At 71.2% G+C, this 226,218-nt stretch carries 201 protein-coding genes, 2 tRNA genes and 1 riboswitch (1 of these 204 only partly in view); of the genes, 92 read left to right on the plus strand and 111 right to left on the minus strand.

Going from position 1 to position 226,218, the window contains the following annotated elements; all coding sequences use genetic code 11:
• The first annotated feature begins 579 nt into the window (after positions 1-579).
• Positions 580-912, plus strand: a complete 333-nt coding sequence (locus OG570_RS21805) for a helix-turn-helix domain-containing protein (RefSeq protein ID WP_326943766.1) — start codon at positions 580-582, stop codon at positions 910-912.
• A gap of 156 nt (positions 913-1,068) precedes the next feature.
• Here OG570_RS21805 and OG570_RS21810 read toward each other — a convergent pair whose 3' ends face one another.
• The 3 genes from OG570_RS21810 to OG570_RS21820 all read right to left on the minus strand — a co-directional run bounded on the left by OG570_RS21810 (position 1,069) and on the right by OG570_RS21820 (position 3,467).
• A complete protein-coding gene (locus tag OG570_RS21810; protein ID WP_326958834.1) occupies positions 1,069-1,236 on the minus strand; it encodes a hypothetical protein in 168 nt (55 codons plus the stop codon).
• A gap of 61 nt (positions 1,237-1,297) precedes the next feature.
• Positions 1,298-2,668 (minus strand): endo-1,4-beta-xylanase, encoded by a 1,371-nt coding sequence (locus OG570_RS21815; RefSeq protein WP_326958836.1) that lies wholly within the window; start codon positions 2,666-2,668, stop codon positions 1,298-1,300.
• A gap of 46 nt (positions 2,669-2,714) precedes the next feature.
• Entirely contained in the window at positions 2,715-3,467 is a 753-nt protein-coding gene (locus OG570_RS21820) for a GH12 family glycosyl hydrolase domain-containing protein (protein WP_326958839.1), read from the minus strand.
• Between the two features lie 233 nt (positions 3,468-3,700).
• Here OG570_RS21820 and OG570_RS21825 point away from each other — a divergent pair, with 233 nt between their 5' ends.
• On the plus strand, positions 3,701-6,577 hold the full coding sequence (locus tag OG570_RS21825) for a glycoside hydrolase family 9 protein (RefSeq protein WP_326958841.1): 2,877 nt from the start codon (positions 3,701-3,703) through the stop codon (positions 6,575-6,577).
• Positions 6,578-6,629: 52 nt separating this feature from the next.
• Here OG570_RS21825 and OG570_RS21830 read toward each other — a convergent pair whose 3' ends face one another.
• From OG570_RS21830 to OG570_RS48310, 3 genes are all read right to left on the minus strand, one after another.
• Positions 6,630-6,785: a hypothetical protein gene (locus tag OG570_RS21830; RefSeq protein ID WP_247056273.1), complete on the minus strand. Its 156-nt coding sequence runs from the start codon at positions 6,783-6,785 to the stop codon at positions 6,630-6,632.
• A 128-nt stretch (positions 6,786-6,913) separates the two neighbouring features.
• The gene (locus OG570_RS21835; RefSeq protein ID WP_326958843.1) at positions 6,914-7,996 is read right to left on the minus strand and encodes an RICIN domain-containing protein; all 1,083 of its coding nucleotides are present in this window, start codon (positions 7,994-7,996) and stop codon (positions 6,914-6,916) included.
• 16 nt (positions 7,997-8,012) lie between these two features.
• Positions 8,013-10,382, minus strand: coding sequence for an RICIN domain-containing protein (locus tag OG570_RS48310; protein ID WP_442788290.1), 2,370 nt, complete (start codon positions 10,380-10,382; stop codon positions 8,013-8,015).
• A gap of 258 nt (positions 10,383-10,640) precedes the next feature.
• Here OG570_RS48310 and OG570_RS21845 point away from each other — a divergent pair, with 258 nt between their 5' ends.
• From OG570_RS21845 to OG570_RS21860, 4 genes are all read left to right on the plus strand, one after another.
• Entirely contained in the window at positions 10,641-11,384 is a 744-nt protein-coding gene (locus tag OG570_RS21845; protein WP_326958845.1) for a FadR/GntR family transcriptional regulator, read from the plus strand.
• 256 nt (positions 11,385-11,640) lie between these two features.
• Complete coding sequence (locus OG570_RS21850) at positions 11,641-13,005, plus strand: RICIN domain-containing protein (protein ID WP_326958847.1); 1,365 nt, start codon at positions 11,641-11,643, stop codon at positions 13,003-13,005.
• 68 nt (positions 13,006-13,073) lie between these two features.
• Positions 13,074-14,093, plus strand: a complete 1,020-nt coding sequence (locus tag OG570_RS21855) for a LacI family DNA-binding transcriptional regulator (protein ID WP_326943759.1) — start codon at positions 13,074-13,076, stop codon at positions 14,091-14,093.
• Positions 14,094-14,202: 109 nt separating this feature from the next.
• Positions 14,203-15,612, plus strand: a complete 1,410-nt coding sequence (locus tag OG570_RS21860) for an arabinofuranosidase catalytic domain-containing protein (protein ID WP_442788325.1) — start codon at positions 14,203-14,205, stop codon at positions 15,610-15,612.
• 79 nt (positions 15,613-15,691) lie between these two features.
• On the opposite strand, the gene OG570_RS21865 is transcribed toward OG570_RS21860, so the two are convergent.
• Positions 15,692-17,338 carry a glycoside hydrolase family 27 protein gene (locus tag OG570_RS21865; RefSeq protein ID WP_326958849.1) on the minus strand — a complete coding sequence of 549 codons (1,647 nt, stop codon included), beginning with the start codon at positions 17,336-17,338 and terminating at the stop codon, positions 15,692-15,694.
• A 91-nt stretch (positions 17,339-17,429) separates the two neighbouring features.
• Positions 17,430-18,818 (minus strand): glycoside hydrolase family 43 protein, encoded by a 1,389-nt coding sequence (locus OG570_RS21870; RefSeq protein ID WP_326958850.1) that lies wholly within the window; start codon positions 18,816-18,818, stop codon positions 17,430-17,432.
• A 295-nt stretch (positions 18,819-19,113) separates the two neighbouring features.
• Between OG570_RS21870 and OG570_RS21875 the strand changes: the two genes are divergently transcribed.
• The 5 genes from OG570_RS21875 to OG570_RS21895 all read left to right on the plus strand — a co-directional run bounded on the left by OG570_RS21875 (position 19,114) and on the right by OG570_RS21895 (position 27,198).
• Positions 19,114-21,081, plus strand: a complete 1,968-nt coding sequence (locus tag OG570_RS21875; RefSeq protein ID WP_326958852.1) for an alpha-L-fucosidase — start codon at positions 19,114-19,116, stop codon at positions 21,079-21,081.
• Positions 21,082-21,146: 65 nt separating this feature from the next.
• Positions 21,147-23,495 (plus strand): ricin-type beta-trefoil lectin domain protein, encoded by a 2,349-nt coding sequence (locus tag OG570_RS21880; protein ID WP_326958853.1) that lies wholly within the window; start codon positions 21,147-21,149, stop codon positions 23,493-23,495.
• A gap of 134 nt (positions 23,496-23,629) precedes the next feature.
• Positions 23,630-25,063, plus strand: a complete 1,434-nt coding sequence (locus tag OG570_RS21885) for an arabinofuranosidase catalytic domain-containing protein (protein ID WP_326958855.1) — start codon at positions 23,630-23,632, stop codon at positions 25,061-25,063.
• 27 nt (positions 25,064-25,090) lie between these two features.
• Entirely contained in the window at positions 25,091-26,512 is a 1,422-nt protein-coding gene (locus tag OG570_RS21890) for an endo-1,4-beta-xylanase (protein ID WP_326958857.1), read from the plus strand.
• Positions 26,513-26,706: 194 nt separating this feature from the next.
• The gene (locus OG570_RS21895) at positions 26,707-27,198 is read left to right on the plus strand and encodes a VOC family protein (protein ID WP_326958877.1); all 492 of its coding nucleotides are present in this window, start codon (positions 26,707-26,709) and stop codon (positions 27,196-27,198) included.
• 70 nt (positions 27,199-27,268) lie between these two features.
• Here OG570_RS21895 and OG570_RS21900 read toward each other — a convergent pair whose 3' ends face one another.
• From OG570_RS21900 to OG570_RS21915, 4 genes are all read right to left on the minus strand, one after another.
• On the minus strand, positions 27,269-28,390 hold the full coding sequence (locus OG570_RS21900; protein ID WP_326958879.1) for a helix-turn-helix transcriptional regulator: 1,122 nt from the start codon (positions 28,388-28,390) through the stop codon (positions 27,269-27,271).
• Between the two features lie 194 nt (positions 28,391-28,584).
• Positions 28,585-28,851, minus strand: a complete 267-nt coding sequence (locus OG570_RS21905; RefSeq protein WP_326958881.1) for a TetR/AcrR family transcriptional regulator — start codon at positions 28,849-28,851, stop codon at positions 28,585-28,587.
• Between the two features lie 354 nt (positions 28,852-29,205).
• Positions 29,206-30,186 carry an LLM class F420-dependent oxidoreductase gene (locus tag OG570_RS21910; RefSeq protein ID WP_326943750.1) on the minus strand — a complete coding sequence of 327 codons (981 nt, stop codon included), beginning with the start codon at positions 30,184-30,186 and terminating at the stop codon, positions 29,206-29,208.
• A gap of 249 nt (positions 30,187-30,435) precedes the next feature.
• The gene (locus OG570_RS21915) at positions 30,436-30,783 is read right to left on the minus strand and encodes a putative quinol monooxygenase (protein ID WP_326958883.1); all 348 of its coding nucleotides are present in this window, start codon (positions 30,781-30,783) and stop codon (positions 30,436-30,438) included.
• A 127-nt stretch (positions 30,784-30,910) separates the two neighbouring features.
• On the opposite strand from OG570_RS21915, the gene OG570_RS21920 reads away from it, so the two are divergent.
• Entirely contained in the window at positions 30,911-31,831 is a 921-nt protein-coding gene (locus tag OG570_RS21920) for an AraC family transcriptional regulator (protein WP_326958885.1), read from the plus strand.
• Between the two features lie 235 nt (positions 31,832-32,066).
• Positions 32,067-32,312, plus strand: a complete 246-nt coding sequence (locus OG570_RS21925) for a tyrosine-type recombinase/integrase (protein ID WP_326958887.1) — start codon at positions 32,067-32,069, stop codon at positions 32,310-32,312.
• Positions 32,313-32,460: 148 nt separating this feature from the next.
• On the opposite strand, the gene OG570_RS21930 is transcribed toward OG570_RS21925, so the two are convergent.
• Positions 32,461-32,533 (minus strand) — tRNA-Lys (locus OG570_RS21930).
• A 165-nt stretch (positions 32,534-32,698) separates the two neighbouring features.
• Here OG570_RS21930 and OG570_RS21935 point away from each other — a divergent pair.
• On the plus strand, positions 32,699-33,892 hold the full coding sequence (locus OG570_RS21935) for a L,D-transpeptidase (RefSeq protein WP_326958889.1): 1,194 nt from the start codon (positions 32,699-32,701) through the stop codon (positions 33,890-33,892).
• Here OG570_RS21935 and OG570_RS21940 read toward each other — a convergent pair.
• A complete protein-coding gene (locus OG570_RS21940; RefSeq protein WP_247055967.1) occupies positions 33,889-34,227 on the minus strand; it encodes a winged helix-turn-helix transcriptional regulator in 339 nt (112 codons plus the stop codon). The genes OG570_RS21935 and OG570_RS21940 overlap by 4 nt on opposite strands.
• Before the next feature lie 118 nt (positions 34,228-34,345).
• On the opposite strand from OG570_RS21940, the gene OG570_RS21945 reads away from it, so the two are divergent.
• Complete coding sequence (locus OG570_RS21945) at positions 34,346-35,044, plus strand: alpha/beta fold hydrolase (RefSeq protein WP_326958891.1); 699 nt, start codon at positions 34,346-34,348, stop codon at positions 35,042-35,044.
• On the opposite strand, the gene proP is transcribed toward OG570_RS21945, so the two are convergent.
• A complete protein-coding gene (gene proP / locus OG570_RS21950; protein ID WP_326958893.1) occupies positions 35,041-36,486 on the minus strand; it encodes a glycine betaine/L-proline transporter ProP in 1,446 nt (481 codons plus the stop codon). The two genes, OG570_RS21945 and proP, sit on opposite strands and share 4 nt — an antisense overlap.
• A gap of 145 nt (positions 36,487-36,631) precedes the next feature.
• On the opposite strand from proP, the gene OG570_RS21955 reads away from it, so the two are divergent.
• Complete coding sequence (locus tag OG570_RS21955) at positions 36,632-37,909, plus strand: glycosyltransferase 87 family protein (protein ID WP_326958895.1); 1,278 nt, start codon at positions 36,632-36,634, stop codon at positions 37,907-37,909.
• A gap of 137 nt (positions 37,910-38,046) precedes the next feature.
• Here OG570_RS21955 and OG570_RS21960 read toward each other — a convergent pair.
• Both OG570_RS21960 and orn read right to left on the minus strand, forming a co-directional pair.
• Positions 38,047-38,119: transfer RNA gene (locus OG570_RS21960), tRNA-His, on the minus strand.
• A gap of 74 nt (positions 38,120-38,193) precedes the next feature.
• Positions 38,194-38,802 (minus strand): oligoribonuclease, encoded by a 609-nt coding sequence (gene orn / locus OG570_RS21965; RefSeq protein ID WP_247055958.1) that lies wholly within the window; start codon positions 38,800-38,802, stop codon positions 38,194-38,196.
• A gap of 114 nt (positions 38,803-38,916) precedes the next feature.
• Between orn and OG570_RS21970 the strand changes: the two genes are divergently transcribed.
• Both OG570_RS21970 and OG570_RS21975 read left to right on the plus strand, forming a co-directional pair.
• Positions 38,917-40,452 (plus strand): helicase HerA-like domain-containing protein, encoded by a 1,536-nt coding sequence (locus OG570_RS21970; protein WP_326958897.1) that lies wholly within the window; start codon positions 38,917-38,919, stop codon positions 40,450-40,452.
• A 73-nt stretch (positions 40,453-40,525) separates the two neighbouring features.
• Positions 40,526-40,903, plus strand: a complete 378-nt coding sequence (locus tag OG570_RS21975; protein WP_326958899.1) for a DUF3224 domain-containing protein — start codon at positions 40,526-40,528, stop codon at positions 40,901-40,903.
• 117 nt (positions 40,904-41,020) lie between these two features.
• On the opposite strand, the gene OG570_RS21980 is transcribed toward OG570_RS21975, so the two are convergent.
• The 3 genes from OG570_RS21980 to OG570_RS21990 all read right to left on the minus strand — a co-directional run bounded on the left by OG570_RS21980 (position 41,021) and on the right by OG570_RS21990 (position 44,249).
• Positions 41,021-42,028, minus strand: a complete 1,008-nt coding sequence (locus OG570_RS21980) for a S1C family serine protease (protein WP_326958901.1) — start codon at positions 42,026-42,028, stop codon at positions 41,021-41,023.
• Between the two features lie 109 nt (positions 42,029-42,137).
• Positions 42,138-43,460 (minus strand): M20 family metallopeptidase, encoded by a 1,323-nt coding sequence (locus tag OG570_RS21985; protein WP_326958903.1) that lies wholly within the window; start codon positions 43,458-43,460, stop codon positions 42,138-42,140.
• Positions 43,461-43,499: 39 nt separating this feature from the next.
• Positions 43,500-44,249, minus strand: coding sequence for a class I SAM-dependent methyltransferase (locus OG570_RS21990; RefSeq protein WP_326958905.1), 750 nt, complete (start codon positions 44,247-44,249; stop codon positions 43,500-43,502).
• A gap of 165 nt (positions 44,250-44,414) precedes the next feature.
• Between OG570_RS21990 and OG570_RS21995 the strand changes: the two genes are divergently transcribed.
• The 3 genes from OG570_RS21995 (at position 44,415) to OG570_RS22005 (ending at position 47,837) form a co-directional block, all read left to right on the plus strand.
• Positions 44,415-45,332: a DNA-3-methyladenine glycosylase family protein gene (locus tag OG570_RS21995; protein ID WP_247055946.1), complete on the plus strand. Its 918-nt coding sequence runs from the start codon at positions 44,415-44,417 to the stop codon at positions 45,330-45,332.
• Positions 45,333-45,494: 162 nt separating this feature from the next.
• Entirely contained in the window at positions 45,495-46,268 is a 774-nt protein-coding gene (locus OG570_RS22000) for a M50 family metallopeptidase (RefSeq protein WP_326943660.1), read from the plus strand.
• A gap of 336 nt (positions 46,269-46,604) precedes the next feature.
• Positions 46,605-47,837 carry an aldehyde dehydrogenase family protein gene (locus OG570_RS22005; RefSeq protein ID WP_326958908.1) on the plus strand — a complete coding sequence of 411 codons (1,233 nt, stop codon included), beginning with the start codon at positions 46,605-46,607 and terminating at the stop codon, positions 47,835-47,837.
• Positions 47,838-48,377: 540 nt separating this feature from the next.
• On the opposite strand, the gene OG570_RS22010 is transcribed toward OG570_RS22005, so the two are convergent.
• Entirely contained in the window at positions 48,378-48,647 is a 270-nt protein-coding gene (locus OG570_RS22010) for a hypothetical protein (RefSeq protein WP_247055940.1), read from the minus strand.
• An 83-nt stretch (positions 48,648-48,730) separates the two neighbouring features.
• On the opposite strand from OG570_RS22010, the gene OG570_RS22015 reads away from it, so the two are divergent.
• Entirely contained in the window at positions 48,731-49,822 is a 1,092-nt protein-coding gene (locus OG570_RS22015) for a dihydrofolate reductase family protein (protein WP_326958910.1), read from the plus strand.
• 51 nt (positions 49,823-49,873) lie between these two features.
• Here the strand turns inward: OG570_RS22015 and OG570_RS22020 are convergent, their stop codons facing one another.
• Positions 49,874-51,085 carry a chitinase gene (locus OG570_RS22020; protein ID WP_326958912.1) on the minus strand — a complete coding sequence of 404 codons (1,212 nt, stop codon included), beginning with the start codon at positions 51,083-51,085 and terminating at the stop codon, positions 49,874-49,876.
• A 309-nt stretch (positions 51,086-51,394) separates the two neighbouring features.
• The gene (cobN, locus tag OG570_RS22025) at positions 51,395-54,985 is read right to left on the minus strand and encodes a cobaltochelatase subunit CobN (RefSeq protein WP_326958914.1); all 3,591 of its coding nucleotides are present in this window, start codon (positions 54,983-54,985) and stop codon (positions 51,395-51,397) included.
• Between the two features lie 49 nt (positions 54,986-55,034).
• Positions 55,035-55,109, minus strand: a riboswitch (cobalamin riboswitch).
• Positions 55,110-55,233: 124 nt separating this feature from the next.
• Here cobN and OG570_RS22030 point away from each other — a divergent pair.
• Positions 55,234-55,962 carry a hypothetical protein gene (locus OG570_RS22030; RefSeq protein ID WP_326958916.1) on the plus strand — a complete coding sequence of 243 codons (729 nt, stop codon included), beginning with the start codon at positions 55,234-55,236 and terminating at the stop codon, positions 55,960-55,962.
• Here the strand turns inward: OG570_RS22030 and OG570_RS22035 are convergent.
• From OG570_RS22035 to OG570_RS22045, 3 genes are read right to left on the minus strand one after another with little or no spacing between them, the layout of a single operon-like run.
• Positions 55,959-56,192, minus strand: a complete 234-nt coding sequence (locus OG570_RS22035) for a helix-turn-helix transcriptional regulator (RefSeq protein WP_326943654.1) — start codon at positions 56,190-56,192, stop codon at positions 55,959-55,961. The genes OG570_RS22030 and OG570_RS22035 overlap by 4 nt on opposite strands.
• A gap of 3 nt (positions 56,193-56,195) precedes the next feature.
• Positions 56,196-57,041 (minus strand): ABC transporter permease, encoded by an 846-nt coding sequence (locus OG570_RS22040; protein ID WP_326958917.1) that lies wholly within the window; start codon positions 57,039-57,041, stop codon positions 56,196-56,198.
• Positions 57,038-57,964, minus strand: a complete 927-nt coding sequence (locus OG570_RS22045; RefSeq protein ID WP_326958919.1) for an ABC transporter ATP-binding protein — start codon at positions 57,962-57,964, stop codon at positions 57,038-57,040. Before OG570_RS22045 ends, OG570_RS22040 begins: the two co-directional genes overlap by 4 nt.
• Before the next feature lie 108 nt (positions 57,965-58,072).
• On the opposite strand from OG570_RS22045, the gene OG570_RS22050 reads away from it, so the two are divergent.
• The 4 genes from OG570_RS22050 to OG570_RS22065 are packed head-to-tail and all read left to right on the plus strand — an operon-like array spanning position 58,073 to position 61,560.
• Positions 58,073-58,387: a DUF6191 domain-containing protein gene (locus OG570_RS22050; RefSeq protein WP_326958921.1), complete on the plus strand. Its 315-nt coding sequence runs from the start codon at positions 58,073-58,075 to the stop codon at positions 58,385-58,387.
• Positions 58,388-58,391: 4 nt separating this feature from the next.
• On the plus strand, positions 58,392-59,456 hold the full coding sequence (locus OG570_RS22055; RefSeq protein ID WP_326958923.1) for a precorrin-3B synthase: 1,065 nt from the start codon (positions 58,392-58,394) through the stop codon (positions 59,454-59,456).
• Complete coding sequence (locus OG570_RS22060) at positions 59,453-60,076, plus strand: precorrin-8X methylmutase (protein ID WP_326958925.1); 624 nt, start codon at positions 59,453-59,455, stop codon at positions 60,074-60,076. The genes OG570_RS22055 and OG570_RS22060 overlap by 4 nt, the downstream gene beginning before the upstream one ends.
• Positions 60,073-61,560 (plus strand): precorrin-2 C(20)-methyltransferase, encoded by a 1,488-nt coding sequence (locus OG570_RS22065; RefSeq protein WP_326958927.1) that lies wholly within the window; start codon positions 60,073-60,075, stop codon positions 61,558-61,560. The genes OG570_RS22060 and OG570_RS22065 overlap by 4 nt, the downstream gene beginning before the upstream one ends.
• A gap of 60 nt (positions 61,561-61,620) precedes the next feature.
• Here the strand turns inward: OG570_RS22065 and OG570_RS22070 are convergent, their stop codons facing one another.
• The 6 genes from OG570_RS22070 to cbiE all read right to left on the minus strand — a co-directional run bounded on the left by OG570_RS22070 (position 61,621) and on the right by cbiE (position 69,418).
• Positions 61,621-64,716, minus strand: a complete 3,096-nt coding sequence (locus tag OG570_RS22070; protein WP_326958929.1) for an arabinosyltransferase domain-containing protein — start codon at positions 64,714-64,716, stop codon at positions 61,621-61,623.
• A 33-nt stretch (positions 64,717-64,749) separates the two neighbouring features.
• The gene (gene bluB / locus OG570_RS22075; RefSeq protein ID WP_326943646.1) at positions 64,750-65,394 is read right to left on the minus strand and encodes a 5,6-dimethylbenzimidazole synthase; all 645 of its coding nucleotides are present in this window, start codon (positions 65,392-65,394) and stop codon (positions 64,750-64,752) included.
• Entirely contained in the window at positions 65,391-66,110 is a 720-nt protein-coding gene (locus tag OG570_RS22080; protein ID WP_326958931.1) for a cobalt-precorrin-6A reductase, read from the minus strand. Before OG570_RS22080 ends, bluB begins: the two co-directional genes overlap by 4 nt.
• Complete coding sequence (locus OG570_RS22085) at positions 66,107-67,132, minus strand: Gfo/Idh/MocA family protein (RefSeq protein ID WP_326958933.1); 1,026 nt, start codon at positions 67,130-67,132, stop codon at positions 66,107-66,109. The genes OG570_RS22080 and OG570_RS22085 overlap by 4 nt, the downstream gene beginning before the upstream one ends.
• Positions 67,129-67,890, minus strand: a complete 762-nt coding sequence (gene cobM / locus OG570_RS22090) for a precorrin-4 C(11)-methyltransferase (RefSeq protein WP_326958934.1) — start codon at positions 67,888-67,890, stop codon at positions 67,129-67,131. The genes OG570_RS22085 and cobM overlap by 4 nt, the downstream gene beginning before the upstream one ends.
• A 319-nt stretch (positions 67,891-68,209) precedes the next feature.
• The gene (cbiE, locus tag OG570_RS22095; protein WP_442788291.1) at positions 68,210-69,418 is read right to left on the minus strand and encodes a precorrin-6y C5,15-methyltransferase (decarboxylating) subunit CbiE; all 1,209 of its coding nucleotides are present in this window, start codon (positions 69,416-69,418) and stop codon (positions 68,210-68,212) included.
• Between the two features lie 76 nt (positions 69,419-69,494).
• On the opposite strand from cbiE, the gene OG570_RS22100 reads away from it, so the two are divergent.
• The 4 genes from OG570_RS22100 to cobC are packed head-to-tail and all read left to right on the plus strand — an operon-like array spanning position 69,495 to position 74,413.
• Complete coding sequence (locus tag OG570_RS22100; protein ID WP_326958936.1) at positions 69,495-71,459, plus strand: putative cobaltochelatase; 1,965 nt, start codon at positions 69,495-69,497, stop codon at positions 71,457-71,459.
• Positions 71,459-72,073, plus strand: a complete 615-nt coding sequence (gene cobO, locus OG570_RS22105; RefSeq protein ID WP_326958938.1) for a cob(I)yrinic acid a,c-diamide adenosyltransferase — start codon at positions 71,459-71,461, stop codon at positions 72,071-72,073. Before OG570_RS22100 ends, cobO begins: the two co-directional genes overlap by 1 nt.
• On the plus strand, positions 72,067-73,404 hold the full coding sequence (locus OG570_RS22110; RefSeq protein ID WP_442788292.1) for a cobyrinate a,c-diamide synthase: 1,338 nt from the start codon (positions 72,067-72,069) through the stop codon (positions 73,402-73,404). The genes cobO and OG570_RS22110 overlap by 7 nt, the downstream gene beginning before the upstream one ends.
• Positions 73,397-74,413 (plus strand): Rv2231c family pyridoxal phosphate-dependent protein CobC, encoded by a 1,017-nt coding sequence (gene cobC / locus OG570_RS22115; RefSeq protein ID WP_326958942.1) that lies wholly within the window; start codon positions 73,397-73,399, stop codon positions 74,411-74,413. Before OG570_RS22110 ends, cobC begins: the two co-directional genes overlap by 8 nt.
• Here cobC and OG570_RS22120 read toward each other — a convergent pair.
• The 5 genes from OG570_RS22120 to OG570_RS22140 all read right to left on the minus strand — a co-directional run bounded on the left by OG570_RS22120 (position 74,394) and on the right by OG570_RS22140 (position 77,978).
• Positions 74,394-74,867, minus strand: a complete 474-nt coding sequence (locus OG570_RS22120) for a hypothetical protein (protein ID WP_326958944.1) — start codon at positions 74,865-74,867, stop codon at positions 74,394-74,396. The two genes, cobC and OG570_RS22120, sit on opposite strands and share 20 nt — an antisense overlap.
• Positions 74,864-75,388: an RNA polymerase sigma factor gene (locus OG570_RS22125; protein ID WP_326958946.1), complete on the minus strand. Its 525-nt coding sequence runs from the start codon at positions 75,386-75,388 to the stop codon at positions 74,864-74,866. The genes OG570_RS22120 and OG570_RS22125 overlap by 4 nt, the downstream gene beginning before the upstream one ends.
• Before the next feature lie 14 nt (positions 75,389-75,402).
• Positions 75,403-76,125, minus strand: coding sequence for an adenosylcobinamide-GDP ribazoletransferase (locus tag OG570_RS22130; RefSeq protein WP_326960123.1), 723 nt, complete (start codon positions 76,123-76,125; stop codon positions 75,403-75,405).
• Positions 76,126-76,339: 214 nt separating this feature from the next.
• Complete coding sequence (gene cobT / locus OG570_RS22135) at positions 76,340-77,353, minus strand: nicotinate-nucleotide--dimethylbenzimidazole phosphoribosyltransferase (RefSeq protein WP_326958948.1); 1,014 nt, start codon at positions 77,351-77,353, stop codon at positions 76,340-76,342.
• Positions 77,354-77,375: 22 nt separating this feature from the next.
• On the minus strand, positions 77,376-77,978 hold the full coding sequence (locus OG570_RS22140; RefSeq protein WP_247055896.1) for a bifunctional adenosylcobinamide kinase/adenosylcobinamide-phosphate guanylyltransferase: 603 nt from the start codon (positions 77,976-77,978) through the stop codon (positions 77,376-77,378).
• Between the two features lie 36 nt (positions 77,979-78,014).
• Between OG570_RS22140 and OG570_RS22145 the strand changes: the two genes are divergently transcribed.
• Positions 78,015-78,974, plus strand: coding sequence for a cobalamin biosynthesis protein (locus OG570_RS22145; RefSeq protein ID WP_326958950.1), 960 nt, complete (start codon positions 78,015-78,017; stop codon positions 78,972-78,974).
• Positions 78,975-79,391: 417 nt separating this feature from the next.
• Positions 79,392-80,873, plus strand: a complete 1,482-nt coding sequence (locus tag OG570_RS22150) for a cobyric acid synthase (protein ID WP_326958952.1) — start codon at positions 79,392-79,394, stop codon at positions 80,871-80,873.
• Positions 80,874-80,876: 3 nt separating this feature from the next.
• On the opposite strand, the gene OG570_RS22155 is transcribed toward OG570_RS22150, so the two are convergent.
• The 3 genes from OG570_RS22155 to OG570_RS22165 all read right to left on the minus strand — a co-directional run bounded on the left by OG570_RS22155 (position 80,877) and on the right by OG570_RS22165 (position 82,575).
• The gene (locus OG570_RS22155; RefSeq protein WP_326958954.1) at positions 80,877-81,512 is read right to left on the minus strand and encodes a DUF4190 domain-containing protein; all 636 of its coding nucleotides are present in this window, start codon (positions 81,510-81,512) and stop codon (positions 80,877-80,879) included.
• Between the two features lie 64 nt (positions 81,513-81,576).
• The gene (locus OG570_RS22160) at positions 81,577-82,347 is read right to left on the minus strand and encodes a CbtA family protein (RefSeq protein ID WP_326958956.1); all 771 of its coding nucleotides are present in this window, start codon (positions 82,345-82,347) and stop codon (positions 81,577-81,579) included.
• An 18-nt stretch (positions 82,348-82,365) separates the two neighbouring features.
• Positions 82,366-82,575 (minus strand): CbtB domain-containing protein, encoded by a 210-nt coding sequence (locus tag OG570_RS22165; RefSeq protein WP_247055886.1) that lies wholly within the window; start codon positions 82,573-82,575, stop codon positions 82,366-82,368.
• 193 nt (positions 82,576-82,768) lie between these two features.
• On the opposite strand from OG570_RS22165, the gene OG570_RS22170 reads away from it, so the two are divergent.
• Positions 82,769-83,668 carry an ROK family protein gene (locus OG570_RS22170; protein WP_247063553.1) on the plus strand — a complete coding sequence of 300 codons (900 nt, stop codon included), beginning with the start codon at positions 82,769-82,771 and terminating at the stop codon, positions 83,666-83,668.
• A 337-nt stretch (positions 83,669-84,005) separates the two neighbouring features.
• Here OG570_RS22170 and OG570_RS22175 read toward each other — a convergent pair whose 3' ends face one another.
• The 3 genes from OG570_RS22175 to OG570_RS22185 all read right to left on the minus strand — a co-directional run bounded on the left by OG570_RS22175 (position 84,006) and on the right by OG570_RS22185 (position 87,100).
• Positions 84,006-84,791, minus strand: coding sequence for a DeoR/GlpR family DNA-binding transcription regulator (locus OG570_RS22175; RefSeq protein WP_326958958.1), 786 nt, complete (start codon positions 84,789-84,791; stop codon positions 84,006-84,008).
• Between the two features lie 48 nt (positions 84,792-84,839).
• Positions 84,840-86,237 (minus strand): Dyp-type peroxidase, encoded by a 1,398-nt coding sequence (locus OG570_RS22180; RefSeq protein ID WP_326958960.1) that lies wholly within the window; start codon positions 86,235-86,237, stop codon positions 84,840-84,842.
• Between the two features lie 227 nt (positions 86,238-86,464).
• Positions 86,465-87,100 (minus strand): RICIN domain-containing protein, encoded by a 636-nt coding sequence (locus OG570_RS22185; protein ID WP_326943629.1) that lies wholly within the window; start codon positions 87,098-87,100, stop codon positions 86,465-86,467.
• Between the two features lie 274 nt (positions 87,101-87,374).
• On the opposite strand from OG570_RS22185, the gene OG570_RS22190 reads away from it, so the two are divergent.
• A complete protein-coding gene (locus OG570_RS22190) occupies positions 87,375-88,361 on the plus strand; it encodes an ArsR/SmtB family transcription factor (protein ID WP_326958962.1) in 987 nt (328 codons plus the stop codon).
• A gap of 201 nt (positions 88,362-88,562) precedes the next feature.
• On the opposite strand, the gene OG570_RS22195 is transcribed toward OG570_RS22190, so the two are convergent.
• Together OG570_RS22195 and gltB are read right to left on the minus strand one after the other, a co-directional pair.
• On the minus strand, positions 88,563-90,014 hold the full coding sequence (locus OG570_RS22195; protein ID WP_326958964.1) for a glutamate synthase subunit beta: 1,452 nt from the start codon (positions 90,012-90,014) through the stop codon (positions 88,563-88,565).
• Positions 90,007-94,578 (minus strand): glutamate synthase large subunit, encoded by a 4,572-nt coding sequence (gene gltB, locus OG570_RS22200; RefSeq protein WP_326958966.1) that lies wholly within the window; start codon positions 94,576-94,578, stop codon positions 90,007-90,009. The genes OG570_RS22195 and gltB overlap by 8 nt, the downstream gene beginning before the upstream one ends.
• 547 nt (positions 94,579-95,125) lie before the next feature.
• Between gltB and OG570_RS22205 the strand changes: the two genes are divergently transcribed.
• A complete protein-coding gene (locus OG570_RS22205; protein ID WP_326958968.1) occupies positions 95,126-95,758 on the plus strand; it encodes a YigZ family protein in 633 nt (210 codons plus the stop codon).
• A gap of 283 nt (positions 95,759-96,041) precedes the next feature.
• The gene (locus OG570_RS22210; RefSeq protein ID WP_326943622.1) at positions 96,042-98,762 is read left to right on the plus strand and encodes a GH92 family glycosyl hydrolase; all 2,721 of its coding nucleotides are present in this window, start codon (positions 96,042-96,044) and stop codon (positions 98,760-98,762) included.
• 56 nt (positions 98,763-98,818) lie between these two features.
• Here the strand turns inward: OG570_RS22210 and OG570_RS22215 are convergent, their stop codons facing one another.
• The 3 genes from OG570_RS22215 to OG570_RS22225 form a co-directional block, all read right to left on the minus strand.
• Positions 98,819-99,385 carry a GNAT family N-acetyltransferase gene (locus OG570_RS22215; RefSeq protein WP_326958970.1) on the minus strand — a complete coding sequence of 189 codons (567 nt, stop codon included), beginning with the start codon at positions 99,383-99,385 and terminating at the stop codon, positions 98,819-98,821.
• A gap of 41 nt (positions 99,386-99,426) precedes the next feature.
• A complete protein-coding gene (locus OG570_RS22220; RefSeq protein ID WP_247055854.1) occupies positions 99,427-99,684 on the minus strand; it encodes a hypothetical protein in 258 nt (85 codons plus the stop codon).
• A 126-nt stretch (positions 99,685-99,810) separates the two neighbouring features.
• Positions 99,811-100,266, minus strand: coding sequence for an Lrp/AsnC family transcriptional regulator (locus OG570_RS22225; RefSeq protein WP_326960126.1), 456 nt, complete (start codon positions 100,264-100,266; stop codon positions 99,811-99,813).
• 80 nt (positions 100,267-100,346) lie between these two features.
• On the opposite strand from OG570_RS22225, the gene OG570_RS22230 reads away from it, so the two are divergent.
• On the plus strand, positions 100,347-101,366 hold the full coding sequence (locus OG570_RS22230; RefSeq protein ID WP_326958972.1) for a Glu/Leu/Phe/Val dehydrogenase dimerization domain-containing protein: 1,020 nt from the start codon (positions 100,347-100,349) through the stop codon (positions 101,364-101,366).
• Between the two features lie 54 nt (positions 101,367-101,420).
• Here the strand turns inward: OG570_RS22230 and OG570_RS22235 are convergent, their stop codons facing one another.
• Positions 101,421-102,242, minus strand: a complete 822-nt coding sequence (locus tag OG570_RS22235) for a PHP domain-containing protein (protein ID WP_326958974.1) — start codon at positions 102,240-102,242, stop codon at positions 101,421-101,423.
• 37 nt (positions 102,243-102,279) lie between these two features.
• On the opposite strand from OG570_RS22235, the gene OG570_RS22240 reads away from it, so the two are divergent.
• Positions 102,280-105,027 carry an FAD-binding and (Fe-S)-binding domain-containing protein gene (locus OG570_RS22240; RefSeq protein ID WP_326958977.1) on the plus strand — a complete coding sequence of 916 codons (2,748 nt, stop codon included), beginning with the start codon at positions 102,280-102,282 and terminating at the stop codon, positions 105,025-105,027.
• Positions 105,028-105,069: 42 nt separating this feature from the next.
• Here OG570_RS22240 and OG570_RS22245 read toward each other — a convergent pair whose 3' ends face one another.
• Genes OG570_RS22245 through OG570_RS22260 form a run of 4 tightly spaced genes read right to left on the minus strand, consistent with a single transcriptional unit; the run spans position 105,070 to position 107,597 of the window.
• A complete protein-coding gene (locus OG570_RS22245; protein WP_326943617.1) occupies positions 105,070-105,633 on the minus strand; it encodes a TetR/AcrR family transcriptional regulator in 564 nt (187 codons plus the stop codon).
• 42 nt (positions 105,634-105,675) lie between these two features.
• Entirely contained in the window at positions 105,676-105,873 is a 198-nt protein-coding gene (locus OG570_RS22250) for a ferredoxin (protein WP_326943616.1), read from the minus strand.
• Between the two features lie 10 nt (positions 105,874-105,883).
• The gene (locus tag OG570_RS22255; RefSeq protein ID WP_326958979.1) at positions 105,884-107,098 is read right to left on the minus strand and encodes a cytochrome P450; all 1,215 of its coding nucleotides are present in this window, start codon (positions 107,096-107,098) and stop codon (positions 105,884-105,886) included.
• Entirely contained in the window at positions 107,085-107,597 is a 513-nt protein-coding gene (locus OG570_RS22260) for a PadR family transcriptional regulator (RefSeq protein WP_326958981.1), read from the minus strand. Before OG570_RS22260 ends, OG570_RS22255 begins: the two co-directional genes overlap by 14 nt.
• A gap of 109 nt (positions 107,598-107,706) precedes the next feature.
• Here OG570_RS22260 and OG570_RS22265 point away from each other — a divergent pair, with 109 nt between their 5' ends.
• The 3 genes from OG570_RS22265 (at position 107,707) to OG570_RS22275 (ending at position 109,596) form a co-directional block, all read left to right on the plus strand.
• Complete coding sequence (locus OG570_RS22265) at positions 107,707-108,063, plus strand: VOC family protein (RefSeq protein ID WP_326958984.1); 357 nt, start codon at positions 107,707-107,709, stop codon at positions 108,061-108,063.
• Positions 108,064-108,175: 112 nt separating this feature from the next.
• Positions 108,176-109,366 (plus strand): cytochrome P450, encoded by a 1,191-nt coding sequence (locus tag OG570_RS22270; RefSeq protein ID WP_326958986.1) that lies wholly within the window; start codon positions 108,176-108,178, stop codon positions 109,364-109,366.
• A 14-nt stretch (positions 109,367-109,380) separates the two neighbouring features.
• Complete coding sequence (locus OG570_RS22275) at positions 109,381-109,596, plus strand: ferredoxin (protein ID WP_326943611.1); 216 nt, start codon at positions 109,381-109,383, stop codon at positions 109,594-109,596.
• Here the strand turns inward: OG570_RS22275 and mtnA are convergent.
• A complete protein-coding gene (mtnA, locus tag OG570_RS22280; RefSeq protein ID WP_326958988.1) occupies positions 109,593-110,558 on the minus strand; it encodes an S-methyl-5-thioribose-1-phosphate isomerase in 966 nt (321 codons plus the stop codon). The genes OG570_RS22275 and mtnA overlap by 4 nt on opposite strands.
• Before the next feature lie 36 nt (positions 110,559-110,594).
• On the opposite strand from mtnA, the gene OG570_RS22285 reads away from it, so the two are divergent.
• Positions 110,595-111,002 (plus strand): RidA family protein, encoded by a 408-nt coding sequence (locus OG570_RS22285; RefSeq protein WP_326958990.1) that lies wholly within the window; start codon positions 110,595-110,597, stop codon positions 111,000-111,002.
• A gap of 90 nt (positions 111,003-111,092) precedes the next feature.
• Here OG570_RS22285 and OG570_RS22290 read toward each other — a convergent pair whose 3' ends face one another.
• Positions 111,093-111,887 (minus strand): PIG-L family deacetylase, encoded by a 795-nt coding sequence (locus OG570_RS22290; RefSeq protein ID WP_326958992.1) that lies wholly within the window; start codon positions 111,885-111,887, stop codon positions 111,093-111,095.
• A 60-nt stretch (positions 111,888-111,947) separates the two neighbouring features.
• Here OG570_RS22290 and OG570_RS22295 point away from each other — a divergent pair, with 60 nt between their 5' ends.
• Positions 111,948-112,430: a DinB family protein gene (locus OG570_RS22295; protein WP_326958994.1), complete on the plus strand. Its 483-nt coding sequence runs from the start codon at positions 111,948-111,950 to the stop codon at positions 112,428-112,430.
• 162 nt (positions 112,431-112,592) lie between these two features.
• On the opposite strand, the gene OG570_RS22300 is transcribed toward OG570_RS22295, so the two are convergent.
• Together OG570_RS22300 and OG570_RS22305 are read right to left on the minus strand one after the other, a co-directional pair.
• On the minus strand, positions 112,593-113,393 hold the full coding sequence (locus OG570_RS22300; protein ID WP_326958995.1) for an Fpg/Nei family DNA glycosylase: 801 nt from the start codon (positions 113,391-113,393) through the stop codon (positions 112,593-112,595).
• 20 nt (positions 113,394-113,413) lie between these two features.
• The gene (locus OG570_RS22305) at positions 113,414-114,055 is read right to left on the minus strand and encodes a TetR/AcrR family transcriptional regulator (protein WP_326958997.1); all 642 of its coding nucleotides are present in this window, start codon (positions 114,053-114,055) and stop codon (positions 113,414-113,416) included.
• A gap of 74 nt (positions 114,056-114,129) precedes the next feature.
• On the opposite strand from OG570_RS22305, the gene OG570_RS22310 reads away from it, so the two are divergent.
• The 5 genes from OG570_RS22310 to infA all read left to right on the plus strand — a co-directional run bounded on the left by OG570_RS22310 (position 114,130) and on the right by infA (position 117,753).
• On the plus strand, positions 114,130-114,987 hold the full coding sequence (locus OG570_RS22310; protein WP_326959000.1) for an NmrA family NAD(P)-binding protein: 858 nt from the start codon (positions 114,130-114,132) through the stop codon (positions 114,985-114,987).
• 30 nt (positions 114,988-115,017) lie between these two features.
• Entirely contained in the window at positions 115,018-115,941 is a 924-nt protein-coding gene (locus OG570_RS22315) for a hypothetical protein (protein ID WP_326959002.1), read from the plus strand.
• Positions 115,942-116,054: 113 nt separating this feature from the next.
• Entirely contained in the window at positions 116,055-116,789 is a 735-nt protein-coding gene (locus tag OG570_RS22320) for an alpha/beta hydrolase (RefSeq protein ID WP_326959004.1), read from the plus strand.
• Positions 116,786-117,532 carry a GNAT family N-acetyltransferase gene (locus OG570_RS22325; protein ID WP_326959006.1) on the plus strand — a complete coding sequence of 249 codons (747 nt, stop codon included), beginning with the start codon at positions 116,786-116,788 and terminating at the stop codon, positions 117,530-117,532. The genes OG570_RS22320 and OG570_RS22325 overlap by 4 nt, the downstream gene beginning before the upstream one ends.
• On the plus strand, positions 117,532-117,753 hold the full coding sequence (gene infA / locus OG570_RS22330; protein ID WP_305879353.1) for a translation initiation factor IF-1: 222 nt from the start codon (positions 117,532-117,534) through the stop codon (positions 117,751-117,753). Before OG570_RS22325 ends, infA begins: the two co-directional genes overlap by 1 nt.
• Here infA and OG570_RS22335 read toward each other — a convergent pair.
• Complete coding sequence (locus tag OG570_RS22335) at positions 117,701-118,675, minus strand: GlxA family transcriptional regulator (protein ID WP_326959008.1); 975 nt, start codon at positions 118,673-118,675, stop codon at positions 117,701-117,703. The two genes, infA and OG570_RS22335, sit on opposite strands and share 53 nt — an antisense overlap.
• A 72-nt stretch (positions 118,676-118,747) precedes the next feature.
• Between OG570_RS22335 and OG570_RS22340 the strand changes: the two genes are divergently transcribed.
• A complete protein-coding gene (locus OG570_RS22340) occupies positions 118,748-119,083 on the plus strand; it encodes a cupin domain-containing protein (protein ID WP_247055812.1) in 336 nt (111 codons plus the stop codon).
• Here OG570_RS22340 and OG570_RS22345 read toward each other — a convergent pair.
• Both OG570_RS22345 and OG570_RS22350 read right to left on the minus strand, forming a co-directional pair.
• Complete coding sequence (locus tag OG570_RS22345) at positions 119,068-119,193, minus strand: hypothetical protein (RefSeq protein ID WP_326959010.1); 126 nt, start codon at positions 119,191-119,193, stop codon at positions 119,068-119,070. The genes OG570_RS22340 and OG570_RS22345 overlap by 16 nt on opposite strands.
• Complete coding sequence (locus OG570_RS22350; protein ID WP_326959012.1) at positions 119,193-119,813, minus strand: glyoxalase; 621 nt, start codon at positions 119,811-119,813, stop codon at positions 119,193-119,195. Before OG570_RS22350 ends, OG570_RS22345 begins: the two co-directional genes overlap by 1 nt.
• A gap of 114 nt (positions 119,814-119,927) precedes the next feature.
• Between OG570_RS22350 and OG570_RS22355 the strand changes: the two genes are divergently transcribed.
• Complete coding sequence (locus OG570_RS22355) at positions 119,928-120,698, plus strand: oxidoreductase (RefSeq protein ID WP_326959014.1); 771 nt, start codon at positions 119,928-119,930, stop codon at positions 120,696-120,698.
• A gap of 63 nt (positions 120,699-120,761) precedes the next feature.
• Here the strand turns inward: OG570_RS22355 and OG570_RS22360 are convergent, their stop codons facing one another.
• Together OG570_RS22360 and OG570_RS22365 are read right to left on the minus strand one after the other, a co-directional pair.
• The gene (locus OG570_RS22360; RefSeq protein ID WP_326959016.1) at positions 120,762-121,133 is read right to left on the minus strand and encodes a hypothetical protein; all 372 of its coding nucleotides are present in this window, start codon (positions 121,131-121,133) and stop codon (positions 120,762-120,764) included.
• Between the two features lie 7 nt (positions 121,134-121,140).
• On the minus strand, positions 121,141-121,602 hold the full coding sequence (locus OG570_RS22365) for a phage tail protein (protein WP_326959018.1): 462 nt from the start codon (positions 121,600-121,602) through the stop codon (positions 121,141-121,143).
• 148 nt (positions 121,603-121,750) lie between these two features.
• Here OG570_RS22365 and OG570_RS22370 point away from each other — a divergent pair, with 148 nt between their 5' ends.
• Positions 121,751-123,103, plus strand: a complete 1,353-nt coding sequence (locus OG570_RS22370) for a TrpB-like pyridoxal phosphate-dependent enzyme (protein ID WP_326943596.1) — start codon at positions 121,751-121,753, stop codon at positions 123,101-123,103.
• Between the two features lie 42 nt (positions 123,104-123,145).
• Here OG570_RS22370 and OG570_RS22375 read toward each other — a convergent pair whose 3' ends face one another.
• Complete coding sequence (locus OG570_RS22375) at positions 123,146-124,072, minus strand: NADP-dependent oxidoreductase (RefSeq protein ID WP_326959020.1); 927 nt, start codon at positions 124,070-124,072, stop codon at positions 123,146-123,148.
• 48 nt (positions 124,073-124,120) lie between these two features.
• On the opposite strand from OG570_RS22375, the gene OG570_RS22380 reads away from it, so the two are divergent.
• A complete protein-coding gene (locus OG570_RS22380) occupies positions 124,121-124,501 on the plus strand; it encodes a winged helix-turn-helix transcriptional regulator (RefSeq protein ID WP_326959022.1) in 381 nt (126 codons plus the stop codon).
• Positions 124,502-124,544: 43 nt separating this feature from the next.
• On the opposite strand, the gene OG570_RS22385 is transcribed toward OG570_RS22380, so the two are convergent.
• On the minus strand, positions 124,545-125,093 hold the full coding sequence (locus OG570_RS22385; protein ID WP_326959023.1) for a DUF1062 domain-containing protein: 549 nt from the start codon (positions 125,091-125,093) through the stop codon (positions 124,545-124,547).
• A 187-nt stretch (positions 125,094-125,280) separates the two neighbouring features.
• Positions 125,281-126,558, minus strand: a complete 1,278-nt coding sequence (locus OG570_RS22390) for a sensor domain-containing diguanylate cyclase (protein ID WP_326959024.1) — start codon at positions 126,556-126,558, stop codon at positions 125,281-125,283.
• Between the two features lie 218 nt (positions 126,559-126,776).
• On the opposite strand from OG570_RS22390, the gene OG570_RS22395 reads away from it, so the two are divergent.
• Positions 126,777-127,076: a hypothetical protein gene (locus tag OG570_RS22395; protein WP_247055794.1), complete on the plus strand. Its 300-nt coding sequence runs from the start codon at positions 126,777-126,779 to the stop codon at positions 127,074-127,076.
• Positions 127,077-127,189: 113 nt separating this feature from the next.
• Here the strand turns inward: OG570_RS22395 and OG570_RS22400 are convergent, their stop codons facing one another.
• From OG570_RS22400 to araD, 3 genes are all read right to left on the minus strand, one after another.
• Positions 127,190-128,395, minus strand: a complete 1,206-nt coding sequence (locus tag OG570_RS22400; RefSeq protein WP_326959025.1) for an MFS transporter — start codon at positions 128,393-128,395, stop codon at positions 127,190-127,192.
• Positions 128,396-128,459: 64 nt separating this feature from the next.
• A complete protein-coding gene (locus tag OG570_RS22405; RefSeq protein WP_326959027.1) occupies positions 128,460-130,250 on the minus strand; it encodes a VanW family protein in 1,791 nt (596 codons plus the stop codon).
• A gap of 164 nt (positions 130,251-130,414) precedes the next feature.
• A complete protein-coding gene (gene araD, locus OG570_RS22410) occupies positions 130,415-132,142 on the minus strand; it encodes an L-arabinonate dehydratase (RefSeq protein ID WP_326959029.1) in 1,728 nt (575 codons plus the stop codon).
• 78 nt (positions 132,143-132,220) lie between these two features.
• On the opposite strand from araD, the gene OG570_RS22415 reads away from it, so the two are divergent.
• From OG570_RS22415 to OG570_RS22425, 3 genes are read left to right on the plus strand one after another with little or no spacing between them, the layout of a single operon-like run.
• Entirely contained in the window at positions 132,221-132,874 is a 654-nt protein-coding gene (locus tag OG570_RS22415) for a GntR family transcriptional regulator (protein WP_326943588.1), read from the plus strand.
• Entirely contained in the window at positions 132,871-133,374 is a 504-nt protein-coding gene (locus OG570_RS22420) for a metallophosphoesterase family protein (RefSeq protein ID WP_326959031.1), read from the plus strand. The genes OG570_RS22415 and OG570_RS22420 overlap by 4 nt, the downstream gene beginning before the upstream one ends.
• A 9-nt stretch (positions 133,375-133,383) precedes the next feature.
• Positions 133,384-134,370, plus strand: coding sequence for a PHP domain-containing protein (locus OG570_RS22425; RefSeq protein ID WP_326959033.1), 987 nt, complete (start codon positions 133,384-133,386; stop codon positions 134,368-134,370).
• On the opposite strand, the gene OG570_RS22430 is transcribed toward OG570_RS22425, so the two are convergent.
• The 3 genes from OG570_RS22430 to OG570_RS22440 form a co-directional block, all read right to left on the minus strand.
• A complete protein-coding gene (locus tag OG570_RS22430) occupies positions 134,360-135,040 on the minus strand; it encodes a L,D-transpeptidase family protein (RefSeq protein WP_326943585.1) in 681 nt (226 codons plus the stop codon). The two genes, OG570_RS22425 and OG570_RS22430, sit on opposite strands and share 11 nt — an antisense overlap.
• 41 nt (positions 135,041-135,081) lie before the next feature.
• A complete protein-coding gene (locus tag OG570_RS22435; RefSeq protein ID WP_326959036.1) occupies positions 135,082-135,927 on the minus strand; it encodes a chitosanase in 846 nt (281 codons plus the stop codon).
• Between the two features lie 222 nt (positions 135,928-136,149).
• On the minus strand, positions 136,150-136,740 hold the full coding sequence (locus tag OG570_RS22440; protein WP_326959038.1) for a TetR/AcrR family transcriptional regulator: 591 nt from the start codon (positions 136,738-136,740) through the stop codon (positions 136,150-136,152).
• 66 nt (positions 136,741-136,806) lie between these two features.
• Here OG570_RS22440 and OG570_RS22445 point away from each other — a divergent pair, with 66 nt between their 5' ends.
• Positions 136,807-138,300, plus strand: coding sequence for a flavin-containing monooxygenase (locus OG570_RS22445; protein WP_326959040.1), 1,494 nt, complete (start codon positions 136,807-136,809; stop codon positions 138,298-138,300).
• A gap of 22 nt (positions 138,301-138,322) precedes the next feature.
• Here OG570_RS22445 and OG570_RS22450 read toward each other — a convergent pair whose 3' ends face one another.
• The 4 genes from OG570_RS22450 to OG570_RS22465 all read right to left on the minus strand — a co-directional run bounded on the left by OG570_RS22450 (position 138,323) and on the right by OG570_RS22465 (position 143,582).
• On the minus strand, positions 138,323-139,282 hold the full coding sequence (locus OG570_RS22450; protein ID WP_326959042.1) for a hypothetical protein: 960 nt from the start codon (positions 139,280-139,282) through the stop codon (positions 138,323-138,325).
• Positions 139,283-139,382: 100 nt separating this feature from the next.
• A complete protein-coding gene (locus tag OG570_RS22455) occupies positions 139,383-141,494 on the minus strand; it encodes a M4 family metallopeptidase (RefSeq protein WP_326959044.1) in 2,112 nt (703 codons plus the stop codon).
• A 236-nt stretch (positions 141,495-141,730) separates the two neighbouring features.
• A complete protein-coding gene (locus OG570_RS22460; RefSeq protein WP_326959046.1) occupies positions 141,731-142,891 on the minus strand; it encodes a saccharopine dehydrogenase family protein in 1,161 nt (386 codons plus the stop codon).
• Positions 142,892-142,940: 49 nt separating this feature from the next.
• Positions 142,941-143,582: a GOLPH3/VPS74 family protein gene (locus tag OG570_RS22465; RefSeq protein WP_326943578.1), complete on the minus strand. Its 642-nt coding sequence runs from the start codon at positions 143,580-143,582 to the stop codon at positions 142,941-142,943.
• A gap of 230 nt (positions 143,583-143,812) precedes the next feature.
• Between OG570_RS22465 and OG570_RS22470 the strand changes: the two genes are divergently transcribed.
• The 5 genes from OG570_RS22470 (at position 143,813) to hrpA (ending at position 151,556) form a co-directional block, all read left to right on the plus strand.
• Positions 143,813-145,279, plus strand: a complete 1,467-nt coding sequence (locus OG570_RS22470; RefSeq protein ID WP_326959048.1) for an APC family permease — start codon at positions 143,813-143,815, stop codon at positions 145,277-145,279.
• On the plus strand, positions 145,276-145,842 hold the full coding sequence (locus OG570_RS22475; protein WP_326959050.1) for a GNAT family N-acetyltransferase: 567 nt from the start codon (positions 145,276-145,278) through the stop codon (positions 145,840-145,842). Before OG570_RS22470 ends, OG570_RS22475 begins: the two co-directional genes overlap by 4 nt.
• A 46-nt stretch (positions 145,843-145,888) precedes the next feature.
• Entirely contained in the window at positions 145,889-147,052 is a 1,164-nt protein-coding gene (locus OG570_RS22480) for a lactate 2-monooxygenase (RefSeq protein WP_326943575.1), read from the plus strand.
• Between the two features lie 116 nt (positions 147,053-147,168).
• Complete coding sequence (locus OG570_RS22485; RefSeq protein ID WP_326959052.1) at positions 147,169-147,522, plus strand: hypothetical protein; 354 nt, start codon at positions 147,169-147,171, stop codon at positions 147,520-147,522.
• A 140-nt stretch (positions 147,523-147,662) separates the two neighbouring features.
• Positions 147,663-151,556 (plus strand): ATP-dependent RNA helicase HrpA, encoded by a 3,894-nt coding sequence (hrpA, locus tag OG570_RS22490; RefSeq protein ID WP_326959054.1) that lies wholly within the window; start codon positions 147,663-147,665, stop codon positions 151,554-151,556.
• A 151-nt stretch (positions 151,557-151,707) separates the two neighbouring features.
• Here hrpA and OG570_RS22495 read toward each other — a convergent pair whose 3' ends face one another.
• Complete coding sequence (locus OG570_RS22495) at positions 151,708-153,399, minus strand: bifunctional 3'-5' exonuclease/DNA polymerase (RefSeq protein ID WP_326959056.1); 1,692 nt, start codon at positions 153,397-153,399, stop codon at positions 151,708-151,710.
• Between the two features lie 151 nt (positions 153,400-153,550).
• On the opposite strand from OG570_RS22495, the gene OG570_RS22500 reads away from it, so the two are divergent.
• Positions 153,551-155,185 (plus strand): acyl-CoA synthetase, encoded by a 1,635-nt coding sequence (locus OG570_RS22500; protein WP_326959058.1) that lies wholly within the window; start codon positions 153,551-153,553, stop codon positions 155,183-155,185.
• A gap of 4 nt (positions 155,186-155,189) precedes the next feature.
• On the opposite strand, the gene OG570_RS22505 is transcribed toward OG570_RS22500, so the two are convergent.
• Entirely contained in the window at positions 155,190-156,131 is a 942-nt protein-coding gene (locus OG570_RS22505) for a hypothetical protein (RefSeq protein WP_247055749.1), read from the minus strand.
• 390 nt (positions 156,132-156,521) lie between these two features.
• On the opposite strand from OG570_RS22505, the gene OG570_RS22510 reads away from it, so the two are divergent.
• From OG570_RS22510 to OG570_RS22525, 4 genes are read left to right on the plus strand one after another with little or no spacing between them, the layout of a single operon-like run.
• A complete protein-coding gene (locus tag OG570_RS22510; protein ID WP_326959060.1) occupies positions 156,522-157,274 on the plus strand; it encodes an SDR family oxidoreductase in 753 nt (250 codons plus the stop codon).
• Positions 157,271-158,344 carry a phosphotransferase family protein gene (locus OG570_RS22515; protein ID WP_326959061.1) on the plus strand — a complete coding sequence of 358 codons (1,074 nt, stop codon included), beginning with the start codon at positions 157,271-157,273 and terminating at the stop codon, positions 158,342-158,344. The genes OG570_RS22510 and OG570_RS22515 overlap by 4 nt, the downstream gene beginning before the upstream one ends.
• Complete coding sequence (locus OG570_RS22520) at positions 158,345-159,001, plus strand: histidine phosphatase family protein (RefSeq protein WP_326959063.1); 657 nt, start codon at positions 158,345-158,347, stop codon at positions 158,999-159,001.
• A gap of 10 nt (positions 159,002-159,011) precedes the next feature.
• A complete protein-coding gene (locus OG570_RS22525) occupies positions 159,012-159,923 on the plus strand; it encodes an SMP-30/gluconolactonase/LRE family protein (protein ID WP_326943566.1) in 912 nt (303 codons plus the stop codon).
• Here the strand turns inward: OG570_RS22525 and OG570_RS22530 are convergent.
• From OG570_RS22530 to OG570_RS22545, 4 genes are read right to left on the minus strand one after another with little or no spacing between them, the layout of a single operon-like run.
• Positions 159,920-160,747 carry an enoyl-CoA hydratase family protein gene (locus OG570_RS22530; RefSeq protein ID WP_326959065.1) on the minus strand — a complete coding sequence of 276 codons (828 nt, stop codon included), beginning with the start codon at positions 160,745-160,747 and terminating at the stop codon, positions 159,920-159,922. The two genes, OG570_RS22525 and OG570_RS22530, sit on opposite strands and share 4 nt — an antisense overlap.
• Positions 160,744-161,436 (minus strand): SDR family NAD(P)-dependent oxidoreductase, encoded by a 693-nt coding sequence (locus OG570_RS22535; RefSeq protein ID WP_326959067.1) that lies wholly within the window; start codon positions 161,434-161,436, stop codon positions 160,744-160,746. Before OG570_RS22535 ends, OG570_RS22530 begins: the two co-directional genes overlap by 4 nt.
• Positions 161,433-162,941 carry a benzoate-CoA ligase family protein gene (locus tag OG570_RS22540; RefSeq protein ID WP_326959069.1) on the minus strand — a complete coding sequence of 503 codons (1,509 nt, stop codon included), beginning with the start codon at positions 162,939-162,941 and terminating at the stop codon, positions 161,433-161,435. Before OG570_RS22540 ends, OG570_RS22535 begins: the two co-directional genes overlap by 4 nt.
• Positions 162,934-163,686: a creatininase family protein gene (locus OG570_RS22545; RefSeq protein WP_326959071.1), complete on the minus strand. Its 753-nt coding sequence runs from the start codon at positions 163,684-163,686 to the stop codon at positions 162,934-162,936. The genes OG570_RS22540 and OG570_RS22545 overlap by 8 nt, the downstream gene beginning before the upstream one ends.
• Positions 163,687-163,734: 48 nt before the next feature.
• Between OG570_RS22545 and OG570_RS22550 the strand changes: the two genes are divergently transcribed.
• The 5 genes from OG570_RS22550 (at position 163,735) to OG570_RS22570 (ending at position 168,567) form a co-directional block, all read left to right on the plus strand.
• Positions 163,735-164,550, plus strand: a complete 816-nt coding sequence (locus tag OG570_RS22550) for a PaaX family transcriptional regulator (protein ID WP_326959073.1) — start codon at positions 163,735-163,737, stop codon at positions 164,548-164,550.
• Entirely contained in the window at positions 164,547-165,341 is a 795-nt protein-coding gene (locus OG570_RS22555) for a tryptophan 2,3-dioxygenase (RefSeq protein WP_326959076.1), read from the plus strand. The genes OG570_RS22550 and OG570_RS22555 overlap by 4 nt, the downstream gene beginning before the upstream one ends.
• A complete protein-coding gene (locus OG570_RS22560) occupies positions 165,338-166,531 on the plus strand; it encodes a kynureninase (protein ID WP_326943559.1) in 1,194 nt (397 codons plus the stop codon). Before OG570_RS22555 ends, OG570_RS22560 begins: the two co-directional genes overlap by 4 nt.
• Positions 166,532-166,693: 162 nt before the next feature.
• Entirely contained in the window at positions 166,694-167,767 is a 1,074-nt protein-coding gene (locus OG570_RS22565) for a Glu/Leu/Phe/Val dehydrogenase dimerization domain-containing protein (protein ID WP_326959078.1), read from the plus strand.
• Positions 167,764-168,567 carry a serine hydrolase gene (locus tag OG570_RS22570; protein ID WP_326959080.1) on the plus strand — a complete coding sequence of 268 codons (804 nt, stop codon included), beginning with the start codon at positions 167,764-167,766 and terminating at the stop codon, positions 168,565-168,567. The genes OG570_RS22565 and OG570_RS22570 overlap by 4 nt, the downstream gene beginning before the upstream one ends.
• A gap of 167 nt (positions 168,568-168,734) precedes the next feature.
• Here the strand turns inward: OG570_RS22570 and OG570_RS22575 are convergent, their stop codons facing one another.
• Positions 168,735-169,724, minus strand: a complete 990-nt coding sequence (locus tag OG570_RS22575) for a LysR substrate-binding domain-containing protein (protein WP_326959081.1) — start codon at positions 169,722-169,724, stop codon at positions 168,735-168,737.
• 84 nt (positions 169,725-169,808) lie between these two features.
• On the opposite strand from OG570_RS22575, the gene OG570_RS22580 reads away from it, so the two are divergent.
• A complete protein-coding gene (locus tag OG570_RS22580; RefSeq protein WP_326959083.1) occupies positions 169,809-170,756 on the plus strand; it encodes an MBL fold metallo-hydrolase in 948 nt (315 codons plus the stop codon).
• On the opposite strand, the gene OG570_RS22585 is transcribed toward OG570_RS22580, so the two are convergent.
• The 3 genes from OG570_RS22585 to OG570_RS22595 form a co-directional block, all read right to left on the minus strand.
• Entirely contained in the window at positions 170,746-171,984 is a 1,239-nt protein-coding gene (locus tag OG570_RS22585) for an FAD-binding protein (protein ID WP_326959085.1), read from the minus strand. The genes OG570_RS22580 and OG570_RS22585 overlap by 11 nt on opposite strands.
• A gap of 118 nt (positions 171,985-172,102) precedes the next feature.
• Complete coding sequence (locus OG570_RS22590; RefSeq protein WP_247055714.1) at positions 172,103-172,291, minus strand: DUF5302 domain-containing protein; 189 nt, start codon at positions 172,289-172,291, stop codon at positions 172,103-172,105.
• An 82-nt stretch (positions 172,292-172,373) separates the two neighbouring features.
• Positions 172,374-173,330 (minus strand): winged helix-turn-helix transcriptional regulator, encoded by a 957-nt coding sequence (locus OG570_RS22595; RefSeq protein ID WP_326943553.1) that lies wholly within the window; start codon positions 173,328-173,330, stop codon positions 172,374-172,376.
• A gap of 136 nt (positions 173,331-173,466) precedes the next feature.
• On the opposite strand from OG570_RS22595, the gene OG570_RS22600 reads away from it, so the two are divergent.
• The 6 genes from OG570_RS22600 to OG570_RS22625 all read left to right on the plus strand — a co-directional run bounded on the left by OG570_RS22600 (position 173,467) and on the right by OG570_RS22625 (position 180,423).
• Complete coding sequence (locus OG570_RS22600) at positions 173,467-174,939, plus strand: carotenoid oxygenase family protein (protein WP_326959087.1); 1,473 nt, start codon at positions 173,467-173,469, stop codon at positions 174,937-174,939.
• A 74-nt stretch (positions 174,940-175,013) separates the two neighbouring features.
• Positions 175,014-176,630: a class I adenylate-forming enzyme family protein gene (locus tag OG570_RS22605; RefSeq protein ID WP_442788293.1), complete on the plus strand. Its 1,617-nt coding sequence runs from the start codon at positions 175,014-175,016 to the stop codon at positions 176,628-176,630.
• A 4-nt stretch (positions 176,631-176,634) separates the two neighbouring features.
• Positions 176,635-177,822, plus strand: a complete 1,188-nt coding sequence (locus tag OG570_RS22610) for an acetyl-CoA acetyltransferase (RefSeq protein ID WP_326959091.1) — start codon at positions 176,635-176,637, stop codon at positions 177,820-177,822.
• Positions 177,819-178,925, plus strand: coding sequence for a thiolase family protein (locus tag OG570_RS22615; RefSeq protein WP_326959093.1), 1,107 nt, complete (start codon positions 177,819-177,821; stop codon positions 178,923-178,925). The genes OG570_RS22610 and OG570_RS22615 overlap by 4 nt, the downstream gene beginning before the upstream one ends.
• Positions 178,922-179,908 (plus strand): LLM class F420-dependent oxidoreductase, encoded by a 987-nt coding sequence (locus OG570_RS22620; RefSeq protein ID WP_326959095.1) that lies wholly within the window; start codon positions 178,922-178,924, stop codon positions 179,906-179,908. Before OG570_RS22615 ends, OG570_RS22620 begins: the two co-directional genes overlap by 4 nt.
• Entirely contained in the window at positions 179,905-180,423 is a 519-nt protein-coding gene (locus OG570_RS22625; RefSeq protein ID WP_326959097.1) for a pyridoxamine 5'-phosphate oxidase family protein, read from the plus strand. Before OG570_RS22620 ends, OG570_RS22625 begins: the two co-directional genes overlap by 4 nt.
• Positions 180,424-180,702: 279 nt before the next feature.
• Here the strand turns inward: OG570_RS22625 and OG570_RS22630 are convergent, their stop codons facing one another.
• On the minus strand, positions 180,703-181,146 hold the full coding sequence (locus tag OG570_RS22630) for a hypothetical protein (protein WP_326959099.1): 444 nt from the start codon (positions 181,144-181,146) through the stop codon (positions 180,703-180,705).
• Between the two features lie 81 nt (positions 181,147-181,227).
• Complete coding sequence (locus OG570_RS22635; RefSeq protein WP_326959100.1) at positions 181,228-182,094, minus strand: alpha/beta fold hydrolase; 867 nt, start codon at positions 182,092-182,094, stop codon at positions 181,228-181,230.
• A 67-nt stretch (positions 182,095-182,161) separates the two neighbouring features.
• On the opposite strand from OG570_RS22635, the gene OG570_RS22640 reads away from it, so the two are divergent.
• Complete coding sequence (locus OG570_RS22640; RefSeq protein WP_326943544.1) at positions 182,162-182,905, plus strand: TetR/AcrR family transcriptional regulator; 744 nt, start codon at positions 182,162-182,164, stop codon at positions 182,903-182,905.
• A 109-nt stretch (positions 182,906-183,014) separates the two neighbouring features.
• Here the strand turns inward: OG570_RS22640 and OG570_RS22645 are convergent, their stop codons facing one another.
• The 10 genes from OG570_RS22645 to OG570_RS22690 form a co-directional block, all read right to left on the minus strand.
• Positions 183,015-183,665, minus strand: coding sequence for a TetR/AcrR family transcriptional regulator (locus OG570_RS22645; protein ID WP_247055695.1), 651 nt, complete (start codon positions 183,663-183,665; stop codon positions 183,015-183,017).
• 83 nt (positions 183,666-183,748) lie between these two features.
• Positions 183,749-185,440, minus strand: a complete 1,692-nt coding sequence (locus OG570_RS22650) for a flavin monoamine oxidase family protein (protein ID WP_326959101.1) — start codon at positions 185,438-185,440, stop codon at positions 183,749-183,751.
• Complete coding sequence (locus OG570_RS22655; protein ID WP_326959103.1) at positions 185,437-186,192, minus strand: carbon-nitrogen hydrolase family protein; 756 nt, start codon at positions 186,190-186,192, stop codon at positions 185,437-185,439. Before OG570_RS22655 ends, OG570_RS22650 begins: the two co-directional genes overlap by 4 nt.
• Entirely contained in the window at positions 186,189-187,580 is a 1,392-nt protein-coding gene (locus tag OG570_RS22660; protein WP_326943541.1) for an amino acid permease, read from the minus strand. The genes OG570_RS22655 and OG570_RS22660 overlap by 4 nt, the downstream gene beginning before the upstream one ends.
• A gap of 127 nt (positions 187,581-187,707) precedes the next feature.
• On the minus strand, positions 187,708-188,991 hold the full coding sequence (locus OG570_RS22665; protein WP_326959105.1) for a sensor histidine kinase: 1,284 nt from the start codon (positions 188,989-188,991) through the stop codon (positions 187,708-187,710).
• Positions 188,992-188,993: 2 nt separating this feature from the next.
• Complete coding sequence (locus OG570_RS22670; protein WP_326959107.1) at positions 188,994-189,704, minus strand: response regulator transcription factor; 711 nt, start codon at positions 189,702-189,704, stop codon at positions 188,994-188,996.
• A 34-nt stretch (positions 189,705-189,738) separates the two neighbouring features.
• Complete coding sequence (locus OG570_RS22675) at positions 189,739-190,419, minus strand: IclR family transcriptional regulator (RefSeq protein ID WP_247055683.1); 681 nt, start codon at positions 190,417-190,419, stop codon at positions 189,739-189,741.
• Between the two features lie 53 nt (positions 190,420-190,472).
• Positions 190,473-191,285 carry a sugar phosphate isomerase/epimerase family protein gene (locus OG570_RS22680; RefSeq protein WP_326959110.1) on the minus strand — a complete coding sequence of 271 codons (813 nt, stop codon included), beginning with the start codon at positions 191,283-191,285 and terminating at the stop codon, positions 190,473-190,475.
• A complete protein-coding gene (locus OG570_RS22685) occupies positions 191,285-192,418 on the minus strand; it encodes a DUF993 family protein (protein ID WP_326959112.1) in 1,134 nt (377 codons plus the stop codon). The genes OG570_RS22680 and OG570_RS22685 overlap by 1 nt, the downstream gene beginning before the upstream one ends.
• Before the next feature lie 797 nt (positions 192,419-193,215).
• Positions 193,216-194,256: a LacI family DNA-binding transcriptional regulator gene (locus tag OG570_RS22690; protein WP_326959114.1), complete on the minus strand. Its 1,041-nt coding sequence runs from the start codon at positions 194,254-194,256 to the stop codon at positions 193,216-193,218.
• Positions 194,257-194,573: 317 nt separating this feature from the next.
• Between OG570_RS22690 and OG570_RS22695 the strand changes: the two genes are divergently transcribed.
• The 6 genes from OG570_RS22695 (at position 194,574) to OG570_RS22720 (ending at position 201,282) form a co-directional block, all read left to right on the plus strand.
• A complete protein-coding gene (locus OG570_RS22695; RefSeq protein WP_247055676.1) occupies positions 194,574-194,978 on the plus strand; it encodes a nitroreductase family deazaflavin-dependent oxidoreductase in 405 nt (134 codons plus the stop codon).
• A 63-nt stretch (positions 194,979-195,041) separates the two neighbouring features.
• The gene (locus OG570_RS22700; RefSeq protein WP_247055674.1) at positions 195,042-195,806 is read left to right on the plus strand and encodes a lysophospholipid acyltransferase family protein; all 765 of its coding nucleotides are present in this window, start codon (positions 195,042-195,044) and stop codon (positions 195,804-195,806) included.
• Between the two features lie 49 nt (positions 195,807-195,855).
• A complete protein-coding gene (lpdA, locus tag OG570_RS22705; RefSeq protein WP_326959116.1) occupies positions 195,856-197,247 on the plus strand; it encodes a dihydrolipoyl dehydrogenase in 1,392 nt (463 codons plus the stop codon).
• Positions 197,248-197,548: 301 nt separating this feature from the next.
• Complete coding sequence (locus OG570_RS22710) at positions 197,549-198,451, plus strand: NADP-dependent oxidoreductase (protein ID WP_326959118.1); 903 nt, start codon at positions 197,549-197,551, stop codon at positions 198,449-198,451.
• A gap of 136 nt (positions 198,452-198,587) precedes the next feature.
• Positions 198,588-200,489, plus strand: a complete 1,902-nt coding sequence (locus OG570_RS22715) for a S8 family serine peptidase (protein ID WP_326959120.1) — start codon at positions 198,588-198,590, stop codon at positions 200,487-200,489.
• 58 nt (positions 200,490-200,547) lie between these two features.
• Complete coding sequence (locus OG570_RS22720) at positions 200,548-201,282, plus strand: SDR family oxidoreductase (RefSeq protein ID WP_326959122.1); 735 nt, start codon at positions 200,548-200,550, stop codon at positions 201,280-201,282.
• On the opposite strand, the gene OG570_RS22725 is transcribed toward OG570_RS22720, so the two are convergent.
• Positions 201,279-202,292 carry an SDR family oxidoreductase gene (locus OG570_RS22725; protein WP_326959124.1) on the minus strand — a complete coding sequence of 338 codons (1,014 nt, stop codon included), beginning with the start codon at positions 202,290-202,292 and terminating at the stop codon, positions 201,279-201,281. The two genes, OG570_RS22720 and OG570_RS22725, sit on opposite strands and share 4 nt — an antisense overlap.
• 70 nt (positions 202,293-202,362) lie before the next feature.
• Between OG570_RS22725 and OG570_RS22730 the strand changes: the two genes are divergently transcribed.
• Positions 202,363-203,241: a LysR family transcriptional regulator gene (locus OG570_RS22730; RefSeq protein WP_326959125.1), complete on the plus strand. Its 879-nt coding sequence runs from the start codon at positions 202,363-202,365 to the stop codon at positions 203,239-203,241.
• Between the two features lie 215 nt (positions 203,242-203,456).
• Here the strand turns inward: OG570_RS22730 and OG570_RS22735 are convergent, their stop codons facing one another.
• Positions 203,457-204,887 (minus strand): ABC transporter substrate-binding protein, encoded by a 1,431-nt coding sequence (locus OG570_RS22735; RefSeq protein WP_326959127.1) that lies wholly within the window; start codon positions 204,885-204,887, stop codon positions 203,457-203,459.
• Between the two features lie 95 nt (positions 204,888-204,982).
• On the opposite strand from OG570_RS22735, the gene OG570_RS22740 reads away from it, so the two are divergent.
• On the plus strand, positions 204,983-206,317 hold the full coding sequence (locus OG570_RS22740; protein ID WP_326943529.1) for an LVIVD repeat-containing protein: 1,335 nt from the start codon (positions 204,983-204,985) through the stop codon (positions 206,315-206,317).
• A 79-nt stretch (positions 206,318-206,396) separates the two neighbouring features.
• Here the strand turns inward: OG570_RS22740 and OG570_RS22745 are convergent, their stop codons facing one another.
• The 7 genes from OG570_RS22745 to OG570_RS22775 form a co-directional block, all read right to left on the minus strand.
• Positions 206,397-207,986 (minus strand): glycoside hydrolase family 13 protein, encoded by a 1,590-nt coding sequence (locus OG570_RS22745; protein ID WP_326959129.1) that lies wholly within the window; start codon positions 207,984-207,986, stop codon positions 206,397-206,399.
• Positions 207,987-208,028: 42 nt separating this feature from the next.
• Entirely contained in the window at positions 208,029-208,898 is an 870-nt protein-coding gene (locus tag OG570_RS22750) for a carbohydrate ABC transporter permease (protein WP_247055650.1), read from the minus strand.
• Positions 208,895-209,869 carry a carbohydrate ABC transporter permease gene (locus OG570_RS22755; RefSeq protein ID WP_247055648.1) on the minus strand — a complete coding sequence of 325 codons (975 nt, stop codon included), beginning with the start codon at positions 209,867-209,869 and terminating at the stop codon, positions 208,895-208,897. The genes OG570_RS22750 and OG570_RS22755 overlap by 4 nt, the downstream gene beginning before the upstream one ends.
• On the minus strand, positions 209,847-211,223 hold the full coding sequence (locus OG570_RS22760) for an ABC transporter substrate-binding protein (RefSeq protein WP_326959131.1): 1,377 nt from the start codon (positions 211,221-211,223) through the stop codon (positions 209,847-209,849). The genes OG570_RS22755 and OG570_RS22760 overlap by 23 nt, the downstream gene beginning before the upstream one ends.
• 231 nt (positions 211,224-211,454) lie before the next feature.
• The gene (locus OG570_RS22765; protein WP_247055644.1) at positions 211,455-212,462 is read right to left on the minus strand and encodes a LacI family DNA-binding transcriptional regulator; all 1,008 of its coding nucleotides are present in this window, start codon (positions 212,460-212,462) and stop codon (positions 211,455-211,457) included.
• Between the two features lie 88 nt (positions 212,463-212,550).
• Complete coding sequence (locus tag OG570_RS22770) at positions 212,551-214,743, minus strand: discoidin domain-containing protein (protein ID WP_326959133.1); 2,193 nt, start codon at positions 214,741-214,743, stop codon at positions 212,551-212,553.
• Between the two features lie 23 nt (positions 214,744-214,766).
• On the minus strand, positions 214,767-217,088 hold the full coding sequence (locus tag OG570_RS22775) for a discoidin domain-containing protein (protein ID WP_326959135.1): 2,322 nt from the start codon (positions 217,086-217,088) through the stop codon (positions 214,767-214,769).
• 208 nt (positions 217,089-217,296) lie between these two features.
• Here OG570_RS22775 and OG570_RS22780 point away from each other — a divergent pair, with 208 nt between their 5' ends.
• Positions 217,297-218,082, plus strand: coding sequence for a class I SAM-dependent methyltransferase (locus OG570_RS22780; RefSeq protein ID WP_326959138.1), 786 nt, complete (start codon positions 217,297-217,299; stop codon positions 218,080-218,082).
• A gap of 1 nt (position 218,083) precedes the next feature.
• Positions 218,084-219,022, plus strand: a complete 939-nt coding sequence (locus OG570_RS22785; protein ID WP_326959140.1) for an alpha/beta hydrolase — start codon at positions 218,084-218,086, stop codon at positions 219,020-219,022.
• On the opposite strand, the gene OG570_RS22790 is transcribed toward OG570_RS22785, so the two are convergent.
• The 5 genes from OG570_RS22790 to OG570_RS22810 form a co-directional block, all read right to left on the minus strand.
• Positions 218,988-220,742: a choline/carnitine O-acyltransferase gene (locus OG570_RS22790; RefSeq protein WP_326959142.1), complete on the minus strand. Its 1,755-nt coding sequence runs from the start codon at positions 220,740-220,742 to the stop codon at positions 218,988-218,990. The genes OG570_RS22785 and OG570_RS22790 overlap by 35 nt on opposite strands.
• A gap of 4 nt (positions 220,743-220,746) precedes the next feature.
• Positions 220,747-221,625: a class I SAM-dependent methyltransferase gene (locus tag OG570_RS22795; RefSeq protein WP_326959144.1), complete on the minus strand. Its 879-nt coding sequence runs from the start codon at positions 221,623-221,625 to the stop codon at positions 220,747-220,749.
• 17 nt (positions 221,626-221,642) lie between these two features.
• On the minus strand, positions 221,643-222,500 hold the full coding sequence (locus tag OG570_RS22800) for a HalD/BesD family halogenase (RefSeq protein WP_326943520.1): 858 nt from the start codon (positions 222,498-222,500) through the stop codon (positions 221,643-221,645).
• Positions 222,501-222,611: 111 nt separating this feature from the next.
• Complete coding sequence (locus OG570_RS22805) at positions 222,612-223,061, minus strand: DUF4232 domain-containing protein (RefSeq protein ID WP_326959146.1); 450 nt, start codon at positions 223,059-223,061, stop codon at positions 222,612-222,614.
• 134 nt (positions 223,062-223,195) lie between these two features.
• Positions 223,196-225,793, minus strand: coding sequence for a bifunctional FO biosynthesis protein CofGH (locus OG570_RS22810; RefSeq protein WP_326959148.1), 2,598 nt, complete (start codon positions 225,791-225,793; stop codon positions 223,196-223,198).
• A 153-nt stretch (positions 225,794-225,946) separates the two neighbouring features.
• On the opposite strand from OG570_RS22810, the gene OG570_RS22815 reads away from it, so the two are divergent.
• On the plus strand, positions 225,947-226,218 hold the beginning of the coding sequence (locus tag OG570_RS22815) for an IS1634 family transposase (RefSeq protein ID WP_326943517.1). The gene runs 1,273 nt beyond the window's last position; 272 of the gene's 1,545 nt are visible here — the first part of the coding sequence; it begins with the start codon at positions 225,947-225,949; its stop codon lies off the right edge, out of view.

Here is a 226,218-nt window from a genome sequence, read left to right on the forward strand (position 1 = left end):
CGGGAGAAGACGTAACTACCCGCGAGGTGAGACAAGGCGGTCAGGCAGCACGGAGCCGATCTGGAGAACAAGGTTTCGGCTGGTGACCAGGAGTGTTGCTCCGGAGACCGGGTCGTGAAGAAGGTTTGACCGAGTAGTACCGGTCCGGAGTGGAAGTGCAGGACAAGGGCAGTGGCAGGACCGGTCAGGTGGCCGGGGCCGATCGGTGAAGGGGCTCCGGGCAGTGGCCAGCGGCGTCAGCGTGCTGGGACCGATCAGTGGAAGGGTTCCGGCAGTGACGTACGCAGCAAGTGATGTAGCGGTAACCGGTAAGTGGAAATCGCCGGAGAGAAGGGAACGGGAACATCATTGGATCGCCCGCGGCGGCCAGGCAGTACTGCCGCGCGGGTGCCGTGGTCCCATCGAGTCCGGAGGTGGTGCTCGGTCACGAGTAAGCGATCCCCGCACGATCCGGCTTCACGCCGGACGCGGGTGCAGGAAGCCGGCGGTCGCGCCGGTTGACAATGGTGAAGATCCCTACCCTCGAGGACCCCGGGTGCCGTGCGCGGCGCCCGGGGTCCTTTGTGACGTGGAGGTGGAATGATCCCAGACCAGCAAGGCCCGGCCACGCCCAGCAAGGCCGACAAGTTCGACGACGACCTGTACCCCGCCTACACGATGGGCCGGGCCGCCGACATGCTCGGCACCACGCAGGGGTTCCTGCGCAGCCTCGATGAGGTTGGCCTGATCACTCCGCAGCGGTCCGCGGGCGGGCACCGTCGCTACTCGCGCCACCAGTTGCGCCTGGCGACGCGGGTGCGGGAACTGGTCGATCAGGGCACCGCCATCGAGGCCGCCTGCCGCATCATCACCCTCGAAGACCAGCTGCACGAGGCCCAGCGCCGCACCATCGAACTCCCCACCGGCGACTGAATCCCGGCTCGGCACGCGGCCTCGGTGCCGCGTGCCGATGTGCGGCCAGGCCCGGCTTTCCGTGCCATGGCAGGGACGCCGACCACGGGCGCCTGCTGGGTGAACGAGTCTTGCTCGACGGCAGAATGACGCCTCGTCCGGCGTCCGGCGGCCAGTTCAGAGCGGAGTTTGCGGACTCGTCGACAGCTGGATTCGTCCTTGGTTGATCACCACGTCACGGGCCGAGAGCCGTTCCGCGAAGAGCACGTCGTCGCCGTCGAGCTGGGCCGTAGTGGCCGACGACCGCGGCAGGTCTTCCAGGCAGGGCATCGCCGCGTCGCGCAACGACGACCGTCGTCGGGGCCCGGCACCGGCTCGCGGTGCCGGGCCCCGACGGTGGAGTGGATCAGTTCGCGGCGCAGGCCGACGTGATGCCGTCGGCGCTTCCGGTGCCCTGGAAGCCGAATTCGGTGGACTGCCCGGCCGCGACGCTGCCGTTGTAGCCGACGTTGGTCCAGTTCACCGTGCCGCTGGTGCCGCTGTTGCCGGCGCTCCAGCCGTTGGTGACGGTCGCGCCGGAGGGCAGGTTCGTCGTCACCGTCCAGCCGTTGAGGGCGGTCGCTCCCGCGGTGACCTTCACCGTCGCCACGAACCCGCCGTTCCACGAGTTGAGGGAGACCGAGGCGCTGCAACCGCCGGGCTGGGACGTGGTCGTCGTCGTGGGCGTGGTGGGAGTCGTCGGGGTGGTCGGTGTCGTCGGCGTGGTGGTCGCGCCGCCGGCGTTCAGGGCGTCGAGGACACTCGTGTACGCGGCCTTCTTGTTCCCGTTGTTGTCGAACAGGAGCGGGTTTTCACCCGTGCGCCAGGAGTCGCTGTCGCGGATGCCCCAGACGGTGATGCCGGCGCAGCGGGCGACGGCCATGCAGGCGCGCGTGACGGTGCCGTAGACGGCGGCCTGGTTGGAGCCGGAGATGTCCAGCTCGGTGATCTGGACTTCGACGCCGAGGTCGGCGAACCGCTGCAGGTTGGCCTGGTAGTCGCCCGGGGCGGAGTTGGAGAGGTGGGACTGGAAGCCGACGCAGTCGATCGGGACGCCGCGGGACTTGAAGTCCTGCACCATGTTGTAGATTCCGGTGCTCTTGGCGTTGATCCCGTCGGTGTTGTAGTCGTTGTAGCAGAGCTTCGCGCCGGGATCGGCGGCCCGCGCGGCGCGGAAGGCGGCTTCGATCCAGTCGTTGCCGGTGCGCTGCAGGTTGGAGTCACGCCGGCCACCGCCGCCGCCGTCGGCGAAGGCCTCGTTGACGACGTCCCACGAGTAGACCTTGCCCTTGTAGTGGGTGGCGACCTGGGTGACGTGGTTGATCGCGGCCTGGCGCAGGGCGGAGCCGCTGAGGCCCTGGGCCCAGCCGGGTTGCTGCTGGTGCCACAGCAACGCGTGCCCGCGGACGCGCTGGCCGTTGCTGACCGCCTGGTTCAGGATGCGGTCGCCGCCGCTGTAGCCGAACTGGTTCTGGTTCGGTTCGGTGGCGTCCCACTTCATCTCGTTTTCCGCGGTGACCATGGTGAATTCGCGGTTCAGGATGCCGGTGTAGGTCGCGTCACCGAGCTTCCCGGCCGAGACGGCGGCGCCGAAGTACCGGCCGGTCTGAGCGGCCGACGCACCCAGCGTCGTAGCGGCGCCGGCCGAGGTGGCGAGCACCAGCGAAACCCCGAGCGACGTCGCCAGGAGCGTCGAAGCGACTGCCGCGCGGGACAATGACCGCGATGTCATCTTCATGTTCACACCTTCCGGAGTGCACCTGGGGGCCAGGCGGGGCGAGCTTTCAGTTGACGTTGGCCGAGAACGAGTTGACCGCCAGGCCGGCTCCGCCGCTCCACGGCTCGAACCCGGCCTGGACGCTGGTCAGGTACCAGGAGCGATCGACGCGCGTCCGGGCGTCGACGTCGTTGACGAAGTCCATGACGTTGAACGACCAGCCCGAGATCGGGGACTGGGCGACGTAGGAGACCACGTCGTTGCCGCCGTTGTTGCCCTGCCACACGTCCCAGCCCCGGCCGCCGAGACTGGTGGTGCCCACCCGGCCGCCGACCGGTTGCACCGATCCCGTGCGGTTGAACCAGATCATCAGCTCCATCTGGTTGACCCCCGTGGTCTTCGCGGCCGGGTCCATCCAGATGTCGTAGGAGGCGTCGAAGACGGACCCTCCGACGTAGGTGTAGGAGATCGAAGACGGTGCGCTGCCGATCCGGTTCAGCTGCCGCGGCAGGTTCGTACCGGGGGAGCAGTTCCCGTAGTGGCAACCGACGTAGACCGCCGGGTACGACAAGGGGGCGCCACCGCTGGTGGATCCCTGCTGGGTCTGGATCCGGAACCCGCTGCCGGTGACGTTGATGCACTGCTGGGCGCTGCTGCCCCACCGGTTGTTCATGACGACGTACCGGCCGCCGATCGTGGTCGTCCCGTACTGGTCGCAGATCAGGGTGTCCGCGTGCGCGGCCGGTGCCGCCGTGACGGCCGGCGCCACGAGCCCGGCTGTGACCAGTGCTACCGCGGACAGAGCGTGCTTCAGCTTCACGTGCCGCCTCCACCTCATTGTGGGAGTGTGCCTGGGAGCGCTCTCAGGCCGACCGCTTCCGATGAAACCACAGGGGAACCGGTGAGCAAAGAGTTCACCCGTGATCAATTTTCCTTTCTCCCGACGAAAGTTTCGCCGGTGATTGCCAGGGGGTGTGCGTGGCGGCTACCGTGCTGGGAGCGCTCCCAGCCTGGATCACCATCAGCACGCCGACGAAGACGAGGAGATGGCGTATGCGGGCAACGAAGTCGCGGGCCGGTCTGGTCCTGCTGGCCGCGGTGGCGCTCGGGGTGACGGCGGCCGCCGTGCCCGCGGCGGCCGCGGACTACGAGCGCGTGCTCAACGGGACCTTCTCCGGCGGCACCCTCGACCCGTGGTGGGCCGGGGCGGGGACGACCGGCCGCGTCGCCGGCGGGGAGTTCTGCACCGACGTACCCGGCGGCACGGCCAACGGCTACGACGCGCTGGCGGGTCAGAACGGGGTGCCGTTCGAGGCGGGACAGCCGTACACGCTGACCTTCGACGCGCACGCGACGAGCACCCAGCAGATCTCCGCCGTCGCGGGCGAGGCCGTGTCGCCCTACCGGCAGATCTCGCGGACCGACCTGACGGTGACGCCGTCGACGCAGCACTTCACGGTCACCTTCTCGTCCACTTTGGACTTCCCGGCCGCCGGTAACGGCCAGCTGGCGTTCTGGTTCGGCGGTCAGGCCGCCGCCAACACCGTGTGCCTGGACAACATCTCCCTCGTCGGCGGCGTCGTGCCGCCCGGTGGCCTGCCGCCGACGAGCGGCATCCGGGTGAACCAGGAGAGCTACGTGCCCGGCCTGCCCAAGCGGGCGACGCTGATCAGCGACTCGACCTCGCCGCTGACGTGGACGTTGAAGAACGCCGCCGGGAGCGCGGTGGCCACCGGCCGGACCACGCCGCGGGGCGCGGACGCGGCCTCCGGTGAGAACGTGCACGAAATCGACTTCTCCGCCTACGACACCGCGGGCACCGGCTACACGCTGAGCGTCGGGTCCGAGACCAGCTTCCCGTTCGCCATCTCCGCCGACGCGCTGCAGAAGCTGCGCCAAGACTCGCTGGCCTTCTTCTACCACCAGCGCAGCGGGATCGCGATCGACGCCGTGTACGTCGGGGCCGCGTACGCGCGTCCGGCGGGGCACGTGAACGTCGCGCCGAACCAGGGTGACGACAACGTCCCCTGCCGGTCGGACCTGAACTGCGGCTACACCCTCGACGTGCGGGGCGGCTGGTACGACGCGGGCGACCACGGCAAGTACGTGGTCAACGGCGGAATCGCGGCCTGGGAACTGCTCGACGAGTACGAGCGGGCGCTGCGGCTGGGGGACGCGAGCGCGCTGGGCGACGGCAAGCTGGCGATCCCGGAACGGGCCAACGGCGTGCCCGACATCCTCGACGAAGCCCGCTGGGAGGTCGACTTCCTGCTGGAGATGCAGGTGCCGGACGGCAAGCCCCAGGCGGGCATGGTGCACCACAAGATCCACGACGCGCAGTGGACGTCCCTGCCCACCCGGCCCGACCAGGACAGCCAGCCGCGCCGGCTGTCGCCGCCGAGCACCGCGGCGACCCTGAACATGGCAGCTGTCGCGGCGCAGGCGTCCCGGCTGTGGCGGACCATCGATCCGGCGTACTCGGCGAAGCTGCTCGCCGCGGCCGAGAAGGCGTACACGGCGGCGAAGGCGAACCCGAACGTCCTGGCCGACCCGAATGACGGCACCGGCGGCGGGACGTACAGCGACAACACCGTGAGCGACGAGTTCTACTGGGCCGCCGCCGAGCTGTTCACGACCACCGGGAAGAGCGGCTACCGCGCCGACGTCACCGGATCTGCGCTCTACCGCGGGAAGAGCTTCACGACGCACGGCTTCGACTGGGCCTCGACGGGCGCGCTCGGGGACATCACGCTCGCCGTGGTGCCCACCGACCTGCCGGCGACGGACGTCGCGGCGATCAGGACGGCGGTCACCACGACCGCCGACAGCCACCTGGCGCAGATGGCGTCGATGGGCTACCCGGCGCCCTACCGCACGGCCGACGGTTCGTACGAGTGGGGTTCCAACGGCCTGGTGGCCAACAACGGCGTGGTCCTCGCCCTGGCGTACGACTTCACGAAGCAGGACAAGTACCGGGGCGGCGCGTTCGCGGCGATGGACTACCTGCTGGGCCGCAACCCGGCGAACTACTCCTACGTCTCCGGCCACGGTGACCAGCCGGTGACGAACGTGCACCACCGGTTCTGGGCGCACCAGCTGGACGCTTCGCTGCCGACCGCCCCGCCCGGCGCGTTGTCGGGCGGTCCCAACAGCGGCCTGCAGGACCCGACCGCGGCGCGGTTGCTGGCCGGCTGCGCGCCCCAGCGGTGCTTCGTCGACGACATCCAGGCGTACTCGGTCAACGAAGTCGCGATCAACTGGAACTCGGCGCTGGCCTGGCTGGCCGGCTGGACCGCCGAGAAGTCGTCGTCCACTGTGGACACGACCGCGCCCACTGCGCCCGGCACCCCCGTCGTGTCCGCGGTGTCGAGCGGCGGTGCCACGCTGACCTGGACGGCGGCCGCGGACCCGGAGAGCGGCGTCAAGAGCTACGACGTGGTCCGCGTGACCGGCTCGGCCCGGACGGTCCTCGCCACGGTCACCGGGCCGACGGCGAGCCTGACGGGTCTATCGCCGTCGACCGCTTACACGGTTGTTGTGGTAGCGCGCAACGGCGCGGGCCTGGCGAGCCCGGACTCACCTGCCGCGCAGTTCACCACACAGCCGGCCACCCCGGCGGGCGGCTGCCAGGTGACGTACGCGGCGAACACGTGGAACGGCGGCTTCACGGCCACCGCCACGCTGAAGAACACCGGCACGACGGCGTGGACGAACTGGAAGCTCGGCTTCACCTTCCCGGGCAACCAGAAGGTGACGCAGGGGTGGTCGGCGACGTGGGCGCAGTCCGGCGCCGACGTGACCGCCGCGGCCATGCCGTGGAACGGCTCGGTGGCGCCGGGGCAGTCGGTCGCGATCGGGTTCAACGGCAGTTACACGGGGACCAATCCGAATCCGTCGGCTTTCACGGTCGACGGGAGGGCGTGCGCCTGACGACCGGCCCGCTCGCCGGGTCCCGAGAACCCGGCGAGCGGGTGTTCCCCGCTCAGAACCAGTGCCCGCGGCCGCCGACCTTGCGCCCGGTCCCACCCAGGACGGCGAGGATGACACCGGCGACGGCCAGCACGATGCCGATCGTGTACAGCACGGGAATGCCGATGAGAAAGCCGAGGACGATCAGGATGACGCCGAGGATGATCACGGTCGGGAAGCTCCTTCTGCTCGCGGAGGGCCGGGCACCGGGATGTGGTGGCCGCTCGCCCGGGCCCGGAGTGCCCAGGGATCTCCGCGGTCAAACAGACGTCTTCATCCCATCGGTCCACGAGCCTTTCAGCGCAGCGTCCACCGCTGGTTCGCCTGCCCGCTGCAGGCCCAGAGGATCAGCTGGGTGCCGTTGGCCGTGCCCTGCCCGTACGCGTCGAGGCAGAGGCCCGACTGGACCCCGGTGATCGTGCCGTCGGTGGTGACGGTCCACTGCTGGTTGGCCTGGCCGTGGCAGTCCCAGACGATCACGGGGGTGCCGTTGGCCGTGCCGTGGCCGGACGCGTCGAGGCACTTGGTCCCGCCGACGGTCAGCTCCTGGCCGGCCCGGGTCCACGCCTGACCGGTCTGCCCGCCGCAGTCCTGCAGCCGCACCTGGGTGCCGTTGGCGGCACTCGCGGCGTCGAGGCACCGGCCCGACTGCGTGCCGACGATCTGCCGGGCCGCGGACGTCCCCGGGGTGCCGATGCTCCCGGACACGGACTGCAGCGCGCCGAACCAGGTGGCGGCCATCTTGTCGTACCCGGTGGCCGTGGGGTGGATGCCGTCGGTCAGGTCGCCGGTGGTCACGGCGGAGTGCATGTCGACCAGGTGCACGTGCTTGCCGGCGTTCTGGTCGCTCTGCACGATCCCGGGGATCGCGGAGTTGAACGTGCGGACGGCGGACTCCTGCCCGGAGTCGGCGAGGGGGGTGATCATCGCGACGAAGACCTCGGCGTCCGGTGCGGTCGCGGTGATGTGGTCGATCAGCCCGGACAGCCGGGCGGGCGCGCGGCCGACGTCGTAGTTCTGCAGGACGTCGTTGGTGCCGAGGTGCAGCAGGACCGTGTGCGAGCCGGTGTTCCGCAGCCAGGTCACGATGTTCGCGTCGATCTGGTCGATGCGCCAGCCTGGGTGACCCTCGTGGTCGTGGTCACCGAGGGCGGCCGGGCCGTTGTACTGCGAGCCGGTGAAGTCGACCTGGTAGCCGCCCGCGCTCAGGCGCTGCCACAGCCCGATCCGGTACCCGCCGGGTACCTGCGTGCCTTCGGTGATGGAGTCGCCCAGCGGCATGACCCGGACGCCGCCGTTCGACTCGGCGGCCGCCGGGGTGCCCGGGAGCAACGCGCTCAGGAACAGGGCTGTCGTGGCCATGACGAGTCGGATGCGCATGGTTCTCCTCGATCGGTCAGCCGAAGGTCCACTTCTGGTTGGCTTGCCCGGTGCAGGTCCAGAGCCGGACGGCCGTGCCGTTGGCCGTGCCGCCGCCGGTCACGTCGAGGCACAGTCCGGATTGGACACCGGTGACGGTGCCGGCCGAGGTGACCTGCCAGCGCTGGTTGGCCCCGCCGTTGCAGGTCCAGATGACGACCTTGGTGCCGGGGGTGGTGCCCTGCCCGGAGGCGTCCAGGCACCGGGTGCTGTCGCCGCTGTAGACGGTCAGCTCGCCCGCGGTCGTGCGGGTCCACGACTGGTTGCCGCCGCCGTTGCAGTCCCAGATCTGCACCTGGGCGCCGGGGGTGGTGCCGGCACCGTTGACGTCCAGGCACCGGCCCGCGCCGGCCGCGCGCACCGGGCCCGCGGCCGGCCCGGTACCACCGGGGCCCGCGGCGGCGATGACCTGCTGCGCGCCCGAGGGCCAGCTGGTGCCGCTCACCTGGACGTTCCCGCTCAGGACGTTGTTGTGCGGCGAACCGGTGGCCACGTTCGTCGCGCCGCCGTTGTACCAGTTCCCGCTGAACGTGCTGTCGTCGGTGTTGTTGCTGCCGCTCGCGTTGGTGAAGGCCCACACCCCGGAGTCCTGGATCACGTTGGCCGACAGGGAAACGTAGCGGGAGCCTTCGTCCAGGTACAGGCCGACCGTGCGGTTGTTGTCGTAGACGTGGTTGTGGTCGATCGAGCTGCCCGGGTTGGCGGAGAGGTTGTAGATGCTCCCGCCGTCGTGCATGAGCTTCTTCGTGCCGTGCACCCGGTTGTAGCTGACGACGGTGTCCCGCAACGTCGTCGCGGTGGAGTACACGGGCTGGTAGGCGTACAGGCCGCGGTTGCGGTAGTCCTGGCTGCCACCGGGGTCGTTCGCGCCCCAGCCCCAGCCGACGTCGATGCCGTCGTAGGTGAGGTCGGCGACGTCGTTGTGCGTGATCACGGCGTGCGTGACGTAGGTCGACAGGATGCCGGCCATTTCCCGGTAGTCCAGGGCGACCCGGCTCACCGTGTTGTTCGACAGCGTGATGTCGCGGTCGGTCATCGCCGCGTTCGACGGGTGGTGGGCGTCCGGCCGTACGCCGCCGACCACGATGCCCGCGCCCGAGTCCTCGGTGAAGGTGTTGTGGTCCACGGTGATCGACGACGCCCCGAGGCCGACCCCGGACGCGTGGGCGTTCGCGTCGTTGCCGATGCCCAGCGCCACCTGCCCGAGGTGGGTGAAGGTGTTGCCGCTGAACGTGATCCCGGTGGCGGCCGAGACCTGGACGGCGGCCGGCGCCTGCGCCCAGCCGTTGCGGGCGCCCTCGAACAGCGGGCAGCCCGACTGGCAGGAGCTCAGGAAGTCGCCCGGCATCGATGCCGCGGCCGGGAGGAAAGTGCCGCTCTGCTGGTCGGCGTAGCCGGCCGACGTGCCGGGCGTGAGCCAGGTGGTGTGCTCGAAGTGCAGGCCGCTGAAGGTGAGGCCGCGCACCGGGTTGTCGTAGCCGCCGCTGATCTGCAGGAGGGACGTCAACCGCGGCAGCTCCACGTCGTGGCTGCCGGGAGCCCAGCCGCTCGGCGCCTTGTAGTAGAGCTTCCCGGCCTGCGGGTCGAGGTACCACTGGCCGGTGTTCTTGAGAAAGGAGTAGGAGTTCTCCAGGAACAGCCGGCCGCCGCCGAAGGGCTTGGCGAGGGTGTCGTAACCCCAGTTGTTGTTGTTCCACGCGGGTTGCTGCATGACGACCGAGGTGCCGCTGACGTGGTCGACGGGGGAGTACCGGTCGGTGAAGGAGTTCTGGCTCTCCACTTCGATCCGGTTCTGCTGGGGCAACGTCGCCAGGTAGTCCAGCGCGGAGTTGACGATGGTCATGCCGGCGGTGGTGATCTGCACGTCGCTGCGGGAGATCGGGATCGAGGCGCGTGGCGCCGTCGCGCCGTCGACGAACAGCTGCCGCGAGTCGGCCCCCCGCGGCACCGAAGCCACCCAGACGTTCTGGCCCGCGTCCTGCACCGTCCAGCCGGTGACCTGCGTACCGCCGGACAGGATCGGCGTCTGGCCGGAAGCGGCCCGCCAGGTGACGGTGTGGCCGTTGCGCCCGGAGTCGGCGCTGGTGAACGTCAGCGGAGCGGCGAGCCGGTAGGTGCCGCCGGCGAGCTGCACGACCACGTCGTCGGCGGCGGACCGGGCGCGGGCCAGCTGCTGCGCCCTGGCCGGGGTGGCGACGGGCTGCTCGGGGGTGCCGGGGTCGGCGTCGTCACCGGTGGGCGACACGGCGATGGTGACGGTCGCGGCGTGGGCGGGTGGCGCGGCGAGCGCGGTCACCACGAGGGCGGTGACGAGCGCGGCGGCCACGGATCCGGTGCGCGGCGGCATGGCGGTACCTCTCCGGGGACGGGTCTCGGGCGCCCGAAAGTCCACAGTGGACCAGGCGAACCTGGGAACGATGTGTACGACTCATACGAGGTCAAGGTCGGGTCGACGTCAAGAGACGAAAGGACCCATCGTCCCCATCCGGCATCGTCACCTGCGGGAACGTATGTAAGTTTCACCTTGGGCTTTCCGGGTGTTGACCGGACAGGTGAGCCGCGAGGTACAGTCACTGAACGGCGCCCACAGAGTCATACTCATCGGGTGACTCGTAACGAGGAAGCCGCACCGCCGGCCCCGTACCGGCCCGGCTACGAAGTGGTGGCCGAGCAGATCCTGAATCTGATCGCCGAGCTGGAACTGCGGCCCGGTGACCGGATGCCGACGGAGGTCGAGCTGGCGGCGCGGATGGGCAGCAGCCGGACGGTGGTGCGGGAGGCCGTCAAGATCCTCTCGGCGATCGGCCGGGTACGAGCGCACAAGGGACGTGGGCTGTATGTGTCCGACGACGAGAGCATGCTCGGCGCTTCCCGGTGGGGCGGTTTCTTCCTCCCTGCCGATCTCGACCACGTCTACATGCTGTTCGAGTTCCGCCGGGTCCAGGAGACCGCGGCCGGCAGGCTGGCCGCGGGGAACGCCACCCCGGTCGAGCTGCGCGCGATCGAGGCCGCCGCCGAGACCTGCCGGTACGGTCACCTGACCGGGCAGAGCGCGCTGTTCGATCGGGGCGACAACGACTTCCACCTCTGCGTCGCCACCGCGTCGCACAACCGGTTCCTCGTCGCGGCCGTGCGCGAAGCCCGCCGCCTGCAACGCCAGACGAACATCATCGGAATGTCCGGCGCGACAGGCGGCCACGCTTCGGACGCGATCGAGGAGCACGCCGCCATCTACCGGGCGATCCGTGACGGCGACCCGGACGAGGCGGCCCGGGCGGCCGCCGTCCACCTCGACAACACCCTGGAGGACTATCGGCGCGAGATCCAGCGGCGTCTCTTCGGTCAGTGAGCAGAGAAGTGCGTACTCGGGGCCTGGCTTCGGGTACGCAGTCCTGTGCTCACTCCTTTGTGGACGGCCGCCATCGAGGGACGGGCACGATCCGGTGCGGATGAGTAAGTTTCACCGCGCATTGACCTTTGCCGCCGCCCGCTTCTATCTTGGCTCTTGCCTGTTCGGTCGGTGACCGGACGATTCCGGAGCGCGCATCGACTTTCCTCACGACCCTGGAGAACGACGATGTTCGAAGACCAGAGGGAGCCCCGCGATGGTGAGGTTCAGAGCCCTGTTCGCGTCCGTGGCCGTCGGGGCGCTGCTCGCGATGGCCGGGACCGGCACCGCACAAGCCGCACCGGGTGTGCGGTCGGCGGCCGCCGCCGGGACCGCCGGCTGCGGAGCCGCCCCCGGCCTGGCGAGCGGCAACCACACGATCTCCAGTGGCGGCCAGAATCGCGGCTACATCCTGCGGATCCCGGCAAACTACGACAACAGCCACCCGTACCGGCTGTTCGTCGGGCTGCACTGGCGCGGCGGCACGGCCGACGACGTCGACTCGGGCGGGACCGACGGTTACAACTGGTCCTACTACGGGCTCCGGCGGCTGGCGGACAGCGCGGGCAACACCACGATCTTCGTGGCACCCCAGGGCAACGGCAACGGCTGGGCCAACCCCGGCGGCCAGGACGTCACCTTCGTCGACGACCTGCTGAGGCAGCTCGAGGCGGCACTGTGCGTCGACACCTCGCAGGTCTTCGCCGGCGGCTTCAGCTACGGCGCGGCCATGAGCTACGCGCTCGCCTGTGCCCGGCCGGCGGTCTTCCGCGCGGTCGCCGTCTACTCCGGGGCGAACCTCAGCGGGTGCAGCGGCGGCACCCAGCCCGTCGCGTACATCGGTCTCCACGGCCTCCGGGACGACGTGCTGCCCATCGCGTCCGGACGTTCGCTGCGCGACCAGTTCGTCCGGAACAACGGCTGCACGCCGCAGAACCCGCCCGAGCCGGCGCCGGGCAGCCTGACGCACGTCGTCACCGCCTACTCCGGCTGCCGGGCCGGGTACCCGGTGGTCTGGGCCGCGTTCGACGGGGCTGGGCACGACCCGGGCCCGAGGGACGGGTGCACCTGCGACGGCTGGCAGACCTGGACCTCCGGTGAGGTGTGGAAGTTCATCACGCAGTTCGACTCGTCGACCCCGCCGGCCGGGGCTCCGGTGCAGGTCGGGGTCAACTACACCCTGATCGCCGAGCACAGTGGCAAGCTCCTGGACGTCAGCGGCGTCTCCACCGCGGCCGGCGCCTTGCTGCAGCAGTGGCCGGCCACCGGCGGGCAGAACCAGCAGTTCGACTTCCTCGACTCCGGCGACGGTTACTACCGCGTCCGGGCCCGCCACAGCGGCCTGGTGCTCCAGGTGGCCGGTACCGCCACCGGCGCGGACATCAGCCAGCAACCGGACTCCGGCGCCACCGCCCAGCAGTGGCGTGTGGTCGACCAGGGCGGCGGTGTGGTCGGCTTGGTCAACCGGCTGAGCGGCCTGACGATGGACGTGTGGGGCGCCTCGACCGCCGACGGCGCGCGGATCTCCCAGTGGACGGCCACCGGCGGTGCCAACCAGCGATTCCGGGTCCAACGAGCCTGAGCGGCCCGTTACCCGGCGGTATCGTCGAGCGAGCCCCGCAGAGACAATGACGTCTTGGGAGAGCGAACGTGTCGTCCGTCGAGTTGCCCCAGCTCCGTCCGACCCTGGCCGACGTCGCGCGAGCGGCCGGGGTGTCGACCGCCACCGCGTCCCGCGTGCTCAACGGCTTTCCGCGGGTCCGGCCGAAAACGCGCAAGCAGGTCGAGTCGGCGATGTCGGCTCTGGGCTACGCCCGGCAGAGAGCCGCGCGGGCGACGGCGGGGCGCACCGGATCGGTCGCGCTGGTCGTGTGCGAGGAGGTGCTGCGGCTGTTCGCCGACCCCTACTTCGCCCGCATCTCCGCCGGTGCCGGGAAGGAGCTGACCGAGGCGGGCCTGCAGCTCGTCCTGCTCACGGTGCCCGCGACGGAGAACTACCAGGCCCCCGTGGTGCGCTACCTCGACGGCGGCCACGTCGACGGCGCCCTCGTCGTCGGCATGCACGGCCGCCGTCCGCTCGACCTGGACTGGCTCGGCATCCCGGTGGTGTTCGGCGGCCGCCCGGTCCGGGAAGGGGACTGCTCCTCCTACGTCGACGTGGACAACCGGGGTGGTGCGCGGCAGGCCACTCAGCGCCTCATCAACGCGGGCCGGCGCACCGTGGCGACCATCGCCGGACCTCAGGACATGACCGCGGGCGTGGACCGGCTGCTCGGCTACCGGGAGGCGGTGGTGGGCGCCGGCCGCGGCGACCGCGGCCTGGTGGTGTTCGGCGACTTCGGCCAGGCGTCCGGCGAGCACGCCACGGCCCGCCTGCTGGACCGCCGGCCGCACGTCGACGCCATCTTCGCGGCCTCCGACATGATGGCGGTCGGCGCGCTGCGGGCCCTGCAGCGCGCGGGGCGGCGGGTGCCCGGGGACGTGGCTGTCATCGGGTTCGACGACCTGCCGATCGGCCGTCGGACGGATCCGCCGCTCACCACCGTGCGCCAGCCGATCGAAGAGATGGGCGCCCGGATGACGGGTGAACTGCTCGCCATGCTCGGTGGCTCGGCCACGCCCCGCTGTGCCGTGCTGGACACCAAGCTCGTTCTGCGCGCGACGGCATGACTTTTGTGTTAGCGCTAACAATCCGTCTGCGGAGAAGTCCGCGGCGCTCGAAGGAGGATTCGTGACCACTCGAGTCAAACCGGTGCGTGCCGTCCTGGTTCTGGCCGCGATGCTGGCGGCCGCCCTGACCGGCGCGCCACCGGCGTCCGCGGCGTCGACGTCCCTCGCGAGCGCGGCGTCGGGGCGGTGCCTGAACGTGACGGGCGGCGTCGACACGCCGGGAACGGCATTGGAGATCCGGGACTGCACCGGCCAGGCGAGCCAGGCTTTCGAGTTCACCGCCGCCGGTGAGCTGCGGGGGATGAGCGGGACGCGGTGCGTGGACGCCTACGGCAACCAGACGGCGCCCGGCACGGCGGTGATCATCTGGTCCTGCACCGGCGGGGCGAACCAGCAGTGGCGGCAGAACTCCGACGGGTCGGTCACCGGGGTCCAGTCGGGGTTGTGCCTGGACGTGAACGGGGCCGGGACGGCCAACGGCACCGCGGTCATCCTGTGGACGTGCCACGGCCAGAGCAACCAGCGGTGGAGCACGAGCACCCCGCCGCCGACGGGCGCGGGCCCGTGCGACATCTACGCTTCGGGCGGCACGCCGTGCGTCGCCGCACACAGCACGGTTCGTGCGCTCTACGGCTCCTACAACGGAAACCTGTACCAGGTCCGGCGCGCGTCCGACAACGCCACCCGGAACGTCGGCGCCCTGGCGGCGGGCGGTGCGGCCGACGCCGGAGCCCAGGACTCCTTCTGTTCCGGCACGTCCTGCGTCATCACGGTGGTCTACGACCAGTCCGGGCGGGGGAACGACCTGTGGTACCAGGGGTCCAGCGTGGTGCCCGGGTCCAGCCAGAGCAGTCCCGCGAAGGCCACCACGGAGTCCCTCGCGGTCGGGGGCCAGAAGGCTTACTCCCTGTACATCAACCCCGGCAACAGCTATTGGCGGGACGGCCACCTGACCGGCGTGCCCACCGGCAGTGCGCCCGAGGGCATGTACATGGTGACGAGCGGGACGCACGTCAACAGCGGCTGCTGCTTCGACTACGGCAACAGCGAGACGACCAGGAAGGCCGACGCGGCCGGGGCGATGGACGCGATCAACTTCGGCAAGCAGTGCTGGTTCGGCGGGTGCTCCGGCACCGGCCCGTGGGTGCAGGCCGACCTCGAGTGGGGGCTCTACCCCGGCGGGAGCCAGTCGTGGAACCCCGGCCAGCGGGCGTTCGGCAGCAAGTTCGTCACGGCGGCGCTGAAGAACAACGGGACGTCACGGTTCGCCATGAAGGGCAGCGACGCCCAGTCCGGCAGCTTGACGACGCTGTGGGACGGCGGGCTCCCGAGCGGGTACAGCCCGATGAAGAAGCAGGGGGCGATCGTGCTGGGCAGCGGTGGTGACTGCTGCAAGCCCGGCGGCGGCGCCAACCTGAGCGCCGGGACGTTCTACGAAGGAGCGATGGTCGCGGGTTATCCGTCCGACGCGACGGAGAACGCGGTGCAGGCCAACATCGTCGCCGCCGGTTATCGCTGACGCCGGTTCCGCTCCCGGGGAAGAACCGAACGCCCGAGCCGTATCCGGCGGCTCGGGCGTTCGGGACGGTCGCCGGGGATCAGACGCGGCTCCACCGCTGGTTCTGCTGTCCGTTGCAGCTCCACAGGATCGCGTGGGTCCCGTTGGCGGTGCCCGCGCCTTCGGCGTCCAGGCACAGTCCGGAATGGACGTTGCGGACCGAGCCGTCCTGGCCGAACGTCCACTTCTGGTTGTCCTGCCCGGTGCACGGCCAGCTGAGCACGCGGGTGCCGTTGGTGGTGCCCTGGTGGTCGGCGTCGAGGCACTTGTCGCCGAACACGCGGACCTCGCCGTTCTCCCAGGTGGTCCACAGCTGGTTCGCCGCGGTCTGGCAGTCCCAGATCAGCGCGCCCGCGCCCGCGGCCGTCGAGGCGTTGTCGACGTCCAGGCAGCGCCCGGAACCCGCACCGCGCAGCCGGGACGTCGTGGCGGCCAGCGGGGCACCGCCGGACACCCGGTACGCCGCGACGCCGTGCGCCGGCACGCTCGCGCCGATCGGGCCGCCGGTCGTCGAAGTCGCGCCGGTCCACACGTCGGTCAGGGTGAACGCCGAGCCGGAGAGCCCGATCTGCGCGGCGGTCGTGCTCACGGTGGTCGTGGCGCTCCCGCGGTTGAGCAGCCCGACCGCGACCGAGCCGTCGGCCAGCGGCTTCGCGAAGACCTCGACGTTGCCGTCGTCACGCACCCGGCGGCCGCCGGCGCCGAGCCGGTCCTGGTCGACCGCCAGCAGCCGCGGGTTCCGCAGCACCGCGCTGATGTCGGCCGACATCGTGCGGATGTCGTTGCCCGCCATCAACGGCGCGGCCATGAGCGCCCACAGGGCGAAGTGGGCGCGGGACTCGGTCAGCGACAGCCCGGGCCGCCCGACGACGAGCATGTCCGGGTCGTTCCAGTGCCCCGGGCCGGCCTGCGCGGCCAGCGGGGCGGTGACGTCGAGGACGTTGCCCACGCCCATCGGGTAGCTGTTGGTGTTGCCGTTCTGCCAGACGTCCAGCAGGTCCTCGGTGGTGCGCCAGAGGTCCGCGACCTGGCCCCAGTCGTACTTGTCGCCGGTGATGGCGTGGTAGCTGTTGGGGTTGATGCTGTAGACGATCGGGCGGCCGGTGGCGCGCACGGCGTCGCGCATCACCGTGAACCGGGCGACCTGCTCGTCGCGCGTGCCGGCGGGGGAGCACCAGTCGTACTTGAGGTAGTCCACGCCCCAGGACGCAAAGGTGGTGGCGTCCTGGACCTCGTGCCCCGCGCTGCCGGTGGAACCGGGGTAGGTGCCGGTGCGCTGGGCACAGGTGCGGTCGGTCGGCACCTGGTAGATGCCGAACTTCAGGCCGCGGCCGTGGATGTAGTCGCCCAGGGCCTTCATGCCGCTCGGGAACTTCGACGCGTTGGCGCGCAGGGCTCCTTGGGAGTCGCGTTGCGGGTCGAACCAGCAGTCGTCGACGACGACGTACTGGTAGCCCGCGTCCTTCATCCCGGACGAGACCATCGCGTCGGCCGCCTGACGGATGGCGGTCTCGGTGACGCCGCAGCCGAAGCTGTTCCAGCTGTTCCAGCCCAGCGGCGGGGTGAGCGCCGGGCTGCCGGGCGCGGCCACGGCGGCCGGCGGGGTCGGTAGCACGGTCGCCAAGGCCAGTGCGGTGGCCGCGGCGGTGAGCAGGTGCAGGATGCGGTGGCGCGGTCGAACGGGCATCGTCGCCCCTTTCCGGGAGTGGAAGCGGAGTGGCGGCCGGCCGGCGACGCCGAAGCGCTCGTTCACCCGGGCCGGCCGCCGATTCGTGACGTCAAGCGGCGAACTGCCACCAGTTCACGTTGAACAGGTAGCCGCTGCCGCCGGTGAAGCGGAGGTACAGGTCGTGCGTTCCCGTAGCCCCGGTCACCGGGCAGGACACGCTCGTCCAGGTCTGCCAGCCACCCGTACCCGGAACGGTGCAGGTTCCCGCCAGGGTGCCCCCGGTGCTGTCCAGCCGGACTTCGATCCGGCCGCCGGCGGCCGCGGAGGCGACTCGCGCGGTGAAGGTCCGGGCGCCGGTACCGAAAGCGGCGCCCTTGACCTTGATCCAGTCACCGTTCTCGAGGTAGCCGACGTTCATCCCGCCCTCGGTGGACGGCTCGGTCTCGACGCCGGACTCCCAGGCGATCGTTTCCGCTTCCTGCCGCGTGTACGGGTTCAGCGTGCCCACCTGCGGCACGCCCGTCGTGCTCATGCCGATCGTGGGGATGGTGCCGTCGGCGTTGTAGGTGAACTTCTCCACGGCCACCGAGCGCGTGTAGCCGCCGCCGCCCGGCAAGGCGCCGTTGTGGTAGAAGAAGTAGGAGTTCCCGTTGAAGTCGATCACGCCCGGGTGGTTGGTGAAGCTGCCTCCCTGGGTGGGCATGACCGTCCCGCGGTACGTCCACGGTCCGGTGGGGCCGGGAGCGGTCGAGTACCCGATGAACTCCGAGCAGCATTTCGCCGCGAACACGTTGTAGTACAAGCCATTGCGCTTGTAGACCCAGGGACCTTCCTCGAACAGCGTCGGCCGGCTCGCGTTCCCCGTGCGGGTGCCGAACCCGGCGGTGGTCAGGGGGATCTGGGTCGGTCCGCTCGAGTAGGAGATCATGTCGGCGTTGAGCTTCACGTACCACAGGTGCGGGTTGCCCCAGTACAGGTAGGCTTGCCCGTCGTCGTCGACGAACACCGTGGGGTCGATCTCGCCGTTGCCGACGAGCGGGTGCCCGAGTGCGTCGCTGAACGGCCCGGTGGGGCTGTTCGACACGGCCACGCCGATCGCCATCGCGCCGGTCGCCCGGACCGTCATCGGGACGTACCAGTAGAACTTGCCGTTGCGGTAGACGGTCTGGCCCGCCCAGGCGTTGGCGCTCGCCCACGTGAAGCTGGCGAGGTTCAGGGGGGAGCCGTGGTCGGTCCAGTTGACCATGTCCGCCGACGACCACACCCGCCATTCTTTCATGGTGAAGTACGTCGAGCCGTCTTCGTCGTGTCCGGTGTAGAGGTAGACGCGGCCGTTGTACACCAGCGGCGCGGGATCCGCGGTATAGATGGTCTGGACGATCGGGTTGTCCGCCCGGGCCACCGCCGGGAACAGTCCCAGGGCACACAACAGGCTGACGATCAGCGTGAACGCACGCCGGGGTTTGACGATCGCCGAAGGTGAGGACGCGACTTTCACAGGTGCTCCTTGGGTAGTGGTCACCGTTTGCTCGCGCTCCAGAGCCAGGCGAGGAGCAGTGTGACACGGCACTGTTCACGCTCACAAGCATTCGCCACGGCGCATGAAAGTTACACCTTGCCCGTGTGTTCCACGCTGGGGTTTAGCGGCGGCCGCAGGTCCGGTTGGTCATGGGGGTTGACCATCGGCTCCGGCTGAGCCTAGACATGGTGTCAGTTCCGGTGATCCCAGGCGGCACTTCGTCCACCACATTGTGTTAACGCTAACTGTTTCGGAGCCGAGGAGGCTTTCCGCGATGTCCGAGTTCAGCCGTCGCACGATGCTGGGTCTGATCACGGTGAGCGGCTCGGCGGCCGCCGGTCTGCTGCGCGGCGGGACCGCCTGGGCCACCGCCGGGCCGGGCAGCTACACGCCGACCTGGTCGTCGGTCGACCAGCACCCGCCCGCGGCGGAGTGGTTCTGCGACGCCAAGTTCGGCATCTACTTCCACTGGGGCGTCTTCAGCGTCCCCGCGTTCGGCAACGAGTGGTACCCCCGCAACATGTACGTCGCTGGCTCGGCCGAGAACAACCACCACCAGGCCGTGTACGGCGACCCGTCGGCGTGGCCCTACCACAACTTCGTCAACGGGGCCCGCGACAAAGCCGGCAACTTCGTGCAGTTCGCGCCGAAGCTCAAGTCCGCGGGCGGCAACTTCGACCCGGCGGAGTGGGCGCAGCTGTTCGCCGACGCCGGCGCCAAGTTCGCCGGACCCGTCGCCGAGCACCACGACGGCTTCTCGATGTGGAACAGCGCCGTCAACGAGTGGAACTCGGTCGCCAAGGGGCCACGGCTGGACCTGGTGCGGCTGCACGCCGACGCGATCCGCGCCCGGGGGCTGAAGTTCATGGTGTCGCTGCACCACGCCTACCACTTCACCGGCTTCTACGACCACGTGCCGGCGCAGTCGGACGCCGGTCTGCGCAAGCTGTACGGCCAGCTGGGCGCGGCGGCGGAGAACCAGCTCTGGTACGACAAGCTGACCGAAGTCGTCGACGGCTACCAGCCGGATCTCTTGTGGCAGGACTTCAACCTGCCGCGTGTCGACGAGTCCCGGCGGCTGAACTTCCTGTCGTACTACTACAACAAGGCCGTCGCGTGGAACAAGGACGTCGTCGCGACCTACAAGGACGGCTTCGACAACCGGGGCGAGGTCTTCGACTTCGAGCGCGGCGGACCGGGGGACATCCAGAACCCGTACTGGCTGACCGACGACAGCATCTCCAGCTCCAGCTGGTGCTACACGACCGGCATCGGCTACTACTCGATGAAGGCGATGCTGCACGCGCTGATCGACCGCGTCAGCAAGAACGGCACGATGCTGCTCAACATCGCGCCGATGGCCGACGGCACCATCCCGTCCGGGCAGCGGACGATCCTGCTCGGCATCGGCGACTACCTCGGCCGTTTCGGGGAGTCGATCTACGCCACCCGCGCCTGGTCGGCCTACGGCGAAGGCCCGACGCAGATGGGCGGCGGCTCCTTCACCACGCCGCGTGAGGGCACCAACCGCGACATCCGGTTCACCCGGAGCAAGGACAACACCGTCCTGTACGCCACGGTCCTGGGGTGGCCGGGCAGCACGCTGGACGTCACGACGCTCGGCTCGAGCCGGATCAACCTCGGCTCGCTGAAGACCGTGCAGCTGCTCGGTGCCACGGCCGGGTCCTACACCGACCTGCCCGACCGCACCCAGGACGGCTCCGGGCTGCACATCCGGCTGCCGTCAGCGCCGTTCAGCGCCCCGGCGTACGTGGTGAAGCTGACCTTCACCGGCCAGATCCCGGCTCCGGGGTCCGGACCGCTCCCCACCGGCTGGGTGCGGATCGCGAACGTCACGACCGGCCTGGTGCTCGACAGCGGCGGGAGCGTCGCGGCCGGGTCGGTGCTGAAGCAGTGGTCCTACGACGGCTCGGCCAATCTCCAGTGGCAGCTGGTCGACCTGGGCAACGGCTACTACCGGATCGTCAACCGCACCAACGGCATGGTCGCCGACAGCGGCGGCCGGACCGGCAACGGCGTCAACGCCGTGCAGACGTCCTGGACCGGGAGCGACAACCAGCAGTGGCGGCTGACCGGGCTCGGGAACGGGCACTACCAGATCGTCAACCGCGGCACCGGCACCGCACTCGACGGAGCGGGCACCACCACGGCCGGCTCCACGGTCGTCCTGTGGGCGCCGAACACCAGCACCAACAACCAGTGGACCGTCACGGCCGTCTGATCCCCCCTGCGTCGGAAGAGAGAACCGCCATGCCCGGAGCCTTGTTCCGCAGGGTGCGAACCACGATGGCCGTGGTCGTCGTCCTGGCCGCCGGCGTGGTGGCCGGGGCCGCGCCGGCCCAGGCCGCCACCTCGATCACGATCAACGGCGGATCGGCCGGCCGCACCTTCGACGGCGTCGGCGCGGTCAGCGGCGGCGGTGGCAACAGCCGCCTGCTGATCGACTACCCCGAGCCGCAGCGCGGCCAGATCCTCGACTACCTGTTCAAGCCCGGTTACGGCGCCGCGCTGCAGATCCTCAAGGTGGAGATGGGCGGGGACACCAACTCCACCAGCGGGGCGGAGCCCAGCCACGCCCACTTCCGCGGCGACCTGGACTGCAACCGCGGCTACGAGTGGTGGCTCATGGAGCAGGCCAAGGCGCGCAACCCCGGCATCAAGCTCGTGGGCCTGCCCTGGGGTGCGCCGGGCTGGATCGGCAACGGCACGTTCTTCTCCGACGACCTGACCGGCTACTACCTTTCGTGGCTCGGGTGCGCCAAGCAGCACGGGCTGACGATGGACTACCTCACGACCGTCCAGAACGAGAAGCAGTGGAGCGCCGACTGGACCGTCACCATCCGCAACGCGCTCAACGCCAACGGGTACAGCGCCGTCAAGCTCATCTCCGGCGATTCCTGGCCGGGGGACTGGGGGCCCGCGAGCGCCATCTCGACGAACACGGCCTACCGCAACGCCACCGACGTGCTCAGCGCCCACTACACCTGTGGTTACCTCAGCGCGCAGACGTCGTGCAGTGTCCCGGCCGGCGTCACCAACACCGGCAAGACGCTGTGGTCCAGCGAGAACGGCTCCCAGGACTACAACGACGGCGCCAAGCCGCTGGCCCGCGGCATCAACCGCGTCTACCTCGACGGCAAGATGACCGCCTACCTCAACTGGGACCTCATCGCCGCCACCACGCCGAACATCCCCTGGCCGACCGTCGGGCTGGCGCTGGCCAACCAGCCGTGGTCGGGCTACTACTCGATCGGCAAGGACGCCTGGGCGCTGGCGCACACCACGCAGTTCACCGCGCCCGGCTGGAAGTACCTCGACACCTCCAGCGGCTACCTCGGCGGCAACCGCGCCAACGGCAGCTACGTCTCGCTGAAGTCGCCGAACAACACCGACTACAGCACGATCATCGAAACCATGGACGCCACCTCGGCCCAGACGCTGAACCTGAACGTCACCGGCGGGCTGTCCACCGGCCAGGTGCACGTGTGGGCGACCAACCTGAACTCGAACAACCCCGCGGACTTCTTCGGGCACACGGCCGACATCACTCCGTCCGGCGGCGCGTTCTCCCTGACCGCCCAGCCCGGCTACCTGTACACGATCACGACCACCACCGGGCAGGGCAAGGGCACCGCGACCGGCCCGGCGCAGGGCTCGCTGAACCTGCCCTACAGCGACGACTTCGACGGGTACGCGACGGGCAAGGAAGCCAAGTACCTGATGGACATGGAGGGCGCCTTCGAGACGTCCGCCTGCGGCGCCGGCCGTTCCGGCACGTGCGTGCGCCAGTCCGCTCCGCAGAAGGCGATCCCCTGGAAGAAGACGACCGATCCGTACGCGTTGCTGGGCAACGTGGCCTGGAGCACCTACACGGTCAACGCGGACGTGCTGCTGGAGAAGTCCGGGTACGTCCAGCTGCTCGGCCGGGCCGGCTCCCAGGACACGGGCAACCAGGGCGCGCTGAACGCCTACTACCTGCGGGTCGGTGACACCGGTGCCTGGTCGATCCAGCGCAACAACACCAGCCAGCAGGTCACGACGCTGCGCAGCGGTACGACGACCGCGTTGGGCACCAACCGCTGGCACAAGCTGTCCCTGGGCTTCTCCGGCAGCACCATCACCGCCACCGTCGACGGCGTGGTCGTCGGGACGGTCACCGACACCACCTTCCCGGCGGGCCAGGTCGGGATCGGCACGAGCCAGGGGGAGACCGCGCAGTTCGACAACCTCGCCGTGACCGGCTCGGGCGGCGGGTCGACGTCCGTGCTGCGCAACACCGGCTCGAGCCGGTGCCTCGACGTCCCGAGCGCGTCGCAGACCAACGGTACCCAGGTGACGCTGTGGGACTGCAACGGCGGCGGTAACCAGCAGTGGACCCTCACCTCCGGGAAGCAGCTCCAGGTGTACGGCACGAAGTGCCTCGACGCCGAGGGAGCGAGCACCGCGGCCGGCACCCGGGCGATCATCTGGGACTGCACGGGTGGCACCAACCAGCAGTGGAACGCGAATGCCGACGGCACGATCACGGGTGTCCAGTCAGGACTGTGCCTCGGCCCGAGCGGCACCGGGAACAGCGCACCGGTGACCCTGCAGGCCTGCACAGGCAGCAATGCCCAGAAGTGGAACCGAAGCTGACCGCGGCCGGTCGTGAGTGAGAAACAGTGTTCTAACACTGTTTCTCACTCACGACCCCTGGCACGGCGAGAGCATCCCCGACCGGACAAAGGAGTTCGCTCATGACCCCACGATGGAGAAGGTCGCTGCAAACCATGGGCGCCGCGTTGGCGCTCGCCGCGGGCGCGCTGGCCGGCCCGGCCGCACCGGCGCAGGCCGCGACGCAAGGGCCGTGCGACCTCTACGCCGCCGGCGGGACGTCCTGCGTGGCCGCGCATTCCACCACCCGGGCGCTCTACGGCGCGTACAACGGCGCCCTGTACCAAGTCCGGCGGTCCTCCGACAACACGACACGGGACATCGGCGTTCTGAGTGCCGGCGGTGTCGCGAACGCCGCGACCCAGGACTCGTTCTGCGCGAGCACGACCTGCCTGATCACCGTCATCTACGACCAGTCCGGCCGCGGCAACCACCTCACGCAAGCCCCGCCCGGCGGGTTCTCCGGCCCGGCCGCCGGCGGGTACGACAACCTGGCCAACGCCACCGCCGCCCCGATCACCATCGGCGGCCAGAAGGCGTACGGCGTGTTCGTCGCCCCCGGAACCGGCTACCGCAACAACAACACGAACGGTGTCGCGACCGGTGACCAGCCGGAGGGCATGTACGCGATCTTCGACGGTACGCACTACAACGGCGGCTGCTGCTTCGACTACGGCAACGCCGAGCGCAACAGCCGGGACAACGGCAACGGCACGATGGAGGCCATCTACTTCGGCAACATCAAGGTCTGGGGTTACGGCGCCGGACCGGGGCCCTGGGTCATGTCCGACCTCGAGAACGGCCTCTACTCCGGCGTCAACGCCGGTTACAACGCCAACGACCCCACCGTCAACCACCGCTACCTGACCGCGATCCTCAAGGGTGAGGCCAACCACTGGTCCATCCGCGGCGGCAACGCGCAGTCCGGTGGCCTGTCCACCTTCTACAACGGCTCACGCCCCAACGTGTCGGGCTACAACCCGATGCGCAAGGAAGGCGCGATCATCCTCGGCACCGGGGGCGACAACAGCATCGGCTCCGCGGGCACCTTCTACGAAGGCGTGATGACTTCGGGCTACCCGTCCGACGCCACCGAGAACGCCGTGCAGGCCAACATCACCGCCGCCGCGTACGGCACCGGCGGCAGCGGCACCAGCACCGGACCGCTGCACGCGGTCGGCGCCGGCAAGTGCCTCGACGTCCCGGGCTCCACCACGACGTCCGGCACCCAGCTGCAGATCTACAGCTGCAGCGGCCAGGCGAACCAGACCTGGACCCGCACGTCGTCGAACCAGCTGACGGCCACCGTCGGCGGGCAGACGCTCTGCCTGGACGCCTCGGGCAACGGGACCAGCGCCGGCACGAAGGTGGTGACCTGGTCCTGCAACGGCGGGGCCAACCAGCAGTGGACGGTCAACTCCAATGGCACGGTCACCGGCGGGCAGTCCGGCCTGTGCCTGGACGTGACGGGTGCGTCGACGGCCAACGGCGCGCTGGTCGAGCTGTGGACCTGCAACGGCGGCAGCAACCAGCAGTGGACGCTGGGCTAGGACCTTCGACGAAGGAACGAGGTTGTCATGACTACCAGCCCATCCCGGTGGCGGACCGCGCTCGCCACCGCGGCGACCGCCGGACTCGCGGCGAGTGCCCTGGTGCTGTTCCCCGGCACCGCCGGCGCGGCGAGCACACTCGGCGCCGCGGCGGCGCAGAGCGGAAGGTACCTCGGCGCCGCGATCTCCACCAGTCACCTCGGCGAAGCGGCGTACGTGAACACGTGGACGTCGGAGTTCAACGGCGTCACCCCGGAAAACGAGATGAAGTGGGCGACGGTCGAGCCGAACCGCAACCAGTTCAACTTCGGGCCCGGGGAGCAGATCGTCAGCCAGGCCAGGAGCAAGGGGATGAAGATCCGCGGGCACACGCTGGTGTGGCACGGGCAGCTGGCCGGGTGGGTGAGCGGGCTGGACGCGAGCAACCTGCGGTCGGCGATGCAGAACCACATCAGCCAGGTGGCCGGTCACTGGAAGGGCCAGCTCTACGCGTGGGACGTCGTCAACGAGGCGTTCGAGGAGAACGGCACCCGCCGGCAGTCGGTGTTCCAGCAGAAGCTCGGTGACGGCTACATCGAGGACGCGTTCCGCGCGGCTCGCACAGCCGACCCGAACGCCAAGCTCTGCTACAACGACTACAACACCGACGGCGTCAACGCGAAGAGCACCGGGATCTACACCATGGTCCGGGACTTCAAGAGCCGGGGCGTGCCGATCGACTGCGTGGGCTTCCAGAGCCACCTCGGCTCGAACTCCAACCTCGGCAGCTACCAGACGAACCTGCAGCGCTTCGCCGACCTCGGCGTCGACGTGCAGATCACCGAGCTGGACGTCGGCGGCTCGGGCTCCGGTCAGGCGAACGTCTACCGGCAGGTCACCCAGGCGTGCACGGCGGTCTCCCGCTGCACCGGCATCACGGTCTGGGGCGTCACGGACAAGTACTCGTGGCGTTCGGGCGACACACCGCTGCTGTTCGACGGCAACTACGGCAAGAAACAGGCCTACACCGCCGTTCTCGACGTGCTCAACAGCAGCGGCGGGAACGGTGGCAATGGCGCGATCCGCGCCGTGGCCGCGAACCGGTGCCTGGACGTGCCCAGCTCGTCGACCACCCCCGGCACTTCGCTGGGGATCTGGGACTGTCACGGCGGGACGAACCAGCAGTGGACCCGCACGAGCTCCGGGGCGCTGACCGTCTACTCCGGTGACGGGCAGCGGTGCCTGGACACCGCGAGTGGCGGGACTTCCGCCGGGACCGCGGCCGTGATCGCGAACTGCACCGGCGGCAACGGCCAGAAGTGGACGTCGAACTCGAACGGCACGATCACGAACGGCCAGTCCGGGCTGTGCCTGGACGTCAACGGCGCCGCGACCGCCAACGGGACCGCAGTGATCATCTGGACCTGCAACGGCGGAGCCAACCAGCAGTGGACCGGCCCGGCGACCTGATCGCGCCGAAGCCCGGACTCCACGCCTGCATGCCCGGGATGCCGGAGTTCGCTGCGGACTCCGGCACCCCGAGCAGCAACAGCCCGGCAAAGCGAAGGCGGTCGACGCCCGTCACCCCCTTGGGTCGACAGCCGTCTTGTCCACAGTGGTCTCCGGTGACCTCATGATGGAGACAAGCCTGATCCGGACAGGTTATGTCCGGTATTCAGGATAGCGTCGTGATCATGACAACGAACACCGTCCAACTGGCCTCCGTCCGCGTGATCACCGACGACCTACCGCAACTCGTCCGCTTCTACGAGGTCCTCACCGGCGCCACCCCGCAGTACCTGACTGACGACTTCGTCGAGCTGGTGACACCGTCCGCGACGTTCGCGCTCAGCACGCCGGAGCGGGTCGCTTTCATCACGGACAACCCACCGCGAGCGGCCGCCAACCGCACCGCCATCGTCGAGTTCGTCGTGGAGGACGTCGAATCCCTGCTTGCCCTCATGAAGACCGAACTCGGCGATGACCTCGACGTCGTGCAGGCGCCGACGATGATGCCCTGGGGCAACATGTCCGTTCTGATCCGCGACCCCGAAGGGTCACTCGTCAACCTCTACACGCCGGTCACGCCGCAGGCGCTGCGACTGCAGCAGAACCGGACACCCAAGATGCCACCGCCCACCAGCAAGGCGGACTGACCACAGACGCAGGTCGAGCACAGGTACGACGCGACCTGACGGACCTTGAACGAGGAGTCGCCACGCGGTCCTAGCCCGAGTCGCCGCCGGGATCGACGATCGCCGCGGCGATCAGCTTCTGTCCCAGCGCGGCAACGACCCCGTGCAGAGCCTTCGGCTGCTCGATGACGAACGGCCGATCGAGAGCGGCCAATCGTCCCGCGACCCACTCCAAACGTTCCGCACGTACGAAAATTCTCAGCCAGTGACCATTTCCGGCGACGCCGGCTACCGGTTCGACCGACGCCAGCGTCTCCGGGAACAACGCTCGCACACGCATTGCGTCAGCGTCGACGAGCACTGACACCTCGTGTCGCCCGGGACTCGCTGCGAGCGGGCCCACAACCCGCTGCACCGGGTTCAGGTCATCCGGCACCTCGAACGTGCCCTCCAGCAGGCGCAGGCCGGCGATGCGGTCCAGGCGGAACGTCCGCTCCGCCTGGCGCCCGACGTCGTGGCCGGTGAGGTAGAGCAGCCCGTGGATGGCAACGATGCCGTGCGGATGAACGGTGCGTAACCGTGCACGTCCGTGCCGCGGCATGTAGTCGAAGGCAACCGGACGCCGTTCGCCCGTCGCCTGCGCCAGCCCGAGAAGCACTCTCGCGCTTGCCTCCTCGCCACCCCCGGTGTGCTCTGCCTCGCCGATCCGACCGCCGGTGAAATTCACGGTGTCGACCACTGTGTCAATCTGTCGTGCCAGGGCCGGGGGCAGTACCCGGCGCACCTTCGAGGTGGCGGCCTCCACGTCACCGATCGAGGCCGGACCAGACCCCGACCGGCCCGTCAGCAAAAGCCCCCAGACGACCGCCAGTGCTTCCTCGTCGGTGAGCATCAACGGAGGCATCCGGTAGTGGCGCGCCAATCGGTAACCGCCGTAACGACCACGCACGGAATCCACCGGAATGCCGAGGTCACGCAGGTGCTCCACGTAGCGGCGCACCGTGCGTCCATCCACGTTCAGCCGCTCGGCCAGCTCAGCAGAGGTCCGGGTGCCACCGGACTGCAACAACTCGAGCAACGTCAACACCCGAGCTGTCGGCCGTGCCACGTCACCCCACACCATGATCGGGCTGACGTAGTCCGGCAGGGTGCCGGTCACCGCCGCGGCGACGTGCAGGCCGACGACGCCGCGCGGCCAGGTGAAGCGGACCACCCCGGTGACGGTGACGCCGAACGGAGCCTTCAGTCGCAGGACCCGCCGGTGCGCCCGCACCGGGCAGAGTTCCTGCGGAGTCGATCAGCACGTTGACGCCATGGTCGCCGGACGCATCCATGGGGGCCCACACCTCACCAGCGAACACCTCAGCGCGCACCATTCGCCCATCCTCGGCCCGAGAGGTCAAATAATCAGGAGACACGCCCTAGGACATCACGCGCCGCCCACCGTGACAGATCACGCGGTCGGTTCTTGCCGTCGTGACCCGCGTCGGGTGGGGGTGCGAGGATTGTCTGCAGCGCCGGACCGATGTGCCGGACGATCGCCTCGGTCTCCCCTTTGGCGAGTACGGCCACTTGCACGATCTGCCGGCCGACGACGATGCCGACGAGCATCGAGGCCGCCAGAGCGACGCGGACCGCCGGTGTCGTGACTATCCGAAGTGGACTGCCGGGCACCTTCGGACAGGCGCGCTTCGCGGCCCGGTCCAGGGCGATGTCGAGCGCGACGCAGCCGCCGGCACCGTAGCGGCGGCGATCAACGAGTGCGTCCAGCGCCGGCCGCAGACGCGCAGGCGCGGCCGCCGGCGGTTGCGGGCAACGATGACGGAGCAGGGCGGGTGCCGGGGAGGTCTTTCAAGCGCGTGTTCCCCTCGAGCCATACGGCAATCGAAGGCCGTCGAGGCTCAGCCCACGCGAATTTCACTGTGTGAGGGTGTACACGTGGGCGCCGACGGCGTGGTACTCGACTGGATCACAACCGTCTTTCGTCCGCTGCATCTGGGGGCTAGCCGGATCGTCGGTACACCGGGCTCAGCCGACCAGCTTGCGCAAGGTGCGCCCGGCCAGGTCGACCACACCGGGCTGGTGTCCGTTGGCAACCAGGTTGATGATCAGGCCATCGACGCCGGGATCGAGGACCCTGGCTTTCAGGTCTGCGGCGACCTGGTCGGGATCACCGACGAACTGACGAGCCGTGACCGCCGCACGCTCTTTGTCAGTGAGCGCGTCGAGGTCGATTCCTCGGCTGCGGAGGAAGGCACGCTGCTGTTCCCTGGCCCGGTCGCCGTTCTCGTCGATCATCACGAAGCCCAGGAAGCTCGTCTCCAACGTGGACCGGTCCCGGCCCGCCTCGGCGCATCGCTGGTCGAGCGCTTCGAGTTTGCGAGGCAGTTCTGCCGGGTCGCAGATGATGTTGAGGTGCTGGGCGAACCGCGCCGCCAGTGCGAAGGTCTTCTTCTCGCCGCTGCCACCGAGCATGATCGGTAGGTCGTCGCGAATCCTGGGCTCGTTGATCGCGTTCTCGGTGTGGTACCACTTGCCGTCGAAGGTCGGGCGCTGACCGCGCAGCATCGGTTCGATGATCTGCAGCGCCTCGTCGAGACGTTCAAACCGGTCGGTGAAGGTGCCGAACTCCCAGCCGAACTGCCGGTGTTCCAGTTCGAACCAGCCTGCGCCGATGCCCAGTACCGCACGTCCGCCGCTGACCACGTCCAGCGTGGTGACGTTCTTGGCCAGCATCGGCGGGTTGCGGTACGTGTTTCCGGTGACGAGCGCGGACAGCTGGATCCGCGAGGTGGCGGTGGCCAATCCGCTCAGCGCGGAGTACGCCTCCAGCATCGGTTCGTCCGGCTCGCCGATGCCGGGCAACTGGTAGAAGTGATCCATCACGAACGCGGCGTCGAAGCCGGCATCTTCCGCCTCCCGCACCTGGCGGATCACCGTGGGGAACAGGTCCGTGACCGGCGTCCCGTAGCTGAAGCTGGGAATCTGGTAACCAAGCCGAATGCTCATGGTCCCAACGCTAAACCTTGGAGTGCGCTCCAGGGCAAGCTGCAGGGCGTGGACGTCGGAGGACAGGAGCGTGGCGGCCGGGTCGGAGTGGTCGTGCCGCCGACGATCGCGAGCCGGCCCAGTGCCTTGGTATCCCGCTCGGCGGGCGTCGGCTGCCCGGATGCCGTGGATGGCCTGGTGTCCGAGATGGACTCGGCTCGCGGTCACGCCGACCCGGGCGGACCACGGCCCGAGCCGGCAAGGGCGCGTTCAGAGGGGCGAACTCCACCCGGGCGCGTCGGCGCCGGGAGCCATGAGGCCGGGTACCTGCCCGAAGTACTCGGCCATGAACGGCTGCTGAACGTGCTTCACGAGCGAAGCTCCGTTCTCCCATTCCTCGTAGATGAGATAGGCCGAGGCGTCCTCGTGCGAGCGGTTGACCGTGTAGTGGACGTTCCCGTCCTCCTGCCGGATCTTCGGCAGGATCGAGCGGATCAGCCCTTCGAACTCGGCTTCCTTCCCCGGGAGGAGCCGGGCTTGACCGACCATGGCGACCGGGCCGGTCGCGGTCGCGATCTCGACCGGCAGCGGACCTTCGGTCACGTCGGTGTCGCTCATTCGTTGTGCCTTTCGCCAGTGGGCCGTGAAACCTGCTACCAAGAGCCTAACCAGCAGATCTGGGCCGAACAATGACACAATGGAGCGCTGACTTGTCCGTTTGGCCCATTCGCTCTAGGGTGAGGGCATGGACGTCCTGTCCGAAGTGCTCGCCGCGTCCGGCATCACGGCAAGCTCGGGACTGCGTATCGTCGCGGGCGGCGACTGGGGCATGACGCGACCCGAGTGGACGGACGCCGCGCTCTACGGTGTCGTCTCCGGAGAAGGAGTTCTCCTCACCCGGGAAGACGGCCTACGTCCGTTCGCCGCGGGCGACGTCCTGCTGCTCACCTCCGGTATCGCGCACGTCATCGCCTCCTCCCCGTCCGCCGAGGCCGCGATCTGCGATGGCCGGGCCGTCGCCGAGGCGCAGCACAGCGGTGACTTCATGAGGCTCGGTACCGGCGACGCCACCGTCCAGCTGGTCGCCGCGTCCTATTCCCGCGACATGATCGCGCCGCTGCCGTGGCTTCAGCAGCTCCCCGATGTGATCCACATTCGCGCCGAAGCCACCGACGCGCGCACGGTGACGACCATGCACTTGCTCGACCTCGAGCTGACCGAGCCCGGCGCGGGTTCACGGATCATCATCGACCGGCTCGTCGACGTCCTCCTGGCCTGCGCGCTGCGATCCTGGGCGAACGGCGACACGGAATGCGAATCAAGCCTGTGGCGCGCCCTCCGCGACCCCGCCGTCGTCTCCGCGGTGGCAGCGATTCACCGAGACCCGTCCCACGCCTGGACCGCCGCCACGCTCGCGAAGGAGGCAGCTGTGTCGCGCACGACGCTCAACCGGCGGTTCGAAGCCGCGACCGGCGACGGTCCCGCCACCTACCTCACGCGCTGGCGGATGCACCTCGCGGCACGCCGTCTCCGCGACAGCGACGACACCGTCGAGCACATAGCCGCCGAAAGCGGATACACGTCGGTCGCGGCCTTCAGCCGCGCGTTCCGCCGGGAACTGGACACACCACCGGCACAGTTCCGGCGCGACTCCCGCATCACCTGAGTACCGTCGGTGCCGTCGACGTCGAAGCCCGGCCGGCCTCGAATGGCGGTGACGTGGCAGCCCCAGGCGGCGAGCACCTGGAGGGCGATGTGCCCCAGGCCGCCGACGCCGACCACCGGGACACCCTTGTACCCGCGCACAGCAGCGGGGCGGTTTCAGCGGACGTCAGTGCGACGGGATCGGCGGGACGTGCCGCCAGTCGCTCGCGCGCACCTGACCGGCGAAGGTGCCACCGGTGCCCGCAGGCGTCGCGCTCCGGCTGCGATATATGGACTTGGTGTTCACGCGGCCGGACGGCAGCCCACTGCACCCGGCCGATGTGGCCGACGAGTTCGCTCGGTTGATCTCGCTCGCGGGTTTGCCGCCGATCACGTTGCACGGTCTTCGGCACGGTGCTGCGACCCTGGCATTGGAGGCCGGGGTGGACATCAAGGTGATCCAGCAGTGGCTGACGATGCTGCGCGGAAGCTGGCTGGGGTGATCCGCGGAGGGCGTTGCACCCCGGCTTGCGCTCTCGGGCTCCCCTCGGGCTCCCGACCGACCACAGTGGACAGTCCGGAGGCGGACGAAAAGTTTCCGGAAATCACAAATCCCCAGGCCGAAGAGATCTTCGACCTGGGGAGTGAGGGTGCGCCATCAGGGACTCGAACCCCGAACCCGCTGGTTAAGAGCCAGCTGCTCTGCCAATTGAGCTAATGGCGCCGGTGTCTGCCGGAGGTTTCCCTCGGCGACGTGGAAAAGATTAGCACCAGCCGCCGAGCCTGTTTCAGGGGGGTCCCCTTGTGCGGGTTCGGGCGTTCCCGCCCCGGTGTCCGGGCTGGTCGGGCACACTGGAGCCGGACATGGACGACTAAACAGGCGGGTGGCATGAGGCGTTCGAGCGGCAGGTGGGCGCGGTTGCTGGTGGCTGCGGGGGTGATCGGCCTCACGGTGGCCGGGTGCAGTGGCAGTCCTTCGGGTGAGCCGCCGCAGGTGACGACGTCCGCGTCCGCGTCGAAACCGGTGCTTAAGCCCGCTGCGCTCACGCTCACTCCGGCCAGGGACGCCAAGGACGTCGCGCCCGGTGAGCCCGTGACCGTCGCCGTTGCCGACGGGAAGGTCGGGGACGTGAAGCTGACCGGGGCCGACGGGAAGGCCGTCGGCGGGAAGCAGCGGGCGGACGGCGCCGGGTGGGACTCCGCCGAGCCGCTCGGGTACGGCAAGACCTACAAGCTGACCGCGACGGCCACCGGGACCGATGGGAAGCCGGTCACCGCGGAGTCGAGCTTCACCACCGTCAAGCCCGCTCGCCAGCTCGGTGTCTCGGTGAACCTCGTCGAGGGCGAGACCGTCGGCGTCGGGCTGCCGCTGATCTTCACCTTCACGGGCAACGTCGCCGACAAGGCCGCGGCCGAGAAGGCGCTCAAGATCACCGCCGAGCCGGCCACCGAGGGCGCGTTCCGCTGGTCCGGCGACAAACAGGTGACCTGGCGGCCGAAGGACTACTGGAAGAGCGGGACCAAGATCAAGGTCGACGCCGCCGTCTACGGCAAGCCGCTCGGCAACGGCAGCTACGGCCGCGAGGACAAGACGATCACCGGCGCCGTCGGCGACAAGCTCGTCGCGGTCGCCGACGGCGGTACCCACCAGATGACGGTCACCGTCAACGACAAGGAGGTCAAGACCATGCCGACCTCTATGGGCAAACCGGGCCACACCACGCCGGCCGGGACCTACACCGTGATGAGCGAGCACACCGGCTACACGATGGACTCCGGCACCTACGGCGTTCCCGAGGACACCCCCGGCGGCTACCGCACCTTCGTCCAGTACGCCGTCCGCCTGTCCTACAGCGGCATCTTCTACCACTCCGCGCCGTGGTCGGTCCGGCAGCAGGGGCACAGCAACGTCAGCCACGGCTGCCTGAACCTGTCCACCGAGAACACGAAGTGGCTGATGGACACGTCCAAGAAGGGCGACGTCGTCACCGTGCAGAACAGCGGCGGCCCGAAGCTCGAGCCGACCGACGGCTGGAGCGTCTGGCAGCTGTCCTGGGACGAGTGGCGGACCGCCGCGAACTAGCGGTTGTCGTACTCCTCGCGGGCCGCGTCGATGTGCGGCAGGTGCTCGATGCTCCACGCCAGCAGCGGCGCGGTGGCCTCCCGCAGGGTGCGGCCCATCGGCGTCAGCTCGTAGCTGACGTGCGGGGGCATGACGGCGACGACCGTGCGGGTCAGGATGCCGTCGCGCTCGAGGTCGCGCAGGGTCACCGTGAGCATCCGCTGGCTGATGCCCTCGACGGACCGCTTGAGCTCGGTGAACCGCCGCGGCCCGTCCTTGAGCATGCGCACGACCAGTAGTGCCCACTTGTCCCCGACGATGCCGAGGACTTGGCGGGCCTTGCACGGGTCCTCCATGGTTACCTCCTGAGAACCGGGGCACCAAAATGTGCCGTATTGCCCGGTGCGCGTCGAGTGGATCACGATGGTCTCGGTTACCAAATGGTACCGAGGCACGAGGAGGAACCACTCGATCATGACGACATTTCTGCTGGTACACGGCGCTTGGCACAGCGGACGCAGCTGGGACCGCGTGGTCCCGCTGCTGGAGGCCGCCGGGCACCGGGCGTTCGCGCCGTCCTTGACCGGCTACGGCGACAAGGCGCACCTGCTGGCCCCGGACGTCGGGCTCGGCACCCACGTCGACGACATCGCCGGCCTGATCGAAGGTGAGCAGCTCGACGACGTCGTGCTCGTCGGCCACAGCTACGCCGGGATGGTCGTCTCGGGGGTGGCCAACCGCGTCCCGGAGCGGATCGTGCACCTCGTCTACCTCGACGCGATGGTGCCCGAAGACGGCGAAACCGCGATCGACGTGATGCCGATCAGCAAGCAGCTCGTCGACGCGGCCGTCGATGGCTGGCGCGTGCCGCCGCTGCCGGAACTGCCGCCGCCGCTCGGCTTGTTCGGCGTCACCGATCCCGACGACGTCGCGTGGCTGCGTTCGATGCTCTCGGACCAGCCGGTGCGGTGCCTGACGGAGCCGGTGCGGCTGGACGACCCGGCCGTGCGGGCGATCCCGCGCACGCACATCCACTGCGTCGCCGGCCGGCCGGAAGGCATCACCCGGCGTCCCGTCCCAGCGGGCGAGCGGGTGCGGGAGCTGCCGACCGGCCACGACTGCATGATCACCATGCCCGCCGAGCTGGCCGGCCTGCTGCTCGAAACGAGCTAGCCCGATTCCCGGACGAGCTTCCGCGCCTCGGCCTCGGTGTCGACCGCGGGGCCCGAGCCCCACAGCGGCTTGTTCGCCGTCTCGCGGCTGAAGTACACCGCGACGGCGCCGATCGCGCCGGCCGCCATCATGTACCAGGCCGGCCAGAAGTCGTGGCCGGTGGACGAGATCAGCGCCTGCATGACCAGCGGCGTCGTGCCGCCGAAGAGCGACACGGAGATGTTGAACGCGATGGACAGCGCGCCGTAGCGGATCGCGGTCGGGAACAGCGCGGGCAGCGTCGCGGGCATCGAGACCTCGAAGCAGAGCAGCAGCAGGCCGAGCCCCATCAGGCCGAGGAAGGTGACGACGAGACCGCCGTCGTGCACCAGCAGCATCAGCGGCCAGGAGAGCACGAGGAAGCCGAGGCAGCCGGCCATCATCACGGGTTTGCGGCCGATCTTGTCGGTGATCCGGCCGCCGACCAGGATGATCAGCATCATCACGACCATCACGACGATGATCAGCAGCAGGCCGTGCGTCGCGTCGAGGTGCAGCTGCTCGGACAGGTACGTCGGCATGTACGACAGCAGCATGTAGTCGGTGACGTTGAACACGAGCACCAGGCCGATGCAGATCAGCAGCGAGGGCCAGTAGTCGGTGAACATCTTCCAGAACGGCTCGCCGGAGCGGCCGCGCTTCTCGGACTCCGCGGCGTGCTTCTGGAACGCCGGGGTCTCTTCGAGCTTGAGCCGCATGTAGAGGCCGATGATGCCGAGCGGGCCGGCGACCAGGAACGGGATCCGCCAGCCCCAGTCGAGCAGCGTCTCGTGCGGGACCCAGGTCTTCATGCCGGTGACTACGGTCGCGCCGAGCACGTAGCCCGAGAGCGTGCCGAACTCGAGCCAGGAGCCCATGAAGCCGCGGCGTTTGTCGGGGGAGTACTCGGCGATGAACGTCGTCGCGCCGCCGTATTCGCCGCCGGTGGAGAAGCCCTGCACCATCCGGGCGAGCACCAGCAGGATCGGCGACCAGACGCCGATGGAGCTGTACGACGGGATCAGCCCGATGCAGAGGGTGCCGATCGCCATCATGATCATAGTGACGGCGAGGACCTTCTGCCGCCCGATCCGGTCGCCGAGCGGCCCGAACACGAGCCCGCCGAGCGGCCGCATCAGGAACGCGGCGGTGAAGGCCCCGAACGTCCCGATCAGCCGAACCCCGGGCGCCACGCTCGCCGGGAAGAACACCTCGGAGATGGTGTCGGCGATGTAGGCGTAGACACCGAAGTCGAACCACTCCATCGCGTTGCCCAGCGCGGCCGCCGCGACGGCCCGCTTGAGCAGCGACTGGTCGACCACGGTGATGTCCTCGTACCGCAGTTTCTTCTTGCGCAGCGTCACCCGTGAACGTTCCACGAGATCACCGTGCACCCCGGTCGAGAGTCCCGCACGTTGAGCCATCCGGTCGTGAGGGTTACCACCGGCAGGCGAAGGCCATCCGGGTGAACACGGATCGCTACACTGGCCGCGCGCCTCTCGCCGCAGGGCGTTTTGCCAGGTTTCGAGGGGTGTGCTGCTGCTCGTGGTGCCCCGAGGGGGTTACCCGATGTCGACGGTCGTCGTTCCGGAAGCACCGGTCGAGCGCAGGTTGCCGGCGCCGCTCTGGTGGTCCGTGCTCTCCGGCCTGTTGCTGCTGGTGGTGTTCGCGGGCTACACGGTGTGGGCCGGGATCTGGACGTCGACCGGCATCTACCTGGAGGACTTCAAGTCCTACGTGGCCACCGGCCAGGCGGTGCGGGCGGGTGCGCCGCTGTACGAGCCGGGCGTGTCCCACCTGCCGACGATCGGCGGCACGTTCAAGTACACGCCGTTCGCGGCCGGGGTCTTCGTCGCCCTGACGCTGGTGCCGAAGCTGCTCCTGCCGATGCTGGCCCTGCTGGTGAACCTGTTCTCGCTGCTGGCGGTCGTCTGGATCTCGCTGGGGCAGCAGGGTTACGCCCGCGACCACGGCCGCGTCGCGGCGACGGCGGCACTGACGGCGTTGGCGCTGCCCCTGCAGCCAGTGCTGATGAACTTCACGGCAGGCCAGGTGAACCTGGTCCTGCTGGTACTGGTCCTGGCGGACCTCACGGGCCGCAACCGCTGGTGGACAGGCGTCGGCGTAGGAGTCGCGGCGGGCATCAAACTGATCCCAGGCATCTTCGTCATCTACCTACTGGCCACCCGCCGCTTCCGAGCAGCGGCAGTAGCAGTAGGCGCATTCGCCGTAACGGCCCTAGCAGGCTTCGTAGCCCTACCAGGCGACTCAAAAGCATTCTGGGCAGCCAACCTGGCCGACCCGTCAAGGATCACGGGCGACAGCGACGCAATGTCCCCGGAAAACCAGTCGATCCGCGGAGCACTCGCACGCCTACTGGGCATAGCGGACGTCCCAGGCCCCATCTGGATCCCAGTAGCAGGAGTAGTCGCCCTGGCGGCCCTCTGGATAGCAGTCCGAGCCCACCGCGAAGGCCGCGAACTGCTGGCAGTGAGCGTCATAGGCGCAACAATGGTCCTGGTAACCCCCTGGACCTGGACGCACTACTGGGTCTGGTTCATCCCGTTCTTCGCAATGGCCGCAGGCGGCGCCCTACGCTCCCGCACTTGGTGGCCAGCAGCAATCTTGACAGTGACATACCTGCTGACATTCGCCTGGAAGGTAGGAGCAGGACGCTCAAACGTCCCACTGGTAGGCCTGGTAATCCTCCCGGAGAACTACCCGCCAGCAGCCCAAGCACTAGCCCACACCCTCTACGTGCTCATGGCCCTGGCCCTACTGGCCTTGGCGGCAGCACGCCCAGCCTGGCTGAACCCGTCAAAGGAAGACTTCATACCCACAATCTGACCCCCAGGCCAACCACACGGGATGGGGGTCCGGGGGCACCCCCCGGCGGGGGTGTGGGGGTTCGACCCCCACAAGAAAAGGCAAAACCCCGGCTAGGGGAGGGGCCCGCAAGGGCACCGACCAAGCCGGGGCAACGGGGTGAGCGACGGGTTTCGAACCCGCGACCTCCTGGACCACAACCAGGTGCTCTACCAGCTGAGCTACGCCCACCATCTGAGGCAACCGCGTGCGATCACCTCGATGTCGTAATCGTAGCGGGTGCCCGCGCGTGGTTTTCCGGGGGGTTACCCCTGGTGCTGTTCGCGCACTTCAGCGGCGGCGGCTTTGGCTTCGTCGCTGCTGGGGCCGGGTTGGGCGACGAAGGCGACGCGCCGGTAGTAGTCGAGTTCGCCGATGGATTCCTTGATGTCGGCGAGGGCGCGGTGGGCGAGGCCCTTTTCCGGCTTGGCGTAGTAGATGCGCGGGTACCAGCGGCGGACGAGTTCCTTGATGGAGGAGACGTCGACGAGGCGGTAGTGGAGGTGCGCGTCGAGGGCCGGCATGTCGCGGGTGATGTAGCCGCGGTCGGTGGCGATGGAGTTGCCGGCCAGCGGTGCGGTGCCGGGTTCGGGGATGTACTCGCGGATGTACTCGAGGACGCGGCGCTCGGCTTCTTCGAGGGTCACCGTGGAGCGGCGCACTTCTTCGGTGAGGCCGGAGTGGGCGTGCATCTCGCGGACGATCTCGGGCATACCGGCGAGTTTTTCCTCGTCGGCGTGGATGACGATGTCCACTCCCTCGCCGAGCACGTTGAGCTCCGCGTCGGTCACGAGGGCGGCGATTTCGATCAACGCGTCCTTGCCGAGGTCGAGCCCCGTCATCTCGCAGTCGATCCAGACTAGGCGGTCGGTCACCTGGTGACCCTAACCCGACACGGGGACAAGAGGTGCGTTACCTGCACGTACGGCGCGTTTACGCTCGCGGGGCCGCCACCGGTGTGGTGCAGGACACAGATCGGGGAGTCGCGAGTGACGGAGCAGGGGACGCCGGCGGGCGAGATCGCCGCCGGTTATGCGAGTGAGGGTGCCGCGCTGGAGCTGGGTGCGGTGGTGATCGACGGGCAGGTGGACGCGGGTGCCGCCGTGCGCCTGCCGTTGGCGACGCTGAACCGGCACGGGCTGGTCGCGGGGGCGACCGGGACGGGCAAGACGAAGACGTTGCAGCTGGTGGCGGAGCAGCTGTCGGCGGCCGGGGTGCCGGTGGTGCTCGCCGACGTGAAGGGTGACCTGTCGGGTCTCGCGGCGGCCGGCGAGGCGAACGACAAGGTGTCGAAGCGCTCGCAGGAGCTGGGTGACGACTGGGCGGGGACGGCGTTCCCGGTGCAGTTCCTGTCGCTGGGGACGGGCGGGAAGGGTGCGCCGATCCGGGCGACGATCACGAGTTTCGGGCCGGTGCTGCTGTCGAAGGTGCTGGGGCTGAACGAGACGCAGGAGTCGACGCTCGGCCTGATCTTCCACTGGGCCGATCAGCGCGGGCTGGCGTTGCTGGACACGAAGGACCTCCGGTCGGTCATCACGCACCTGACCAGCGACGAGGGCAAGGCGGACCTCAAGGGCATCGGCGGCGTCTCGGCCGCGACGGCCGGGGTGATCCTGCGTTCTTTGTCCAATCTGGAGGCCCAAGGCGGGGAGGACTTCTTCGGCGAGCCGGAGCTGGACGTCCACGACCTGATGCGCGCCCGCGACGGCAAGGGCGTCGTCACGCTGCTGGAACTGGACAACCTGCAGGCGAAGCCGGCGTTGTTCTCGACGTTCCTGATGTGGCTGCTGGCCGAGCTGTTCGAGGAGCTGCCGGAGGAGGGCGATCTCGACCAGCCGAAGCTGGTGTTCTTCTTCGACGAGGCGCACCTGCTGTTCAACGACGCGTCGAAGGCGTTCCTGGAGCGCATCGAGCAGACCGTGAAGCTGATCCGGTCGAAGGGCGTCGGCGTGTTCTTCTGCACGCAGCTGCCCACGGACATCCCGAACAACGTCCTCTCCCAGCTGGGCGCGCGGATCCAGCACGCGCTGCGGGCGTTCACCCCGGACGACCAGGCGGCGCTGGCCAAGACGGTCAAGACCTACCCGAAGACGAAGTTCTACGAGCTCGACACGGCGTTGACGTCGCTGGGCATCGGCGAGGCGATCGTCACGGTGCTGTCGGAGCGGGGCGCGCCGACGCCGGTGGCGTGGACGCGGCTGCGGGCGCCGCGGTCGAAGATGGGCTCGATCGGCGCGGAGGCCGTCGCCGCTTCGGTCGCTTCGTCGGATCTGCACGCGAAGTACGCCGAGACGATCGACCGGGAGTCGGCCTACGAGAAGCTGGCCGCGAAGGTGGCCGCGCCTGCGCCCGACGCTCCTGCGCCTGAGTCCGCGCCTGCGCCCGCTCCCAAGAAGGAGAAGGAAGAGCCCGGGATGATCGAGTCGGCGATGAAGAACCCGGCCGTGAAGTCGTTCATGCGGTCCGCGGCCAGTGCGCTGGGCCGGGAGATCACGCGCGGGCTGTTCGGCAACCGGAAGCGCTGAGAAAACCTGACGCGACCTGTCAGGTATCGCTGCCAAGCTGGCGCCCACCACCGACGAACAGGGGAAACCAGCCATGACCAGCACCGCCACCGCGTCGTTCGTCCTCGACAAGTGGGAGCCGCAGGCGACCGACGAGGCCGCGGGCACGGAGTTCGCCCGGGTGGCGATCGCCAAGACGTTCACCGGCGTGGTCGAGGGGACCAGCACGGTCGAGATGCTGACGGCGTCCAACGCGACTTCGCGCGCGTACGTCGCCTTCGAGCGTCTCGCCGTCTCGGTCGACGGCCGCAAGGGCGCGTTCGTCCTGCACCACACGGCCGACGACACCGGCCTGACGCTGAAGATCCTCACCGGCTCCGGCTCGGGTGAGCTGGCCGGGATCTCCGGCACGGCGAGCATCGAGATCGACGAGGAGAAGAACCACACCTTCACGCTCACCTACGAGCTGTAGACAGCGCGAAGGCCGTTTCGAGAGCCCCCGATTGACTCTCGAAACGGCCTTCGCCGTGTTCCCCGCTCCCCGAAGCGGGAGGGACGGGCCGCCCCGAACACGACCCGTCCACGTCTTTCAGTTGTTCACGATCTGGTCGACGATCTTCTTGGCGTCGTTGATCGGGATGGCGAAGCCGATCCCGACGCTGCCCGCGGAGCCGTTCGCCGATGCCGTCGGGCTGTAGAGCGCCGAGTTGATCCCGATCACGTTGCCGTTCGCGTCGACCAGCGCGCCGCCGGAGTTGCCCTGGTTGATCGAGGCGTCCGTCTGGATCGCGGTGTAGCTGGGCGAGTCGCTGGTCTGGTTCGAGGTGCGGTTGAACGGCGACTGCTGCTGTTGCTCGCCCTGGCCGATGTCGGACAGGTTCCGGTTCAGCGCGCTGACGATGCCGGTCGTGACGGTGTTCTGCAGCCCGCCCGGCGAGCCGATCGCGATGACCTCCTGGCCGACGGCGAGCTTGCTCGAGTCCCCGAGGCTGGCCGCCGCCAGGCCACTGGCGTTCTTCGCCTGGACCACCGCGATGTCCGCCTTGGTGTCCGCGCCGACCACACTGGCCTGGTACTTCGTGCCGTCGGACGTCGTGATGACGACGCTCTGGGCGCCGTCGACGACGTGCGCGTTGGTCAGGATCCGGCCGTCGGCGCTGAGGATGACGCCGGAGCCGATCGCCTCGCCCTGGTCGGTGGTGACGTTGATCTGCACGACGCTCGGTGTCACCTTCGCCGCGACGCCGCTGACGTCACCGGACGTGCTGTTGGCGACCGTCTGCCCCGTCGCCGCCGGTGCGCTCACCGACGTCGTGCCGTCCGCCGAGGTCGCGGTCAGCCCGACGATCGCGGCGCCGCCGACGCCCCCGACCAGCGCGGCGCCGAGTGCGGTCGCGCCGACCAGCATCGCGACCCGGCCGCCCCGGCGCGGCTTCTTGAGGGCCTGCGGTGCCGGCGGCTGCGGGGTGAAGAGCGGATTCGGCGCGGCCTGCTGAGGGTAGGCGTACTGCGCGTACGGCCCGTACTGCTGGGTGTGCTGGTGCGGCTGGTGCCCACCGGGTGAGGCGGGGCCGGGCCGACTCTCGTTCTCGGTCATGAACCAAGATTCGCGCGTGTGCTTGTGAGCAACCTGTGGAAATCCCTCAGGCTTTGCTGAGAAGAATCAGCTGAGAAAACTCAGGCGGTTCTCAGGCTTTCCGCGCGCCTCAGTCGAAGAACGCCGGAACGTCCAATGCACCTCCCGCCGCTTCGAACTCGTCGTGGACGGCTTTCCGCAGCTCGGCGTCGCCGAGGTAGTCCGCGGCGGTCAGGGCCAGCCCGAGCGCGCCGTCGCGGACGCCCGCGTCACCCGTCTCCGAACCGGCCGCGGCCGCGAACTCCTTGGTGTGCAACGCGACCGTCGGCCCCGAGATCCCGAGCATCGGGTGCAGCGCCGGCATCCGGTAGGAGAGGTTGCCGAGGTCGGTGGACCCGGTGAGCGACTCCGGGACGATGCCGGGTGGCAGCGGCTTGCGGCCGGTGCCGGCCTGGTTGACCGACCAGCGCCCGGCGAGCGTGGTGTTGAACCGGATCGGCAGGTAGGCGGCCTGGGCGTCCCAGATCAGCTCGACTCCGCAGCCGGTCATCGCCGCCGCGCCCTCCGCGATCGACGTCATGCGGGTGGCCAGGTCCCGCAGGGTCTCAGGGTTCTGGGAGCGCAGGTAGAACAGCAGCGCGGCGCGGGCCGGGATGACGTTCGGCCGCGCCCCGCCGTCGCTGAACACGCCGTGCACGCGATCGCTCTGCGGAAGCTGCTGCCGCAGCGCCGAGACGCCCTGGTAGGCCGCGACCGCGGCGTCGAGCGCGTTGCGGCCCATGAACGGCTGGGCCGAGGCGTGCGCGCCGACGCCGTGGAAGACCATCTCCAGCTGACGGCGGCCCAGGAACGGGTGCAGCGCGACGTCGTGGCTGAACGGGTGCAGCATGATCACCGCGTCGACGTCGTCGAAGACACCCGCGCGCGCCAGGATCTCCTTGCCACCACCGCCTTCCTCGGCCGGCGTGCCGATGAGGCTGACGCGCCCACCGAGCCTCTCGGCCACCGCTGCGGCGCCGAGGAAGCCGCCCGCGGCGGTGGTGCAGATGACGTTGTGGCCGCACGCGTGGCCGAGACCGGGCAGTGCGTCGTACTCGGCGAGGACGGCGATGTGCGGGCCGTCCCGCTCGGGTGTGCTCACGCGCAGCGCGGTGTCGAGGCCGCCCACGCCGACGGTCGCTTCGTGGCCGTGGCGCGCCAGGAGTTCCGCCAGCGCGCCGACCGAGCGGTGTTCCCCGAACCCCTCCTCGGGGTGGGCGTGCAGATCTTGGCTCAACGCCACCAGATCGGGTGAACTGCGCTCGACCGCTGACGTCACCTCGGCCCGGGTCGCCTCGTCCGCGCCGGTGTGCGGCGAGGACAGCGGCTCGGCCGCCGCCACCGCGTCGGCCGTGGCTTCGACCAGGGAACGGAGGTAGCTGTCGTCGGGCGGGACGGGTTCGGCGTGGGTCATGGGGCGATGCTAACCGCCACCCCCGACAGTTCGCGGCGCTCAGCCCAGCCGGGCCGCCACGATCTGCGTGACCCCGGCGTACCGCTCGGTGATCTCGGTGAAGCCGCGGGCGCGCAGGCTCGCCGCGATTTCGCCGCGGTCGAACATCTTCTGCCCGCTGACGATCCCGCCGACGGACTCCAGCAGCCGCGCGGGTTGCCGGCCGCGGCGCGCGCTGGTGAGCAGCACGATCCGGCCGCCGGGCTTGAGCACGCGCGTGAAGGAGTCCAACGCGGTCTCCGGCTCGGCGAACATGTGGAGCGCGGCGAAGCAGCAGACGGCGTCCACAGTGGACTCTCGCAGGGGGACGCGCACCGCGTCCGCGCGCAGGTAGGCGACGCTGTCCGGGCCACCTTCGGCCACGGCCTTGGTGAGCATCGTGCGCGCGCCGTCGAGGCCGATCGCGAGCCCGGCCGGGCCGACGGCCTGACCGAAGGCACGGGTGAACCGGCCGGTGCCGCAGGCGACGTCCAGCGCGGTCCGGCCCGGCCTCAGATCGAGGAGTTTCGTGGCGAGCCGGACCTCGCCCGCCATGCTGGGCCCGGCCGGGCCCTTGAGCGCGCGGCCGAGCGCGGGGCGCCAGTACCGCTCGTAGACCCGCGGGAGCAGGGTGGTGCGCATCAGGCGCTGCGTGATGCCGGTGGACGGGCCGGCCTGGTCCGCCGTGCCCAGCAGGTCGAGGAAGCCCGCGCGGGTTTCGGCCGGGGTTTCCAGCAGCTTCTCGAGCCGGTCGGTGGCGGTGGTCGGCACAGGCGCTCCCGTCGTTCGGATACCGGCAGTATGCCCAAGCCGAGGTCACTCGACCGAGTGAACAACTCCGGGCGCGGGCCTTCGAGGCCCGGAAATTGTCGGTGCCCCTTCCTAACGTCGTCGGCGAGGTGGCGATCCACCGATCACCGACTCCGAGGAGGAGACATGGCGGTTTCCAAGATTTCCGCACCGAGCGGGGAGATCCCGGTCCGCGGCCCGTTCGACCTGGCCGCGGCGGCGAAGTTCCTGACCGGGTTCGCACCCGCCGGGCGGCCGGAAGCGGACACGGAGCCCGGAGCGCTCCGCGTGGCGTTCCCGGTCGACGGCGCGTGGACGCCGGTGGGAGCGGTACTGAGACAGAGATCGCCGGGCGTGGTCGAAGTGGAGGTCCACGCCCCCGAGGAGCACACGGAAGCCGTCCTGGCGCAGGTCACGCGGATGTGTTCGCTGGACGTCGACGCTACGGGTTTCCCGGAAGCCGGCGAGCGCGATCCGGTCGTCTCGATGCTGCAAGGCCTGCACCCGGGGCTGCGGCCGGTCCTGTTCGCCTCGCCGTACGAGGCGGCGTGCTGGGCGGTGCTGAGCCATCGGATCTGGATGTCGCAAGCGGTGCGCCTGCGCCGCGGCCTCACCGAGCGCCACGGCGTCCAGGTCGAGGTGGATGGAGCGAAGCTCTGGTCGTTCCCGGCGCCCGGCGAGCTGGCGAAGCTGGAGTACTTGCCGGGCGCACCGGTGCAGAAGCTGCACCGCCTGCGAGCGATCGCCGGGGCCGCGGCCGAGGGCCTGCTCGACGCGGCGACGTTGCGGGCGATGCCGGCCGACGATGCGCTCAAACAACTGCAGCTGTTGCCGGGCGTGGGCCGGTTCAGCGCGGAGCTGATCCTGATCCGCGGCGCCGGGCACCCGGACGTCTTCCCGCGAGGGGAGAGCCGCCTGCACGAGATCATGCGCGAGGCGTACCACCTCCCGGACGCGGGAGTGGCGGAGCTGGCCGAGATCGCCGAGGCCTGGGCACCGTTCCGGAGCTGGACGTCGTTCCTGTTCCGGGTGGAGGGCGAGGCCCGGATGCGGGAGTCGCGCTGAGCTGAGCCGCGGCTGTCGTGTTGTCCGCGGCACCCTGATCACCATCCCCGCCCGAGCCGAGGAAGGAGGTGCACCAACGAGCCGAACCCATACCGGAAGCCGCGGACCTCGCTCCGGTGGGGACTCACCGTAGCCAGATGTCGCCTGTGGTGAGGTGTCCGGGTGAGCTCGCCCGTTCAACTCGCGCTCGACAGCACGGCCCGTGACGTCCCGGCGGCCCTCCAGGCCGCCGCCGACCCGGCCGCGACCCTGCTGGAGCAGGCCCAGACGCCTGCCGTGATCACGTTGGTCGCCGGGGGTGTGGCGCTGCTGGTGGTGCTCGTCGGCGGCACGATGTGGCGGCGGGCGCGCAACGTCGTCACCATCGTGCACGAGGCCGGCCACGGGCTGGCCGCCGTCCTGGTCGGCCGGCGCCTGCAGGGCATCAAGCTGCACTCGGACACCTCGGGCGTCACCGTCTCGCGCGGCAAACCCGAGGGGCCGGGGATGGCGTTCACCGCGATGGCCGGGTACCTGGCGCCGTCGGTGCTGGGGCTGCTGTTCGCCAGCCTGCTGGGCAACGACCTGGTCGGCACGGTCCTCGTGCTGATCGCGCTGTTGCTGCTCGGCGTGCTGGTGATGGTGCGCAACGCCTACGGGGTGTTCACGGTCGTGGCCAGCGCGGTGGTGCTGGCGCTGGTCGCCTTCGTCGCGCCGGTCGAGGTCCAGGCCCCGTTCGGCTACCTGCTGACGTGGTTCCTGCTCTTCGGCGGCGTCCGGCCGGTGATCGAGCTGCAGACCAAGCGCCGCCGGGGCCAGGCCCGCGACTCCGACGCCGACCAGCTCGGCCGCCTCACGGCGGTCCCGCCGATCCTCTGGGTCCTGGTGTTCGCGGTGGCCACGGTCAGCTGCCTCATCGCCGGCGGCCTCTGGCTGCTGGAGCCCGTGGCCAAGTAGCCACCGGCCTGGCGGGCCCGGCACGGCACGGCGCGGCGTGCCCGGCGCAGCGGCCCAGCGGTACGGCTGTGGCCGGTGCTGCCGTGCTCCGGTCCGCTGGGTCGTGGCGCACTCGAACCGTGGCACGTCTGCACACTGCGCACCTGAGCCTGGCGTCCCCCCACTGCGGAGCACACGAACCGTGGCGCGCTCGAACGCTGCGCACCTGAGCCGTGGCGCTCCCCACCGCGGCGCGCTCGGGGCTGTGGTGCGCTCGACCCGTGGCGCCCCCTGGCCGCCGGGCCTGGCCCATGCGGCAAACTGGACTCTCGCTGGTCAGCCGGAGGGAGCCGAACGATGGACGAGGTCGCCAAGGCCGTGGAGGAATGCGCACGGGCTGCGAAGCTGGCCGCGCCGTCGCTTGCCGCCGCCAGTGCGGAGGCCGTCGACGCCGCCCTCGCCGGGATGGCCGAGCGGCTGCTCACGCACCGCGACGAGATCCTCGAGGCGAACCAGGCCGACGTCGAGCGCTCGAAGGCCGAGGGGATGAGCGCCGGTCTGCTCGACCGGCTCACCATCACCCCGGAGCGGCTGACCGGCATGGCCGAGCAGCTGCGGCTGCTCGCCGGCGCGCCGCACCAGGAGCGCTCGGTCGAGGTGTCCACGCTGGACGGCGGGCTGCGGCTGGTCGAACGGCGCCGTCCGGTGGGCGTGATCGGCGCGAACTACGAGGCGCGCCCGAACGTCACGGTCGACGTGGCGTCACAGCTGGTCAAGTCGCGCAACGCCGGCGTGCTGCGCACGGGTTCGGCCGCACTCGGCTCGGCGCAGCGGCTGCGTGAGGTGGTCATCGCGCCGGCGCTGACGGAGGCCGGCATCGACGCCGACTGCGTCCAGCTGGTGCCGCGCGTGGAGCGCGAAGCCGCGTCCGCGCTGGTGCGGCTGCCGGACCTGGTGCCGCTGGTCATCCTGCGCGGCAGCGGGGACAGCACCCGCGCCCTCGCCACCGAGGCCGCGGTCCACGGCGTGCGCACGCTCGCCCACGCCGACGGCGGCGGCGTCCTGTACGTCGACCGCGGCGCGGACGTCACCAAGGCACGCGACCTGGTCTTCGCCAGCCTCGACCGGCTGGGCGTCTGCAACCGGCTCAACCTGCTGCTGATCCACGAGAACATCCACGACGACGTCTGGCCGGGCATCGCCGACGCGCTGGCCGAGCGGGGAGTGACGCCTTCGCTGGCCCCGCACGAGCACGCGATCGGCTACGAGTGGGCCCTGGACTCCGACCGCGAGGCGACGGTCACGGTCGCCACGGTCGGCGCCCTCGCCGACGCCGTCGAGATCGCGAACGAGCAGACATCGGGCCTGGCCGCGGGCATCGCGACCGAGGACGAGGCCGCCGCCGACGCGTTCTTCGACGGCTACACCGGCACGGGCGTGTTCTGGAACGCCCCGACCCGCCTCCTGGACGGCTTCAAGCTCCTCGCGGTCCCGGAAACGGGCATCAACCTGGACAAGGTCCCCGGCCCCCGCGGCCCGGTGACGTACACGGACCTCTACGTCCGCCAGTACGCCGTCCTGCCCGCCTGACGACGACCCGCAACGAAGGACCTGCTCGGCCGCTATGGACGGCGGCCGAGCAGGAGCCTACTGGGATCCACAGAGCGACAGCACGCGGGGCGGAACCGGCAGGTCTGAAACCGCAGGCTGACCGCCGTGCCCCTGGCCACGCCTAGGATTTCTGGAATCGGCAGGTCTGAAAACCGCGGGCTGGCCGCCGTGCCCGTGACGGCAGCCAGGATCTCCGGAGTCGGCAAGTGTGGGACCGCGGGCTGACCGTCGTGCCGTTGACCGCGGCCAGGATCTCCGGAGTCGGCAGGTCCGGGACCGCAGGTGGACCGCCGTGCCCCTGACCACAGCCAAGATTGCGCGGGCCGTCGAGCAGCGCGTCGGACTGCCGTGCCGAGGCGGCTCCCGGAGCCGGAATCTTGCGGCTCCGACGCCCGCGGGGATGATTTCGCGAGGCCGGACAACTGCGCGCCGACACCTGCGGCGCCGGGACCTCGCGCATCGACCCCCGCGATGCGACCTTCCCCGGCGGTTCGACCCCGTGGTGCGAAACCTGCCGCGCTAGCGGCGGCGGCGCAGCTGCCGCACCGGGGCTATGCCGGTCAGCGTGTGCAGGTCGTCCGCTGTGTCGGCCGCGTTGGCGACCAGCTCCGGGCGGTCTTCCAGGTCGTGCAGGTGGCGGAAGATCGCCGTGGGGCCGTCGCCGACCGCGATGACCGCCACCAGGCGGCCCTCCGGGTCGCGGGTGAGGCCGGTCGTCACCGCTATCTCGCGGCCGACCGTGTCGAGCGTGGTGAGCGTCCGCTCCTTCTGCCAGCCTCGCGTGGTCATGTTCCCCTGCTCCGAGTTCGGGTGGTGACACGTCGTAGACGTCCCGATCGCCCGCGGTGTTACGGCCCGGCATACTGGATCGGGTGATCGACCGGCCGCACGTCCTGCTTTCCGCCGCGCAGTCCCTCGACGGCTTCCTCGACGACACCTCGCCCGAACGGCTCGTGCTGTCCACTGAGGACGACTTCGCCGTCGTCGACCGGCTGCGGGCCGAGGCCGACGCCATCCTCGTCGGGGCCGGGACCGTGCGGGCCGACAACCCGCGGCTGCTCGTCCGGTCGCCCGACCTGCGGCGGCGACGCCTGGAGCAGGGGAAGCCCGAACAGCCGGTCAAGGTCACCCTGACCACCCGCGGCCTCGATCCCGGCGCGCAGTTCTTCACCGTCGGGGACACCGAGAAGATCGTCTACGCCCCGCCCGGTGCCGCGGACCAGCTCAAGCACGTCGCCACCGTCGTCGACGCCGGCGATCCGCCCGACTTCGGCCGCGTCCTCGACGACCTCGGCGCGCGCGGCATCAAGAACCTGCTGGTCGAGGGCGGTGGCGGGATCCACACGCGGTTCCTCGCCGAAGGGCTCGCCGACGAGCTGCGGCTGGCGATCGCGCCGTTCTTCCTCGGGCAGCCGGACGCTCCCCGATTCGTCGGGCCCGGGCTCTACCCGCGGCCGTTGCGCCTCACCAGCGCCCGCGACCTGACCGGCATGGCGATCCTCGAGTACCGCGCGGCCGACGAGCCGACTGGCCGCGACGTCCAGCGGCTCCGGGAGGCCATCGCGCTCGCCGCCGAGTGCCCGCCGAGCCACACCTTCCGGGTCGGGGCCGTCGTCACCGATGCCGACGGCGAGGTCATCGCGACCGGGCACTCCGGGGAGGGCGATCCGCTCAACCACGCCGAAGAAGCGGCCCTCGCCAAGTGCGAAGGCGACCCACGGCTGGCCGGCGCGACCGTGTACAGCTCGCTCGAACCCTGCAGCAACCGCAGCTCGCACCCGCGCAGCTGCACCCAGCTGATCCTCGACGCCGGGATCCCGCGCGTCGTGTTCGCCTGGCGCGAGCCGCCGGTCTTCGTCGACGCCCAGGGCACCGAGCTGCTGCGGCAGGCCGGGCGGCATGTCGTCGAGGTGCCCGCGCTGACCCCGGAGGTCCAGCGCGAGAACACCCACCTGACCTTTTGACGAGCGAAGGCCGCCCCGGGAGAACCCGGGACGGCCTTCGGTGGAACAAGCTCAGCAGGCGCCGTTGTCGGTCCAGACGCCCCATTCGCCGGTCGTGCCCGGCTCTTCGCCCTGCGTCCACCACTTCGCGGTGAACTTGTGGCTGTTGTGCGAGACGGCGTCGTCCTTGACGTAGACCTTCGCCTTGTCCCACGCCGCCGCGGTGCAGGAGCCGCCGCCCGGGGTGGTCGGGGTCGTGGTCGTCGGCGGGGTCGGCGTCGTCTGGGGCGGGGTCGCGCCGGCGAAGCGGACGCTGAACTTCGTGAAGTCCCAGTCGTTCTGCGGCACGTTGCTGCAGACGCCGTTGTCGGTCGTGCCGACGCAGGCGCGGTCGCGGTTGACCGACCAGAACGTGAAGCGGCCCAGGCCGTGGCTGGTCGCGTAGTCGTACACGGTCTGGAAGTCCGCGGTGTAGAACATCTCCGACGCGTCCGACTTGCCGTTCATGCCGGAGAAGCCTTCGTGCGAGTACGCCGTCGCGCTGTCCCAGCCCATGTGCGACATCAGCAGGCCGTGCAGGGCCTCGAGCGCGGACACCTGCGACGAGCCGCCGTTGAAGCCGCCGTCGAACGGCATGATCGAGAAGTTGTTGGGGGAGAAGCCGATCGACTTCGCCTGGTCGAGCAGCTGCGTGCCGAACCAGCCGGTGCCGGCCGCGGTGCCCGGCATGGTCACCGACACGAACAGGCCGGGGTTGTTGGCCTGCAACGTCTTCGCCGCGCCGAGCTCGTTCGCGATGGCCGCGGTGTTCTCGTACTCCGGCTCTTCGAGGTCGAAGTCGATCGCCTTGAGCGAGTACTTCGAGATGACCTGCTGGTACGCGGCGGCGGTGGCGGCCACGGTCCCGCAGGTCTGGCCGAGCTTCGTGCCGCCGTAACCGCCGACGGACACCGAGACGTCACCGCCCGCGCCGCGGATCCGCGAGATCACGCCGGCGACGTTCGTGTCCGAGGAGACCGCGGCCGTGCCGTCCCAGGTCGGGCTGCAGCCGCCGCCGTTGGGCGCCAGGATGAACGCCAGCTGGAACGCCTTGAGCCCGGTCGCGTTCATCACGGTGACCGGGTCGGGAGGATTGTTGCTCACGGGCATCAGATACGGCGCCGCGGCGTACCAGTTGTTGCCCAGCGCCGCTGTCGCGGAGGGCGCGCCGATCACGAGACTCACTGCTGTACCGATGAAGGTGGCGGCGGCGAGCCCGACGGCGGCCAGTCTGCTTCTGCGCATGATCTGTCCTCCCGGTGGGGTTCGAGGGTGGTCAGATCATTGGACTAGACCATTTCAAAGTCAAGACGAAGGCGGAGTTACGGGCGAAACCCGAGAAATGTCGCATTCCGAAGACGACGAAAGGCGGTTGCGCCACCGACGCAACCGCCTCCGTCAAAGTCATTCAGCCCAGATCACCCGAAGGCAGGCCCCCACCCTCCACCGGGGGGCGTGCCCTGGTCCAGTCTATCGGTGGGGCACGACGGGAAGCCGTGATCCGGGCGGGAAGACGAGGGTTGTCCACACCCTGATCGAGTGAGGACAACTGCGTCACTCCGACTCCAGGTCGCCCTCCAAGGACAGGTAGACCTCGCGCATTTGGGCCAGCAGCTCGGGGTCCGGCTCCTCCCACAGGCCGCGGTCCGCGGCCTCGTTCAAGCGCTCCACGATTCCGCGTAGCGCCCACGGGTTCGCCTTGCGCAGGAACTCCTGGTTCGTCTCGTCCAGGACGTACGTCTCGGTCAGCTTCTCGTACATCCAGTCGCCGACCACGCCCGCTGTTGCGTCGAAGCCGAAGAGGTAGTCCACCGTGGCCGCCAGCTCGAATGCGCCCTTGTAGCCGTGACGCCTCATGGCCGCCAGCCAGCGGGGGTTCACCACGCGGGCGCGGAACACGCGCGCCGTCTCCTCGCCCAGGGTGCGGGTGCGGACCGCGTCCGGGGTGGTGCTGTCGCCCACGTAGGACGCCGGGGCCGTGCCCGTCAGTGCGCGGACCGTGGCGATCATGCCGCCGTGGTACTGGAAGTAGTCGTCCGAGTCGGCGATGTCGTGCTCGCGAGTGTCGGTGTTCTTGGCCGCCACCACGATCCGCTTGTACGAGCTTTCCATGTCCTCGCGCGCCGGGCGGCCGTCCAGGTCGCGGCCGTACGCGAAGCCGCCCCAGACCGCGTACACCTCGGCCAGGTCCTTGTCGTCGCGCCAGTTGCCGGACTCCATCAGCGGCAGCAGGCCGGCGCCGTACGCGCCCGGCTTCGAGCCGAAGATCCGGGTCGTCGCGCGCCGCGTGTCACCGTGTGTAGCCACGTCGGCGTCGACGTGTGCTCGCACGAAGTTCTCCGCAGGGGGTTCGTCCAGGCCGGCTACCAGCCGTACCGCGTCGTCCATCATCGTGATGACGTGCGGGAACGCGTCGCGGAAGAAGCCGCTGATGCGGATCGTGACGTCGATGCGCGGGCGGCCCAGCTCGGTCAGGGGAATCGCCTCGATGCCGGTGACGCGCCGTGACGCCTCGTCCCACACCGGCTGGACGCCCAGCAGCGCCAGGACCTCCGCGGCGTCGTCGCCGGACGTGCGCATCGCCGACGTGCCCCACACCGACAGCCCGACCGAACGCGGCCAGTCGCCGGTGTCCTCGCGGTAGCGGCGCAGCAGCGAGTCCGCGAGCGCCTGGCCGGTTTCCCAGGCCAGCCGGCTCGGGATGGCCTTCGGGTCGACCGTGTAGAAGTTCCGGCCGGTCGGCAGCACGTTGACCAGCCCGCGCAACGGCGATCCGCTCGGCCCGGCCGGGATGTAGCCGCCGTCCAGCGCGTGCAGGATCGCGTCCAGCTCACCCGCGGTCGCGGCCAGCCGCGGCACGATCTCGTTCGCCGCGAACTCCAGGATCAGCCGGACCTGCTCGTCCGGGCCGCCCAGCTTGTCGTCGATGATGCCGCGCACCGCCGTGACGTCCCAGGAGCGCCACTCCATCGCCTCGATCAGCGAGCGCGCCGTCTTCTCGATCTTGTCCACTTCGGACGTCGGCGCGTCGGAGTTCTCCTTGAGTCCCAACGCCGACCGCAGCCCGGGGATCGCGCCTTGCTTGCCGCCCCAGATCTGCTGGGCGCGCAGCATCGCGAGCACCAGGTTGACGCGCGCCTCGCCGGTGGGCGCCGCGCCGAGGATGTGCAGGCCGTCGCGGATCTGGGCGTCCTTGACCTCGCACAGCCAGCCGTCGATGTGCAGCAGGAAGTCGTCGAACTCCGCGTCGTGCGGGCGCTGCTCGACGCCGAGGTCGTGGTCCAGCTTCGCGGCCTGGATGAGCGTCCAGATCTGCGCGCGCACCGCGGGCAGCTTGGCCGGGTCCATCGCCGCGATGTTCGCGTGCTCGTCGAGCAGCTGCTCCAGCCGCGCCATGTCGCCGTACGACTCGGCGCGTGCCATCGGCGGGATCAGGTGGTCGACGATCGTCGCGTGCGCCCGCCGTTTCGCCTGCGCGCCCTCGCCCGGGTCGTTGATCAGGAACGGGTAGATCAGCGGCAGGTTCCCGAGCACGGCGTCCGGCGCGCACGACGCCGAAAGCCCGGCCGTCTTGCCCGGCAGCCATTCGAGGGACCCGTGCTTGCCCAGGTGGACGACGGCGTGCGCGCCGAACTCCTCCTCCAGCCAGCGATAGGCGGCCAGGTAGTGGTGGCTCGGCGGCAGGTCCGGGTGGTGGTAGATCGCGACGGGGTTCTCGCCGAACCCGCGCGGCGGCTGGATCATGATGATGACGTTGCCGCTCTGCAGCGACGCCAGCACGATGTCGCCGTTGTCGACGTACAGCTCGCCGGGCGCCGGACCCCAGTGCCCTTCGACGCCTTCGCGCAGCTCCGCGGGCAGCGCGTCGAACCACTCCTGGTAGCGCGCGGCGGGCACCCGGATCGGGTTGCCGGCCAGCTGCTCCTCGGTGAGCCACTCCGGGTCCTGGCCGCCGGCGGCGATCAGCGCGTGGATCAGGGCGTCACCGTCGGGCTGGTCGGTGCCGGTCGGCTCGACGCCCGGAAACGCGTCCTTACCCAGGTCGTAGCCCAGATCCCGCATCCGCCGCAGCAGCTCGATGACCGACGCGGGCGTGTCCAGCCCGACCGCGTTGCCGACGCGGGAGTGCTTCGTCGGGTACGCGGACAGCATCAGCGCGACGCGCCGCTCCGGAGCGGGCGTGTGCCGGAGACGCGCGTGCGCCAGGGCGATCTTCGCGACGCGGGACGCGCGCTCGGCGTCCGGGATGTACCGCGGCAGCCCGTCTTCGTCGAGCTCCTTGAACGAGAACGGCACGGTGATCAGCCGGCCGTCGAACTCCGGGACGGCCATCTGGTTGCCCGCGTCCAGCGGGGAGAGGCCTTCGTCGCTCGCCGCCCACGTCTCGCGGTCGCTGGTCAGGCACAGCGCCTGCAGGATCGGGACGTCCAGCGCGGCCATCTCGGCGACGTCCCACGCCTCGTCGTCGCCCCCGGCGCCCACCTCGGACGGCTTCGTGCCGCCCGCCGCGAGCACCGTGACCAGCAGCGCGTCGACCTTGCCCAGCTCGGCCATCATCGCCGGCTCGCGCGTCCGCAGCGACGCCGTGTAGACCGGCAGCGCGCGCCCGCCCGCGGCCTCGATCCGGTCGGCGAGGGTGTGCACGAACGCCGTGTTCCCGGACAGGTGGTGCGCGCGGTAGTAGAGGATCCCGATGACCGGGCCGTCCGTGTGCGAAGGAGGCCGATCGAGGATGCCCCAGCCGGGCTGCACGGCGGGCGGCTCGAAGCCGTCGCCGGTGAGCAGGAGCGTGTCGGAGAGGAACCGGTGCAGCTGCGTGAGGTTCGCCGGGCCGCCTTGCGCGAGGTAGGCGTGGGCCTCGGCGGCGATGCCCGCCGGGACGTTCGAGAGCTTCATCAGCTCGGCGTCCGGCGTCTGCTCCCCGCCCAGGACGACGACGTGCGCGCCCGAGGAGAGCAGCGTGTCGAGGCCCTCCTGCCAGCTCCGCGGGGTGCCGAGGATGCGGACGACCACGATGCGCACGCCGTCGAGCAGGCCCGGCAGCTCGGCGACGTCGAGCCGCGAGGGGTTCGCCAGCCGGAACTCGCCGTCGCACGAACGCGCGCTGAGCAGGTCGGTGTCCGAAGTGGACAGAAGCAGGATCACGAGGTTCCTCCTCGGGGTCCGCGCCCCGGGTAGACGGGCGCGCCGGCCGGAGTTCCTGGCTTCCCGGAGAGCGGGCTCTCCGGTGACAGTGGCGGGACCGCCCCGGACTCTCACCGGGTTCCTCCACCTGCCGACGCGTGGGTATCGGACTTACTCTCCGGTGCGCCCGGGCGTGGCGTCAAGGTGACGTGCACGGCTACCGGGTCGGTAGCCTGGTGGCCGGGCTACAGGATCGGGGTAGGGCCACGGTGGATTCCTTCCTCCACGACTTCACCGACGCGCAGTCGAGCCGCCACCCGTACCGCGTGCCGACCGCGGCGGAACTCCGGATCGCCGAAACGGGGTTCGCCGCGTTCCTCGACCGGCGGCCGCACAACCTCGCCGAGCTGGGGTTTTCCGTCGAGGACGACACCCTGGTCGTGCAGGAGCCCGGCACCGAACGCGCGTGGGGGCTCTACGTCGTCGACCGGTCTGCGCCGCCCTCGCTGGTCGTCGAGGTGCCGCACGCCTCCTCCGACCTGCGGACCGAACGGCTCGGCCTGGCCCTCTTCCGCGAGACGCCCGGGGCCGTGCTCGTGGTCGGGGGCGCGCACCGCCGCCGGGAGGACCCCGCGCACGAGACCCGCAGCGTCTTCCACGTCGTGACGACGCTGCTCGCCCGGCGCGGCCTGCCGCAGGTGCAGCTCCACGGCTTCGGCGACGCCACCCTGACCTCGGCCGACGTCGTGCTCTCGGCCGGCGCGGCCGAGGCCGGCGACGCGGCCCGCCGGGCGGCGGACCGGCTCACCGCCGACGGCTTCCGCGTCTGCCGGGCCTGGGCCGAGCCCTGCCGGGGCCTGGCCGGCACCACGAACGTGCAGAGCCAGGCCGCCGCGGGCACGCCGTTCCTGCACGTCGAGCTCAGCCGCACGGTCCGCGAGACCCGCCGCGCCGACGTCGTGCGCGCGCTGGTGGACGCCGACCTCCGCAAGCCCTAGGCGGACCGCTCTCCCAGCCGCGGGAACGGCTTCGTCGAGAACAGGACCTCGACGTTGACCTCGAAGAAGTCCGCGATCCGCAGGGCCAGGTAGAGGCTTGGGCTGTACTCGCCGCGCTCGAGGTAGCCGATCGTCTGGTAGTGCACGCCCAGCGCGTCGGCCAGCTCGCGGCGCGAGATCGACCGCTCCGCGCGCAGCATCGCGATCCGGTTGTAGACGACCTCGCTCATGACTCACCCCACACGCTGCATGGCCTTCTCCCGCCTTTCGGCCACCGACGAACCCGACTCGCGCCGCGCCATGCGGCGGAGCAGGACCGGGGCCAGGGCCAATCCGATCACGGACCACGCGACGAGCACGGCGAGGGTCGGCAGCGGCCGCCACGAATGGCCGATCTCGGCGACGACCGCGCTGTCCGGCAGCAACGCCGAGCGCATGCCGAGCCCCAGCCAGTACATCGGGAACACCTGCGCGATGCCCTGGACCCAGACCGGCAGCGCGATCACCGGGTAGAAGATCCCGGAGATCGCGCCCAGCCCCATGACCGGCAGCACGATCAGCCCCGTCGACCGCGGGCTGCTGATCAGCGAACCCAGCGCGGCCCCGATCGGCAGGGTCGCGAACAGCCCGAGCACCAGCACCCCCAGCAGGTGCAGGTAGGACCAGAGGCCGTCGGGCCCCAGCGACGGGTACAGGAACAGGCACGGGATCAGGACCACCAGCAGCGACGCCCCCTGCCCGAGCGACAGCGTCGTGGTCTTCCCGACCAGGTAGCCGAGCATGCCGTTCGGCGTCGCCTTCGCCCGCAGCAGCGTGCCGTCCTCGCGGTCGATGACCAGGTAGCTCGCCGCGCCGGTGAGCCCGGTGAACACGATCCCGCCGCCGAGCACGCCGGGCACGGTCGCCGCGCCGAGGGAGAACCCGGTGCCGGGCACCGTGGCGTCGCGCATGAAGAACACCACGCCGAGGAAGAGCGCGGCGAAGACGATCTGGCCGAAGACGTCCTCGCGGTTGGTCCAGGTCTGCTTGAACTCGATCCAGCCGCGGGCCAGCCCGGCCCGCACCGCGACGGTGTTCATCGCGCACCCGCTTCCTGGAGCCCGAGTTCCGTCTCGCCGTCGGTTTCGGCGCGGTGGACGAGTGTCATGTAGGTGTCCTCCAGCGACGCGCGGCGGACTTCGAGATCCGCCACCGCCTCGCCGTGCTGCTTGAACAGGTCGTGGACGTACTTCGTGGCCTCGGTCGTCGAGTGGACGAAGTGCCGGCCGTCGATCGTCCAGCGGACCTCGGCCTCGCCGGCGATCTGCCGGCTCAGCGCGTCGGCCGAGCCGTCGGCGATGATCCGGCCGCCGTTGAGGATGAGGATCCGGTCGGCCAGTTTCTCGGCTTCGTCGAGGTCGTGCGTGGTCAGCAGGATCGTGGTGTCGAGCTCGTCGGACAGCCGGTGCACCAGGTCGTGGAACTCGCGCCGGGCCTCCGGGTCGAAGCCCGCGGTGGGCTCGTCGAGGAAGAGCAGCTCCGGACGGCCGACGATGCCGATCGCGACGTCGAGCCGCCGCCGCTGGCCACCGGAGAGGCTCTTGATCTTCTTGTGCGCGTGGTCGGTGAGCCCGACCGCCGCGATCAGCTCGCCGGCGTCCCACGGCCGCGTGCACGCCGGTGTCGAGTACGGCGCGTAGTACCGGCCGAGGTGGGCGAGCAGTTCGCGGACGCGCCACTTCCCGTGGTCGCGCCAGGACTGGAGCACGACCCCCAGGCGGGCCCGCCAGTCCTCGCCGCCGTGGGCCGGGTCGACGCCCAGCACGCTCACCTCGCCGGCCGACCGCATCCGGAAGCCCTCGAGGATCTCGATCGTCGTGGTCTTGCCCGCGCCGTTCGGCCCGAGCAGGCACACGACCTCGCCTCGGTACGCCTCGAACCCGACGCCGTGCAGGACGTCGTTCGCGCCGTAGCGCATCCGCAGCCCGCTCGCGCGGACCACGGGATCCGCTGGATCTCTCATGACCTGACCCCCATCCGACTGATGCGATCAAATGTAGCACATCTGCTACATTCGGTCGGACTTGTGGTGCACCCGGAACTTGACCGGCGGTCATCCGGTTCGCGGGGCATGGGAACTTGGCTGGGGCTGGCCCTTCCGGGCGGCGTGGTGATCCTGCTGGTCATGGCCGCGATCGAGCTGCGGCCGCGCAAGAACGGCTCGCGGTTCAAGGCGCGGCTGTCCGCGACCTACGTCGAAGAGACCACCGCGTTCCTCTACGGCACCAAGCGGCGTGAGCTGGAACACCGGGAAACGATGTCCATGCTCGTCGAGCAGGACGCCGACGGCGCGCCTCCCCGGCGTGACGTGGACCTGGACGCCGGAACGGCCGTGCTGCGCCCGCGTCCGGCCACGAAGGAGCCCGGGAACCGCGAGTTAGAGTGACCTCATGCCGACCCCCGCGCGTGTGCGAGCCGACGCGTGCCCCGGTGTTTTCGCCACCCACGACGCCGCGGACGGCCCGTTGGCGCGGGTCCGGCTGCCCGGGGGTGCGGTTTCCGCCGTGCAGCTGCGGGCGCTGGCCGACTGCGCCGAAGCGTGCGGCGACGGCGACCTCCACCTCACCTCGCGCGGCAACGTCCAGCTGCGCGGGGTGACCCGGCCCGGCCTCGCGGGCCGGCTGGCCGACGCGGGCCTGCTGCCGTCGCCGTCGCACGAGCGGGTCCGGAATGTCCTCGCCTCACCGTTGAGCGGCCTGACCGGCGGGCTCGCCGACGTCCGCGGGCTGGCGGCCGCGCTCGACGCCGTCCTGTGCGCGACGCCGGAGCTGGCGTCGCTGCCCGGGCGGTTCCTCTTCGCGTTCGACGACGGACGCGGTGACGTCGCCGGCGAAGGCGCCGACGTCTGCTGGCGCGCGACCAGCTCTTCCGAAGGAACCCTGCTGCTCGCGGGCGGCGACACCGGACGTCGAGTGGCTCTGGGCGACGCCGTCTCGACGCTGATCGACGTCGCGCTGGAGTTCCTCCGAGTGCGTGGATCCGCCTGGCGCGTCGCCGAGCTCGACGACCCGGCGTGGCGCGGGACGCCGGCGCCGCGGGTCGACGTCCAGGTCCCGGTCGGGATGCTCTCCGCGTCCGCCGCAGGGGTGGTCCCGAGGTTCGGGCAGCTCTCGGCCGCGCAGGCCCGCGCGCTGGCCTCCTGCGGGCCGGCGCTGGTCACGCCGTGGAAGTCCGTGGTGCTGCCGGACGCGCCCGTCGACGTCTTCGAGCGGCTCGGCTTCGGCGGCGAGCCGCTGGGCACGAGCGCGTGCATCGGCCGTCCGGGCTGTGTGAAGTCGCGCGCCGACGTCCGCGCCGACGCCGTGTTCCGGCCCGGGCTGCGCGCGCACTTCTCGGGTTGTGAGCGGCGGTGCGGGAAGCCATCGCAGTCCACTGTGGACGTTGTCGCCGAAGCGGGCGGCTACCGGGTCGACGGCCGGTGGGTGCCGTTCGAAGAGCTGAAAGGAACGCTGTGATCGACTACCTGCGGGACGGTGCCGAGATCTACCGGCACTCGTTCGCCACGATCCGCGAGGAAGCGGACCTGGCGATCCTGCCCGACGACGTGGCCGGCCTGGCGGTCCGGATGATCCACGCCTGCGGCATGGTCGATCTGGTCGACGACGTGCGGTACACCCTCGACGTCGTCGAGTCCGGCCGCGCCGCGCTGGAGGCGGGCGCGCCGATCCTGTGCGACGCGCAGATGATCGCCAGCGGCGTCACCCGGCGTCGCCTGCCCGCGGGCAACGACGTCGTCTGCACGCTGTCGGACCCCAGCGTGCCCGGCCTCGCCGAGCGGATGGGCACGACGCGCTCGGCGGCGGCGCTGGAACTGTGGCGCGACAAGCTGCCCGGCTCGGTCGTGGCGATCGGCAACGCGCCGACCGCGCTGTTCCGCCTGCTGGAGATCCTGGACGAAGGCGTCGGCGCGCCCGCGGCGATCATCGGCGTGCCGGTCGGGTTCGTGGGCGCGGCGGAGTCCAAAGTGGAGCTGGCGAAGCGGGCGCCCGCGCCGTACCTGGTGGTGCACGGACGTCGTGGCGGCAGCGCGATGGCCGTCGCCGCGATCAACGCGTTGGCGAGCACCGAAGAATGACCGGCACGCTGTACGGCGTCGGGCTCGGTCCCGGCGACCCGGAACTGATGACGGTCAAGGCCGCGCGGCTGATCTCGGAAGCCGCGGTGATCGCCTACCACAGCGCGCGGCACGGCCGGAGCATCGCGCGGTCGGTGGCCGAGCCGTACCTGCGTGCGGGGCAGATCGAGGAGAAGCTCGTCTACCCGGTCACGACCGAGACGACCGATCACCCCGGCGGTTACGAAGGCGCGATCGCCGACTTCTACGAGCTGAGCGCGAAGCGGCTCGCCGAGCACTTGGACGCGGGCCGCGACGTCGTCGTGCTCTGCGAAGGCGACCCGTTCTTCTACGGCTCGTACATGTACATGCACGAACGGCTTTCCGGCCGGTTCGCCGCCGTGGTCGTGCCGGGGGTGACGTCGGTGAGCGCGGCGTCGTCGGTGCTCGGCCGCCCGCTGGTCCAGCGCGACGAGGTCCTGACGATCCTGCCGGGCACGCTGCCCGCGCCGGAGCTGGCCCGGCGTCTCGCGGACACCGATGCGGCGGCGGTGGTGAAGCTGGGACGTACGTTCGGTTCGGTGCGGGAGGCGTTGGCGGAGGCCGGGAAGCTCGACGACGCGTTCTACATCGAGCGCGCGACGTGGGGGGAGCAGCGGATTTCGCCGTTGGCGGACGTCGATCCTTCGACGGTGCCGTACTTCTCGCTGGCGTTGCTGCCTTCGCCGGCTTACGCGTCGCGGCAGGCTCCCGCGGTTGCTCCGGTCCCTTCGACGGCCACCGGTGAGGTCGTCGTGGTCGGTCTGGGTCCCGCCGGTCCGGAGTGGCTGACGCCGGAGGCCTTGGCGGAACTGGAGGCGGCGGAACACATCGTCGGGTACGGGCCGTACGTCGCGCGGGTGCCGCAGAAGGCCGGGCAGCAGCGGCACGCTTCCGGCAACCGGGTCGAGGCGGACCGTGCGGTGGAGGCGTTGTCCTTGGCGGCCTCCGGTGGGCGCGTGGCCGTGGTGTCCTCGGGCGATCCGGGGGTGTTCGCGATGGCGTCGGCGGTGCTGGAGCAGGTGTCTTCGGGCCACGGCGCGGGCGTCCGGGTCCGGATCGTCCCGGGCGTGACGGCGGCCCAGGCGGCGGCGTCCCGGGTCGGCGCGCCGCTGGGGCACGACTACTGCGTGCTCTCGCTGTCGGATCGGTTGAAGCCGTGGGAGATCATCGAGAAGCGCTTGGACGCGGCGGGTGCGGCGGATCTGGTGCTGGCGCTGTACAACCCGGCTTCGCGCACCCGGACGACCCAGCTCGCGGACGCCCGCTCTGTCTTGCTGCGGCACCGCACACCGTCGACTCCGGTGGTGGTGGCCCGCGACGTCGGCGGCCCGGAGGAGGACGTCCGCATCACGACGCTGGGCGAGCTGGACCCGTCCACTGTGGACATGCGCTGCCTGCTGATCGTCGGCTCCTCCCGCACCCGAGCAGAGAACGGCATCGTCTGGACGCCGCGCAGCTACTGAAGTCCGTGAATGCCACATTGAGAGACCTAGTGTCCCTCGATGTGGCATTCACGGACAACGTCAGCGGGTGGGGTCCTTGCCGTTCGGCTGGCTCGGGCCCGGGCCCGGGGACCACCAGCCGGGCACCGTTTTCTCGCCGTGGATCACGGTCGGGGCGATGCCTTCGGTGAACGGTTCGATCTGCAGCAGCTGGCCCCACGACTGGCTCGGCTGGCCGATCAGGTAGCTCGGCACCTCCGGCTCCTCGGCCAGTTCCTCGAGCCAGCCGATCGGGCCGCCGTTGGTCGAGGACGCCCACTCCGCCTCGTCCGCCAGCCCGCCCGCCGTGATGCGGTACTCCGGGACCTGCGAGATCCCGTCGTGGGACATCACCGGCTGGGCGCACGGGTACACGAACGACGCCGGCCAGTCGATGTACACCGGCTTCGAGCCGATCTTGTCCGTCAACGTCGTGAACGTCGGGACGCGCGGGGCCGACGCCGCGATCCAGCCGTCCTCCGTGAGGTCGTTGTCGACGATGTTGATGCGCAGCGCGTTCGTCTCCTGCGGGAGGTCGCGCAGGTTGATGCGGGTGTCGTTCCAGCCACCCGTGCCCCCGCCCGGCGGGAGCACGAACTGGCTGCGCAGGATCTTCACGCCCTCGGGGGTGTTGACGCCGTAGTCGAGGCTGACCGACGTCGGCCGGCGGGACGCGCCCGCCGTCGCCACCACGACCTGGCCGTCCGCGGGCTTCTCCGTCAGCGCGTACCAGTCGCTGCGCAGGCGGCCCGCGCGCGTCTCGGGGTCGAGGTAGCTCGACCACATCGGCACGTTCTCCGGCGTGAACCCGTGCGGCGGCTCCGCCAGGGGGTCCTTGTCGTCGACCGAGCGGGTGTGGAAGCCGGTCTGGACGCGACCGTTGTCGCGGTCGGGGTTGGGCAGCGGCGAGTTCTCCGGCGGCTTGGTCTCGTCGGGGACCGTCCGCTGCTCGGACTGCGGGTGCAGGATGCTCGTCGCCGCGTCGCGCTCCACCATGACGTGGTCGGAGAGGTTGCAGCTCTTGCCGAACAGGTGCCCGACGTTCGCCGCGCCCAGGCTGTAGCTGCCGGCCTGGTTGTGGATCGCCCACGCCATCGTGACGAACTCGCCGCCCGCCACCAGGCCGCAGACCACCACCAGCGACAGCGAGCCGAGCCGCAGCGCGCGCAACCGGCCTTCCTGCACCGGTGGCGCGGCGGTGGGCCGGTGCGCGCGGACGTTCTCGACGAACGCGTACACCCCCGCGATCGCGGCCGCCACCAGCAGGATCGTGGACAGCGGGATGCCGCCGATCGACGGCGCCACGTTCGTCCACTGGACGCCGAGGCGCGAGACGAACCAGTACGTGTTCGGCCCGGTCGCGGCCAGCGCGCCGACGACCAGCAGCCCGGCCAGGAACGCGGCGCGGTTGCGTTTGGACCGCAGCACGGTCGAACTCGTCGCGAGGGCCGTCAACGCCGCCATCGACGCCCCGACCGCGGCGAACGCGCCGAAGTGGTGGGTCCACTTCGTCGGCGTCAGGGCCAGGAGCAGGAAGAACAACGCCGTCGTGCCGATCAGGCGGCGCGCGGGGCCGAGCGACGCGCCCTGGATGCGGCCGCGGCGCAGCAGCATCACCAGGCAGGTGGCGGTGCACAGCACGATCAGCAGCACCGGGAACCGGCGTGGCGCCGAGCCGTCCGGCAGGTCGGCGAACAGCAACTGGTAGCGCGCGAGCTCCTGGAACCACGACAGGTTCGGGCCGACCTGGGTGCGGATCCGGGTCGCCTCCTGGACCGTCGCGAACGTCTGGTCGGCGAACACCACGACCAGCACCAGCAGCCCGGCCGCGGCGACCGGCGCGAGCACCGGCAGCCAGCCGTTCTCGTTGGCGCGCTGGCGGATCAGCTTGAACAGCGGACGCGCGGCGACCAGGTACGGCGCCACCGCGATCAGCCCGGTCGGCGTCGCGGCCAGGGTGAACCCGGCCGCGGTCAGGCCGAGGCACAGCGGCAGCAGCCGCCGTGTCACCAGGGTGCGTTCGACGGCGCAGATCGCCAGCAGCGAGCCGAGCGCGGCGACCGGTTCGGGCCGGACGCCGTTGTTGTAGGGCATCCACCAGACCAGGAACACCGTCGCCGCGGCCCAGCTGGCCGGGCGGCTGGTGCGGACCTGGGCGCCCAGGCGCGGCATGACCTCGCGGCTGATCAGCAGCCAGCACAGGACGCCGAGCAGGAACGACGGCAGCCGGATCCACGGCGGCACCACGCTGACGTGCGCCATCAGCTCGAACACGTGGTAGAACCAGCCGAACGGCGCCTCGGCGACGCCGAACCAGCGGTGGTAGTTCGTCAGGAACCCGGTCTGCTCGGTGACCCGCGCCATCGTGAGGATGTAGCCGTCGTCCGAGGTCACGGGCCCGATGAAGACCCACGCGCCGAGCGCGGCGATCACCGTGGCGTCCCGCATCGTCAGCCGCCACCAGCCGACCGGCGCCCAGCGCGGGGCGCGGCGGGCGAAGCCGGAGTCGCGGCGCCAGACCGCGATCATGCAGCCGATCAGCGACAGCACGGCCAGCACGCCGACGGTGATCTTCAACGCGGTCGGCGACGTCTGGTACCGGGTGTCCGGCACGACCGAGACGTGCAGCCCGGCGATCGGGTCCTTGCTCGAGTTGATCGAGGAGTAGATGCCGACCACGCGCGGGCGGACGTCGCCGTCGGCGTGGAACACCGGCGTCCCGGCGACGGCCAGGGTCATCTGCTTCGCGTCGACGTCCAGCTCGACGTCGCACTTCTCGGCCGGCAGCGGCTGCTGGGCGATCTGCTGGCCCTGGCTGGAAGCGATCAGCACCCCGTTGTCGACGCGCAGCTGCATCCCGACGCCCTTGCCGGACTTCGGGTCGGTGCGGCCGTCGGGCACGGTGGCGAACAGGAGGCCGGGGCCGTTCGTGCGGGCGTCGACCGAACGGACGGCCGCGCACGGCAGCTCGGCGCGCAGGTCCTGGGCCCAGTACCCGGTCAAGGGCGCGTTGACGGAGCGGGTGTCGCTGCCGGTCGGCCAGACGACCTCCGCCGTGTCCTGCACCACCGGCAGGAAGGGGAAAGCCAGCGCGCACAGGGCCGAGAGCAACCCCAGCGCTACGGCAATCAGACGCATCGGCGCAACGCTAACGGGTCAGACCGAGGCGGTTCACCCAGACCCCGGGTCACGCGGCGTGAACCGCCCGTGGTGTATCGCCCCGGCCAGGGGACGGCGGCTGCGCCACCCGTGGCGCTCCAGGTCGGGCACGGTTTCGAGCCGGCTGACCGGGCCGGTGCACAGCCACGCGACGGGCCGCACGCCGTCCGGGATGCCGAGCAGTTCGCGCAGGAACGGCTCACGGTAGAAGCTCACCCAGCCGACGCCGAGGCCTTCGGCGGTCGCGGCCAGCCAGAGGTTCTGGATGGCCAGGCAGACCGAGTACAGGCCGGCGTCGGCGATGGCGTGCCGGCCGAGCACGTCGGGCGCGCCGCGCGCGGCGTCGTAGGTGACGACGATGCCGAGGCTCGACTCGAGGATGCCCTCGATCTTGATGTTCGCGAAGGTGCCGGCGCGCTCTTCGCTGAGCTGTCCGGCGAAGACGTCCCGCTCGTCGTGGACGTGCTTCGCGAACCGCTCGCGGGTCGCGTGGTCGTCGACCAGCACGAAGTCCCACGGCTGGCTGAGCCCGACGCTCGGCGCGGCGTGCGCGGCTTCGAGGATCCTCATCAGCGTCGCTTCGGGGATCGGCTCGCCGGTGAACTCGCCGCGGACGTCGCGGCGCTTGCGCAGGACTTCGTAGAACTCTTCGATCATCGGTTCAGCACCCATTCGACGGCCTCGGGCCCGGTCGCGGCGGTCTCGGTCACCGGCCTCGGCGGTCGCCGGACCAGCAGCACGGGCACGCCCAGCTCGCGGGCGGCTGTGAGTTTGGCACTGGTCAGGTCGCCACCGGAATCCTTCGTGACGAGGACGTCAACCCGGGTGAGCAGTTCGCGCTCGCTGTCCACTTCGTACGGTCCGCGCGCGAGGAGCAGTTCGTGGTGCCGGGGCAGCGGCGGTTCGGGCGGGTCGACGCAGCGGATCAGGAACCAGAGGTCGTCGAGGTGTGCGAAGGCGGGCAGTCCTTGGCGGCCGCTGGTGAGGAAGACGCGTTTCCCCAGTTCAGGGAGTTTCCTGGCGGCGTCGGGGAGGTCGTCCGCCCAGTGCCAGACGTCGTTTTCACCGGCTTCCCAGCCGGGCCGGGCGAGCCGCAGCAGCGGGATCTTCGTGAGTTCGGCCGCCTTCGCCGCGTTGGCGCCGATGCGCTCGGCGAAAGGGTGCGTCGCGTCCACGACAGCGCGTACGTCGTTCTCGCGCAGCCAGGCCGCGAGACCGTCCGCGCCGCCGAAGCCGCCTACGCGCACTTCGCCGACCGGGAGCCGTGGCCGCGCGACGCGTCCCGCCAGGGAAGACACGATGCGCACTCCGCGGTCGGTCAGGTCCGAAGCGAGCTTCCGCGCTTCGCCCGTCCCGCCGAGGATGAGGATCACGAAGGACGTCCGTAGCCGACGGCTTCCCGCCAGCGGTCGAGCGTCCGCATGTTGGCCAGCGTCTCCGCCCAGGTCAGCTCGGGCGCCTGCCGGTCACCGACGTGCGCCGCGACGTGATCCGCTTCGCGTGCGAAGAGCCCCTGGCTCGCTTCGATCTCGATGACCTGGGGTTCTCCGCCGAGCGGGGTGAGGACGATCTGCGACGTCACGGGCTTGCGCAGCGCGTGGATCCACGCCGGCCGCGGCACGTGCAGCTGTCCTCGGCTGCCGTAGACGTGGATGCCGTCCTCCTGCGCGAGCCGGAACCCGCACGAAAGCCGCGCGAGGATGTCGCCGGGCAGCCGCAGCAGGCCGGTCGCGTACTCGTCGACGCCGGTCGCGGAGAGCTTTGCCATCCCCGTCACCTCTTCCGGCTCCACGACGTCGACGCCGAGCGCCGCCTGCGCGACCAGCCGCGCCAGCGACGTGCAGTAACAGCCGACGTCGAGGATCCCGCCGCCGCCGAGCGCGAGGTCGCCGAGCCGAGCCACCTCGCCACCTTCACCGTCTTCGCTGGCGTAGCTGAAGGTGACGTCGACCGCGCGCACCTCGCCGATCGCGCCGGACGAGATCAGCTCGGCCAGCCGCCGCGTCTGCGGGTGCAGCCGGTACATGAACGCCTCCATCAGGAAGACGTCGTGCGTGCGGGCCGCGGCGATGACCTCCTCGGCGTCGGCGGCGGTGACGGTCAGCGGCTTCTCGCACAGCACGTGCTTGCCCGCTTCGGCCGCCGCGATCGCCCATTCCCGGTGCATCGGGTGCGGCGTCGAGACGTACACCGCGTCGACCTCCGGGTCGGCGAGGAGGTCTTCGTAGCTGCCGTAGGCCTTCGGGATCTCGAAGCGCGTCGCGAACTCGCGCGCCCGGTCGGCGGACCGCGCGGCGACCGCGGTCAGCACGCCGTGCTTGCTCTCGTCGACGCCCGCGGCGAACTCGGCGGCGATGGTCCCGGCGGCCAGCAGGCCCCAGCGCAGGTGCGTCACAACGACTCCGGTTGGTTCGCCCGGTCGCGGGCACTGGAATAGAGGAAGCTGTCCGGAAACCCGGCCGCGGCGAGCACCCGGCCGACGAAGATGGTCGCCGCCCGCGTCATCCCGGCCGCGCGGACCAGCTGCGGGAGTTCGCCGAGCACCCCGCGCACGACGGTTTCGCCGGGCTGGCTCGCGAGCGCCACGACGGCGACCGGGCAGTCGGCGCCGTAGTGCGGGGCGAGTTCGCCGGCGACCCGTTCGACGTGGTTGATCGCCAGGTGCAGCGCGAGGGTCGCCCCGGTGGCGGCGAACGCGGCCAGCGTCTCGCCCGGCGGCATCGCGGTCGAGCGGGCCTGCACGCGTGTGATGATCAGGCTCTGCCCGACCTCCGGCACGGTCAGCTCCCGCCCGAGCACCGCAGCCGACGCGGCGAAGGCGGGCACGCCGGGCACGATCTCGTACGGCACGCCGGCGGCGTCGAGGCGTCGCGCTTGCTCGGCGACGGCGCTGTAGAGCGACGGGTCGCCAGAGCACAACCGGACGACATCGTGCCCGGCCCGGTGCCCTTGGACCAGCTTCTCGACGATCTCGGCAAGGCTGAGGTTCGCCGTGTCCACCAGCTCCGCGGACGGCGGGCAGTACGCGAGCAGGTCGGTGGGCGTCATGCTGCCGGGGTAGAGGCAGCCGCCGCAGCGAGCCAGCAGGTCACGCCCGCGCACGGTGATCAGGTCCGCGGCCCCGGGCCCGGCACCGACGAAGTACACGGTCATCGGCTGCTCTCCGGGGTGCGGGCCGCGGTGGCGCAGCCGGTCGTTCGCCGTGCGCGGTGGGCACGGACCGAGGCGGCGTGGCCCGACGGTCGCCATGCGCTGTGGGCACGGACCGAGGCGCCGCGGCCGGGCGGTCGCCATGCGCTGTGGGCACGGACCGAGATGGCTTGGCCGGTCGGTTGCCGTCGCCCGCAGCTGCGGGCCGCGATGGCGCGGCCGGACGTTGGCTGTGCGCCGTCGGTGCGGACCGAGGTGGCGTGGCCAGACGTTGGCCGTGCGCCGCGGATGCGGGCCGCGGCTGCCGCCGTGGCACGGCCGGTCATCGGCTGCTCCACTGCGTCACGGTCCGCGCCGGCGTCCAGCCGGTGAACCCGCCCAGCGGGGCGGCCCGCTCGACCGCGATCCGCAGCAGCTCACCACCGTGCTGCTCGTACGCCCGGGCCAGGACCTGCTCGGCCTCCAGGGTGACTCCGTGCGCCACCACTCGCGCGCCCGTGGTCAGGCACGCGTCCAGTACACCCGGCACCGTGACGCCGCCTCCGATGAAGACGGCGTCCGGCGCGGGCAGCGCGCTCAGCGCGTCGGGTGCTTCTCCGGTCACCACCTCCAGTTCCGGTACTCCCAGGTCGACCGCGTTGCGGCCGATCCGCTCGGCGCGTTCGGGATCACGCTCGATCGCGATCGAGCGGTTCATCGCGTGCATCCGCGACCATTCGATGCCGACGCTGCCCGCGCCCGCCCCGACGTCCCACAGCAGGTCGCCGGGGCTCGGGGCGAGGCGGGCCAGCGCCGAGACCCGCAGGTCGCGCTTCGTCAGCTGGCCGTCGTGGGCGTACACGTCGTCCGGGATGCCGATCAGGGGCAGCGCCGGGCCGGTGCACTCCAGCGCGAACACCGTCAGCGGACCGGGATCGCCGGTCCAGCCGTCGGAGATGCGCTCTTCGGGCCCGCCCAGGTTCTCCAGCGCGAACAGCTCGCTCTCGCCATAACCCCGCACGGTGAGCAGGGAGCGCAGAGCCGCCGCGTCGGCGCCCAGGACGAGCACCCGCCGGCGCGGCGCGAGCACCCGGGCCGCGCGCGCCGACGATCGGCCGACGAGGGTCACCACCTCGGTCTCCTCGGCGGACCAGCCCAGCCGGGCCCGGGCCAGTGTCACCGACGAGAGCGCGGGCAGCGCCTCGACCTCATATCCATGAGCCACCAGAGTAGAACCCACCCCCGACAAAAACGGATCTCCGCTGGCCAGGACGCACACGCGGTGGCCGTCGTGCTCGGCGAGCAGCGCGTCCAGGCCGGGCAGCAAGGGCGAAGGCCACGGCACCGCCGGCACCTCGGCGGGCAGGTACCCCAGCTGCCGCGGCGCGCCGATGACGACGTCGGCGCCGAGGACGAGGGCCTGGGCTTGTTCCGAGAGCCCGGGCCAGCCGTCGGCGCCGATCCCGACCACCGTCAGACGTCGTGGGCTCCGCGGCGGGAGGTCGTCGGAATCCCCGGGTCCCGTTGCAGGTCGACGTGATTTTTCGCGCACGATTTCCCACCCTAAGCGAGGCGGGCGCTGTGCGATGATCGGCCGGTCGCCGACCTCCGCCGCTGAAGGAGTGCTGTTGAAGCCGTACCCGTTCACCGCCGTCGTCGGGATGCCGGACCTGCGCCTGGCGCTGATCCTGTCCTCGATCTCGCCCGCCGTGGGCGGGGTGCTGGTGCGGGGTGAGAAGGGCACCGCGAAGTCGACCATGGTCCGCGCGCTCGCGGGCCTGCTGCCCGGCGTGGACGTCGTCGACGGCTGCCGCTTTTCGTGCGATCCCGCGGCTCCCGACCCGGTCTGCCCGGACGGCCCCCACGACGGCGCGAGCAGCCACCGGCGGCCCGCGCGGCTGGTCGAGCTGCCCGTCGGCGCGGCCGAAGACCGCGTCGTCGGTTCGCTGAACCTGGAGCGCGCGCTCGCCGAGGGCGTCACGGACTACCAGCCCGGCCTGCTGGCCGCCGCGCACCGCGGGCTGCTGTACGTCGACGAGGTCAACCTGCTGCACGACCACCTCGTCGACACGCTGCTCGACGCCGCCGCGATGGGCCGCGCGACCGTCGAGCGCGAGGGCGTCTCCGTGTCGCACGCGGCGCGGTTCGTGCTGATCGGCACCATGAACCCCGAGGAAGGCGAGCTGCGTCCGCAGCTGCTGGACCGGTTCGGCCTGACCGTCGAGGTCGCCTCCAGCCGCGATCCTGAGCAGCGTGTCGAGGTCGTCCGCCGTCGCCTGGCCTACGAAGCTGATCCCGACGCCTTCGCCGCCGGGTACGCCGACGAAGACACCCGCCTCGCCGAGGAGATCGAGTCGGCGCAACGGCTTCTGCCCGCGGTCAAGCTGCCCGACGACGCACTGCGGCAGATCGCCGAGATCTGCGCGTCGTTCGAGGTCGACGGCATGCGCGCGGACATCGTCACCGCGCGCGCCGCGGTCGCGCACGCCGCCTGGGCCGGGCGCGACGAGGTGACCACCGAGGACGTCCGCGTCGCCGCGCGGCTCGCGCTGCCGCACCGGCGCCGCCGCAACCCGTTCGACGCGCCCGGAATCTCGGAAGAGCAGCTGGAGCAGGCCCTTCAGGACGCCCAGCCGCCGGAACCCGGCCCCGAGGACGACGGCCCGGGCAGCGGTTCGACGCCGGAGGACGCGCCGCAAGACGTTCCGCCGGACGTTCCTCAGGGAGGAGACGCGCCGCAGGGCCAACCCCAGCAACAGGGCGGGCAGCAGAAGACCGTCGGCGCCGGCGAGACGTTCAAGGCCCGCGTGTTCCGCGTCAAGGGCATGGGTGAAGGCGAGCGCGGACGCCGGTCGCGCGCGATCACCGACAGCGGACGCACCATCGGCGTCCAGCCCCCGAGCGTCCGGGACGGGCGGCCGCACCTGGTCGCGACCGTCAAAGCCGCGGCACCGCACCAGAAAGCCCGTGGCCGCGAGGGCGCCGGGCTGAAGATGCGACGGCAGGACCTGCGGTTCGCGCTGCGCGAAGGCCGTGAAGGCAACCTCGTCCTGTTCTGTGTCGACGCGTCGGGCTCGATGGGCGCGAAGGCCCGCATGCGCGAGGTCAAGTCCGCGGTGCTGTCGCTGCTGCTCGACGCATACCAGCGCCGCGACAAGGTCGGGCTCGTCACTTTCCGCGGTGACAGCGCGGAACTCGCGCTGCCGCCGACGATCAGCGTCGACGCGGCCGCGTCCCGCCTCGAAGGCCTGCCGACCGGCGGCCGGACGCCACTGGCCGAAGGCCTCCTGGAAGCCGCGCGCGTGCTGCGCGTCGAAGAGATCCGCGATCCGCGACGCCGTCCGCTGCTGGTCGTCGTCACCGACGGCCGCGCCACCAGCGGCGCGAACGCCGTCGCGCGCGCCCAGGCCGCGGCCGGGCTGCTCACCGGCGTCACGACCGTGGTGATGGACTGCGAGAGCGGCAAGATGCGGCTCGGTCTCGCCGCGGATCTGGCCGTCCGCCTCGGTGGCGAGCACGTGCCGCTGTCCGACGTCGCCGCGGAGTCGCTCGCCGACGCCGTCCGCGCGCGCACCGCGGGACGGGCCGCCTGATGCCGCAGGGGAAACCGGAAGTCGTCCCGAAGGACGGGCTGACCACGCGCCAGCGCCGCAACCGGCCGCTGCTCGCCGTGCACACCGGCGAGATGAAGGGCAAGTCGACCGCGGCCTTCGGGATGGCGCTGCGCGCCTGGAACCAGGGCTGGTCGATCGGCGTGTTCCAGTTCGTCAAGTCGGCGAAGTGGCGCGTCGGCGAGGAAGCCGCGTTCCGCGCGCTGGGCAAGCTGCACGACGACACCGGCGAGGGCGGGCCGGTCGAGTGGCACAAGATGGGTGAGGGCTGGAGCTGGGCGCGCAAGTCCGGCACCGACGAGGACCACGCGTCGAACGCCCGTGAGGGCTGGGCGGAGATCAAGCGACGGCTCGCCGCCGAGACGCACGACTTCTACGTCCTCGACGAGTTCTCCTACTTGCTCAAGTGGGGCTGGCTCGAAGTCGACGACGTCGTGTCCACATTGGTCGACCGGCCGGGGCACCAGCACGTCGTCATCACCGGCCGGTACGCGCCGCCGGAACTGATCGACGCCGCCGACCTCGTCACCGAGATGACCAAGGTCAAGCACCCGATGGACGCCGGCCAGAAGGGCCAGCGGGGGATCGAGTGGTAGCGCGCGTGGTCATCGCCGCGCCCGGCTCCGGGCACGGCAAGACCACCATCGCCGCCGGCCTGATGGCGGCCCTGCGCACGGCCGGGCACCGGGTGTCGGGGCACAAGATCGGCCCGGACTTCATCGACCCGAGCTACCACGCGCTGGCGACCGGCCGCCCGGCTCGCAACCTCGACCCGTTCCTGCAGGGTGAGGACACGCTGATCCCGTTGCTGCGCCACGGTTCCCGCGATGCGGACATCGCCGTGATCGAGGGCGTGATGGGCTTGTTCGACGGCGCGCTGGGCACCGAGGGTTACGCCTCGACCGCGCACGTCGCCCGGCTGATCGACGCGCCGGTGGTGCTGGTGGTGGACGCGTCGGCGGCTTCGCGCAGCGTCGCGGCGACGGTGCTCGGGTTCGCTTCCTATGACACGCGGGTGCGGCTCGCCGGCGTCATCCTGAACAAGCTGGGCTCGCAACGGCACCTCGACGAGATCGCGTCCGCGCTGGAAGCGACTGGCGTCCCGCTGCTGGGTGCGTTGTACCGCAACGAAGAGATCCACGCGCCGAGCCGGCACCTCGGCTTGGTGCCCGCCGCGGAACGGTCCGCGGAAGCCGAGCGCGTGCTGCCCTCGCTCGCCGCGTGGGTCACCGATGGCGTCGACCTGGAAGCGATCGTCCGGATCGCTTCGGGGGCGTCCCGGCTTTCGGCTCCGATGTGGACACCGTCCGGTGTGGACGGTCCACGTGCGACGGTCGCGGCCGCGGGCGGGCCGGCGTTCACCTTCCGCTACACCGAGAACATCGAGCTGCTCGCGGCGTGCGGGATCGACGTCGTGGACGTCGATCCGTTGCGGGACAAGACGTTGCCCGACGGGTGCGCCGGGTTGTACTTCGGCGGCGGGTTCCCCGAGGTGCACGCGGCCGAGCTGTCGGCGAACACGGCGTTGCGCGCCGAAGTGGCGAAGGCGGTCGACCGCGGGATGCCGGTCAGCGCGGAATGCGCCGGGCTGCTGTACCTGTGCCAGTCGCTGGACGGCGTGCCGATGGTCGGCGCGGTGCCGGCGGACGCCAAGATGACCGCGCGGGGCAAGCTCGGCTACCGGCGCGCGGTCGCCCTCGGGGACAACGTGCTGGCCGCGGTCGGTCAGCGCGTCACCGGGCACGAGTTCCACCGCACCGAGGTCACGCCGTCGCACGGCGCGTCGGCGGCCTGGGGCTGGGACAGGCAGCTGGACGGCTTCGCGTCGCCGACGCTGCACGCGTCCTACCTGCACGTCCACTGGGCCGGGTATCCCGAGCTGGCGCAGCGGTTCGCCGGCCGCGTCCGGGCCTTCGCCCATGGATGAGTACGACCTGCACCACCACGGCGACCGCGAAGTCGGTCCGGGGCTGGTGGATCTCGCGGTGAACGTCCGGCTGCCGCGGCCGCCGGCGTGGCTGCGGGCCGAGCTGGCGTCCGCTTTGGACACTCTCGCGGCTTATCCCTCTGCCGTTGAAGCAACTGCTGCCGTGGCGGCGCGACACGGCCGTTCTCCTGCGGACGTGCTGGTCACGGCCGGTGCCGCGGAGGCGTTCACGCTCCTGGCGTCGGCGCTGCGGCCGCGGCGCGCGGTGGTCGTGCACCCGCAGTTCACCGAGCCGGAGGCGGCGCTGCGAGCGGCGGGGCACGAGGTTTCGCGGGTGATCCTGTCCGAAGTGGACGGATTCGTGCTGGACCCGGCCGCGGTGCCTGCCGACGCGGATCTGGTGTTCGTCGGCAACCCGACGAATCCGACGTCGGTGCTGCACCCGGCCGCGTCTCTGCGTGCGTTGGCCCGGCCCGGTCGGTTGCTGGTCGTCGACGAGGCGTTCTTGGACGCGGTTCCCGGGGAGGCCGAGAGCTTGGCTCACGGCGTTCCCGGCGTCGTTGTGCTGCGCAGCCTGACGAAGACGTGGGGTCTGGCCGGGTTGCGGGCCGGGTACGTGCTCGCCGAGCCTTCCGTGATCGAGCGGCTGCGTGCGGTCCAGGTGCCGTGGTCGGTGTCCACTTTGGCCGGTGTCGCGACGGTGGCGTGCTGCCGTCCGTCCGCTGTGGAGGAAGCCGAAAAGCTTGCGGTGGCGGCGGAATCGGACCGCGAGTACCTGGTGTCGGGCCTGACCGCGGCGGGCGTTCGTGTGCTCGGCGAGCCGCGTGGCCCGTTCGTGCTGATCCGCGTCCCCGGCGGCGCCGACGTCCGCCTGCGGCTGCGCGAAGCGGGTTACGCGGTTCGCCGCGGCGACACGTTCCCCGGGCTGGGGCCGGATCATCTGCGCCTGGCGGTGCGGGATCGTGAAACGACGGACGCGTTCCTGACGGCTATTCGCAGAGGTGCTTGAACGCCGTCGCGCCGCGCCGGACCAGGAACCGCACCTCGTGGCCCTGGTCGTCGCGGAAGATCATGTCCCCGGAGTCGGTGAAGAACATCGTGCCCTCCTGGTAGGGGTTGCCCCAGCCCGCCGGCGCGCCGCCGTTCGGGCCGTACAGCGGCGTTTCCGCCTCGAAGTAGGTCAGGCCGCTGCGCGTCTCGTCGACGCCGCAGTGGGTGAGCAGCGCGAAGTTCGGCAGGAAGCCGTGGGTCTGGCGGGGCAGCGGCACCGCCGGGACGACCGGCACGGGCGCCGGTGCCGGGCGGCTCGCGAGGATGATCCCGCCGGCGACCAGGATCGTGACGGCCGCGACCAGGGCCGGGACGAGCACCCGCCGTCGCGGTGCCGGTGCGGTTTCCCGGACGTCGACGTTGTCGGCGAGGGCTGCGAAGGCGGCGCGCAGCCGCGTTTCGACGTCGGTCATCGGAGCTGTCCTTCCAGTTTCGCGAGCGCGCGGGAGGCGCAGGTCTTGACCGTGCCGCGGGAGACGCCGAGCGTGTCGGCGATCTCGGCTTCGGAGAGGCCGGACCAGTACCGCAGCACGAGCACCTCTCGTTGCCGCCGCGGCAGCTGCCGCACGGCGGCGATGACCTCGCGGTGTTCCTCGTCGAGCAGGGCTTCGGCGTCGGCGGGCGGCCCGTCGTCGCGTTCGGCTTGCTCGGCTTTGCGGTGCCGCAGCCGCAGGGCCGCGCGCCGCTGGGCGGAGCGGGCGCCGTTGACGACGGAGACGCGCAGGTAGCCGCCGGCACCGGCGGGGTCGTCGAGCGGCCACCGTTTGAAGAGCGCGACGAAGGCGTCCTGCACGACGTCCTCGGCGAGCCCGCGGTCACCGAGCAGCAGCACGGCGAGCCGGACGAGGCCGGGGCGGTGGGCGCGGAAGAGTTCCGCCAGGTCCACGGCGATGTCGGTGCTCAGGGCGTCCTCCTCGGCGTTTACCTGGTACACGCCGGGCGGAGGCCTCAGGTTGACAGCGCGAGCAACGCGGCCGCGACCCCGGCTTCGACGCCCGCGCCGAGGACGTCGCCGGTGACGCCGCCGAGCCGGGTGGTGCAGCGCCGGAGCAGTGCCGCGGCGACGGCGTAGGCCAGCAGGACGGCCAGCGGTCCGCGCCACCACGGCAAGCCGGGAAGGAAAGCGGTGCCGGCGGCCGCTGCGGCGGCCAAAGCTGCCGCCGCCGACCGCGGCACCGAGCCCGCGACCGTCGCGCCCAAGCCCTCCGGTCGGGCCGACGGGACGCCTTTCGCGCAGGACATCGACAGCGTGCAGCGGCCGATCAGGATCGCGGCGCAGGCGGCGACGCCGTGGTCCGCCGCGATCGCCCCGGCCAGCGCGCCGACCTGGACGAGCAGCACGAAGACGAGCGTCGCGACCCCGGTCGGCCCGGAGTCGCCGCGGCGCATGACGTCGAGGGCTTTGGCGCGGTCGTAGGAGGCACCGAGGCCGTCGGCGGTGTCGGCGAGCCCGTCGAGGTGCAGGCCACGGCTGCCGAGCGCGACCGCCCCGAGCGCGAGCGCCGCGACGGCGATCGCGGGAAGCGCGTGCCCGGCCCACACGATCAGCCCGGCGGCCGCGGCCAGCGGGACGGCGGCCAGCGGCGCGAGCACCATGGCGCCGCCGGCCACACGCCGGTCGATGACGCGCGGCGCCGTGACGGGCACGGTGGTCAGCGTCCCGACGGCCATCCGCGCGGCATCACCCCAGCGGCTCACGTCGGCTCGCCCGCGGTCCGGCCGCGGCCGGCGGAGTTGTCCACAGCCGCATCGGCGCCGGCGGAGTTGTCCACAGCCGCGTCGGAGCCGGCGGAGTTGTCCACAGATCGCCGAACGGGGCTTCCGACCGGCCACCTGCCGATAGACTGGACAGGGGACGCCCCCCAGGGAGTGGTGGGGGCTGCGTTCACGCCAAGTCCGCCAGCAGGCCCATGTCCGCGATGATCGCGCGGGCCGCGCGCAGGGTCGGGATCGCCTGCACCGCGCCGCTGCCTTCGCCCAGGCGTAGCCCGAAGTCCAGGATCGGCTCCAAGCCCAGCGCCTTCAACGCGAACGCCTGCGACGGTTCCGTCGAGCGGTGCCCGGCCAGCCACCACTGCTCCGCCCCCGGCGCGATGTCCCGCGCCACCAGGGCCGCCGCGCCCGAGAACACGCCGTCCAGGACCACCGGGATGCCGCGGACCGCCGCTTGGACCAGGAAGCCCGCCGTCGCCGCGACGCAGGCGCTGCCCAGGGCCGTCAGCCGCTCGAACGGGTCATCCACCCGGCCCGCGGTCCGCGTCAACGCCGCCGAGACCGCCGCCGTCTTGCGCTCCAGGCCGTCCGCGTCGACGCCGGTTCCGGTGCCGACCACCTCGGACGCCGGCAACCCCAGCGACGCCGCGACCAGCGCCGCGCACATCGCCGTGTTGCCGATGCCCATGTCGCCCGGGATGAGCACGTCCGCTTCGCGCTCTTCGTCCGCGATCGCGCGGCCCGCCTCGAAAGCCGCTCGCGCTTCGCCCGGCTCCAGGGCGTCCTCGACATCGATCGAGCCCGAGCCGCGGCGGATCTTGTGGGCCGTCACGTCCGCCGGGACGTCCGAACCGTCCCAATCGACGCCGAGGTCGGCGACCCGGACCCGCGCGCCGACCTGCGCGGCCAGCACGTTCACGCCGCTCTTGCCGGCCAGGAACACCCGCACCATCGCCGCGGTCACCTCGCGCGGGTACGCCGACAGCGCGGACACGCCGTGGTCGCCCGCGAAGACGACGACGCGGACGTCGTCCAGGGGGCGCGGCGGCACGCTGCCGTGCGCCGCGGCCAGCCAGGCGGCGATCTCCTCGAGCCTGCCCAGCGAGCCGAGCGGCTTGACCAGGCCGTCGAGCCGCTCCTGCGCGGCGGCGCGGGCGGTGGCATCAGGCACGGGTACGTCGAACACGAGCGCCTCCGGGGTACGGGTCCTACAGGTCGAGCACCCGCCCCGCGACGACCAGCTGGACCCGGTCGGCGTCGGCGGACACCCGGTTGTTGAGTGCGCCCAGCACATCACGGAACAGCCGTCCGGACGACGTTGCGGGCACCACACCGCTGCCGACCTCGTTGCTGACCGCGACCACCGGCACCCGCGCCGCGGCCCACGCGGCCAGGAAGTCCTCGAGCCGGTCGTCGAGCCGGTGCTCCCAGCCCCGCTCCTGCTCCCACGCGCCGACCTCGTCGAGCACCCGCGAGAGCCAGGTGCCGAGGCAGTCGATGAGGAGCGGCTCGGTCGCCTTCCTGAGCGTGCCCGCGAGGTCCGTGGTCTCGACGGTCTTCCAGTTCGACGGCCGCCGCGCCTGGTGCGCGGCTACCCGCGCGGCCCATTCGGGGTCGTCGTCGCTCGGGAGCAGGCCGGGCGCGACGTAGACGAGGTGCGGGTGGCGGGCGACGAGCCGCTCGGCGTGCCGCGACTTCCCCGAGCGGACCCCGCCGAGGACGAGCACCTTTCCTTCGTCGCGTCCGTACCGGCGGAGGGCGCGGGCCAGGTTTTCGAGATACCCGGCTAGCCGGTGCGTCAGCTTGGTCATACCGGGCATTGTGGTGCACGCGCTAACGTGCGCCACGTGCCACTCCGTCTAGGGACAACCGCGGCCGGACTCGTTACCGGATATGTCGCCGACACCCTGTTCGGCGACCCCCGTCGGGGGCATCCGGTGGCGATCTTCGGTACCGCCGCGGCGGCTCTCGAACGCCGCGTGTGGGCCGACTCGAAGCCGCGCGGAGCCGCGTACGCGGGGTTGTGCACCTTCGCGGCTGTCGGCCTCGGCGCCGCGCTTCAGACCGCGACGCGGCGAAGTCCCTTCGCGCGCTTCGCGGCGACTGCCGTCTGTACGTGGGTAGTGCTCGGCGGACGTGGTCTCGCGGCCGAAGGCGCGGAGATGGCGAAGCTGCTCGAAGCGGGCGAAGTCCCTTCGGCGCGTGTTCGGCTCTCGCACCTCTGCGCGCGTGACGCGACGACGCTCGACTCCGCCGAGCTGACCCGCGCCGCGACCGAGTCGATCGCCGAGAACACGTCGGACGCCGTGGTCGCACCGCTGTTCTGGGGCGCCGTCGCCGGGCTGCCGGGCCTGCTCGGCTACCGCGCGCTCAACACACTCGACGCGATGGTCGGCTACCGGTCACCGCGCTACCAGGAGTTCGGCTGGGCCGCGGCCCGCGCCGACGACCTGGTGAACCTGGCCCCGTCCCGCCTCGGAGCCGCGCTGACGGCCGCATGCGCGCCCCTCGTCGGCGGCCGAGCGCGCGCGGCCTGGCGGATCTGGCGCCGCGACGGCGGGCACCACCCGAGCCCCAACGCGGGCCAGGTGGAGGCGGCTTTCGCGGGAGCGCTGGGCATCCGGCTGGGCGGCACGAACAGCTACGGCGGCGAGGTCGAGCGCCGGGCGCGGCTGGGGGAAGGGCGCAATCCCGAGCCGGTAGACCTGCGGCGGGCGGTGCGGTTGTCCCGGCTGGTGGGTGCGGCCGCGCTGACTGTGGCCGTGGCTGTGGTGGCCGGCGCCGGGATCGGCCGTGGCCGCGATTAGCACCGGGATCGGCCGTGGCCGGGCTGGTCGCCGAGCGGCGGCTGCGGCTGTCACGTCCAGGATCGGCATCGGGCTCGCGATGGCAGCCCCCACCACTCCCTGGGGGGCGGCCCCTGTCCAGTCTATCGGCCGGCGGTGGGGGCGAAGCCCCGTTCGGCGATCTGTGGACAACTTGGTGGGTACCGCGCGATCTGTGGACAACTCCGCGGGTGTCACGCGATCCATGGGCAACTCTGCGGATACTGGGCGATGAGCGGACAACTCCGCGAGTAGTGCACGAGCTGTGGACAATCCGCGGGTGCCGGGCGACCTGCGGACAACTCCGCGACTAGTGCGCGACCTGCGGACAACTCAGCGAGTACTGCGCGAGCTGCGGACAAATCCGTAGCTACCGCGCGATCTGTGAAAGGAGCACCTATGAGCGGCCTGCTCGTCGCCGGGACGACGTCCGATGCCGGGAAGAGCCTGGTCACCGCCGGGATCTGCCGGTGGCTCGCCCGGCGTGGGGTGCGCGTCGCACCCTTCAAAGCCCAGAACATGTCCAACAACTCGATGGTCTGCGCCGACGGCGCCGAGATCGGACGTGCCCAGTGGCTGCAAGCGCGTGCGGCGCGCGTCGAGCCCGAGGCCGCGATGAATCCCGTGCTGCTCAAGCCCGGCAGTGACCGGCGCAGTCACGTTGTCGCGCTCGGGAAGCCGTTCGGGACCCTCGAAGCGGGGGAGTACGCGACCGGCCGCGCCGGGCTCGCCGAGATCGCCTTCGCCGCCTACGAAGACCTCAGTGCGCGCTACGACGTCGTCGTTTGCGAAGGCGCGGGCAGCCCCGCCGAGATCAACCTGCGCGGCGGCGACTACGTCAACCTGGGGCTGGCGCGGCGGTTCGGGCTGCCGGTGCTCGTCGTCGGCGACATCGATCGCGGTGGCGTGCTCGCCGCGATGTTCGGCACCCTCGCGCTGCTCTCGGCCGAGGACCAGGCGCTGGTCGCGGGCTGGGTCGTCAACAAGTTCCGCGGTGATGTCGGGCTGCTGCGCCCGGGCCTGGACAGCCTGGAGAAGGTCACCGGCCGGCCGGTGCTGGGCGTGCTGCCCTGGCTCCACCGGGTGTGGATCGACTCGGAGGACGCCCTGGCCGCGGCCGGCTGGCGCCGGGAGGCCCATCGCGGCGGCTTGAGCGTGGCCGTGGTCCGGTTTCCGCGCGCCTCCAACGCCACCGACGTCGACGCCCTCGCCGCCGAACCCGGCGTCACGGTGTCGCTGACCGCCGACCCGGACACGGTCGCCGCGGCGGACGTGGTCGTGCTGCCCGGTTCCCGCGCCACGGTCGACGACCTGGCCTGGCTGCGCGCCCGCGGTCTCGACACGGCGCTGGCGGCCCGCGCCGCGGCCGGGAAGCCGGTCCTCGGCATCTGCGGCGGCTACCAGATGCTCGCGGACTCCATTGTGGACGACGTCGAGTCCGGCGCCGGCGAGGTGCCGGGCCTGGGCCTGCTGCCGGCGCGAGTGACGTTCGCCGAGGAGAAGGTGCTCGCTCGCCCGTCGGGCGAGTGGCGCGGCACCCGCGTGGACGCCTACGAGATCCACCACGGCTCGGTGACGGCGTCCGCGCCCCTGGAGTCCTTTCTGGACGGTCACCGCGCCGGCGCTGTCTGGGGCACGCTCTGGCACGGCGCCTTCGAGAACGACGCCTTCCGCCGCGCGTGGCTCACGGAAGCGGCGGCGCAGGCGGGCGTTTTGTGGACGCCGTCCCCGGACGCGCCGGGCTTCGCCGACCTGCGCGAGGACATGCTGGACCGGCTGGCGGACGCCGTCGGCGAGCACCTCGACACGGCGGCGCTGCTGACGTTGCTGGAGCTGGGCGCGCCAGTGGGCCTGCCGTTCGTGCCGCCCGGAGCGCCCTGATGGTCAGGGCTGGAGCGGCCCGGTGAGCTTGCCGTCCGGCTTTCCGAAGGTGCAGGTCGCCTCCCGGGCTCCGGCGTTCCAGGACGACTCGGTCGGGATGTGCGCCAGGAACTCCAGGCCGGACAGCGGGGTGCCGTGGGTGAAGTACGCCGCCCCCGCGATCCGGCACAACGGCTGCGCCAGCTCCCGCAGCGTCGTGAGCCCCGGGTAGGACGGGTACCCGCCGCTGACGTCGACCCGGTCGGCGATCTGCTCGTCGTGCGGTGCGTCGCAGGCGGCCCGGATCACTTGCTCGCCGTCCGCGTCCAGGCAGTCGCCGATCGCCATGCCCTGGATGTAGTCCGGGCCGGGCGCCGCCTGCGTGACGTGTTTCGGCCCGGTCGTGATCAGGCTGACGCCCAAGCCCAGCCAGGCCACGCTGAGCGTCAGCCCGGCGATCGCGAGCCCACGTCCGGACCGGCCACTGCCGCCGATCCGGACGAGCGCGCGCCAGCCGAACACCACGCCGAGCGGGACGAGCCCGAGCAGCCCGCAGACGAGCGACGCGATCGCGAACCCGTCGGTCCCGGCGGGATCGACGAGCCCGCGGACGGTCGTCTGGTCGTGGCCGGCCAGCGTGGAGCGTGTTTCGTCGAACAAGATTCCCCTCCGGAGTCCCCCGACCCGGCGGGGAAATCCTAGAGGAGCGACACCAGGTTCTTGATCACGAAATGGCGGCGGCCGGGGCCTTCTTGGTCAGCGACTTCTCCGCGAGGGCCCCGAAAGACAGGCCCAGGGCGAGCCAGAGTGTGGCCTGGGTGCCGATCGACGCCGTCCGGAAACGCCAGAGCGTCGACGCCGGGAACGCCGCGGGGACCTCGTCGACCACCGGCATCAGCCACGCCACCAGGGCGACCACCACGAGGTAGCCCGCCGCGGCGAGGAGGAAGCCGTTCAGCGCGCCGAACCGGTCCGCGAGCTTGCGGCCGAACACCGTCGCGAGGATGCCCGCGAGCAGGGAGACGGCGACGAACCCGAAGTACAGCTCGGTGCGCGAGCCGATCGTGCCCGGCTGGCCCACCGCGGGCGGGTTGGCCGGGTACTTGAGGAACGGGATCAGGAACACCACGGCGAACGCGCCACCGGTGAGCAGCAACGCCGTCACCCGCGGCCGGAGGCTGCCGAGACGGCCCTGGACGAACGCGAACGCGAGCGAAAGCAGCCCGCCGATCGCGACGGCGTAGACCAGCACGCCGGCCAGCAGCCCGACGGTGCTCTGGATGTCGCGGGGGACGAGCTCCTCTTCGGGCGCTTCGGCGGCCTGCCCGGCGCCGGCGTCGGCGTCCGTTCCGTGGGCATGATCGTGGGAAAGGATCTCTTCGAGCCCGATGGACGTGTCGACCGGCGGCTCACCGAAGGCGTAGGCGAAACCGAACGCGAGCACACCGGCGATCAGGCCCGCGAGCATGCCGCGGACCAGCAGGGACTTCATCATGGGAGTACGTGCCGCCGATCAGTGGCAGGGGAAGGCCAGCAGGTGCCGGCCGTCGTGCACGAACTCGTGGACGTACATGTTCGCGAAGATCGAGGTGGCGCCCTGCTCGGCGCTGACGAAGTACACCGCGATCAGGGCGAGGAGCACCACGAACACCGCCCACGGGACGATCTCACGGATCGGGATCCGGACCGGGAGCGGAACGGCGGGGACTGCCGCTTGCGACATGGTGGGGGCCTCCTCGGGCTTTCGCGGCCTCATCGGGGTTCATACGACGGTCCGGGTCTGGCTTCCCCCTGGCGGGGGTCACAGTGGCGCGACCGCGCGGACTTGCACCGCGTTCCGGATTCCGTCGTCTTGCCGGTTGAGCGTAGGTCCGCACTTCCGGGCCCGTCAATGTGACAATGCGCCGGTGACTCGAATGGTGGCGGCCCTCGACGTGGGCGGTACGACGATCAAGGCGGCGCTGCTCGACGAGCAGCTGCAGCCGAAGGCGACGCTGCGGGCCGAGACGGCGCGCAGCGCGGACGGCACGGCGCTGGCCGAGCAGGTGGCGGAGATCGTCGACATGCTGGCCGGGCAGGCCGGCACAGTGACACCGGCCGCGGTCGGCGTGGTGGTGCCGGGGATCGTCGACGAGGAGACCCGGATCTGCCACTTCTCCGCCAACCTCGACTGGCGCGAGGTCCACTTCGGCGAGCTGCTGGAGGACCGGCTGGGGCTGCCGGTGGCGTTCGGCCACGACGTCACCGCGGGCGGCATCGCCGAGTTCCGCGTCGGCGCCGGCCAGGGCGCGCGGAACGCGGCGTTCATCCCGGTCGGCACCGGGATCGCGGCCGCGCTGCTGCTCGACGGCCGCATCCACCGCGCGGGCGGGCAGGCGGGCGAGGTCGGCCACATCGACGTCGGCCACTCGCTGAAGTGCGGCTGCGGCGCGACCGGCTGCCTGGAGGCGATCTCCTCGGCGGCGGCGATCGCCCGCCGCTACACCGAGCGCACGGGCCGCCCGGCCGACGGCGCGCGGGAGGTCGTCGACCTGGCCCGCCACGGCGACGAGGTGGCGGTGGAGGTGGTCCAGGACGCGCTGGACGGCCTCGGCCACGGTATCCGGACGCTGCTGACGCTGCTGGGCCCGGAGGTGATCGTCCTGGGCGGCGGGCTGTTCACGGCGGCGGACTACGTGCTCGAGCCGGTGCGCGACTGGCTGGCGTCGCACCTGACTTTCCAGCGGATGCCGGAGCTGCGGATCGCGAAGCTGGGCGACGAGGCCGGGCGGCTGGGGGCGGGGCTGCTGGCCTTGGACCGGCTGGCGGCGCACTGACGGAGCTGCTGTGCCTCTTCCGGATCCGCTCCGGCTGTGTCTCCGACGTCTCTGACGGATCTGCCCGGCTGTGTCAAGTCGCTTGTCCACAGCCGGGCGGTTGTCCACAGATTTGCCGGAGCCCGTTTTTGCAGGTCACAGGCGATAGACTGGACGTGGGACGCCCCCCAGGGAGTGGTGGGGGCTGGTCTGGGGGGCTGGGGGTTTCCACACCGGCCAGGAACGGGCGTGACGCCGACCGGAGCGGACGGGCCTTTGGCCGCCCGCTGGGGGTGTAGCTATCCCGGACACCTCGCCGCCGCCCCGGCGACCTCACCGCCGACGGCCGGGCAGCCGGTCAGGCTGTGACGACCTCGACTCCCGCCGCTGTGAAGGCCGCTATCTGGTCCGGGTCTGCTCCCGAGTCCGTGATCAGCTGGTGGACCGCCGTGGTGTCGCAGATGCGGGCGAATGCGTGGCCGCCCAGTTTGCCGCTGTCCGCTATCACCACCACCTGACGCGCTCGGGATGCCAGCAGGCGGTTGATGCTCGCCTCGCCTTCGTGGTGGGCGTACGCGCCGCGCTCGGGGTCGAACGCGTCCACGCCCAGGAACACCAGGTCCAGGGTGATCTGGTCGAGGAACAGGCTGGCCAGCGGGCCCGTCAGCTCGAACGAGTGCTGGCGGGCCACGCCGCCCGTCACGACGATTTTGATATTGGGGCGGACCGCCAGCTCGTGGGCGATGTTGAGCGCGTTCGTCACCACCGTCAGCGCCGGCGAGCCGTCGCGCTCGGCCAGTTCCGGGCGCAGCGCCAGCGCGCGGGCGACCTCCGTGCTCGTGGTGCCGCCGTTGAGGCCCAGGACCATGCCGCGCTCGACCAGCCGTGCGGCGGCCGCGCTGATGCGCTGTTTCTCCGGCGCATTGCGCGCGGCCTTGTGCCGCAACGGCAGGTCGTACGCGACGTTGCTCGCCACCGCACCGCCCCGCGTGCGGGTCAGCAGCTGGCGACCGGCCAGGTGGTCCAGATCCCGCCGGATCGTGGCGGGGGAGACGTCGAGCTCCTCCGCGGAGGCCTCGACGTCGATCTTGTCCCGCTGCCCCACCATGTCCAGCAGTGCGCTGAGCCGTTCGTGCCGGTCCAAGCCCGTCCCTTTCGCCGCTTCACCAGGAGCGGTAAAGGTACCGGGTAATCAGAGCGAGCGTAGGAAGGCGAGCGACGGCATGAAGAAGTATTCGCCGCCCTTGAGCGTCACCGCCTGCGGCACCGGCTCCGCCGCGCGCTGCGCCGAGCCGCCCCAGTCGACCGTGTAGTCCGACGGCCCGCGCGCGCCCTGGCCGATCACCGGGTCCAGGCCCGGCGTGACGCCGTCGACGATCGGGAAGCCCGGGTTGTCCGCCCAGATCGCCTGGGTGAACTCGAACTGGTTGCCCAGCACGGAGTTGAAGGCCATGAACAGCAGCCCGACCCCGCCGCTCGGGCGCGCCCCGGGCGGCAGGTCCGCGTTCGGGTCGTCCGGACGTTCGCCGTAGGTGACGCCGCGGCGGGCCATCAGGTGCAGCCGCTCGCCCGCGGGGTCTTCGGCGCCGCCGGAGCCGCGCGGGTTCGTCTTGCGGATGTGCGCCTGGAACGGGCACTTGAGCGCGTCGCGGTCGCTGTCGAAGGTGAAGTTGTTCGACACCGGGCTCTCGGCGCCGTCCTCCCGCTGGGTGGTCAGCGGCGTGCCGTCCTCGAACCGGCCGATGATCATCGCGCCGGCGCGCTCGCGGTCGTCGCCGGTGAGGCCTAGCGTGTCGGCCAGGTCCGCTTCCGCCTGCTTGAACCGGCGCACGTTCTGCTCCAGCTTGCGGAAAACGAAGTAACTGCCGAAATGCACGCCGGGATCCGGCGCCGCGGTGTCGGGCACCAATACCTGGGAAAGCGGCGCCGCCGGATTCCAGACGTTGATGCCGTCGGTGTTGTTCTTTTCCGCGTCGACGTCTTCGGTGAGGAACAACGGCTGGCTGCGGCCGTCGACGTAGCCGAAGTGCTCGATGCCCTCGCCGCGTGCGTTGACCCGGCCGAGCCCGGTTTCCTCCGCCACGACGGCGACGGAGTCCGGCAGCAGGTCGAGGATCTCGTTGCGCCGCGCGGTCATCGCTTTGTCGGTGGCGTCGCCGACGAGCACGACGGCGTGGATTTCGCCGTGGTAGCCCGGATCGAACGTCGAGCGCGGCGGATCGCTCAGCTTCCGCCGCGTGTCCGGCGCCGCCATGCCCCGCAGGAACGCCTCGTCCTGCGGGACGTTCTCGACGCCGAGCGCGCGGTAGCCCGCCGCGGTGAGCCCGGCGCCGACGTACGGCGTCCCGGGGGCGCCGCCGCTCTTGAACCCGCCGACCTCGGCGAGGTGTTCCTTGGCGGACTTCATCTTCCCGGTGACCGAGACGAGGAACGCCCGCGCCTCCGCCGGTTCGCCGAACGTCAGGAACAACGCGGAAAGGTGGTCGCGCACGTGCGCTTTGAGGATGTTCGGCTGCAACTCGCCGAGCATCGTGGCGGCGTCACCGCTCGCCGTGGTCCAGGACAGTGTGGTGGACAGATCGACAGACATCAGGGTCCCCTCCCCAAGTAAACCGCCTAGCGGCGGTACCCGGCCGGCTCCTCCCCTGCGGCCGGCCGGGTCCCCTGAACACAGAATGCAACGAACGGGCGGCTTCGCGCCACCCGCTCGGCGGTTTCACACGAAAGATTAAGTTGAACGCGTAATCGGTGCGGAAACGGAAACGCGGGCCCCGGCCGGGACCCGCGTTCCGTTCAAGCGGCTATTCGATCAACTGGTCAGGACCACCACTGGGACGTGCCGCCCGAGATGAAGTCCCACAGCTGCAGGCGCGTGCCGTTGGTCCCGGCCGACCCCTCGGCGGTCAGGTAGCGCGTGCTCGCGCCGCTCTGCAGCCGCAGGTAGCCCTCCGGGTTGACGGTGCCCGCCCACCACTGGTTCTTGCCACCGGCGATGAAGTCCCAGAGCTGGACCTTGGTGCCGTTCTTGCCGATCGTGTTCAGGTCGGCGTCGAGGTACCGGTTGCTCTGGTAGTTCTGGAAGCGGTAGAAGCCCTCCGGGTTCTGGGTCAGCCAGAACGCCTGGTTCGGCGCCGTGTCGTTGCAGTCCCAGAGCTGCACCTTCGTGCCGTTCGCGCCGATCGTGTTCAGATCCGCGTCCCAGCAACGGCCGGACTGAGCGGAGACGATCAGCCACGGCCCCGGGTCGACGTCGGCCGCCGCGCGGTTGGTGGACCGCTGCTGCTTCGCCGCGTCGGCCACCTTCGAGTGCCGGAGCGTGACCCCGGCCAGCGAAGAGACCTTCACATCCCCCTTGCCATCGGCCGGCGCCGCGCCGGCCTGCGGTACGGCGACCAGGCCCAGCAGGCCCGCCGCCGCGGCGACCGTCACCATCAGTCGCTTGATCTTCGTCATCGTTCCCCTTTTCGGCATCTGGATGGCACCTGATGACGGGGAGAAGGCAGGCGCCACCCAGCCCCGGGCCACAATGGACCCGGCGCATAGCAAAACCGGCGAATCCCCCTCGTCGAGACCCTCAAACCCCCGAAAGCGGGCCTCTGAAAGCCATCATTCAGGGGAGTTCCTGCCTCGTCGAGTAGATTTCCCGGAGCGGCAAAGACGCTGGTCAGCGGTGTAACGGAACGGTACGGCGGCCGATAGAGGGGGACAGACACCCGGGGGGCCATCGGTGCGCATCGAGCTGACGTTGCACGACCTGATCCGCGTCGGGCTCGCCGCCGCGGCCGACCCGATGGCCGAGCTCGCCGCGAGCCTGCAGGTCCTGCAACGGCGTGACGGCGGGCGCAACGCGGCGTCGTCGGCGTTCAACCGCTGGCGGCACCGGGTGTGGCAGGGTCTGCCGGACTCGGCGGCCGTGCTGATGTGGCTCTGCCGCCCGGACGCGCCGCTCCCGGAGTTCCTGCTGCCGGCCGCGGGCCGCTACGACCTGGAGTCGGGGCTCACGGCGGTGCTGAAGACGGACCCGACGGCGCTGAAGATCGGGTTGCGCACCGCGCCGGCCGACCACGAGCTCCCGGGCTGGGCGACGGCGCTCGCCGACGGCGACACCGCGGGCCTGCCGCGATTGGTCCAGGCCATGCAGGACTACCACGAACTGGCCCTCGCGCCGAGCTGGGACTTCGTCGGCGCCCAGGTGGACGCGGACCTCGGGATGCGCACGCAGGTGCTGCTCCACGGCGGCGTCGACGCGCTGCTGACCGGGTTGCGTCCGATGGTCCGCTGGGCGCCCCCGGTGCTGGAGACCGACGACCGCACCGCCGGCGGGCCCGTGTCGGAGGGCACCGGGCTGCTGCTGGTGCCGACGTACTTTTCGGTGTGCCCGGCGCTCGTCACGCCCGCCCCGGGCGGGATCCCGCGGCTGCTCTACCCGTGCGTCCGCCAGGCTTCCTACGGGTCGGGGCCCGACCGCGCGGCCCGGCCCGTGCGCGGCAACGCGCTGGCGGACCTGCTCGGCCCGACCCGCGCGGCGGCGCTGACGGTGCTGGCGGTCGGCTGCAGCACCTCCGAACTGGCGGCGCGGCTGGGCGTCACGCCGTCGGCGGTCAGCAAGCACGCGACGGTCCTGCGCCGCGCGGGGCTGATCATCACGCACCGGGAGCGCAACACGGTGCTGCACTCGCTGACCCCGCTGGGCAGCGCGCTGCTCGACAGCTGATACGGAAGCAGGAGTTTCGGCGGTGGCCGCTCTGGCCGGACTTGCGGGCTGTGCCGACGGTCCTGTCGACCGGCGGGCGCTGTGCACCGAGTTCGACGAGCTGTGAACACACCAGTCACCACCGGCGCCGCGGCGAACGGCTGAGCGGCGGGACAGCGCCGGCGGCGGTGACGACTCTGGCACCGCCGCCGGCGCCGGGTCTTACGTCAGCGGGCGGTCCGTCGGGGCGATCGGGGCCGGCAGGATCCCGCGGCCCGTCAGGAACGCGTCGACGCCCGCGGCCGCGGAACGGCCTTCCGCTATCGCCCAGACGATCAGCGACTGGCCTCGGCCCATGTCGCCCGCGACGAACACGTTGTCCAGGCTCGTCTTGAACGTCTTGTCGCGTGCGACGTTGCCGCGTGCGTCCAGCTCGACGCCCAGGTCCTCGATGAGGCCCTTCTTCTGCGGTCCGAGGAAGCCCATCGCCAGCAGCACCAGCTGCGCCGGCAGCTCGCGTTCGGAACCGGGGACCGGGACGAACTTGCCGCCCTCGTTGCGCACCTCGACCAGCTTCAGCGCGCGCACCCGGCCGTCGGCGTCGGCCGCGAACTCCTGCGTGTTCACCGAGTACAGTCGCTCGCCGCCCTCTTCGTGCGCCGAGGACACCCGGTAGATCATCGGGTAGGTCGGCCACGGGTGGGCGTCCGAGCGGGCCTCCGGCGGCCGCGGCATGATCTCCAGCTGCGTCACCGACCGCGCGCCCTGGCGGTGGGACGTCCCGACGCAGTCCGCGCCTGTGTCGCCGCCGCCGATGACGACGACGTCGAGGCCCGAGGCGTCGAAGGGCGACGACTCGAGGTCACCCGACGCGACCCGGTTGGCCGGCGGGAGGAACTCCATCGCCTGATGGATGCCGTCGAGCTCGCGGCCGGGGATCGGCAGGTCGCGCCAGTCCGTGGCGCCACCGGCCAGCACCACCGCGTCGTACGACGACTGCAGCTCGGCGACCGACAGGTCCACGCCGACGTTCACCGACGTCCGGAACTCCGTGCCCTCGGCTTCCATCTGCGCGAGCCGGCGGTCCAGGCGGTGCTTCTCCATCTTGAACTCGGGAATGCCGTAGCGCAGCAGCCCGCCGATCTTGTCGGCCCGCTCGAGGACCACGACGCTGTGGCCCGCGCGCGTGAGCTGCTGCGCCGCGGCAAGACCCGACGGGCCGGACCCGACGACCGCGACCTTCTTGCCGGTGCGCGCGGCCGGCACCTCCGGCGTCACCCAGCCCTCGGCGAAGGCGCGGTCGATGATCGAGATCTCGACGCGCTTGATGGTCACCGGATCGTCGTTGATCCCCAGCACGCACGCGGTTTCGCACGGTGCCGGGCACAGGGTGCCGGTGAACTCCGGGAAGTTGTTGGTCGCGTGCAGCCGGTCGGCCGCCTGCTGCCAGTCCTCCCGCCACACCAGCGTGTTCCACTCCGGGATGAGGTTCCCGAGCGGGCAGCCCTGGTGGCAGAACGGGATGCCGCAGTCCATGCAGCGGCCGGCCTGCTTCTCCAGCTTCGTGGACGCGAAGTCCTCGTAGACCTCGCGCCAGTCCATCAGCCGCAGGTCGACCGGACGGCGCGTCGGCTCTTCGCGCGTGGTGGTCAGAAAGCCCTTGGGGTCAGCCATGTGCGGCCTCCATGATCGCCTCGTTCACGTCGCGCCCGTCCCGCTCGGCCTGCACCTGGGCGGCGAGCACGCGCTTGTAGTCCTTCGGCATGACCTTGCCGAACCGGTCGACGCCGGCGTCCCAGTCGGCGAGCAGGGCGCGCGCGACCGCGGACTCCGTTTCGTCGTAGTGCTTTTCGAGGGCCTCGCGCAGGAAGTCCGCGTCCTCGGAGTCGAGCGGGTCGAGGTCGACCATCTCCGGGTTGACGCGGTGCGCGGGCAGGTCCAGCACGTACGCGACGCCGCCGGACATGCCGGCCGCGAAGTTGCGGCCGATCGACCCGAGCACGACCACCCGGCCGCCGGTCATGTACTCCGCGCCGTGGTCGCCGACGCCTTCGACGACGGCCAGCGCGCCCGAGTTGCGCACGCAGAACCGCTCGCCGACCTTGCCGCGGATGAAGATCTCGCCGCTGGTCGCGCCGTAGCCGATCACGTTGCCGGCGATGATGTGCTCCTCGGCGGCGTAGCGCGCCTCCTTGGACGGGCGCACGATCAGCCGGCCGCCGGAGAGACCCTTGCCGACGTAGTCGTTGCCGTCGCCGTAGAGCCGCAGCGTGATGCCCTTCGGCACGAACGCGCCGAACGACTGGCCCGCGGTCCCGGTGAAGGTGACGTCGATGGTGTCGTCCGGCAGCCCTTCGCCGCCCCACCGCTTGGTCAGCTCCGAGCCGAGCATGGTGCCGACGGTCCGGTTCACGTTGCGCACCGGCAGTTCCAGCCGCACCTTGTCACCCGAGTTGAGGGCGCCTTCGGCGAGCTGGATCAGCGTGTTGTCGAGCGCCTTCTCCAGCCCGTGGTCCTGCTGCGTCTGCTGCAGGCGCAGGCCGGCCGGGGCCATGTCCGGCACGTGGAAGATCGGCGACAGGTCCAGCCCGGCCGCCTTCCAGTGGTCGACGGCCTTGCGCTTGTCGAGGAACTCCGCGTGCCCGACGGCCTCGGCGATCGTTCGGAAGCCCAGCTCCGCCAGGTACTCCCGCACCTCCTGGGCGATGAACTCGAAGAAGTTGACGACGTACTCGGCCTTGCCGCTGAACTTCTCGCGCAGCTTCGGGTTCTGCGTCGCGACGCCCACCGGGCAGGTGTCGAGGTGGCAGACGCGCATCATGATGCAGCCCGACACCACCAGCGGCGCGGTCGCGAACCCGAACTCCTCGGCGCCGAGCAGCGCCGCGATGACGACGTCGCGGCCGGTCTTGAGCTGGCCGTCGGTCTGCACGACGATCCGGTCGCGCAGCCGGTTGGCCAGCAGCGTCTGCTGCGTCTCGGCCAGGCCCAGCTCCCACGGGCCGCCGGCGTGCTTGATCGACGACAGCGGTGACGCGCCGGTCCCGCCGTCGTGACCCGAGATGAGCACGACGTCGGCGTGCGCCTTCGAGACGCCCGCCGCGACCGTGCCGACGCCGACCTCGGACACGAGCTTCACGTGGATGCGCGCGGCCGGGTTGGCGTTCTTCAGGTCGTGGATCAGCTGGGCGAGGTCCTCGATCGAGTAGATGTCGTGGTGCGGCGGCGGCGAAATGAGGCCGACACCCGGTGTCGAGTACCGCGTCTTCGCGATCCACGGGTACACCTTCGCGCCGGGCAGCTGCCCGCCTTCACCGGGCTTCGCGCCCTGCGCCATCTTGATCTGGATGTCGTCGGCGTTGACGAGGTACTCGCTCGTGACGCCGAAGCGGCCTGAAGCGACCTGCTTCACGGCGCTTCGCCGCTCCGGGTCGTACAGTCGCTCCGCGTCTTCGCCGCCTTCGCCGGTGTTGGACTTCCCGCCGAGGCGGTTCATCGCGATGGCGAGGGTCTGGTGCATCTCCATCGAGATCGAGCCGTAGGAGATCGCGCCGGTGGCGAACCGCTTGACGATCGAGGAGACCGGTTCGACCTCGTCGATCGGCACCGGCGGCCGCTCACCGTACTTGAAGCCGAACAGCCCGCGCAGCGTCAGCAGCTTCTCGGCCTGGTCGTCGACGGCCTTCGTGTACTCCTTGAAGACGTCGTACTTCCCGGACCGGGTGGAGTGCTGGAGCTTGAACACGGTCTGCGGGTTGAACAGGTGCGGCTCGCCCTCGCGGCGCCACTGGTAATCCGCGCCCGTCTCCAGCTGGCGGTGGGCGGCGCGGACGCCGTCGGCCGGGAACGCGTACTGGTGCCGCTTCGCGACCTCTTCGGCCAGGGTGTCGAAGCCGACGCCGCCGAGGCGCGAGGTCGTGCCGGTGAAGCAGTTCTCGATGACCTCTTCGCCGAGCCCGATCGCCTCGAAGATCTGCGCGCCGGTGTAGGACGCGACGGTCGAGACGCCCATCTTGGACATCGTCTTGCGGACGCCCTTGCCCAGCGCCTTGATCAGGTTCCGGGTCGCCTCCTTCGGCGTCACGCCCGGGATCAGGCCCTGGTGGGCCATCTCCTCGACGGTCGCCATCGCGAGGTACGGGTTGACCGCGGCGACGCCGTAGCCGACGAGCAGCGCGATGTGGTGCACCTCGCGCGCGTCGCCGGCCTCGACGACGAGGCCGACCTGCGTGCGCGTCTTCTCGCGGACGAGGTGGTGGTGCACCGCGCCGGTCAGCAGCAGCGACGGGATCGGCGCGTGGTCCTCGTCGGTGCCGCGGTCGGACAGCACGATCACCCGCGCGCCGTCCTCGATCGCCTCCGACACCTCGGTGCGGATTTCGTCGAGCCGCTTGACCAGGGCCTCGCCGCCGCCGTGCACGTTGTACCGGCCGAGTACGGTGACGGCCTGGAACTCGGGCAGGTCGCCGTCGTCGTTGACGTGCACCAGCTTGGCGAGCTGGTCGTTGTCGAGTACCGGGAACGGCAGCGCGATCCGGCGGCACGACGCCGAGTTGCCGACGAGCAGGTTCGGCTCGGCGCCGATCTGCGCGCCCAGCGCCGTCACCAGCTCCTCGCGGATCGCGTCCAGCGGCGGGTTCGTGACCTGGGCGAACAGCTGGATGAAGTAGTCGAAGATGAGCCGCGACCGGCTGGAGAGCGACGCCAGCGGCGAGTCGTTGCCCATCGACCCGATCGGCTCCGCGGCGGTGCGGGCCATCGGTTCGAGGATGGTTTCGAGGTCTTCCTCGGTGTAGCCGAACGCCTGCTGCCGGCGCACGAGCGTGGCGTGCAGCGGGACCTCGCGGTCGCGCTCGGGCAGCTCGTCGAGCTGCAGCAGCCCGGCCTCGACCCACTCGTCGTACGGGTGCGCGGTGGCCAGCTCGCCCTTGATCTCCTCGTCCTCGACGATCCGGCCGGCCTCGGTGTCCACCAGGAACATCCGGCCGGGCTCGAGCCGTCCCTTGCGGACGATCGTCGCCGGGTCGATGTCGAGCACGCCGACCTCGGAGGCGAGTACGACGAGGCCGTCGTCGGTGACCCAGTAGCGCCCGGGACGCAGGCCGTTGCGGTCGAGCACCGCGCCGATCTGGCTGCCGTCGGTGAAGGCGACCAGCGCCGGGCCGTCCCACGGCTCCATCAGCGTCGAGTGGAACTCGTAGAAGGCGCGGCGCGCCGGGTCCATCTCCTGGTGGTTCTCCCAGGCCTCGGGGATCATCATCAGCACCGCGTGCGGGAGCGACCGGCCGCCGAGGTGGAGCAGCTCCAGGACCTCGTCGAAGCTCGCCGAGTCGCTGGCCCCGCGGGTGATCACCGGGTAGATGCGCTTGAGGTCGCCCGGGATCAGGTCGGTCTCGAGCAGCGCCTCGCGGGCGTCCATCCAGTTGCGGTTGCCGCGCAGGGTGTTGATCTCGCCGTTGTGCGCGACGTACCGGTAGGGGTGCGCCAGCGGCCACGACGGGAACGTGTTGGTGGAGAAGCGGGAGTGCACCAGGCCGATGGCGCTGGTGACGCGCTCGTCGGTCAGGTCGGCGAAGAACCGCTCGACCTGGGGCTCGGTGAGCATTCCTTTGTAGACGATCGTGCGCGAGGACAGGCTGGGGAAGTAGACGTCTTCCGCGGCCAGCTCGTGCTCCACGCGCTTGCGGACGCAGAACGCGCTGCGCTCGATCGACAGCGGGTCGGCGTGCTCCGGCTTCGGGCGCCGCGCGGCCAGGAACAGCTGCGTGAAGTGCGGCATCGTCTCGGCCGCGGTCGGCCCGCAGTGCTCGGGGTTGACCGGCAGCTCGCGCCAGCCGAGCACGCGCATGTCCTCTTCGGCCGCGATGCGCTCGATGGTCGTCATGGCCCGGCCGCGGCGTTTTTCGTCCTGGGGCAGGAAAGCGGTGCCCACGGCGTAGGTGCCCGGTTCGGGCAGGGCGAAATCGACGACTTCGCGGAAGAACTCGTCCGGGATCTGGATCAGGAGCCCGGCGCCGTCCCCGGTATCCGGTTCGGCGCCCCGCGCCCCGCGGTGTTCCAGGTTGCGCAACGCGACCAGGGCCTTCGCGACGATGGCATGATCCCGGCGTCCGGTGAGGTCGGCGACGAACGCGACACCGCAGGCGTCGTGTTCGTATTCGCTCCGGTAGAGGCCCTTGGCCTCGGCGTTGCTGAGCTGCTCCCCCGACGGGGGGAGGGCACTGGCACGGTGGGTCACGGCTGGCCGCCTCCCAAGGCGTTGGCGTGACCGGTACTCACCTCATCGAGTGGTTCGAACTGAACCGGTTAACGAAGTGGTCCGGTACCGCGATGGTCAGTCGAGAACAGTTGCTGTTGTCGAGGTGCAAGATGCCGCGAGGTATCGGCCGGGCTGGTCGGCGTCACCGAAGGAGCCCGGAAACCGGACGCGGGTCATCTGGGAGGCCGCACAACACTGGGCAGCCGAACGTGTTCGGTACTGCGTGCGCGCAGAGGCAGACCACTGTGGTGGGGGTCAGCCGGAGCGCGCGGTGTTACTCCCGGGTTCGCCGGGTCTTATGACGATAGTGTGAATTCGCTGTTATCGACATACGTCGTCGCCCCCGGGTGGGAAATGCCACGCTTGCGTTGACGGGCACGGGGGCAGTCCCATATGCCAGGCCGCGTCTCCCTCCGCTGCGGAAAATATCGCCTTGACCTGCGGAAACGTCCGTCTCAAGTGGTCCGAGGCGGGTGCCGGTGCCCGGCTCCGGGGTGAGAAGCTGGGTACATGGTGAACCCGGCCGATGACTGATCGTTATCTCTCCGTGGCTCGGGAGGGCAGCCACGAGGTCGAGATCAAGCGCTCCCGCTTCCTCTGCGCGCTCGCTCCGGTGACGTCGGAGGAGGCCGCGCGCGCGTTCATCGCGGGCCGGCGGCGCGCCGGACCGGGCGCCCGGCACCACTGTCTCGCCTTCGTTCTCGGCCCGGATGGACGGACCCGGCGTTCCAGTGACGACGGGGAGCCGGCGGGCACCGCGGGCACGCCGATGCTGGAAGTGCTGCGCCGCCGGGAGTTGACGGACACGGTCGCGGTCGTGACGCGTTACTTCGGCGGGGTGTTGCTCGGCGCGGGCGGGCTCATCCGCGCGTACGGACAGGCTGTGGCACAAGCGATCGACGTAGTAGGCGTACTAGAACACCGTCGACTCCAAGTGGTTGAGGTCGCCGTGAGCTACGACCGCGCGGGCCGGCTGGAGAACGACCTGCGCGCGTCGCGGTACGTCCTGCGCGCGACGCGCTTCGACGAGCTGGCCCGCTTCGAGATCGGCCTGGCGCCCGGCGAGTCCGAAGTGTTCGCGAGCCGGCTGGCCGACCTCACCGGCGGCGAAGCGAACGCCGTCGAACTCGGCGAGCAGTGGGTCACCGGGGGCGCGTGAGTGCGGACCACCACCGGCTAGTGGGCTGACAGCACGCGCATTCGGTTGGCGCACAAGGGGGATTCGGACTTTCGGTGCTACCGCGGAGGTATTCGCCCGTGGCACCATGTCCTTCCCCCGACCACCGGATCACCCGGCCCGCCCCGAACCGGGCCGCGCACCACCCTCGATCACCACATCAGCCTCACGAGCCTCAAAAAGCTGCACTTTCCCTGGGAAAGTGCAGCTTTCGGGCCGATTGACAACGTTGTCAGCCACTGCGTGCCGAGGAGAGGAAGGTTCCATGTCCGGACCACTGTCAAGGTTCAGGAGACGGCTTCGGGGAGCGGCGCTCGCCGCGGTCCTCGTGGGCGCGGGGCTCGCCGCGCTGCCCGCTCCGGCCGCCGGCGCCGCGACGCTCGCCCTTACGCAGTACGTGAATCCCTTCATCGGCACGGACAACAGCAACTCGCCCAACCCGGTGCCCGGCGGCGCCGGCGGCAGCACGTACCCGGGCGCCGTCGTGCCGTTCGGGATGACGCAGTTCAGCCCGGACACCCCGACCGGGTCGCCGTCGGGCTACCGCTACAGCGACACCAGCATCGAAGAGTTCAGCCTCACCCACTTCAACGGCGCCGGCTGCCCCAACAACGAGGACCTCGGCCTGCTGCCGATCACCGGCGCGATCGGGACGTCGCCGGGCACCGGCTGGACCGGGTACGCCGGGCGCTACACGAAGGCGAACGAGTCGGCCGCGCCCGGCTACTACAAGAACAAGCTCGACAACTACAACACCACCGTCGAACTGTCCGCCACCCAGCGGTCCGGCTCCATGAAGCTGACCTACCCGAACACGACGACCGCGCGGCTGCTCGTCAACACCGGCCGCAGCGCGACCGGCAACCGCAACGGGTCGATCGCCATCAGCGGCAGCCAGCTCACCGGCACGGTGACCGGCGGCGGCTTCTGCGGGTCGTCGAAGACCTACCAGATCTTCTACGTGGTCCAGTTCGACCGCGCGCCCAGCGGCTTCGGCACCTGGCTCGGCGGGACGGTGAGCGCCGGGTCCGCGAGCACCAGCGGCACGAACTCCGGCGGCTACGTCACCTTCGACACCTCGAGCAACACGACCGTGCAGGCGAAGGTCGGCATCTCGTTCGTCAGCCTGGCCAACGCGCAGGCGAACCTCGCGGCCGAGAACCCCGGGTTCGACTTCGCCGGGGTCCGCGCCGCGGCCGACACGAGCTGGAACACCATCCTCAACCGCGTCCAGGTGACCGGGGGCGCGGCCGCGGACCTGCAGAAGTTCTACACGGCGCTGTACCACGTGTTCCAGAACCCGAACATCGCCAGCGACACCAACGGCCAGTACCGCGGGTTCGACCAGGCGATCCACACCGCGACGCACACCGTGTACCAGAACTACTCCGGCTGGGACATCTACCGGTCGTGGGCGGCGTTGATCGGGCTGGTCGCGCCCAACGAAGCCAGCGACATCGCGAAGTCGATGGTGCTCGACGGCCAGCAGGGCGGGCTGCTGCCCAAGTGGTCGCACAACAACAACGAGCACTTCGTGATGACCGGGGACCCCGGACCGATCGTCGTCGGCAGCATGTACGCCTTCGGTGTCCGCGGTTTCGACACGGCGGCCGCGCTGACGCTGATGGACAAGAGCTCCAACGGCGGCGCCGCGCAGGGGCAGGCGATCCGCGGGCGCCAGTCCGGGTACGTCAGCCGGCACTACGTCACCGAGGACCCGTCGGACTCGCTCGAGTACTCGGCGTCGGACTTCGCGGTGGCGCAGTTCGCGAAAGCCGTCGGTGACACCACGAAGTACAACACCTACATGCAGCGCGCCCAGTGGTGGCAGAACGTGTACGGCACCGACTCCGGCTACATCCAGCCGCGGGGCAGCACCGGCACGTTCGCCTGGCCGGTCGTGCCGTCGAGCAACAGCGGCTACACCGAAGGCAACCCGTCGCAGTACACCTGGATGGTGCCCTACAACTACCAGGGCCTGATCAACCTGATGGGCGGCGCGAAGACCGCCGTCCAGCGGCTGGACCACCACTTCACGCAGCTCAACGGCGGCCTCACCCAGCCGTACTTCTACATCGGCAACGAGCCCGAGCACGGCGTGCCGTGGGCGTACAACTACGCCGCCCACCCGCAGGGCACCAGTTCGGCGGTGCGGCGCGTGATGAACGAGTCGTTCACCACCGGCGCGGGCGGCGAGCCCGGCAACGACGACCTCGGCGCGACCTCGGCGTGGTACGTCTTCGCCGCGCTGGGGATGTACCCGGCGACGCCGGGCGCGGACGTCCTGGCCCTGCACGGCCCGCTGTTCCCGGCGGTTTCGATCATCCGCCCGAGCGGGACGATCCAGATCAACGGCAGTGGCGCCGGCCAGGGCTCGCAGTACGTGCAGAGCCTGAGCGTCAACGGGACCGCGACGACGAAGTCGTGGATCCGCTACGGCGACATCGCGGGCGCGTCGACGCTGAACTACACGATGGGCTCGTCGCCGAGCGCGTGGGGCACGAACGCGGCGGACGTCCCGCCGTCGTACAACGACGGCTTCACGCCGCCGGCCGCCGCGCCGAACCTCGGCACGAACCTGGCGCAGGGCAAGGCCGCCACGGGCTCGGCGGCGTGCAACTCGGCCGAGGGCGCGGGCAACGCCGTCGACGGCAGCCTGATGAACAACAGCAAGTTCTGCACCACGGCCGCCACGAAGTTCCTCCAGGTGGACCTGGGGTCGGCGCAGAACGTGTCGTCGTTCGTGGTCGAGCACGCGGGCCTCGGCGGTGAGACCACGGCCTGGAACACCGGGGCGTTCACGATCCAGACGTCGACCGACGGCACGAACTGGACGACGGTCGCGTCCGTGACCGGCTCCCGGGCCAGCCGCACGTACCACCCGATCACCGCGAGGTCGGCCCGCTACGTGAAGCTGAACATCACCACCGCGGCCAACGACGGCAACGGCGCGGCGCGGATCTACGAGTTCGAGGTCCACGGCTGAGCCTTCTGCCGCAGCTCGTCGTGAGTGTTTAGGGCGGTTCTAACCGCCCTGAACACTCACGACCGCGACCCCCACTGCTCGCGCGTGATCGCGTACTCGACTTCGCCGTGTTCCGCGCCCGGGGCGAGGTCGTGCTCCGGGAACTCGTCGAAGTACGTGCGGATGAGCGTCATCCCCAGCTTTTCCATGACGCGCCGCGAGCGCTGGTTCACCGTCATGGTGAACGCCGTGACGCGCTTGACCCCCAGGTCGTCGAAGCCTTTCGCGAGCAACGCCATCGAGCCTTCGGTGCCGTAGCCCTTGCCCCAGGCCGCTCGGTGCAGCCGGTACCCCAGTTCGGGCTCGTCGGGCGGGTCCGCCGGCCGCGGCCGGAAGTGGAACCAGCCCAGGAAATCGCCCGTGCTCTTCTCGATCGCGGCCCAGAACCCGTAACCGGGGAACCGCTCGTAGTAGCCGAGGAACGCGGGGAGGTCGAGGGTGACGATCTCCGTGCGATCCGCCGGCCGGCCCCCGTCGATGTACTTCATCACCGCGGCGTCGTCGTAGAGGTCGAACAGCGCGTCGGCGTCGCTCTCGGTGAACCGGCGCAGGATCAGCCGCTCGGTCTCGAGGAATACGTGCATTCGGGCGATGCTGGCAGGGCCCCCACTGCGCGGCAACGCAATTACGCGGCGGTCGCGAAGACCTCACCCAGTGCTTGCGAACCGGCTTCGGTGAGTAGTGCCGGGACGCGCTGGCCGCACTTGCCCGGGCGGGCCGGCGCGATCAGGCCCAGGCGGGCCAGCCGGTGCACGGTGGACTGATCGCAGCAGCTCAGGCCGTCGATGAAGAGGTCGGGCTCGCAGCTGCAGCTGATTTCGGCGTGACCCTCGGCCACGGCTCTCAGTGTGGCCCGCTCACGATGGTTCAACGTGGTGATCATGGCGGTGCCTCCTTCCGTCGTTTTCATTAGACGCTTCACCACCGGCAGTTTCCCCTCTCAGCGTGCGAATCCGGGTATTCAGGGGGTGTATTCAGGGGTGATGCGCAGTCTTCGTCCGGGTACCCCTTAGGCCAGTGGTTCCAACGTCGTCTTGCGCAGGTGCCGGAAAATGATCGAAGTGCGGAAGCCGACGATCTCCCGGCGGATCGCGAGGCGGTCGGTGAGGAAGGCGTGCAGCCCGTCGATGTCGGGGGCGGTGACTTCGATCAGGAAATCGTCGCTACCCGCGGTCACGTACACCGACAACACCTCCGGCAGTTCGGCGATCGAGCGCTGGAAGGTGTCGATGACGGCCCGGCTCAGCGGCCGCACCTGCGCCGCGACCAGGGCCCGGACGCCGCGGTTGAGGCTCGCGAGGTCGATGTCGGCGTGGTAACCGCGGATGACGCCGCGCTCCCGCAGCAGCCGGATCCGTTCGAGGCACGTCGACGGCGCGATGCCGACCTTCCGGGCGATCTCGCGGTTGGTCTGCCGGGCGTCCTCCTGCAGCAGGCGCACGATCGCCGAATCAAGTTCGTCCAGCACCGGGTGCTCCTCGTGATTGCCGAATTTAGTTCGGCGACACGTCGACATCGCCGACGATCACTCTAACTTCAGTGCCCATGACCGCACATGAGCAGCTCATCGCCCGTCGTGGCCGCCGATCCGGCGTCACCACGATGGTCGCGATCCATTCGAGCGTCCTCGGCCCGGCCGTCGGCGGCTGCCGCCTCAAGGCCTATCCGAGCCTGACCGACGCCGTCGACGACGTCCTGCGCCTCTCGGCGGCGATGACCGCGAAGTGCGCGGTCGCCGGCCTCGACTTCGGCGGCGCGAAGAGCGTCATCGCGCTGGAGCCCGGCCGGGTGCTCTCTCCGGCGGAACGGCGGGACGTCCTTCTGGACCACGCCGAGCTGATCGCCTCGTTCGACGGCGCGTACCTCGCGGGCCCGGACGTCGGCACCGGCCCGGCCGACATGCTGGTGCTGCGCGAGGTCTCGCCGCACGCGTTCTGCACACCCGAGTCCGCGGGCGGCACGGGCTCGTCGAGCGGCCCGACGGCGCTCGGCGTCCTCGCCGCGCTGCGGGCGGCGTCGGGCACACGCTCGATGGCCGGCCGCCGGGTGGTGATCAGCGGCTACGGCGCGGTCGGGGCCCACCTGGCCGCGAGCCTGCAGGCTTCGGGTGCGTCGGTGGTGGTCTCGGACGTCGACCCGGCGAAGCGTGCCGAGGCTCGCGGCTTCGAGTGGGTCCCGCCGGAGAAAGCGCTCACCCTGACGGCGGACGTCGTCATCCCGGCGGCGGTGGGCGGCGTGCTGAGCCCGGAGAGCGTGGCCCGGCTCGACACGCCGCTGGTGGTGGGCCCGGCGAACAACCAGCTGACCGACGACGCCGTCGCGGACGCGCTGGCCGCCCGGGGCGTGCTGTGGGTGCCGGACTACGTCGCGAGCGCGGGCGGGATCTTGTACACGCTTTCGCGGGAGGCGGAGGGCCTGGACCACGACGCCGCGCTGGCCCGCGTCGAGTCGATCGAAGGGACGGTGGAGGGCATCCTCACGGCCGCACAGGCGCACTCGACGACGCCGTTGCGGGAGGCGGCCGCGCTGGCCGAGCGCCGTCTTACGGCGCCCAGCCCTCGCTGAAGCCGGAGGTCGTGAGGGGCACCCTCAGGGACTTGAGCGCCCTGAGGGTGCCCCTCATGGCACGGCGGCCGGGCGCAGGGCGGCCAGCACCTCGGGCGCCGTCGTGAAGTCGCCCAGCCGGACCGGCTTGCGGTCGCCGTGGAAGTCACTCGAGCCCGTCGTCAGCAGCCCCAGCTCCGCCGCCACCTCCCGCAGCCGCCGCCCGACCTCCGGCGGCTGCTCCGGGTGGTCCGCTTCCAGCCCGGCCAGTCCTGCCGCGGCCAACGTCGCCAGCTGAGCGTCCGACACCTCCGCCCGGCGCTTCGACGAGCGCGGGTGGGCCAGCACCGCCGTGCCGCCGGCCGCGCGGACCAGGGCGATCGCGTCCGTCGTGGGCAGGACGTGCTTCGGGACGTCCGCGCGGCCGCCGTCGGCGAGCCAGTCCGGCGTGAACGCGTCCGTCACCACGCCCGCCGCCACCAGGGCCGCCGCGATGTGGGGGCGGCCAAGCGGGGCGCCGGCGGCGATCGCCTCCACCTGGGCCAGCGTGATCGGCGCGCCCAGCTCGCGGCAGCGGTCCACCATCCGGACCGCGCGGCGGGCGCGGTCGGTGCGGATCAGCTCCAGCTCGGCCGCCAGCGACGCGTCCGCCGGGTCGGCGAAGTAGCCGAGCAGGTGCACCTCGGCGTCGTCGAGCCGGCAGGAGATCTCGACGCCGGGCACCAGCTCGACCCCGGCTTCCGCGGCGGCGGGCGCCGCAAGAGCCAGGCCGGCGAACGTGTCGTGGTCGGTGAGCGCGACCACGGTCAGGCCCGCCCGGGCCGCCAGCCGGGGCAGGTCCGCGGGCGGGGTCGTGCCGTCCGAGGCCGTGCTGTGGGCGTGCAAGTCGATCGTCACACAGCGGATCGTGCCACCGATCGACTTGAATGGGGGCGTGGAGATCCTCACCGACACCGCCACGCTCGCGCTGTACACGACCGACGCCTCCAACTACCGCCACGTGCCCTGGGGCGTCGTGCTGCCGGAGACCGTCGACGACGTCGTCGCCGCGGTCGCCGCCGCCCGCGCCCGGGACCTGCCGGTGATCGCCCGCGGCGGCGGCACCAGCGTCGCCGGGAACGCGTGCGGGCCCGGGCTGGTGATCGACACCTCGCGGCACGTCGGCGGGGTGCTTTCGCTCGACCCGGAGACGCGGCTCGCGCGGGTGCTGCCCGGGACCGTGCTCGACGACCTCCAAGCCGTCGCGGCGCCGCACGGGCTGCGGTTCGGCCCGGACCCCTCGACGCACAGCCGCTGCACGATCGGCGGGATGATCGGCAACAACGCGTGCGGCTCGCACTCGGTGGCGTGGGGCCGCACGGTCGACGTCGTGCGCTCGCTCGACGTCCTGCTCTACGACGGCACGCGGCTGCGGCTCGGCCCGGGCGAGCCCACCGAGGGCCGGGTCTTCGACGAGCTGCGCGCGCTGGTGCGGGACAACCTGGCGTTGCTGCGCAAGGAACTTTCGACGTGGCCGCGGCGCGTCTCCGGCTACGGCCTGGAGCACCTGCTGCCGGAGAACGGCTTCGACGTCGCCAAGGCGCTGGTCGGCTCGGAGGGCACGTGCGTCACCGTGCTGGAGGCGACGGTCGCGCTGGCTGAGCTGCCGCGGCACCGGGTGCTGGCCGTGCTGGGCTTCCCGTCCGACATCGCGGCGGCCGACGCGGTGCCGTCGATCCTGCCGTGGTCGCCGCTGACCGTCGAAGGCGTCGACGCCGAGCTGGTCGCGATGCTCCCCGGCCGCGGAAACGACCTGCCGCCGGGCGGCGCGTGGCTGTTCGTCGAGCTGGCCGGCGCGGACCCGGCCGAGGCCGCCGGACGCGCCCGCGCGCTGGCCGCGTCGCTGGAGCTGACCGGGTCCGTCGTGCTGGACGACCCGGTCGCGCAGCGCAAGCTGTGGCGGATCCGCGAGGAGGGCGCGGGCCTGGCGACCCGGCTCGCGGACGGCTCCGAGGCGTGGCCGGGCTGGGAGGACGCGGCCGTCCCGCCCGAGCGGCTCGGCGCGTACCTGCGCGAGTTCAAGGACCTCATGCGCGCGCACGGGCGCAAGAGCGTCGTCTACGGCCACTACGGCGAGGGCTGTCTGCACCTGCGGCTGGACTTCGATCTCTTGTCACAGCAAGGGATCGCCGGGTTCCGGCGGTTCCTCGAAGAGGCCGCGGACCTCGTCGCGGCGCACGGCGGCTCCCTGTCCGGCGAACACGGCGACGGCCAGGCCCGCTCGGAGCTGCTGTCCCGGATGTACAGCCCGGAGATGATGGCCGTCTTCGCGCGGTTCAAGGCGATCTTCGACCCGGCCGGGCGGATGAACCCCGGCATCATCGTCGAGCCGCGCAAGGTCGACGCGAACCTGCGCGTGCGCCCGGCACCACTGTCCATCGAGGACGTCACGGTGCTCGGCTACCCGGAGGACCGGGGGAGTTTCGGGCAGGCGATGCGCCGCTGCGTCGGCGTCGGGAAGTGCCGCAACACCAGCGGCGGCGGCGTCATGTGCCCGAGCTACCGCGCCACCCGCGAGGAGCAGCACTCGACGCGCGGGCGGGCGCACCTGCTCGCGGAGATGCTCGACGGCGAGGTCATCACGGACGGCTGGCGCTCCGCCGAGGTCCACGACGCGCTCGACTTGTGCTTGTCCTGCAAGGGATGTCTGTCGGACTGCCCGGTGGACGTCGACATGGCGACGTACAAGGCGGAGTTCCTGCACCAGCACTACCGGCGGCGGCTGCGCCCGGCGGCGCACTACTCGATGGGCTGGCTGCCGCTGTGGCTGCGGGCCAGCGCGCGGGCGCCGCGGCTGGCCAACGCCGTCGGCCGCTCGCCGCGGCTGTCCGGCCTGCTGAAACGGCTGGGCGGGATCGCGCCGGAACGCGCGCTGCCGGAGTTCGCGCGGAAGCCGTTCACGACGGCGCGGGCCGACCTGCGGCGCCGGGCTTCCGGCGACCGGAAAGTCGTGCTGTGGCCGGATTCGTTCAACAACTACCTGACGCCGTCCGTCCTCGACGCGGCCCACGAGGTGCTGACCGCGGCCGGCTACGACGTCGTGCTGCCCGACCGCGGTGTCTGCTGTGGACTGACGTGGGTCTCGACCGGCCAGCTCGACGTCGCCCGCCGGGTGCTGCGCCGGACCCTGGACGTGCTGGCGCCCTACCTCGACGCGGGGTACGAGGTCGCCGGGCTGGAGCCGAGCTGCACGGCGCTGTTCCGCGGCGACCTCCCGGCGCTCCTGCCGGACGACGAGCGCGCGTCGTTGCTGGCAGCTCGGACGGCCACCTTCGCGGAGCTGCTGGAGCGCGCCACGATCCCGTTCGCGGCCTTGGACGTCGACACGATCACCCAGGTCCACTGCCACCAGCACGCGGTCCTCGGCTTCACGGCCGACGAGTCGGCGATGGCGGCGGCGGGCGTCCGCAACACGACGCTCGACTCGGGATGTTGTGGCCTGGCGGGCAACTTCGGCTTCGAGCGCGGCCACTACGACGTCTCGAAGGCGGTGGCGGAGGACCGCATGCTCCCGGCGATCCGCGCAGCTTCGGAAGACACGGTCGTCGTCTCCGACGGCTTCAGCTGCCGGACCCAGATCGCCCAGGAGTCGGGCCGCCAGGCACTGCACCTGGCGGAACTGCTGCGGCGCGCGTTGCCCTGACGAGGCGGCACTTTCACGTGAAAGTGCCGCCTTGCTCGAGCGTTATTCCGTGCGCTCCAGCAAGGTCCGGGTGGCGGCGAGCACCAGGCGGCAGATGTCGTCCGGGTCCGCGCTGGCCAGGGGCTCCTTCGCGGTGACCTCGCGGACCAGGCCGATGCCCAGCAGCCAGGCCAGCGCGAGGTCGGCGCGCAGCTCGGCGTCCGGTGCGTCGGTCAGGCCCGCCAGCGTGCCGGCGTACTCGCGGCCCAGCTCCTGCCGCATCGCGGCCGCGGCACTGTCGCTGCCCGGTGACCGCAGGTACGTCTCCAGGGTGCGGTTGCGCTCGCCGCCCGGTTCCAGCATGGCGCGCAACGTCGCGCTGAACAGCCGTTCCGGCGAGTTCGAGGCGATCTGCTCCCGCGTGTTCCGCGCGATGACCGCCTCGAACAACGCCTCTTTGCTGCCGAAGTAGCGGAAGAGCAGCGACTGGTTGGCGCCTGCTTCCTTCGCGATGTCCCGCACGGTGGTCCGGTCGAAACCGCGGTCGGCGAACAGGTCCGCGGCGGCGTCGAGCAGCGCCAGCCGCGTCGCGGCGGCGTCCCGCTTCCGGCCCGGCTGTTCGGTCACCGCTGAAGGTTAACCGGCAAACCGGACGCGGGTGCGGTGCGGTCAGGCCTCGGCGAGCCGGATCGCCGCGGCCGGGCAGGTCAGCTCCGCCTGGCGCGCCGCGTCCCGCTCACCGGCCGGCGGCTCCTCCGCGAGGAGGACCACCGTGCCGTCGTCTTCGTTCTGGTCGAACGTCTCCGGCGCCAGCAGCACGCACTGGCCCGACGAGACGCACTTCCCGGTGTCGACGCTGATCTTCACGGGGTGCTCCTCACCAGGTGACGGGGACGCGGTCGACGCCGCCCGCGACGCGGTTCACGCGGACGGCGATGTCGTCGAGGCCGACGGCCAAGCGCATGTCCGGGAAGGCGCGGAACAGAGCGGGGAAGACCGTCCGCAGCTCGGTGCGGGCCAGGTTGGCGCCGATGCAGACGTGCGCACCGGTGCCGAAGGCGAGGTGGACGTTCGGGGTGCGGCCCGGGTCGAACTCGTCCGGGTCGGCGAACGCCGCGGCGTCGCGGTTGGCCGCGTCGCTGGAGATGAGCACGGCGTCGCCGCGCATGATCCGGGTCCCGGCGACCTCGACGTCCTCGTGCGCGTAGCGCAGCAGGCCGGTGCCGCTGGTGGCCGTCATCCGCAGGATCTCCTCGACGGTCTGGTTCACCTCGCCATCGGGATCGGCCACGAAGCGGTCGCGGCGGGCGGTGTCGGTGAGCAGGAACAGCACGCCCATCGCGATCCGGGTGGACGTCGTCTCGTGGCCGGCGAACAGCAGTCCGGCGGCGAGCCGCGCGAGGTCGTCGTCGGTGAAGGCCGGGTCGTCGGCCTGGACCGCGACCATGTCGGAGATGACGTCGGCCTGCGGGTTCGCGCGCTTGGCGTCGGCCAGGCCGGTCATGTAGGCCTTGAACTCGGTCATCGCGGCCTGCGCGTCGGCGCCGCCGTCCATCACGGCGATCCGCTCCGACAGGTTCCGGAAGTGCTCGCGGTCGGCGAACGGGACGCCGAGCAGCTCGCAGATCACCAGCACCGGCAAGGGGAACGCGAGCAGCTCGGTCAGGTTGACCGGCTCGCCGGGGTGGGCGTCGTGCGCCGCCCGCATGTCGTCGAGGCAGCGGGTGGTCAGCTCGTCGATCCGGTCGCCGAGGGCGCGCATCCGCGGCGCGGAGAAGGCGGGCGCCAGCATCCGGCGCATCCGCTTGTGCTCCTGCTCTTCGGTGTCGAAGTCGCCGCTCGGGCCGTCCTGGATCGCGGCGTGGGAGATGCGCGACGCCTGCTCGGGCGCCGGGTGCGAGCGGCCGAAACGCTTGTCGCGGAACACTTCCTTGGCTTCCTCGAACGACGTCACCAGCCACGCCGGGTCGCCGGCGGGGGTGAGCACCCGGCTGACCGGGGCCTGCTGCCGGAGCGCTTCGTAGTCCGGCGCGATCGCGAGCGCGTTGGCGCGGGCGAAGGGCAGCCGAGGGGTTTCTTCAGTGGTGGTCATGAACCGCTCCTCGTTTCAGTTCGGCGAGCCAGGCGCGTTCGGTGTCGAACTGCTCGCAGACGTGCCGCATGGTGGCGCGGCTCCACGGATCGGCCTGGTCGGCGAGCAGCCGGGTCAGCCGCTCGTGTTCGGCCGCGAGCCCGCGGTCGCGGACGTCGATGACGCGTATCCGCTCGCTTTCGCGCAGCCAGCCGAAGTTCCCCACCCTGGCGAGGAACTCGGCTTCGTTGAGCGCGAGGTCGTCCGGGAAGTCGGCGAGCATGTCGTGCAGCAGCTCCCGCCCGACGTCGGTGACGGTGTAGACGTGCCGCGGCGGTTTGGCCTCCTGTTCCTCCGCGCTGCGGCTCACCGCGCCGGCGTCGACGAAGCGCCGCAGCGTCGGGTACAGCGAGTTGTTCGACAAGGTGTGGCCGGTCGAGGCCTCCACGGCCTTGCGGAGCTCGTAACCGTGCATCGGTTCGCGGGCCAGTCTCGACAGCAGCAGGATCTCGATCCACACCTAGGTCACCGTAACCTAGGTTTCCGTGACTCGGCAATGGCTCATGGTGACAACCGGCCGGAAACTTTCCGTCGTCCGGCGCGGCGCCACGACCTGGCAGGATCGCGGCATGGAACGTGTGGTCGGCATCGGTGGGTACTTTCTCCGCGCGGCGGATCCGGCGGCGCTCAGCGCCTGGTACCGGGAGAAACTCGGCCTTGACACCGACGAGCACGGGGCCTGGCGGCAGGAGGCGGGCCCCACGGTCTTCGCGCCGTTCGAGGCGGACACCGACTACTTCGGCGCACGCTCCCAGCAGACGATGCTCAACTTCCGGGTCCGCGACCTCGACGCCATGCTGGCGCAGCTGCGCCAGCATGGCGCCGACGTCGCGGCCGAGGCCCAGGAGTTCGACGGCGTCGGCAAGTTCGGCTGGGTCACCGACCCCGAGGGCAACCGCGTCGAACTCTGGCAGCCCGCCGGCTGAGCCGCCCGCGGTGCACGCAGCGTGGTCACCGGAACGCTCGACGTGAGCCCCGAAGCTGTGTAGCGTTTTAAGCAAGCGGTTGCTTACAAACGAGACCACGGGGGGTTCCCGCATGACCACCACGCACACCGAGGCGCTCGCGTACCCGTTCAACGAGGAGGCCGGGCTCGACCTGAACGAGGCCTACGCCGCCGCCCGCGACGCGGACGGCATGGTGCGGGTCAAGATGACCTACGGCGAGCCCGCCTGGCTGGCCACGCGCTACGCCGACGCCCGGCTCGTGCTGGGGGACCGCCGTTTCTCGCGGGCGATGGAGAAGGAGAAGGACGCTCCCCGCCGCTCGCCTGTGCAGCGCGACGGCGGCATCCTGCAGATGGACCCGCCCGACCACACGCGGCTGCGGACGCTCGTCGCGAAGGCGTTCACCATGCGCCGCGTCGAGCTGCTCCGCCCGCGCGTCGCCCGGCTCGCGGCCGAGCTGATCGCCGACATGAAGGCCTCCGGAGCGACCGCGGACCTCGTCGACGCCTACGCGCTGCCGATCCCGGTCGCCGTGATCTGCGAGCTGCTCGGCGTCCCGGTCGCGGACCGGCCGAAGTTCCGCGTCTGGAGCGACGCCGCGCTGTCCACCAGCGGGCTGACCCCCGAGGAGTTCGAGCGCAACCGCGAGGAGCTGCGCGACTACATGCGCGGCCTGATCGCCGAACACCGCTCGGCGCCGCAGGACGACCTGATGACGGCGTTGATCGAGGCCCGCGACACCCGCGACCGGCTGACCGAGCTGGAGCTGGTCGACCTGTGCGTCGGCATCCTCGTCGCCGGCCACGAGACCACCGCGAGCCAGATCCCCAACTTCGTCTACGCGCTGCTGGACCAGCCCGGGCAGTGGAAGCGGCTGCAGGAGGACCCGGACTTGATCCCGGCCGCGGTCGAGGAGCTGCTGCGGTTCGTGCCGCTGGGCGCCGGCGCCGGGTTCGCGCGCTACGCCACCGAAGACATCGAGGTCGGCGGGGTGCTCGTGCGGGCGGGCGAGCCGGTGCTGGTGGCGGTCGGCGCGGCCAACCGCGACCGGCTGCAGTTCGACGACGCGGACCGGTTGCGCTTCGACCGCGGAGACAGCCACCACCTCGGCTTCGGCCACGGCGTCCACCACTGCCTCGGCGCGCCGCTCGCCCGGCTCGAGCTGCAGGAGGCGCTCCGCGCGTTGGTCACCGAGCTGCCCGGGCTGCACCTCGCGGGCGATATCGTGTGGAAGACGCAGATGCTCGTCCGCGGACCGCGGTCGATGCCGATCGGCTGGTGACTCGGAAGGTGACCATGAGCTGGCACGTGGAGGTCGACGAACACACCTGCATCGGATCGGGGATGTGCGCGTCCCTGATGCCCGAGGTGTTCGCGCTGGACGGTGCCGTCGCGCGCACGGTCACCGATGAGGTCGACGCGGACGAGACGGTGCTCGACGCCGCCGACTCGTGCCCGGCGATGGCGATCCTGGTGACCGACGGCGGCCGCGAGATCGGCCCGCGTCCCTAGGGGACGTAGCGGCCGTTTTCGGTGACCACGGCGGTGATCAGCGCCGCCGGGGTGACGTCGAACGCGGGGTTGAACACCTCGGCGCCCGGCGGCGTGATGCCGACGCCGGCGTATTCGGTGAGCTCGCGGGCGTCGCGTTCCTCGATGGTGATGCCCGTGCCGTCCGCGAGCGATCTGTCCACTGTGGACGACGGCGCGACGACGACGAACGGCACGCCGTGGTGCGCGGCGGCGATGGCCAGGCCGTAGGTGCCGATCTTGTTGGCCACGTCGCCGTTGGCGGCGATCCGGTCGGCGCCGACGAGCACGCAGTCGACCATCCCGCGGGCCATCGCCGCGGCGGCCGCGCCGTCGGGCTGGACGCGGTAGGGCACGCCGGCCTGCGCCAGCTCCCACGCCGTCAGCCGGGAGCCCTGCAGCAGCGGGCGCGTCTCGTCGACGAGCACCTCCTCGACGAGCCCGCGCTCGTGCAGGTGCCAGACGACGCCGAGCGCGCTGCCCCACGCGACGGTCGCGAGCCGGCCGGCGTTGCAGTGGCTCAGCAGCCGCAGCGGCCGGCGCGGGCACGCGGCCAGCACGATCTCGGCGGCGTGCGCGGACGCCGTCCGGTTGAGTTCTTCGTCCTCGGTCAGCAGGGCGCGCGCTTCGGCGAGGACGGCGTCGGCCCCTTGGTCGAGCTTGGCCAGCGCGCGTTCCACCCCCCACCGCAGGTTGACGGCGGTGGGGCGGGCGGCCGCGACCAGCTCGGCGTCGGCCCGGACGTCGCCGCCGTGCCGGGCCGCGAGCGCGACGCCGAGCGCACCGGCACCCCCGAGCGCGGGCGCACCGCGGACGGCGAGCCGCTTGATGGCGTCGACCAGCTCGCCGACGGTGCGCAGCTCCAGCAGCCGGTAGTCGCCGGGCAGCGCGGTCTGGTCGATGATGACGATCGCGCCGTCCGCCCAGTCGATGGTCCTGCGCACGCGCCCTCCCGAAATCCGGTTGCCCGCCCGGAGAGGATGCGGGACGTGACCATTCAACGGCAGAACCCGCCCGGCCTGCACGCGACGCCGGGCTACCACCACGTGACGGTGGCCGCGGCGGGCCGCACGGTGTACCTGGCGGGCCAGTGCCCCCTGACCGCGGCGGGCAAGGTCGTCGACGGAGACGTGCTGGCCCAGACCGACCAGGTGGTCGCCAACACCCTGGCCGCGCTGGCCTTCGCGGGCGCGACCCCGGAGGACGTGGTCCGCACGGTGATCTACGTGGTGACCGACGACCGCGCGACGCTGTCGGCGGTCTGGGACCGCCTGACGGAGTCGCCACTCGGCGCGGCCTTCACCACGGCGAGCACGCTGCTGGGGGTGGCACAGCTCGGGTACACGGACCAGCTGGTGGAACTGGACGTCACGGCGGCGCTGGCCTGAGCCCGCCCGCCCGAACCAGCTCCGCCCAGCCCCAGCCCCGCCCGAACCGGCCCGCCTGCGTCCGGCCCACGATTCCCAGCCCTGCTGGGGTCAGAGTCCGGCCATCAGGTCCGTCTCCGTGATGCCCGGGCCCTGGCCCGCGCGGATGTACCACTCTGTGCCGAACGCGAAGGCGAACGCTTCGTCCGGCATGGCCAGCATGAACGTGTCCTCGCTGATCTGGCTCGGGTGGGCGCGCATCGCCGCGCGCTTGGCGTCCACGTATTTCGAGACGTCCACCGCCGCCGTGATCTCGGCTTCCGGCTTGCCGAACTCGACGTTCTCCGGCGGGTTCGGCCTCGCCTCCGGCGGCATCAGGCCCTCCTCGACCGCCGCGTCGAAGCCGCGCTGCATGAACTCGCGGTTGAACGTCGCCTGGAAGACGCGGGGGGTGCCGGCCAGCTCGGCCGCGCGGACGCCGACGCGGTGGACCTGGATGTGGTCGGGGTGGCCGTAATCGCCGTTGTCGTCGTAGACCGTCAGCACGCTCGCCGACTCTTCGCGCAGGATCGCCGCGAGCTGGACGGCGGCCGCTTCGACGTCGGCCTGCCAGAAGCACGCCGGATCGTCGTTCGTCGCTTCGCCCATCATCCCGGAGTCGCGGTAGCCGAGGAACTCGACGCGCTCCACGCCGAGGATCTTCGCGGCCGCGTGCGCCTCCTGGACGCGGCGGTCCTCGAGCTTTTCGCCCTCGGCGAGGAATCCGTCGGGTACTTCGCCGACCTCGCCGCGCGTCGCGACGACCAGCACGACGCGGTGGCCGTCCTCGACGGCCTTGCGCATGACGCCGGCGGTGCGCAGGCACTCGTCGTCGGGGTGGGCGTGGAAGGTGACCAGTGTTGCCATGAAACCGACGCTACCGGCAACCCCCGACAAATTCCGCGCGGACCGCTAAGGTCCGCGGTCGTGGACGGTGAGAAGCGCACGCTGCTGCGGTACCTGCACGCCCAGCGGGCCGCCGTCCTGGCGATCCTCGAAGGACTGGGGGAGCCGGCGCTGACGACACCGGTCCTGCCGTCCGGCTGGACCCCGCTGGGCATGGTGGAGCACCTCGGGTACGCCGAGCGGTTCTGGTTCCAGGAGATCGTCACCGGCACCGCCGGCCCGGTCGCCTGGCCGGACGACGACCACGCGCCGCTGACGACTCCGCGCGCCCCGGCCGTCGTGTTCGCCTTCTACCGCGAACAATGCCGCCGGTCCGACGAGATCTTCGCCGCGACGCCGCTCGACACGCCGTCGAAGGGCCGGTTTCCCGACCTGCCCGAGGCGGAGATCGCCGACCTGCGCGGGGTCGTGCTGCACGTGATCGAGGAGACGGCCCGGCACGCCGGCCAGCTGGACGTCGTGCGCGAGCTGATCGACGGCCGCACCGGGCTCGGCCCGCGCTAGGCACTGCCGGAGTAAGTCAAGCTCGCGGTCTTCGCGCCCAGGCGGCCCCTGGCGGCACGGGCGGGATCACCCGAGTACGACCCGGTACGAGGGTGACCCGCCCGCACCGCCAGGAACCACCTGGATCACGAAGCCCATCGAGCAGACTCACTCCGGCAGCGCCTAGTCCAGCTGTTCCTTCGAACACCACCACGTAGACCGGCCGCCGACCGTGCCGTGCGCCATCTCCGCGCCGCAGCGGGGGCAGTGGTCGCCGGCGCGGCGGTGCCCGATGATCTCGCCGGTGTGCACCCCGCCGTGCTTGATCGCGGCGCGCAACGCCTTCTTCAGTGCCTTGTGGAGCTCGGTGAGCTCGTCGCCGGTCAGGCCGTCCACCGGCCGCGACGGGCTCAGCGCGGCCTGCCACAGGGTTTCGTCGGCCAGCAGGTTGCCGATGCCGGCCACCACGGACTGGTCGAGCAGCCGCGCCTTCAGCGGCGCCCGGCCGCGGCCGACGCGCTCCCGGAAGTCCGCCCGCGAGATCTCGCCGGCGTCGGGGCCCAGCGCGTCGAGATCGGGGTCGAGCCGCACCCGGCCCAGCCGTCGCGTGTCGAACAGGACCAGCTGTTCGCCGTCGGTGAAGGTGATCCCGAACCGGAACCACTCGGGTTTCTCCACGCGGCCGCTGAGCTGCTCCGGGCCGAGCGGCCCGCGCTCGTCGCCGAGCCGCAGCTGGCCGGCCATCCCCAGGTGCAGGCCGAGGTTCGGGCCGGGCTGCCCGTCGCCGCCTTCGGTTTCGCACCACAGCGTCTTGCCGCGCCGGCGCGCGGCGGTCAGCCGCCCGCCGGTCAGCGCGGCGGCGATCTCACCGGGCGGATGCGGCCGGCAGACCCAGTCGTCGTGGTCGTCGACGTCACGGATCTTGCGGCCGAGCGCGCCGATGAGAACCTGACGGGCGAGCTCGACCTCGGGGAGTTCCGGCACGCCGCCCAGTCTGCCCCAGCTCAGCCGGGCCGGCTGAGCCACTCGTCCAGCAGGGTGCGTTCGGCGGCGGTCAGCTTCGACAGTCCCGGCACGACAGCGCCGGGCGCCGGTGCGTCGCCGAGGATCGCGTGCAGCACGGCCTGGTACATCGTGTCGGCGAGCCCGGGCTCCCGGTCGTCCGGCGGCACGGCCAGCAGCGTGAGCACGGCGCCGGTGCCGGCCGCGTGGATCACCTCGACGGCCCGGCGTTCGGTGACCCGCAGGCGCCCGGTCGCCGCGACACGCCGGACGCGGGCGCGCAGGACCGCCAGCCCGGCGGCCGCGGCGCCGCCGGACGTCCGCCGTGGGTCGATCAGCAGGCCGAACAACGCCGCGTTGGCGAGACCGAAGGCGATGTGCGCGTCCCACCCGGCGCGCAGGTCGGCCACGGGATCGAGCGTCTCGTCGACGGCCTTCCCGGTGACGTAGGTGCTGAAGACGTGCTCGGCGACGACGTCGAGCAGGGCGTCCTTGTCCGCGAAGAACCGGTAGATGGCCGGCGGCTGCAGGCCGGCCGCCTGCGCGACGGCGCGGATCGTGACCGCGGCCACGCCCTGGTCGCGCAGGAGCCGCGCCGCGACCTCGACGATGTTCGTGCGCGTCTCGCCCCGGACCGTCCTCATGGTTTCGATGATAACGCATCTGTGGTATCCATGATGCTAACGTCGTTACTATCAACGTTAGTGAGAGGTGGACCATGATCGTCATCACCGGTGGGACCGGCAAGCTCGGTTCCCGGATCGTCGAGCGGCTGCGCGAGCGCGTCCCGGCCGAGCGGATCGGCGTCAGCGTGCGCGACGTCGGCCGCGCCGGCGACCTCGGCGTGCGCGTGCGGCGCGGCGACTTCGGCGACCCGCAGTCCCTCGCGGAGGCTTTCGAGGGCGCTACGCAGGTGCTCATCGTCTCGGCGAACGAGACGGGCGGGAAGGCGGTCCAGAGCCACGTCACGGCGATCGAGGCCGCCCGGGACGCGGGTGCGGAGCGCATCCTCTACACGAGCCACCAGGGCGCGGCCGACGATTCGCTGTTCGCGCCGATGCCCGACCACGCGGCGACGGAGGCGTACCTGGCCAAGGCGGGCATGCCGTTCACCGTGCTGCGCAACGGGTTCTACGCGAGCACGGTGCCCCAGCTGCTCGGCGCGGCACTGGAAACCGGCGAGCTGGTCGCCCCGGCGGACGGCCCGGTGTCCTGGACCGCGCACGCCGACCTGGCCGAAGCGGCGGCGATCATCCTGGCGTCCGACGGGTCTTTCGAGGGCCCGACGCCGCCGTTGACCGCCCCGGCGGCGCTGGACCTCACGGACGTCGCGCGCATCCTCTCGGAGCTGACGGGCCGCACGATCCGGCGAGTGGTGGCGGACGACGAGGAGTGGGTGCAGTCGCTGACCGGCCACGGCGTCCCGGCACCGCAGGCGCGGATGCTGCTGGGCATGTTCCACGCGTCACGCCGCGGCGAGTTCGCGACGGTGGACCCGGAACTGGAGCGCCTGCTGGGCCACCCGGCGACGTCGATGCGGTCGGTGCTCGAGGAGGTCATCGCGGGTTCGGCGTAACAAAGCGACGCCCGGCGCGACCATCGGAGCATGACGGCGTTCGTGCAGTTTCCGCACCCGGGGGCGGAACACTGCCCGGAGAGCGACGACATGCCCTGGAACATCGGTCGCCACGGGCGCAAGTTCCTCGTCTCGGACGGTCGTTACGTCGATGCCGATGGCCGGCGCCGGGAGGGCGAAGTGGTCTTCTGGGGTGAGTGGGAGCCGCCGTCGCACGTGGAGCGCCGCTGGCCGCGGGACGGGCGGTTGCCTCGGGTGTTGCACCGGCCGTACTGGACTCGTGGGCGTGGGCAGAACACCGATCCGTGGGTGTTCGGGGACCGGATGCGCTACAGCAACTGCAAACAGGCCCTCGGCGACGCACGAAAGGCCACGTCGATGCAGAGGCTGTCGCCAGGATCGGTGATCTGCTTCGGGTCGAGGCTCGACCACGAGTTCCGCGTCGACACCGTGTTCGTCGTCGCCGATGCCCGGCCATGGACGCCGGCAGAGTCTGCCGACCTCGACGAGGACGAGGCGTTCAAGGCCTGCACCGCCGAGCCGATGGCCGCCGGGGCCGACGCCGGCACGTCGTTCACCCTCTATCGCGCGGCGACGTTCGAGAAGCCCGTCGACGGCATGTACAGCTTCGTGCCGACCAAGCCGGCCGATGGCGAGGGATCGCGGTTCGCCCGGCCCGCGCTCCGCATGCCCGATCTGATCAACCCGGCCAGCTGGCAGAGCACCCGCGGTTCGAAGCAGCCGCTCGCCGAAGCCGAAGTGCGAAGCGCCTGGAACACCGTCCGCGAGCAGGTCTTCCAGGCCGGTCTAGTCCTGGCCACCCACCTCAAGACCCCCGACCGGTCCGCGAACGCGCCAGAGTCCGAAGCAGTCGGTGGTGGCTGCTCGCCGGTAAATGAGTTGGACTGCTCAAGCCGAGCCGGTAGCGTCACCAAAAGACCGTGTACTGCCTGAGGAGGTGAGCCCCGTGACCGTATTGCCGTGGGTGCTCCCTTCCCGTGTCACGGCCGGGTGGTCGGCGTAGGTGTCGCCGGGAGCGTCCTGACTCTCCCGAAAGGCAGCACCTCATGCACTTCACCGCAGAAACCTCAGCAAACGGCGTTCTCGAACGCGACTTCACCGTGGGCGACGTCCCCGGTGTTCTCTGGTCACCCGCCGCGGGTGGCGAGCACCTTCCCCTGGTCCTGATGGGCCACGGCGGCGGCACGCACAAGAAGGCCCCCGCCATGACCGGTCGGGCCGAGCGGATCGTCGCCGGCTGTGGGTTCGCCGTCGCCGTTCTCGACGCGCCCGGGCACGGCGACCGGCCGCGCACCGACCATGACGAGCGGGAAATCGCCGTCATGCAGGCGGCGATGGCCGCCGGTGAGCCCGTCGGCCCGATCGTCGTCCGGTACAACGCGCACCTGGCGGAGCAGGCCGTCCCCGAATGGCGGGCGGCGCTCGACGCGCTCCAGGACGCCGGTTTCGACGGGCTGGTCGGCTACTTCGGCCTCAACATTGGTACCGCGATCGGGGTGCCGTTGACGGCGGCCGAACCCCGGATCGCCGCCGCGGTCTTCGGGCTCTTCTGGCCTGAACCCCTTGCGGAGACGGCGAAACGCATCACGATCCCGATCGAGTTCGCGCTCCAGTGGGACGACGAGCACATCCCGCGCGAAGCCGGCCTCGCGTTGTTCGACGCCTTCGGTTCGAAGGAGAAGTCGTTGCACGCCAACGCGGGCGCGCACAAGGAGCTGCCGCGGTTCGAGGCCGACAGCGCCGTCCGGTTCTTCGCCCGGCACCTCGGCGGTGCCCGATGAACCCGCCGGACACGCACGAGAAGACGGTCGTCACCCGGGTCGCGGAGCGGCACTGGCACGCGCTCGAAGACGACCTCGTCGTCGGCCGCGGCGAGGCGTCGCGCCGGCCCGACGGGCGGGTCTTCCTCAGCGTCGACGCCTGGCACGGCGCCGTCTTCGACCACCTCGCCGAGGCCATGCTGCGCGATCTGCCGCGGCCGCTGTACACCGTGGTAGACGAGGCCGACCTCGACCTGACCACCGACTGGCTGCGCGCCGGTTTCTCGATCCGCCGTCGCGAGTGGGAGTACGTCGTGCCCACCCGCGCCGACCTGGCACCGGCGCCGTCTGGCGTGACCATGATCGGCGTCGGCGATGCGGAAGAAGGTCCGCTGCGAGAGCTGGATCGCGTGATCCGCGACGAGGTCGAGGCCACGATCGGCTGGCAGGAGATGCCGGCCGAGGTGCGGTCCGTGCTGGACCCGTCGCGGTACGCGGTGGCCGCGCGGGCCGGTGACTACGTCGGGATGGTCCGGATCGTGCCGCTCCGGCAGCCGCGGATCGGGCTGATCGCCGTGCGCGCCGACCTGCGACGCCGGGGCGTCGCGCGGGCGCTGCTCTCCTACGCGCTGGGTGCGCTGCACCGCTCCGGCGTCGCCACGGCGTCGGCCGAGGTCAACGAAGCCAACGCGGCGGCCACGGCGTTGGTCGAGGGCGCCGGCGCCCGGCGGGCGAGCAGCAACCTCGAGCTGGTGATCCGCTGATGGCGAAGACCGGCAGCATCGAGATCGAGGGCACGGTCGTGGAGTGCCTGCGCAACGCCACTTTCCGGGTGGAGCTGGAAAACGGGCACAAGGTGCTCGCGCACATCAGCGGCAAGATCCGGCGCAACTACATCAAGATCCTGCCGTACGACCGGGTGCTGGTGGAGCTCAGCCCGTACGACCTGAGCCGCGGCCGGATCCTGTTCCGCTACCGGAGCTGAACGCCCGCCGGTAGGCACCCGGCGTCGTGCCGACCAGGGTGCGGAAGCGGCGGCGGAGGTTGACCGCGGAGGTCAGGCCGACGCGCGCCGCGACCGCCTCCACCGGCAGGTCGGTCTCCTCGAGCAGGGTGCGGGCCTCGGCGACCCGGCGCGACAGCAGCCAGGCGCCGGGGCTCGTGCCCAGCTGCCCGGCGAAGCGCCGGGCCAGCGTGCGCGGCGAGACGCTCAGGTGCGCGGCCAGGTCGCCGACGGACAACGACGTCCCGAGGCGTGCGCCGGCCCAGTCGAGGAGGCCGTCCAGGGCGTCCGCGGGCGGGGCCGGCGGCGCGTACTGCGCCTGGCCGCCGTCGCGGTGCGGCGGCATCACCATGTGCCGCGCGACGAGCGCCGCGTGCGCGGCCCCGTGGTCCTGCCGGACGAGGTGCAGGCACAGGTCGATCCCGGCGCCCGCACCGGCGCTCGTCGCGACGTCGCCGTGGTCGACGTAGAGCGCGTCGGCCTCGACCCGGACGTCGGGGAACTCCCGCTGCAGCTGGGCGGCGCGCTGCCAGTGCGTCGTGGCCGAGCGGCCGTCCAGCAGCCCGGTGCGGGCGAGCGCGAACACGCCGGAGCAGATCGTGACGAGCCGCGCGCCCCGGGCGTGGGCCCGCAGCAGGGCCCGGCGCACGCGGGCGGGGAGCGGCGCCTCGACCGGCGCCCAGCCCGGGATGATCACCGTGTCCGCGGCCGCGAGCGCCGAAAGCCCCAGCGGCACGGACATCGTGTACCCGGCCGACGTCGGCACCGGGCCGGGCGTCTCGGCGCAGACGTCGAACTCGTAGTGCCGCGGCACGCCGGTCCGGGGCGTGCCGAAGACCTCGGCGGCGCAGCCGAGCTCGAAGGTCGACTGCACCGGCCGGACCAGGGCCACCACACGATGCATGGCAGGAAAGTACCCCAAGGTGTCTTTGTCGACACTGTCCCCGCGCCGCCCGGGCGCGGCACGGTGGGGGACATGCACCCCGAGATCCTCGCCCAGCCGGGCTACACCGCTGTCTCCGTCGAGGAAGCCCCCGTCCGGGAACTGTTCCCCGGGATCCGTCACCGTCCGTTGTGGACGGATCCGGCCGGCGCGCACGCCGGCGTGCTGGAGATGGACCCGGGCACGTCGTGGCCGCGCCGCGACGTCCACGAGCCCGGCCCGGAGGAGGTCTACGTCGTCGCGGGCACCTTCAACGACGGCGCCCGCGACTACCCGGCCGGGACGTTCCTGCACGCGCCGGCCGGCTCGTGGCACGTGCCCGCGACGGCCACCGGCTGCACGCTGTTCCTCTTCTACCCGCAGGGCTGAGGATCGAGGCTCTCCTCGGGCGACGGGACTTCGTCGCCGGCCGGCGGGGCCTCGACGTCGTCGTCCTCGGACAGTTCGGCGAGCCGGGCGAGCAGGTAGTGGTGGCACATCAGGACTTGGCGGCCATCGAGGCGGCTTCCCAGGTGAAGCCGTCGGGGTCGGTGAGGGGCGCGTCGCCGCCGACGACGGCGATCCGGTGCGAGCCCCGGCCCTCGGGGGACACGCCGGCGTCCTTCGCGAGGGCCTTGTGCCGGTAGAGCCCCAGCTTGACGCCGGTGGTGGCGAACTCGACGTACATGCGGCCGAAGCTCTTCCCGACGGCGAGGCCGTGGTCGGCGTAGAACTTCTTGCTCGCCACGATGTCGCTGACGCCGAGCAGGAGCGCGACGTCGTCGACCTGCTTGGTGGCGGGGCCGGTGTTCTTCTTCGCGGACGTCGCGACTTTCCAGATGGTGCCGTCCGGGGCCTGGACGACGCCGCCGTAGCCCCACATCGACTTCGCGGCGGGCTTGAGCGTCGTGGCGCCGGCTTCGAGAGCGGCGTCGATCAGGGCGTCGACGTTGGCCGGCTGGGACACGATGAGCGACAGCGTGAACCCGCGGAAGCCGGTGCTGGGCGCCTCGGAAGCCCGCAGGCGAAGCCGGTCGCCCAGCCCGAAGGCGGCGGCGTAGAAGCGTTCGGCGGCGGCGGTGTCGGCCACCTCGAGGGTGATGTTTTCGATGGAGGTCATGGCGGTAACGCTAGGCGCGACCCGGTGACCAGGGCTTCTCGATTCCTGATCGGTCTGGGGCGGGTCCGCGCGTAGGGTGACGCTGCTGTTCCTCCTTCGCAGAGAGAGCGTCACATGGACTTGAAGCTGTCCGGCAAGGTCGCCGTCGTCACCGGAGCCAGCAAGGGCATCGGGCTGGCCATCACCCGCGCCCTGGTCGCCGAGGGCGTCCACGTCGTGGCCGGCGCCCGCACGGTCCCGCCCGAGCTGGCCGGCGTCCGCGTCGTCCAGGGTGACCTCACCACCCCGGAGGGACCCGCGCAGCTGATCGACGCCGCGATCGCCGAGTTCGGCGGGCTGGACATCCTGGTCAACAACGTCGGCGGGGTCACGCCGCGCACCGGCGGCTTCCTGTCCGTCACGGACGACGACTGGCTCACGGCCCTGACGATCAACTTCCTCGCCGCGGTCCGCACGACCCGCGCGGCCGTCCCGCACCTGCTCGAACGCGGCGCGGGCAGCATCGTCACGATCGCGTCGGTCAACGCGACGCTGCCGGACCCGCTCGTCATCGACTACAGCGCGGCCAAGGCGGCGCTGCTCAGCTTCTGCAAATCGCTGTCGAAAGAGCTGGGACCGCAGGGAATCCGGGTGAACACGATCAGCCCGGGCCCGGTGAGCACGGGCCTCTGGCTGGGCGACGCGGGAGTCGCGGCCACGGTCGGCCAGGCGAAGGGCCTGGACCCGGACGCGGTGGCGAAGCAGGCGGCGGGCGACGCGGTGACGGGCCGGTTCACCCAGCCCGAGGAGGTCGCGGACCTGGTGCTGCTGCTGGCCGGAGGCCGAGCGGCAAACGTGACGGGCACGGACATCCTCATCGACGGTGGGATGACACCGACTCTGTGATTCCGGGCGCCCTGTTGCCCGGCTCCCGCCGGCAGCAGGGCGCCTCATCCACCGGGCTAGCCGTCAGGGACGTTCCGCGAACCAGCGGAGGTCGGCCGGTGCCACGGTATCGGCCACCTCGCCATCGCGGATGGTCCACGACGTCGATCCCTGCCGTTCGTCGCTCAACAGGAAGAACCCGACCGGCCTGTCCAGGTCGTCGTCCACCGGGTTCAGCCTTGCCAGTTCGGCGACCTGTTCGCGGAACGAAGCCACGGCTTGTTCCCTGATGTCGCCGCCGTAGAAGACGTAAAGCGTGGAGTTGAACGGCCGCGCCGGAAACGCCCAACCGCCCGCGTACTGGTCGTCGCGGTGTTCGGCCAGAGTCCGCTCGACCTGCTCTCGCTGTCCGTGGTCGAACTCGAGCCAGCCGCGAACGGCGACGTACATGCCCACGGCAGTCTCAGTACTCGTTCTTGATGACGAAGTACGAGCCGCGGATCGTACCGGCCAGTTTGGACTTCTGGCGGGCGAACTTGAACGCCCCGAGCTCCTCCGGGATCTCCATCCCGTCCGACAGCTTGAACCCGACCGCGCGTTTCCCGCCGTCCTCGAGGGTGTACATCACGTTGATCGACAGGCCGCTCTCGTAGAAGACGTACGCCATCCGGATGTTCTCGACCTGGAACTCGGTCGCCTCCAGTGGGGGTGAGGCGATGGCGATGCCGCGTTCTTTCTCGAGGATCCGGGTCACCCAGTCGATGGACTGCCGGGCGTCGCCCGCGGGGTCGACCGTGAAGGTGTGGTCGTACTTGTTCTTGAAGTAGCGGGCCTCGTTCGCCCGCAGGCCGGCGAGGGCGGCCGCTACCGGTGACGACTCCAGGCCGGCCGTCGATACGGTGGCGAAGTCCACGGCGTGGGGCATGGCGGATCCTCCGGTTCGTGTCGGGTCGGCGAGCTTCCGCCGAGGTCCGGAGCCAGCGTAGGCGAAGGAGACCCCCGGTCGTGGGTACCGCTGGCTTCCCCGGCGGACTCGTCCTAAGTTCGAGCAGCGAGCCGAGCATGGAGGCGTGATGGCCGAACGGACCAAGTACATCCTGGACGAAGCCGATCTCCCGACCCAGTGGTACAACGTCATCCCCGATCTTCCCGAGCCGCCGCCCCCGCCGTTGCACCCCGGCACCCGGGAGCCGGTCGGGCCGGCCGATCTCGCTCCGCTCTTCCCGCAGGCGCTCATCGAGCAGGAGGTGACGACCGAGCGCTATGTCGACATTCCCGAAGAGGTGCTCGAGGTCTACCGGCTCTGGCGGCCGTCGCCGCTGTTCCGCGCGCGCCGGCTCGAGAAGGCGCTCGGCACGCCGGCGCGGATCTACTACAAGTACGAGGGCGTCAGCCCGGTCGGCTCCCACAAGCCGAACACCGCGGTGCCGCAGGCGTTCTACAACGCGCAGGAGGGCGTCACCCGGCTGACCAGCGAGACCGGCGCCGGCCAGTGGGGCAGCGCGCTCGCGTTCGCCTGCGCCCAGTTCGGCCTCGAATGCGAGGTCTGGCAGGTCCGGGCGTCCTACGACCAGAAGCCCTACCGCAAGCTGATGATGGAGACGTTCGGCGCGACCGTCCACCCCAGCCCGTCCGAGCTGACCGAGTCCGGCCGGGCCATCCTCAAGCAGCACCCGGACTCGACCGGCAGCCTCGGCATCGCCATCAGCGAGGCGGTCGAGCAGGCGGCGCAGGACCCGGACACGCGGTACGCGCTGGGCAGCGTCCTCAACCACGTGCTGCTGCACCAGACGATCATCGGCGAGGAGGCGCTGCGGCAGTTCCAGCTGGCCGGTGACACCCCGGACCTGCTGGTCGGCTGCACCGGCGGCGGCTCGAACTTCGGCGGGCTGGCGTTCCCGTTCCTGCGGGAGAAGCTGGCCGGCCGGATGGACCCGGTGATCCGCGCGGTCGAGCCGGCCGCGTGCCCGTCGCTGACGCGCGGCCGGTACGCCTACGACTTCGGTGACACCGCCGGGCTGACGCCGTTGCTCAAGATGCACACCCTCGGCCACGACTTCATCCCGGACCCGATCCACGCGGGCGGCCTGCGCTACCACGGGATGTCGCCGCTGATCTCGCACATCTACGAGCTGGGCCTGATCGAGGCGATCGCCATCGGGCAGCAGGAGTGCTTCTCCGCGGGCGTCCGGTTCGCTCGGTCCGAGGGCATCATCCCGGCCCCGGAGCCGACGCACGCGCTCGCCGCGTGCATCCAGGAAGCGTTGCGGTGCAAGGAAACCGGTGAGGAGAAGGTGATCCTCACGGCGCTGTGCGGCCACGCGCACCTGGACCTGCCGGCCTACGGCGCGTACCTGGCCGGGGACATGGTAGACAACGAGCTGTCCGACGCGGTTCTCGCGCAGTCCCTGGCCACGCTGCCTTGACGTCCGGTGGGGCCTCGCACCGCGCGAGGCCCCACCGCGGGCTCAGACGGTGAGCACGACCTTGCCCCGGAGGTGGCCGCCTTCGAGCAGCCGGTGAGCGTCGGCGACGCGCTCGAACGGGACCGTCTCCTGCACGTGGACCCGGAGCTTGCCCTGGTCGACGAGGTCGACGAGACCGCGCAGGGCGACCGGATCGGGGTCGACGGCGATGCCGCTGAAGCGCATCCCGGCCGCCTCGAACTTCGCGATGAGCTGCGCATCCTCGTCGGCGACCGCCGTCACCAGGTGCCCGCCCGGGCGGAGCACGCCGAGTGAGCGCTCGGCGGTGTCGCCGCCGATCGTGTCGAGCACGACGTCGACGTCGCGGACCACCTCGGCGAAGTCGGCCGCCGTGTAGTCGATCACCTCGTCGGCGCCGAACCCCTCGACGAACGCCCGTTTGCTCCCGCTCGCGGTCGTGATCACGTGCGCGCCGAGCGCTTTCGCGAGCTGGATCGCGACGTGGCCGACCCCGCCGCCACCGCCGTGGACCAGGACGCGGTCGCCTTCGGTCACGCGGGCGAGGTCGACGAGGCCCTGCCACGCCGTCAGCCCGGCGACCGGCAGCGCCGCCGCCTCGACGTGCGAGAGCGACGCCGGCTTGCGCACCAGGTGCAACGCCGGAGCGGCCACGACCTCGGCGTAGGCGTTGGCCGCCCGCGGGAACAGCGGCATGCCGAACACCTCGTCGCCGGGCCGGAACCGCCACGTGTGCGCCTGCTCGACCACGCCGCTGACGTCCCAGCCGAGAATGAACGGCGGCCGGCCGAGCAGCGGGAACTCGCCGGCGCGCAGGCGCGCCTCCAGGGGGTTCAGCCCGATCGCTTTGACGCGGACGAGGACCTCGGTCGGCAGGGCCCGGGGCGCGGGCGCGTCGACGACGGTGAGCACGTCGGGGCCGCCGAGCGTCTGCTGAGTGATGATTCGCATGACGCCCAGGCTAGGTTTCCCACAGGAACCCGCAGGTACCTTAGGATCATGAGCGGTTTCGGTCCTGGTGATCCCTTTCTCGCCGACTGCCCGGCACGCCTGGCGCTCGAGCTGATCGCCGACAAGTGGACGGCGGTCGTGCTCTACGGCCTCAGCGAGGGCCCGGTGCGCCACGGCGACCTGGTCGAGCTGATCGGCGGCATCTCCCGCAAGGTCCTCACCCAGACGCTTCGGCGGCTGGAGGCGCACGGACTCGTCAGCCGCCACGCCTACGCCGGGGTACCGCCCCGCGTCGAGTACGAGCTCACTCCGCTCGGGGCGACGCTGATCGAGCCGATCCACATGCTGACGGAGTGGGCGCGAGCGCACGGCGACGAGGTGCTCGACGCGCTCGACGCCGGGTCGGCCACGGCTGAGGTGTCCTCTTAGGACACCTCGGGCCTGCCCGGCGTCGGGCAGGCCCGAGGAGGACTCAGCGTTTCAGCGTGAAGGTGAAGTCGCCGGAGAGCTTGCCGCTCAGCCGGACCGCCGAGACGAGCTTTCCTTCCGTGAGCAGCTTTTCGGCCTCGGCCCGTGAAAGATCGCACCCTTCGGCGATCAGCCGCAGCGGCCGGACCGGAATCCTGGCCGCGAACCGGACCGCGACGTCGATCACCTCGCGGTCGCGGAGGTCCGCGCCGCCCGTGTCGAGCCGCCAGGCGCCGTCCCAGTCGAGGGCGACGCGGTTGCGGTGGAGCACGACCGGATCTCGGAGCAGCTCGGCCGCCAGGCCGGAATCGTTGTCGTGCAGCCGATCGAGCAGCTCAGGCCGGACGGAGCGCACGGGCACCCGCTCCAGGAACGTGAGCTTCACGGTGTCCCCGCACGCGACGCAGCGCGCGAGGAGCCAGGCGTCGAGGAGCTTGTGGTGGGCGTTGACGCGGAACTTGCCGTTGACGCGGAAGCGATCGGCCGCGCAGGCGTGGCAACGGCGGCGGACGAGTGGCAGGCGAAGGGGCACGACGGCCCAGTTTTCGAGCATGGGAAAGACACCGTTCAGTGAGAAATCCGCAGCAGAAAGGAACGCGGCGCACCAACGCGACGCGTGAGGAATCAGCGCTCGGAAGATCTCAACGGATGTACAACGGCACGTCCTCGCCTGGACGACTCGGTCACGCAGCACGGTAGTGGCCCGTGGCGGCGCCGATCCACCGGTTTTCGGGCCGGGCTCAGAGCACGTCGGGGATTTCGGGCCGGGCCAGCTCGCTGCGGGTTTCGGCCAGGACGACCTGGTCGCGGCCGGCTTCCTTCGCCGCGAACACGGCGTCGTCGGCCGCTTGCAGCAGGATCGTGTAGTCCGTGGCCGTCTCCGGGTACACCGCCGCGCCGATCGACGCCGTCAGGCCGGTGATCACCTCGGGCTTGCCCGGGCGGACCACCGGGACCTTCACCTCGATCCGCGCGATCGCCGCGCGGATGCGGTCGGCGACGGCCACGATCTCCGTGGTCGTCGTGCCCGGGAGCAGGACCACGAACTCGTCACCGCCGAAGCGCCCGACGTAGTCGCCGCCCCGCACCGAGTTCTGGACGACCGCCGCGATCGCGCGCAGCACCTCGTCGCCCGCCAGGTGGCCGTTGCCGTCGTCGATGGCCTTGAAGTGGTCGATGTCGATCATCAGCACACCCGCGGTCGACGACAGCTCGGCCGCGCGCGCCAGCTCGTTGCGCGCCAGCTGCACCCAGAACTCCGGCGCCAGCAGCGAAGTCTTCGAATCCGTGCGCGCGGCGGCCTGGAACTGCGGCAGCAGCAGGCCGATGTGCAGCGCCACCGGCGTCACCATGAGCACGGGCAGCAGCCACGGCCGGACCGTCATGACCAGCGCGATGCCGCAGCCGACGCCGACCGCGGCGAGCACGATCAGCACGTCGGACGGGTTGCCGAACGCCTGCCGCGGCGGCTTGCCCGGGTTGCTCATCACGATCGCGAGGATCACCAGCACGTAGTTGAGTCCGAAGTAGACGATCCCGGAGACGAGCAACGCGGTCATCCCGCCGAAACCGTCGAGGTAGGGGATGTACGGCGCCACGTGCCCGCCCGTGCCGACGGTCAGCACCACGCCGGCGGCGGTGCAGGCCAGGATCACCGTGGCACCGGAGAACACTTTCCGGTGAACAACGCCACGCCTTTTGTAGACGCGAACCCACGAATGGGCGTAACTGACGACGATCACCACAGTGGCCAGTGGCGGTGGCAGCAGGAGGAGCCCGGCGAAGATCCAGATCGACTGCAGGTGCATGTGCGGCCGGCCGTCGGCGGCGAGCTCGCGGATGCGCTCGATGCGTTGCGCCGCTTCGAGGTGCACGATCTCGCCGGCCAGGATCAGACCACACCAGAGCATGGCTTGACCGCTGATCGGCACGAGGCCGGCGGTCGCCAGGATCGCGACCACGGCGAGCGCGTCGACCACGAGGACATAGCCGAACACCGGAGTGGGCAGCTTCCACATGGCCCACGTACGGATACCCGATCGTGGACGTTCTGAGCTGGGCTTACGCCCTTGGGACCCGGAGAATCCCACGGAACGCCCCTCTTTCCAGGACGGAACTCTTCGCGGAATCGTCACTGTAATCGAATGAATGCGGTGTGTCATTAGGCTGGTCGGGCTACCGTCCGATTACGCACCGTACAAGATCGCCCCACATTCGTACACCACAAGGAGAAATCATGTCGCACTTCCTGTCCAACGCCAACATCGTCCCGTCCCGCCGTCGCGCGCAGCGGCCCACCGACTGGACGCGGCAGCTGCCGACCGACTGGACCCGCGCCATCCCGACGGACTGGACCACGCGTCAGATGCCCACCGACTGGACCGCGCGCGAACTGCCGACCGACTGGACCGCGCACCAGATCCCGACCGACTGGGCCAATGCCGACACCGACGTCGACGTCGCACCACTGCCCGCGTGCCCGACCGACTGGACGACCCGCACCGGTCAGCGCCCGACCGACTGGACGCGGTTCTGAGAACCGAACCCGGTGACCGGGACCCACTGGGGACCGGTCGCCGGGTCCGGACCGCCCGGCTCGTGGCCGGGTGGCCCGGAAACCGGCCGGACCGACAAGACCGCCACGGCGGCTCAGGACGGCTCGGCCGCCGGTTGCGCCCGGCGCCAGAGCCGGGCCGCGCCGAACGCCGCGAGCACGCCCAGGGCCCCGGCCGCGGCGACGACGCCGTGCGGGGCCGCCCGCTCGGCCGCGAGCCCGGCGAGCACCACGCCCAGGCCCTGCGAGACCCGCAACGCCGTCAACGCGAAGCCGAACGCTTGCGCGCGCTGGGCTTCCGGCGTCAGCTGGACGAACGTCGTGTTGGCGATGAGGTTGTACGAACTGGCGATCCCGGACAGCGTGAGCAGCGCGAGCGTCGCTTCGAGGTCCGGCCGCAGCGCGCAGCCCAGCAGGGCCGCGCACGCCAGCATGGCGAGCGGCCCTAGCAACCGCGCGCGCCGCTCCGGCGGCACGCGGGACAGTGCGGCCATGCCCACGACGTTGCCCAGCGCGTACGCCCCGAGCAGCAGCCCGACGACCACCGCGCCGCCGCCCAGCTCGGCCGCGTACGGCGCCGCGATCGCCTCGCCCGCGATGTAGATGCCGGACACGCAGCCCAGCGCCACCAGTGCGAGCCGCCGCGGGTCGCCGACGACCACCGTCCAGCCCGCGCGGACGTGCCGCCACCAGCGGACGCCGGGTTCGGCGCGTGGCGGGCGCGGGCGCACGCCGATGGCCAGCACCACCGCCGACGCCGCGAAGCTGACCGCGTCGGCCAGCAGCGCCCCGGCGGTGCCGAGCCCGGCGACGAGCAGCCCGCCGAGCGCGAACCCGGCGACCTGCCCGGCCTGCACCAGGATCATCAGCAAACCCATGCCGGGCACGAACGTCTCGGCCGGCAGCACCTGCGGCATCAGCGCGGCCCGCGCGGAGTTCCACACCGGGTTGAACAACTGGACGCCGACGAGCAGCGCCGCGACCGCGGGCAGCGGCAAGCCGGGCCACGCCATCGCCGTCACCGCGACCGCGCGCACGACGTCGGCGACGACCATCACCCGCCGCGGCGGGTAGCGGTCGGCGAGGCCGGACAGCAGCGGGCCGCCGACGAGGTCGGGCAGGAACGTCAGCGCGTAGGTCAGCGCGGCCCAGCCGGGCGAGTTCGTGCGGTCGTACACCAGGATCGACAGCGCCACGCGCGCGAGCTGGTCACCGGTGACGGAGACCAGCTGGGCGCCGAACAGCGCCCGGAACTCCGGTACCGCGAGGACGTCCCGGAACCCTGCCGCACGTGCCGTCATGGCGCCCCCGGTGACTCGCGGAAGCACTCAGCGTACCGGCGCGGACGCAGCCGGTGAACGGCCGTTAGGAGGGGTCGCAGGTGATTTTCGGTTGCGGGTTGTAGCGGACGGTCCGCGTCGAGCGGCTGACCTCGCGGCCGGACGAAGCGTCCTTGAGCACGCGGGTGTCGGTCGTGGTGAACCCCGGCGCGCCGTTGGAGGCGTGGCAGTTCTCCGCCGGGCCCGGCTTGGTCTGCGGGTCGGTCGGGTTGGACCGGCTGCCCGGGATCGACTCGACGGTGTAACGCTTGGTGCCCCACAGCTTCACGGTGATCGACGACGGCGTCCAGATCGTCTGGATCGCGATGCCGGTCGCCGAGTCGTTCGTGAACTTGATGTCGATGACGCTGGCACCGTTGGGGTTCTGGAACACCGTCGCCTCGCGCGCGGCGGGGTAGCGGCTGATGTAGTAGCTGTGTTCCTTGTGGCCCGCGTCTTTCATGCCCGAGAAGTAGGACGCGTTGTACAGCGTCGTCGCGAACTGCGAGATACCGCCGCCGACCTCACGCGCCGGGGCGCCGTTCTCGATCACACCCGCCTCGACGTACCCCTGCGGCTTGCCGCGCGGGCCGGTGAACCCGTTGAGGCTGAAGGTTTCGCCCGGCTTGACGATCGCGCCGTTGACCTTCTGCGCCACCACGCGGATGTTCGTGCCGGAGTCGGCCGCGAAGCCGTTGGTCGTGAACTCGCCGACGACCTCCTTGACGCCGAGCTGGTTCGCCTGCTCGGTGGTCACCTTGGCCGGGCTGTCCTTGTAGATCGCCGGGACCTCGCGGCCGTCGGTCTTCTTCAGCACCTCGGGCAGCGGCTTGAGGCTCGGGTCCCAGTCGATCGCTCGGCCGTCGGTCGACGGGTCGACCGTGGGCTTGCCGCCTGCGAAGACGATGGTCGCCTCCTTGCCCTCCTTCTCGGTGGACTTCAGCTGCGGCTTGGCGGCGTCGGCGATCTTGGCGTTGTCGATCTTCGGCGTCAGCCCGCCGCCCTCGGCGGGTTCGAAGCTCAGCGCCGCGGCGATCGCGTCCGGCTTCACGGTGGCGTCCTTGCCGTCGCCCTTGACGACGAGCGGGCCCGAGACGGCGGGCTTCGCGAACTGCTCCAGCGCGGCCTGCACGCCTTCGGGCGTGGTGCGGACCGGCGTGCTCGTGACCGGCAGGGCGAGAGTCTCGCCGCGGGCCCACTTCTCGACGACGGCGGCCTTCGCGGCCTCGACGTCGAGCTTCTGCCCGGGCTTCGGCGCGACGGCGACCGGGTTCGTGCCGTCGAACTTCACGGTGCCCTCGGCGGGCTCGCGGTCGACCTGGCCGCGGAGGCTGTCGAGCGCGGCGGCGAGCTTGGTGTCGTCGGCGTGGCTGACGACACCGACCTCACGGCTGGAGAACAGCGACGCGAGGCGCGTGAACGGGTTCAGCGGCTGCTCGCCGGCCTGGTCCAGGGTCTGCGTCCAGTCGAGGCGCAGCCCGGCGAGGGTGGGTGACAGGCTGCCCTGGACGTCGCCGGCCGTCACGGCCAGCGGACGGGTGAGCCGCGGCTCGATCTGCCCGCGCAGCTGCTGCTCGGCGGCGGCGCGGTCCATGCCGCCGACGTCGACCCCGGCGACGGTCACGCCGCGCGGGACGCTGCCCTGGCTGACCATCAGGTCGACGCCGTAGACCACGACGAGCAGCCCGAAGACGCCACCGGCGATCCAGCCGGCCTTGCGCAGGCTCTTCGGCCGGTTCGCCGGAGCTTCGGGTTCGGGTTCGGTGTCGGGGCGGACGACCGGCAGGACGTCCGTCTGCTCACCGTGTGACTCGGGCCAGCGCGGTTCGTACGGCAACTCTCCACCCCTTCAACGCGGCGCCCGATCGCGCCGGTGACGAGGTCAGCGTACGTGGCACCCGGACAAGCCGTACGACTCGCCCTAACGGGGGATGAACCGGTCACTCGGCCAGGGGTCGTGAGTGCGTAACAGTGTTAGAACACTGTTACGCACTCACGACCTCAGCGGGCGTCGGGCTCCGGGTTGTGGCCCGCGCGGGCCAGGAAGTCGAAGTCACAGCCTTCGTCGGCCTGGGTGATGTGCTCGGCGTAGAGCGCTCCGTAACCGCGCTCGAACGGGGGCGCCGGGGGAGTCCACGCGGCACGGCGCCGGGCCAGCTCCTCATCGGACACCTCCAGCCGCAGGACCCGTGCGGGGACGTCCAGCGTGATCAGGTCGCCGTCACGGACCAGGGCCAGCGGGCCGCCCACGTGGGACTCCGGGGCCACGTGCAGCACGCACGCGCCGTAGCTCGTGCCGCTCATCCGGGCGTCCGAGATCCGGACCATGTCGCTGACCCCGGCCGCCAGCAGGTGCGAAGGGATGGGCAGCATCCCGTACTCCGGCATCCCGGGGCCGCCGAGCGGGCCCGAGCCGCGCAGCACCAGCACCGAGTCCGCCGTGATCGCCGGGTTCTCGATCCGCTTCTTCAGGTCGCGGTAGTTCTCGAAGACCACCGCCGGGCCGGTGTGGGTCAGCAGGTGCGGCTCGGCGGCGAGGTGCTTGATCACCGCGCCGGACGGCGCCAGGTTGCCGTGCAGGACCGCGACCCCGCCCTCGGCCGCCACCGGGTTGTCGCGCGGCCGGATGACGTCGTCGTTGTGCACCGCCGCCGCGGCCAGGTTGTCGCCGAGCGTCCGGCCGGTGACCGTGAGGCGGTCGGGGTGCAGCAGGTCGGTCAGCCGCGACAGCAGCCCGGGCAGGCCGCCCGCGTAGTAGAAGTCCTCCATCAGCCAGTCGCCGCCCGGGCGGATGTTGGCCAGCACCGGCACGTGCCGCGCGATCGCGTCGAAATCGCCCAGCGACAACGGGATCCCGCTGCGCCCGGCCATCGCGATCAGGTGGATCACGGCGTTGGTCGAGCCACCCAGGGCGAGCACGGTGGTGATCGCGTCCGCGTACGCGCGCTTGTCGAGGACCTGCCCGATGCGCAGGTCCTCCCAGACCATGCCGACGATCCGCGCGCCGCTCGCCGCGGCCATCCGGTGGTGGGCGGAGTCGACGGCCGGGATCGACGCCGCGCCCGCCAGCGTCATGCCGAGCACCTCGGCGGCCGACGTCATGGTCGACGCCGTGCCCATCGTCATGCAGTGGCCGGGCGACCGGGCGAGCCCGCGCTCCAGTTCGGACATCTCGGCGTCGCCGATCCGGCCCGCGCGCTTCTCGTCCCAGTACTTCCACATGTCGGTGCCGCTGCCGAGGACCTCGTCGCGCCAGTGCCCGCGCAGCATCGGCCCGGCCGGCACGAAGATGGCGGGCAGGCCCGCGCTCGCCGCGCCCATCAGCAGCGCCGGCGTGGACTTGTCGCAGCCGCCCATCAGCACCGCGCCGTCGATCGGGTAGGACCGCAGGATCTCCTCGGTCTCCATGGCGAGGAGGTTGCGGTAGAGCATCGGGGTCGGCTTCTGGTAGGTCTCCGAAAGCGTCGCGACCGGGAACTCCAGCGGGAACCCGCCGGCCTGCCACACCCCGCGTTTGACCTGCTCGGCGCGTTCGCGCAGGTGCATGTGGCACGGGTTGATGTCGCTCCACGTGTTGAGGATGCCGATCACCGGCTTGCCGAGGTGCTCCTCCGGGTTGTACCCGAGCTGACGGCTGCGGGCGCGGTGGCTGAAGTCGCGCAGGTCGTCGCCGCCGTACCACCGGTGGCTGCGGAGCTCCTCGGGCGTCTTTCGGGGACTCGGGTTCATGTCGACCAGTATGGCATCTGATATATGATCCGGTGGGGCTGGTTGAATGGGCTCCGACACGACCGAGGGAGCCGCGCCATGACCGGGACGTTCAGCCTGCCCGCATCCCGGACCGAAGTGGTCCTGGAGGAGATCCGCCGTGGCATCCTCACGCGCGAGCTGCTCCCCGGCCAGGCACTGGTCGAAGCCGAGCTGGCCGCGCGGCTGGGCGTGTCCAAGACGCCGGTGCGCGAGGCGCTCAAGGTGCTGTCCAACTCGGGCCTGGTGACGTTCAGCCCGTACAAGGGCGCGTCGGTCTGCGTGGTCGACGCCGACCTGGCCCGGTCCGTCTACGACGTGCGGATGGTGCTCGAGCCCGAAGCCGTCCGGCGCACCGTCGAGCGGCGCGACGCCGACCTGCTGGAAGACGCCGCGGACGCGCTGAAGGAGGCGTCGGCGGCGATCGCGGACAAGGACCAGGTCGCGCTGAGCCTGCTCAACCGCCGGTTCCACCGCGCGCTCTACCGCGGCTGCGGCAACCCGCTGCTGGTCTCGATCCTGGACGACCTCAAGGACCGCGCGGCCCTGATCAGTGTCGTCGGCTGGGAGGCCAACCCCAGCTGGAAGAAGGAGTGGACCGAGCACCGGGCCGTGCTGGCCGCGGCCAAGAAGGGCGACGCCGAGGGCGCGGCCGCGCTGCTGCGCGACCACATCGGCGGGTTCCTGGAACGGATCCTGAAGGCCATCGAGTGAAGCTCCTCCTCATCTCCGACACCCACCTCCCGGGCCGCGCCCGCGTCCTGCCCGAGCCGGTCTGGCGGGCGGTCGAGGCCGCCGACGTCGTCGTGCACGCGGGCGACTGGGTCGACGTCGCCCTGCTCGACGAGCTGGAAGCGCGCAGCAAGCGCCTGATCGGCGTTTACGGCAACAACGACGGCCCGGCACTGCGCGAGCGGCTGCCGGAGATCGCCCGCGCCGACCTCGACGGCGTCCGCCTGGCCGTCATCCACGAGACGGGTGCGAAACAGGGCCGTGAGCAGCGGTGCGACGCGCAGTTCCCGGACACCGACGTCCTCGTGTTCGGCCACAGCCACATCCCGTGGGACACGGTCGCGCCGTCCGGCCTGCGCCTGCTCAACCCGGGCTCGCCCACCGACCGCCGCCGCCAGCCGTTCTGCACCTACCAGACGGCCCGGATCTCGGAAGGTGCGCTGACGGACGTCGAGCTGCACGAACTGCCCCCGAGGGGGTAGGAAGGTCCCATGGATCCGGCGTGGGCGTTGCGGGAGATCGCGTTCCAGCTCGAACGCGCGGGTGAGCCGAGCTACCGGGTGCGCGCGTTCCGCAACGCGGCCGCCACCGTCGACAAGACCGACGCCGACCGGCTGGCTTCGATGGCCGGGAACGGCACGCTCACCGCGTTGCCCGGGATCGGGAAGGCCACCGCGGGCGTCATCGAAGACGCGCTGGCCGGCCGTGATCCGGCGTACCGCGAGAAGATCGTCGAGGCGAAGCTGCCCGACGGCGAACCGCTGCGGTCCGCGCTGAAGGGCGACTGCCACACCCACTCCGACTGGTCGGACGGCGGCAGCTCGATCGGCGAGATGGCCGTCGCGGGCCGGGAGGTCGGGCACGAGTGGATGGTCCTGACCGACCACTCGCCGCGGCTGACCGTCGCGAACGGGCTGTCGCCGGAGCGGCTGCGGACGCAGATGCAGATCGTGGCGAAGGCCAACGAGCTGATGGCGCCGTTCCGGCTGCTGCAGGGCATCGAGGTCGACATCCTCGACGACGGCGCGCTCGACCAGGAGGAGGAGCTGCTCGGGCAGCTCGACTTCGTCGTCGCGAGCGTGCACTCGAAGCTACGGATGCCGGCGCGGGACATGACCCGGCGGATGCTCGCCGCGGTGCGGAACCCGCACGTCCGGGTGCTCGGGCACTGCACCGGGCGGCTGGTCGTCGGCCGCGGCCGGCCGGAGTCGGAGTTCGACGCCAAGGCCGTGTTCACCGCGTGCCGCGAGAACGGCGTCGCGGTGGAGATCAACTCGCGGCCCGAACGCCTCGACCCGCCGATGAAGCTGCTGCGCCTGGCCGCGGAGCTCGGCTGCGAGTTCGCCATCGACAGCGACGCGCACGCGCCCGGCCAGCTCGACTGGCAGGGTTACGGCTGCGAGCGGGCGATCAAGGCCGGGATCGGGCCCGAGCGGATCATCAACACCCGTTCGGTGGACGACTTGCTCAGCCGCTGACCGAGATGTCGGCGACCGGGTGCCGCGCCGGGTCGAGCCAGCGCATCACGGCGTCGAGGTCGGCGCCCGGGATCGAGACGCAGCCCGCGGTCGGCTTCCCGTTCGAGACGTGCAGGAAGAACGCGGACCCGGCGCCCGGCACGGCGGGCGAGCGGTTGTAGTCGAGGACGACGGCGTGGTCGTAGACCGGGCCCGCCTTGCCGAGATCCTCCCCGGCGGCCTCGTTGAACGGACACGTGCCGGGAACGCAGGAGAAGTGCGTGTTGTAGTACGGGGACTTCACATCGGACACCCACCAGTCCGACGTCGTGACCTGCCGGTACGGCAGCCGGGTCCCGTTGTTCGGCTGGATCCCGAAGGCCTCGGTCAGCTTCCACACGCCGGCCGGCGTGTGCGACGTCGACTCGCTGGCCTGGCCGACGCCGTCCTTGCCGACGAACGCGCTGACCGGACCGTAGGCCCTGGACCAGCCGGTTCCGGTGCGCTGCCAGGCGGTGAGGACGGCGGTGGTCGCGCTCGCGGAGTCCGCGACGACGGTGACGACCTGGCCCGCGTCGCCGCGGAAGGACAGCGGGACCGCGTCGGCGGGGGTGGCGGCGGTGCTGGTCAGCAACGTGGCCGCGACCAGTGCGGCCACGACCAGCGTGGCGCCGAGGAATCTCCTGCCCATGCCGGAGACCCTAGCGGCGCCACGCGGGTCGCGCACCTGCGTCAGTTGATGGTGTAGGAGTCCCCGTAGACCTTCCACTTCAGCGGGGTGTGCAGGTCGAAGTTGCCCGCGTTGAGGAACGTCACCTGCTCGGTGTCGATGCGCGAGGTGTCGGAGTGGGCTTCTTCCTCGTTCATGACGACCTTGCGGGCGGCGAAGAACGCCTTGAGGTAGGTCGCTTCGTCGCCACCCTGTGCCGGCGGCTTCGCCTTCTTGATCGCGGCCGAGCGGATGCCGCCGAAGCTGCTGTGGTCGGTGCCGGGGCCGTGCATGACGATGGCGTCGTAGTAGGCGAACTGGCCGAGGTTGCTGAGGCCGTCCGTCTTGCCCTGGCTCACCGCGGGGTTGAAGTAGACGCGGTCGCGCTCGTTGTTCTGCGCGGTCTGGAACGCGGTGGTGGCCGCGGCCGACTTCCACGCGCTCTCGAACGCCGAGCCGAGCCCGCTGTGCGAGTCGGTGCCGTTCACCTTCTTCAGCGCGGGCAGGTACTTCGCGAGCGGGTTGTTCGGGACGGCGTCGGTGTAGGCCTGGACGAGCTCCAGCATGTCGCCGGTGCCGGAGCAGAAACCGATGATGCCGGCGGTGTACCCGCGGCCGTCACCGATGTCCTCGATGTACTTGTACTGCGCTTTCCAGTCCAGGGAGGAGTTTTCCGCGCTGGAGACCAGCTTCATCGCGATCTCCTTCTTGGCCGCGACGGAGAGGTCACCGGTCGCCTGCACCGAAGCGCTTTGCGCGGCCGGCGGCGCGGGGGCGGCCGAGGAGAGCGCGGGCGTGGTGATCACGAGGGCCGCGACGGAGGCCGCGCCGAGCGCGCCGATCAGGACCGGCCGCAACTTCTTGCTCATGGGGGAAAACCCTTTCCGCAGAACGTGCCGTGGGGGATCACGGCGTCTCGGGCATGGCGGACAGCACCCGGAATTCGACGGCCTTCGGCTGCCGGAAACGGGTTGCTGGTGGTGCTGCGGCGTAGCGCCACGGTAGCGAAGGGTCAGCACCGCCACAAGGGGGGACGAAGTTGTTTGCAAATAGGGAAAAAAGCCCGGGGAAAGTAGACGATTTCGGTGTGGTCAGCGGGCGCCGGCGAAGATGCGGATGACGTCCGGCAGCACGTTCACCGGGATCGTCGGGTCGATCGCCCGCTGCACGCCCAGGCCGATCCCCAGGCTGAGCAGGGCCGTGGCGGCGTCGTCGGCCGACATCGGGAGCGTGATCCCGAACCGCTCCGCGTAGCCCGAGAGCAGGCTCGCGATCGTGTCGCGGATGGTCTTGTCCCGCGCGGCCAGCTCGGCCCGCACGTGCGGGTTGCGCCGGGCGTTCGTGGCGAACTCGACCTCCAGTGCCGTCCACGCCTCGTCGCCGATGCTGCGCTCGGCCCACGCCTGGAACGCCGTCAGCAGGTCTTCCATCCCGTCGGCGCCGACCAGCGCCCCGGCGATCGCCTCGACCTGCTCGTCGTGGATCCGGTCGAGCACGGCGAGGCAGAGCTCGTCCTTGTTGCGGAAGTTCGAGTACACCGCGCCCTTCGAGTACCCGGCCTCGTCGGCGACCTTCTCCAGCGACGTCACCGAATAGCCGTCACGCAGGAACAGCTCCCTGGCGGTCTCGATGAGCTGTTCGCGGGTGCGCGCCTGGCTTTCCGCGCGGGTGAGTCGGGCCATGCCGCCACTGTAGCGAGTCGCGGAATCGGGGTACCAGCAGTATTGAAATACTGTTAGTCTCCGAAAATGGAACAACGCGACTTCGCGGTCCTCGTCGTCGGTGCCGGGGCGTCGGGCCTGGGTGCCGCCGTCCGCCTCGGCCAGGCCGGGGTCGACGACCTCGCCGTGCTGGAGAAGGCGTCAGAGCTCGGCGGGACCTGGCGCGACAACACCTATCCCGGCTGCGCCTGCGACGTGCCGTCCGCGCTCTACTCGTACTCCTTCGCCCCCAATCCCGAGTGGACGCGCGCGTTCGCGGGGCAGGCCGAGATCAAGGCCTACCTGCGTGAGACGGCTTCGCGGTTCGGGGTCACCCCGAAGATCCGCTTCGGCGTCGAGGTGACGCGCGCGCAGTGGAACGCCCGTGCGGCGCGGTGGGAGCTGGAGACGTCCCGGGGCCCTTACACCGCAAGGATCCTGGTCGCGGGCACCGGGCCGTGGCACGAGCCGCTGATCCCGGACCTGCCCGGCCTCGGCACCTTCCCGGGTGAGGTCTTCCACTCCGCGCGCTGGAACCACGGCTACGACCTCGCCGGCAAGCGGGTCGCGGTGATCGGCACCGGCGCGTCCGCGGTCCAGTTCGTCCCGGAGATCGTGCCCGCCGTCGAGCGGCTGCACCTGTTCCAGCGCACCGCGCAGTGGGTGCTGCCCAAGCCGGACCACCACGTCCCGGGCGTCGAACGGGTGCTGCTGCGGCGGTTCCCTTTGCTGCAGAATGCGTTGCGCCGCGTCGAATACGGCGCCATGGAGACGCTCGGGTTCGGCTTCCGGCACCCGTGGCTGCTGCGGCAGGTCCAGAAGCTCGGGCTCGCGCACCTGCGGCTCGCGGTGCGGGACCCGGTGCTGCGCCGGAAGCTCACGCCGGACTACACGCTCGGCTGCAAGCGCCTCTTGATGTCGAACACGTACTACCGCGCGCTCACGAAGTCCACAGTGGATGTCCACACGACGGCCGTCTCGTCGGTTTCCGGAAACCGGGTGGTGGGCGCGGACGGCTCCACGGCGGAGGTCGACGCGATCATCTTCGGCACCGGCTTCCACATCCTCGACATGCCGGTGTCGGCCCGCGTGTTCGACGGCGACGGCCGCAGCCTCGACGACCACTGGAAGGGCAGCCCTTCGGCGTACCGCGGGACGACGGTGGCCGGGTTCCCGAACCTGTACCTGCTGCTGGGCCCGAGCCTCGGCACCGGGCACACGTCGGCGTTCATGATCCTGGAGGCCCAGCTGCGGCACACGGTCGCCGCGGTGACGCGCACGCTGCGCTCGGATTGGGCGTCGGTGTCGGTGCGCCCCGAGGCGCAGGCGACGTTCAACGCCGAGGTCCAGGCGGCCCTGCCGGGCACGGTCTACCAGTCGGGCGGCTTTTCGAGCTACTACACGGACGTCAACGGCCGCAACAGCTTCAGCTGGCCGTTCTCCACGAGCCGGCTGCGGTCACAGGTGGGCTCGTTCGACGAGGAAGCCTACGAGATCACGCCCGCGCAGGTCACCGGTCGTGAGTGTTTAGGAGGGTTCTAACCCTCCTAAACACTCACGACCGTCAGTCCCACTCCCAGACCATGCCGTAGACGCCCGGCTGTGCGTCCAGCACCGCGATGTGGCTGGTCAGGCTCGGGCCGACCGGGAGCTCCGGCTCGCCGACGACGTCCGAGGAGCCGTCGCGGGGGCGGTGGTAGCGGTAGCAGCGCACCGGCACCGCCGCCGGGTCGAAGTGCGCCTGCAGGACCACCTGCCGGGCCGGGGCGCGGATGCCGAACTGCAGGTAGCTCGTCTCCGGCGGCTCGCCGTCGTAACCGAAGTCGAAGTCGAAGACGTACGTCTCGCCCGCGCGCAGCGGGTAGTCGAACCGCAGCTCGACGGCCAGCAGCTCGGACGACGGGTCGCGGCGGATCCGGCCGGGGCGGCAGCAGTGCGCCGAGCGCAGCGCCGGGTGGTGGGCGCCGCCGGTCTGCGGCCGGAAGAACGACACCCAGCGGTCGACGCCGTCCTCGCGGCTGGTCACCACCATCTCCGTGCGGACCGACCCCTCGGTGCGGTCCGCGGTCAGCGTCGCCCGCTGGTGCACCGACGCGATCGCGAGCCGCGCGTTGCCGTCGAGGTCGATGCCGTCGCACGAGCCCAGCTCGGTCGGCTCGGCGCCGAGCGCGCTGGCCAGGCTGACGCCGCCGGGAAACGGCTCGGCCCGCCGGGCGCGCGGGCGGGCCGGCGTCACCAGGGCGGTGAGGGCGTCGGCGGGCAGGCCGAGACAGCCTTCCGCGACCCGCACGGCGTGCAGTGAACGTCCCCCTTCAGGGTGACGGCGGCCGCGTCGCCAATAGCTCAGCGTCGCCAGGCTGACCTGGGCGCCGCGGATCGCCATCCGCCGCTGCAGGCCCTCCAAGCTCAGCCCGCGATGCCGGATCACCAGGTCGAAGGCCACGTCGAACGGCCCTTCGCGGACGGCCGCGGCCGCCTCGGTGGGCAGGTCCGCGTCGGCCGGTTCAAGCGCACTCGCCTCCATGCTCACCTCCGATCGGGTAAGCATGAGTACTCGGCGCAGCCGACGCAACGAGGCCTGCCACCAAAGTAGGGGGCAGGCCTCGCCGGTCACCGAGCGCGGATCAGCTCACGGTGAGCGCGGTGTCGTCGACGACGAACGACGTCTGCAGGGACTGGTCCTCGATCCCGGCGAACTTGAGCGTCACCGTCTGGCCGGCGTAGGACGACAGGTCGATCGTCTTCTGCGCGTAGGCCGAGTTGCGGTCGAGGTTCGAGTACGTCGCCACCGCCGTCGAGCCGGCGGACACGACGAGCTTGTCGTAGACGACGTTCTCGGTCTCGGCGGTCCCGACGCGCAACCAGAAGGTCAGGCTCGCGTGGCAGCCCGCGGGGATGGCCACCGACTGCGTCAGCGTGTCGGTGTGGGTCACGCCCTGGCCGCCGAGCCACGACGCGTAGCTGCCCGAGCGCGCCGGCGCCTGGCTGCCCCACTGGCCGATGGTGGTGTTCGGGTCGGACCACGACGTCTTGCCCGACTCGAAGCCCGGGTTCAGCAGCTTCTGGCCGGTGCAGTTGCCCGGCGGCGGTGTGGTCGTCGGCGGTGTCGTGGTGGGGGGCGTGGTCGTCGGGGGCGTGGTGGTCGGGGTCGAGTCGGTGCACGTCGGGTCGCCCGACTGCGCCGGCACGCTGACCGCGTTCCAGGCCGCCTTCACGGCGTTGAACTCGGTGCAGCTGTTCGGGTACAGGTTCTTCGCGGCCTGCAGCGTCCACGTGCGGTAGCGCACGTACGAGCTGCCGGACGTCTTGAGCTGGACAGCGCCGTGCATGATGTTGATCGCCTTGCGGATGCCCAGGCCGGCCACGGTGGTGTTGTTGCAGGTCGGGCTGGTCGGCTGGCCGTTCGTCGGGTTGCTGCCCTCGGCGAGCAGGTAGAACCAGTGGTCGCCGGGCCCGGCCGCCTTGTGCACCTCCGCGTTCGGGGTGGAGCTGGAGTAGCAGTTCGGGTCGCCGACCTTCGAAGGGTCGTACATGTAGCGGATCGCGCCGGTGCCGACCAGGTTGACCTCTTCGCCGATCGCGTAGTCCGGCGGGTCGTACTGCGACGGCTCGTTCGCGTAGAACTCCGTCGCCGTGCCGAAGGTGTCGGCGATGAACTCCTGCGTGCCGCCGCCGGAGAAGCCGCCGGAGCCGGAGTAGTCGTCGACGCCGTGGCCCATTTCGTGGCCCAGGATGTCGAGCGAGCCGACCCATTCGCCGCTCGGGTTGTGCCCGAGGTTCACGTACGCCGGGCGCGAGTTGTAGTAGTAAGCGTTTTCGTCGTCGAGGCCGACGCGGATCTTCCAGGCGCCGCCGTTGCCGGTGAAGCCGTTGCGGCCCACCCATTCCGACAGCATCTTCTTCTCGGTCTGGGTGACGAACAGCGCGTCCGCGCAGCCGGTCTCGATGTTCGTGCCGGTGCCGTTGCCCCAGCTGTCGTCGGTCCCGGTGAGGATCGAGTCGCTGCTGTAGTTGCGGCAGTCCAGGTTGGGCGTGTTCGGGTCGGCCATCGAGTAGGTGCTGCCGGACTTCGTGGTGTTCAGCGGCAGCGGGGCCGGCCCGTTCCACTTGCCGTTGCCGGTGCCCGCGGCGACGTGCTGCACAGTCCGCAGCACCCGGCCGTCCACGGCGTCGACGTAGACGCTCAGGCTGCTCGGCTCGCCGTGTTCGTCGGTGCCTTCGACGTTGCTCTCGTAGGCGAGGCGGCCACTGCCGTCGGCGACGACGACGAGCTTCCCGCCGGGCAGGCCCTTCGGCCCGCGGACCTGCTTGGCGGCGACGGCGTCCGCCTGGGCCGCGGTGAGCTTGGCGCCGTGGACGTTCAGGTCGCCGAGGGGCTGCTGCTGGGCGACGGAGGTGGTCTTCACGGTGCCCGCGGAGTCGGTGGCGATGACCAGGTCGCCGCCGATCACGGGCAGGCCGTCGTAGGTCCGGTCGTAGACGACGTAGGAGAGGCCGGACGCGGACCGCACGTCCCGCTGGACGAACTTGTCGTGCGACCCGGCGAACAGGGCGGCCGGGCGGGCGTTGACCAGGCCGGCCGCCGCGCTGGTGGCGTTGGCCTGGGCCTGCGCGGCGGACACCGCCGGGGGTGGCGTGGGGTCGGGCTGCGCGGGCGCGGCGACGGCGATGCCGACCACGACCATGCCCGCCGCCGTCGCCCCGCCGAGCGCGGCGAACCGTTGGGGCAATCTCATGACGCTCCTCGGGAAAACTGGGGAAAGGGGAGGTTCCGCCCAAAAGATCGATGCAGAACCCGGTCGACGCTAGACGCGGCCCGGGAGCGGCAGAAGATCCATCACACCGGCAAAGTTTCACGCCACGGCCCTGTGAAACCGCGTGAAACGGCGGGCCCGGAAGGAGCGGTCGTGAGTGAGTAACAGTGTTAGAACACTGTTACTCACTCACGACCGGGTGCGGCAAGGGGCGGCGGTCAGAGCGTCTCGAAGCGGATCCCCGCCTTGGTGAGCCGGTCGATCAGCGCGTCGCCCATCGCGGCCGCCGTGGTGACCTGGCCGGCCGTCTCCGGGAGGTCGTCGGTCGCCAGGCACAGCGCCGACTCCGCGAGCATCTTCGCCGTCTCGTCGTAACCCGGGTCGCCGCCGGACACCTCGGTCACCACGCGCCGGCCGCCGCCCTCGCCGATGAACCGCACCGAGAACCACGACCGCGCCCGGCGCTCCGGGCTCGGGCCGCCGCCGGGCGCCAGCAGCCGGGACAGCGCCCGCCGGGCCGGCGGGACCTGCGCGGCGGCGAACAGCGCGCCGACGCCGACCGCGCCGCCCGCCAGCACCGGCAGGTGCTTGACCGCGGCGAAGTGCCGGTAGGTGAAGTCCGGGCCGTAACGCTCGACCGCGGCCGCGGACCGGCGCACGATCTCGGGGTCGATCGTCGGCAGCGGCACGGCCCACCAGCCCGCGCCGGCCACCCGGTGCGGCCGGCCGAGCGGGGCCCGCGCGAACCGGCCCGTCGGCCGCGGCTCGGCGGCCGCGCGCTCGCGAGCCGCCCGCGCCCCGGCCGGCATCCGGGACATCACGGTCAGCGCGCTGAGGAACGTGCCGCCGGACGGCATCCCGCTCGCCCGGACGTAGCCGTCGACGCGCAGCGGCACGCCTTCGGGCAGCTGCCGCACGGTGAACCAGGCGCCGAGGTCGTGCGGGATCGAGTCGAACCCGCACGCGTGCACCAGCCGCGCGCCGGTCTCGCGGGCGCGTCGATCGTGCTTGAGGTACATGAGGTCGGCGAACTCGGGCTCGCCGGTCAGGTCGACGTAGTCGGTGCCCGCCTCGGCGCACGCCGCGACCAGCGGCTCACCCTGGTTCAGGTACGGCCCGACCGTCGTGATCACGACCTTCGTGGCCTCGGCGACCGCGCGCAGCGACGCCGGGTCGCCCGAGTCGGCGACGAGCAGGTCGAGCGTCGCGAACCGGTCGTCGATCTCCGCGAGCTTCGCCCGCACGGCCTCGAGCTTGCCGCGATTGCGCCCGGCCAGCGCCCAGCGCAGGTCCGCGGGCGCGTGGCGGGCCAGGTACCCGGCGGTGAGGCCGCCGGTGAAGCCGGTGGCGCCGAACAGGACCACGTCGTGCGCGCGCATGTCTCCTCCAGGGGACGTCGACGGCGGACCTGCCCAGGTTACTAGCCGGTCACTTCCGGTCGCCGGTGTAGACGACGGCCGCCGCCACGGCTTCCACCGCGGTGATCACGTCGGCGATGCGGCGCGGCAGCGACTCGTGGGTGTCGGCCATCCAGGCCCGCACCTGCGCCCGCCCGAGCTCCGGTTCGCACAGGTCGGAGACCCCTGCGGTCCACGCGAGCAGCGCCAGGCACGCCGAGTGCGGGTCGGGCCGTTCGACGCCGAACACCGCCGACCGGGCCTTGCTGCGCGCGGCCGTCGAGACGAGCACGTCCGCGGGCGGGTAGCGGTGCGTGCGGCGCAACAGCACCCGATCCGGCGCCCGGCGCACGAGCCCGAGCGCGATGAGGTTGTCGGCGGTGATCGACGGCAGCGTCGCGCGCAGGTGGTCGATCCAGTCGCGCACGCCGTACGCGGCGGATTCGGTGAGGATTTCGGAAAAGATCCGGTCCATGGTCGGAATTCCCGGCGGCCGCCGGGTGATCGGCCGGACTTTGCGGTCCTGGACGGTGATCCGGTCGGCGAACAACAGGTCGCACAACACCGCGCCGGCGAGCCCGATGCCGAGCGACGTCCGGCCGAGCACCGCGCGCCCGGTGAACTCGTCGTGCCCGAGGAAGAAGAACGAATCGACCAAGGTGAGCCGGCGCATGACGGAAATGGGCCCCCTGGGCTGTCGACGGGAAGGATCCCGAAGATAGCGGTAGGGCTTCCGGCGGTTTCCGGCGCCACGGGTGTTTTACCCCGATCGGCCGTACCGCGGGCGGGGGCGCTGCCCCTACTCTGTGGACCGCCGCCATGATCAGCTTCGGCTCGAACGGCGCGGGGGTAATGGGGCGTGCCCGGCGGCACCACGGGTTTTCCGAGCGGTGGGAAAGGTTCATGCGCACGCACACGCCGGAACGGCGCGGCCTCGGCACCCGGCGCCTCGGTGCCGTTCAGATAGTGTTCTTCGTGGTCGCGGCGGCGGGCCCGCTCTACGCGATCGCCGGCGGGGTTTCGGCGACTTACGCTGTGACAGGCAGTATCGGCGTGCCACTTTCGTTCGTGGTGCTGGCTCCGGTGCTCGCGTTGTTCGCCGCCGGGTACGCCGCGATGAGCCGCTACATCACGAACGCCGGCGCGTTCTACCCGTACGTCGCCCACGGAATCGGGAAATCGGCGGGCACCGGCGTCGCCTACGTCACAGTGGTCGCCTACAGCTCGATCCAGCTCGGGATCTACGGCATCTTCGGCCTTTCCGTCTCGACGTGGCTGGGCACGCTGTTCGGCGTGCACGTGCCGTGGTGGCTGATCGCGCTGCTGACGGTGCTGCTCGTCGGCGCGGCCGGGGTGCTGCGGATCGACCTCAACGCCAAGGTGCTCGGTGTCGCGCTGGCGCTGGAGGTCGCGGTGCTCGTGGTGGCGGACGTCGGGATGTTCGCGCACCCGGCCGGCGGCCACGTTTCGCTGACGCCGCTTTCGCCGTCGAGCCTGTTCACGGCGGGTGTCGGCGCGGTCTTCGCCTTTTCCATCGCGGTTTTCCTCGGTTTCGAAGGCGCCGCGACCTACGGCGAGGAATGCCGCGACCCGAGCCGGACGGTCGGCCGGGCGACGTACATCGCGATCGGCGTGACCGCCGTGCTGTTCGTCGTTTCCTCGCTCGGAATGGCGGTCGCGACCGGGCCGGACCACATCGTGGAACGGGCCGTCGCCGAAGGGCCGGGACTGCTGTTCGGGCTGACCGGGGAACACCTCGGTCCGGTGTTTTCCCACGTGGCCTACGTCCTGTTCCTGACGAGCCAATGCGCCGCGATGCTGAGTTTCCACAACGCGGTCGGGCGGTATTTCTTCGCGCTCGGCCGCGACGGGCTGCTGCCCGTCGGGTTCAGCCGCACGAGCAAGCGCACCGGCGCCCCGATCGGCGGCTCGCTGGTCCAGACGACGATCGCGTTCGTCGTCGTCGCGGTGTTCGCGCTGGCCGGGCGCGACCCGTTCACCGACCTGTTCACCTGGACCGGCGTCACGGCGTCGACCGGCGTCACGATCATCATGATCGCGGTTTCGCTGTCGGTGGTCGGTTTCTTCCGGCGTCACCCGGGGACGGAGACGCGGTGGCGGCGCCTGATCGCGCCGCTGCTGGCCACGCTGGCGCTGAGCGTGATCCTGGTGCTCATCGTCGCCCACTTCGACGTCCTGCTCGGCCCGGCGGGTGCGAACCCGCTGCTGCGCTGGGGCCTGCCGGGGCTGCTGGTGCTGGCCGGGCTGGTGGGCTTCCTGCGGGGCGAGTCGCTGCGCACCCTGCGTCCGGACGTCTACGCCGGGATCGGCGGGCCGGTCCGCGAGGTGGAGGAGCTGATGAGCCGATGAGCGACGTCCGGGCCGCTGATCCGTCCGAAGTGGACGTCGTCATCGGCATCCTCGTCGCCGCGTTCCAGGACGACCCGATGAGCCGCTGGGTCTTCCCGGGCGACGACCGCCGCCGTACCCGCGCCCACCCGGCGTTCTTCCGCGCGCTCGCCGAGCTGGGGTTCGCGGCCGGGAGCGTCGATCTGACCACCGACCACTCGGCCGCGGTGATCTGGACCCCCGCCGGCGGGGACGGCGACCTCATGATCCCCGGGCTCGACGACGACGAGCTGCACCGGCTGGGCGCCCTGCTCGGGCTGATGGCCGCCCACGAGCCGCACGAGCCGCACTGGCACGCGCAGTTCATCGGCGTCCGGCCCGGCCGGCAGCGGGAAGGCGTCGGCACGCGGCTGCTCCGCCACGGCCTCGACCGCTACGACGCCGCGGGCGCGCCGACCTACCTCGAAGCCAGCTCGCCGGACAGCACGCGGCTCTACCGGCGGCTCGGGTTCCTCGACCACGGCCCCGCCTTCTCACCACCCGGCGGCCCGCCCATGCAGCCGATGCGGCGTCTCCCCGTCTGAGCCGTACCGGCGAGTACAGTGCGCGTTCGAACGCGAGGAGGCAGACGTGACCGAACGCTTCGGCAGCTACCAGAACGAGCTCTACCTGCAGGGACTCGGTGGTCAGCTGCCGCCGTGCTCGACCGACGCGACGAAGCTCGAAGCGTCGGCGCGCGAGGTCATGGCGCCCGGCCCGTTCTCCTACGTCGCGGGCGCGGCCGGCTCCGGCGCCACCGCGCGGGCCAACCGCGAGGCGTTCGACCGCTGGCGCGTCGTGCCGCGGATGCTGACCGGCGCCACCGACCGCGACCTGGCGACCACGGTGCTCGGCACCCGGCTGCCCGCGCCGGTGGCCGTCGCGCCCGTCGGCGTCCAGTCGATCGTGCACTCCGGCGCCGAGTCGGCCACGGCGCGGGCCGCAGCCTCGGTCGGCCTGCCGTTCATCCTCTCCACGGCGTCGTCGACCGGCATCGAGGACGTCGCCGCGGCCAACGGCGACGGCCCGCGCTGGTTCCAGCTGTACTGGCCCGGCGACCCGGACGTCTGCGCGAGCCTGCTGGCCCGGGCGAAGGCGGCCGGTTACACGGCGCTGGTCGTCACGCTCGACACGTGGACGCTGGCCTGGCGACCGTCCGATCTGGACCAGGGCTACCTGCCGTTCCTCAAGGGTGAGGGGCTCGCCGTCGCGTTCACCGACCCGGTGTTCCGCGGCCTGCTGGAGAAGACGCCGGAGGAGGATTCGGGCACGGCGATCCTGCGCTGGCTCGGCATGATCACCGGCGCCGACCGGACGTGGGACCAGCTGCCGTTCCTGCGCGAGCACTGGGACGGCCCGATCGTGCTCAAGGGCATCCAGCACGTCGCCGACGCGCGCCGCGCCGCCGAGGCCGGGATGGACGGCATCGTCGTGTCCAACCACGGCGGCCGCCAGGTCGACGGCGCGATCGGCGCGCTGGAGGCGTTGCCCGGCATCGTCGCGGCGGTCGGCGACCGGCTCGAGGTGCTGTTCGACTCCGGCATCCGCACCGGCGCGGACGTCCTCAAGGCGATCGCGCTCGGCGCCCGCGCGGTGCTGGTGGGCCGCCCATGGGTCTACGGCCTGGCGCACGCGGGCGAGGACGGCGTGCGGCACGTGCTGCGGAGCTTGCTGGCCGACTTCGACCTGACGATGGGACTTTCCGGCCACCGCACCCTCGCCGACCTGGGCCCGGACTCGCTCCAGCGGACGTGAGGTAACAAATCGGGAAATCCGGGGACAGGGTCCGGACCGGTCGTTATCGTTCGAGTCCCATTGCGGGCCGTCGGGGGCGGTCTGCTCCTGTTTTCCTTGCCCGTTGGGGGTTTTCCTTGTCTTCCATCATGATGCGGATCGGCATCCTGCTCGCCGTCCTCGGCTTCGGCACGTTCGTCCTCGAGCAGTTCGACATGGAGTTCCGGCTGCTCTCGTGGGCCGACGACATGCAGCCCACGTTCGGGATCGTGCTGGGCCTCGTCGGCGTCGCGCTGATCGTCGTCTCGCTGGTGCTCAACCGGTCCAAGGCCGCGCCGCAGCCGCAGCAGCAGTTCGCGCAGCAGCCGCCGGCCCCGGGCGCCCCGCAGGGCTACCCGGGCCAGCCGCAGCAGCAGTTCCCCGGCCAGGCCCCGCAGCAGCAGCCGTACGCCCAGCAGCAGTACCCGCAGCAGCCCGGCCAGCCCGGCTGACGCTCGTCGTCCGTGAAGGCCTCCTTACCGGCTCTTATGGCCGGTAAGGAGGCCTTCACGGCTTTCCGGGGTGCCGCCGGTCACGCCGCGGGGATATTCAGGAGCCCGCGTCGTCACGCACGGCTATCCTTGGCCCGAGTATGTCCACACCATCCCCGTTCGAAGCGCTGCGTGCGCGCCTGCCCGAGCTGATGCCGCGCGACGAGCACCGGCTGCGCAGGCGGCTCGACGGTGCCCGCAAGGCCCGCGACCGCGACTCCGCCCTCGCCCGGATCGCCGCCGACGTCGACGCCGCCGAGCTGCGCCTGCTGTCGCGCCGCGAGAGCGTGCCCAAGATCGAATACCCCGAAGAGCTGCCGGTCAGCAGGCTCAAGGACGAGATCGGCGCGGCCATCGCCGCGCACCAGGTCGTGATCGTCGCGGGGGAGACCGGCTCGGGCAAGACCACCCAGCTGCCGAAGATCTGCCTCGAGCTGGGCCGCGGCGTCCGCGGCCAGATCGGGCACACGCAGCCGCGCCGGCTGGCCGCGCGCACGGTCGCCGACCGGATCGCGAGCGAGCTCAAGACCGAGCTGGGCGACACCGTCGGCTACAAGGTGCGGTTCACCGACCAGTCCGGGCAGGACACGCTGGTCAAGCTGATGACCGACGGCATCCTGCTGGCCGAGATCCAGACCGACCGCTCGCTGCGCCAGTACGACACGCTGATCATCGACGAGGCCCACGAGCGCAGCCTCAACATCGACTTCATCCTCGGCTACCTCAAGCAGCTGCTCCCGCGGCGTCCCGACCTCAAGGTGATCATCACCTCGGCGACCATCGACCCGGAGCGGTTCTCGAAGCACTTCGACAACGCGCCGATCGTCGAGGTCTCCGGCCGGACGTACCCCGTCGAGGTCCGCTACCGGCCGCTCGTCGACCCGGAGGATCCCGAAGGGGACGACGAGCGCGACCAGACCCAAGGCATCGTCGAAGCCGTCGAAGAGCTGTGCGCCGAGGGCCCGGGCGACGTGCTGGTGTTCCTCTCCGGCGAGCGCGAGATCCGCGACACCGCGGACGTGCTCAACCGCGCCGACCTGCGGGGCACCGAGGTCCTGCCGCTGTACGCGCGGCTGTCGGCGGCCGACCAGCACCGGGTGTTCCAGCAGCACACCGGGCGCCGGGTCGTGCTCGCGACGAATGTCGCCGAGACGTCGCTGACCGTGCCGGGCATCAAGTACGTCGTCGACCCGGGCACCGCGCGCATCTCGCGCTACAGCCACCGCACCAAGGTGCAGCGGCTGCCGATCGAGCCGGTGTCGCAGGCGTCGGCGAACCAGCGCAAGGGCCGCTGCGGCCGGACGTCGGACGGCATCTGCATCCGCCTCTACTCCGAAGACGACTTCGAGGCGCGGCCCGAGTTCACCGACCCGGAGATCCTGCGGACCAACCTGGCCTCGGTCATCCTGCAGATGACGTCGCTCGGGCTGGGCGACATCGCGGCGTTCCCGTTCGTCGAGCCGCCGGACCGCCGTCAGGTCACCGACGGCATCGGCCTGCTGCAGGAGCTGGGCGCGTTCGACAGAGAGGCCGCCGGCAACAGCGACCGGCGGCTCACCGAGACCGGCCGCAAGCTCGCGCAGCTGCCGGTGGACCCGCGGATGGGCCGGATGGTCCTGGAGGCCGCTCAGAACGGCTGTGTTCGCGAAGTGATGATCATCGCGGCCGCGCTGTCCATCCAGGACCCGCGCGAGCGGCCGTCGGAGAAGCAGCAGCAGGCCGACCAGCAGCACGCGCGGTTCGCGGACCCGACGTCGGACTTCCTGGCCTACCTGAACCTCTGGGAGTACGTCGCCGAGCAGCAGAAGGCGTTGTCCAGCAACCAGTTCCGCCGGCTGTGCCGCAACGAGTACCTGAACTACCTGCGCGTGCGCGAGTGGCAGGACATCTTCAGCCAGCTCCGTCAGCTGGCCAAACCGCTCGGCATCTCGCTGAACACGAACACCGACGCCGTCGACCCGCAGAAGGTGCACACGTCGCTGATCGCCGGGCTGCTCTCGCACATCGGGCTCAAGGACCCGGCGAAGGGCGACTACCTGGGCGCGCGCGGCGCCCGGTTCGGCGTCTTCCCGGGTTCGGCGCTGTTCAAGAAGCAGCCGCGCTGGGTGATGTCGGCCGAGCTGGTCGAGACGTCCCGGCTGTGGGCGCGGGTCAACGCGCGCATCGAGCCGGAGTGGGTCGAGCCGCTGGCGCAGCACGTCGTCAAGCGCAACTACTCCGAGCCGCACTGGGAACGCAAGCAGGGCGCGGTGATCGCGATCGAGAAGGTGACGCTCTACGGCGTCCCGCTGATCGCCGACCGGCGCGTCAACTACGGGCGGATCGATCCCGAGATGTCGCGGGCGCTGTTCATCCGGCACGCGCTGGTCGAGGGCGACTGGCAGACGCGCCACCACTTCTTCGCCGAGAACCGGGCGCTGCTGGAGGAGGTCGAGGACCTCGAGAACCGCGCGCGGCGCCGCGACATCCTGGTCGACGACCAGACGCTGTACGAGTTCTACGACTCCCGCGTGCCCGCGGACGTCGTCTCGGTGCGGCACTTCGACACGTGGTGGAAGAAGACCCGCCACGAGCAGCCGGACCTGCTGTCGTTCGAAAAGTCGATGCTCATCAACGAGACCGCGGGCGGCGTCCGCGAGGGCGACTACCCCGACTCGTGGACGCAGGGCACACAGGTCTTCGCGCTGACCTACCAGTTCGAGCCGGGCGCGGACGCCGACGGCGTCACCGTGCACATCCCGCTGCCGGTGCTGAACCAGGTCACCGAGGACGGTTTCGACTGGCAGGTGCCCGGATTGCGGTCGGAGCTGGTGACGCAGCTGATCAAGTCGTTGCCGAAAGCGGTGCGCCGCAACTTCGTCCCGGCACCGGACACCGCGAACTACGTCCTTTCGCGAGTGTCGCCTTCGGACGGTCCGCTGCTGGAGGTGCTCGGCCGCGAGCTGCGTGCGTTGCGCGGTATCACGATCCCGTTCTCCGACTGGGACCTTTCTTCGGTGCCGGACCACCTGAAGGTGACGTTCCGGGTGGTGGACGAGCGCGGCAAGCGCGTGGCCGAGGGCAAGGACATCTCGCTGTTGCGGCTCAAGCTGGCGCCGAAGGTCCGGGAGACCATCTCGAAGGCGGCCAACAGCCTGGAGAAGGCGGGCTTGACGAAGCCGTCGTTCGGTTCGCTGCCAAGGGTTTTCGCTTCGACCCAGCGCGGCCACGACGTCAAGGCGTACCCGGCGCTGGTCGACGAGGGCGCGACGGTGGCGGTCCGGATGCTGGACACGCCGGCCCAGCAGGAACACGCGATGTGGGCGGGCACGCGGCGGATGCTGCGGCTCAACCTGAGCTCGCCGATGAAGTTCATCACGCGGTCGCTGTCCAACTCCTCGAAGCTGGTGCTGAACCGCAACCCGCACGGCAGCGTCGCGGCGCTGCTGGAGGACTGCGTCGACTGCGCGGTGGACGCCCTGATGGCCACCGCGGGCGGCCCGGCGTTCGACGAAGCCGGGTTCGCGGCGTTGCTGGAGAAGGTCCGGGCCGGCCTGCACCAGACGGTGCTGGAGGTCCTGACGGAGGTGGAGAAGATCCTGCGCGCGGCGAACGACGTCGAGGTGGCGCTGCCCGCGACCCGCGGCCCGGCGGAGTCCCTCGCGGACGTGCGCGCACAGCTGTCATCGCTGGTGTACCCGGGTTTCGTGACGGCGACGGGCGCGTCCCGGCTGCGCAACGTCGTCCGCTACCTGCAGGGGATCTCACGGCGCTTGGAGAAGCTGGTGTCGGAACCGACCCGCGACCTGCAGCGGACGGCGGACATCGCGTGGATCACTTCCGAGTACGCCGAGGCTCGCGCTTCCCTCCCGCCGGGCACGTCGTCCCCGGCACTGGACGAGGTCCGCTGGATGATCGAGGAGCTGCGGGTCTCGTTCTTCGCCCAGACCCTGGGCACGGCCCACCCGGTGTCGCTGAAACGGATAACGAAGGCTTTGGACGACGCCCTGGCCTGACGCCGTACCTGGACGGTCGACTCGCGTACTCAGAAGGTCGGCTCGCGTACCTGGAGGGTCGGCTCACGTGCCGGGGCTCCGAACTCGCGTGATCAGCGGCGGGTCTCGCGTGATTGAAGACGTAACTCGCGTGATTGGGCGCGTGACTCGGTTACTTCGCGTCGGCGTAGGTGTCGACTGGGGCTATGTGCATCGGGAAGCGGACCGGGCATGCCTCGCCGAACAGCATGGTCGCCGCCTCCGTGATGCTGTCCACAATGGACGACGAGACCACGTCGGCCAGCTCCGCCGGGGTGTGGACGATCACCTCGTCGTGCTGGAAGAAGACCAGGTGGGCGGGGGCGGGGAGGCGACGGCGGAGCGTGGCCAGCATCACCGCCGTCATGTCCGCCGCGCTCGCCTGGACGACGAAGTTGCGCGTGAACCGGCCCCAGCCGCGCGACGCCCGGCGGGCCTTCAGCTCCGCCGCCTCGTCCGACGCCAGGCCGCCGGTCAGGGCACGCCAGGCGGCGGAGGGGGCCGGCGAGGTGCGGCCGAGACGAGAACGGACGCGCTCGCCGCGTTCGCCCGCTTGGGCCGCGTGCTCCACATAGGACACCGCGTCCGGGAATCGCTGGCGCAACAAGGCCAGCAACGGCCCCGCTTCGCCGGACGTGCCGCCGTACATCGCCGACAGCATCGCGATCTTCGCGCGGGCCCGGTCGTCGCGGTCGTCGTCCGGTGACAACGGGACCCAGTGGGCGCCCGAGAACAGCGCTTCGCCGAGGCGTGCGTACAGGTCCGTCGCCGCCGCGACGTCGGCCAGGCGGCGGTCGCCCGACAGCGCCGTCAGCACCCGGGGTTCCAGCTGCGCCGCGTCGGCCACCACCAGCTTCCAGCCCGGGTCCGCGCGGACGCACGTGCGCAGCACCTTCGGGATCTGCAACGCCCCGCCGCCGCGGCTGGCCCACCGCCCGGACACCACGCCGCCGACGACGTAGTGCGGGCGGAACCGGCCGTCGGTGACCCACTCCTCGAGCCACGTCCAGCCGTTCGCCGTGTAGAGCCGCGACAGCTCCTTGTACTCCAGCAGCGGCCCGACCGCCGGGTGGTCGATCCCCTTCAGGAAGTACTTCCGCGCGGACGGTATCTCGATCCCGGCCCGGGCCAGCGCCCGGACGACGCTCGGCGGCGAGTCCGGGTTGACCGCCCGCCCGCCGAACGCCTCGGTGATCTTCGCCGCCAGCTCCACCAGCACCTTCGGCCGGTGCCCGGCCGGCACGCGGGGGCCGAGCCGCGAGACCAGCAGCGCCTCGTGCAGGTCCGCGCGCCAGGGCAGGCCGTCGGCCGCCATCTCCACCGCGGCCAGCGCGCTCGCCGACTCCGCGGCCAGCAGCAGCCGGAACCGGTCCGGGTGCTCGACCGCCGCCGCCCGCCGGTCCTGCTCCGCGAGCACGCGCTTGACCGCCGTGACGACCGTCACGCCGTCGGGCAGCGTCGGCGTCCGCGTGTCGAACAGTGTCGGCTGAGCCAGCTCGACGGTCGCCGAATCCGACGGCGGTTCCTCGCCGTTCGCCCTGGCCCAGGCCGCGCGCAGGCTCCGCGACTGCCCCTCCTGACCCGCGTGCGCCAGCAGCAGCCCCTCGGCCAGCGAGAGGTCGTGGCAACGCCGCAGCCGGACCCCGGCCGCCACCAGCACCGGGTAGGTGACCTCGACGGACGGGAACACCCACCGCGGGTCGAGCGCGGCCTCCAGCTCCCGGGCCAGCGCCGCGAAACCCGCCTCGTCCAGGCCGGTCACGGTCGAGGACGGCGAGTGCACGGTGAAGCTCCCGTCCTCCTCCTGCCCCGCGATCACCTGCACGGACTCATTGTGCCGACCACCACCGACAGTTTCGGCGAGACCACGTCTGGTGCGGGGGCGACGGGCTTGGTTTACTGTCCAGTAGCCCCCATACCGCCGGTACGTCGTGCCGTCGGCGTGGGTCTCTTCCCGCAGCAACGGAGGTGCCCGGATGAGTCTGGTCGCGCTCGCCACGCAGGTGGCGGACAAGGTGGCCGAGACGGCGCGCAGTGTCGACGTGATGCGGCGGGCCGGGCTGGTGCCCTTCCCCCGCGTCGACGAAGGCCTCCGGTCCCTGGTCGCGATCCGCAAGTACGGGCCGTTCGCCGGCGCCAACCACATCTCCGCGCGCCGCGACCCGACCGCCGTCGGCATCGTCGACGAGGTCGGCCCGCTCACCTACAAGCAGCTCGACGACCAGTCGAACGCGCTGGCCCGGGCCTGGTCGGAGCGCGGGATCAAGCCCGGCCAGGTCGTCGCCGCGCTGTGCCGCGACCACCGCGGCCTGGTGCTCACGATGGCCGCGGCCGGCAAGCTCGGCGTGCGCCTGCTGCTGATGAACACCGGCTTCGCCAAGCCGCAGCTGGCCGACGTCGCGAAGCGCGAGAACGTCACCGCGCTGGTGTACGACCAGGAGTTCACCGGCCTGCTGGACGCCATGCCGAAGAACGTCGACCGCTACCTGGCCTGGGTGGACGCCGACAGCGACCTGTCCGACCGGGACGTCCCGGTGCTCGCCGAGATCATCGCCAGCACCGACGACCGGCCGTGGCCCGCGCCGGCCAAGCCGGGCGGGTTCGTGCTGCTGACCAGCGGCACCACCGGGACGCCGAAGGGCGCGCCGCGGCCGCACACCTCGGCGCTGGCCTCGGCGCAGTTCCTCGACCGGATCCCGCTGCGCGCCAACGAAGCCACGTACATGGGCGCGCCGCTGTTCCACGGCACCGGCCTGTCGCAGTTCATCCTGTCCTTCGCGCTCGGCTCGACGGTCGTGATGCGCCGCAAGTTCAGTCCCGAAGAGACACTGCGCGGGGTGGCCGAGCACAAGTGCACCGCGCTGGTGCTCGTGCCGACCATGCTGCAGCGCATCGTCGACCTGCCGAAGGACGTCCTCGGCAAGTACGACACGTCGTCGCTGCGGATCGTCTTCGTCGCCGGCTCGGCGCTGTCGCCGGATCTGGGCAACCGCGCCAACGAGGCGTTCGGCCCGGTCGTGCACAACCTGTACGGCTCGACCGAGGTCGCCGTGGCCACCGTCGCGACGCCGGAGGACTGGGTGAAGGCCCCGGGCACGGTCGGCCGTGCGCCGGTCGGCTGCAAAGTCGCGCTGTACGACGAAAAGGGCGGCCGGGTCACCGAGCCGCACGTCACCGGCCGCGTGTTCGTCGGCAGCGGGCTCAGCTTCGGCGGCTACACCGACGGCCGCCACAAGGAGATCATCGACGGCCTGCTCTCCAGCGGCGACGTCGGCCACTTCGACGAGGACGGCCTCCTGTTCATCGACGGCCGCGACGACGAGATGATCGTCTCCGGCGGCGAGAACGTGTTCCCGATCGAGGTGGAGAACCTCCTCGTCGAGCGCGAGGACGTCCTGGAGGCGGCGGTGATCGGCGTCGAGGACCCGGAGTTCGGCCAGCGGCTCAAGGCGTTCGTCGTCCTGGCCGACGGCGCGGACCTCGACGTCGACGCGGTCCGCGACTACGTCAAGGCGAACCTGGCACGCTACAAGGTGCCCCGCGACGTCGAGTTCCTCGACGAGCTGCCGCGCAACGCGACCGGGAAGGTGTTGCGCACCAAGCTTTCCTGAGCCGCTACTCCCAGTCGATGCCGAAGACGCCGGGGCCGAAGTCGAGGGCCACGGCGTGCACGCCGTCCGCGCCGTCCAGCTTCAGCGGGCGGCGCGACATCGAGCCGGCGTTGTCGTTGCGCGAGTACTGCCAGCAGTGGCCGGGCGCGGTGCCCGGCGCGAACCGGACCTCCAGCAGGTATTCGCGCACCGGGCGGCGGAACTCGCGGTAGTGGGTGTTGCGGCACTCCGGGTACGGCGGGCCGCTGTTGGTCAGGGTGTACTCGATCAGGTGCGTCTCGCCGCGGTCGATCGGCTGGTCGAAGACGAGCTCGGCGACGACGAGGCCGTGCTTCTCGTCGACCTCGGCGCGCCCGACCCGGCAGTTGCGCACCGCGTGCAGCTCCGGTGGCCCGGCGGCCGGGTCGTCCTGGGTGTAGACCAGCAGCCAGCGGTCCAGGCCGTCGGTGCCGGCCTGGAAGACCGCGCGGGCGGTCACCGAGCGCTGGCCGCCGTCCTCGGCGATCTCGCAGAGGTCGTGCAGCCCGACCATCTTCAGCGGGTGCTGGCGCTCGAGCGCGTCCGGTGCCCCGACCTTCGCGAGCATCGGCAGCAGCACTTCGCGTGGGAACGACATGGGCTCGCCGCCGGCTTGGCGCTTCCCGGCGCCGCCGCGGGGGCGCGGCGGGGGCAGCAGACCCAGCAGGGACCCGGCGGGGACGTCGAGGATTTCTTCGAGGCTGCGCACCGCCGACAGGGAGCTCTGCCGCTCCGGCTGTCTTTTGCCGGACTGCCAATAACTGAGCGCGGTGACGCTGACGACGACGCCGCGGGCCCGCAGCCGGGCCTGGATGCGGTCGAGGGAGAGCCCGCTGGTGGCGATGGCCGCGCGCAGCCGGGTGGCGAACGCGGTGCGTTCACCTTCCTGACCGCCGCTCACCACGTGGTCCGCCGTGCTGCCCGCCATTGCCGATCCGACCCGCCCCGTGCCGTCCCCCGACGATCCCCGACACGGTGCACGTTAGCAGGATTCCGGGCATGATCCGCGTCCCTCTTCACCGGGGCTGTCGATCGCTACGGACGTGCGTCCACTCGGGCGAACGGGCTAGTACTGGCAACTGTGAACCATTGCCCCGGCCTGGGCGGACGCGCTTGTATGACTTGCCTGCGCCGGTGGCACCGCCTCCCCCTCACGGCCCACCCGGGCGCAGGCGAACCGGCCGCGTGAGCGGTTCCGGCTCCGGTTCACCCGGCCGCGTTGTGCGACCGGCCGGTGTGGCCGCGCGATGACCGGTGGCCCGGCGACGCCCCCAGCGCCGGGCCACCGGTCTTATTACCACCGGGTAGCATCCGGTCCATGACGCTCCGGAAGAACATCCTGATCACGGGCGCGAGCAGCGGCTTGGGCGAGGGCATGGCCCGGCAGTTCGCGGCGAAGGGACGCAACCTCGCGTTGTGCGCCCGGCGCACGGAGCGCCTGGAGAAACTCGCCGCCGAGCTGATGGCGGCCCACCCCGGGATCAAGGTCGTGACGCGCACCCTGGATGTCACCGACCACGACAGCGTCTTCCGCGTCTTCGAGGAGTTCCGCGCCGAGCTGGGGTCCCTCGACCGGGTGATTGTGAACGCCGGGCTCGGGAAGGGGCAGCCGGTCGGCAAGGGCCGGTTCGACGCCAACCGCCAGACCCTCGAAGTCAACTTCGTCGCGGCCGCCGCGCAGATCGAAGCCGCCGCCGGGATCTTCCGCGAGCAGGGCTCCGGGCACATCGCCGTCGTCTCGTCGTTCAGCGCGATCCGCGGCCTGCCCGGCAACCTCACCGCGTACGCCGCGTCGAAGGCGGGCATCTCGACGTTCGTCGACGGCACCCGCGCCGAGCTGAAGCGCAAGGGCATCAAGGTCACCGACATCCGGCCGGGCTACATCGAGTCCGAGATGAACGACCGGATCGGCCGGAACCCGTTGCTGGCCAAGGCCGACACCGGGGCCCGCGCGCTGGTGAAGGCGATCGAGGCCGAGGGCTCGCGGGCGTACGTCCCGGCGTGGCCGTGGGTGCCGCTGAGCCTCGCCATGCGCGTCGTGCCGGTCTGGATCCTGCGGAAGTTCGCGTGAGCATCAACAGCACCGACAGCACGGTCGACGTCCGCGCCGAGGACGTCTTCGACGCCGCCGCGGTGCACGAGTGGCTGGCGGTCCGCGTCGACGGCCTCGGCGACGAACCGCCGCGGGTCCGGCAGTTCCCCGGCGGCGCGTCGAACCTTACCTACCTGCTGACCTACCCCGATCGGGAGCTGATCCTGCGCCGCCCGCCGGCCGGGCACAAAGCCGCGTCGGCGCACGACATGCGGCGCGAGTACCGCGTGCAGCACGCCCTCAAGCCGGTGTTCCCGTACGTGCCGAAGATGCTCGCCTTCGGCGACGACCCGGCCGTGCTCGGCGGCGACTTCTACGTGATGGAGAAGCTCGACGGCCTGATCCTGCGCGGCGACCTCCCCGAGGGCATGACGCTGGCGCCGGAGCAGGCGCGCGAGCTGTCCGGCAAGGTCGTCGACCGGCTGGTCGACCTGCACGCCGTCGACGTCGAGCGCGCCGGGCTGAGCGACCTCGGCAAGGGCGCGGGGTACGTCGAGCGGCAGATCCGCGGCTGGTCGGACCGGTTCACCGCGGCGCGCACGGACAACGTCGGCGACTTCGCCGAGGTGCGCGCGTGGCTGGCTTCGAACCAGCCCGGCGAGGTCAAGATCTGCTTGATCCACAACGACTACCGCCTCGACAACCTGGTGCTGGACGGCCCGTCGACGTTGAACATCACCGGCGTCCTCGACTGGGAGATGGCGACGCTCGGCGACCCGCTGATGGAGCTGGGCAGCATGCTGGCCTACTGGGTGGAGGCCGGCGACGACGACGTCATGCAGGCCAGCCGCCGCCAGCCGACCCACCTGCCGGGCACGTTCACCCGCGAGGAGTTCGTCGCGCGCTACGCCGGGAAGACCGGGCTGGAGATCGGCGACTGGCGGTTCTACGAGGTCTACGGCCTCTTCCGGCTCGCCGCGGTGCTGCAGCAGCTCTACCGGCGCTACCACGACGGCGCCACGCGCAACCCGGCGTTCAAGGACTTCTGGCAGTTCGTCGGTTACCTCGACTGGCGCTGCCGCGAGATCATCGCGAAGGGGAAAGTGTAAGTGGGCGCGATCTACCTGGTCCGGCACGGACAGGCGTCGTTCGGCGCGGCGGACTACGACGCGCTGTCCCCGCGCGGCTTCGAACAGTCCACTGTGGTCGGTGCGGAACTGCTGCGCCGCAACGTTTCCTTCAGTCAGGTCCGGTCGGGCACGCTCGCCCGGCAGCGCGACACCGCGGCGACGGCGTTGAAGGTGCTGGGCACCGACGTCCCCGTGGCCGAGGACCCGCGCTGGAACGAGTACGACCACGTCGACATCGGCGTGCACCACGCGGGCGGCGCGCCGCAGGAGGACTCGCGCGCCTACCAGGGGGTGCTGGACAAGGCGCTGACGTCGTGGATCGAGGCGGGCGCCGACGGGCCGTGCGCCGAGACGTGGCCGGCGTTCCTCGCCCGCTGTCGCGGCGCGCTGGAGGACCTGGTCGCGACGCTGGGCAAGGGGGAGCACGCGGTCGTGTTCACCTCCGGCGGCGTGATCGCCACCGTCTGCGGCGCGCTCCTGGGCACGCCCGAGGTGGGCCTGCTCAAGCTCAACCGCGTCACCGTCAACGGCGGGATCACCAAGCTGGTGTCCGGCCGCGGCGGCGTCACGATGCTGTCGTTCAACGAGCATCCGCACTTCGAAGCGGACGCGGCCCAGCTGCTCACCTACCGGTAGGAGACGTTCGATGCGGTTCGGCGAAGTCACGCTCCTCGAAGTGGGCGGCCACGGCCCGGAGGACGTCGTCCTCGACGGCGAGGGCCGGATCTACACCGGCGTCGACGACGGCCGCATCCTGCGGCACACCGCGGACGGCCGCGGCGCGGAGACCATCGCCGACACGGGCGGCCGTCCGCTGGGCCTGGAGCTGTACGGCGACGACGAGCTGCTGATCTGCGATGCGCGGGCCGGGCTGCTGGTGATGCCGCTGGCCGGCGGCACGCCGAGGACCCTGGCGACGTCGGCGCTGGGCCTGGACTTCGTGTTCTGCAACAACGCCGCCGTGGCCGCGGACGGCACGATCTACTTCACGGACTCCTCGCGCCGCTTCGGCATCGACAACTGGCGCGACGACCTGATCGAGCAGACCGCCGGCGGCCGCCTGCTGCGCCGCACCCCGGACGGCGCGATCGACCTGGTCCTCGACGGCCTCCAGTTCGCCAACGGCGTCGCGCTGGCCCCGGACGAGTCGTTCGTGGCGGTCGCGGAGACGGGCGCCTGCCGCGTGACGCGCGTCTGGCTGGACGACGGCCGTTCCGACGTCCTCGTCGACGACCTGCCGGGCTTCCCGGACAACATCTCCACAGGCACGGACGGCCTGATCTGGATCACGCAGGCGTCGCCGAAGGTGGCCGCTTTGGACGTGGTCCGGCGACTGCCGACGTTCTTGCGAGCCGGCGTCCGCGCGCTCCCGACGTGGCTGCAGCCCCGCCCGGGCCGCGAGGTCGGCGTGCTGGGCGTCGCACCGGACGGCAAGGTGCACCGCGAGCTGCGCGGCGAGATCGACGGCTTCCACATGCTGGTGGGCGTCCGCGAGTGGCGGGGCCAGCTGTACTTCGGCTCACTGGAGGAGTCGAAGATCGCGGTGACGCGGGTCTAGCGGCCGGTCCAGCGGGGTTCGCGGCCCGCCGACCAGGCCGCGTAGAACTCCTTGTGGTCCTTTGCCGTCATCAGCAGGGCTTGAGTCATCGCTTCCAGCTCGATCGCGCTGCCCAGGTCCATGTCCAGCTCGCGGGTCAGCAGCACCTTCGTCGTCGCGTACGCCAACGCCGGGCCGTCCGCCAGGCGGCGGGCCAACGCCGTTGCGGCGGCGGGCAGGTCCTCATCGGGAACCACCTGTGTGGCCAGGCCGATCTCGGATGCGCGAGAAGAGGACACCTTGTCGCCCAGGATCAGCAGTTCCGTCGCGCGGCCCAGGCCCACCAGGCGCGGCAGGAGGTACGCCGAGCCCATGTCCGCGCCGGCCAGGCCCACCTTCGTGAACAGGAACGCGAACTTCGCCGACTGCGCCAGCAGCCGGAAGTCGCTCGCCAGGGCGATCACCGAACCCGCGCCCGCCGCGACGCCGTTGACCGCCGCGATCACCGGCAGCGGGCACTCGCGCAGGGCCTTCACCACCGCGCCCGTCATGCGCGTGAACTCCAGCAGCTCCGCCGTCTCGAACTTCTGCAGCTCGCCGATGATCTCCTCGACGTCGCCGCCGGAGCAGAACCCGCGGCCGCGGCCGGTGATCACCAGCACCCGGACGTCCTCGTGCTGCGGCAGCTCGATGATCAGGTCACGCAGGTCGGCGTAGACGTCGAAGGTCAGCGCGTTCAGCTTCTCGGGCCGGTCGAGCGTCACCGTGGCGACGCCGTCGGCCACGGTGAACTCGAAGTGCTCCCACTCCTTCGTGAGGGGTGCGGTCGCGCGGAACGGGCTCATAGCTGGATTCCTCCGCCGTCGAGTACGAGGGTCTGGCCGTTGATCGCGGCGGCCTCGGGGGCCGCCAGGAAGGACACCGCGAACGCCACTTCGTCCGGTTCCAGCAGTCTGCCGAGCGGGGACGCGGCCGCCAAAGCAGCTTCCGCGGAGGAAGAATCGCGCCCGGTGCGCTCCTGGATCCGCGCCACCGACGTCGCCGTCATGTCGGTGCGGACGAACGCCGGGCACACCGCGTTCGCCGTGACGCCGGTGCCGGCCAGCTCCGCCGCGACCGCCCGCATCAGCCCGGCCGCCGCGTGCTTCGACGCCGTGTAGCCGGCCGTGTAGCGATAACCGACGTGCGAGGCGGTCGACGCGACCGTGACGATCCGGCCGCTGTCCCGTGAGCGCATCCCCGGCAGCACCGCGCGGGTGCACAGGAACGCACCGGTCGCGTTGACCTCGATCTGCTGCCGCCAATCGTCCAAAGTGGTCCGGGAAACCGGTGCACTGGAAGAGATCCCGGCGTTGTTGATCAGCACGTCCACCGGGCCCGCCGCCGCGAAGTACTCCGAGACGGCGTTCTCGTCGGTGACGTCGCAGTCCGCGCGCCCCGGCGCAAGCACGGTGTCACCCGCGTCGCGAAACCGCGCGGCGATCGCGGCGCCGATGCCACGCGTGCCGCCGGTGACCACGACCAGGCGGCTCACGGGCGGGCCGCCAGCGCGCGCCGGTCGAGCTTGCCGTTGGCGGTGCGGGGGAGTTCGGTCACGAAGACCACCTCACGGGGGTATTTGTGCTTGGCCAAATGTGCCTTCGCGTGGTCCTTCAGCTCGTCCGCGGCCACCGACGCGCCCGGCGCGAGCACGACGTACGCGCGCGGCAGCACCAGGCCGCCGGCCTCGTGGCCGACGACCGCGCAGTCCATCACGGCCACGTGGCCGAGCAGGCAGTCCTCGATCTCGCCGGGCGCGACGAACACGCCGCCGACCTTGAGCAGCGCGTCCGCGCGGCCGTGGTGCCGGAAGAACCCGCCGGACCGGCTGAACAGGTCGCCCGACGTCAGCGTGTCGCCGTCGAACGTCTTCGCGGACTTCTCCGCGTCGCCGTAGTACTCCAGCGCGATCGTCGGCCCGGTGACCCGCAGCGGCCCGATTTCGCCGTCGGGCAACGGGTTCCCGAGTTCGTCGACGACCTGCGCGGTGTAGCCGGGCACCTCGGTGCCGAGCGTGCCGACCCGAACCGAGCCGGGCCGGTTCGACAGGTAGATGTGGTACGCCTCGGACGATCCGATGCCGTCGACCACCGGCACGCCGAACGCCGCGTCCCACTTCCGGTGCAGCTCCGCGGGCAGCGCCTCGCCCGCCGACGTCGTCATGCGCAGGCAGCTCAGGTCCTGCTCCGCCGCGGCCGGGTGCGCGATCATCGCGCTCATCATGGTCGGCACGTTCACCAGCACGCTCGGGCGGTAGCGCGCGATCAGCTCGAACATCAGGTCCGCCGTGCTGCGTTCGGGGAACGCGATCCCGGCCGCGCCGACGCCGAACGGGAACAGCGCCACCAGATCGCGCGCGTACCCGAAGAACAGCTTGGGCACGGCCAGGATCCGGTCGTCCTCGCGCAACCCGAGCACCTGGACGGCGTACCGCTCGAAGCTCTCTTTCGCACTCCGCAAGGGATGTACGCACGCCTTGGGCGCACCGGTGCTGCCGGTGGTGAACTTCCAGATCCCGACGTCGTCCAGCGTGGTCGGCGCGGCTTCGAGTTCGTCGGACGCGGTGTCGAGCAGTGTCCGGAATGGACGCTCACCCGGCCGTAACTCGCTCTCGGGGACGCCGGTGACGAGCAGGTTCCGCGCGCCCGCCTCGCGGAGTGCGGGCAGCGTGACGGCGTCCGCGATCACCGCGACGGCCTCGGTGTACCCCAGGTAGTACGTGTAGTCCTTGGGCTGCAGGAACGGGTAGACCTCGGCGGTGACCGCGCCGATCTTCTGGGCGCCGTACCAGGTGGCGACGAACTCCTCGCCGTCGCTCAGGGCCAGCAGCACCCGCTGTCCACTTCGGACACCGGCGTCACGCAGCACGTTCCCGGCGCGGTTGACCAGCTTCGCCAGCGACGCGTAACCGACCTCCCGCGAGCCGACGAACAACGCGGTCCGGTCCGTTGACGCGTGCCGGTCGACGAAGTAGGACGCGAGGTTGAACGGCTCAGGCACGGGCCAGCTCCCGGATCGCTTCCACCAGCAGATCGGTCAGCACCGAGAACGTCTCTTCGCCCTCTTCGGCCGTCGCTTCGGCGGGCTTGCCGCAGTAGGCGTCGGCCATCCCCATTTCGACGAAGCCGCCGTCGGACGGCGCCGAAGCCAGGCTGACCGGGACGTGCGGCAGCTCCCGCATGACGGCCTGGTCGACCAGCTCCGGCCGGTCGGCCAGCACCAGCGACGTCTCGTACCGCCCCGCGTGACACTCGCCGGACCGGAACTCTTCGGTGAGGCGCTGGGCGTGCCGCCGCCGGACCAGGTCCAGCAGCGCGACGTGCCCGTCGTAGGCGAAGTTGAGCGTCTCCACCGCGCGCCGCAGCGTGACCAGGTGCGCGGGCTCGAAGTGGTTGTTGACGAGCAGGATCCGCGGCAGTCGCTGGCCGATCAGCGCGGCGCCGACGTCCACCAGCAGCGCGTGCAACGTCTCCTCGCCGATGTGGATGCCGCCGGCGAACCCGGCCGCGAACCGCGTCACGCCGTACGGGATCTCCGGGAGGATCAGCACCCGGACTTCGTCGTCGGCGGCCAGCCGGGACGCCGCGCGCTCGCACATCCCGCGCGAGATCAGCGGGTCCGTGCCCAGCGGCGCGTGCGGGCCGTGCGGCTCGACCGCGCCCAGCGGGAGCAGCAGCACCGGGACGCGCGGGCCGTCCGAAATAGCGCCGACCTGGCGCGAGCTGAGGTCCGCGAAGTACGTCACGCAAATCAAGCTACACCGCAGCGGCCTGAGGTGTATAGAGTTGCGCCCGTGCCCGTCGACGCCTTCGAAGCCAGCCCCCAGGAGCTGGTCGTGACGTTGCTGGGCAGCTACGTCCACCCGCGCGAGACGCGCCGGGTGTGGTCGGGCGGCCTGGTCGCGGTGCTCGCCGAGCTGGGCTTTTCCGACGGCGCGGCCCGGATCGCGCTCACCCGCCTGGTGCGGCGCGGCCTGCTCACGCGCCACCGCGAAGGCCGCACGGTGCACTACTCGCTGACCCGCCGCACGGTCGCCCTGCTCGCCGACGGCGACCACCGGATCTTCTCCCTCGGCCGCCGCGAGCGCGCCGCGGGCGAGTGGACGGTGCTGTGGCAGAGCATCCCCGAGACCCGCCGCCAGGCCCGCGAACGCCTGGTGCGGCGGCTGCGGTTCCTCGGCTTCGGGCCGTACGCGGACGGCACCTGGATCGCCCCGCACGACCGCGAGGCCGAGGTGGTCGCGCTGCTCGGCGAGCTGGACGTCACCGAGCACGCCGGGCTGCTGCTCGGCCGGCCGTCGGCCGCGCTCGACGTCCGCCGGTTCGCCGGCCGGGCCTGGGACCTCGACGAGCTGGCCGCGCGTTACACGGCGTTCGTCGAGCAGTTCGGCGGCTGCCGCGGCGAGGAGCTGACCGACAAGACCGCGTTCGACGTCCGCACGCGGCTGGTGCACACCTTCCGCGCGTTCCCGTCGCTCGACCCGGAACTGCCCGCCGACCTGGTGCCCGCACCGGATCACCGGGCGGCCGCGGTCGAGTTGTTCCACGATCTGTACACCGCGCTGGCCCCCGCGGCCCAGCGCCACTTCGACGAGGTGACCAACGGATGACCGACATCGACGCCAAGACCCAGGAAGCGCTGAGCTACACCTCGTACCTGGCGCTGGACGAGGTGCTGGGTGCCCAGCGGCCGCGTTCGGAAGAGCACGACGAGCTGCTGTTCATCGTGATCCACCAGGTGTACGAGCTGTGGTTCAAGCAGATGCTGCACGAAGCGACGTACCTGCAGGAGTGCTTCGAAGCGGGCACGACCGCGCACGCGATCCGCACCGTGCGGCGGATCCTGTCGATCCTCAAGGTCGCCGTCGCGCAGATCGACGTCCTCGAGACCATGACGCCCAGCCAGTTCACCAGCTTCCGCACCCGGCTGGACGCCTCCAGCGGCTTCCAGTCGGCCCAGTTCCGGGAGCTGGAAGCGGTGCTCGGGCGTCGCGACGAGCGCGTCTTCGCGCACTACCCCGAAGGCGGCGAGCAGCGGAAGGGCATCGCCGACGCGATGGCGCGGCCGTCGTTGTTCGACTCTTTCCTCGCGTACCTCAAGGCTTCTGGCTACCCGGTCGAGTGTGATCGAGACGTCACTCGACCGGTGGAGCCCTCCCCGGCCCTGCAGGCGATATTGCTGGACATGTACCGCGACGACGGCGGCCCGTCGGTCGTCGCCGAATGTCTGGTGGATCTCGATGAAGGGATGCAGGAGTGGCGCTACCGGCACGTGAAGATGGTCGAACGCACCATCGGCGACAAGACCGGGACAGGGGGCTCATCCGGCGCGACTTACCTGCGTACCACGCTCTTCCAGCCGATGTTCCCGGATCTCTGGGCAGTACGGAGCCGATTGTGACCTCGCTCGACGACATCCGCGCGGACTCGAACGCCCTGGCCGCGCACTACACGCGGTTCTCGGTGCGGGAACGCCTCCTGCTCTCCGGGCATTCGCACCAGGCCTGGCCCGACGTCGCCGAAGAAGGGCTCCTCGAGTCCTTCGCCGACGCCGCCCGGGACGTCGACCTGAAGTGGGAGCGGGCCTTCGCGAAGGCCGACGAGCTGCGCGCGGGCTTCCGCCTGCTGCTCGGCGACCCGCACGGCGAGTACGCGCTCGGCGCGAGCACCCACGACCTGGTGCTGCGGTTCCTGTCCGCGATGGAGCTGCCCCGAAGACCACGGCTCGTGACCACCGAAGGCGAGTTCCACACGCTGCGCCGTCAGCTCGCGCGCCTCGAAGAGGAGGGCGTCGAGGTCGTGCGCGTGCCGGTCGAACCGGTGACGACGCTGGCCGAGCGCGTCGCCGCCGAGGTCGACGACCACACGGCCGCGGTGCTCGTGTCGGCCGTGCTCTTCGAGACGTCCCGGCTGGTCCCGGGCCTCGCGCACCTCGCCGACGTCTGCCGCGACCGCTCGATCGAGCTGGTCGTCGACGCCTACCACGCGCTCGGCGTGGTGCCGTTCCCGCTGCACGACCTGGGCCTGACCAACGCCTGGGTGCTCGGCGGCGGGTACAAGTACCTGCAGCTGGGCGAGGGCAACTGCTTCCTGCGGCTGCCCGCGCACGCCCAGGAGCTGCGGCCGGTGATCACCGGCTGGTACGCCGAGTTCGGCGCGCTCGCCGACGAACGGCGTCCCGGTGGCGTCGCCTACGCCATGGGCGGCGACCGGTTCGCCGGCGCCACCTACGATCCGGCGAGCCACTACCGCGGCGCCCGCGTCCAGCGGTTCTTCGCCGAGCAGGGCCTCACACCGGCGTTCCTGCGCGAGGTGTCGCAGCACCAGGTGGGCCTGCTCGCCGACGTCTTCGACAAGCTCGCGCTGCCCGAGGGCGTCGTCACCCGTGACCGCGAGACGCCGCTCGGCCTGCTCGGCGGCTTCCTCTCGCTGCGGTGCGCCGACGCGGGTGCGCTGCAGGCCGCGCTGGCCGCGCAGGGCGTCCGCACCGACAGCCGCGGGCCGTACCTGCGCTTCGGCCCGGCGCCGTACCTCTCCGACACGCAGCTGGAGACGGCGATGGGCACGCTCGGCGCGGTGATCAGGGGCTGAGTTACCGGTCCGTATCGCGGGACCTGTACTGGTCCGGCGAGCGGCGGCGATCTAGGTTGGTGCCGGGAACCCGTGGGCGGACGACCTCCGCGTTCGGTCCCGTCAACCATCGAAGCGCGTCCCGGCCACGAACCGGGCGCGGGAGACAAAGGAGTCACCACCGTGACCGAAGGAGTGTTCGCCCGGAGCTCCGGGCACGAACAGGTCGTGTACTGCCACGACGAAGCCAGTGGCCTGAAGGCCATCATCGGCATCTACTCCACGGCGCTCGGTCCCGCACTGGGCGGGACGCGCTTCCACCCCTACGCCACCGAATCCGACGCGCTCGACGACGTGCTCGCGCTGTCGAAGGGCATGGCGTACAAGAACGCGCTGGCCGGGCTCGACCTCGGCGGCGGCAAGGCCGTCATCCTCGGCGACCCGAAGACGCTCAAGTCCGAAGCGCTGCTGCGCGCGTACGGGCGCTTCGTGCAGTCCCTGGGCGGCCGCTACATCACCGCTTGCGACGTGGGCACGTACGTGCACGACATGGACGTCGTGGCGCGCGAGTCCCGGTTCGTCACCGGCCGTTCGCCCGAGGACGGCGGCGCCGGCGACTCGTCCGTGCTGACCGCGTTCGGCGTCTTCCAGGGCATGCGGGCCTCGGCCGAGCACCTCTGGGGCAGCCCGGACCTGGCCGGCAAGCGCGTCGGCGTGGCCGGCGTCGGCAAGGTCGGGCACATCCTCGTCGGGCACCTGGCCGAGGCCGGGGCGCAGGTGACGATCACCGACGTCTACGCGCCGGCGATCGAGCGGACCCTTTCGCTGTACCCGGACGTCAAGGCGGTGTCCGATGTGGACACTCTGCTGCGCGCCGAGCTGGACGTCTTCGCGCCGTGTGCGCTCGGCGGCGTGCTGAACGACGAGACCGTGCCGGTGCTGGGCGCACGCATCGTCTGCGGTGCGGCCAACAACCAGCTCGCGCACGCGGGCGTCGACAAGCAGCTCGCCGACCGCGGTGTGCTGTACGCGCCGGACTACCTGGTCAACGCCGGGGGCGTGATCCAGGTCGACGACGAGCGCCACGGGTTCGACTTCGCGCGCGCCAAGCGCAAGACCACGGCGATCTTCGACACGACGAAGGCCGTGTTCGCGCTGGCCGACGCCGACGGCGTCCCCCCGGCGACGGCGGCCGACCGGCTCGCCGAGCGGCGGATGGCGGAGGTCGGCCGGCTGCGGTCCATCATGACCGTGTGAGTCTTTCTTCTCTGTTCGAGGCGGTGGGCGTGCGGGGTTTCCTGCACGTCCGCCGGCTCGGTTCTCCCGCTTGTGTGGGTGTCGCCGCCGACGCGCCGGTCGTCCTGGCGTCGGTGGTGAAGGTGGCGCTGGCGTTCGAGTTCGCCCGCCAGGTCGAGGCGGGCCTGCTCGACCCGACGGACCGGGTCCGGGCCACGGCCGCGGATCGCCTGGGCGGCAGCGGCTCGGCCGGCTTCGCCGACGACGTCGAGTACAGCCTGCGCGACGCGGCCCTGCTGGCCCTGTCGGTGTCCGACAACACGGCCGCGGACCTGCTGTTCGACCGCGTCGGCGTGGAGAACGTCCGGTCACTGCTGGCCGAGCTGGGCCTGACCCGCACGACGATCATCGGCGCCCCGCGCGACCTGCTGCGCACGATCATCGAGGACACCGCGGCGGGCGTTCCGCTGCGAGCCCTGGATCCCCTGCGTACGACGGCAAGCACCCCACGCGAGATGACCGGCCTGCTGTCGGCGATCTGGAGCGACGACATCGCCGGAGCCCAGGTCCGCGAGTGGCTTTCGGCGCAGGTCAGCTGGCACCGCCTGACCGCGGGCTTCCCGCCCGACGTCGCGGTGGCGGCCAAGACGGGCACGATGCCGGGCATCCGCAACGAGATCGGCATCGCGACGTACCCGGACGGACTGTCGTACGCGATCGCGGTGTTCACAGTGGGCGGCGCGGAAACGTTGCGCCGCCCGGACATCGACCGAGCAATCGGAGACGCGGCCCGAGCGGCGGTCGAGCAGCTGCGCTCGTGAGTGGTTAGGGCGGTTAGAACCGCCCTAACCACTCACGACGTGGTGGGGGCCGCCCGAGCCGGTCAGCCGCGGTCGTGAGTGTTCAGGGCGGACCTGCTTTTGGTGACCAGCCGGTTCCGGCTGGCGGTCTGTGGTTGCCGAGGCGTTGCGGCTGGGGTCGTGAGTGTTTAGGAGGGTTCTAACCTTCCTAAACACTCACGACCGGTACCGGTGTGGCCGCGGTCGTAGAAGACGTCCCATGGCCGGGCGCCGCTCGGATCCGGGGGCACGATCCGTGAAACCCCGTCGTCCCGCAGCACCTCCGCCGCGATCTCCGCCAGCGTCGCCGCCTGGGGGTGCGGGCTCGACGACGGCCAGGCGAACGCCATCCGCGCGTCCAGCTGCTCCCGCAGCGGCCGCCAGACCACCCATGGTTCCTTGCGCGCGGTCGGTTCGAACGCGACGCCGTGGCCGGCCAGGACCAGGCCCAGCGCGAACTCCGGGTTGCGCGCGTGCCGGACGGCCGCCGGGCGGAAGCCGTGTTCCCAGCACGTGCGCAGCAGTGCGTCGTAACTTCCCGGCGCCGCCGCGCGTGGGGCGTGCACCAGGCCCTCGCCCGCCAGGTCGGCCAGCGCCAGCGACGAAGCGCGGGCCAGCGGCGAGTCGCGGGGGAGGAGCACGCCCAGGGGTGTGTCGATCGCGGGGCCGAGGTCGAGCCCGACGACGTCGACCGGCAGCTGCAGCAGCCCCGCGTCCAGTTCGCGGTCGGCCAGCAGCCGGGTCTGTTCGGCGGTGGTCAGCTCCTGCAGGTCGAGGCGGATGCCGGGGCACCGCTCGGCGAACGCCGTGAGGATCGCGGCCAGCACCCGGCCCGGCAGCTCCGGCGGCACGCCCGCGCGCAGGGCGTCCAGCTCGCCGCGCTCGGCCTTCGCGACCAGCGACGTCATCCGCTCCCAGCGCGCGAGGAGGTCCCGGGCCTCGGTCCGCAGCACCTCGCCGGCCTCGGTCAGCGTGACGCGGCGGCCGCGGTCGAACAGCTTCGCGCCCAGCTCGGCTTCGAGCCGTTTGATCCGCTGGCTCAACGGCGGCTGCGCGATGCCGAGCCGGTCGGCGGCGTGCCCGAAGTGCAGTTCCTCGGCGACGACGAGGAAGTACCGCAGCGAACGGAGGTGGTCCACGCTGCAATGATAGCTGTTTACATATCGACATGCCGACGGATCGATCTTGGACAGTGGCGCCGGACCCGTGATCGGGTGGCGGCCATGAACACAGGACTCAGCAGACGCGGGCTGTTCGGCGCGGGCGCGGCGGCGGCCACGATCCTCGCCGGGGTATCGACGGCTTCGGCCGCCACCAGGAGGACGTCGGAGATGACGTTGCGGTGGTGGGGGAACAACAGCTGGGAGATCCGCGTGCCGGGCTCGACCGGCACGAAGACGATCCTCATCGACCCGTGGCTGACCCGGTTCAAGACCGGGACGTACACCCCGGCGGGCGCGGACCCGAAGACGCCGCTGTCGGTGAACGAGGCGCTGATCGACGGCTACCTCGACCGCGGCGAGCTGCGCGCGGATCACATCCTCGTCACCCACGGCCACTACGACCACCTCACCGACGTCCCCTACCTGGCGAAACGCACCGGCGCGACGGTCTTCGGCACCGAGACCCATTTGAGTCTCATGGCCGCCCTCGGCGCCCCGGAGGACCAGCTCGCGATCGCGCACGGCGGCGAGGACCTGACCTTCGACGGCTACTCGATCCGGATCTTTCGGTCCCTGCACTCGGCGACGGGCGACCGGGCGCGGGTGCCGTTCCCCGGCTCCCGCCCGCTGTCGCGGCGTGACAAGCCGAAGGTCATCGAGGACCTCTACGAGGGCGGCACGCTGGCCTACCAGGTGACGGGCGGCGGTGCGAGCGTCCTGGACTTCGGCGGCTCGAACTACGTCGAGTCCGAGCTGGCCGGCCTGCGCCCGGACGTCGTCCTGGTCCCCGGGGGCGGCGCGAAGGTGACGCAGTACGTGCCCCGCCTGCTGCGCACCCTGGGTCACCCGCGCTACGTCGCCCCCACGCACTGGGACGACTTCGACCTCCCGCTGGGCCAGGCGAAGGACCCCAACGGCGGCCTGGAGGTCCTGCGCGAGGCGGTGACGGCGGCGAGTCCGGCCAGCGCGTTCGTGGTGCTGGACCACCTGGGCTCGTTCACGCCCTGAGCTGGTCCCCGAAGACGTGTCTGCGCAGGTACGGGCTGCGGAAGGCGCCCCGCGGGTCGAGCTCCTCGGCCAGCGCGCGGAACCGCGGCAGCTCCGGGTAGCGCTCGGCGGCCCACCCGTCGCCGTGGAACACCTTCCCCCAGTGCGGCCGGGCGCCGAAGGGGGCCAGCCGCTCCTGGATCAGCGGCAGCAGTGCCGCGACCGCGTCCGGCTTCGGCTGCCAGGTGAAGTGGATGCCGACGCGGTCCCCGCCGTGGCACGGGCTCAGCCACAGGTCGTCGCCGGCGACCGTGCGGATCTCGGACACGTGCAGAGCCGTGGCCAGCTGCTCGCCGAGCGCGCGGATCTCGGTCAGCGCGGCGACGGCGTCCGCGCGGGGCACGAAGAACTCCGACTGCAGCTCTTCGCCGATACTGGGCACGGAATCCAGCCGGAAGTGCGGCAGCCGGTGGTGCCAGGGCCCCGGCACGCCCCAGTCGGTGAAGTTCGCGCCCGGCGGCGAAGTCATCCGCGTCCCGCCGTGGAACTCGGTCAGCTCGGGCACGGTCGCGGCGACACGGCGTTTGAGCAGCACCAGGCCCGCGATGTCGCCGACCCAGGGAGTGAACAGGCTCACGCTGTAGCCGGCGGCCTGCAGCTCGTCGAAGCCGTCGAGCACCGAGGACCACGGGATCGCCACGAACCCGTCCTGCTGCACCGAGAACGACGGCACGAGGTCGAGGGTCACCCGCGTGACGACGCCGAGCGCGCCGAGGTTGACCACCAGGCCGGGGAAGATCTCCGGGTCCTGCGAGCGGGTGTAGCGGCGCAGCGTGCCGTCGGCGGTGACCAAGTCGAGGCCGGACACCGCCGCCGAGAGGTTGCGGACCCGCTCGCCGGACCCGTGGGTGGCGGTGGCGACGCTGCCGGCGACCGTGCAGTGCGGCAGCGACGCGAGGTTCTCCAGGGCGAACCCGGCTTCGTCGACGGCCTCGACGAGGTCGCCGTACCGGGTCGCCGCGCCGACGGTGACCGTGGCCGCGGCGGTGTCGACGACCGTGGGGACGTCGAGGCCGGCCAGGTCGACCAGGACACCGCCGGGGAAGTCGGCGACGTCGTTGAAGGAGTGCCGGGTCCCCAGCGCCTTGACCTTCGGCGCGTCCGCCACCAGCTTCCGCAGCTCGTCGACACTCGACGGCCGGGCGATCCGGTCCGCGGCGAAGTGGTGGTTGCCCGCCCAGTTCTTCATCTCCGCACGGTATCGGGGCCGCGTGCGGGGCGGTGCCGCTCGGAGCGAAGACACGGGAAACCCCTGAACACGCCGAAGGCCCCCACCGCGAGCGATGGGGGCCTTCGGCGGGGAGATCTCAGCCGCTCTTGCGCCGGAACGTGCGCTTGTTCGCCGCCGGGCCGTGGGCGTGCTGGTTCTTGCCGCCACCGCTCTCGTTCGACGCACCGGAGCGCGCGTGCGCCTGCTTGCGCTCGAGCGCCTCGCGGAACTTGCGCTTGACGTCGTCCTCCTCCTCGCCGCTGGGCGAGGGATTCGGTTCACTCATGCTTACCTCCGGAACTGACGACGTGTGACCACTCCAGCCTGGCAGTGGCCGGAGCGAATGGCGAGTCGATTAGGTCACGCCGTCACCGTTTGGGCGTCGGTACTCCGCCGAACTGCACCGACTTGCGGGTCAGGGGACGGCCGCAATGGTCGCACAGGAGCATCGGCCGCAGCCGGTTGCCGCATTCGACGTGGTTCAGCGTGATGTCGGGCTCCTGGCCGGTGACCTCGAACCCGCGCGACCACTCGGCGATGAACGCCAGTGCCGGGAAGAACGCCAGGCCCTTCGCCGTCATCCGGTAGTCACGCGCGTCCGTGCGCGTGGCCGCCGTGCCCGTGCGCAGCACGCCGACCTCGACGAGCTTGCTCAGCCGGGCCGAGAGCACGCTCGGCCCGATGCCCAGCTCGCGTTCGAACTCCGAGAAGTGCCGCGCGCCGAGCAGCGCTGACACCAGCAGCCCGGTCGACCAGCGGTCACCGAGCAGTTCCATCGTGTCCGGGAAGAACATCAGCGGGTCGCCGGCCAGGCCTTCGGCGTCCTTGCGGCGGAAGCGCTTGGACGCCGTCGCGGCGGCGACGCCGGTGCTGTCGAGGCGTTCGGCGCGGACGTCGCGCGCGTCCACCCGGCGGCCGCAGGCGCCGCACCCGAGGGGCGCTGATGTAGTCAGCTCGCAGTCGAGGTGGATCAGCGTCGGCAGCACCTCGCGGCGGCCGTCGACCCACTCGCGCTCCCAGGCCCAGATGGAGATCAGCAGCGGCCACAGCTCGAGACCGCGCTCGGTGAGCCGGTACTCGTGCCGGGTCCGGCGGGCGTCCCGGTAGGGCACGCGCGTGAGCAGGCCCGCTTCCACCATGTCGCGCAGGCGCCCGGAAAGCGCGGTGGGGGAGATGCCGAGGCGCAGGCGCAGCTCTTCGTACCGCCGGAAGCGCAGGAAGAGGCTCTGCAGGATCAGCAGCGTCCACTGGTCACCGACCAGTTCGAGTGCCCTGCGGAGTGGATCCCCCGCGGGCCTGACCCGCTGTGCAGTCGCTTCACTCACGCGTTCCCCCTTGTTACATCGGCGCCCAGCGTACACCTGGCTACAGGAAAAGAAGCCTATTGACACCTGGCTACACAAATCATAGTCTCGTCTCCATCAGCCAGCGCGGTGAGGCCGAGAACCAGGGAGAAGCCCGATGACCAGCACCTCCGAACAGCCGCTCATGGTGGCCCGGACGGCGGACGGCGACGAGGCCAACCCCTACCTCCTGGGCGTCTACGCCCCGGTCGGCACCGAGATCGACGCGGAAGACCTGCAGGTCATCGGCGAGATCCCGAAGGACCTCAACGGCGTCTATCTGCGCAACGGCCCCAACCCGCGGTTCGCCCCGGAAGGCCGCTACCACTGGTTCGACGGCGACGGCATGATCCACGCCGTCCACCTGGAGAACGGCAAGGCCCGCTACCGCAACCGCTGGGTCCGCACCAAGGCCTTCGAGGCCGAGTCCGAAGCCGGCAAGGGCCTCTGGACCGGCGTCATGGAGAACCCGAAGGGCAACCCCTTCGGCAACGGCCACGGCCTGGGGCTGAAGGACAACGCCAACACCGACGTCGTCTTCCACCGCGGCCGCGTCCTCGCCACCTGGTACCTGTGCGGCTCGCCGTACGGCGTCGACCCGCTCTCCCTGGAGACGCTGGGCGCCGAGGACTTCCTCGGCACGCTGGTCGGCGACATGATGGCCCACCCCAAGGTGGACGAGGCCACCGGCGAGCTGTTCTGGTTCGACTACGGCCCGCGCCCGCCCTACCTGCGCTACGGCGTCATCAGCGCGGACGGCCAGGTCGTCAGGACCACCGAGATCGAGCTGCCCGGCCCGCGGCTGCCGCACGACATGGCCATCACCGAGCACTACGCGGTGCTGATGGACCTGCCGCTGGTCCAGGACCTCCAGGCCGCGAAGCAGGGGCGCCACAAGCTGCACTTCGACCGCTCGATGCCGAGCCGGTTCGGGGTCATGCCACGCTACGGGGAAGGTAGCCAGATCCGCTGGTTCGAGGCCAGCCCCTGCTACATCTACCACGTCGTCAACGCCTGGGAAGAGGGCGACGAAGTCGTCCTCGACGTCTGCCGCGTGAGCAAGCCGCAACCGCGCGCCGACGCGCACACGCCGCTGGCGAAGATGCTGTCCTACCTGCGGCTCGACGCCCAGCTGCACCGCTACCGCTTCGACCTGCGGACCGGCGCGTGCACGGAGACGCCGCTCGACGACGCCAACACCGAGTTCCCGACCGTCGACGCCCGGAGCGTCGGCGCGCGGAACCGGTACTCCTACACGGTGCACATCTCGCCCGAGTCGACGCTGAAGTTCGACGGGCTCGTGCGCTACGACAATCTTGCCGGCTCCAAGACCGAATACCGGTTCGGTCCCGGTCGGTGGGGCAGTGAGGCGCCCTTCGCACCCCGCGATGGCGCATCCGTCGACTCGGCGGACGGTTATCTGGTGACGTTCGTGCAGGACGAGCGTGAGGGACGCTCGGAACTGGACATCTTCGACGCCGCCGATCTCGCTGCCGGACCCGTGGCCAGGGTCCTGCTACCCCAGCGGGTGCCACTCGGATTCCACGCGACGTGGGTCCGGGCGGACCAGCTGGACAGCCTCCGCGCATGAGGTGCCATCGAGAGGGTCGTGCCCGGGATCTCCGGGCACGGGGATGGTGGGGTGCGGAGACGATCGACCGGCTCGTGAAGGAGCGGGTCAGTGCCGACCCGGAGGGTCTCGCGCTGGTCGATCCACCGAACACCACCGCACTGGTCGGACGCGACCCGGTGCGGTGGACCTGGAACCGGCTCGACGAACGTGTCGACGTCCTGGCCGCGTTCCTGCTCGCCAGAGGGGTGCGAGCAGGAGACGTCGTGGCCGTGCAGCTGCCGAACTGCTCGGCCCTGGTCCAGGCGTTCCTCGCGATCGTGCGGATCGGCGCGATCGTCACCCCGTTCCCGGTGTCCTACCGGGAGCACGAGATGGGCCCGATGTGCCGGCGCACCGGGGCCGTCGGGGTGATCACCGCATCCAGATACGGCGAGCACGAGCTCGCCGGGGCGGCCCTTGGGCTGGGCGTTGCGGCGCCGTCGGTCCGGTTCGTCGTCGCCCGGGGGGACGACGAACCGGCCGGCGCGCTGGCCTGGCCCGAAGAGTCACTGTCCACGGCGGACAAGTCCGCTTTGGACGACTATCTGTCCACACTGGACACCGACGTCAACGACTGCGTGACGATCTGCTGGACGTCCGGTACCGAAGCCGAGCCCAAGGCGGTCCCGCGCTGTCACGGCGACTGGCTCGCCACCGCGGGCGGCTGCGCGCAGGCCGCCGGCCTCACGAGCGACGACGTCCTGCTGTCGCCGTTCCCGATGACGAACATGGCCGGCATCGGCGGGATGTTCCTGCCGTGGCTGCAGACCGGCGCGGTGTTCGTGCCGCACCACCCGTTCGACCTGCCCGTGTTCCTCGGCCAGCTCGCGGCCGAGCGCGTCACGTACACGCTCGCGCCGCCCGCGTTGCTGACCATGTTGCTGCACAACGAAAAGATCCTGTCCGGAGTGGACATTTCGGCGCTGCGGCAGATCGGCTCCGGCTCGGCGCCGCTCTCGCCGTGGCTGGTGCGCACCTGGGCCGAACGGCACGGGATCGACATCATCAACTTCTTCGGTTCCAACGAGGGCACCGCGCTGCTGTCCGGCCCGATCGACCTGCCGGATCCGGACCAGCGCGCGAGCTTCTTCCCGAACTACGCCGCCGACGTCACCTGGTCGACCCCGGTCGCCGGCTGGACGTCGGTGCGGCTGCACGACCCGGTGAGCGGCGAGCACGTGACCGAACCCGGGCAGCCCGGCGTGCTGCACATCGCCGGACCGACGGTGTTCGCCGGGTACCTGACGCGGCTGGGGGAGCCGCTCGACACATCGGCCTTCGACGACGACGGGCACTTCCGCACCGGCGACGTCTTCGAGATCGCCGGTGAGCGCGGCGAGTTCCTGCGCTACGTCGACCGCGCGAAGGACCTGGTCATCCGGGGTGGCATGAACATCTCGCCCGCCGAGGTCGAGGGCCTGCTGGCCGGGCACCCGGACGTCGCGGACGTCGGCGTCGTCGGCGTGCCCGACGAGGTGATGGGCGAACGCGTCTGCGCGGTCGTCGTACCGGGGGAGCGCAAGCCGTCGCTCGAAGACCTGGTGGCCTACCTGCGCGAGCGGAAGGTCGCCGCGTTCAAGCTGCCGGAGCGCCTGGAGTACGCGGAGGCCTTGCCCCGCAACCCGGTGGGGAAGATCCTGAAACGGCAGCTGCGGGAGAGTCTGGAGTGAGGCCATGACGGTGTTTGTGCTGGGCGGGGCGCAGACCGACTTCGCGCGCAACTTCGCGAAGGAGGGGCGCGGGATCTTCGAGATGTTCGCCGAGGTCGTGCCCGCGGCGCTCGCCGACGCCGGTGTGTCGGCGGCGGACGTCGGCGTCGCGCACGTCGGCAACCTCGCCGCGGAGCTGTTCACCGGGCAGGCCCAGCTCGGCGGGCTGCTGGTGGCGGCCGTCCCGGAGCTGGACGGCGTGCCCAGCACCCGGCACGAAGCCGCGTGCGCGTCGGGCAGCACGGCGGTGCTCGCCGCCTGCGCCGACCTCGAGTCCGGCCGGTACGACCTCGCGCTCGTCGTCGGCGTCGAGCTGATGCGCAACACCGACGGGCAGCGCGCGGCCGAGTACCTCGGGTCCGCCGCGTGGGCCGGGCACGAAGCCGTCGCCGCGAAGTTCCCGTGGCCCGCGCTGTTCGCCGACGTCGCCACCGCCTACGACGCGCGCTACGGCCTCGACCCGGCGCACCTCGGGCAGTTCGCCGAGCACGCTTTCGCTCGTGCGTCGCGGAATCCGCTCGCGCAGGCCCGCGACTGGCAGTTCCCGGCCGGCGCGTTCGGCGCCGACGACGAGCTGAACCCGGTGATCGAGGGCAGCCTGCGCAAGCAGGACTGCGGCCGGATCACCGACGGCGCCGCGGCGGTCCTGCTGGCCTCGCCGGAGTTCGCCCAGCGCCTCGGCGGTGACTTCCCGCGCATCGCCGGGTTCGGCCACCGCACCGCGCACATCGGGCTCACCGAGAAGCTGGCGACTGGCGGCGAGTACCTGTTCCCGCAGCTGCGCGGCGCCGTCGTCGACGCCTACCGGCGCGCGGACGTGCCCGGGCCGGACGCGCTCGACGTCATCGAGCTGCACGACTGCTTCACGATCACCGGGCTCGTCGCGCTGGAGCACCTCGGCGTCGCCCCGCCGGGTGACGGCGGGCGGTTCATCGCCGACGGCGGCCTCGACACGGCCGGGATCAACCCGAGCGGCGGCCTGCTCGGGCTCGGCCACCCGGTCGGCGCCACCGGCGTCCGCATGCTGCACGACGCCGCGCGCCAGGTGACCGGCACGGCGGGCGAGACCCAGGTCGACGGCGCGCGGACGGCGTTGACGCTCAACGTCGGCGGGTCGTTCACCACGGTCGTCACGACGATCGTGACGCGATGACGGCGTCGGTGCTGCTGACCGTGCGGACACCGCGCGGCAAGGCGTCCCCGCGTGGCGGGCTGGCCTCGGTGCCGCCGTTGTCGCTGGTCACGTCGCTGTTGGACGCGCTGGTCGCGCGCGGTCTCGATCCCGCGGTGGTCGATCAGGTGATCCTGGGGTGCGCGTCGCAGACCGGTGAGCAGGGCGCGAACCTGGCGCGGACGGCCGTGCTGGCGGCGGACTGGCCGGTGTCGGTGGCCGGGATGACGGTCAACCGGTTCTGCTCGTCCGGTTTGGACGCGGTCGCCTTGGGGGCCGCGCTGATCCGCGCGGGCGAGGCGGAAGTCGTGGTGGCGGGCGGCGTCGAGTCCGTTTCGCGCGTGCCGATGTTCACCGACGGCGGTCCACTGTGGACCGAAGAACGGTTCGGCGCGGGCAACATGGGCATCGCGGCCGACCTGGTGGCCGCCGACGAAGGCTTCACGCGCCCGGAACTGGACGCTTACGGACTCCGGACGCAGCAGCTCGCCGCCACGGCCTGGAAAGACGGCCGGTACGACGAGTCGCTGGTCCCGGTGGCCGGGCTGACGCACGACGAGCACGTCCGGCCTTCGACGTCCGCCGAAGCCCTGGCCGAGCTGCCGTCGTCGTTCGGCGGGCTGCACACGCGCGGGACGTCGCCCTCGCTGGCCGACGGCGCCGGGCTGGTGCTGCTGGCTTCGCCCGAGGCGGCTGCGCGGCTGGGGCTGGCGCCACGAGCGAACGTCCTGGGTTCGGTGACCGCGGGCAGCGACCCGATCCGGATGCTGCTGTCGGGACAGCTGGCCGTGTCACGGCTGCTGGACCGGCACGGTGTGCATCCGTCCGAAGTGGACGTCGTCGAGTTCGCCGAGGCGTTCGCCGCGCTGTGCCTGAAGATCCGGCGTGATCTCGGCTTTGGCGACGACGTCTTCAACGTCAACGGCGGCACGATCGCGATGGGCCACGCTTTCGGGGCCACCGGGGCGATCCTGCTGGCCGGCTGCGTCGACGAGCTGACCCGCCGCGGCGGGCGTTACGGTGTCACGGCGGTCAGCGGCGCCGCGGGATCGGGGACGGCGGTACTCGTGGAGCGTGCGGTGTGAAGCTTTCGGTGTCGTTGGGGCTGTGGCAGGACCGGGCGCCGGAAGAGGCCCTGGAGACGGCGCGCGCGGCGGAGGCCGCCGGGTACCCGGAACTCTGGATCGGCGAGATGGCGACGTGGGACGCGTTCGCCCTGGGCACGGCGATCGGCGCGTCGACGTCGCTCTCCCTGACTTTCGGGCCGCTCGCGGTGACGGTCCGGGATCCGGCGACGATCGCGATGGGCGTCGCGTCGGTCGCGGCCCTGACCGGCCGCGAGACCGGCGTCGCGCTCGGGACGTCCAGCGACGTCGTGGTCCGCGGCTGGCACGGCCGGTCCCGCGACCACGCGGCGACGGCTCTCGAAGAGTCCGCGGTGGCCGTCCGGCAGCTCCTCGACGGCCACAAGTCCACTGTGGACGGCTCGGTCGTCGGCTCGCGAGGCTACCGGCTGCGGCTGCCCGCACCGAAGTCGCCGTTGACGATCGCGGCGTTCGGCCCGCGCGCGCTGGACGTCGCGGCCCGGCACGCCGACCGGATGGTGGTCAACCTGGTCAGCCCGGCGGCCGCGGCAGCCCTGGTCCAAGGTCTGCACGAGGCTGCTTCGCGGGCCGGGACCACGCCGCCGCCGGTGGCCGCGTGGGTCGTCGGGGCGCTGGAGCCGTCGCTGGCCGCGATCGAGCAGCTGCGCCGGGGCGTCGTCGGCTACCTGGCGGCGCCGGGCTACGCGGACATGTTCCGCGCGGAGGGCTTCGGCGACCTGGTCGACTTCGCGCGCACCCGGCCGCACCCGCGTGAGCTGCTCGCGGCGGTCCCGGTGGAAGCCATCGCGGCGGTCGGCCTGCTCGGCTCCCGCGACGACATCGCGCGCAAGATCGCCGACTTCGCCGCGGCGGGTGTCGACGAGCTGGCGATCGTGCCCGCGACGAGCGACGAGGACCCCGGCGGCGCCCGGACTCTCGCCGCGTGTCGAATCGGCGTGAGCTCGTTCGACGTAGAGGTATGACAGAGCCGATCAAGACCAAGAACCTCGACCGGTACGGGTCCGCCGCGCTCGCGTGGAGCCGGGCCCGCGACATCCTCGTCGCCGACACCCCCACGGCCGACCTGACGTTCTTCGTGGGAACGGTGCGCCCCGACGGCCGGCCGCACTCCGCCGGCGTCGGCGCGGTGTGGGTCGACGACGCGCTGTACTTCAAGGCCGGCCCGGGCACCCGCCGGGCCCGCAACCTGGCGGCGAACCCGGCGTGCACCGTGTCGGTCCGGCTGCGCGGCATGGACCTCACCCTGGAGGGCGAGGCCGACCAGGTCACGGACCCGGCCGTCGTGGAGCGAGTGGCGGCGGTCTACCGCGAGGGCGGCTGGCCGGCCACCGCAGAGGGCGCCGCGCTGACCGCGCCGTACAGCGCCCCGAGCGCCGGACCCGCGCCCTGGCCCCTGTACCGCCTCTCTCTGCACCGCGCGATAGGCCTGGCCACAGCCGAACCCCACGGCGCAACCCGCTGGGACTTCGCAACCTGACTCTCTGGGTGCGCGAGCTGACCCTCCAGGCACGCGTGTCGACCTCCCAATCACGCGTGTCGACGCTCCCGTCACAGCGCTCCGGCCGTCGCATCACGACCCCGCGGGCGCCAGTTCGACGAATTCGAGTGGCCAGAAGGTCAACTCGCGTGATCGAGGGGTCAACTCGCGTGATTGCACGGTCAACTCGCGTGATTGGAGAGTCGACACACGTACCTGGAAGGTCGACACGCGTACCTGGAGGGTCGGCCCGCGTGCCCGGGGAGTCGGGTTGTGTGCCTAGAGGGTCGGTTCGTGTGAGTGGAGGGTCAGCTCGCGTGATCGGGGGGTCGACACGGCCCGGTGGGGAACGGGGACCGGTGCGGGCCGGCGCTCGGCCACGCCCCCCGGGCGGCGGGGTGCCGGGATCCGCGCTGGTGTCCGGGCGAGCAAGCCCGAAAGCCGGCCGGCGGCGAGGGACGAGGCCAGGACCAGCGCGGCCAGCGCCGAGGCGGCGTCGAAGGTCAGCTCGCCGTAGTGGCCCAGTGCGAACCCGGCGTCGAGCGCCCAGGCGACCACCGACACCCCGGACGCCGCCACGAGGGTCGTCCGGTGGGCCGTCGCCAGCACCACCAGGCCCAGCGTGACCAGCGCGTACCACGGGCTCGGCCCGGCCAGGTGCGCCGCGATCACCGCCGCCACCGCGGCCACGCACCCGAACGGGAACCCGAAACCACCAGTCATGCCCGAAGTCCACCCGACCACGACAGCCGCAAGCGGACTCTGGACGCGATCCCTACGCCCGCGCCCCCGGTTCTTGACGCGCTATTGACCCGTCACGCGCACGATCGCGTCGGCGACCTCCGGCCAGACCGCGCGCGGCAGGTTGTGGCCCATGCCCGGGATGACCAGCAGTTCCGCGCCCGGGATCGCCGCCGCCGTCGCCTTGCCGCCGCTCACGTCGATCAGCGGGTCGGCGTCGCCGTGGACGACCAGCGCCGGCAGCTCGACGGAGTGCAGCCCGGACGTCCGGTCGCCCGACGCCATCACCGCCGCCGCGTGGCGCAACGTGCCCTCCGGGTGGCGGGCGCGGTCGAAGTGCATCGTGGCCTTGGCCAGCAGGAACGCCTCGTCGTCCGGGTAACCGGGGGAGCCGAGCCGCCGGTAGCCCTCGATGCTGTCGGCCAGCGCCTGCTCGCGCGTGGTGGCCGGCGGCCGCGTCAGCACCGCCAGCGCCCACGGCTCGGCCTGCCCGACCGCCGGATCGCCCGTGGTCGACATGATCGACGTGACGCTCAGCAGCCGGTCCGGGTGGTCGATCGCCAGCTGCTGCACGATCATCCCGCCCATCGACGCGCCCACGACGTGGGCCTTCGCGATGCCGAGCGCGTCGAACAGCCCGACGGCGTCGTCGGCCAGATCGGCCAGCAGGTACGGCGCGCTCGACCGGTCGCCGGCGAAGAGCGCGCCCAGATCCGGCGGCGGCAGCTCGTCGAAGTACGTCGAGAGCCCGACGTCCCGGTTGTCGTAGCGCACCACGAAGAACCCGCGGCTCGCGAGCAGTTCGCAGAAACCGTCGTCCCAGGTGATCATCTGGGCACCGAGGCCCATCACCAGGACCAGGGGCGGAGCGGCCGGATCGCCGAAGGTGCCGTACTCGAGTTCGAGACCGTTGGCCTGTGCGCGTGCCATGCCCCGATCTTGCCCCAGACTCGCGGCGCTGGCACCGGCCCGGTCCGTGCGGATACCGTATCGCCCCATGCCGACCTCATCCTCGGGCACCGGAGCACGGCCCCGGTCGCGAGCCGCAGCGGGACTGCCGGCGATCACGGCCGAACGGGTCGTCAGCGCGGCCACTCAGCTGACCTCCGACGTCGGTCTCGACAACTGGACGCTGCGGCAGCTCGCCCGCGCCGTCGACGCCTACCCGGCGGTGATCTACCACCACGTCGGCGACCGGGACGCGGTGGTGAACGCCGTGGTCGACCGGGTCGTCGGGCTGCTGGAGCTGCCGGACCCGGACCTGCCGTGGCAGGTGTGGTTCACCGAGCTGCTCGCCGGGCTGCGCTCGGTGCTGCGGACCTACCCGGGCTGCGCGCGGCGCCTCGCGCTGTTCGGCCCGTCGGTCGACGCGGCCACCCTCAGCATCGACGCCGGGGTCGGGGTGCTGCTGACCGCCGGTTTCGGCAGCGAGAGCGCGCTCGCCTACAACCTGATGGTGATGACGGCCTGCCAGTTCGTCGCCATGGAGGACGACCGCGAGGGCGCGCTGGCGCTGCGGATCGAGAACACCGAGGCGTACGCGACCTATCGCGAGCGCTCCGACCTGCCCGGGATGGCCGAGCTGGGTTCGGCGATGCACGACCTGATGGGCGATCCCGACCTGGCGGCGAACTATTACGCGCAGCTCTACGACTACGCCGTCCAGCGGTGCCTCGACGGGCTCGCCCACCGCCTCGAAGAGCTGCGTGACCAGGGCTCCACCGGGTTGACAGCGACTTGACAGTGCTCCGGCGTACCGTGAGCGTGCGTCGGTGGTTCGTCCATCGACCCGAAGCTCCCGGCGCCCTCCTCCCCCTCGTGGCGCCGGGGGCTTCGGTCTGTTCGAGGCACTAGGCCAGGTCGCCCTGCCGCGGCGCCGGCGGCGCCTGCTGGATGGCCGGGAAGATCTCGCCGACCAGCGTGACCAGCGACTTCGACAGCAGCAGGTGCACCTGCTCCCGGGTCAGCGAACCGCGCACCAGCCACTCCCGCCCGGCCGACTTCACCATCCCGCCGAACGCGCGCACGAGCGCGTTCAGCTCGCGGCCGTGCTCGCTCTCGCTGGACAGGCCGACGGCTTCGAGCACGCGATCGGCCGACTCCCGGTCGGCCTCTTCGAGGATCCGCTCCACTTCGAGGTCCCGGCCGATGCCTTCGGGCGCGATCGCGGCCAGCCACATCCGCTCCTGGCTGGTGACCATGTCGAGGAACCAGTCGATCGCGACGTCGGCCCGCAGTTCGAGCGGACCCTCGGGCAGGATCTCGATGGCCAGCCGCGGCACGGTCAGCGCGCGGCGGATGATTTCCAGGTACAGCTCGCGTTTGGTGCCGAAGTAGTGGTTGATGAGCCCGCGCGCCACGCCCGCCGCGGCCGCGATGTCCGAAGTGGACACTTCCGAGTAGGGGCGGTCACCGAACAGCCGCGCCGCGCAAGCGAAGATCTGTTCCTTCCGTTCGTCCGGTTCCAGTCTTCGCCATCGCGGCGCCGGCTCGGTGTTCATGCGGCCTATCGTCGCATGGCCCGTTGCGCCAGGCAGTTCAATCTCCCGCGATGGCAGACGGGGTACCACGATCGGGGCACGGCTCAGTCCGGCAACGCGATGGGCGCGATGTCGGCGAATCCGTCACCCGGGCCGGGGTTCGCGGGATCCGTCTCGCCGCCCAGGTGGTGCAGCACGCCCCACACCGCGTTGAGCGCCGTCTGCACCGCGCCCTCGGCCCAGCCGGCCGTCCACGAGACGTCGTCGCCCGCGAGGAACAGGCCGCGGTAGCGCGGCGGCAGCGAGTCCTGCACGAAGTGCGTGAACAACCGGTGCTGGTAGCGGTAGTGGCCGGGCAGGTTGGCCTTGAACGCGCCCATGAAGTGCGGCTCGGCCTCCCACGACACCGTCACCGGGTCGCCGATGATGTGCCGCCGGACGTCGACGCCGGGGTAGATCTCGCGCAGCGACTGCAGCATCACCTCGACGCGCTCGCCGACGGTCAGCGGCAGCCACTTCAGCGAGTCGTCGGCCCACGTGTAGGACAGGCAGATCACGGCGGGCGCGGCCGGGTCGTCGCCGAGCAGGTAGGTGCCGCGCGGCATCCGGTCGGTGAGCGTCATGCTCATCGTGTCGCGCCCGGTCACCGGGTCCGGGTCCAGCCAGAACGGCCGGTCCACCGGCACGAACACCTTCGACGACTCCATGTAGTGCGTGCGCTCGATCGCCGTCCAGTGGTCGATCGGGAACAGCGCTTCGTCGCATTCGATCTTCGACAGCAGCATCCAGCTCTGCGCGGTGAACACCGCGGCGGGGAACGTCCGGATGCGGCCGTGCGCGTCGGTCACCGTGATGTTGTTCGGCGCGGTGCGGTGCAGCCGCGTGACGCCGGGGTTCGGCCGGCCGCCGTGCAGGGTGCTCAGGCTCGTCCCGGCCGGCCAGAACGCCATCTCGGCGGGCGCGTGCTCCCAGAGCCGCTGCGGCAGCTGCTGGCTGCCGCCGACGATGCTGCGGTGCTCGTCGTCGGCGCCGGTGTAGACCACGCGCAGGATTTCCAGGATGGAGTTCGGGAAGTCCGTGTCCCAGCCACCGGTACCGAAGCCGACCTGGCCGAAGATCTCGCGGTTGCGGAAGGACGCGAACGCGGGCGAGTCGCAGAGGAAGCCGTAGAACGTCTGGTTGTCCAGCTTCGGGACCAGCTCGTTCCACAGCCGTTTGATCGTCTTCGCGTCGCGGTCGCGGATCGCCGTCTGCATCTCGGCGAACGACGCGTGCTCGCCCAGCGTCCGGTCCCACGCGGCGGCGACCTCGGCGAACACCGCGGGCAGGTCGGCCGGCGTCCGCGCGTAGTGGCTCTCGCCCTTGAGGTCGACGACGGTGCTCGGCGTCTCCGGAGCCAGCGGGTTCGGGAACGGCGTCGTGGCCAGCCCGACCTTGTCGATGTAGTGGTAGAGCGCGGTCGACGCGGGCGGGAAGCGCATCGCGCCCATCTCCGCGACGACGTCGTCCGGGCAGCCCGGGAAGCGCACGCTGCGCAGCCGGCCGCCGATCTCGGCGATCTCGTAGACGACCGGGCGCAGGCCGAGCTTCATCAGCTCATACGCCGTGACGACGCCGGAAAGGCCGCCGCCGATCACGGCGACCTCGGTGCCGTGCCGCTCGGGCGGCACCGAGCCCAGCCCGGCCGGGTGGGCGAGGTAGTCGTCGTAGGCGAACGGGAAGTCGGGGCCGAACATCGTGATCGGGCGGCCCGCCGGCTCGTCGTGGTGGATCGCGGTCGGGACAGCGGAGGTCATGCGGTGGTTCCTCGGTACAGTTCGGGCCGGCGGTCGGCCAGGTGGGTGTTCTCGAGCCGGGACGCGACGAGCGCGTCCCGGGTGACGTCGGCGTGGATGAGCGCGGGTCCGGCGCCGGCGCGGGCCAGCACTTCGCCGGTCGGCGCGACGACGCAGGACCGGCCGCAGTAGGTCAGTTCCCGCTCGGTGTCGCACCGGTTGGCGTAGGCGACGAACAGCTGGCTTTCGTAGGCCCGCGCGGGCACCAGCGTGTCGGCGACCAGCTCGTACGGGCTCATCAGCGCGGTCGGCACGACCAGCAGCTCGGTGCCGGCCAGCGCGTGCGCCCGCACCATTTCCGGGAACTCGACGTCGTAGCAGATCAGCAGCCCGACGCGGACGCCGTCGAGGTCGGCCTGCACGACGGCTTCGGTGCCGGGAGCGAACCAGTCCTTGTCGATCTCGCCGAACAAGTGCGTCTTGCGGTAGTTCGCCAGCCGCCGTCCTGCGTTGTCGATCAGCTGGACGCTGTTGTAGACGTGCTCGCCGGCGGACTCCGGGTAGCCGTAGGCCAGCGCGACGCCGGTTTCCCGGGCCAGCGCGGACATCCGGGCCGCGGTCGGCCCGTCGGCCGGCTCGGCGAGCTCGTGCGTGCGCGCGCCGATGTGGTAGCCGGTGGTGATCATCTCGGCCGCGACGACGAGGTCGGCGCCGGCCGCCGCGACGGCGCCGGGCAGCTCGGCGAACGGCCCCTGGTGGACGGCGACCCTCATGACAGCCGCGACTTCCGGATGCCGTAACCGAAGTAGATCACCAGGCCCAGCAGCATCCAGGCACCGAAGACGACCCAGGTGGCGCCGTCGAGGCTGAACATCATGTACCCGCAGCACAGCACGCCGAGCAGCGGCGTGACCGGCGAGAACGGCACGCGGAACGTGCGCGGGGTGTCCGGCTGACGCCGCCGCAGCAGCAGGACGGCGATGTTGACCAGGCCGAACGCGAAGAGCGTGCCGATGCTGGTGGCGTCGGCCAGCTTGCCCAGCGGGATGAACGCGGCGAGCACGGCCACGAAGCCGGAGACGACCAGCGTGTTGGTCCGCGGCGCCCCGGTCTTGGCGTCCACTGTGGACAGCGCCTTCGGGACGAGGCCGTCGCGGGACATCGCGAACAGGATGCGTGTCTGCCCGTAGAGGACGGTCAGCACGACGCTGGAGATCGCCACGATCGCGCCCACGGCCAGCAGTGCGGCCCACAGCTTGTTGTCCGACACCGCCGAGAGCACGTGCGAGAGCGCGGCTTCCTGGCCGTCGAACTGCTGCCACGGCAGCGCACCGACGGCGGCCACGGCGACCAGGCAGTACAGCACCGTGACGATGACGAGCGAGAGCAGGATCGCGCGCGGCAGGTCGCGCTGCGGGTTCTTCGCCTCCTCGCCGGCGGTCGACGCGGCGTCGAAACCGATGTAGGAGAAGAACAGCTTCGCGCCGCCGGCGCTCATCCCGGCCAGCCCGAGCGGCAGGAACGGCGAGAAGTTCTTCGCCTGCACGGCCGTGAACGCGATCACGCAGAACAGCACCAGCGTCGCGATCTTGACGGCGACCATGATCGTGTTGGCCCGCGCGCTCTCCTTCGCCCCCGACAGCAGCAGCACCATCGCGAGCAGCACGACGACGATGGCCGGCACGTTGACGATCCCGCCCGAGCCGGGCGGCTGGCTCAGCGCGTCCGGGATGGCGAACCCGAAGACCAGCCGCAGCAGCTCGTTGAGGTACTGACCCCAGCCGACGGCGACCGACGCCACCGAGACGCCGTATTCGAGTATCAGGCACCAGCCGCAGACCCAGGCGACGAGCTCGCCGAGCGTGGCGTAGGCGTAGGAGTAGGACGAACCGGACAGTGGGATCATGCCGGCGAGCTCGGCGTAGGACAGGGCGGAGAACAACGCGGTGATCCCGGCGAGCACGAACGACAGCACGACCGACGGCCCGGCCACCGGGACCGCTTCGCCGAGCACGACGAAGATCCCGCTGCCCAGCGTCGCGCCGATGCTCAGTGTGGTGAGCTGCCCGAGGCCGAGCGACCGCTTCAACGTGCCATGATCACTTTCGGCGATCAGGTCGGCGACCGGTTTCCGCCGCACGGTCGCGGCTCGCAGAGTCATGCCGACGACCGTATCCGCCGTCGCGGAAGCGCAAAACAGGAGAACATTGCGCGTAAAGATGAATCACAGGTGATTCATTGCACAACACGCGCGATCCGTGGCGAATCATTCCACCGGGATTCGGCGGTCACGGCGGGCTGGACGCGGGCAGGAGCAGGGTGAACGTCGGCGGGGCCGGCAGGCTCAGGCGCAGCCGGCCGCCCTCGGCTTCGGCGAGGCTGCGCGCCAGCCGCAGGCCGATGCCGTGGCCGCTCGGCGCGCTCGCGAACGGGTCGGTCTCGCCGAGGTCCGGGCCTTCGTCGGCGACGTCGATGGCCAGCGCGTCGCCGGCGTCGCGAGCCAGCACGGTGACCGTGCCGCGTCCGTGCGTCACAGCGTTGTCCAGCAGCACACCGAGCACCTGCCGGACCGCGGCGGCGGCCGCGCGGGCCGGCGGCGGGTCGTCCCGGACGATCCGCAGCTTCCGCCCGTGCGGCGCGAGCAGCGCGTCCCCGGCTTGGCGGACCTCGTCGAGCAGGACGTCGAGCGCCAGCTCGGCCCGCGGCGCCCGCCGTTCCCGGCCCAGGGCCAGGAGGTCCTCGATGGTGCGTTCCAGCCGGTCGGCGGACGCGATCCCGGCGCGGATCGCCGCGTACGGGTCGCTCTCCGGCGTCTCCAGCGCGGCTTCGAGCTGCAGCCGCAACCCGGTCAACGGCGTCCGCAGCTGGTGGGACGCCTCCGCGGAGAACGCGCGCTCACGCTCCAGCGTCTCGCCGATGCGGGTCGCGGTGGCGTCGAGCGCCTCGCCGACCTGGTCGATCTCCGCGATCCCGGCCCGCGGGGCGCGGGCGGTGAAGTCGCCGTCGCCGAGCCGCTCGGCCGCGGCGGCCAGCTCCTCCAGCGGCCGGACCAGCCGGGACGTGGCCCGCCGGGCCATCAGCCGGCTCGCCCCGATCGCCACCACCGCGAGCGCCGCCATGGCGAGCCAGGTCAGCCCGACCCGCAGGTAGAGGTCGGACACCGGCAGCGCGGCGCGGACGACGCCGATCGTGCGCGTCCCGTTGACCACCGGGACGGCCAGCACCACTTCGCCGTCCTGACGACCGGTGACGACGTCCTCGGTGGCCTTCGCCGCCTGCAGCTCGATCGAGCCGCCGACGGCCGGCCCCTGCCCGGCGAGCAGCCGCCCGTCCGGCGCGTAGACGCCGACCGCGCCTTCGGCCTCGTCGCCCTCCAGCGGCGGGACGACCGGCGGCAGCCCGGCGTTCAGCTCGTGGGCGACGGCCAGCGCGGCGGCGTCGGCGGCGCGCTCCAGGTCCGACGTCGTGTCGTCGCGGTAGTACTGCATCACGGCCACGCCCAGCGGCAGCGCGAACAGGACGGTCGCCACCAGCGCGGCCAGCACCGTCAGGGAGATGATCCGGCGGCGCACGGCTACCGCTGCGCCCCGGTCCGCGCGGGGTCCTCCAGGCGGTAGCCGTGCCCGCGCAGGGTGGCGATCAGCGGGACGTCCGCCCCGGCGCCGGCGGCCGCGGCGAGCTTGCGGCGCACGGCCGCGATGTGCACGTCCAGCGTCTTCGTCGAGCCGTACCAGTGCGCGTCCCAGACCTCGGCCATCAGCGTCTCGCGGCTGACCGCGACGCCGGGCTGCTCGGCCAGCCGGGCCAGCAGGTCGAACTCCTTCGCGCGCAGCACCACCTCGTGCCCGTTGACGCTGGTGCGGCGCCCGGCGATGTCGACGGTGAGGCCGCCGACGGTCACCGGCGGCCGGGCCGTGGGGGGCGCGCCGCGGCGCAGGTGCGCCCGCACCCGGGCCAGCAGCTCGCCCAGCCGGATCGGCTTGGTGAGGTAGTCGTCGGCCCCGGCGTCCAGGCCGACGACGACGTCCATCTCCTCCTGCCGGGCGGTGAGGATGACCAGCACCGCCGCAGGCAGCGCGGCCCGCAGCCGGCGGCAGACCTCGACGCCGTCCAGGTCGGGCAGGCCGAGATCGAGCAGGACGAGGTCGAACTCGCCGCCGTCGGCGGCCTGCAGCGCGGTGCGGCCGTCGCGTCGCCAGGACACCTGGTAACCGTGCAGTCGCAGAGTCGATTCGAGCACGCTGCCGATCGCGGCGTCGTCCTCCACCACCAGCAGGTTCGGCATGCCGGAAGCGTAACCGGACGGCCGCCGAACCACGTCAGGGCTGGTCGGGGCGGGTGCCGAAGCCGATCCGGGTGATCCGCCGCGCGGCCGCCGTCACCGACGCGCCGAACCCGGCGGCTCGCGGTCCGGTGAGCCGCGTGGTCGGCCCGGTGATCGCGAGCGCGGCGAGCACCCGCCCGTCGGCGTCGTGCACCGGCGCGGCGACGCTGGACGCCCCGGCCTCCGGTTCGCCGTGGCTGGTCTCGGCGCCGCCGGCCGCGCCCGCGTCGAGCACCAGGCCCGCCGCGCCGCACGTCAGCGGCAGCTCGTCACCCACGCGGCCCACGTGCCGGATGCCCTGCGGGCCCTCCTGCTGGGCGACGCAGACGAGCACCGTCGTGCTGCGGACGTAGAGCCCGGCCGTCTCGCCGCACTCCAGCGCCAGTTCGCGCAAGACCTGGCGGACGGGTTCGGGCAGCTGCCACGCGGTGTTCGCCAGCGTGGCCCAGCGCAGCAGGCCCGGCCCGACGGTGACCCGGCCGTCCGGGCGCGTCCAGAGCAGGCCGCGCTGCTCGCAGGTGGCGACCAGGCGCAGCACGGTCGTCTTGGCCAGGCCGCTCGCCGCGGTGAGGTCCTTGACGGCCCAGGTGCGGTGGCGCTCGGTGAACAGCGCGAGCAGGTCGAAGGTGCGCAGCACACTCCGGACCGCGCCGTCGTCACTCTGCTGGTCCGTCACCGAGCGACCCCCCGTCCGCCTGATGGACTCGAGGCTACCGGCGGCCGGACGTGTCAGGCCACGTACCGCCCGAACGCCGCGATGGTCTCGGCGAGCACCTCCGCACCCGGCCGGGCCCACAGGTCGTCGTTGAACACCTCGACCTCGATCGGGCCGGTGTAGCCCGCGGCCTCGACGCGGGCACGCAGGTGCCGGTGGTCGATCGGGCCGTCGCCCGGCAGCGCGCGGCCCAGCAGCGGGTCGGGCAGCGGCACGAGGACGTCGCACACGTGGAACCCGGCGATCCGCCCGGCGGCCGCGGCGATCGACTCCTCGATCCGCGGGTCCCACCAGACGTGGAACTCGTCGACGATCACCCCGACCTGCTCGGCCGGGTGCTCGAGCGCGATGGCCAGCGCTTGGTCCACTGTGGACAGCACGGACCGGTCCGCGCACTGCATCGGGTGCAGCGGCTCCAGGCCGAGGCGCACCCCGCGTGCCCCGGCGTAGGGCGCCAGCTCGCCGACGGCGTCCGCGACGCGCTGCCGGGACGCTGTGAGGTCGTTGCCCGCGACACCGCCGACCACCAGCACGAGGACGTCGGCGCCCAGCGCGGCGGCTTCGTCGATCGCCTCCCGCGTCTGCGCCACACCGTCCACAGGGGACCCTTCGGGCGTCACGCCGGTGAAGAACCCGCCACGGCACAAGGAAGAGACGCGGACGCCGTGCTCCTTCAGCAGGCGCGCGGCCTCGTCGACGCCGGTCTCGGCGACCTTGTCGCGCCACAGGCCGATCCACCCGACGCCCGCCTCCGCGCACCCGGCGACGGCCTCGGGCAGCGACCAGGCCTTGGTGGTGATCTGGTTGAGGCTGAGCCGCTCGTCCATCACGCCACCCCGGCGGCCAGCAGCAGCGGCCGCATCCGGGCCACGGCCAGGTCGGGGTCGGCCAGCACGCCGGCGTCGTCGGCGAGGCGCAGCAGGGTGGCGAGGTGCGTGATGGTGCGCGCCGACTCCTGGCCGGCGATCATCCGGAAGTGGTCCTGGTGCCCGTTGAGGTAGGCGAGGAAGACGACGCCGGTCTTGTAGTGCCGGGTCGGCGCGCGGAAGATCTCGCGGGCCAGCGGCACGGTCGGGTCGAGCAGCGCGGCGAACCCGGCGCGATCGCCGTCGTCGAGCCGGGCGAGCGCGGCCCCGGCGACCGGCGCGATGGGGTCGAAAATCCCGAGCAGGGCCTCGCTGTGCCCGTGTTCGTCGCCCGCGATGAGCTCGGGGTAGTGGAAGTCGTCGCCGGTGTAGCACCGCACGCCGGCCGGCAGCGCCTGCCGGAACTCCGTCTCGACGGCGGCGTCGAGCACGGACACCTTCACCCCCGCGACGGTGCCGGCGTGCTCGGCGCAGAGCGCCCCCAGCTCCCGCGCCGCGGCGCGGACGTCGTCGTGGCCCCAGTAGCCGGCCAGCGCGGGGTCGAACTGCTCACCCAGCCAGTGCAGCAGGACGGGCCCGCCGGCCTCGGACAGCAGCTTGCCGTAGGCCGCGTGGTAGTCACCGGGCCCGGAAGCCGCCGCGGCAAGCGCCCGGCTGGCCATCACGACCGGCACCGCGCCGGCGCCACCGACCAGGTCGAGCTGCTCCCGCCAGGCATCCACAATGGACGCGATATTGGTCGGCCCATCGGCCAGCTGATCGGTGCCGACGCCGGCGACCCAAGGCCGCCCGTTCGCGGCCGCGCCGGTGCGGGTGACCAGTTCGCGGGTGGTCGCCCAGTCCAAGCCCATGCCACGCTGCGCGGTGTCCATCGCGTCGGCGACGCCGAGCCCGCGGGCCCAGAGGTGCTCGCGGAAGGCCAGCGTCGTGTCCCAGTCCACGGCATAGGGCTCATCGGCCAGAGCATCGGCCACAACGTGCGCGGCGGCATAGGCGACCCGAGAGGTCGGAGGTGCGGACGGCGGCGCGGGCGGTCGCGGCCCGCCCGGCGACCACGTCGTGAGCTCGCCGCCGGGGGTGGGGAGCACGAGCACGGGAACCTCCGGAGGCGTCGTCAGAAAGCGCTTTCTCGCCGACTACGGTAGGGCCTGCACGGGAGCGCGACAAGGCCTGCCCGGTGAGCGCTCGGGGTGGGAGGAGATTCTCGTGGCGCGAGTTCGGCGGCTTGGCTGGCCTGTTCGTTCGGGGCCTGGGGGATGAGTAGTGCTTCTTGCGGTGCGACTTCGCTGGCTCGGCTGGCTGGTTCGGTCTGGGTCTGAGGGATGAGCGGTGCTTCTTGCGGTGCGACTTCGCTGGCTCGGCTGGCTGGTTCGGTCTGGGTCTGAGGGATGAGCGGTGCTTCTTGCGGTGCGACTTCGCTGGCTCGGCTGGCTGGTTCGGTCTGGGTCTGAGGGATGAGCGGTGCTTCTTGCGGCGCGATTCGGTGGCTCGGCCGGGCTGTCGGGTCAGCGCTTGGGTGGGCGGTGCATTCGTGCAGCCCGATTCAGCGGCTCGGCCGGTCGGCGCTCGAGCGTGTGCTTTCGCGCGGGGTGATTCGCCGGCTCGCCCGGCTTGGCCGGTCAGCGTTCGGGTGGTGTGGTGCTTTCTCCAAGCGCGATTTCGGCGACTCGGCCGCCGATTCGGTCGGCGTCTGGGCGCGCGATGTTTCGCGACGTGAATGCGCGGGCTCGGCCGCCCCGTTCGGCCTGCGCTGGGCGGCGATGGCTCTCGCGGCGTGAATTCGCCGGCCCGTTCGGTCGGTGCGGGGGAGCGTGCGGTGCTCTCGTGCCGACCGGCCCGGCCGGAGTTTGGGGCGTGCGGCATGACTCCGGCGGCTCGGCTGGGCGTCGGGTCAGCGCTTGGGGCGGGTGGTGCTCTCGCGCAGTACTACTTCGCCAGCCAGGCGGATCGTCCTCGGGCGGCTGGCGCTGCCGCCCTTGATGGCCAGGTCCATTGCTCGCTCGCCCAGTTCCTCCAGTGGGAGCCGGACGGTGGTGAGGGCTGGGGCCAGGTCGCGGACTACCGGGATGTCGTCGAAGCCCGCCAGGGAGATGTCGCCGGGGATGGACAAGCCCGCCTCGCGCAATGCCGTCATCGCGCCGATCGCCATCACGTCCGTGACGGCGAAGATGCAGGTGGGCAGCTTGCGCTTGCGGCCGGCCAGCAGCTGCTTGGTCGCCTCGTAACCGCCGTCGCGGGTGAACGCGCCCTCGACGACGTCGTCCTCGCGCAGGTCTATGCCGTGCGCGGCCAGGCCGTCGGTGAAGCCGGCCAGCCGGTCGATGACCGTGCTCAGGCGGCGCGGGCCGGCCAGTACGGCGAAGCGTTTGTGGCCGAGGCCGACCAGCGCGTTCGCCAGCTCGGCGGCGCCGCCCTTGTTGTCCGGCTGGACGGTGTCGATCTTGAGGCCGCGGTGGCGGCTGACCGCCGCTACCTGGCCGCCGCCCCGGCGGTAGGGCTCCAGCTCCGCGGCCATCGCGCGCTCCCACGCCCGGTCCTCGAACGCCGAGCCGATCAGCAGGATGGCCGCGGCCCGCTGTGCGCGCAGCGTCGAGACGTAGGCGACCTCGCGGTCCGGGTCGCGGAACGTGCCGGCCAGCATCACCAGCAGCCCGTTGTCCGTGGCCACCCGCATCACCCCGCCAGCGATGGCGGCGAAGTACGGGTCGCTGACGTCATGGCAGATCACCCCGACCGTCCGGTGCGTGCCGCCGGCGAGGGCCTGCGCGTGGGCGTTCGGGGCGTAGGCCAGCTCGGCCGCCGCGGCCGAGACCCGCTCCCGCAGGTCGGCGCGGACGGACGCGGTGCCGTTGAGCACCCGCGACGCCGTCGCGAGCGAGACGTTCGCGCTGCGTGCGACGTCTTCGAGCGTCACGTGCGGCCGGGCCTTCATGGATCCTCCAAGATCGGTCTCGGGCGTGCGGCCCGCATACCCTGCTCGTCGGCCGGGGCGGTGCCGGCGGCGTGCTGCCGGACCGGGGCGACGGGAACGCAATCTACTGGGGAGGAGTGCGGGAACCGAGAGGGTAAGCCCGCTCCGGTTCGCCCAGGTGGTCCGGGTGGTGGTCACAGCCTCGACGCCGGCCGGAATTTACCCCGATCGAGTGAAGCGGGTTCGGGGAAGATCGACGGCGGGCCGGGTGTTGGACACCAGGAGAACCACGACGTGGTGAGTTCGCCACGCCCCGAAGATCACGAGAGGAACACCGCATGCTGTTCGGTGACGAGCACGTCCGCCGCTACGAGGAGACCGATGGAGAGGTCGGGCACGAGTGGCGGGACGGCGTCCCGGCACTGGTGCTGACCACCACCGGCCGCAAGACCGGCCAGGAGCGGAAGTTCGCCCTCATCTACCAGGAGGTGGAGGGCGACGCGGTGATCGTCGCCTCCAAGGGCGGCGCGCCGAACCACCCCGGCTGGTACTTCAACCTCCTCGAGCACCCCGAGGTCGGCGTGCAGGTGAAGGCCGACAAGTACCGGGCCCGCGCCCGCACGGCCTCCGGCGAGGAGCGCGCGAAGCTGTGGGACGCGCTCGCCGCCGTCTGGCCGGACTACAACGAGTACGCGAAGAAGACCGACCGCGAGATCCCCGTCGTGGTGCTCGAGCGGCTGTGATCTGCGCCGCGTTCCGGGCGTGACCGGGGCGATCCGGCCGGTCGTCGGCTACGAATTACGTCCATGACCGACCGCTGGACCGCCCTCGACCTCGAGGGTGAGCTGCTCACCCGACGCCAGATGATCGCCTACGGCCGGCGCTTCGCCCGCGCCGGCCGGGGCGCCTGGTACAGCTTCGCGATCGAGGTGGTCTGGCAGTTCCTCGTCCAGACCACCCGGTTCCGGGTGCGGGGCTCGGGGAACATCCCGAAGACCGGCGGGGTGCTGGTGGCCTCCAACCACCTGTCGTTCGCCGACCCGACGACGCTGACCGCGTTCTGCCTCGCCGCCGGCCGCGTGCCGCGGTACCTGGCCAAAGCCTCCCTGTGGAACCTCCCGGTGGTCCGTTCGGTGATGCGTTCCGGGCGGCACATCCCGGTCTACCGCGGCGCTGCGACGGCGTCCGAGGCCTTCCGCGACGCCGTCGCGTCCGTGAAGGCCGGCGAGTGCGTCGCGATCTTCCCGGAGGCGACGTTCTCGAAGGACCCCGCCGGCTGGCCGATGCGCGGCAAGACCGGCGTGGCCCGGATCGCCCTGGAGACCGGCGCGCCGGTGATCCCGGTGGCCAACTGGGGGACGCACCGCCTGCTGCCGGCCACCGCGTGGTTCCCCCGCGGCCTGCCGCGCAAGACCGTCGAGCTGGTCGCCGGGCCGCCGGTCGACCTGTCCGACCTCGCCGGCCGCGAGCTGACCCGCGCGGTGCTCGAGGAGGCGACGGCCCGCATCATGGCGGCGGTGACGGACCTGCTCGCGACGCTGCGCGGCGAGCGCCCGCCGGTCGCCGCCTGAGGCCCGGGTCACCCCGCCAGGCGGGGCGCCGAAGGGTAGTTTCGGAAGCATGAGTGCACAACACTTCGATGTCGTCGTGCTGGGAGCCGGGGTAGGTGGCTACGTCGCGGCGATCCGGGCGTCCCAGCTGGGGCTGAGCGCCGCCGTGGTCGAGGAGAAGTACTGGGGTGGGGTCTGCCTGAACGTCGGGTGCATCCCGTCGAAGGCGTTGCTGCGCAACGCCGAACTGGCGCACGTGGTGACGCAGGAGGCGAAGGCGTTCGGCATCTCGTCCGACAGCCCGATCCGCGTCGACTACACGGCCGCCTACGAGCGGAGCCGCAAGGTCGCGGACGGGCGCGTCAAGGGCGTGCACTTCCTGATGAAGAAGAACAAGATCACCGAGTTCGACGGGCACGGCACGTTCGTCGACGACCACACCCTCGAGGTGAACGGCTCGCAGGTGACCTTCGACCACTGCGTCATCGCGACGGGCGCGACGACGAAGCTGCTGCCGGGCACCTCGCGCAGCTCGCGGGTCGTGACCTACGAAGAGCAGATCCTCTCCAGCGAGCTGCCGTCGAGCATCATCATCGCCGGGGCCGGCGCGATCGGCGTCGAGTTCGCTTACGTGCTGCACAACTACGGGGTCGACGTCACGATCGTCGAGTTCCTCGACCGGATGGTCCCGCTGGAGGACGCCGAGGTGTCGGCGGAGCTGGCCAAGCGGTACCGCAAGCTCGGCATCAAGGTGCTGACCTCGACCCGGGTCGAGTCGATCGACGAGTCGGACGCGTCGGTGCACGTGACGGTGTCGTCGGAGAAGGACGGCAAGCAGGTCCTCGAAGCGGACAAGGTCCTGCAGGCGATCGGCTTCCAGCCGCGGGTCGAGGGTTACGGCCTGGACAAGACGGGCGTCGCCCTGACCGACCGCGGCGCCATCGCCATCGACGGCCGAGGGCGCACGAACGTCGACCACATCTTCGCGATCGGCGACGTGACGGCGAAGCTGATGCTGGCGCACGCGTCCGAGTCGATGGGCGTGGTGGCGGCGGAGACGATCGCGGGCGCCGAGACGATGGAGCTCGACTTCCCGATGATCCCGCGCGCGACGTACTGCCAGCCGCAGATCGCGAGCTTCGGGTGGACCGAAGAGCAGGCGCGCGAGAAGGGCTACGACGTCAAGGTGGCGAAGTTTCCCTTCACCGCGAACGGCAAGGCGCAGGGCCTCGGCGACGCGGGTGGGTTCGTCAAGCTGATCAGCGACGCGAAGTACGGCGAGCTGATCGGCGGTCACCTCATCGGGCCGGACGTCACGGAGCTGCTGCCGGAGCTGACGCTGGCGCAGCAGTGGGACCTGACGGTGCACGAGGTTTCGCGCAACGTGCACGCGCACCCGACGCTGGGTGAAGCGGTGAAGGAAGCCTTGCACGGCCTCGCGGGGCACATGATCAACATGTAGGTCGCCGCCTGCCCTGGCCCGCGGTCGCGGGTCGGGGCGGACGGGGGTCTCGGTGGTCCGGGTCTGAGCCATGTCCCGCACGCTACGAACGGGCACCGACAGTTTCGGCGCGAGCGACGGGTGGCGGACCTCGATCGGCCTCGGAAACTGTTGCGGCACAACGAAATCCTCGATCGGGTGAAAGGTCTCGGACGGACAGGTCGGCATCTCGCCGCCGGGTGCGTGACGCAGACCGTGTGAACGTCTTGACCTCCAGGTAGCTCGAAGTATCAAGCTGAGGGCCGACAACCTGGAGGGAATCATGAAAGCCGCAGCCTTCACCGAGGTCGGTGGGCCCGAGGTGCTGAGGGTCCTCGATCTGCCCGAGCCGCACGCGGGGCCCGGGCAGGTCAGGGTGCGCGTGAAGGCCGCCGGTGTGCAGCCCTACGACGCCGCCGTGCGAGCCGGGTGGGAGCCGCCGGGTCTCAAGCTCACCTGGCCGCGGGTGCCCGGGAACGAGTTCGCCGGGATCGTCGATGAAAGCGATTCCGACATGGCGGTGGGCACCGAGGTGCTCGGGTTCACCGCGGTCCAGGCCGCCGCCGAGTTCATCGTCGTGCCCGCCTCCGACGTCACGCCGAAACCGCCGGAGATGCCGTGGGAGGTGGCCGGCGGGTTCGCCGCGGGGACACAGACCGCGTCGATCGCCCTGGAAGCGTTGCAGGTCAAGGAAGGCGAGACGCTGCTCGTGCACGGCGCCGCCGGGGCTGTCGGGACCGCGGCTGTGCAGCTCGCGCGGCTCAAGGGCGCCACGGTGGTCGGGACGGCGAGTGCGGCCAATCAGGACTACGTCCGTGAGCTGGGCGCGACCGCCGTCGTCTACGGCGACGGGCTCAAGGCGCGGGTCGAGGCCGCCGCGCCGCAGGGGGTCGACGTCGTGCTCGACGGGGCCGGTGGGGCCGCGCTCGACTTGTCCCTCGAACTGGTGAAGCGGCGCGACCGGATCCTGACGCTCGTCGAGCACGGGAAAGCGGCGGGTCTCGGCGTGCTCGTCTCGAAGTCCGGACGGTCTGCCGCACGCCTCGCCGAGCTGGCCGCGCTGTACGCGAAGGGTGATTTGCGCTTCCTCGTGCGCCGCGCTTACCCGTTCACCGAGGCCGCCGCGGCCCACCGCGAAATCGAGACCGGGCACGGCCGGGGAAAAATCGTTCTCACGTTTCCCTGATCGTTCCACGATGTGGACGGCTGGACGTTCCCGACTTTGGTCGCTGGACCGGTGATCGGTCACTCCTTAGATTCTCCCCATTACACCCGGTCGGGTGTCATTCGGTCGAGCGGCCGAGTACCACAGGGAGAAATCGATGGTGAGATTCAGCCGGGTCGCCGCGCACGCGGTTCCACTGACGGTCGGCGCCTTGCTGTTGTCGACGGGGGTCGCCGTGGCCCAGCCGTCCACGGTGGACGCCGCGACCGCGCGCACCGAGGCGGGCATCAGCGCGCTGCAGAGCATCAAGAAGAGCTTGACCCCGGCCGAGCGCAAGCAATCGAGCCAACTCGTCGTCGAGAAGCGGTTGCGTGCCGACCATTCCCTGGCCGCGAAGCTGCCGGAATACCGCTCCGGCGTCGGCGTGAGCGGTGCCGGCACCGTCTCGGTCGACATCGCCACCCGCGACCAGGCCGTCGCGAACGCCGTCAAGGCGGCGGGCGGCACCGTCCGCTACGCCGCGCCGGACGCCGTCCGCGCCGAGCTGCCGCTGTCCGCTTTGGACGCGATCTCCGGCCGCGCCGACGTCACCGAGGTCAAGCCCGCCGCCCAGGCCACGACCTGGAGCGAGCCGGGCAACCGCGACCTGCGCCAGGCGCTCGCCGCGAAGGCCCCGGCCGCGACCCAGGTGTCCGAAGGGGACAAAGCGCACGGCACCGACACCGCCCGCACCACCTACGGCGTCAGCGGCTCCGGCGTGAAGGTCTGCGTGCTCTCCGACGGCGTCGACTCGCTGGCGAAGTCGCAGACGGCCGGCGAGCTGCCGACCGTCGACGTCCTGTCCGGCCAGAAGGGCAGCGGCGACGAGGGCACCGCGATGCTCGAGATCGTCCACGACCTCGCGCCCAACGCCACCCTCGGCTTCGCGACGGCGTTCACCAGCGAAGCGAGCTTCGCCGCGAACATCCGCGCGCTGCGCACCACGAGCCACTGCCAGATCATCGTCGACGACGTCTCCTACTTCGACGAGTCGCCGTTCCAGGACACCCAGGTCGCGCAGGCCGTCAACGACGTCACCGCGGCCGGCGTCCTCTACTTCTCCTCGGCCGGCAACTCGGGCAACGCGACCGACGGCACCAGCGGCTACTACGAGGGCGACTTCCGCGCGTCCTCGACGAAGATCAGCGGCGTCACCGGCACCCCGCACGACTTCGACCCCAGCGCCACCACGCAGAACTTCGACGCGCTTTCGGCGGGCTCGCTCGGCAAGCCGGTGACGCTGTTCTGGTCGGACCCGTGGGGTCGCTCCGCCAACGACTACGACCTGTTCATCCTGAACTCCGCGGGAAGCGTCGTGGCCTCCAGCGAGAACGGCCAGTCCGGCTCGCAGAACCCGTACGAGATCGCGAACGTGCCGGCCACCGGCTCCGGCTACAAGGTCGCCGTGGTCAAGTACAGCGGCGCCGACCGCTTCATCGCGCTCAACGTGATCCGTGGCCGGTTCGTCGCCTCGGGCTCGCTCAAGGCGTTCAGCACCAACGGTGTCACGAACGGCCACTCGGCCGCGGCGAGCGCGTTCAGCGTGGCGGCGGCCCCGGCGGCGGGCGCGTTCACCCGGCCGCTGGAGACCGGTGACCCGGCGAACCCGGCCGGCCCGTACCCCGGCGTGTTCACCGCGTCGAGCAAGTGGGAGCGGTTCTCCTCCGACGGCAAGCGGCACCTGTTCTACAACGCCGACGGCACCGCGATCACCGCGGGCAACGTGTCCTCGACCGGCGGCACGACGCGCAACAAGCCGGACATCACGGCGGCCGACGGCGTCTCGACCTCGGTGACGGGCTTCCAGCCGTTCTTCGGGACGTCGGCGGCGGCCCCGCACGCGGCGGCCATCGCGGCGCTGCTGCTCTCGGGCAAGCCGACGGCGACCCCGGCGCAGATCCGCACGGCGCTGGTGTCGTCCGCGATCGACCTGGGCACGCCCGGGTTCGACACGGTGACCGGCAACGGCCTGATCATGACGGGCCCGGCGCTCGCCGCGCTCGGGGTCCAGCCGAAGTAGTTCCTCCTTCGCGAAAGGGCCCGGCACTCGCCGGGCCCTTTCGTTTAGGGTCGGCGGCATGGTGAAGACGGCGGTGGTGACCGGGGCCGGGTCGGGCATCGGGCGGGCGGTGGCGCGAGCGCTGCTCGACGAGGGCTTCGAGGTCGCGCTCGCCGGGCGCCGGGCCGACGCGCTGGCCGAGACAGCAGCAGGGCGCGAAACCGCGCTCGTCGTGCCCACCGACGTCGCCGACGAGGACTCCGTCAAAGCCCTCTTTGACGCCGTCCGCGCCCGCTGGGGACGGCTCGACCTGCTGGTCAACAACGCCGGGATCGGCGCGGCCGGCACCGTCGCCGACCTGTCCGTCGCGGATTGGAAACGGACCGTCGACGTCAACCTCACCGGGATGTTCCTCTGCGCCCAGCAGGCCGTGCTGCTGATGAAGGACCAGGACCCGCGCGGCGGCCGGATCGTCAACAACGGCTCGATCTCCGCGCACGTGCCGCGGCCCGCGAGCGTCGCCTACACCGCCACCAAGCACGCCGTCACCGGCCTGACCAGGTCCATCTCGCTCGACGGCCGGGCCTGGAACGTCGCCTGCGGGCAGATCGACATCGGCAACGCGGCCACCGAGATGACCGAGCGGATGGCCGCCGGCATCCCGCAGGCCGACGGCCGGGTCGTCGCGGAGCCGACGTTCGACGTCCGGCACGTCGCCGAGGCGGTCGTCTACATGGCGGGGCTGCCGCTCGACACGAACGTCCAGTTCCTGACGATCACCGCGACGACCATGCCGTTCATCGGCCGCGGTTAGGGGATCACCCGGGCTTTGCGGAACTCGTCGAAGAGCCGGTAGAACATCTGCTCGGTCTCGACGTAGGTGTGGAAGCCCGCGCGGCGCGCCTTCGACGTGTCGGCGAACACGTCGTAGTCCCAGCCGAACACGAAGTCGCCGAACGCCCAGGAGGCCGAGACGTCCGCGTAGGACGCCGTGAGGCCGTGCTTCGCCGCCATCGACGTCCACAGTGGACCCTTGTCGGCCATCACGTCGGACAGCGACATCCGCAGCGGGGGCGCGACGTCGAGGTCGAAGTAGGCGGCCAGCTTCGGCCAGAGCTCGCGCCAGCGGAACAGGTCGCCGTTCGCGATGTTGAACGCGCCGCGCTGCCCGGTCGCCCAGACCGTCGCGCCGGCCAGGAGGTCCGCGTCCGTCATCTCCAGGAGGCTGTCGTACGCGCCGGGTTTGCCCGGGAACCGCAGCGGCAGGCCGAGTTCCTTCGAGATCGACGCGTAGACCGCGATCACCAGCGCGAGGTTCATCGGGTTGCCCAGCGCGGTGCCGCCGACGACCGACGGCCGGATCGCCGACCACGTCCACGGCCCCTGCCGCCGCTCCAGGACCTGCTGCTGGTCGACGTTGAACTCGGGCGGCATGTGCCCGGCGTCGGACTCGCGGGCCGGCGTCTTGAACGGGCCGAGGTGCGCGCCGTAGACCTTGTAGCCCTGCATCAGGCTGACGTGCTCAAGGGCGGCCGGCGCCAGGGCGTCGACGAGGTTGGTCAGCATCGCCACGTTCGGCGCGACCAGCTCGGCCCACGTCGGTTTGTCCTGGTAGGCGGCGTAGAACAGGTGGGTCGTGCTGGTCAGCTCGCCGACCTTCGCCTGGGTGTCGGCCGGGTCGAGCAGGTCGACGGCGACGTTCCCGGGCCCGCCGCGCCGCGACAGGCCGACGACGTCCCAGCCGCCGGCGGCCCGCAGGTGCTCGATCAGGTTCCGGCCGATGATCCCGTTGGCCCCCGCGACCAGGGCTGTCTTCGTTTCCATGACCTCAGGCTGGCCGGGTTCATGACATAAGTCCAAGGCTTAGTTTTCAGGCCAGCGATAAGCTGTGGTCATGACGAGTCTTCGGCAGCTCGAGTACCTGGTCACGGTGGTCGACACCGGGTCGTTCACGCGCGCGGCGGAGCAGCTGCACGTGACGCAGCCCGCGTTGTCACACCAGATGCGGGCGCTGGAGCAGGGGCTCGGCGGGCCACTGCTCGAACGGCTGCCGCGCGCCGTCCGGCTGACGCCGATGGGCCGGGCGATGCTGCCGCACGCGCGGGCGGCGCTGGCCGACGCCGAACGAGCCCGCTGCGCCGCGCGGCTCGCGTCCGGCACGACGGCGGGAGAACTGCAGGTCGCGACGGTGTACTCGGTGAGCCTCGGCGTGCTGCCGCCCGCGTTACGCGTGTGGCGGCGCGACCGGCCCGACGTCGACGTCCGGCTGATCGAGTTCCGGCACGCCGACGAACTGCGGGACGCGATGGCCGCGGGCGAGGCCGACGTCGCGCTCGGGCCGGTGCCGTCGGACTGGCCGGGGCCGGTGCGGCCGCTGGGGGTCGAGGAGTTCGTCGTCGTGCTGCCCGCCGACGGCGCTTCGGAGGACGACCCGGCCGGGGTGGTCGACCTGGCCACGCTCGCCGGCTGCGCGTGGGTGCACTACGCGCCGGGCAACGGCCTGGCCGAGCTGGTCGACGCGGCCTGCGCGGCGGCGGGGTTCCGCCCGCGCGCGGCGGTCCGCACCGAGCAGACGGCGGCCGCCCCGATCCTCGCGGCGGCGGGCCTCGGCCCGGCGCTGGTCCCGGCGAACGTCCTCCCGGCGCGTTTCGACGGCCGGGTGCTGCGGCCGTCGGTGCCGGTGCGGCGGACTCTTGCCGCGTACACCCGGGCGGCGCCGGATCCGCTGACGGCGGCGTTCATCGAGACCCTGGTCGTGCACGCGACGGTTTAGCCGATTCAAGCGAAGACGCGGATCAGGATCAGGACGAGAACAATCGCTCCGGCAAGGCAGGCCGAGAGGAGCCAAGCATTCATCCTCTTGCGGGAGCGCGGCGAATCGTCTCGCGCGGCTTCCCGCGAGCTGCCACGGTTCGTCTGTTCGCGATGGGCTTCCCGTGCGTGAGCAGCAGAAAGAAAGTGTTGCGTGGCAGGCGTACCCGTACGCACCTATGTCGTGATCGCGGCCAGTGCCGGGCCGGTGAACGGCGCTGTCGTGATGTTGTGGATGCGGTTGCTCCAGACGGCGTGGCCATGGCCCGACCACAGTGGGGCCACCGGGAGGTCGCGCAGCAGCTGGTTCTCCGCGAGCCGGTACAGCTGGCCTGCCTCGTCGGTCGTGGCCGCGGCGTCGGCGAGGGTGAGGTTCTGGCGGAACACCTCGTCCGTGTAGCCCGACGCCTCGGCCAGGGCCGACAGCAGCTCGTACGGGCTCGGTGTCGCCAGCTTGACGTCCAGTGTGGACGGTCCGTCGAGCGGGCCCGCGGGGCGAGCCTGCGCCGTCACCGAGACGTCCAGCGCCTTGTGCAGGCCGACCACCAGGGTGCGCGTCCACCCTTCGGCGCCCGGTCCGAAGTAGATGGTCGCGCCGCCGGGGAAGGACGTCTGCTTCAGCAGTGCCTTGCCGGCCGCCGTGTCGAAGCTGCACGGGCGGCACGTGCCCGTGCGCTCGCCCGGCGCGTCCGCCGGGGGCAGCAGGGCCTTGGCCGGGTCGACCTGGTGGGCCAGCGGGCCGGACTCCAGGGCCGCGCGGTCGACGCCCAGTGCGAAGCCGTGGCGGACCGTCGCGTCCGTGAACTTCGGGTCGGTCACCGGGAACGCGAGGTAGCCGGCCTGCGGCAGCGCCCACGTCGCGTGCCGGTCGCCGAACTCGTGCATGGCGTCGTGCTTCTCGCCGGGGACCTCGGTCGCCAGGTCGAGGGTGCCCGCCTTGACCGCGTCGTACTGGGCGGCCGGCTCGCCGACGCGCAGCTCGATCGTCGCGGCGCCGCCTTCGCCGACGCGCTTCAGTGTCCCGCCCGAACCGGGACGCCACGGCCCGTCGAGCCGGTACGGACCGTTGCCGACCGGCGCCTTCGCGAAGCCGTTCCAGTCGTGGGAGGCGAGCACCGACGCGGGCAGCGGCACCAGGCCCGGCGCCGACAGCAACGCCGGGACCTGGCCGGACGGGCGGTCGAGCGTCAGGGTGAGGACGAGTCCCGACGCCTTGATCTCCTGGGCGCGCAACAGCTTCGTGAGCACCGGCGAAGCCACCCAGTGTTCGGCGGCGACCGCGCGCCAGGTGTCCACATAGGACTGCGCGGTGACCGGGGTGCCGTCGTGGAACGTCGCGGGCCGCAGCTTCACCGTCCAGTGCACCCGGTCGGTGCTCCCGATCGACTCGGCCGCGCGCGGCGTCACCTTCCCGGTCGCCGCGTCGTAGTCGGCGAGCGGGGTCCACAGCGCGGCGGTCACCAGCCGGCCCGCCTGGTCGGAGAGGTCGGCCGGCAGCAGCGTCGCGGGCTCCCGGAGGCCGACGGACAGGACGCCGGGGGCCGGGGCGGGGTCGGAGCACCCCGTGACGGCGAGGGCCAGGACGGCCAGCAAGGCGAGCAAGCGCATGGGCCAGTCCTACCAGTCGGAAGGCAACCAAAGGCGGTTGTGTCCGGTTGATCTCCGTCGTACGGTTCGGGTGATCACGCCCTTTGGGAGGTTTTGTGCGCACCTGGCTACGGTCGTGCTTCGCCGCCGTCACCGTCAGTGCCACGCTGGTCGCGACCGGGTTGCCGGCCGCCGCCTGCGGCGAGGACGACAAACCCGCGGTCCCGGCCACGCGGACGGCGGGTGATCCGGGGGCGATCAAGAACGTCAAGTCCGTCGGCAACGTGCCCGACGCCGCCGGCGCCATCTCGATCAACTTCCTCGACTACGGCCGCCGCGACGTCATGGTCGTCTCCGGCGAGTTCGGCTTGAAGGTCTACGACCTGACCAAGAACCCGGCCGCGCCGAAGCTGGTCGGGCAGGTCAGCCTGCCGGGGCTGTGGGAGACCGAGGACACCGAGGTCGACCCGGTCCGCAAGCTGGTGTTCCTGTCCCGCGATCCGCGCGCGTTCGGGGGTACCACGCAGACCGGGGAGTCCGGCATCTACGTCGTCGACGTCGCGAAGCCCGAAGCGCCGAAGATCATCAGCTACGTGCAGGCGCCCGCCGGGCACACCACCAGCTGCGTCGACGGCTGCCGCTACCTGTGGACGGGTGGCCCGTCGAAGGCCGCCGACCAGCCGGCGGAGTGGGGCGGGCGGCCGATCTGGGTCACCGACATCCGCGACCCGAAGCACCCGAAGGTGGACCCCCAGCCGATCGAGCTGGCCCGCAACGACGGCAAGACCGACTACGTGCACGACGTCCAGGTGGACGACAACGGCGTGGCCTGGGTGTCCGGCCGCGGCGGCGTGCGCGGCTACTGGACCAGCGGCGTGCACCGCGACCCGCTGACGAACAAGCTCCGCCGCGCGACGGCGCACGAGCCGATCCCGTACGCCGGCGGCGGCATCGCCGAGACGGCCGCGCCGTCTCGGTTCATGCACAACAGCTTCCACCCGGCCGGGCACCGGGTCGGCGACGGCGCCTGGCGTGGCCAGGACCTGATCTACGCGACGGAGGAGAACTTCGTCGACGGCTGCGCGGGCGACGGCGTGCTCACGATCTCGTCGCTGGCCGGTTCCTACCACGGCGAAGGCTGGCGTTCGACGCCCGAGCAGCCCTTCCGGCTGCAGAGCGTCGGCACCTGGGGCGTCAACGGCCAGGAGGGCAGCGACCCGGCGTCCGACGACTGCTCCGCGCACTACTTCGACGTCCGCGGCAAGGTCCTCGTGCAGTCGTTCTACTCGCAGGGCACGCGGTTCCTGGACGTGAGCGACCCGACGAACCCGCGGCAGATCGCGTACTACCGCCCGGCGGACGCGAGCGCGTGGGCGCCCTACTGGCACGGGAAGTACGTCTACGTCGCGGACAACGCGCGCGGTGTGGACGTGCTGCAGCTGACGAAGTAGCCCACCGAAGCAGGCCACCGAAAGTCCGTGAAGGCCTCCTTACCGGCCATAAGAGCCGGTAAGGAGGCCTTCACGGCTTTCAGGAGGTGCGGAGCCAGACCGCGGTGTCGGTCGGCAGGGAGCCGTCCACCGGGCCGCTCGCCAGCAGGACCTCGCCCGTCGGCAGGGGGACCGGTGACGCCGAGAAGTTCAGCGCGAACGTGAAGCCCGGCTCACGCGTGAACGCCAGGACGCCGTCACCCAGCGACAGCCACTCCAGCGTGCCCGCGCCGAGGGCCGCCTGCTCTTCCCGGATGCGCAGGCCGTCGCGGTAGAGGCTCAGCATCGACGTCGGGTCCGCGGCCTCGGCGGCCGCCGTGAAGGACGACCACTCCGCGGGCTGCGGGAGCCACGCGTCCCCGGCACCGAAGCCGAACGGCGGCTCGGAACCCGACCACGGGATCGGGACGCGGCAGCCGTCGCGGCCCGGGTCGGTGCCGTTCGTGCGGGCCCACACCGGGTCCTGGCGCAGGTTGTCGGGGATGTCGCGGATCTCCCAGAGCCCCAGCTCCTCGCCCTGGTAGACGTACAGCCCGCCCGGCAGCGCGAGCGTCAGCAGCGCCGCCGCGCGAGCCCGGCGGGTGCCCAGCTCCCGGTCCACCGGCAGCTCGTGCAGCCGGTTCGCGAAGCTGAACCCGGTGTCGCCCTGCCGGCCGTAGCGCGTGACGTGCCGGGTGACGTCGTGGTTCGACAGCACCCACGCGGCCGGCGCGCCGACCTCGTCGTGCGCCCGGATCGTGCGGGTGATGACGTCGTGGAAACGCGCGGCGTCCCACGGGCAGACCAGGAAGTCGAAGTTGAACGCCGAGTGCAGCTCGTCGCGGCGCAGGTAGCGCGCCGCCCGGGACATGTCCGGCAGCCACATCTCGCCGACCAGCACGCGCTCGCCCGCGTAGCTGTCGGCGATCTTGCGCCACGACCGGTAGATCTCGTGCAGGCCCTCCATGTCGGAGAACGGCGTCTCGTCGCCGTCTTCGACGTCCGGCAGCCGCGGGTCCTTGACCAGCCCGTCGGCGACGTCGATGCGGAAGCCGTCGACCCCGCGGTCGAACCAGAACCGCAGCACGTCCTCGAACTCCTGGCGGATGTCCGGGTTCTCCCAGTTGAAGTCCGGCTGGCGCGAGCTGTAGAGGTGCAGGAACCACTCGCCGTCCGGCACGCGCGTCCACGCGGGCCCGCCGAAGCGCGACTTCCAGTTGTTGGGCGGTTCGGCGCCGTCCGGGCCTCGGCCGGGCCGGAACCAGAACCGCTGCCGCTCCGGCGAACCCGGGCCCGCGGCGAGCGCGGCCTGGAACCACCGGTGCTCGTCCGAGCAGTGGTTGGGCACGATGTCGATGATCACCCGGATGTTCCGGGCGTGGGCCTCGGCGAGCAGCTCCTCCGCTTCGGCGAGCGTGCCGAACAGCGGCTCGATGTCGCGGAAGTCGGCGACGTCGTAACCGCCGTCGTCCATCGGCGAGGGGTACCAGGGGGTGAACCAGATCGCGTTGATCCCCAGCTCGGCCAGGTGGTCCAGGCGCGAACGGACGCCGGCGAGGTCGCCGATGCCGTCGCCGTTGCCGTCCGCGAAGCTGCGGATGTAGACCTGGTAGATCGCCGCGCTACGCCACCAGCCGGTCTTGTCGGTCACGGAAGTGCCCTCCTAGTAGTCGTGGAAACCCCGGGCGCGGCTTCAGCCCTTGACGGCGCCGGCGGTCAGCCCGGCGAGGATCTGCCGCTGGAACGCCAGGAACAGCGCCACCATCGGCAGGCTGGCCAGCACCATCCCGGCGACGAGCACGTTGAGCGGCATGTCGATCGCCACCCGTTGCAGCATCACCGAGAGGGTCTGCTTTTCGGTGTCCGGGAACACCAGCAGCGGCCAGATGAAGTCCTTCCACGCGGTGACCACCGCGAGGATCGACACCACGGCCAGGATCGGCCGCGAGATCGGCAGGATGATCCGCCAGAGCGTGCGCACCGGCCCGGCGCCGTCGATGCGCGCCGCTTCGATCAGCTCGTCCGGGATCTGGTCGAAGAACCGCTTCAGCAGGTAGATGTTGAACGCGTTCGCCGCCGCGGGCAGCCAGACCGCGGTCGGCGAGTTGATCAGGTTGAGGTGCAGCAGCGGCAGGTCGGTCACCGTCACGTACGTCGGCACCAGCAGGGCCGTGGCCGGCAGCATCAGCGTCGCCAGCATCAGGCCCAGCACGACGTTGCCGAACTTCGGGCGCAGCTTCGACAGCGCGAACGCGGCCGGCACGTCGATGGCCAGCTGCGCCAGCCACGCGCCGCCGGCGACGATCAGCGTGTTGAGGAAGTACTTGCCCAGGCTCAGCTGGTCCCACGCCTCGCCGAACGTCTCCGGGTGCCAGTCGCGCGGGATGAGCGTCGCCGGCGTCTGCGCCAGCTCCTGCGGTGACTTCATCGCCCCGGTGATCACCCAGTACAGCGGGAACATGAACGCCAGGATGAACACCGCGAGCGTGCAGGCGAAGATCACGGCGTAGACGGCCTTGCCGCGCCGGCTGCGCAACGCGCCGGGGGAGACGAGGGTCCTCATGACTGGTCCGCCTTCCGCGTCAGCCGGACGTACCACGCCGAGAACACGCCCAGCGCGATGAACAGCAGCAGGCTCATCGCACTCGCCGAGCCGAAGTCGTTGTAGACGAAGGCGTACCGGTAGAGCAGCAGGAGCACGGTGACCGTCGAGTCGTCCGGCCCGCCGCCGGTCATCACGTACGGCTCGGTGAACACCTGCATCGTCGCGACGATCTGCAGCAGCAGGAGCACCAGCAGCACGAACCGGGTCTGCGGGAACGTGACGTGCCGCAGCCGCTGCCACATCCCGGCGCCGTCGAGCTCCGCGGCTTCGTACAGCTCGCCGGGGATCGTGCCGAGCGCGGCCAGGTAGATCAGCGTGGTGCTGCCCATGTTGGCCCAGGTGGAGACGAAGACCAGCGACAGCATCGCGGTGGTGGAGGAGTCGAGCCACTGCCCGCCGGGCAGGCCCACCGCGCCGAGCGCGGAGTTGAACAGGCCGGGACCCGGGTCGTAGAACCACTTCCACATCAGCGCGGTGACGACCGGCGGCAGCATCACCGGCAGGTACACCGCGAGCCGGAAGAACGCCTTGGCGTGCCGGATCTCGTTGAGCAGCACCGCGGTGAGGAACGGGACGGCGAACCCGAACACCAGCGCGAGCCCGGTGAACAGGAGCGTGTTGCGCCAGGCGACGCCGAACAGCGGGTCGTCGAACAGGCGGCTGAAGTTGTCGAACCCGACCCACGTCGGCGCGTTGACGAAGTCGACCTGCTGGAAGCTCAGCAGCACGCCCCGCACGATCGGGTACCAGGAGAACATCGCGAACACCAGGAGTGCGGCGCAGAGCAGGCCGTACGCGGTGAGGTTCTCCTTCAACTTGCGGCGCAACCGGACGCGGCGGCGCTCGGCCGGGGACGCGGCCGGGCGCCTGGCCCGCGACGAAGACGTCGCGGGCCAGGCGAGGAGGCTACTTGACCTGGGCGAGGACACTGTTGACCTTCGACGAAGCGGACGACAGCTGCTGGTCGATGTTCGCGTTCTGGTCCGTGAGCACCGCCTGCATGACGCTGTCGAGGGCGGCGTACACCTGTTGCGCGTTGGGCGGCTCGATGCTGCCCTTGATCTTGCTGGTGGTGTCCACGTAGGACTGGTAGTTCGTGGCCGGGACGTTGGCGAACTTGGCCTTCAGGGCCAGCTGCTGGTCACGCACCGCGCCCTGCCAGACGTCCGGGGTCGGCTCGGCGGGCAGGCCGACCGGCTGCTTGCCGTCGACGTACTGCTGGATGTGCTTCTCGAAGCGGTCCGGGTTGAGGTACTTCCACTGGATCCACTCGAGGCCGGCCTTGATCTTCTCCGGCGACGCCTTCGGGTTCAGCATGTAGCCTTCGCCGCCGAGCAGGGTGCCCTGCCCGCCGGGCATGCCCGCGACGCCGTAGTCCTCGTACTTGCCGTTGAACTGCTTGACCAGCACCGGGATGTTGTCCGGCGCGGCCATGTACATGCCGAGCTGGCCGGCACCCATCATCCGCTGCACGTCCGTGGCTTCCAGCAGCTGCTTGGCGCCCATGGAGTTGTCGGTCCAGCGCATGTCGTGCAGGTACTGCAGGGCCTGCTTGCCCTTCTCGTTGTCGAAGTCGGCGACCCACTTGTCGCCGTCCTTGCGGGCGATGTCGCCGCCCATCGAGTACAGCCAGCTGGTCATGTGCCAGCCACCCTGGTTGTTCTTGCTGTAGTCGGCGTACCCGACGGTGCCGTTGCCCAGCGCGGCGATCTTCTTCGCGTCGTCGCGGACCTCGTCCCAGGTCGTCGGCGGCTTGTTCGGGTCGAGCCCGGCCTTCTGGAACAGCGGGCGGCTGTAGACCAGGCCCATCGTGTAGTTCATCGTCGGCAGGCCGTAGAGCTTGCCGCTCGCGTCACGGAAGTTGTCCAGCAGTTCCGGCTTGATGTCGCCGATGTGCGGGACGCTCTTCGACGCTTCCGTGATGTCCGCGGCTTGATGCCGCGTGATGATCTGCGCCGGGTCGGTGAAGTAGACGTAGTAGACGTCTTCGAGCTGGCCGCCGGCGAGCTTCGCGGAGAACGTCTTCGGGTCCATGAACCCCTCGTGGGGCTCGATCTGGATGTTCGGGTGGGATGCCTCGAACTCCTTGACGTCGGCGTCGAAGACGCCGCGCTCGAACGGCTGGCTGGTGGGCGGCTGGCCGGTGACCGTGATCTTCACCTTGCCCCCGGGCGCGGCGGCGTTGCCGTCGTCGCCGCAGGCGGCCACCCCCAGAGCGAGGCCACCTGCGGCCAGCAGGCAGAACATCCGGCGGGGCAAGGATCGGGACCAGGGACTGCTCATCTCAAGCCTCTTCTCGGGTCGCGACGGCTGTCACGTGATTGCGGTCACTCTAAAGTGTGAGACCGGATCGACGCAATAAGACGACGAGACTTTGCAAGTTACGAACAGGACGCGAACGTGCTGGCGAAGAGAAGCGGGTGGAATGGGTACCGCCGAACGCTCCAGCGTGTCCCGGGCGCGCGAAAAGGCGCGACGGCCCGGAAGCCGTCGCGCCTGGGGGTGACGCTGGGGTCAGGCGATGCGGCGGGCCGTCGAGCCGCGCACCACCAGCTCGGGGGCGAACAGCAGCTCCTCGGCCGCCACCTCGCCGCCGTTGATGCGCTTGACCAGCAGCTCGACCACCGCGCGGCCCATCGCCTCGATCGGCTGGCGGGTGGTCGTCAGGGGCGGGTCGGTGCAGTTCATCAGGGCCGAGTCGTCGTAGCCGACCACCGAGACGTCGTCGGGCACCGACAGGCCCTGCCGGCGGGCCGCGCGGACCGCGCCCAGGGCCAGCAGGTCGCTCGCGCAGAGCACCGCGGTCGCGCCGCGCGGGTAGAGCCGGGCCGCCGCCGCGTGGCCGCCTTCGATGGAGAACATCCCGTGCTCGACCAGCTCGTCGAGCACCGGCAGGCCGAGCTTCGCCGCGTACGCCTGGAACGCCTCCAGCTTGCGCTTCGACGGCACGTGGTCGGTCGGCCCGAGCACCAGCCCGATCTTCTCGTGCCCGAGCGAGCTGAGGTGCCCGACGACCTGCTCGACGGCGACGGCGTCATCGCACGACACCTGGGGCAGCCCGAGGTGGTCGACGGCCGCGTTGATCAGCACCGTCGGGAGCCGCCGCTCGACCAGGTGGTGGTAGTGCGAGTGCACCGCGTCGGACTGCGCGTAGAGCCCGCCGGCGAACACGACGCCCGACACCTGCTGCTGCAGGAGCAGCTCGACGTACTCCGCCTCCGACACCCCGCCCGCGGTCCGGGTACAAAGGACGGGGGTGAAGCCCTGCTGCGCGAGCGCGTTGCCCATGATCTCGGCCAGTGCCGGGAAAATCGGGTTCTGCAGTTCGGGGAGCACGAGCCCGACCAGGCGGGCGCGCTCGCCGCGCAGCTGGGTGGGCCGCTCGTAACCCATCACGTCGAGCGCGGTGAGCACGGCGGCGCGGGTGCTGGCGGACACCCCCGACCGCCCGTTGAGCACCCGGCTGACCGTGGCTTCACTGACCCCGACCTGGCGGGCGACTTCGGCAAGACGACGCGTCATGAGTGAAACTTTACAGCAACTGCGCGCAAAAGTAAGACAAGCCCGTCCCGGTGTCAGGAGCCGGGACGGGCTTGTCGTCAGTCCGGAGTTACGAAGCCGCCACCTCGAACTCGGACACCTGACCGGCGGGCCAGCCGGTGTTGCCGGTGAACGTCAGCCGCACGAAGCGCTGCGACGTCGCCGTGAACGACGCTGACGCCGTGTTGCCCGACGCCGGGTCGAACGCGTAGCCGCGCGAGCCGACCAGCGTCGTGTACGAGCCGCCGTCCGTGCTGCCCGAGACCGTCACCGTCTGGGTGCGCGCACCCCACGCCGACGACGGCGGCAGCTTGAGCGTCACCTTGTTGATCGACGCGGCCGCGCCCAGGTCCACGGTCAGCGTCTGCGGGAACGCGTTGTTCGCGCTCTCCCAGTAGCTGTCCGCGTTGCCGTCGTTGGCGTTGCCCGGCGGGAACCCGCCCTGCGACGACGACGAGCTGATCGCCTTGCCCCGCGCGATGTTGCTGCCCGACTGCGGCGGCTGCTGCGGGCCGGAGTTCGGCGCGGGCCAGGTCGAGCAGTCGCTCCACGTGCCGGTCCAGCCGCTGTTGCCCGAGCCGCCGAACGTCATCCTCGGGATCGACGACGGGTACGGGCAGTTGTACGTGCCGGTGACGCCGACGCCGGACGCGCTCAGGTTGCTGATCGACACCGATCCCTGCGTCTGCGACTGCGCCACGAACGTGCCCACGCCCTGCACCGAGACGCCGTCGATCGTGACGCCCTGGATCTGCTTGCCGGCGCCGTTGCCGTCGATGAACTGGATCGCCTCGTACGGGCTCTGGATCGCGGTGAACCCGGTGACGCGGATCGTCACGCCGGTGATCGCCTGGTCACGCGCGTCGAACCACAGCGCGCCGACGCCGAACTGCCAGTTCGGGTCGAGCGCCCCGGCCCGCAGCGCGGTGTTGTTCGACAGCGTCACCGTGCCGCCGAGCGGCACCGAGCTGAACCGGTTCGCCACCAGGTAGCCGCCGCCGAGCGCGTTGGTGTCCTGCACCAGGTTGCCGCTGACGGTGTTGTTCGACCCGCCGTAGAGCGCGATGCCGTTGGCCAGGTTGGGCTGCACGACCGTGTTGTTCGCGATCGTGTTGCCCGAGTCGGCCTGGCCGTTGGACCAGAGCGCGAGGCCGTCGTCGCCGTTGTTGCGCAGGTAGTTGTTGCGCAACGCCGAGTTCGTGACGGCGCCGTCGAAGTTGACGCCGTCGGCCTGCGTGTCCTGGATGCGGTTGTTCTCGATGGTGAGGTTCGACGACGCGCCGCTCATCAACCACAGCCCGCACTTGGTGTTCTGGATCCACAGGCCGCTCACCACCGAGCCGTTGCCGAGAACGCCGTGGAACGCGTTGTCCGGGCTGCCGTCGTTGCGCTCGGTCACGTCACCGAACACCGCGAAGTCGTACAGCTTGATGTTCCCGGACGCGCCGCCGTTGTTGAAGATGTTGTTGCCGTGCAACACCGTGTACCACGGACCGGCGCCCCGGACGGTGGTCTGGTCGATCTGCAGCGCCGACCCGATCTCGAACCGGCCGGACGGCACGAACAGCTCCTTGCCCTGCGACCGCGCCGCCGACAGGCCGTTGCGGAACGCCTGGGTGTCGTCGGAGGAGTCGTTCGCCGTGGCGCCGTAGTCCGTCACGGACAGGGCGTTGGCCGGTTTCGCGCCCGCGCCGCCGACCTGCTCGAAGTCGGCCAGGTCGATGGTCGCCTGGCCGACGTCGCCGGAGTCGGCCTGGACGCGGACCTTCGTGCCCTGGGCCGCGTTCTGGCCGAAGAGCAGCCGGGCGTCGTCGAAGAAGTGGTGCGTCTTCGAGCCCGCGATGAAGCCGGTGTCCACATAGGAGTACCGCGACGTCACGGACAGCCCGCTGCCGAGCTTGGCCCCGCCGACGTACACCGAAAGCCGCCCGGACGAGCCGTCCGGGATGTTGTAGTGGACGTTGATCGAGTTGGCCGCCGCCGGCAGCGTGAACTCGACGTACTGGCCGGACCCGATCCGGACGGCTTGGCGTCCGGACGCCTCCGAAGCGATGCTGGCTTGCGTGTAGTCGGGGCCGACGGCCGAGCCGGTGGTCGCCGAGCACTCGGCCTCGACCGTCCGGAACGGCACGCTCGCGCCGCCGGACGCCGTCGTCGGGCAGGTCGCCGCGGCCGCGGGAGTGCCGCTGAACAGGACAGTCAGGCCGGACGCGGCGAGGGCCGCGGCCAGCAGCGCCGCGCGGCGCCGTGGTGATGGGGACATCGTCGTCACCTCTCTAGCTGAGTTCAGGACGAATAGGCTTCGAGTTCGGACAGCTGTCCCGCCGGCCAGCCGGTGTTGCCGGTGAAGGTCAGCCGCAGGGTGCGCACGGACGTCGCCGGGAAGGTGATCGTCGCGGTGTTGCCGGTCGCCGGGTTGAAGGTGTAACCCGCCGCGGCCTTGACGCCGTCGACCGCGATCGTCTGCGTGCGGGTGCCCCACGCGGACGGCGGCGGCAGCTTCAGCACCAGCCGCGACACCGAAACCGTGGCGCCGAAGTCGACGGTCAGCGTCTGCGGGAACGCGTTGTTCGCGCTCTCCCAGTACGAGTTCGCGTCGCCGTCGACCGCGTTGCCCGGCGGGAAGCCGCCCTGCGACGCCGACGCGCTGATCGCCTTGTGCAGCGCCAGGTTCCCGGTCGGCGGGGTCGTCGTCGTGGTGGTGGTCGGCGGGGTGGTGGGTGTGGTCGGGGTCGTCGGCGTGGTCGTGCCGCCGTTGTCCGAGCCGTACACCGGCGTCGGCCACGAGCCGCAGAACGTCGTGCTCCAGCCGGAGTTGCCGCCCTGGTCGACCAGGCCGGTCAGTGCGTCCGGGCCCATGCAGTTGTAGACGCCCGCGCGGCCGATCCCGGTCGCGACGACGTTCTTCACCGTGCCGGTCGGCTTGGCCTGCAGCTGCCAGGCGAACGTGCCCGCTCCGGTGATCTTGACGTTCGTGAAGTGCACGTCCGTGGTCTGGCTGTCGATGAACTGGATGGCCTCGTAGTTGTTGTCCAGCAGGTCGAGGTCGGTGACGTCGACGCGGCCGGTGATGGCGCCGTCGCGGCCGTCGAACCACAGGGCGCCGACGCCGAACTGCCAGTTCGAGTCGAGCACACCGGTGCGGATGGCGGTGTTGCGCGCGACGGTCGTCGTCCCGGCGAGGGGCACCGCGCTGAACCGGTTGGCGATGTGGATGCCGCCGCCCTGGTCCTGGGTGTCGGCCACGACGTTGTCGGACACCGTGTTGTCGCGCCCGCCGTAGATCGCGATGTTGTTGGCGAGGATCGGCAGCAGCACGGTGTTGAAGGAGAACGTGTTGTTGTGGTCGGCGTCGTGCTCGGACCACATGGCCAGGCCGTCGTCGCCGGTGTTGCGCAGGAAGTTGTTCGTCACGGTGACGTTGCTGATGCCCTGGTGCAGGTTCAGCCCGTCGGCGGTCTGGTCGAGGATCCGGTTGCCGGACACGGTGAGCCCGTCGAACGGCCCGTCGAGCCACAGCCCGACCTTCGTGTGCTGCAGCCACAGGTTCTGCACGACCGAGCCGCCGCCCAGGGCGCCGCCGATGGCGTTGGACTGGTCGCAGTCGACGCGGGCGTCGACCTGGCCGATGATCGCGAAGTCGTACAGCTTGACCGCGCTGCTCGTGCCCGGGACGGCGCTGTTGCCGGGATACGTCGACGTGCCGCAGCTGGCCGGTTCACCCTTGCCGAAGATGCCGGCGCGCGGGCCGGTCAGCACGGAGTACCACGGGCCGGCGCCGCGGATGGTCACCTGGTCGACGGTGATGTGGTGGCCGAGGGTGAAGGTCCCGGACGGGATCCAGACCTCCTTGCCCTGGCTCTTCGCCGCGGCGACGGCGGCGTCGAACGCGCCCGCGTCGTCGCTGGTGTCGCCCGCGGTGGCGCCGTAGTCGGTGACGGACAGCGAGTTCGCCGGCTTGGCCGCGGCCGCGCCGACCTGCTCGAAGTCGGCGAGGTCGATCGTCGAGGTCGTGACGTCGCCCGCGTCGACCTGCAGCTTGATCTTGGTGCCTGCCGGGTAGTTCGTGCCCAGCAACGCGCGGGTCTCGTCGTAGAAGTGGTGCGCGTGGCCGTCACCCGGGGTGTTGGTGAACGGGTACGAGCCGTAGTACCAAGCGTACTTCGACGTCAGCGCGACGTCGCGGTTGTGGGAACCGTTGACGTACAACGAGATCGAGCCACTCGTGCCGGTGCCGTTCCCGGAGTCCGGGAGGCTGAACCGGAAGTCGATCGAGTTGGCCGGCGCGGTGAGCGTGAATTCGACGTACTTGCCTTGACCGCCCAGCGTCACGGCTTTGCGGCCGGACGCCTCACCGGCGAGGGTGCCGGAGTTGCGGTCGGGGCCGATGACCGTGCCGTTGGTCGCGGCGGTCTCGGCCTCCTGTTCGAGGAACGGCACGGTCGCGCCGCGCCCGGCGGCGAGCGCCGAACTCGCGGGGGCCGCGGCCAGGGTGATGACGGTCAGGCCGGTCGCGGCGGCGACGGCGGCGGCCAGCGCGCCGAATCTCGCGCGCCGGCGGGGGACGGGGGCACTTCGGGGCGCGCTGAAGACAGGATGGGGAGACATGGAGCAGCAACTCCTCGTCGAGTGCAGGTGGGGACCCTTGTGACCTGGATCATACGAATCCGGGACAAGATAACGCAATAGATGAACGAACTTACGCAAATTTGCGACAGAAACTGACGGCTGCGCCGGATGCCGGACGTCGGTTTCCGTCGCGCGGAGCAGCGCCACCGGCGTCGTGGATCCCCAGGCCGCTGCTAGTTTTGAGCCCATGATTGAGCGACGTGCCGACGGAAGCGCCGGTGACGCCGACTACGGCGCGATCGGCGGGGTGTACACGGACTACCGCGTGCCGGACCCGCGGATCGGGCAGTACGTCCTCGACGCGCTCGGCGAGGCGCGGACCGTCCTCAACGTCGGCGCGGGCGCCGGCGCCTACGAGCCGCACGATCGCGAGGTGACGGCGGTCGAGCCGTCGGCGTCGATGCGCGCGCAACGGCCAGAGGGCCTGCCGCCCGCGATCGACGCCGTCGCCGAGAAGCTGCCGTTCCCGGACCGGGCGTTCGAGGGCGCGATGAGCACGTTCAGCGTCCACCAGTGGAACGACCTGTGGACCGGGCTGAAGGAGGTCCGCCGGGTCACCCGCGGCCCGGTCGCCATCCTGACCTGCGATCCCGCGCTGCTGCGGCGGTTCTGGCTGCTCGACTACGCGCCCGAGGTGATCGAGACCGAGGCGCGGCGCTATCCGCCGGTCGACGACATCGCCGACGGGCTCGGCGGCCACACGTCGATCATCGGCGTCCCGGTGCCGATCGACTGCACCGACGGCTTCAACGAGGCCTACTACGCCCGCCCCGAGCAGCTCCTCGACCCGGGCGCGCGGCTGTCGTGCTCGGCGTGGAGCTTCGTCGACGACCGGGTGCACCACCGCTTCGCCGCGGAGCTGCGCCACGACCTCGACGACGGCACGTGGGAACGCCGCTACGGCCGGTTCCGCGAGCAGCCGACGTTCGACGGCTCGCTCGTGCTGGTCGTCTCGGTCCCCGAGGGGGCCTGACGTGCCGCCACCGCCGTTCGACCCGGAGCTGGCGCCGATCGTCGAGCAGCTGCGAGCGGCCCGTCCGCCGCTGAGCACGCCGGACGACATCACCGCGCGCCGTGAGTTCGTCGCCGGTGCCGAGCAGACCGTCGACGAGCTGGCCGCGGCGCACCCGGGGTTCGAGTTCGCGGAGGAGCACGCGGGGGAGGTGCCGTTGCTGGTCGCGCGCCCGCCCGAGAGCCGCGGTGTCCTCTACTACATCCACGGCGGCGGCCTGATCGTCGGCAGCCACCTCGGCCCGGACGTGCCGAACGTGCTGCGCTGGGCCGGGGAACTCGGCGTCACGATCGTTTCGCCGGGTTACCGGCTCGCGCCCGAGCACCCGTACCCGGCGCCGGTCGAAGACTGCTACGCCGGTCTGTCGTGGACGGCCGGGCGGCTCGCCGGTCCGATCGTGATCGGCGGCGTCAGCGCGGGTGGCGGGCTGGCGGCGGCCACGGCCCTGCTCGCCCGCGACCGCGGCGGGCCGGAGCTCGCCGGGCAGCTGCTGATCTGCCCGATGGTCGACGACCGCGACAACACACCGTCGGCGCTCGACCTCGACGGCCGCGGCCTGTGGGACCGCACGGCCAACAACGTCGGCTGGGCGGCGTACCTGGGAGACCTTCGCGACGTCCCGGCCTACGCGGCCCCGGCCCGTGCGACCGATCTTTCCGGCCTGCCGCCGGCGTTCCTGGACGTCGGCACGGCCGAGACGTTCCGCGACGAGGTGGTCGCCTACGCGAGCCGCCTCTGGCAGGCGGGTGGCGAGGCGGAACTGCACGTGTGGCCCGGTGGGTTCCACGGCTTCGAGTCGCTGGCCCCCGACACCGCACTCAGCCGGGCGGCGCGGGCCGCCCGGCTGAGCTGGTTGCGCCGCTTGCTCAGCCGCCGGCCAGCAGCTCCTGCAGCTCGCTGACGGCCTTCGCGAGTTCGTCGGCGAAGCGGTACATCTCCGACGACACGTGCTTCGGCGTGCTGAGGTAGAGGTTCCAGCGGTCCGGCAGCAGCACGTACGCGATGCCGATGCACTGCGGGCTCGTCGAGCCGAAGCCGAAGTACTGGATGTTGACCGACGGCGCCGAGCTGGTGCTCAGGTAGTCGTCGCGCATCTTCAGCCAGCCCGGCGAGCTGTACAGCGCCGGCGTCTCCGTGTCGCCGCGGCGCTTGGCGATCAGCTGCAGCTCCCACAGGTGCTGCTCCGGCGCGTCACCGGCCTGACACTCCTTCGCCCGCGAGACGTGCTTCGCCGCCGCCGTGCGGAACGCTTCCCGCTTCTCCTCGGGCGAGCCGTCTTCCATCGCGGCGACGAACCGGAAGACCTCCGGCGTCACGACGCGCATGGCCTCGGTCCGGCCGTTGCGGAACTGCCGGGTGGCGATCGACTCGTACGTCGCGCCCGTCAGGCCCTTCGCGCGCTTGTGCGCGAGCTGGTAGGCCATCTGCGCGAAGGCGTCGGGGGACATCCCCAGCTCCTTCACGCGGTTGGCGCCGAAGTCGAACGACACGGTCTGCGTGGCCGTCGCGTCCGCGTACGCCGCGAAGGACTCCCCGGCGGCGCGGGCGTCCTCGCGGAGGGCGTCGGTCAGCGTGAACTCGACCGTCTCGAACCCCGGGACGCCGTCGGCGGCGTCACGCGGCAGCCGTTCCCCGCTCAGCAGCGCGTCGGTGAAGCCGAGGATCGTGGTGCCGTCCAGTTCGCAGTGCTCGACGTTGATCCCGGCCGTGCCGTCCTCGAACACGATCAGCGAGACGGCCTTGTCGTACCAGCGGTTGGCGCCGTACAGCAGCTGGTCCGCGGCTTCGAGCGTGGTCGACGGCGTGACGTCGTCCAGGCAGACGCAGAACAACGCCGTCTCGAGGGTCTCGAGAGCTTCGGCGTTGCCCGCGTCCAGCAGGGCCTGACGGCTGGCCGCCCACTCCGCGCGGGCCTTTGTGGTGAAGTGGCCGGCGGGCACGTCCGTGGCGTGGTCGTCCTTGAAGATCGCCCGCAGGCCGTCGGCGAGCTGCTCGGCGGAGTACGGCCGGCCGTCTTCGGCGACGACGTCCATCCGGAACGGCGTGTTCCGGTGGAACACCACGACGTGCCGCGCCCGCGACGGCCCTTCCCAGCCGTCGCGGTACGGCGTCCGCGCGCTGTCCAGCACCTCACCCGGGATGCGCGTGGCCGAGAACAGGAACTTGTGCTGCACCATCGACTGCGGCGTGCCGCGCACGAGCACCGGCGGCACCAGTTCGTCGTCGAGCCGCAGCTTGTAGTCCACGGCGGACGCGGTCAGCTCGGCCGCGCGTTCCACCTGGCCCAGCGGCGATTCGGCGAACAGGAAGAAGAAGTTGGCGTTGAGCGCGATCCGGTCGCGGCGGCCGAGGTAGCGGTACGGCCAGAAGGTGTCCAGCCAGCTGTGCACGCCGGGTGACCGGTCGTACTCCTCCAGCGCGGCCTGCAGTTCGTGGGCCGGGCTGCCGGGCGCGAGAAAACCCGCGACCGCCGCTTCGGTCTCCGCCAGCTCGTCCGGCGTCAGCAGCGGACCGCACCATTCCAGGAAGCGGCGGCCGCTGTCGGCCAGAGCGGGCACGGGGACCCGGGGAAGCCGGTCCTCGTTGCCGAACGTGCGGGGGGACCATTCCGGACTGCTCACTCTGTCATCCTCGTTCGTCGGGTGCGGTGTCTTCGTCTTCGGTGGCAACGGCGTTGAGCGTGGACGCGAGCCCGGCGGCCGCGCCCTTCTTCGGTCGGGAAACATACAGCTGCGCGTACAGCCAGCCTTCGGCCTCGAGCCCTTCGGGATCGACGCCGGCGGTGCCCAGCGCGTCGAGGATGTGCTCCTGCTCCTCGGTGGAGGCGAACCGCCGCTGGCGGTAGACGCCGTCGATGGCCGCGGTCTCGTAGCCCAGCTCGGCGAGGCTTTCCGCGACCGGGTCGTAGGAGAACATCCGCAGCACGAAGTGCGCCATCCACGGCCGGGAGCCGCGCGCGATCCGGGCGATCGACTTCTCGGTGACGTAGCCGACACAGCCGGTCGACACGACGAGGTCCACCTGATCGAGGAGCGCCTGCTGCTTCTCGTCCGGGTCGTAGCGCTCGAAGTCGGCGTAGATCGTCTCGTCCAGGAAGCCCGCTTCACGCGCGTAGTCCAGCGCCGCCCCCGCGGCGTCGAGGCCGAAGAACCGGGCACCGTCGGAGGTCGCGCGGCTGCGCACGAGCCGCTGGTCGCGCTCGAGCAGGGCGGTGCGGCCGAGGCTCTCGACGCCGGGCGCGGTGTACTGCTCGTAGAGGTCGTCCAGGGTCGTTTCGCACCGCAGCAACGCGCTGTTGACGCCGTAGGAACAGCCGACGTCGAGCACGGTCGGCCGCGCGATTCCGCGTTCCGCCTGGTATTCCTCGATCAGTTTCGTGAAGTACGGCTTCGCCAGTTGCGGAATCTGGTAATCCACGCGCTGCAACGTTCCGAAGAACGGACGGGGGTCGGGCGCGGTGTAAATGTGGTCGAACGAGATCTTGCCGGTCGAGTCGAAAGGCACGGGCCAGGCTCCTAGATCTAGTCGAGCAGGGCGTCGCCCCGCACAGCGTGACCAGCCAGGTGCTCAGGCAGGACCCGGCCGAAGAGCTGCCTGGTCCGCTCCGGGCTGCCGATGACGCCGGGGCGCTCGCTGTAAGCGAAGATCGCCGAGTGGCGCGCGATCTTCCCTTCCACCCTAGTGACCCGATGCAAGGCGAAGCGGCCTTTGAACAACTGCAGATCGCCCGGACGGAGGCCGAGGCGCTGGACCGGATGGGTGCTTTCGCCGGAAAGAACGCCCCGCACGGCGGAGAAGTTTTCCGCATCGGCGGAACGGATGTTCGGGCAGTATTCGAACGTCCCGCCGTCGCTCGCGGCCTGCGTCAGCATGCTGACGGTGTAGGAGTTCGTGTCGAAGTGCCACGGGTGCGCGCGGCCGGGCGCGATCACGTTGAGCGTCAGCCCGGACAGCGGGTCCGCGAGCTCGTGCAGCTCCGGCAACCCGAAGCAGTCGGCGATGAACCGCTGGAACACCGGGCTGCCGTGGAGCCGGCCGATGATCGCGCCGGCCGGGATGTGGTCGCGCGCGACGAAGGCGTTGCCCCGCTCCATGATCCGCCGGCCGGGGTGGTCTTCGGGCAGGTCCGCGTCGATCGCGGTGTTGTAGGCATTGACCTTTTCGATCTTCGTGTACGCGTGCGGTTCGAGTGCGGCGCACTCGGCCCGCAGGACCTCGTGCAGCTCCGGCCGGATGAAGTCGGCGAGCACGCTGCAGCCGACGTCGGCGAGGTCCGCGCGGGTGCGGGCGACGACCGCCCGCCACGCTTCGCTGCCGGTATCAGTGAGCGGATAGCGGTCCGAGTCGATCATGTCCAGCGCGGCCACGGAGGTGCTCATCGAAGTCCTTCCGGCAGGTGAAGCTACGGTGCTTGCCCTGGTCGTGAGGAAAACAAGTAGCACAAGGCCCCGGCGGTGAACCGTGGGTTTGTGAGCGGTGACACAAAGTGGTCAGTGGCCGATTTCGGTGGCCCACGCGCTGAGCTCGACGGTGTCCGTGGTGCCGAGGTCGGTGTCCAGCGGCTGCGTCTGCGCGGCTTCCCCCGGAACCGGGATCACCGAGATCGCCGCGCCGGTGTGCTTGTCCCCGGACGTCACGGTGGCCGACCAGGCGAGCACGGACAGGACCGTCCCGCCCGGTTGGACGGTCAGGTCCCGCGGGCCGGGATCGGGCGCGAAGTAGGACGTCTCGTGCAGGACTTTGACGTCGAGCGGCGAGCCGTCGCCCGCCAGGATCTTCAGGTCCGGGTAGCCGGTGACCTTGCGCGGCTCGCTGTCCCGGTTGGTCAGCGTCAGCACGCTGGCGCGGTGCCCGAGCCCGGCTTCGACCTGGCCGACCGAAACCGACAGACCGCTCGACGGCGGCGGCGCGTACGTCGGGCTCGGCGTCGTGGTCGGCAACGGGACGGGCGGCGGAGGCGGCGGAGTGCCGCAACCCGCGAGAAGCGCGACGAAGAGAACTGGTGCGAAGCGGAAGACCCCCATGCGGCCGAAGAGTAGCGGGCGCCCCGGAGGCGGGCGCCCGCTACCGCTTTCTACGGCGTGAGCAGAGGCAGCAGCGGCTTCCGAACCGCCGTCGCGACGCCGTCGGACGCCTCCGCCGCGGCGATCCGCTCGGCCGAGGGCCGGCCGTAGCCCGTCGTCCGCTGCACGAGCGGGCGGCCCAGCGGCTCGACCATCTCGCGCATGTCGCTGATCGTCTTGTACGAGCCGTTCGACGCGCCGGCCATCCGGCTGATCGTCTCCTCCATCAGCGTGCCGCCGATGTCGTTGACGCCGCCCTGCAGCACCGCGCGGCTGCCCTCGGTGCCGAGCTTCACCCAGGAGCTCTGGATGTTGTCGATCATCCCGTGCAGCAGCAGCCGGGACAGCGCGTGCACCGCCCGGTTCTCGTTCTGCGTCGCCCCCGGGCGCGCGAGGCCGGCGAGGTAGATCGGCGAGCTCTGGTGGATGAACGGCAGCAGCACGAACTCGGAGAAGCCGCGCTTGCCGTGCTTCTCGAGGCCGTCGCGCTGCAGCTTCGCGAGCAGCTTCAGGTGCGCGACCCAGTGCGCCGGCGTGTCGACGTGGCCGTACATCATCGTGGACGTCGTCGGCAGGCCGACCTCGTGCGCGGTGGTGACGACCTTGATCCACTCCGACGTCGGCAGCTTGCCCTTGGTGAGCACCCAGCGGACGTCGTCGTCGAGGATCTCCGCGGCCGTGCCCGGCAGCGAGTCGACGCCGGACTCCTTCGCCTGGATCAGCCAGTCACGCAGCGAGAGGTTGGTCCGCGAAGCGCCGTTGACGACCTCCATCGGGCTGTAGGAGTGCAGGTGGATGCCCGGCTGCCGGCGCTTGACCTCGGCCGCGAGGTCGAAGTACGCGGTGCCCGGCAGGTCCGGGTGGATGCCGCCCTGCATGCAGATCTCGGTCGCGCCCGCGGCCCACGCCTCGTCGACGCGGTCGCCGACCTGTTCCAGCGAGAGCGTGTACGCGTCGGCGTCGGTGCGACGCTGGGCGAAGGCGCAGAAGCGGCAACCCGTGTAGCAGACGTTGGTGAAGTTGATGTTCCGCGTGACGACGAAGGTGACGTCGTCGCCGACCGTCTCGCGCCGCAGGTCGTCGGCGAGCTTCGTGAAGGCGTCGAGCTCCTTGCCGTCGGCGGACAGCAGCGCGAGCGCGGCGTCGTCGGACAGCCCGGCAGGGTCCTTTTCCGCACTGCGCAAGGCTTCCAGGACGGTGGAGTCGAACTTCTGCGGCCCGGTCTTGATCCGGTCGCCGATCTCCTTCCAGTCCCCGTACACCGAGTCGAAGTCGCTCCGGCGGTCTTCCGTCCGGCCGGTGGTGTCGATCTCGGTGTGCAGGTCGGTGCGGCCGGACTGCTGCCAGCCGCCGTCCGGCTCCTGCCACGGGATGCCGACGGGCATCGCGTCCTCGCGCGCCATCCCGGTGGCCGGGTCGACGAGCGCGGCGACGTGCCGGGTGATCCGCGGGTCCAGCCACGGCTCGCCGGCCTTGATGTACTCGGGGTAGATCGTGAGCCGTTCCTTCAGCTCGAAGCCGGCCTTCTCGGTGCGGCGGGCCAGCTCGTCGATCTGCGGCCACGCGCGTTCCGGGTTGACGTGGTCCGGGGTCAGCGGCGAGACGCCGCCCCAGTCGTCGATCCCGGCGCGGATCATCAGGTCGTACTGGTTGCCGATCAGGTTCGGCGGCGCCTGGATGCGCATCTTCGGGCCGAGCACGAGCCGCGCCACGGCGATGTTCGCGGCCAGTTCTTCGAGGTCGGCGTCCGGCGTCGCGCGCATCTTCGTGTCCGGCTTGGCCCGGAAGTTCTGCACGATGACTTCCTGGACGCCGCCGTAGGTCTTGGCGACCTTGCGGATCTCGAACAGCGCGTCCGCGCGCTCCTCGTGCGTCTCGCCGATGCCGATCAGCACGCCGGTGGTGAACGGGACCGAGCTGCGGCCGGCGTCTTCGAGCACGCGCAGCCGGACGGCGGGGTCCTTGTCCGGCGACCCGTAGTGCGGGCCGCCCTTCTCGCTCCACAGCCGGGTCGCGGTGGTCTCCAGCATCATGCCCATCGACGGTGCGACCGGCTTGAGCCGCTGGAAGTCCTGCCAGGTCAGGACCCCGGGGTTGAGGTGCGGCAGCAGGCCGGTCTCCTCCAGCACCCGGATCGCCATCGCGCGGACGTAGGAGAGCGTGTCGTCGTAGCCGTGCGCGTCCAGCCAGTCGCGGGCGGCCGTCCAGCGGTCCTCGGGCCGGTCGCCGAGGGTGAAGAGGGCCTCCTTGCAGCCCATCTCGGCACCCTTGCGGGCGATGTCGAGGACCTCGTCGGGCGAGAGGAACGGCGATTCGAGCCGGCCGGGCACGGTGACGAACGTGCAGTAACCGCAGCGGTCGCGGCAGAGCCGGGTGAGCGGGATGAAGACCTTGCGGCTGTAGGTGATGACACCCGCGCGGCCGGCCTCGGCGAGACCGGCGTCACGGATGCGGGAGGCGTACTCGGACAGCTTCCCCAGATCTTCACCGCGGGCGTGCAGCAGGACGCTCGCCTCGGCTACGTCGAGTGTCTTCCCGTCACGCGCCCGGGCGAGCGCACGGCGCATCGCGGAGGCGGTCGGGGTGGTGGCGTCAGGATCGGGTCCCATTCCGCCCACGCTAGGACCGTCCTCGTGCGACCAGCCAGTGTGTCTTCCACACCCGGCTCACCCGATCGTGGATCGTGATCGTCGTCGCAGGTCAGCGCGGCGGGATGGTTGTCGATCAGCCGTCCGGCGTGTATTACCTAAAGGGTGGCCTCGGTGATCGGGAAGAAGATCGGCGGACGGACGTACTACTACCTCGCGGAGTCCGCGCGAGTGGACGGCAAGCCGCGTGTGGTGACTCAACGTTATCTCGGTACCGCCGACGAGATCGCCCGCGCGGTCCCGGGCGGTGAACCGGCGTCGGCACGCTACCGCGCGTACGGCGACGTCGCCGCGGTGTGGGCGACGCTGCGCCGGCTCGACTTCGTCCGCCGCGTCGACGAGGTCGCCGGGCCCCAGCGCGCGAAGACCACGCTCGGGCTGACGCT

Origin of the sequence: Amycolatopsis sp. NBC_01286 (genome assembly GCF_035982555.1) — a bacterium.
In the GTDB taxonomy this organism is placed as follows: domain Bacteria; phylum Actinomycetota; class Actinomycetes; order Mycobacteriales; family Pseudonocardiaceae; genus Amycolatopsis.

What these genes read in the sequence shown, in the direction of transcription:
- OG570_RS21910 (WP_326943750.1), bottom strand. Translation starts at nt 30,186, where the DNA reads ATGAGCATTCGGCTTGGTTACCAGATTCCCAGCTTCAGCTACGGGACG.
- OG570_RS22710 (WP_326959118.1), top strand. Translation starts at nt 197,549, where the DNA reads ATGAAAGCCGCAGCCTTCACCGAGGTCGGTGGGCCCGAGGTGCTGAGG.
- OG570_RS22065 (WP_326958927.1), top strand. Translation starts at nt 60,073, where the DNA reads ATGACCGGCACGCTGTACGGCGTCGGGCTCGGTCCCGGCGACCCGGAA.
- OG570_RS21880 (WP_326958853.1), top strand. Translation starts at nt 21,147, where the DNA reads ATGGCCGTGGTCGTCGTCCTGGCCGCCGGCGTGGTGGCCGGGGCCGCG.
- OG570_RS21825 (WP_326958841.1), top strand. Translation starts at nt 3,701, where the DNA reads ATGCGGGCAACGAAGTCGCGGGCCGGTCTGGTCCTGCTGGCCGCGGTG.
- cobO (WP_326958938.1), top strand. Translation starts at nt 71,459, where the DNA reads ATGCCGCAGGGGAAACCGGAAGTCGTCCCGAAGGACGGGCTGACCACG.
- OG570_RS22310 (WP_326959000.1), top strand. Translation starts at nt 114,130, where the DNA reads ATGATCGTCATCACCGGTGGGACCGGCAAGCTCGGTTCCCGGATCGTC.
- OG570_RS22130 (WP_326960123.1), bottom strand. Translation starts at nt 76,125, where the DNA reads ATGGCCGTCGGGACGCTGACCACCGTGCCCGTCACGGCGCCGCGCGTC.
- OG570_RS22255 (WP_326958979.1), bottom strand. Translation starts at nt 107,098, where the DNA reads ATGACCACCACTGAAGAAACCCCTCGGCTGCCCTTCGCCCGCGCCAAC.
- OG570_RS22510 (WP_326959060.1), top strand. Translation starts at nt 156,522, where the DNA reads ATGACGCTCCGGAAGAACATCCTGATCACGGGCGCGAGCAGCGGCTTG.
- OG570_RS22400 (WP_326959025.1), bottom strand. Translation starts at nt 128,395, where the DNA reads ATGACGGCACGTGCGGCAGGGTTCCGGGACGTCCTCGCGGTACCGGAG.
- OG570_RS22525 (WP_326943566.1), top strand. Translation starts at nt 159,012, where the DNA reads ATGCGGTTCGGCGAAGTCACGCTCCTCGAAGTGGGCGGCCACGGCCCG.
- OG570_RS22320 (WP_326959004.1), top strand. Translation starts at nt 116,055, where the DNA reads ATGCACTTCACCGCAGAAACCTCAGCAAACGGCGTTCTCGAACGCGAC.
- OG570_RS22630 (WP_326959099.1), bottom strand. Translation starts at nt 181,146, where the DNA reads ATGACTGGTGGTTTCGGGTTCCCGTTCGGGTGCGTGGCCGCGGTGGCG.
- proP (WP_326958893.1), bottom strand. Translation starts at nt 36,486, where the DNA reads ATGGCTCAACGTGCGGGACTCTCGACCGGGGTGCACGGTGATCTCGTG.
- OG570_RS21985 (WP_326958903.1), bottom strand. Translation starts at nt 43,460, where the DNA reads ATGACCCACGCCGAACCCGTCCCGCCCGACGACAGCTACCTCCGTTCC.
- OG570_RS22425 (WP_326959033.1), top strand. Translation starts at nt 133,384, where the DNA reads ATGGATCCGGCGTGGGCGTTGCGGGAGATCGCGTTCCAGCTCGAACGC.
- OG570_RS22335 (WP_326959008.1), bottom strand. Translation starts at nt 118,675, where the DNA reads ATGCATCGTGTGGTGGCCCTGGTCCGGCCGGTGCAGTCGACCTTCGAG.
- OG570_RS22530 (WP_326959065.1), bottom strand. Translation starts at nt 160,747, where the DNA reads ATGAGCCCGTTCCGCGCGACCGCACCCCTCACGAAGGAGTGGGAGCAC.
- OG570_RS22680 (WP_326959110.1), bottom strand. Translation starts at nt 191,285, where the DNA reads ATGGACGAGCGGCTCAGCCTCAACCAGATCACCACCAAGGCCTGGTCG.
- OG570_RS22465 (WP_326943578.1), bottom strand. Translation starts at nt 143,582, where the DNA reads ATGCGCCGGCTCACCTTGGTCGATTCGTTCTTCTTCCTCGGGCACGAC.
- OG570_RS22640 (WP_326943544.1), top strand. Translation starts at nt 182,162, where the DNA reads ATGCCGACCTCATCCTCGGGCACCGGAGCACGGCCCCGGTCGCGAGCC.
- OG570_RS21895 (WP_326958877.1), top strand. Translation starts at nt 26,707, where the DNA reads ATGTCCGGTATTCAGGATAGCGTCGTGATCATGACAACGAACACCGTC.
- OG570_RS22365 (WP_326959018.1), bottom strand. Translation starts at nt 121,602, where the DNA reads ATGCCCCACGCCGTGGACTTCGCCACCGTATCGACGGCCGGCCTGGAG.
- OG570_RS22585 (WP_326959085.1), bottom strand. Translation starts at nt 171,984, where the DNA reads ATGAAGAACTGGGCGGGCAACCACCACTTCGCCGCGGACCGGATCGCC.
- OG570_RS22700 (WP_247055674.1), top strand. Translation starts at nt 195,042, where the DNA reads ATGACCGACCGCTGGACCGCCCTCGACCTCGAGGGTGAGCTGCTCACC.
- OG570_RS21850 (WP_326958847.1), top strand. Translation starts at nt 11,641, where the DNA reads ATGGTGAGGTTCAGAGCCCTGTTCGCGTCCGTGGCCGTCGGGGCGCTG.
- OG570_RS22005 (WP_326958908.1), top strand. Translation starts at nt 46,605, where the DNA reads ATGGACGAGGTCGCCAAGGCCGTGGAGGAATGCGCACGGGCTGCGAAG.
- OG570_RS22355 (WP_326959014.1), top strand. Translation starts at nt 119,928, where the DNA reads ATGGACTTGAAGCTGTCCGGCAAGGTCGCCGTCGTCACCGGAGCCAGC.
- OG570_RS22470 (WP_326959048.1), top strand. Translation starts at nt 143,813, where the DNA reads ATGCGCACGCACACGCCGGAACGGCGCGGCCTCGGCACCCGGCGCCTC.
- araD (WP_326959029.1), bottom strand. Translation starts at nt 132,142, where the DNA reads ATGAACCCGAGTCCCCGAAAGACGCCCGAGGAGCTCCGCAGCCACCGG.
- OG570_RS21835 (WP_326958843.1), bottom strand. Translation starts at nt 7,996, where the DNA reads ATGCGCATCCGACTCGTCATGGCCACGACAGCCCTGTTCCTGAGCGCG.
- OG570_RS22660 (WP_326943541.1), bottom strand. Translation starts at nt 187,580, where the DNA reads ATGACTCTGCGAGCCGCGACCGTGCGGCGGAAACCGGTCGCCGACCTG.
- OG570_RS22455 (WP_326959044.1), bottom strand. Translation starts at nt 141,494, where the DNA reads ATGAGATTGCCCCAACGGTTCGCCGCGCTCGGCGGGGCGACGGCGGCG.
- OG570_RS22615 (WP_326959093.1), top strand. Translation starts at nt 177,819, where the DNA reads ATGACGGCGTCGGTGCTGCTGACCGTGCGGACACCGCGCGGCAAGGCG.
- OG570_RS22765 (WP_247055644.1), bottom strand. Translation starts at nt 212,462, where the DNA reads ATGACGCGTCGTCTTGCCGAAGTCGCCCGCCAGGTCGGGGTCAGTGAA.
- OG570_RS22265 (WP_326958984.1), top strand. Translation starts at nt 107,707, where the DNA reads ATGGAACGTGTGGTCGGCATCGGTGGGTACTTTCTCCGCGCGGCGGAT.
- OG570_RS22070 (WP_326958929.1), bottom strand. Translation starts at nt 64,716, where the DNA reads ATGCGTCTGATTGCCGTAGCGCTGGGGTTGCTCTCGGCCCTGTGCGCG.
- OG570_RS22695 (WP_247055676.1), top strand. Translation starts at nt 194,574, where the DNA reads ATGCTGTTCGGTGACGAGCACGTCCGCCGCTACGAGGAGACCGATGGA.
- OG570_RS22715 (WP_326959120.1), top strand. Translation starts at nt 198,588, where the DNA reads ATGGTGAGATTCAGCCGGGTCGCCGCGCACGCGGTTCCACTGACGGTC.
- OG570_RS22380 (WP_326959022.1), top strand. Translation starts at nt 124,121, where the DNA reads ATGAGCGGTTTCGGTCCTGGTGATCCCTTTCTCGCCGACTGCCCGGCA.
- OG570_RS22735 (WP_326959127.1), bottom strand. Translation starts at nt 204,887, where the DNA reads ATGCGCTTGCTCGCCTTGCTGGCCGTCCTGGCCCTCGCCGTCACGGGG.
- OG570_RS22010 (WP_247055940.1), bottom strand. Translation starts at nt 48,647, where the DNA reads ATGACCACGCGAGGCTGGCAGAAGGAGCGGACGCTCACCACGCTCGAC.
- OG570_RS21935 (WP_326958889.1), top strand. Translation starts at nt 32,699, where the DNA reads ATGAGGCGTTCGAGCGGCAGGTGGGCGCGGTTGCTGGTGGCTGCGGGG.
- OG570_RS22415 (WP_326943588.1), top strand. Translation starts at nt 132,221, where the DNA reads ATGACCGGGACGTTCAGCCTGCCCGCATCCCGGACCGAAGTGGTCCTG.
- OG570_RS21995 (WP_247055946.1), top strand. Translation starts at nt 44,415, where the DNA reads ATGGCGGTTTCCAAGATTTCCGCACCGAGCGGGGAGATCCCGGTCCGC.
- OG570_RS22045 (WP_326958919.1), bottom strand. Translation starts at nt 57,964, where the DNA reads ATGAGAGATCCAGCGGATCCCGTGGTCCGCGCGAGCGGGCTGCGGATG.
- OG570_RS22760 (WP_326959131.1), bottom strand. Translation starts at nt 211,223, where the DNA reads ATGAGCAGTCCCTGGTCCCGATCCTTGCCCCGCCGGATGTTCTGCCTG.
- OG570_RS22650 (WP_326959101.1), bottom strand. Translation starts at nt 185,440, where the DNA reads ATGACCTCCGCTGTCCCGACCGCGATCCACCACGACGAGCCGGCGGGC.
- OG570_RS22285 (WP_326958990.1), top strand. Translation starts at nt 110,595, where the DNA reads ATGCGGGACGTGACCATTCAACGGCAGAACCCGCCCGGCCTGCACGCG.
- cobM (WP_326958934.1), bottom strand. Translation starts at nt 67,890, where the DNA reads ATGACCGTGTACTTCGTCGGTGCCGGGCCCGGGGCCGCGGACCTGATC.
- OG570_RS21920 (WP_326958885.1), top strand. Translation starts at nt 30,911, where the DNA reads ATGGACGTCCTGTCCGAAGTGCTCGCCGCGTCCGGCATCACGGCAAGC.
- OG570_RS22370 (WP_326943596.1), top strand. Translation starts at nt 121,751, where the DNA reads ATGGCCGAACGGACCAAGTACATCCTGGACGAAGCCGATCTCCCGACC.
- OG570_RS22505 (WP_247055749.1), bottom strand. Translation starts at nt 156,131, where the DNA reads ATGGCGGGCAGCACGGCGGACCACGTGGTGAGCGGCGGTCAGGAAGGT.
- OG570_RS21915 (WP_326958883.1), bottom strand. Translation starts at nt 30,783, where the DNA reads ATGAGCGACACCGACGTGACCGAAGGTCCGCTGCCGGTCGAGATCGCG.
- OG570_RS21940 (WP_247055967.1), bottom strand. Translation starts at nt 34,227, where the DNA reads ATGGAGGACCCGTGCAAGGCCCGCCAAGTCCTCGGCATCGTCGGGGAC.
- OG570_RS22350 (WP_326959012.1), bottom strand. Translation starts at nt 119,813, where the DNA reads ATGACCTCCATCGAAAACATCACCCTCGAGGTGGCCGACACCGCCGCC.
- OG570_RS22290 (WP_326958992.1), bottom strand. Translation starts at nt 111,887, where the DNA reads ATGGCAACACTGGTCACCTTCCACGCCCACCCCGACGACGAGTGCCTG.
- cobC (WP_326958942.1), top strand. Translation starts at nt 73,397, where the DNA reads ATGGATGAGTACGACCTGCACCACCACGGCGACCGCGAAGTCGGTCCG.
- OG570_RS22035 (WP_326943654.1), bottom strand. Translation starts at nt 56,192, where the DNA reads ATGAGCGAGGTCGTCTACAACCGGATCGCGATGCTGCGCGCGGAGCGG.
- OG570_RS22220 (WP_247055854.1), bottom strand. Translation starts at nt 99,684, where the DNA reads ATGATCACCACGTTGAACCATCGTGAGCGGGCCACACTGAGAGCCGTG.
- OG570_RS22275 (WP_326943611.1), top strand. Translation starts at nt 109,381, where the DNA reads ATGAGCTGGCACGTGGAGGTCGACGAACACACCTGCATCGGATCGGGG.
- OG570_RS22810 (WP_326959148.1), bottom strand. Translation starts at nt 225,793, where the DNA reads ATGGGACCCGATCCTGACGCCACCACCCCGACCGCCTCCGCGATGCGC.
- OG570_RS22450 (WP_326959042.1), bottom strand. Translation starts at nt 139,282, where the DNA reads ATGGAGGCGAGTGCGCTTGAACCGGCCGACGCGGACCTGCCCACCGAG.
- OG570_RS22555 (WP_326959076.1), top strand. Translation starts at nt 164,547, where the DNA reads ATGACCGACATCGACGCCAAGACCCAGGAAGCGCTGAGCTACACCTCG.
- OG570_RS22800 (WP_326943520.1), bottom strand. Translation starts at nt 222,500, where the DNA reads ATGAGCACCTCCGTGGCCGCGCTGGACATGATCGACTCGGACCGCTAT.
- OG570_RS22730 (WP_326959125.1), top strand. Translation starts at nt 202,363, where the DNA reads ATGACGAGTCTTCGGCAGCTCGAGTACCTGGTCACGGTGGTCGACACC.
- OG570_RS22670 (WP_326959107.1), bottom strand. Translation starts at nt 189,704, where the DNA reads ATGCCGAACCTGCTGGTGGTGGAGGACGACGCCGCGATCGGCAGCGTG.
- OG570_RS22770 (WP_326959133.1), bottom strand. Translation starts at nt 214,743, where the DNA reads ATGTCCCCATCACCACGGCGCCGCGCGGCGCTGCTGGCCGCGGCCCTC.
- OG570_RS22390 (WP_326959024.1), bottom strand. Translation starts at nt 126,558, where the DNA reads ATGTGGAAGCTGCCCACTCCGGTGTTCGGCTATGTCCTCGTGGTCGAC.
- OG570_RS22385 (WP_326959023.1), bottom strand. Translation starts at nt 125,093, where the DNA reads ATGCTCGAAAACTGGGCCGTCGTGCCCCTTCGCCTGCCACTCGTCCGC.
- OG570_RS21860 (WP_442788325.1), top strand. Translation starts at nt 14,203, where the DNA reads ATGCTGGCGGCCGCCCTGACCGGCGCGCCACCGGCGTCCGCGGCGTCG.
- OG570_RS22210 (WP_326943622.1), top strand. Translation starts at nt 96,042, where the DNA reads ATGTCCGGACCACTGTCAAGGTTCAGGAGACGGCTTCGGGGAGCGGCG.
- OG570_RS21885 (WP_326958855.1), top strand. Translation starts at nt 23,630, where the DNA reads ATGGGCGCCGCGTTGGCGCTCGCCGCGGGCGCGCTGGCCGGCCCGGCC.
- OG570_RS22160 (WP_326958956.1), bottom strand. Translation starts at nt 82,347, where the DNA reads ATGATGAAGTCCCTGCTGGTCCGCGGCATGCTCGCGGGCCTGATCGCC.
- OG570_RS21945 (WP_326958891.1), top strand. Translation starts at nt 34,346, where the DNA reads ATGACGACATTTCTGCTGGTACACGGCGCTTGGCACAGCGGACGCAGC.
- OG570_RS22600 (WP_326959087.1), top strand. Translation starts at nt 173,467, where the DNA reads ATGACCAGCACCTCCGAACAGCCGCTCATGGTGGCCCGGACGGCGGAC.
- OG570_RS22690 (WP_326959114.1), bottom strand. Translation starts at nt 194,256, where the DNA reads ATGAAGGCCCGGCCGCACGTGACGCTCGAAGACGTCGCACGCAGCGCG.
- OG570_RS22430 (WP_326943585.1), bottom strand. Translation starts at nt 135,040, where the DNA reads ATGGGCAGGAGATTCCTCGGCGCCACGCTGGTCGTGGCCGCACTGGTC.
- OG570_RS22345 (WP_326959010.1), bottom strand. Translation starts at nt 119,193, where the DNA reads ATGTGCCACCACTACCTGCTCGCCCGGCTCGCCGAACTGTCCGAGGAC.
- OG570_RS22205 (WP_326958968.1), top strand. Translation starts at nt 95,126, where the DNA reads ATGACTGATCGTTATCTCTCCGTGGCTCGGGAGGGCAGCCACGAGGTC.
- OG570_RS22050 (WP_326958921.1), top strand. Translation starts at nt 58,073, where the DNA reads ATGGGAACTTGGCTGGGGCTGGCCCTTCCGGGCGGCGTGGTGATCCTG.
- lpdA (WP_326959116.1), top strand. Translation starts at nt 195,856, where the DNA reads ATGAGTGCACAACACTTCGATGTCGTCGTGCTGGGAGCCGGGGTAGGT.
- OG570_RS22775 (WP_326959135.1), bottom strand. Translation starts at nt 217,088, where the DNA reads ATGTCTCCCCATCCTGTCTTCAGCGCGCCCCGAAGTGCCCCCGTCCCC.
- OG570_RS22500 (WP_326959058.1), top strand. Translation starts at nt 153,551, where the DNA reads ATGAGTCTGGTCGCGCTCGCCACGCAGGTGGCGGACAAGGTGGCCGAG.
- OG570_RS22625 (WP_326959097.1), top strand. Translation starts at nt 179,905, where the DNA reads ATGACAGAGCCGATCAAGACCAAGAACCTCGACCGGTACGGGTCCGCC.
- OG570_RS22460 (WP_326959046.1), bottom strand. Translation starts at nt 142,891, where the DNA reads ATGCGCGCGCACGACGTGGTCCTGTTCGGCGCCACCGGCTTCACCGGC.
- OG570_RS21815 (WP_326958836.1), bottom strand. Translation starts at nt 2,668, where the DNA reads ATGAAGATGACATCGCGGTCATTGTCCCGCGCGGCAGTCGCTTCGACG.
- OG570_RS22445 (WP_326959040.1), top strand. Translation starts at nt 136,807, where the DNA reads ATGGAACAACGCGACTTCGCGGTCCTCGTCGTCGGTGCCGGGGCGTCG.
- OG570_RS22635 (WP_326959100.1), bottom strand. Translation starts at nt 182,094, where the DNA reads ATGGCACGCGCACAGGCCAACGGTCTCGAACTCGAGTACGGCACCTTC.
- OG570_RS21865 (WP_326958849.1), bottom strand. Translation starts at nt 17,338, where the DNA reads ATGCCCGTTCGACCGCGCCACCGCATCCTGCACCTGCTCACCGCCGCG.
- OG570_RS22215 (WP_326958970.1), bottom strand. Translation starts at nt 99,385, where the DNA reads ATGCACGTATTCCTCGAGACCGAGCGGCTGATCCTGCGCCGGTTCACC.
- OG570_RS21890 (WP_326958857.1), top strand. Translation starts at nt 25,091, where the DNA reads ATGACTACCAGCCCATCCCGGTGGCGGACCGCGCTCGCCACCGCGGCG.
- OG570_RS22165 (WP_247055886.1), bottom strand. Translation starts at nt 82,575, where the DNA reads ATGTCGCAAGCGGCAGTCCCCGCCGTTCCGCTCCCGGTCCGGATCCCG.
- OG570_RS21975 (WP_326958899.1), top strand. Translation starts at nt 40,526, where the DNA reads ATGACCAGCACCGCCACCGCGTCGTTCGTCCTCGACAAGTGGGAGCCG.
- OG570_RS22580 (WP_326959083.1), top strand. Translation starts at nt 169,809, where the DNA reads ATGAACACAGGACTCAGCAGACGCGGGCTGTTCGGCGCGGGCGCGGCG.
- OG570_RS22170 (WP_247063553.1), top strand. Translation starts at nt 82,769, where the DNA reads ATGGTGGCGGCCCTCGACGTGGGCGGTACGACGATCAAGGCGGCGCTG.
- OG570_RS22375 (WP_326959020.1), bottom strand. Translation starts at nt 124,072, where the DNA reads ATGCGAATCATCACTCAGCAGACGCTCGGCGGCCCCGACGTGCTCACC.
- OG570_RS22720 (WP_326959122.1), top strand. Translation starts at nt 200,548, where the DNA reads ATGGTGAAGACGGCGGTGGTGACCGGGGCCGGGTCGGGCATCGGGCGG.
- OG570_RS22395 (WP_247055794.1), top strand. Translation starts at nt 126,777, where the DNA reads ATGTCGCACTTCCTGTCCAACGCCAACATCGTCCCGTCCCGCCGTCGC.
- OG570_RS21805 (WP_326943766.1), top strand. Translation starts at nt 580, where the DNA reads ATGATCCCAGACCAGCAAGGCCCGGCCACGCCCAGCAAGGCCGACAAG.
- OG570_RS22325 (WP_326959006.1), top strand. Translation starts at nt 116,786, where the DNA reads ATGAACCCGCCGGACACGCACGAGAAGACGGTCGTCACCCGGGTCGCG.
- OG570_RS22140 (WP_247055896.1), bottom strand. Translation starts at nt 77,978, where the DNA reads ATGACCAAGCTGACGCACCGGCTAGCCGGGTATCTCGAAAACCTGGCC.
- OG570_RS22780 (WP_326959138.1), top strand. Translation starts at nt 217,297, where the DNA reads ATGATTGAGCGACGTGCCGACGGAAGCGCCGGTGACGCCGACTACGGC.
- OG570_RS22185 (WP_326943629.1), bottom strand. Translation starts at nt 87,100, where the DNA reads ATGACGAAGATCAAGCGACTGATGGTGACGGTCGCCGCGGCGGCGGGC.
- OG570_RS22475 (WP_326959050.1), top strand. Translation starts at nt 145,276, where the DNA reads ATGAGCGACGTCCGGGCCGCTGATCCGTCCGAAGTGGACGTCGTCATC.
- OG570_RS22645 (WP_247055695.1), bottom strand. Translation starts at nt 183,665, where the DNA reads ATGAACACCGAGCCGGCGCCGCGATGGCGAAGACTGGAACCGGACGAA.
- OG570_RS22270 (WP_326958986.1), top strand. Translation starts at nt 108,176, where the DNA reads ATGACCACCACGCACACCGAGGCGCTCGCGTACCCGTTCAACGAGGAG.
- OG570_RS22230 (WP_326958972.1), top strand. Translation starts at nt 100,347, where the DNA reads ATGACCGCACATGAGCAGCTCATCGCCCGTCGTGGCCGCCGATCCGGC.
- OG570_RS22610 (WP_326959091.1), top strand. Translation starts at nt 176,635, where the DNA reads ATGACGGTGTTTGTGCTGGGCGGGGCGCAGACCGACTTCGCGCGCAAC.
- OG570_RS22040 (WP_326958917.1), bottom strand. Translation starts at nt 57,041, where the DNA reads ATGAACACCGTCGCGGTGCGGGCCGGGCTGGCCCGCGGCTGGATCGAG.
- OG570_RS21980 (WP_326958901.1), bottom strand. Translation starts at nt 42,028, where the DNA reads ATGACCGAGAACGAGAGTCGGCCCGGCCCCGCCTCACCCGGTGGGCAC.
- infA (WP_305879353.1), top strand. Translation starts at nt 117,532, where the DNA reads ATGGCGAAGACCGGCAGCATCGAGATCGAGGGCACGGTCGTGGAGTGC.
- OG570_RS22055 (WP_326958923.1), top strand. Translation starts at nt 58,392, where the DNA reads ATGCCGACCCCCGCGCGTGTGCGAGCCGACGCGTGCCCCGGTGTTTTC.
- OG570_RS22655 (WP_326959103.1), bottom strand. Translation starts at nt 186,192, where the DNA reads ATGAGGGTCGCCGTCCACCAGGGGCCGTTCGCCGAGCTGCCCGGCGCC.
- OG570_RS22590 (WP_247055714.1), bottom strand. Translation starts at nt 172,291, where the DNA reads ATGAGTGAACCGAATCCCTCGCCCAGCGGCGAGGAGGAGGACGACGTC.
- OG570_RS48310 (WP_442788290.1), bottom strand. Translation starts at nt 10,382, where the DNA reads ATGCCGCCGCGCACCGGATCCGTGGCCGCCGCGCTCGTCACCGCCCTC.
- OG570_RS22440 (WP_326959038.1), bottom strand. Translation starts at nt 136,740, where the DNA reads ATGGCCCGACTCACCCGCGCGGAAAGCCAGGCGCGCACCCGCGAACAG.
- OG570_RS22315 (WP_326959002.1), top strand. Translation starts at nt 115,018, where the DNA reads ATGACGGCGTTCGTGCAGTTTCCGCACCCGGGGGCGGAACACTGCCCG.
- OG570_RS21875 (WP_326958852.1), top strand. Translation starts at nt 19,114, where the DNA reads ATGTCCGAGTTCAGCCGTCGCACGATGCTGGGTCTGATCACGGTGAGC.
- OG570_RS22120 (WP_326958944.1), bottom strand. Translation starts at nt 74,867, where the DNA reads ATGACCGACGTCGAAACGCGGCTGCGCGCCGCCTTCGCAGCCCTCGCC.
- bluB (WP_326943646.1), bottom strand. Translation starts at nt 65,394, where the DNA reads ATGATCGAAGAGTTCTACGAAGTCCTGCGCAAGCGCCGCGACGTCCGC.
- hrpA (WP_326959054.1), top strand. Translation starts at nt 147,663, where the DNA reads ATGTCCACACCATCCCCGTTCGAAGCGCTGCGTGCGCGCCTGCCCGAG.
- OG570_RS22195 (WP_326958964.1), bottom strand. Translation starts at nt 90,014, where the DNA reads ATGGCTGACCCCAAGGGCTTTCTGACCACCACGCGCGAAGAGCCGACG.
- OG570_RS22180 (WP_326958960.1), bottom strand. Translation starts at nt 86,237, where the DNA reads ATGTCTGTCGATCTGTCCACCACACTGTCCTGGACCACGGCGAGCGGT.
- OG570_RS22750 (WP_247055650.1), bottom strand. Translation starts at nt 208,898, where the DNA reads ATGAGGACCCTCGTCTCCCCCGGCGCGTTGCGCAGCCGGCGCGGCAAG.
- OG570_RS22725 (WP_326959124.1), bottom strand. Translation starts at nt 202,292, where the DNA reads ATGGAAACGAAGACAGCCCTGGTCGCGGGGGCCAACGGGATCATCGGC.
- OG570_RS22020 (WP_326958912.1), bottom strand. Translation starts at nt 51,085, where the DNA reads ATGCGCAGAAGCAGACTGGCCGCCGTCGGGCTCGCCGCCGCCACCTTC.
- OG570_RS21955 (WP_326958895.1), top strand. Translation starts at nt 36,632, where the DNA reads ATGTCGACGGTCGTCGTTCCGGAAGCACCGGTCGAGCGCAGGTTGCCG.
- OG570_RS22435 (WP_326959036.1), bottom strand. Translation starts at nt 135,927, where the DNA reads ATGAGCAAGAAGTTGCGGCCGGTCCTGATCGGCGCGCTCGGCGCGGCC.
- OG570_RS22305 (WP_326958997.1), bottom strand. Translation starts at nt 114,055, where the DNA reads ATGAGGACGGTCCGGGGCGAGACGCGCACGAACATCGTCGAGGTCGCG.
- OG570_RS22340 (WP_247055812.1), top strand. Translation starts at nt 118,748, where the DNA reads ATGCACCCCGAGATCCTCGCCCAGCCGGGCTACACCGCTGTCTCCGTC.
- OG570_RS22150 (WP_326958952.1), top strand. Translation starts at nt 79,392, where the DNA reads ATGAGCGGCCTGCTCGTCGCCGGGACGACGTCCGATGCCGGGAAGAGC.